This is a genomic window from Tistrella mobilis (assembly GCF_039634785.1).
Classification (GTDB): Bacteria; Pseudomonadota; Alphaproteobacteria; order Tistrellales; family Tistrellaceae; genus Tistrella; species Tistrella mobilis.
In genome coordinates, this window is sequence record NZ_JBBIAB010000001.1 from 224554 (window position 1) to 453850 (window position 229297).

Sequence of the window (229297 nt, forward strand, 5' to 3'; positions counted from 1 at the left end):
GGCCCCGGATGTGGCGGGCAAGGTCGGGGGCGCCCATACAGGCGACCTCTTCGTCATAGGTGAAGGCGAAATGCACCGGGTCGGTCAGCGGCAGGGCCGCCCAGTCGGGCAGCTTGGCCAGCACGCAGGCGATGAAGCCCTTCATGTCGCAGGTGCCGCGCCCCAGCATCAGCCCGCCGCGTTCGGTCAGCCGGAACGGGTTGGTCGTCCAGGGCTGGCCGTCCACAGGCACCACGTCGGTATGGCCGGCCAGCATGACGCCGCCCCGGCCGTCGGGGCCGAGGGTCGCGAAGATATTCGCCTTGGTGCCGTCGGCCGAGGGGATGCGCTCGTGCCGCACCCCATAGAGATCCAGCCAGCTTTCGACGAAGGCGATCAGCGGCAGGTTGCTGTAGCGGCTGGTGGTATCGAAGGCGATCAGCCGCGCCAGCAGCGCATCGCGCCGGGCGGCAGCCGTCGGCAGGGCGGCGATCAGGGCCGCGGCTTCGGCATCCGGTACCGCCGGGTCGGCCGCCGGGCCGATCCGGCCGGCGAGGTCAATCGAGGCGTCCATGGCAGACGGCGACCTTCAGGGAGGGAGGCTGACAGAGAAGGAAGCTGGCAGACGGAGAGAGCGGCCATCACGGCGACATGTGCACCTGCGAAGACCGTTCCGGTTTCTCAAACCGTAAACAGGTCCGGGCTTCGGCGCAACGGAGGCGGCAGGGTCACCCCCGCCAGTAGGCGCGGGTGAACAGGACCAGCACGGTGAACAGCTCCAGCCGGCCGAGCAGCATGGCGAAGGCCAGAACCGTCAGCACCGGGTCGGTCATGGTGGCATAATTGCCGGCCGGGCCGATGATCGGCCCAAGCCCGGGGCCGACATTGGCCAGCGCCTGGGACACCGCGGTGGCGGCGGTGATGAAGTCCACCCCCAGCAGCGCCACCACGATCGACAGCACCACGAAGACCGCGAAGAAGACGGTGGTGAAGCTCAACACCGACAGCAGAATGGCTTCGGGCACCGGCCTGCGGTTGTAGGTGGGCACGATCACCGCATTCGGGTGGACCAGCTGGCGGAGATGGCGCCGGGCCGCCGTCACCAGGATCACGAAGCGGAAGACCTTGATGCCGCCCGAGGTGGAGCCGGTGCAGCCGCCGACCAGGATCAGCCAGAAAAACACCGCGAAGGGGAACGTGCCCCACAGATTGTAATCGGCTGTGGCAAAGCCCGTGGTGGTGATGACCGAGACCACGTTGAACAGCGACACGCGCAGCGCCTGCAGGGGCGCCACATGTTCATGCAGCACCAGCCACAGGCTGAGCGTCACGGTCCAGACCAGAATGGCGAGGAAGAAGGCCCGGACCTGGGTGTCGCGCCACAGCGCATCGCGATCCTGGCCGAGCACCCGGATATAGAGCACGAAGGGCAGGGCGCCGCCGATCATGAACACCACGATGATCATCTCGATCAGCGGGCTGTCGAAATGGCCGATCGAGGCGTCGGAGGTGGAGAAACCGCCGGTGGAGACGGTCGCCATGGCATGGACCAGCGCCTCGAACCCGGTCATGCCTGCCGCCCAGAGCAGCGCCATGCAGGCCAGCGTCATCACCACATAGACCCGGCCGAAGGCCGCTGCCAGCTGGGCGGCCCGCGGCACGATCTTTTCGGAATTGTCCGAGCTTTCGGTCCGGAACAGCTGCATGCCGCCGATGCGGAGCATGGGCATGATCGCGACCGAGGTGACGATGATGCCGATGCCGCCCAGCCAGTGCAGCATGCCGCGCCAGATCAGCACCCCGGGCGGGGCGGTGTCCAGGCCCGACAGCACCGTCGATCCGGTGGTGGTCAGCCCCGACATGGATTCGAAGAACGCGCCCGCATAGGTGATATGGGGCGATGCGAACAGCAGCGGCAGCGCCGCGAAGGCCGCCACCGACAGCCAGGAAAGCGTGGTGGTCAGAAAGGCATGGCGCAGGCTGAGCGAGGTGGGGTGCGCGGTGCGCGTGGTCAGCACCAGGCTGACGCCGGCGAAGATGGTCACCAGCGACGACACCACGAAGACCGACCAGTCGGGACTGGCCGCCACGGCATCGAAGGCCGCCGGGACCAGCATGGTGGCGCCCAGCAGTGCCAGCAGCACGCCGATGATGAACAGCACCGGCTTGACGTCGATCACGGCCGCGGACCCCCGAGCAGTGCGGCGCCCCTGATCAGGCGCACGGAACCCAAGCCGCACCCCCGATCGGGCATGCGGCGCCGCCCGCGATGATCGGGGAAAGCGTCGCGGCTGTCCACGCCCGAGGTGACGCCACCATCAGGGACGGTTCCGTCAAACACGACACCCCTGCCCATCCGTGAACAGGCAGGGGTGTCTCGACAGCCGGGTTGAGGGCAATGCCCCGCGCCGTTGTCAGAACCCGGCCGGATTGCCGATCAGGGTCAGGAATTCGCGGCGCAGCGTCGGGTTGTGGCGGAACTCGCCCAGCATGCGGCTGGTCACCATGCTCACCCCCGGCTTGTGAACGCCGCGGGTGCTCATGCACTGGTGTTCGGCCTCGATCACCACGGCCACGCCCTTGGGCTGCAGCACTTCCTCGATCGCATTGGCGATCTGCGAGGTCAGCTTCTCCTGGATCTGCAGGCGCTTCGAGAAGGCCTCCACCACGCGGGCGAGCTTGGAAATGCCCACCACGCGGCTGCGCGGCAGATAGGCCACATGGGCGACGCCGATGATCGGCACCATGTGATGCTCGCAATAGCTCTCGATCCGGATGCCACGCAGGGCGACGACCTCGTCATAGCCGTCGGTCTCTTCGAAGGTCCGCTGCAGGATCTCGACCGGATCCTGAACATAGCCCGCGAAGAATTCCTCGTAAGACCGCACCACGCGGTCGGGCGTGGACAGCAGGCCCTCGCGGTCCGGGTCGTCGCCCGCCCAGCGGATCAGGGTCCGCACGGCGGCTTCCGCCTCGGCGCGGCTGGGGCGGCCTTCGGGGGCAGCGGCCTTGGGCGCCTCGGATGCGCCGACCTCTGCCGGGCCTCCCATTTTCACGGCCACGACGTTTTCACGTGTCATCTGACGTGCAACTCCCAGGGTGCGGCCGGCAGGTGCGCAGCGGGCCCACGCGAACGGCGGGGGACGGCGCATCGGGCTTCCGGCCGTGTGCGGATTCCGTTTCGTTTACGCAAGCCCGCAACCGATGGATCACCGGGGTGGAGAGCGTATCGCGACGGAGCCGCGATGGTGTGGGCCGGCGAGCCGCGATACGGCGGATCATCCTGCCCACGATCCGAAGCACATATCAACCATTGATTGCTGATGATGTGTTCGACGTAACTCTGACTATAGGTCGCAGCGCAGGCACCTGCAAGCGCGGGCCACGGCAGAACCGGGATCGGACTCAGTTGATCGTGTGCGCCGCATGGGGGCTGTCGAGCGAAAAGGTCGGGATCTGGACCTCGAAGGTTTCGCCGCCGGCGCTCTCCATCTGGTAGCTGCCGCCCATGATGCCCGAAGGCGTGGTGAGCGGCGCCCCGCTGGTGTATTCGAAGCTCTCGCCCGGCGCCAGCACCGGCTGTTCGCCGACCACACCCGCACCGCGAACCTCCTGCAGCCGGCCCAGGCCGTCGATGATCCGCCAGTGGCGGGCACGCAGCTGCACCGTCTCGTCGCCGTGGTTCTCGATCCGGATGCGATAGGCGAAGACGAACTGCCCGTCCTCGGGCGAGGACTGGTCGTCGACGTAGAACGGGCGCACCGCCACCATGATCGAGCGGGTGGTCGCGCTGTATTCGTGGTCCGCCGCCATGGGTCCTACCTGCTGCAACGTGGATCGACGGGCCCGGAAGGGGCCCGGACAGGGAATATCGCGACCCATGCAACCGATTTCCAGGGCGGAGCGCAAGCGGTGATGCCCCCAAGATGTCGGGACGGGGTGTCCCGACACCCGTTTCAGGGGCAGCAATGGCCTCAGGCGGCGTCGAGTGCCGCCGCCAGATCGGCCGCCAGATCCTCGACATCCTCAAGCCCGATCGACACCCGGACCAGGCCGTCGCCGATGCCCACCGCCGCCCGCACCTCGGCCGGCAGCCGCTGATGGGTGGTGGTGGCGGGATGGGTCGCCAGCGTCTTGGCGTCGCCCAGATTGTTGGAGATGTCGGCAATCTCCAGCCGGTTCAGGAAGCGGAAGGCCGCCTCCTTGCCGCCCTTGAAATCGAAGGCCAGCAGCGTGCCGCCGCCCGCCATCTGCCGCCGGGCCAGATCATGGCCGGGATGGGAGGCAAGTCCCGGATAGACCAGCCGGTTGAGGGCGGGATGGCCCTCGAAACGGCGGGCGAGGGTGGTGGCGCTGCGGGTCTGTTCCCGCACCCTGAGCGGCAGCGTCTCCAGCCCCTTCAGCAGCACCCAGGCGTTGAAGGCGCTGAGGGTCGGGCCGGTATGGCGCAGGAAGTCGCGCAGCGCCCCGTCGCAGAACGCCTCGCTGGCCAGGATCGCCCCGCCCAGCACCCGGCCCTGGCCGTCGATATGCTTGGTGGCGGAATAGACCACCACATCGGCGCCCAGCGCCATCGGCTTCTGCAGGATCGGGGTCGCGAAGACGTTGTCGACCACCAGCGTCGCGCCATGGGCATGGGCGATCTCGGCCACCGCCGCCAGGTCGATCAGCTCCAGCTGCGGGTTGGACGGCGTCTCCAGGAAGAACAGCTTGGTCTCGGGGCGCACCGCCGCCGCCCAGGCGTCGAGATCGGCACCGCGCACGAAGCTGGTGGTGATGCCGAAGCGCGGCAGCAGTTCGGCCAGGATGTACTGGCAGGATCCGAACAGCGCCTCGGCCGCCACGATATGGTCGCCGGCGCGAAGCTGGCAGATCAGCGCATTCCACACCGCCGACATGCCCGACGCGGTCGCCCGGCAGGCCTCGGCACCTTCCAGCGCCGCCAGGCGGGCCTCGAAGGTCCGCACCGTCGGATTGCCGTAGCGGCTGTAGACGAAGCCCGGCTCTTCGCCGCGGAACCGCGCCTCGGCGCGGGCGGCGTCGTCATAGACATAGCCCGAATTCAGGAACAGCGCCTCGGCGGTCTCGCCATGGGGGCTGCGGTCCAGCCCGGCGCGTACCGCCAGCGTCGCAAGCCCGCGTGTCGCAAGCCCGCGCTCTGCCGCGGCTTCCGTTCCGGCCGCAGCCGCCGTGGCCTTCCACAATCCGTCGCCACAGTCGGCGTCGACATCCGTCCGGTCTTCGGTATCCCGCATGGTCTTCGGCCCACAAAAAAACCCGGCCTCTGGCCGGGTCTGCGCGTGAAGGGTTCGGTGCGCGGCCCCCGACCTTTTAGCGGCGTGATTAACGTGGTCCGCAAGCCGGCCGGCCCAAATCCCCACGATCGCCGCCAGGCCCTGCCCCGGCGACGCGACAGGCACGATACGCCCGCCCGCCACGGGGGGTCAAGTACCGATCATGTCAGGAGAATTCCCCATCCGGCGGATGGAGATGCAGGATCGGCCCGCCCGCCTCGGCGGCCTCGTCGGGATCATGGGTCACGATCAGCGCCGGCACACCACGCCTCCGCAGGCGGTCGAAGACCAGCGCCCTCAGGCGTGCGGCCAGCGGCCGGTCCAGCCGGGCGAAGGGTTCGTCCATCAGCACCGCCCGGGGATCCGCGGCCAGCATGCGCATCAGCGCCACCCGCGCCCGCTGCCCGCCCGACAGGGTCGCCGGATGTCGCCCGCCCAGCCCGTCCAGCCCGGCCTCGGCCAGCGCCGCGGCGATCCGGTCCCGCCGCGCCGCCCGGTCCAGCCCGGCCGGCAGGCCGAAACCGATATTGGCGGCCACCGTCAGATGCGGAAACAGCAGGTCGTCCTGCATCATCAGCCCCACCCGGCGCCGCTCGGGCGGCAGGTCGTCGATCGGCCTTCCGTCCAGAAGGATGCGGCCGCGCATGGCCACGACCGGGTCGGCGATGCCGGCGATCACCGCCAGCAGGGTCGATTTGCCGATGCCCGACGGCCCCAGCACCGCCCCGATCACCCCGGGCGACACGCCGAGGTTCAGCGGCCCCACCAGCCGGCGGCCGCCGATCGCCACCGCCACCTCCTCAAGCTCCAGGCTCATCGGCGCCTCCGGCCGCCGGCCGGCTCGGGGATCAGGCTCGCCAGCAGAAAGCCCGCCGCCGGCAGCAGGGCCAGCAGCAGGGCTGCCGCCGCCGCCGCCCGACGGTCCAGCCCGGCCGCCGCCGCCACCGCTTCGGTCGCCAGCAGCGGGATCCGGCCGCCACCGATCATCACCGCCGGCAGATACTGCGCCACCCCGGCCGAAAAGCCGATCGCCGCCGCCACCGCCAGCGGCCGTGCGGTCAGCGGCAGCATCACCGCCGCCCAGGCGCCGAAGCCGCTGCGGCCCAGGCTGCGGGCCAGCCGGCGCGGCCGCGGATCGGTCCGGCGATAGCTTTCGCGCAGCGCCAGAAAGACATAGGGAAACACCGTCGCCAGATGGCACCAGACCAGGGCAAGCCCGGTACCATCCAGGCCAAGCCGCAGCACGGGGCCCTGCAACCCGGCCAGAAACGCCGCCGGCGGCAGCAGCAGCGGCAGATAGATCAGCGCGTCGCCGGCGTCATTGGCAGGGCGGCTGGCGGCAGGGCGGCTGGCCCGGCCTTCCAGCAGCAGCAGGGCCAGCGGCACCGCGATGATCACCGGCAGCAGGGCATAGAGCGCGCTTGCCCCCGCCGCAGGGGCCAGACCGGCCGCCATGCCCGTCAGCCGTGCCGTCGACCAGCCGGCGGGCAGCGGGTCGGGGAAGCGCCAGACCGCGGCCCCGGCCCAGAAGACCAGCGTCACCACGGCCAGCACCGCCATCACCAGCACCAGCAGCCCCAACCCGGCGGCAAGGCGGGAGGCAAAGGGCGCCAGCGGCCGGCGGGGGCGGACGGTCAGCCGGTCCGCCCCGCCGCACCGCACCAGCCGTTCGATGCAAAGCCCGGCCAGGATCACCCCGACCGCCAGGATCAGCTGAAGCAGGGCGGCCGCGGCACCGGCCGCCGCGCGGGCCGGATCGGGGTCGAACAGCAGCGACAGGCTGCGCACCGCCAGCACCGGCGGCAGGCTGGGCCCCAGCACCAGCGCCATGTCGACCGTGCCCAGCCCATAGACCGCCACCGCCGCAACCGGCAGGCGCAGCAGCGGCCAGATCTGCGGCGCCACCACCCGCCACCAGGCGCTGGCGGCCGGCCAGCCCAGGCTGCGCGCCCGATCGAGTGCGGCGCGCGCGCCCACCCGTTCCTGCGCCGCGATGGTCAGCGCCAGCAGGAAGGGCATCTCTTTCACCACCAGCCCTGCGATCAGCGACAGCCCCCAGGCATCGCCGGGCAGCGGCAGATCGGGCGGCAGCGCCCGCCCGTCGGCGCGCGTATAGACCCAGCCGCCCGCCAGACGGAACAGCAGTCCCGTGGGCGCGATCAGGAAGGCGAGCCCCACCGCCACGGCGGCATGGGGGGCGGCCACCAGGACAAGGGCCAGCCGCTCGGTGGCCCCGGCCCGGCCGGGGCGTGCCGCGACCAGCGCCGCGATCGCCCCGGCAAGCGCCGCCGAGATCAGGGTCGCCGCCACCGCCACCAGAACCGAGGTCAGGATCGATCGTCCGATGCCCGGCTCGGCCGCCAGCAGCCGCCAGGCGGAAAGCGGGGCCGCGGCGACCGCCCCGACCAGCCCGCCCGCCAGCGGCGGTGCCAGCACCGCGGCCGCGATCCAGGGGGCGGCGGCCAGCAGCGGCGACCGCGCGGGCGGCGCCGCCGGCCGCCAGTCTCCGGCACCCGGCTGCCCGGTCACGCCCGGCTCAGCCGGCCAGATAGCGCCGCGCCCATTCGGCCTCCAGCCAGTCGGTCCAGCTGGGATGCGGCTCGGGGATGGCGGGGCCCAGCTCCTCTTCGCTCGGCCAGGCGGGGCCCAGATCGATGTCGCGGAACACCGCCCGGTCCTCTGCCGACAGCCGCCCGGCTGACAGCACGGTCATGTCGCCCCAGATCAGCGGATCCAGCTTGGCGGCCTGAACCTCGGGCGAGATCAGCATGTTGGCGAAGACCATCGCCCCCGCCTTGGCATCGGCATTGGCGGGAATGGCGATGAAATGGGCATTGGCGATGCTGCCGCCCGACCAGCCGATCACCCGGGTGGAGGCCGGCATCAGCCCCGAGGCGATGGCCGAGGCCGCCTGGCCCGGATGGAAGGTGAAGCCCAGATCCACCGCGCCATCGGCCTGCATCCGCTCCAGCGCCGGGCCGTTGGGCGGGAAGGCCCGCCCCTCGCGCCACATCGCCGGCCGGATCCGGTCGAGCCAGGCCCAGAGCGGCGCGGTCAGGCCCGGCGCCTTGGCCGGATCCACCGGGCGCGCCAGGGCCGGGCGCTTTTCCTTGGGCAGCAGCATGATCAGCATCTGCTTGAGGAAGGCGCTGCCGATGAAATCCGGCGGCGCCGGATAGGTGAAGCGGCCGGGATGGGCCTCGATCCAGTCGGCGAGGGCGGCGGGGCTGCGCGGCGGCTCGGGCGTCACCGTCCGGTCGTAGACCAGGCCGAACTGCGACAGCCCCCAGGGCACCTCGTAGCCGTCGACCGGCAATGACCCGTCGCGGGCAAGTGCCGGATTGGCCCCCAGATCGATGAAGCGGGCATTGGGCAGCCGGTCGAGCATCGGCCCCCAGAGCAGATCCGCCGTGCGCAGCGCCGCGAAATTCTCGCCGTTGATCCAGATGAGATCGACCGAACCGCCATCGGTCTTTCTCCCTGCCGCCGCCTCGGCCTTGATCCGGGCCACCGCCTCGGCGGTATCGGCCAGCTTCACAAGCTCGACGACGACATCGCAGCAGCCCTCGGTCTCGGCCGCCACGCGTTCGATGAATTCGTTGATGTCGGGATCACCGCCCCAGGCATTGAAGCGCACGGTCTGGCCGCGGGCCTCGTCCAGCACCGCCTGCCAGTCGGTCTGCGCCCGCAGCTGGGCCCCCTGGGGCTTCGGTGCCGGCTGCGGCGCGGGGGCCGTGGTCCCGGCCGCATGGGCCGCCGCCCCCCAGGCCAGCGCCACCGCCAGGGCCACCCGTCCTCCGATCCGCATCCACAGCGTCATCCCTCGGCATCCTCTTCCAGGCTGTCGGTCGTCTCAAGCATATGCCGGATCATCGGCGGGCGCACAAATCACGTCGGCGTGCGCGCATCTCCGCCCGCCGGCCCGCCCGCCGGATCACAGGTCATGGTCGAGACGTGATGGACCATCCGCGTCCGCTCGGCACCATCGACCGCATCGATGGTCAGGTCCAGCTGCTGGCGCAGCGGCAGGCCGGTTGCGGTGTCGTAGATCTCTTCCGTCACATAGTCCGACGACAGATAGCCCGCGCGCACCACCCCGGGCGCCACCTCGGTCATCTGATGCGACACGGTGCGGATCATCACCGCCGGGCGGCCGTCGATCTCCATGCCGCCCGCCACCACCCGGCTGCGTTCGGCGGCCTCGGGCCGGCGCACATAGACGCTTTGCGCCGGATCGGCCACCAGCGCCTGCTGGAACAGGGCGATCAGCGGCGGATCTGGCGGCACCGGCAGGTCGTCGCCCTGGTCGAGCGGCCGGCCATAGACGCCGGCCCCGCCCAGAAAGCCCAGATAGCCCGACAGCAGATAGGCGGGGCGAAGCGCGGGGTCGCGATCGGCATCCCCATCCATCCGCACCACCACCCGGCCCTCGGACGGCACCATGCGCGCGCCCACCGAGGCGTTGCGGAAGGCGGCGGCAAGCCGGACCGCGCCATCGTCCAGGGGGTGATAGGCAACCCCGACCGGGCCCTCGCTGCGGCTTTCCCGCGCGCCGATCCGCGGATCCAGCGTCGCCTGCATCGCCAGCCGGCAGTCGAGTTCGGTCTCAGCCCCAGGCCCTGCCAGCGTCACCGGCCCGTCGAAGGGCCGGACCGGTTCATCCGCCAGGAATGCCACCGGCGCCTTCGTCGCACAGGCGGCAAGCCCCAGCAGGGCCAGAACGGCGAGGTGGCGGCTGATCTGCGGCATCAGGGGCCCTCCTGCATCATCTGTCTTCCAGCTTCGGTCCCATACACGCCCGGAACGGCCGGAAGGTCAACCATGCAGAAACCATGGGCCCCACAGGCGGCGGCCGCATCTGCGGCCTTGATCGCGGCGGGGCGCCCGGCTATCTTGCCTGCACCGCGCGGGCGTAGTTCAGCGGTAGAACGTCAGCTTCCCAAGCTGAATGTCGTCGGTTCGATCCCGATCGCCCGCTCCAGTTTCAGAAAAACACCCCGCCAGGGCAGCCCTGGCGGGGTGTTTTCGTCTGCGGCGGATATGCGTGCAGCGCAAGCCCCGTGCAGGGGGCGACGCCCCCTGCACGGGTCCGGATCAGGCTTCGCCCTGGTCGCGGCTGAAGCCGTCGGCGCCATCGGTCACCAGCAGCTTCTCGACATGCATCCAGCGATGGCGCGCGCCCACCTTGCCGATCAGGGCCAGGGCCGCGGCATCGTCGAAACCGGCCGCGGCATCGGCGCGGCGCACGAAACGGGCGCGCCAGTGGGGGGTGAGTTCGGTGCGCGACACCGCCCCCGGCCAAATCGCGGTGCCGCGGTTGGACAGGTGCTTCAGCCGGAAGGGAGAGCCTTCGGCCAGCGCCGTGATCTCGGCACCCAGTTCTGCAGGGTCTGCGTTCTCCACCTCGAAGAACAGGTCGAAGCCGACATCGTCACGGGTGGTGACGGTGATGCGGTCGGGCAGGGCAGGGGTCGGGGCCTGGACGGCGGCTGCGTCCGCCCCGGCCGGTGCCGTCACCTCGGGCAGGGCGGCGGGGTCGACCCGCTCCAGATTGGCGGCCACCGCCTCGGCAAAGGCCATGGTCGATGCCGCCTCGACCTTGCCGCGGGCCAGATCGCCGGTCAGCACCCGGCCTTCGGACAGGGTCAGCGCCAGCGCCGCCTCGATCCGCGCCGCCGCACGGGCCTCGCCCAGATGGCGCAGCAGCATCAGGCCCGCCTGCAGAAAGGCGGTGGGGTTGGCAAGGCCGCGGCCGGCGATATCGGGGGCCGAGCCGTGGACCGCCTCGAACATCGCCGCATGGTCGCCGACATTGGCGCTGGCGGCGAGGCCCAGGCCGCCGACCAGGCCGGCGGCCAGGTCCGACAGGATGTCGCCGTTCATGTTGGTCATGACCGCGACGTCGATCTGCTCGGGCGCCACCACCAGCTTGTGGGCGCAGGCATCGACGATCATGTGGTCGGTGGTGATGTCGGGATAGCCGGCGCCCACCGCCTCGACCGTGCGCTTGAACAGGCCCTCGGTCAGCTTCAGGATATTGGCCTTGTGCACCGCGGTCACGCGGCTGCGGCCTTCGCGCCGGGCCAGTTCATAGGCCGCGCGGGCGATCTTGGCAGAGCCGCGGCGGGTGATCAGCTTCAGCGCCTGGGCGGTGTCCGGCGTCTGCATGTGTTCGATGCCGGCATACAGGTCTTCCACATTCTCGCGCACGATCACCATGTCGATGCCGCGGCCCGAGAACGGGGTGGTGATGCCGGCCAGTTCCTTCACCGGCCGGATGTTGGCATACATCTCGAACAGCTTGCGCAGCGTCACATTGGCGCTTTTGCCGCCATGGCCGACCGGGGTTTCCAGCGGCGCCTTCAGCACCAGACGGGCGCGTTCGATCGCGTCGACCGTCTCGGCCGGCACGCCGGTCGCGACGCCGGCCGCAAAGGCGCGGCCGCCGGCGATCGCCGGTGTCCATCTCACCGGGGCGGCCGCCGCCTCGAAGATCAGCCGCACGGCTGCAGCGATCTCGGGTCCGATCCCGTCGCCTTCGATCAACACCACTTCGTGGGCGACGGGCTTGACGGTCTCAGTGGTCGTGGACGGCATGTTCCGGCTCTCCTCGATGCGGGACGGGTGCATGGCCGCCGGCATCCCCCCGACACCGCTCAGGTCACGCGCCCGCGCGGCATTTGGGCACAGATCCGCCGTTTGTAAAGTTGCTTCAATCACAGTTTGCCGCCGATGGACCAAAGTCGGGGGCAGATTGAACCCCCGGGCGCAGCCGCATCGCCCCCCGTCCGACCCTCGCGTTCATGATGCAGCGCGGCAAATTGTCGCTCGATGTCAAGTGACCGGGCGCCGAAGGCCCCAGGCTCGTGGATGAACATCGCAAACGACGCCGACCACGGCGCAAGGCATGTGGCACCGGACACGCGGGGAGCGCGTCGCCGGGCCGCAGACGGGGGTCTCATGTCCACGATCACGGAAGCAACCGGTGCCAAGGGCCCGGCTGCGCCGGCGGCCGGCGCACTGCGCCGCGACGCCGTCGGCGTCTCGCACATCGTCTTCTTCGTCCTGGCTGCGGCGGCGCCGCTGACCGCAGTGGTCGGCGCCTCGCCCGCGGCCTTCGCCTTCGGCAACGGCGCCGGCGTGCCCGGCACCTATCTGCTGGTGGGCGCACTCTATCTGCTGTTCGCCGCCGGCTTCACCGCCATGAACCGCTTCGTCGGCTCGGCCGGCGGCTTCTATCCCTTCATCGCCGCCGGTCTCGGCAAGCCGGTCGGCGTGGGCGGGGCGCTGATCGCGCTCGCCACCTACAACGCCATCGACATCGCGGTCTTCGGCCTGTTCGGCTTCTTCATGGCCGACACCACCGGCGGCCTGCTGCCCTGGTGGGCCTTCGCGCTGGCGCTGGGTCTCGCCGTCCATGTCTGCGGCATGCGCCGGATCGAGTTCAGCGGCCGGGTGCTCGGCATCTGCATGGCGGCGGAAATCCTGATCCTGCTGGTGCTGGACCTCGCGATCGTCGCCACCGGCGGCGGCCCCGAAGGCTTCACCGCCACCAGTTTCGCCCCCGCCACCATCGGCGGCGAGGGGCTGGGCATCGGCCTGGTCTTCGTCGTCGCCTCGTTCATCGGCTTCGAAGCCACCGTCATCTTCGGTGAAGAGGCCCGCGATCCGCGGCGGACCATCCCGATCGCCACCTATGTGGCGGTGGTGGTGATCGCCTGCTTCTATGCCTTCTCGACCTGGGCGATCACCCAGTATTACGGCCCGTCCCATATCGTCGCCGCCGCCACCGAACACACCGCCACCCTGTTCTTCGATGCCTCGGACGCGCTGCTCGGCCCGGCGGTGACCACGATCATGAACCTGCTGCTGATCACCAGCCTGTTCGCCTGCGCGCTGTCGTTCCACAACACCATCAACCGCTATTTCTTCGCCATCGGCCGGGAAGGTCTGGCCTGGGCCGGCCTTGCCCGCACCCATGCCGATCACCAGTCTCCTCATGTGGCAGGGCTGGTGCAGACCGGGCTTGCCATGGCTGCCGTCATCCTGTTCGCGCTTTCGGGTCTCGACCCCTTCGCCGTGGTCTTCGCCTGGATGAGCACCTTCGCCAGCATCGGCATTCTGGTGATGCAGATCCTGGTCTCGCTGTCGGTGCTGGGCTTCTTCCGCAGCGACAGCCGCGGCGTCCGGCTCTGGAACCGGGCGATCGCGCCGGCACTGTCGGGCCTCGGGCTTGCCGTCTGTCTCTGGCTGGTGATCGCGAATGTCGAGCTGGTCAGCGGATCGGATTCGGGCCTGGTCGCCGCCTTCCCGCTGCTGATCCTGGCGATCGGCGCCCTCGGCATCGCCTTCGCCCTGGGCCTGCGCGCCCGCAGGCCCGCCGTCTATGCCCGCATCGGCAGGGCCTTCGAAGAGATCGCCTGACCGTCCGCTCTCACACCTTTCCCGGCCCCCGCATCCCCCGCATTCCTTCAGACGTCACGCCTTCAGGAGTTCGCCCCATGGATTGCTGCCACGGCCAGGCCACCCGCACCCTCGACGTGCTGCACCCGCTGCGTCCGCTGTCACCGGACGAGATCCGCAAGGCGGTCTCGATCGTCCGCACCCGGCCCGAACTGGCCGGGCTCGCCATCGAAACCGTCGAGTTGAAAGAGCCCGACAAGGCCGCCTATCGGGCCGGGAGCCCGGTCCCGCGTGAGGCGCGGGTCAACCTGTTCAGCCTGCACCGGCTGGGCGTCACCCGCACCGTGGTCGACCTGGATGCGGGCGCCGTCACCGCGGTCACCGAAGCGCCGGATGCCCGGCCGATGATCCAGCTGGAACAGTTCATGGCGATCGAGGACATCGTGAAGGCGAGCCCCGATTTCGTCGCCGCCTGTGCGAAGCGCGGCATTACCGACATGGCGATGGTCTGCGTCGACCCCTGGTCGGCGGGCAATTTCTCGGTGCCGGGAGAGGAAGACCGCCATCTCTGCCACACCTTCGCCTGGCTGCGGCTGCGCGAGAACGAAAACTTCTACGCCCATCCGATCGAGGGCGTGAATGCGGTGGTCGACCTGAAGACGCAGGAGGTCATCCGGGTCGACGATTACGGCGTCGTGCCGGTGCCGATGGGAGAGCACAATTACGAATCCCAGTTCCGCGACAGCTTCCGCCCGGCGCTGAAGCCGCTCAACGTGGTTCAGCCCGAAGGCGTCAGCTTCCGCCTCGACGGCCCCGTGCTCAGCTGGGACAAGTGGTCGCTGGTGGTGGGCTTCAATGCCCGCGAATCGCTCACCCTCCACGACATCCGCTATGACGGCCGGCCGGTCATCCACCGCGCCTCGCTGGTCGAGATGGTTGTGCCCTATGGCAGCCCCGACAACGGCCATTTCCGCAAGAACGTGTTCGACATCGGCGAATACGGCATCGGCAAGCTCGCCAATTCGCTCAAGCTCGGCTGCGACTGCCTGGGCGCCATCGAATATCTCGACGTCCATCTCGCCACCATGAGCGGCGAGGTGATGACCATCGAGAAGGCGATCTGCATCCATGAAGAGGATTCCGGCCTGCTCTGGAAGCACTGGGACTTCCGCACCGAACGGGCCGAGGTGCGCCGGGCGCGCAAGCTGGTGGTGTCGTGCATCTGCACGGTCGGCAATTACGAATATGCGCTCTACTGGTACTTCCACATCGACGGCACGATCGAGTTCGAGATGAAGGCGACGGGCATCATCAACACCGCCGCCTGCATCCCCGGCCAGCCGCCCAAATACGGCCGCGAGGTGGCGCCGGGGGTGGTCGGCCATATCCATCAGCACATTTTCTGCGCCCGGCTGGACATGGCGATCGACGGCGACGCCAACAGCTTCGTCGAGTGCAACACCTATGCCGAGGCGCCGGGCCCCGACAACCCCTATGGCAATGCCTTCTACGAGGCCCAGACGGTGCTGAAGACCGAGCTGGAGGCCTGCCGGCGGATCGATCCCGCCAGCCATCGTTATTGGAAGGTGATCAACCCCGGCCGGCTGAACCATGCCGGCACGCCGGTCGCCTACAAGCTGGAACCCGGCCATTGCGTCACCCCCTTCGTCCATCCCGACAGCCCCTCGGGAAAGCGGGCGGGCTTCGTGCAGAACCATGTCTGGGTCACCGCCTATGATCCGGAAGAGCGCTTCCCGGCGGGCGAGCATATGAACCATTCGACCGGCGCCGGCGGCCTGCCCGATTTCGTGAAGCAGGACCGGCCGATCGAGAATGCCGACATCGTGCTCTGGCATGTCTTCGGCCTGCACCACCCGGTCCGGATCGAGGATTTCCCCGTCCAGCCCTGCGTGATGACCGGCTTCAAGCTGATGCCGTCGGGTTTCTTCAACGGCAATCCCTGCATCGACATGGCGCCCGAGACCAACGCCGCCAGCTGCTGCGCCCACGCCTCGGCCTGAGGCGCACAAAGGCCTGAGGCGCACAAAGGTACGACGGGAGAGGGAGGGGGAGAGGGTCATGGCCGTGCTGCCGACCTTCATGGGCGGGCTGCTTCTGGGGCTGGCGGGCAGCCTGCATTGCGCCGGCATCTGCGGCGGCATCGCCTCTGCCACCCTGCTTGCCGCCCGGCCCGCCGCCACGGCCCGCGGCCGGGCCGGGGCGCTGCTGCGCATCCAGTCGGGGCGGGCGCTCACCTACACTCTGGCCGGCGCCGTGGCCGGGACCGGCTCGGCCGGGGTCGCCGGGCTGCTCGATCTGGCCGGCGCCAACCAGCTGCTCAGGGTTGCAGCGGCGCTGAACCTGCTCTGGGTGGGGGCCGCCCTGGCCGGCATCGGCCGGGGGCCACGGCTGCTCGACGGCCTGGCCCGCCGGGCGGGTGCCGCCGCAGCCGGGCTGCTGCCGCAGCCGGTTCCCGCCGGCCCCGGTGTCCGCGCCGTCGCATTGGGGGCGGTCTGGGGGCTGATGCCCTGCGGCATGGTCTATGCCGCCCTGCTCACCGCCCTGCTCGCCGGATCCGCCACCGGCGGCGCGCTGGTGATGGCGGGCTTCGCCCTCGGCACCATGCCGGCGGTCGCCGCCGCGGCACTCGGGGCGGGCGGGCTCATCACCCGGGCCCGCCACGGCGCACCACGGCTGCGGCTGGCGGCGGGTGTCGGTCTGGGTCTGATCGGCCTCGTCACCCTGGCGGTGCCGCCGGCCCTGCTCACCGAAATCTGCCTGTTTTAGATGCATGATCCCTGGAATCATTCTGATTGACTAAAAACAGGGCAGACAAAGCCGAAGAACCGGCCCCGCCCGGCGGCTTTATCCCGCAGACCGGGCCACTCTCTCGCTCTTCGAAATAACGGTACGCATCTTGCAAGACGAAGGGGCCCCCGACTCCGAGTAAAACGAGAGTCCGGCCCATGATCTCGCCCCATCACTTCGGTACCATCACCTCGGGCGCCATTGACGGACTGACCTCGATCATCAGGTCGAAGGGCGGCAGGCCGGAAGAGGTCTATGCCCGGATCGGCCTGCCGCCCGAGCCGGGCGGGGCCGAGGTTCTGCCGCTCGCCAGCTTCACCGCCACCCTGGAAGCCGCCGCCGCCGATACCGGCTCCACCACCTTCGGGCTCGATTACGGCCGGGTCTTCGACATCCGCCGGCTGGGCGGGGTGGGGGAGGTGTTTCACTGCGATCTGACGGTCGGCGGCGCGCTGGAGAAGTTCTGCCGCTATCTGCCCACCGCCCAGGACAACACCCGGGTCCGGCTGGAGGTCGCGGGCGATCTTGCCCGGCTGTCCTACGAAATCGAGGATCCGACGGTGCATGAACGGGCCCAGGACGCCAATTTCACCCTGGCGCTGCAGCATCATGTCGTGGCCTGGCTGGCCGGGCCGCGCTTCCGGGCGAGCCGGGTGGAGTTCCGCCACCAGCCCCAGGGCGACGTGCCCGACTATCGCCATCATTTCGACTGCCCGGTCCGCTTCGGTGCGCGCGAGAACGCGCTGCTCTTCCCCGCCCACTGGCTGGATGCCGCAATCCCGACCGCCGATCCCGGCCGCTGCCGGCGGGTGGAAGACGATCTCGCCCGCCGGATGGCCCGCCACACCGCCCGGATCGATTTCACCGCCGGCATCGAGGCCTGGATGGTCGAGGCGCTGCATCGCGGCATGCCGGTGGAACTGGCCGGCCTCGCCGCCGATCTGGGCATGAGCCCGCGCACCCTGCAGCGCAAGCTCGACGCCGCGGGCGTGGCCTTCGCCGATCTGCGCAACCGGGTCCGGCTGCGCCTCGCCCGGGCGATGCTGACCGAAACCCGGATGCCGGTCACCCAGATCGCGCTGCATCTGGGCTATAGCGAAACCAGCGCCTTCACCCGTGCCTTCAAGGCGATGACCGGCCGGTCACCCGCCGCCTTCAGGGCGGCATAACTCCAGATCGCCGGCCGCCGGGCTTGTCACCGGCAGCCGGGTCCGCGAAGATCGGCGACCCGTTCCCGCCGGAGACGCCGCCGATGACCGACCGCCTGCGCCTGATCACCTGGAACATCAATTCGCTGCGGCTGCGCATGCCGCTGCTGGGCCGGGTGGTGGAGGAGACCCGCCCCGACGTGGTCTGCCTGCAGGAGACCAAGGTCGACGACGCCAATTTTCCGCTGGAAGCCGTGCAGGCGCTGGGCTTCGCCCATGTCTCGTTCCGCGGCGACAAGGGCTATAACGGCGTCGCGATCCTGTCGAAGCGGCCGATCGAACCCGCCGGCCACCGCTTCTGGGGTGGTGTCGAGGATGCCCGCCACATCTCGGCCCGCCTGCCCGACGGCATGATCGTGCACAATTTCTACGTGCCGGCCGGCGGCGATGTCCCCGACCCCGAGGTCAATCCGAAATTCGCCCATAAGCTGCGCTTCCTGGACGATCTGACCGCCTGGGGGCCAGAGATCGCCGGCAGCACCGCGCCGCGGATCATGGTCGGCGACCTCAATATCGCGCCGCTCGAAACCGATGTCTGGAGCCACAAGCAGCTGCTGAAGGTGGTCAGCCACACGCCCGTCGAGGTCGAAAAGCTCGACGCCGTCCAGGCCGCCGGTGCCTGGGTCGACGTGGTCCGCCAGGTCATCCCGCCCGAACAGAAGCTCTATTCCTGGTGGTCCTACCGTGCCCGCGACTGGGCCGCCGCCGATCGCGGCCGCCGGCTCGACCACATCTGGACCGACGCGACCCTGGCCCCCCGGGTGCGCGGCGCCCTGGTCCTGAAAGAGGCGCGCGGCTGGGAACAGCCCTCCGACCATGTGCCGGTGATGGTCGATATCGATCCGGCCTGAGAGCCGGACCTCCGACACATCACCGCTTCATCAACGCGAAGACGCCCCATCCGAGATAGTCACGGGTATGGGCGGCATAGCGCACCGGCTCGGTCGTCAGTCTGGCGCGCACCTCGCCTGCAAGCTCGTCATCCGGATTGGCATCCAGCCACCGCCGCATGGTGAGCCATTTGGCCGCCTCGTATCTGTCCCACCCGTCCTGGTCGGCCAGAACCATTTCCACCACGTCGTAACCAAGATGCCCGAAAGAGGCGAGCCGTTCGGGAAGCGGCAGAAAATCGGCAATGCCGCCGGCAAGGCATCCCCGGGCGACCTCGTCGGTCGGAGGCAGGCGACGCCAGTAGGGTTCGCCGATCAGGATGATGCCACCGGGGCGCAGGCTGCGTGCCAGAAGCTCGACCGTGCCGTCAACGCCGCCGGCAATCCAGGTCGCGCCGACACAGGCCGCCACATCGACCTTCCGGTCAGAGACATGACCGGCCGCATCGTCGTGGATGAAGCTGACCTGGTGGGCGACGCCGAGGTCTTCGGCCCGGCGCCGTGCCTGCCGGGTGAACAGCGCACTCATGTCGATGCCGGTGCCGGTGATGCCGTGATCGCGCGCCCAGGTGCAGAGCATCTCACCCGATCCGCTGCCCAGATCGAGCACCCGGGCCCCCGGCTTCAGACGCAATGCGGCCCCCAGCGTGGCAAGCTTTTCGGGAGTGATCGGGTTGTGGATGCGGTGTGCACTTTCGGTGATGTTGAAGATCCGCGGAATGTCCATCGCTGAAGGCGCCCCTCGAACGGCAAGGCTTTGCAGTGTTCGGCCCGATCATAACGGCCCGATCTGCGGCAACATATCTGGCCGAAGGCGGCATTCCGCCGCAGCAGCCCGGGGCCGGACATGAAAACGGGCGCCGCAACAACACGGCGCCCGCAGGTCGGACGGTCCTGTGCCCGTTCGGGCAGAGGGGCATACAGGCCCTCAGTCGGCCCAATACATGTCGGTCAGCGGGGTGATCAGTTCCGGCGCGTTCTTCCAGTAGCCGCGCAGCTTCGCGTCGTAGACGCCGGCCTGGGCCAGCTGGAACAGGAAGCCGTGCACGGCATCGTCGGCCAGTTTGGTCTGCAGGCCCTTCAGCTTTTCGATCTGCTGCTGCGGGTCGACGGTCTTGCGGAAATCGTCGTACATCGCGCGGAACTCGGGGCTGTCATAGCCGTAGAAGTACTCCGTGCCCTTGATGTAGTTCGACAGGTCGCGCGGCGAGACATGCGCGATGATCGTCATGTCGTAGAGCTTCTTCTTGTAGACCTCCGACAGCCAGAACGGGAATTCCACGTTCACCAGCTGGACGCGGATGCCGCCGGCGGCCAGCTGCTCGCGGATGATCTCGCCCGAGCGGCGGGCATAGGGCGGCGGGGGCAGCTGCAGGGTGGTCTCGAAGCCGTTGGGGAAGCCGGCCTCGGCCAGCAGTTCCTTGGCCTTGGCGACGTCATGCGGATAGCGGCCGGTCAGGTCGACATAGGCCGGGTTGTGGGGCGGGAAATGGCTGCCGATCGGGGTGCCGTAGCCCGACATCGCGCCGTCGATGATCTCCTGACGGTCGAGCAGATGGTTGATCGCCCGGCGCACGCGGATGTCGTTGAAGGGCGGCTTGGCGTTGTTCATCGCCAGGATCACCTCGCCCTCGGTCGTGCCCGAGACCACGACGAAGCGCTTGTCCTGCTTGAACTGCTCCAGCGTCTCGGGCGCCGGGATCACCGGGAAGGCGTTGATGTCGCCCGAGAACAGCGCCGCCGCGGCGGTGTTGGGATCGGGGATCACCCGGAAGCTCACCTCGCGCAGCTTCGCCTTCGCCGCCAGCCGGTTGGCGTCGTTGCGCTCCAGCACCACGCGATCGCCGCGCACCCATTCCTTCACCTTGTAGGGGCCCGATCCGACCGGCGTGGTCTTGTTGTTCGCAGCCGTGTCCGGATGCACGATCGCGGCATCGCCCATCGCCAGATTGGCCAGGAAATAGGCGTCGGGCTCCTTCAGCCGGATGACCACGGTGGTGGCGTCCGGGGTTTCGATGCCGGTGATCAGCGCGAAGATCGTCTTGCTGGGATTGGTGCTGTCCGGCGCCATCGCTCGTTCGAAGGCGAATTTGACCGTGGAGGCATCCAGCGGCTTGCCGTCGGTGAAGGTCACGCCCTCGTTCAGCTTGAAGGTATAGACCTTGCCGTCGGGCGACACCTCCCACGACTTCGCCAGCAGCGGCTGCACCGTGCCGGTCTCGTCGGCGGTGGTCAGCGTCTCGAACACGTTCCGGGTCAGGATGGTGTCGATCGACGCGGTGGCGTCCGAGGTCGGGTCCATCGAGGTCGGCTCCTGCTGGATGCCGATCACGAGGGTATCACGGGGGGCGGCCTCGGCCGCCATGACAGCGCCGAACACCGCGAAGGCGGCGACAACGGCAGCTTTAAGCGTGCGACGGTGCATGCGGGTGCGATCCTGTTCTTATCTGCAGCCTGAAGACGGCGGCAACGCCGGGGGAGTGCCGGTGAGCCAGAGAATGGTAGCGGATCGCGACGGAAGTTCTGCAAAAATATGACACTTATATGACAGCGCCCGCATCGATCCTTTCGATGCGGGCGCCGTTCGGGTCCGGAATATTACGCGCCGGTTGCGGCCGGCGCCATCCCCGGGATCAGAGGATGAACTTGGAGAGATCGGCATCGCGCGAGATGCCGCCCAGCTGCTTCTCCACATAGGCCGCATCGATCGCGACCGTCTGGCCGGAATGGTCGGTCGCGCCGAAGCTGACCTCGTCGAGCAGCCGTTCCATCACCGTGTGCAGACGGCGGGCGCCGATATTCTCGACGCCGCGGTTGATCTCGGCGGCGATGTCGGCGATGGCGGCGATGCCGTCGGTCTGGAAGTCCAGCGTCACCCCCTCGGTGCCGAGCAGGGCGGCATACTGGCGCACCAGGCTCGCCTCGGGCTCGGTCAGGATCCGGACCAGATCGTCGCGCGACAGCGCTTCCAGCTCCACCCGGATCGGCAGGCGGCCCTGAAGTTCGGGCAAGAGGTCCGAGGGCTTGGCGACATGGAAGGCGCCCGAGGCGATGAACAGGATGTGGTCGGTCTTGACCGCGCCGTGTTTGGTCGCGACCGAGGTGCCCTCGATCAGCGGCAGCAGGTCGCGCTGCACGCCTTCGCGGCTGACATCGGCCCCGCTGCGGCCTTCACGGGCGCAGATCTTGTCGATCTCGTCCAGGAAGACGATGCCGTTCTGCTCCACCTGGGCCAGGGCGGTGCGGGTGATCTCTTCCTGGTCGAGCAGCTTGTCGCTTTCTTCGGTCAGCAGCAGCTCCATGGCCCGCTTGACCGTCAGCTTGCGCCGCGCCTGGCGGCCGCCGAACATCTTCGACATCATGTCCGACAGGTTCACCATGCCCATCTGGCCGGGCGGCATGCCCGGCACCTCGAAGGCCGGTGCCGCGACCGAGGTCTCGGCGACCTCGATCTCGATCTCGCGATCGTCCAGCGTGCCTTCGCGCAGCATCTTGCGGAACTTCTGCCGGGTGTCGGCATTGGCGGTCTCGCCGACCAGGGCGTTCAGCAGCCGCTCTTCGGCGCCGAGTTCGGCCCGGGCGCGGACATCGCGCCGGCGCTGCTCGCGCACCTGGACCAGCGCCACCTCGACCAGGTCGCGGACGATCTGTTCCACGTCGCGGCCGACATAGCCGACCTCGGTGAACTTGGTCGCCTCGACCTTCAGGAAGGGCGCGTTGGCCAGCTTGGCCAGCCGGCGCGCGATCTCGGTCTTGCCGACGCCGGTCGGGCCGATCATCAGGATGTTCTTGGGCAGAACCTCCTCGCGCAGCCCTTCCGGCAGCTGCTGGCGGCGCCAGCGGTTGCGCAGCGCCACGGCCACGGCGCGCTTGGCCTGGCCCTGGCCCACGATATAGCGGTCGAGTTCCGAGACGATCTCGCGCGGGGTAAAGGCGGGGGTGTCCATCACGCGGTCTCCAGGCTCTCGACGACGACTTCGTGGTTGGTGTAGACGCAGATCTCGGCCGCAACCTTCATCGACTTGCGGGCGATGGTCTCGGCGTCCAGCCCCTCGATATCGGCCAGCGCCCGGGCGGCGGCCAGCGCATAGGTGCCGCCCGATCCGATGCCGATGATGCCGTCCTGCGGCTCCAGCACGTCGCCATTGCCGGTCAGCACCAGCGAGACCTTGGCATCGGCCACGGCCATCATCGCCTCCAGCCGGCGCAGATAGCGGTCGGTGCGCCAGTCCTTGGCCAGCTCCACGCAGGCGCGCGCCAGCTGCTTCGGGTGCCGTTCGAGCTTCGCTTCCAGCCGCTCGACCAGCGTGAAGGCATCCGCCGTGGCGCCCGCGAAGCCCACGATCACGCTGCCGTCGCCGATGCGCCGCACCTTGCGGGCATTGGCCTTCATCACCGTCTGACCGAGCGACACCTGCCCGTCACCCGCGATCACCACCCGGCCGCCCCTGCGCACCGAAAGGATCGTGGTGCCGTGCCATGTCGTCGTCGTCTCGCCGTTGCTCATCGTCTGCAGAGCCTGTCCTCGATGGGAGGCCGGCGGTGATGGATCACCGCCGGAATGCCCGCTCATGTGGTCGAGATCGACCGGGCGGTCAAGAGCAACCGCCCGGGGCCCCGTCAGGCGTGATGATCATGGCCCATGGCGGGCAGGGGTTCGTCCCGGGGATCCGCCCCCACCAGATGCCGGACCACGGGCGGGGTCTCGCCCCTGTGGAACCGGTTCACCCCGGCCTGAAGCCCGGCATCGGCACGGGTGACCCGGCGGTGATGGCGCAGATGCTCCAGCCACGAGGCGGCGAAGAAGATTTCTTCGAACCGGGTCGGATCTTCCGCATCCTCCAGCACCCGCCAGCCGAAGGCGCCGTCGCGCCGGCGGATGCGGGCCAGCTCCCGAACCGCTTCCAGAAAGGCCCGGCGATCGGCCGGATCGATCCGATAGGCGATGCTGACCAGCACCGGGCCGCGATCGCCCGCAACCGGCGCGGCCGAAACGGGATCGGGCCAGTGGCGCGAGGGGGTGAGATCGTCGGTGCCCGCAGGCAGCTTCACCAGCCGGGCGAGGGCAAGGCCCGCAAGGCTGCCGCCGATGGCGGCGATCACCAGTGCCGGCTCGATCCCGACGCTCTGGGCGACCAGACCCCAGACGGTGGAGCCCGCGGTCATCGCGCCGAAGAACACCATCAGATAGACCGCAAGACCGCGGGCCCGCACCCAGTCGGGCAGGGTGGACTGGGCCGCGACGTTGAGGGTGGTCAGCACCGCGATCCAGGCCGCCCCCGCCACCGCCAGCGCGCCGGTCGCCGCCCAGCGATCCTGGACCAGCGCCAGGGCAAGGGTGACCAGCGCGGTCATCAGGGTTCCGCCCAGAACCAGGACATGGCCCGGCAGTTTCAGCCGGGGCAGGGCGATGGCGCCCGCCACCGCACCGGCGCCGATCGCGGCCAGCAGCACGCCATATCCCGCGGCATCGACCATCAGCCGTTCCCGGGCGATCAGGGGCAGCAGCGCCCAATAGGCCGAGGCGAAGAGGAAGAAGCCGCCGGCGCGGAGCAGCACCCGGCCGAGCGCGCGGGAGCCGGCAGCATAGCGCAGCCCCGCCCGCATCGCCGGCAGGAAGCTTTCGGGCGGCAGGTCCGAGGTCCGGGCCGGGCGCCGCCAGAGCAGGAACACCCCGACCACCGCCAGATACGAGATGGCGTCGAACAGATAGGCGGCGGCAACGCCCGCGGTGGCGACGATCAACCCGCCGAGTGCCGGGCCGATCGCCCGCGAGATGTTGAGCCCGAGCGAGTTCAGGGCGACGGCCGGGCGCAGCTCGGCGCGGCCGACCACTTCGGGCACGATCGCCTGGAAGGCCGGGCCCGACAGGGCGGCACCGGCACCGGCGACCAGGATCAGCGCCAGCAGCAACCCCGGCGACATCAGCCCCAGATGGGCCGAGAGGGTGAGCACGGCGCCCACCACCAGCAGCCCCGACTGCACGGTGATCAGCAACCGGCGCCGGTCGACGATGTCGGCCAGCGCACCGGCCGGCACCGAGAGCAGGAAGACCGGCAGGGTGGTGGCGGCCTGGACCAGCGAGACCAGCAGCGGCGAGGGCGAAAGCTCGGTCATCAGCCAGCCCGAGGCGACATCGCGCACCCAGGTGCCGGTGTTGGAGACCAGCGCCGCCAGCCAGATGGCGAGAAACACCCGGTTGCGCAGCGGCGCCCAGGCGCCGGGGGCGCCCGATGCCGCCGCATCGGATGGGTCGGTCCGGGTGGTGGTCATGGGCTCCGTCTCCCTTCGGGAAGAAGACGGGCCGGCCGGGGCTTGCGGCCCCCGGCCGGCCCGGGATGGCTCAGGCGGCGTCGGGCGTCAGGCGGCGTCGGGCGCGGGGAGCGTCACGCCGGCTTGAACGGGGTCGCGGGCACATGGGTCGCCGGCACCGGATCGAGGGTGGGGCCGTGGGTCACCCGCTCCGGCGCGCCATGGACCATGGTGTAGGCATAGTCGACACCCATGCCATAGGCACCCGAATGCTCTTTCACGATCGAGATCACCGCGTCATAGGTCTCCTTGCGGGCCCAGTCGCGCTGCCATTCCAGCAGCACCTGCTGCCAGGTCACCGGCACCACGCCGGCCTGGATCAGCCGCTGCATGGCATAGTCGTGGGCCGCCTTGCTGGTCCCGCCCGAGGCATCCTCGACCATGTAGATCTCGTAGCCGCCGTCGAGCATCGCCGAGAGGGCGAAAGTGGTGTTGCAGACCTCGGTCCAGAGCCCCGAGACCACGATCTTGCGGCGCCCGGCCGCCGCCAGCGCGTCACGGACCTTCTGGTCGTCCCAGGAGTTCATCGAGGTGCGCTCCAGGATCGGCTGTTCGGGGAAGACCGACAGCAGTTCCGGGTAGGTGTGGCCCGAAAAGCCCAGCGTTTCGACCGAGGTGATGGTGGTCGGCACCCCGAAGACCTTCGCCGCCTTTGCCAGGCCGACGACATTGTTCTTCAGCACCTGGCGGTCGATGGACTGCACGCCGAAAGCCATCTGCGGCTGCTGGTCGATGAAGATGAGCTGGCTGTTCTGGGGGGTGAGGACTTCGAGCTTCGCGTTCGACATGACCGTGGTCTCCTGATTTTTTCTGTCGGATGGGGTCGGGACAGGCGGGGTGGGGCTCAGCTCTGCAGGAAGGCGAGCATGTCGTGGTTCAGGCGGTCGGCATGGGTGTCGGTGATGCCGTGGGGGCCGCCTTCGTAGACCTTCAGTTCGGCATGGGGCACCAGGCGCTTCGAGGCCCGGCCGGCGGCGTCGATCGGCACGATCTGGTCGTCGTCGCCATGAACGATGAGCGTCGGCCGGTCGAACTTCTTCAGGTCTTCGGTGAAATCGGTTTCCGAGAAGGCCTTGATCGAGTCGAAGGTGTTCTTGTGGCCGCCGGTCATGCCCTGGAACCAGAAGGCGTCGATCATGCCCTGCGACGGCGTGGCGCCCGGCCGGTTGAAGCCGAAGAAGGGGCCTGAGGCGATGTCCTGGTAGAGCTTCGACCGGTCGGCCAGGCTGCCGGCGCGGATCCCGTCGAAGACCTCGATCGGCAAGCCACCGGGGTTCGCTTCGGTCTTCAGCATCAGCGGCGGCACCGCCGAGATCAGGCCCAGCTTCGCGACCCGACCGGTGCCGTGGCGGCCGACATAGCGGGTGATCTCGCCCCCGCCGGTCGAGAAGCCGAAGAGCGACACCTCGTGCAGGTCCAGGGCCTGGATCAGCTGGGCGAGGTCGTCGGCATAGTGGTCCATGTCGTTGCCGTCCCAGGGCTGGCTGGACCGGCCATGGCCGCGGCGGTCATGGGCGATGACCCGGTAGCCGGCATCGGCCAGGAACATCGCCTGGCGGTCCCAGCTGTCCGCATTCAGCGGCCAGCCATGGCTCAGGATCACCACCGGCCCGTCCTTCGGGCCCCAATCCTTGTAGTGGATCTCGACATTGTCGCGGGTCAGGATGCTGGGCATGACACGTTTTCCCCTGAAGAAGCGCAGACCGGTCCCGTTGCGGCCGTGAAGGTTCTGCGGCCGGAGGCATGATCTGGGTGATGTTTCTTTGAGCGGAGAGGCCGGATCCCTGAAGTCCCGGCCATGTTCCCGGCCGGTCGGGATCAAAAATCTTCTGTGCGAGAGGCAGCCCCGGAAGACGTATGTCTCAGTTCTGTTGCGTCTTCGGGTCTGTCTCGTCGTCGTTTCGTGTCTTCAGAATAGCCGGATGGCATGAAACTGCAAATTGCGATGCTGCAAGACGATCCTTGCAGAAATGCCGTCGAACCCCGCTCCCCCATTGCCCGAACGCAAACGGCCCGCACCCCATGATCGGGGACGCGGGCCGCAGAAGGACCACAGGATCAGACGTCAGAGACAAGCCCCGCACCCGCACACCTCGTGCGGGTGCAAGCCGCCATTGCGGCGGCGGCCAAGGGCGCGGTAGCGCCCGCCCGGCGAGGGCCAAACAGACTCCCGCCATTGCGGCGGCGGCCAAGGGTGCGGAGCACCCGCCCGGCGAGGGCCAAACAGACTCCCGCCATTGAGGCGGCGGCCAAGGGTGCAGAGCACCCGCCCGGCGAGGGCCACAGGATCAGACGTCAGAGACAAGCCCCGCACCCGCACACCTCGTGCGGGTGCAAGCCGCCATTGAGGCGGCGGCCAAGGGCGCGGAGCGCCCGCCCGGCGAGGGACCAAACTAAAGACTCTTCCTGTACTGCACGAAGCCCGACCGGTCGGCGACCTTGTCGTAGAGCTGCATGGCGGTGGTGTTGGTTTCGTGCGTCAGCCAGTAGACCCGGGCGCAGCCGGCGGCCCGGGCGATATCGTAGACATGGGCGATCAGCCGGCGGCCCGCACCGCTGCCGCGGATGTCGGCGGCGACGAACAGGTCCTGAAGGTAGCAATAGTCGCCGGTGGTCCAGCAGGAGCGGTGGCGGATGTGATGAACCAGCCCGACCGCGCGATCGCCCTGCCAGGCGAGGGCGCCGCCCATGGGCTCGGCCGGGTCGAGCAGCCGCGCCCAGGTGACGGCCGAGACATCGTCGGGAATATCGACCTGATAGAAACGCTGATAGCCGCGCCAGAGCGGCATCCAGGCGGCGTGATCGGCCGGCCCGATCGGCCGGATGACGATATTGGTCGTGGTCATGGGGTCAGGGCCTCGAACGGGAGCGGGAGGGGAGGGTTGCGGGGGCCAGGGCCGCCAGGGCCGCAAGCGAGATGAGGGCGAAGCCGGCGAGATCGGTGGCGGCGGGCCGCTCGCCGAGCAGCAGCACCGAGGCGACCACCCCCACCGCCGGAACCAGCAGGGTGCCGAGCCCGGCAACGCTGGCCGGCAGCCGGGCCACGGCCTGGAACCAGAGCAGATAGGCCAGCGCCGAGCCGATCAGGGTGTTGTAGGCAAGGCCCAGCGCCGGCAGCAGATGCAGCCCGTCGCCCATATCCGCCCCGTCGAGCAGGAAGCCCAGCGTCACCGCCGCGGTGCCGGCCACCAGCTGCCAGGCGGCGATCGCGATCGGATGGCCCTGGATCCGCGCCCGTTTGAGCCAGACCGTCCCCGCCGCCCAGCTGACGGCGGAGCCGAGCGCGAAGATCACCCCCGGCGGCAGGCCGCCCGCCATCAGCGGCTGCATCAGCACGGCGAGGCCGGCCACCCCCAGAACGAGGGCGGCGATCCGCCGCCGGTCCAGCCGCTCGCCCAGGAACAGGCAGGCGAGCGCCGTTGCCCAGATCGGCATGGTATAGGCACAGATCGCCGTGCGGCTGGTCGAGGTGCCGAGCTGGGCGAAGGCCGCAAGGATGCCGAAGCCGCCGGTGTTGAGCAGGCCGGCGATGGCCAGATCCAGGCGCTGGCGGCGGCCTTCGATCCTGAGGCTGACGCCCTGCCTGCGGGCCACCGCCATCAGCACGGCGGCGGCGCAGCCGAATGACACCACGCGCAGCGCCCAGGGCGACAGGTCCTGAAGCGCCAGCCGGCCCGCCGGCCAGTTCAGCCCCCAGACCACCGTCACCAGCAGCATCGAGGCGCGGGCGGCAAGGTCGGTGCGCGGGCTTCCGGCCCCGGCCGCCGTGGTCACGAGACGCCGAGCCGGGTGCGCTGCCGGCCCTCCGCATCGAAATTGGCCGGGTCGAGCCAGGCCAGATAGCGGGGCTTCAGCCGCGACCAGTCGCCGTCGGTCATGCCGAACCAGGCCGTGTCGCGATTGGCGCCCTTCACCACCATGTGCTGGCGGAAGATGCCTTCGAAGGCGAAGCCGAAGCGTTCGGCCGCCCGCCGGGACGGGGCGTTGGCGGCATTGCACTTCCATTCGAAGCGGCGATAGCCCATCCGGAAGATCAGGTCGGCGAACAGGAACAGCGCCTCGGTCGCAACCCGGCTTCGGGCGATCGCCGGCCCCCACAGAATGTTGCCGATCTCGATCACGCCATGGGTGGTGTCGATCCGCATCAGCGCCTGGCGGCCCTCGGCGCGGCCGGTCGCGCGGTCGATCACCGCAAAGAACAGCGGATCGGTCTTCGCCTGCGCCGCCTCTGCCCAGGCCTGAAAGGATGCCGCGTCCACGGGCGGTTCCTCGAACAGATAGCGGAAGCGCGCCTCCGCCCCCGGGGCGGCCGAGGCCGCGAACAGCGCCGCCGCATGGGTGGCGGCCTCCAGCGGTTCAAGCCGGGCATAGCGCCCCTCGATCGGTGCCCGGTCGGGGCGCGGCACGCCCGCCCAGGCCGAAAGATCGCGGGAGCCGGAAAGATCGGGAGCGGTGGTCTGGTCGGTGGCGGTCATGGCGCAAGCGTTCCACAGAATGATCCGGTTTCTGGAAATTGCGCCGCCGACAGGTCCGATGTAAACGTCCACTTCCGGAATATCCGGCAGACCAATCGTGAAGGGGAGGGTGGCAATGGCGGCGATACCGGCCTGGCTGGCGCTGGACCGTGCGGCCGGTGATCTGGAGGGGCAGATCTATCGCAGCCTCCGCGACCGGATTCTCGACGGCCGGCTGACCGCGCCGCAAAGCCTGCCGCCCAGCCGGGCGCTGGCCGCGGCGCTGGGTGTCGCCCGCTCCACCGTGGTCAACGCCTATGACCGGCTGAAGGCCGAGGGCTATCTGGAGGGGCGCGCCGGCTCCGCCACCCGGGTGGCGGCGGTGGTGCCGCGCCCGGCGGCGCCGGCGGCCGCAACCGCCATTGCCCCCCTGCCGGGGGCCGGTGCGCCGCGCCGCCGCTTCTCGCCCGGTGTGCCCGACCTCGGATCCTTCCCCTATGCCGACTGGGCGGCCTGTCTCAGGGCGGCGGCGCGATCGGTCCGCGCCACCGATCTGGGCTATGCCGGCACCGCCGGCCTGCCGGAGCTGCGCGCCCTGATCGTCGACCATGTCGCGGCGGTGCGCGGCGTTTCGGCCACGCCCGAACGGGTGCTGATCCTGCCCTCCACCCGCGCGGCGGTCGACCTGCTCGCCCGGGTGCTGCTGCCGCCGGGCGGCACGGTCTGGATGGAGGAGCCGGGCTATGCCTCGGCGCGGGCGGTGTTTCAGGCGGCAGGTGCCCGGCTGGTGCCGGTCGCCTGCGATGCCCAGGGGATCGATGTCGCCGCCGCCGCGGGCGCACCGCCGCCCGGGCTGATCTACACCACCCCCTCGCACCAGTATCCGACCGGCGTCACCATGACCCTGCCGCGCCGGCTGGCCCTGCTCGATCTGGCCCGCATCTCGGGGGCCGTGGTGGTGGAAGACGATTACGACAGCGAGTTCCACTATGCCGGCCACCCGATCGCCGCCCTGCAGGGCATCGACCGGGCCGGGGTGGTGGTCTATCTCGGCACCTTCTCTAAAACCCTGGCCCCGGGGCTTCGCGTCGCCTATCTGATCGCCCCGCCCGCCCTGCTGCCGGCGCTGGCAGAGGCCCATCGCCGCGGCGGTGCCGCGGTGTCGGGCCATGTTCAGGCGGCACTTGCCCGCTTCATGCGCGACGGAAGGCTGCGCGCCCATCTCAGGCGGATGATCCCGGCCTATGCCGAACGCCGGGCCGCGGTCACCGCGGCCCTGGAGGCCCGCCTCGGCCATCTGCTGGTCACCGGCCCCGCGGCAGAGGGCGGGCTGCAGCTGGCCAGCTGGTTCCGCGACCCCGCCACCGACGATGCCGCCGCCGCCCGCCGGCTTGCCGCCGAAGGCTATGGCCCCGAGCCGATGTCGGGCTTCCATCTGGGCCCGCCCCGGCCGGGCCTGCTGTTCGGCATCGCCGATGTCGACCCCGCCCGCATCGATGCCGCCATGACCCGGATCGCGGCGATTCTGGGCGGCCGCTAGCCACCCCCTTCGATGCCACGCCCCTCAATGAACGGCCGGCGCTTCGTCAGCGCCGCCGCGCAATACTCCAGGAAGACATGCACCCGGCCGGATTTGCGCAGATCCGGATGGGTCAGCAGCCAGAGCCCGTCCGACAGCGCCTCGTCTGCCGGGCCCAGGCGGGCGAGATCGGGCAGGGCATCGCCCACCAGGCAGGGCAGCCAGCCGGCGCCCAGCCCCGCGGCCAGCGTCGCCGCCATGCCCTGTACCGTGTTGGTCCGGAACACGATCCGTTCCGCCGGCACCCGGACCTCGAGATGGCGGTTGGCCTTCAGCCCGGCCAGTTCGTCGCAATAGGCGGCCCAGGCAAGATCGTCGGGCACGTGCCCGCCCGCCTCGTCATGGGCACGGCGCTGGCGATAGGGCGCCCAGGCGATGCGCGCCACCCGCCGGCCGACCAGGTTTTCGGGCGGGTCGTCGGTCGCGCGCAGCGCCACGTCGCTTTCGCCGCGGGCAAGGTTGAGCGCGCCGTTGCCGACCACCACCTCCACCCGGGCCCCCGGATGCAGCGCGGTGAAGCCGGCCAGCACCGGCGGCAGCAGCCAGGTTGCGAAAGTGTCGCTGGTCGCGATCCGGATCTCGCCCGCCTCGTCCTGGTCCTGACCGGTGATCCGGCGGGTGACCGAGACGATGTCGACCTCCAGCCGCTGGGCCAGCGCCACCAGTTCTTCCCCCGCCGGGGTCGGGATATAGCCGCTGCGCCGGCGTTCGAACAGCGGCCGGTCGAGCACGGCCTCGATCTCGCCCAGGCGGCGGAAGGCGGTGGAGGTGTTGATGCCGATCCGGCCGGCCGCCGCCGCCAGGTTGCCGGCTTCCCCGATCACCTTCACGATGCGCAGATCGTCCCAGGACAGTTTTTTCAGCGGGTCGTTCAAGGGCGGGTCTCGCATCGCAGACGGGTCACCCGCATCATAGCGCGCCCTGCGGCTGCCTGCGAATTTGCACCGCAACGAATTTCAATTGGGTTTTCCCGCGGAATTTCATACATCTACACCGCACCTGCGGCGACGACCCCAGTGGAGACGAGATGAGCGAGCGCACCGCCACGATCACGCGCAACACCCGTGAGACCCGGATTTCCGTGACCGTCGATCTCGACGGCCAGGGCCGCTATGACGTGAAGACCGGCATCGGCTTTCTCGACCACATGCTGGAACAGCTTTCGCGCCATGGCCTGATCGACCTCACCGTGCGTGCCGAAGGCGACCTGCATATCGATTTCCACCACACCACCGAGGATACCGGCATCGCCATCGGCGAGGCGGTGGCGAAGGCGCTGGGCGACCGGCGCGGCATCACCCGCTACGCCCATGCCTATATCCCGATGGACGAGACCCTGACCCGGGTGGCACTCGACCTGTCCAACCGGCCCTATCTGATCTGGAAGGTGAATTTCACCCGCGACAAGTTGGGCGAGATGGACACCGAGCTGTTCAAGGAGTGGTTCCAGGCCTTCGCCCAGGCGGCCGGGGTAACGCTGCACGTGGAAAATCTCTACGGCGAGAACAATCACCATATCGTCGAGTCGTGCTATAAGGGTCTGGCCCGGGCGCTGCGCCAGGCGATCTCGATCGACCCGCGCGCGGCCGGCTCGGTGCCCTCGACCAAGGGCGTGCTCGGCGGCTCGCTCTGACCTCTTCCGTCCGTCACACCCGTCCCTCATCCCGAAGCCCATGCGCATCTATTCGGTCCATGTCCCCCCTCTGGTCAGCCCGGTCGACCGCGCCCGCGTCGTCGCCGAAGGCTTCTCGTGGGCGGCCTTCGTGCTGGGGGTGCTCTGGGCGCTCTGGCACCGGCAATGGGCGGCGGCGGCGGTAGTCCTGGTCGCAGGCATGGTGCTGGCGGGCATTCTGGGGGCGCTCGGCGCCGGAGAGGCCACCGTGACCATCGCGACCGTGGCGGTGCAGGCGATTTACGGCGTCGTCGCCAACGATCTTCGCCGCCGGCGCTACGACCGTCTGGGCTGGCGCGAGATCGGCCCGATCGCGGCGGATGACGCCGACGAGGCGCTGTACAAGGCCGCGATCCTGCATCGCGACGCCGCCATCCGCCGCGATGCACGCGGCTACGACCAGGGAGGGCGGGGCCCCGCGCCCGGTGCCTTCGGCCACGCCGGGGGCCTCGGCGCCTGAGGGCCTGACGGCCCCGGCGCCCGGGCCCCGAAACCAGACCGGTCGCCCCCACCGGAAGCGACCTCGGCCTCTGTGCCGGCCCCCGCCCGGCTGTCTGATCCGGCCACGACCCAGTCTGGCCCCTCTACCCGGAAGCACCCATGAACATCGTCGTCATCGATTACGGCTCCGGCAACCTCAGGTCTGCCGCCAAGGCCTTCGCCCATGCCGCAGACGAGGCCGGGATCGCCGCCGAGGTGCTGGTGAGTGCCGATCCCGCCCGCATCCTGGCGGCCGACCGGCTGGTTCTGCCCGGCCAGGGCGCCTTCGCCGATTGTCGGGCGGGGCTGGATGGTGCCGACGGTCTGGCCGAGGCGCTGACCGAGGCGGTCACCACCCGCGGCACGCCTTTTTTCGGCATCTGCGTCGGCATGCAGCTGCTCGCCACCAGCGGCTTCGAGCACCGCGTCACCCCCGGGCTCGACTGGATCGGCGGCCGGGTGGAAGCGCTGGCGCCGTCGGATCCCGCGCTCAAGATCCCGCATATGGGCTGGAACGCGCTCGATTTCGAACCGGGCCGCCATCCGGTGCTGGCCGGGGTGGAGCCGGGGGCGCATGTCTATTTCGTGCATTCCTATGCCATGACCGTGGATGATCCGGCGCATCTGCTCGCCACCGCCGACTATGGCGGCCGGGTGACGGCGATCGTCGGCCGCGACAATCTGATCGGCACCCAGTTCCATCCGGAAAAGAGCCAGGCGGTGGGCCAGAGGCTGATCGCCGGCTTCCTGCGCTGGCGGCCCTGAGCGGCGCAACGCCGCATCCCCCCGCCCGCATCCGCAGGCACCGCCCCTTCCGACTTCCGCGACTTCGACAGGACCAGAGCCCCGTGATCATCTATCCCGCCATCGATCTGAAGGACGGCGCCTGCGTGCGTCTGGTGCAGGGCGACATGGACCGTGCCACGGTCTTCGCCGACGATCCCGGCGCCCAGGCCGCCCGTTTCCGCGACCAGGGTTTCGCATGGCTGCATGTGGTGGATCTGAACGGCGCCTTCGCCGGCCGGCCGGTGAATGCGGCCGCGGTAGAGGCGATCGTGAAGGCGGTGGATCTGCCGGTGCAGCTGGGCGGCGGCATCCGCGATCTCGCCACCGTCGAGGACTGGCTGTCCCGCGGCCTGGCGCGGGTGATCCTGGGCACGATCGCGGTGCGCGATCCGGCGCTGGTGCGCGAGGCCTGCCGGCTGTTCCCGGGCAAGGTCGCGGTCGGCATCGATGCCCGTGACGGCATGGTCGCGGTCGAAGGCTGGGCCGAGACGTCCACCATGAGCGCGGTTGATCTGGGTCTCGCCTTCGAGGATGCCGGGGCGGCCGCAATCATCTACACCGATATCGGCCGCGACGGCACGCTGCAGGGCCATGATGCCGAACAGACCGCGCGCCTGGCCGAGCGGCTGACCACCCCGGTGATCGCCAGCGGCGGCGTCGCCTCGATCGACGACATCCGCGCGATCAAGGCGGTGGAACATCGCGGCGTCGCCGGCGTCGTCACCGGCCGTGCGCTCTATGACGGCCGGCTGGATCCCGCCGCGGCCCTGGCGGTGGCTGCCGGCCGCGCCTGATCCGACCCTGCCTTCTTCCCACGCGGACGTCCCTTTCCTGTCAAGGACCCGGCCATGCTGAAGACCCGCATCATTCCCTGCCTGGACGTGAAGGACGGCCGCGTGGTCAAGGGCGTCAACTTCGTCGGCCTGCGCGATGCCGGTGATCCGGTCGAACAGGCCCGGCTCTACGATGCCGCCGGCGCCGACGAACTCACCTTCCTCGACATCACCGCCTCGCACGAGAACCGCGGCACCATCCTGGATGTCGTCGCCCGCACGGCCGAACACTGCTTCATGCCGGTGACGGTGGGCGGCGGCGTGCGGGCGCTGGAGGATATCCGCGCCCTGCTGCTGGCCGGTGCCGACAAGGTCTCGATCAACTCCGCCGCCGTCGCCCGCCCCGAACTGGTCGCCGAAGCCGCCGGCAAGTTCGGCAGCCAGTGCATCGTGGTCGCGATCGATGCCAAGCTGGGCGACAGCGGCCGGTTCGAGATCTTCACCCATGGCGGCCGCAAGCCCACCGGCATCGATGCGGTCGAATGGGCGGTCCGGATGGCGGAGTACGGCGCCGGCGAGCTGCTGGTGACCTCGATGGACCGCGACGGCACCCGGGCGGGTTTCGACCTGCCGCTGACCCGCGCCATGGCCGATGCGGTCACGGTGCCGGTGATCGCGAGCGGCGGTGTCGGCACGCTCGACCATCTGGTCGAAGGGGTGCGCGAAGGCCATGCCTCGGCGGTGCTGGCCGCCTCGATCTTCCATTTCGGCCAGCACACCATCGCCGAGGCCAAGCAGCATATGGCCGCGGCGGGCATCCCGGTGCGCCTGCCGGGCCAGTGACCCGCTGAAGCCAGTGACCCGCTGAAGCCAGTGACCCTTTGACGATGAATATCCCATGACGGCGGCGTATCTGGTTGGAACCAGATCGCAACTGTCATAATTTTCCCTCTGTTGTTCCAAGGAACCGCATCCCATGTGCTCCACCCACGACACCGATGCGACCGGGCCGGCCGCTGCCGGCGCTGCGGACCGCTTCGACGCGGCGGTGGCACGCATCCATTTCAACGCCGACGGTCTGGTTCCGGCCATCGCCCAGGATGCCGCGACCGGCGAGGTCCTGATGATGGCGTGGATGAACGAGGCGGCGGTGCGCGAGACGCTGGCCACCCGCCGCGGCGTCTATTGGTCGCGGTCCCGCAAGGGGCTGTGGCGCAAGGGCGAAAGTTCCGGCCAGATGCAACACCTGAAGGCGTTCCGTATCGACTGCGACGGCGATACGGTGCTGCTGCTGGTGGACCAGCAGGGCGTCGCCTGCCACACCGGCCGGCGGAGCTGTTTTTTCGACGAGGTGAACCCGGAGACCGGCGACATCACCACCATCATGACCCCAGAGATCGACCCGGAGACGCTGTATGGCCGACGGACGGACTGACACCATCAAGACAAAGAACGACACCGCCGGCCAGACCGACTGGGACGTGCTCGACCGCCTTGTGACCACCATCCGGTCGCGCAAGGGGGCCGATCCGTCCAGCTCCTATGTCGCCAAGCTGCTGGGCAAGGGCCGGCTGAAGATGGCCCAGAAGGTGGGTGAAGAAGCGGTCGAGGTCGCCATCGCCGCGGTCGCCCAGGACAAGGACGCGCTGATCGACGAAAGCGCCGACCTGCTTTTCCACCTGATGGTGCTCTGGGCCGATGCCGGCCTCGACCCGGCCGATGTGATGGCCACGCTCGGCCGCCGCGAGGGCCGTTCGGGCATCGACGAGAAGAAGAACCGCAAGAACTGAAGACGCCGGGGCCGGGCCGGACACTTGGGGGGTGGCGGCCGGGGTTGACGAACCGGGGCGGCACACCGGAACATGGCGGCCGACCTCAGACCGTCCATCCGGAGCCGCCCTCCCATGGCCTATGATCCGAACAACATCTTCGCCCGCATACTGCGCGGCGAGCTGCCCTGCAAGACCGTCTACGAAGACGAGCATGTGCTCGCCTTCAGCGACATCCGGCCGCTTGCCGATGTCCATGTGCTGGTGATCCCGAAGGGCGCCTATGTCTCGCTCGACGATTTCACCGCCGGCGCCGGGCCCGAGGTGGTCGGCCACTTCTTCAAGGTGGTGGGCGAAATCGCCCGCATCACCGGCGTCGCCGAAACCGGCTATCGGATCATCTCCAACATCGGCGCCCATGGCCATCAGGAGGTGCCGCACCTCCATGTGCATGTGATCGGCGGCCGGCCGCTGGGCCGGATGCTGCCCGACGCCCGCGGCTGACGGTGCGACCGGCCTGACGCAACGGCGGATACCCCTGGTGTCCGCCGTTTTCCGTTCGGCCAGACGGCCAGACGGGAGACGGCCAGACGGGTAGAGGGGAAATGAGCGGCAGATTGAAAAAGGTCCGGCGCCGTCTGGCCGCCGTGGCACCGGGATGGTGGCTGACCCTGGCGGTCCTCGCCGTCACCACCCTGCTCTGGGGGCTGGGGCGGGCGGCGATGCTCCAGGCCCATCCTCTGCATGGCGCTCCTCTGCATGGCGATCTTCTGCATACGGGGCCCCTGCCGGACTGGCGGCCGCCCAGCCTGCTGCTCTCGGCCTGGTCGATCACCCTGATGGCGGTGCTGCTGCTCTCCACCGCCCGGGCCCGCAGCATAGAACCGCTGTTCGGCGGGCTGGACCGCGCGGTCCGGCTGCACCGTCAGCTCGGCCCCATCGCCATCTGCCTCGTGCTGGTGCATGTCGCCCTCTACATCCCCTCGGAACTCAGGCCGGGCGGCTCGGTGGCGGGGCTGTTGGTCCCCTTCTGGTCCGGTGGGGCCGCAGGCTTCAACGCCCTGATCCTCTGGGTGGTGATCCTCTGGACCGGGCTCGCCTATAGCGGCCGGCTGCGCTATGAACGCTGGCTGTCGCTGCATGGCCTGCTGGGGCCGATCTTCATCGCCACCGCCGCCCATGCCCTGGGCGCCGGCCCGACCATCCGGGCCTATGAACCGCTGCGCTTCTGGATGTGGGTGCTGGTGCTGACCGGCACGGGGGCCTGGGTCTGGCGGGTGCTGCTCTACCGGCGGCTGGCGCCGCGCTACCCCTATCGGCTGCGGGCCTTGCGGCAGGTCTCCGACGACACGCTCGATCTGGTGCTGCGCCCCACCGCCCGGCGGATGATCTACGAGCCGGGTACCTTCGTGTTCATCGCCCGGCCCGGCCTTGCGGAACTGCACCCGTTCTCGATCTCCTCCTCGCCGGCAGAGCGCGATCTCAGGGTCTCGATCCGCATGGCGGGCGATTTCACCCGTGGGCTGGTCACGCTCGCGCCCGACGATCCGATCGATGTCTTCGGCCCTTTCGGCGGCTTCTCGCCCCATCGCCATGGCCGGCACCGGCGGATGATCTGGATCGGCGCCGGCATCGGCATCACGCCCTTTCTCGGCATGCTGCGTTTTGAAACCGTCAACGACGATTTCCGCCGGGTCTGGCTGTGGTATCTGGCCCGCGATGCCGCCCATGCCCCCTATGACGCCGAGATCCGCGAGACCGTGCCCAAGGCCGAGTCCTGGATCGACTACGAGCTGTGGACCACCGCCGATCGCGGCCGGCTGACCGCCGCCCGGGTGCTGGAAACCGTGCGGCCGCTCGACGACGGCATTGCCGTCATGCTCTGCGGCACCCCCGCTTTCGTCCGCGACATGACCCGCCAGTTCCTGGCCGAAGGCCTCGCCCCCGACCGGATCATCGCCGAGGATTTCCGCTTCCGTTGAGCGGCCGGACGGGTCAGCATCCGGGGGTCGGGGCGCGTGCCCTGCCTGCCTGACCCAGCGGCATGGTGACCTGATGTATGACGCAGCCTTCATCGCCCTCGACTGGGGCACCAGCAGTTTCCGGCTCTGGCTGATCGGCCATGACGGCCGGGTGCTCGCCGAACGCCGCAGCGCCGAAGGCATGACCACGGCCGCCACAACCGGTTTCGAGGCGGTGCTCGAAGGCCACCTCGCAGATCTGGGCGTGCCCGCCACGGTGCCGGCGCTCGCCTGCGGCATGGTCGGCGCCCGCCAGGGCTGGGTCGAGGCCGGCTATGTCGACACCCCGGCCCGGCTGGCCGGGATCGCGGCCGGCGCGGTGCGCGTGCCCGGCATCACCCGCGATGTCCGCATCCTGCCCGGCATCGCCCGGCGCGACCCGGCCGCCCCCGACGTCATCCGCGGCGAGGAGACCCAGATCCTGGGCGCCCTTGCCGCCCATGACCTTGAGACGGCCACGCTCTGCATGCCCGGCACCCATTCGAAATGGGGCCGGGTCGCCGAGGGGTGCCTCAGCGCCTTCAGCACCTTCATGACCGGCGAGCTTTTTGCCGCCGTCACCGGCCACACCATCCTCGCCCATGCGGTGGCCGGCGCCCCCGACGACGAGGATATGGAGGCCTTCCACCAGGCCGTCGCCGCGGCCCTCGCCGCACCGGCGCGGATCGCGAACCTGCTGTTCCAGGTTCGCGGCGGTCAGCTGCTGTTCGGCCGGGGGGCCGCCGCCGCGCGGGAGACCATCTCGGGCAGCCTGATCGGGCTCGAAATCGCCGGCGGCCATGTCGCCGACGGCGGCGAACTGGTGCTGATCGCCGCGGGCCGCCTTGCCCGGCTCTATGGCGAGGCCCTCGGCGTGGCGGGCCTGACCCATCGGGTGATCGATGCCGATGCAGCGGTGCTGGGCGGCCTCTCGCTTGCCGCCCGCAGCATCTGGCCATCCCGGACCTGACTGCCCCACACCTGACTGCCACATACCTGACTGCCACATACCTGACCGGGCCCACCGACGGAGACCTGCCTGATGGATCGCATTCCCTTTCCGCCGATGGCGCGGCCGCTGATCGCCATCCTGCGCGGCATCCAGCCCCACGAGACCGAAGCCGTGGTGTCGGAGCTGATCGAGGCCGGGCTGACCGCGATCGAGATCCCGCTGAACTCGCCCGACCCCTTCCGCTCGATCGGGATCGCGGCACGGCTGGCGCCCGAGCCGGTGATCGTCGGTGGCGGTACGGTGCTGACCCCGGCCGATGTCGCCCGCCTGCACCAGGCCGGCGGCCGGCTGCTGGTCACCCCCAATTGCGACCCGGTGGTGATCCGCACCGCCCATGGTCTGGGCATGGTCTCGATGCCGGGCGTGTTCACCGCCACCGAGGCGCTCGCCGCCGCGGCCGCCGGCGCCACCGGCCTCAAATTCTTCCCGGCCAGCGTGCTCGGCCCCCAGGGCATCACCGCCATCCGCGCGGTCCTGCCGCCCGAGCTGGTGATCGCCGCGGTGGGCGGCGTGTCCGACCGCAATTTCGCCGACTATATCCGGGCCGGCATCACCGCCTTCGGCCTTGGCACCAGCCTCTACAAACCGGGCATGAGTGCGGCGGATGTCCGCGCCCGGGCCGATGCCACCATCGCCGCCTATGATGCCGGCCTCGCGGCCTGATCAGAGCGGCAGATCCCGCCAGCCGGGGAAGTGATCCAGCGACCGGCTGGTGGTCGTGAACCAGCCGAAGGGGGTTGCCGGGTCGGGCAGGGGGTCTTCCAGCTCCAGGGTCTCGATCTCGCGCCCGCTTTCCAGATCGGCGGGCTTCCAGCCCACCACCAGCGGCAGGGCCCCGCGATCGGCGCTCCGGGTGCCGATCACCAGCCCCACCGCCGGGCTGCGGTCGGTCACCGCCCAGCGTGCCGCCGCCGCCCCGATCAGGGTCAGGCGCAGGTCGTCGTCCACCCGGTCGCGAAACGCTGAGCCCTGCAGCCAGACATCCACCCAAAGATAATACGTCCAGTCGAAACTGAGCCCGCGCTCGGCCGCAAAGGCCATGAACGGACGGAAGATACTCATGCCATCTGACGGCTGGCCATCCTCGCCGTCCAGCCTCAACAATCCCGGGCAGATGTCGAACAGGGTGTGCCAGTAGATCCTGAGGCTGGTATCGACCCTCACCCAGGCCCGCGAGCCGACGCCCAGTTCGTCATGCCGCGCCGGCACCGTCAGATGGTCGAGCAGGTCGCTGTCGATCCGCCGCTCAGACATGGGCCGGCTCCCGCGCCATCACCGCACGCAGCGTATCGATATCGGCGATGATCCGATCCTCGTCCAGGTCGTCGTCGCGCTCATAGGTGATGGTGGCTTCGGGGTCGGTCACCAGCGCACGGCAAAGGGCCAGGGCCGCGCGGGTATCGGCCGCCAGCGCCCGGTCATGGGTGTCGAGCACGATCGGCGGCTGGCCGACCGAGTGGTCATAGCCGGCGACATGAAACTGCCGGGCACTGCGGATCACCTCTGTCCAGGCCTCGAACGGCAGGCCGCAATTATGGGTCGCACAGACCGCGTTCGACACGTCGAACAGCACCGTGCAGCCGGTCCGTGCGGTCAGGCGCCGGAAGAAATCCGGCGCATCCCGCCCGCCATCCATGATCGAGGGATAGTTTTCAAAAGCGATGGTGCAGCCCAGCCGGTCCTGCCAGCGCGCCACCCGGTCCGCCACCCGCTCGAACTCGCCCGCATAGTCGATCTCGGCCAGATGCAGCAGATGCCGGCCCTGATGGGTGAAGCGGGCGATGTGGTCCGACACATAGATCGGCCGGGTTTCGCGGATGATCGCCGTCAGCCGCAGGGCCAGCTCGTCCAGCTCCGCCTCGGGCCGCTCCATGAATTTCGAGAACATGATGTGCAGCCCCACCGGGGCATCGAAGGCGGCCGCGATCTGCGCCGGCGGCACCGCCAGGAAATTGTCGACCAGCAGTTCGACATAGTCGATCCGCCCGGCCGCAATCAGCCGCCGCACCATCGGTGCGGTTGCCCCCAGGGTGAAGTTGAAGCCGATCCGCAAGGCGGCACCTCCGTCGTCGGGCATATCGTCAGGAATGGTGTCGGGGATGGGGAGCGGCCGGATGGCCGCTCCCCACATGCCCGCACCCGCTCAGCCGGCGACGGCGCAGATGGTGGCGCAGCGCGCACCGGCGCGGCCGGCGATCTGCAGGGTCTTGCGGGCGCTGATCTTGATCGACATGAGAGCGTCTCCTTTTGACAATAATCATGGGGTCCGAATGATGTATTCATCCGGTCTTCACGTATGCATCAGGCCCATATCGGGCTTACGATGCTTTCAGGACTCTATGTTTATCCTGATGTTGAGTCGACTCGTATTTTCACCATACCGCGAGTCTTTAAATTTGACTCAATCCTGGGGCGCGGCATGCCGTGGGTCGGTCAGAAACTGCGCATCGGTCAGGGTCTTCAGGAAGGCGACGATATCGGCGCGGTCGCGCGCATCCAGATCGATGCGCACGATCAGATCGCTCTTCCACGGATTGCGCCGGCCGTCGCCGGCATCGGCGCCGCCGGTGATCTGCCGGCCACCGGCGGCATAGATCTCCAGCACCTCTTCCAGCGTGCCCACGCTGCCGTCATGCATATAGGGGGCGGTCACCGCCACATTGCGCAGCGATGGCGCCCGAAAGGCGCCCATATCCCCGGCGCGGCCGGTCATCTCGATCAGCCCCCGATCCGTGGCCGGATAGGCGCCGGCCCCGTCCAGGTCATAGAGCCCGGTGTTGTGGAAGACGCGGTCGACCACGCGGCTGCGCGCGTGCACCACCTGATCGTTGAAGTTGAAGCTGCCATGGCAGTGATGGCATTCGGCCTTTTCGCCGAAAAACAGGTCATGGCCGCGCCGTTCGGCCTCGGTAAAGCTCTCCTCGCCCGCCAGCCAGCGGTCGTAGCGCGACGAGAACGAGACCAGGCTGCGTTCGTAGGCGGCGATCGCGCGGATGATCGAGGTCAGGCTCACCGGCGCCGCCATCTCGGGGAAAGCGGTCCGGAAGGCCGCCACCATCTCCGGATCGGACCGGAAACGGTTCAGCACCGTCTCGCGATTGGCATCGGTCAGGCCCATCTCCACCGGATCGGTGCCGAACAGCGGCACGGCCATCTGCGCTTCCAGCGTCACCAGCGCCGGGTTGGCCCAGGTCAGGCTGGCATTCCAGGCGACATTGGCCAGCCCCTGGGCATTGCGCCGCACCACGTCGCCCGTGGCACCCACCGGATGGGCGCGGCCATCGGCGAAGCCCAGCGCCTGGAGATGACAGCCCGAACAGGCGAGCCTGCCATTGCCCGACAGCCTGGGGTCGTGGAACAGCTGCCGGCCAAGGTCCACCTTGGCCGGGGTCATCGGATTGTCGGCCGGCACGCGCGGCGGCGGGACATGGGCCGGCAGATCCCAGACCCAGCCCTCCGCGCGGGCGCCGCCAACCACCGCCAGCCAGGCCACCGCCAGCCAGACCATGGTCAGGGCCAGCAACCGCCGGATCATTTCTCCACCACCCGAAAGGCGGTGGCGATGCCCCCGGCCAACCCCAGCCGTTCGAAAACCGCCGCACAATCGGCATCGTCGGGCGCGCTCATGCAGCCCACCGCCCCGCCCTGGTCGCGCGCAAGGTCGGTGGTGGCGAACAGCACCGCCAGATCCAGCACCACGCGCGCGCGGGCTGGGTCGAAGGGGGCCGTCACCACGCCCGGCCGGTTGGGCCGGTCGCAGCTGACGATCTCGCCGGTGACCGGATTGCCGGTGCAGCCGGTGGCGCCCAGATGCAGGAACCAGGTGCCGGCCCGGCCGCCATCCGGCCGTGCCACCCCGCCCTCGGGCACAAGTTCCAGCTTCACGTATTTGCGCCCGGCCTGCCATCCCCAGCCCATCGCCGCCAGATCCAGCGGCGGCGGCGCCAGATCGGTGGCGGTATGGTTCAGCCGCTGTGGCACGCCCAGGGTGAAGGCCAACCGCCAGGGGCCGGCCCCGGCCCCGTCATCCACCCGGCCGGTGACGCGGGTATTGGTCTCGGGCGTGCCCTCGCGGCACGCGCCGGTGGCGTCTTCGGCATCGATCAGGGCGACGCCGTCATGCTGCCAGAGCGTTTCGTCCAGCATGACCGGCCAGACTTTGCCGGCCGCATCGATCAGGGCCAGGTCGTGGACATAGACGCGGGCATCGCGCAGGCCGGCTGCAACCGCAGGCCTGCCCAGTGCCGCGGCAGGGGTGGCGCAGTCGACCGGCGCCGCCCCTGCAACGATGCCGAAGCCGATGGTGACGCTCCGCTCCGCCGCCAGGACAGGCCCGGCGGCAAGCAGAAGCAGAAGGGTGGCGAGCAGAAGAGGGAAGCGGCAGGTCATCATCGGCCCCTCCGCCTCAGAACCGTGCGGTCAGGCGCAGATTGACGCTGCGGCCTTCCTCGTAGGCATAGGTCTCGGCCAGCGACTGGCGGTAGGTGACATAGGCCTCGTCGAAGAGGTTGGTCACCGCCACGTCCAGCCGGTACCAGTCGCGATCGAAGGCCACCCCCAGATCATGCACCGCATAGCCGCTGCGCCGGCGGAGCGGGGTCGAGTCGTAATCCTGGGCCGCCGCATAGATGCCGGCATACCAGAGCCGCCAGTCCTGGTTCACCGCATAGCCGATCCCGGCCGCGACCTTGTCCGGCGGCGCATAGAGCTGGGCGCCGGTATCGGCATCCTTGGACCGCAGCTTCGAATAGGCGAGCGAGACATCGACGGGTCCTGCCTGATAGCTGGCCTCGGCCTCGATGCCGCGGCGTTTCGCTTCCGCGACATTGCGACGCTGGAAGATCAGCCCGGTGCCCGAAAAGGGCGGCGTGCGGGTGAAGGTGCCGACCACCTGGCTGTCGATCAGGTCGTCGACCCGCTCGTGAAACACGGTCGCCTTGAAGCGCAGCGCATCGCCCGGCCAGGCCAGATCGTCGAAGGCGAGGGTGAAACCGGCTTCGGTGGTATGCGCGGTCTCGGGCTGAAGCTCGGGGTTGGGGATGAAGTTGAACAGCGCCCGGGTGGCGGTCAGGTTCGGATACATCTCGGCCAGGGTCGGCGCGCGGAAGGCCTCGCCATAGCCGACGAACAGGCCCAGCACCGGGGTTGCCTGCCAGTGCAGCGCCACCTTGGGCGACAGCCGGTCGTGGGACGAGGATGCCTGGCCTTCCGGATCAATTTCATAGCGGTCGTGCCGCAGGGCCCCGATCAGGGTCCAGTCCTCGAAGATCGTCAGCTCGTCCTGGATGAAGACGCCGGTGGCGGTCAGATCGCCATCCGGCAGCACCACATTCGCCGAACCCGCCGTCCGGTTGGTGTTGGTGTCGACATAATGGTCGACGCCATAGGTCAGCTTATGCGCCAGCGCCGCCCCGGTCTCGAACCGGCTGGTGTTCTGAAGCGACAGGCCGCGGGTCTCGGTTTCGGTCGAGGTGGCGTCGAAGGGCGGGGTTTCGCGGCTCGTCGTGTCGAAGCGCAGTTTCGTGTAATAGAGCTGCAGGCTGCCGTCCAGCCAGCTGCGGTCCGCATCGGCGAAGGACCAGCGGCCGGAATACTGGTCCTGGCGACGCTCCAGCAGCTGCGCATAGGGGAAAAGGGCGCTGCCGCCGGGATTGTTCGGCCCGGTCAGATCATCGTCGAAGCGCTGATACGAGATGTCGATCCGATGGTCGGGGCCAAGGTCGAGCCCGCCCTTGAACAGGCCCGACAGCAGATCGCCTTCGTTCTGCAGCTTGTCGCCGGTGCCGGTGCGGATGTTGTCGGTGCTGCGATAGGTCAGTGCCGCCAGCAGGTCGCCATCCGTCGTGCGGGTGGTGCCGGCCACATGGCTCGAAAAGGCGTGATTGCCGCTCCGCCAGCCCAGGCTCGCCCGGCCGCCGGTGGTTTCCCCCGGTGCCAGCAGATCCTCGGGCTCCAGGGTGCGGATCGCCATCACGCCGCCCAGCCCGCCGCTGCCATAGCTGGCGGAAACCGGGCCGCGCACCACGTCGATGGCGCCGATCATGTCGGGATCGATCAGCAGCGGCGAGAACACGCCGCCCTCGTTGTTCCGCCGCACCCCGTCGACCGACAGGATGATCCGCGGGCCGATGAAGCCGCGAATCGACGGGTTCTGCGCAGCAGGGCGCGGGCCGCCGCCCATGTCGACATTGGGCAGGCGGCGCAGGATGGTCAGATCGGCGGCCTGGGCATCATCCAGCGCCGTGCGGTCGATCTGGCTGACGGAGGCCGGCAGATCGAAGGCCGAGGCTTCGGTGCGGGTGGCGGTGACGGTGATCGCCTCAAGCCGGCTGACCGGAGCGGCGGTCTCTTCGGCAAGGGCAGGGGCGGGCTGGACGGCCACGCCCAGCAGAAGGGTGGCGGCAGTGGTGCCGGCAAGCGGCAGCCGGCCGCGCATCGAACATGCGGCGGGTCGGGTCATGGGGTGCGGATTCCGAAGGGCAGCGGGCGGCCGGCAGCCCGGGCGCGGCTTTGTGCGCAGCCCATGGGCCTGCCGGACCGGACGCCCCGTCCAGCCGCCAGGCAGGCGGCCGACAGGGGCGGCTCTTGGGGGTCGGATCAGGCCCCGATCGGGGGTGCCCTGGCCTTCAGGGTGGCCAGATACCAGCCGGCCGCGATCAGCCCGCCGGGCAGGGGCGTGGCATCGTGAAGCCGCACCAGCCGGGGGGCCGGCGCCAGGATCGGCAGCGGCGGCGTGGAACTGCCCTGGACCAGCAGGCAGAGCGGGCAGTCATCGGCCGAAGGCAGCGCCTGATCGGGCCGGCCATCGGCATCCGTGTCTGCGGGCCGGTCGTCCCCGGCCTGATCGGCCAGAACCAGCCGCACGCCTTCGGCGGTGCAGATCGGCGTCAGCAGCCCGAAGGCCATGGCCGGGGCATAGACCGACCAGATCATCATCTGGAACAGAAAGGCGAGCGCGCCCGCGAGCAACCCCGCCCGGCGCAGCCGCTCCCGAAGCCGCCGACGCGGCCCCGTGGTCCGATGAGGATATGACACCCGGCGATGCTGCATCCGATGACGCTACACCGGCTCGCGTCCTGCGCACAGGGCTTTTGCATCATGCGACCCATCGTCGCAGACGGCGCCCCTCAGGTGGGCAGGCCCAGGCGGATACGCATGGCGGTTTCAGAGACCTCCAGCCGGGTCGCCAGATCGCGGATCTCCGTCACGCCCTCGCTGTTGAGTGCCCGGATCAACGGCCAGGGCATCAGCAGCTGCGCCGCGAAACGGTTGGCCTCGGTTTCGATCGCCCCTGAGAGATGGCTGCGATAGAAGGCATCGTCCTGAACACCTCCTGTGGCGACGTCCCGATGCAGCAGGAAATGCGCGATTTCATGGGCAATGGTGAAACGGCGGCGGACTTTGACATGCCGCGCATTGACCACGATCGCCCAGCCCGAGGGGCCGCCCCGTTCGGCATCCCGCACCAGCTTGCCCGAAAGCGACTCCGGCAAGGGCTCGGTCCAGACCCGCAGCCCAAGATCCCGTGCCAGCGCAACGATCTTGACCGGTGCCGACTGTTGATGGCGGGACACGACGTCGGGCACCGCCACGTCCGCAGTGACCGGCGCATCCAAGGCGGCAGGCCACTCCCGCACGGCATCTTCAATCATCCGACGTGGTCTCCTGAGGTCCGGGCGCGCCCGGTCTCTGTTCTTCTGCGGCAACGACATTGGCCGAGGCAACCCCCGCGATTCCGCGGTCGATCAGAGCCGCCATGCGCGCCTGGAATTCGGGACCGTCAAGATAGGCCCTGACGGCGCTGCCCAGGGCCTTCTCGGCAACCATCTCCGCCTGGCGTGCCGCCTTGCGAGTAATATAGGTGGCACCGAACAGCGCCACCACCGCTATCAGAAGCGCCACCGCCCCAAGCACGATGGTCGCCGCGGTCATGACGATGGTGGCGGTCTCCACCGAACTGAACTGGGGTGCATTGCGCAGAACGGCGCCGGCAGCCGCCTCGATCGAGTCCAAGCTCGCCTCCCCCCTCAGGATCTACGAGAGGGCAGTTTCCGTGAACAGGTCGAGAACATCAAGTTCATTCGATGATATTCAACCGAAAGGTTTAATTTTTTGTTTATCAAATAATTGGAGAGAGGCTACGCCGCCGACGGCGTGCTCCGCACCGCCCCCGGCGACTGCCCCGTCACCCGCTTGAACGCCCGGCTGAACGCCGCCTGCGAGGCATAGCCCAGCCGGTCGGCGACAATGTCGATCGGCAGCCGGTCGCGGCCGATCCAGCGGGTGGCGAGGCGCATGCGCAGGCCGGCCAGATAGCGCAGCGGCGTGGTGCCGGTGGCGGCCAGGAAGCGTTCGGCGAACACCGAGCGCGAGGCGCCGGCAAGGCCGGCCAGCTCCGCCACCGTCCAGTCGCGGCCGGGGTCGCGATGCAGGGCCGCCAGCGCCCGGCCCAGGCGCGGATCGCGCAGCGCCTGCACCCAGCCCGAGGCTTCGCCGCAGCCGTTCTCCACCCAGCCGCGCAGGATCGAGGCCGCAACCACATCGGCCAGCCGCGCCAGGATGGCGGCAAAGCCGGCGCGTTCGGCGCAGGCCTCGCGCTCCATCGCTTCCAGCATCGGCAGGATTTCGGGCGTGCGGTCGATCAGGGTGGCGACCGGCATCACCTCGGGCATCAGCGCGACCAGCGGCTGCATGCCGCCCAGATCGAAGCTCATGCAGCCGCTGAACACCACCGCGCCGGTCATGGGGCAGCACTCTGCATCGCAGGCGCGCACTGCCTCCACCTGCGCACAGAGCGTCCGGGCGGCGAAATCGTCGAGATCCTGTCCGGGCTGGCCGGGATCGGAGAGCAGGGCATGGATGCCGCCGCGGGGCAGCAGGGCCGCATCGCCGGGCCCCAGCCGCAGCAGCTCGCCCGACGGGCTGTGCAGGAAGACCTCGCCGCGCGCCACGAAGTGGAATTGTGCCCGCCCTTCATCAGAGGGGTCGTCCTCCCGCGGCCCGAACCGCACCCCGCGCGGGCGGGCGATCTGGATCCGCCGATAGCGGATGCCGTCGAGCCGCATGCCCATCAGCAGCTCGCTCATCGGGTCGGACAGAGGTTCGGCCATGGTTCCGGACTTTTGATCAAAGCTTCCGGATCAGATGGCATGGATCGTCCGGGGAGTCCAGCCTACCTTCCGCTCTCTTCCTCCAACCTCCCCCCTCTCCCCGCCTTCCGTCGACAAGGATCAGATGATGAACGAGGCTGTCGCGACGGCCGCTCCGGCAGGCAGCGCCGCCCCCGCCTGGGGGGCCGTGTTTTCCATGGCGCTCGGCGTCTTCGGGCTGGTGACGGCGGAATTCCTGCCGGCCAGCCTGCTCACCCCCATGGCCGCAGATCTGGGCGTCACCGAAGGCCTGGCCGGGCAGGCGGTCACCGCCACCGCCGCCATCGGCCTCCTCGCCAGCCTGCTGATCCCGGCCGCGACCCGCGGGCTGGACCGGCGGGTGGTGCTGCTCGGCTTCTCGGGCCTGCTCGTCGCCTCCAACCTGCTCGCGGCCGTCGCCTCAAGCCTGCCTGTGCTGATCGCGGCCCGGCTGGTGCTGGGCGTGGCACTGGGCGGGTTCTGGGCCATGTCCACCGCCACCGTGATGCGGCTGGTGCCGGAAGCGGCGATCCCCCGGGCGCTGTCGATGGTCTTCGGCGGCGTCTCGGCCGCCACCGTCGCCGCGGCGCCGCTCGGCAGTTTCCTGGGCGATCAGCTGGGCTGGCGGGCGGTCTTCCTGATGGCGGCCGGGCTCGGCCTCGCCGCCTTTCTGGCCCAGTACGCCACCCTGCCGCGCATGGCCGCCTCTGCCACCACGCGGTTCGGCACGCTGGTGCTGGTGCTGCGCCGGCCCCGGGTCGGTGCCGGCATGGTCGCGGTGCTGATGGTCTTCACCGGCCATTTCGCCGTCTTCACCTATGTCCGGCCCTTCCTGGAAACGGTGACCGGCGTGGGCATCCAGGGCGTGTCGGCCATCCTGCTCGGCTTCGGCCTCGCCAATTTTCTCGGCACCGGCCTTGCGGGGCCGGCCATCGCCCGCAACCTGAAGGCGGTGCTGGTGGCGATGCCGGCGTTGATGGTCGTGCTGGGCCTGGGGCTGGTGCTGGCCGGTGGCACCGTCTTCGGCGATGCGGTGATGCTGGCGCTCTGGGGCATGGCCTTCGGCGCGGTGCCGGTCGCCTGGTCCACCTGGCTGACCCGGGCGGCCCCCGACGAGGCCGAAAGCGGCGGCGGGCTGATCGTGGCCGCCATCCAGCTGGCCATCGCCACCGGTGCCGCCGCGGGCGGGGTCATCTTCGATCTGAACGGCGCCCCGGGGGTTTTCCTCGCGGCCACCCTGGTGCTGGCCGCCGCCGCCCTGCTGATCCTGACCCGGGTCCGGATCGGCCCGCGGGCCGCGGTCAGGCAGGCAGGGGTCGAGCGGGCAGGGGTCAGGCAGGCAGGGACCTGAGCACGCTGCCTTCGGTCTGCACCGCCCGGGCCCCGAAGGCACTGCCCCGCGCCAGCGCCTGGCCCATGTCCAGCCCTCGCAGCCAGGCATCGGTCAGCCCGCCGGCAAAGGCGTCGCCGGCGCCGGTGGTGTCGATCACCCGGTCGACCTTGCAGGCCGGGCAGCGGATCCGCCGGCCGTCGGCGGCAAAGGCCTCCGACCCCTCGGCGCCATGGGTGACCACCACCCACTCCAGCCGGTCGCCTGCAAGCCGCTGTGCGGCGCCGAGCGGGTCCGCCGCCGCGGCCGGCGCCAGATCGTCGATCGAGGCCACGAAGACCCGTGCCGGCCAGCTGCCGGCGGGCAGGGTCGGTTCGTGTTCGGCCGGCGGGATCTGGGCGATCGCCGGCAGGCCGCGTTCGGCGGCGGCCACCAGCAGCCGGCCGGCCTCGGGGTTGCGGCTGTTCAGGAACAGGGCGTCCATGCCGTCGAGCACGCTTTCCGGCGGGACCCAGGCCAGATGATGGCCGATCTTCAGGATGGTCCGCTCGCCTTCGGGATCCAGCAGCAGCATGGTCTCGGGCGAGTGGTCGAGAGTGCGGTCGAGCCTGGAGACATCCAGCCCGCAGGCGGTCACGTCCGCCACCAGCCGGTCGCCCAGCGCATCATGGGCCACGCGGGTGATCAGCGCCGGGTGATGGCCGGCAAGGGCGAGCGCCGTGCCGACATTGGCGCCGGACCCGCCGATGCGCGGGCCCTCGTCCACCCCGCGCGGCCGTCCGCCCGAGACGATGGGCCGGTCCAGGCGGATCACCCGATCGGCATTCAGGCTGCCGACGACGGCGATACGGGCAGGGAAGGGGGCAACCATGGGCGGAATGTCCTCCGATCAGTCAGCGGGGTCGGGTGGCCGCTCGCCGGCCCGACCCCGACCAGTCTGACCGTCGGGGCGCGCCGCGTCGAGGACCGCGAGCAGCCGGTCGAGGGTGGGCCCGTCCAGCGTGGCGATCCGCCGGGCCACCAGATTGGCCAGGCGGGTGGCCCGGGGATCCAGGCCGGCGGTGTCTACCGTCACCTTGGGATCGGACAGCCCGGCCAGCCGCTCCAGTTCCTCGGCCTCGTCCCAGATGATGTTGAAATAGGTGCAGATCTGGATCAGCAGCGACCGGGTCGGCACGCCGCGCCGGCCATGTTCCAGCGCCGAGAGATAGGCGTTGGAGATCTCCAGATCGCGGGCCATCTGCTTCTGGCTGATCCCGCGCGCGGCCCGAAGCTGGCGCAGGCGCTCTCCGAAGGGTGTCACCGCTCGCGTTTGAGCAGGATATAGGCGGCGCCGAAGCCGCCATGCATCTGCCGGGCCTGGGTGAAGGCCAGCACCTTCGACCGGGTCTCGGGCTCGTTCAGCCAGCGCGGCAGCTCGCTGCGGATCACGCCGGCCGGGTTGGTCGCCCAGGGCTCGCGCGGCGGCTCGGGGGTCTCGGGCACGGCCATGCCGCGGCGGCGCACCACCGGCTGCGGCCTGGGGCCCCCCTTGCCGGTGATCACCAGCACGCAGCGCAGGCCGCGGGCATGGGACCGGGCAATGAAATCGACCAGCATGCCGCGGGCCACCTCGCGGCCATGGCCGTGAAGGTCCAGCATCGCCTCCACCGGCATGGCGCCGCGGCGCAGCCGGGCCTGGCTGCGCCGGTCCAGCCCGTCGAAGGCCTTGCCGGTCAGCGCCTGAAGCGGTTCGGGTGCGGCCGGCCGGCGGCCTGAAGATGCGGGCCCGGGCGCGGCCGCCGCAACCATGGTCCCCGGCAGCCCGGAAACCGGCAGCTCGGGAACCGGCGGCAGAGGTGGCGGCGGGGGCGGCACCGCCACCGCGTGACCGGGAAGCGGTTTCACATCGCTCATCGCCGAGCCGAACAGGTCCAGCTCCCCCCGGCTGATGCCGCGGGCGGAACGCGGCACCGGCCTGGCCTGCGGGGCGGGGGGCGGCACGGCGGCCGCGCGCCGGCGGGTGGCGGGCGCCACGCCCTGCTCGTCCCCCGCCGCCGCGGTTGCATGAACCGAGGGCAGATCGGGGCCGCGCAGCGACGAGCGTTCGGCGACGTCTTCCGAGCGCATCGCCCGTTCGAACAACCGCGCCTCGGCCTCGGGATCGGGCCGAAGCGCGTCCTGGTCGCCGGTTCGGGGAGGACGTGCGGGCATGGGCAGGGTCAGACCTCGTCGACGATCACCACATGCAGCCGCCGCGGTCCGTGGGCACCAAGCTCGATCTGCTGCTCGATGTCGCCGGTGCGGCTGGGGCCGGTGATCAGGTTGAAGGTACGCGGCGGGACACCGCGTTCGGTGCGCAGCCTGGCCCAGACATCCTCGTAGGCGCGTTCCACGCGTGAGGCGGGCAGCACCACGATATGGGTCTCGGGCAGGAAGTTCAGCGTGGTCGGATGCTCGGGCCCCGACGCCAGGGCCAGCGTGCCGGTTTCGGCGATGCCGGCGAAGGCGCTGGTCACCGAGACCTCGTCGGCCGCCTCGGCCGGGCCGGCGCGCAGGGTCAGCAGCGGTGCCGCCCCCGCCCAGTCGATCCGGTCGAGCAGCGGGTCGGGCGCCCGGCCGGCGGCCATCGGCAGGTTACAGGCGGCCATGTAGTCGACCACCGCCGCCGGCACCTCGTCCAGGCGCGCGACCCGGGTCACCGTGCCCGCCACCTTCTGCAGCTGGTCGATGAACAGCGACACCCGGCCGGCCGGGTCCAGATCGGCCCGGGCCGGGATGGTGTTGGGGCGGTGGGCCTCGATCCGGGCGGCGACCCGGGCCCGGGCCTCGGCCTCGTTCGCCGGATCGCGGCGGATGCCGGCGCGCACCGCGCCCAGAATGCGGGCGCGGGCATCGTCGCCCTGGGAGATGGTCATCGGCCCTGCTCCTTCGCTGACCCGCGATGGCGGCGGGCGGTGGCGTCCCCCGGCGCCTGGGTCGGGCGGCCATCGGCCTTCCAGGCGGCCACGAAGCTGCGGCCTTCGGGCGCCGGCATGTCGCGGACACGGGTCCAGCCCCCGGCGAGCGGCAGCCGCTTCAGCCGACCCTGAGACCGGCCCATCCGGCCGAGCAGGGCGGCCGCGGTGCGCGTGACGAGGCGATAGGCCCGGGGCCGTTTCGCGAACCAGGCCCAGACCCCAAGCCCCCAGCGCTGCGAGGTGGGGCTGAGATGGCGTTCGAATTCCCGAGTCCGCCAGGCGCGCATCATCCGCGGCAGCGGGATCCGCACCGGGCAGACCTGTTCGCAGCGCCCGCAGAAGGTCGAGGCATTGGGCAGGTGGCCCGCCTCTTCCACGCCGATCAGCGCCGGGGTCAGCACCGCCCCCATCGGGCCCGGATAGACCCAGCCATAGGCATGGCCGCCGACGGTGCCGTAGACCGGGCAATGGTTCATGCAGGCGCCGCAGCGGATGCAGCGCAGCATGTCCTGGAATTCGGTGCCCACCATGCCCGAGCGGCCGTTGTCCAGCAGCACCACATGGAATTCCTCGGGCCCGTCCAGATCGCCCTCGCGCTTCGGCCCGGTCACCAGCGTGGTATAGGACGAGAACTCCTGCCCCGTGGCCGACCGTGCCAGCACTCTCAGCATGGTCGAGGCGTCTTCCAGCGTCGGCACCAGCTTTTCGATGCCGGCCAGCACGATATGGCGCTTCGGCAGCGACAGGGTCAGGTCGGCATTGCCCTCATTGGTCACCAGGATGATCGATCCGGTCTCGGCGACCAGGAAATTGGCGCCGGTGATGCCGACATCGGCGTCCAGATATTTCTGGCGCAGCACCTCGCGCGCCTCGCGGACCATGTCGGTCGGCTCGGTCAGGCGGCGGGTCTTGCCATAGCGGCCGTGATGGCGCAGGAACAGCTCCGCCACCTGTTCCTTGGTCTTGTGGATCGCCGGCGCGATGATGTGGCTCGGCGGCTCCTTGGCCAGCTGGATGATGTACTCGCCCAGATCGGTCTCGATCGGCTCGATCCCGGCCTTTTCCAGCGCATCGTTGAGCGCGATCTCTTCCGTCACCATCGATTTCGACTTGGTGACGGTCCGGGCATTGCCGGCGCGCGCCAGGTCCAGAATGATCCGCCGGGCATCGGCCGCGGTCTCGGCCCAATGGACCTTGCCGCCCCGGGCCTCCACCGCCTCGGCGAAGCGCTCCAGATAGATGTCGAGATGGCCGAGCACATGGTTCTTGATGTCGCGCGCCTGGTCGCGCAGCGTCTCGAACTCGGGCAGGGCCGCCGCGGCGGCCGCCCGCTTGGGCACGAAGCCCGAGCGGATCTTGGCGAGCGAGGCCTGAAGATTGGCATCGCCCAGGGCGTCGTGGACATTGTCCTTAAAGCGGTGACTGGTCGCCTCCATCGGATCGCCCTCCCGCTCAGCGCCGGTCCGCGCCGGCGGCGGTGTCGCCGATGGCTGCGGTGTCGGTCATGTCGGCCAGAACCTCGGCCACGTGGCGGACCTGGATGGTGGAGCCCTCGCGCTTCAGCCGCCCGGCCATGTTCAGCAGGCAGCCCATATCGCCCGCCAGCAGCAGATCGGCATTGGTGGCGCGGATATCCGCCACCTTGTTGGAGACCATGCGGCCCGAGATCTCAGGGTATTTCACGCAGAAGGTGCCGCCGAAGCCGCAGCATTCCTCGGCCCCCGGCAGTTCGTTCAGGGTCAGCCCTTCGACGGTGCCCAGCAGCTTGCGCGGCTGTGCCTTCACCCCCAGCTCGCGCAGGCCCGAACAGCTGTCGTGATAGGTGACGGTGGCGTCCAGCCTCGCCTTCACCCCCTCCATGCCGCGGACATCGACCAGGAAGGCCATCAGCTCATAGGTCTTCGCCGCCAGCCGGCGGGCCCGCGGCCCCCAGTCCGGATCGTCGCGCAGCAGCTCGGGATAGTGGTGCGAGATCATGCCGCCGCAGGATCCCGACGGCACGACCACATAGTCGAAGGGCTCGAAGGCAGCGATCACCTCGCGCGCGATCGCACGGGCATCGGCCCGGTCGCCCGAATTGAAGGCCGGCTGGCCGCAACAGGTCTGGCTGTCGGGCACCACCACCCGGCACCCGGCCTCTTCCAGCAGCTTCGCCGTGGCAAACCCCACGCTCGGCCGGAACAGATCCACCAGACAGGTCGCGAACAGGCCGACCGTGGCCGGTTCGCGCGCACGGGCGGGCTTCGCCGCCGTCTCGCTTGGGGTATTCACCGTCGCTCGTCCTTCTGAAGCTTCGGACAGGCCCGCGCTTCTGCGGGGCCGGCCGGCATTTGCGGACGAGGATGGGGCGATGTGGCCGCGGAGGCAAGCCTGCCGCTCACCTCCGGGCGCTCAACCGCCCGCTGCGGCCGTCTCCGGGGCCGGTACGGTCGACGGATCGATGGCGAGCGGCAGCAGCACGGCATAGCTGCCGCGCTCCTTCATCCGCCCGGCGACCAGCTCGGCGAAATCGCCCGGACCCCAGAACACGTCGCCGCGCACCGCCCCCTTGATCGCGCCGCCGGTATCCTGCGCGATCATCAGCCGCCGGAGCGGCGTTTCCGAAAGCGCGCCGACGCCCGCCGGATAGCTGGCATCCAGCCAGACCGGCGCCCCCAGCGGCAGCATCGACCGGTCGACCGCCAGCGACCGGCCCGGGCTCAGCACCGCGCCCATGGCGCCCAGCGGCCCGTCGTCGTCCAGCAGCCGGAAGAACACATAGGACGGGTTCTGATCCAGGATCGAGACCATCCGGTCGGGATGAGCGGCCAGCCAGGCGCGCAGGCTTTGCAGCGACACCTCTTCGGGCTTCATCTCGCCCTGATCGATCAGCACCTTGCCGATCGATCGATAGGGCCGGCCATTGGCCCCGGCATAGCCCACCCGCAGCACCCGCCCGTCGGGCAGCCGCACCCGGCCCGAGCCCTGGATCTGCAGGAAGAAGGCATCGACCGGGTCGTCGACCCAGAGCAGTTCCAGCCCGCGGCCGTCGAGCACGCCGTCGGCGATCGCCGCGCGGTCGTAATAGGGGGCGAACCGCCCGTCGGCCACCCGCCCGACCAGACGGCGACCGTCCAGCGCATCGTCGAAGGCGCCCAGATCCGCCACAACCAGATCCTCGGGCAGGCGGTAGAGCGGCACGTCGTGCCGGGCGTCGGGGGTCAGCGATCCGGCCAGTTCCGGCTCGTAATAGCCGGTGAACAGGCCGTTGGTGTCGCCATCCGGCTTCGCCACCTGCCAGGCGTTGAAATGGCGTTCAAAGAAGGCACGGGCCGCGCCGGCATCGTCCAGCGGCAGATCCACCGCCGCACCGCAGACATCCCGCCAGTGGCCGACCGTGCCGAAGCGCCCGCCCCGGTCGAGCGGCGCCGCCACCGGCCGGCGCAGGATGATCCGGCACGAGATCTGGAAGGCGCCGAGTGCGGCCGACTGGTCGTCGTCGTCCCAGCCGGGCAAGTCGCCGAAGGCGATGCGGGTGAAGCGCGGCCCCTCGGCGGTCACCGCCGGCTGCGGGGCCGGCGGCGTCTCGGGTTCCGGCAGGTTGCGCGTGCTGAGATACCAGCCGCCGATCAGCGCCGCCCCGGCCAGCGCGAGCACGGCGAAGGCGCCCGCAAGGCGCAGGCTGCGGCCGCGCATTGCGGTCATTCGCCGCTGCGGGTCGCGGTCAGGATCCAGTTGGGATCGCTCGACCGGGTATCGCGCTCGAAGGTCCAGAGGTCGATCAGGTCGATCTCCTCGGCACCGCCGGCGACCACGCGACCCTCGGCGTCCAGCGTCTGGTTGATCTGGGTGGTGGAGAAGCGCACCGTCACCTGCGCCATGCTGCCGGCCAGCCGGGCCTCGGCGATGCGCGGCTCGCGCACCGACACGATGCGGGTGCTGTGGGTCTCGCCCGCCTGCTCACGCGCATCGATCGCCTGGTTGAAGCCGGCCAGCACCTGCGGCGACAGCAGCATGGCCAGCGTCTGGCGATCGCCCCGGGCGAAGGCGTCGAGGATCATCTCGAAAGCCTGCTGGGCGCCCTCCAGGAAGCCCTTGGGATCGAAGTTGCGATCGGCGCGGCGGATATATTCCACCCCTTCCAGCGCCGGCTGGTCGATCAGCGACATCACCTTCTCGGACATCGGGAAGGGCAGCACCCGGGCGGGCCCCGGCTGCTGGGCGCCGGCCTCGGCGGCCTTGGGATCGCCGCTGCGGGGGGAGAGCGGGTTGCGCGTCTCTTCCGGCGGCCGTTCGTGGCCGGTGCGCGTGCCCAGAACGCCACGCAGGCGCAGCGCCACGAACACGGCGACGAGGGCGAAGAAGAGGATGTCGAGATATTCCATGGACATCAGGACCTGGCCGTCGGAGACGTCCGCACGAAGGATTTCGGCGGCGGAACACGATCGGTCGGCCGCGTCCGGCCGGCATTCGCACCCGCGGATCCCGGCACCCGATGGCATGGGTGCGGAAATGGGGTCGCACGAACGCGACGAGGGTTGGACGGCGCCGCCTCCACCCTTACATAAGGGTCGGTTCAGGAAAGGGCAAGCATGGTCGCCGCAGTCTCTCTGCTTCTCGCAATCCTCTTCGTGCCGCTGATCGAGGTCTTCCTGTTCATCCAGGTGGGCAGCGAGATCGGCGCCCTGCCGACGGTAGCGCTCTGCGTGCTGACCGCGGTGGCGGGTGCCGCCATGCTGCGCCATCAGGGTCTGAAGGCCCTGACCGAGGCCCGGGCCCGGCTCAACCGCAACGAGGCGCCGGTCGATCAGGTCTTCGACGGCCTGTTCCTGGGGCTGGCGGCCGTGCTGCTGATGGTCCCCGGCTTCTTCACCGATGCGATCGGCGGCCTGCTGCTGGTGCCGGCGATCCGCCGGCTGCTGCAGACCCAGATCCTCTCCCGCACCCGCTTCGTGATGACCGGCCGCCCGGGGCCGGGCCAGCCCGGCAGCCAGTGGCGCAGCCGTGACGGCAGCGTGATCATCGAGGGCGAATACTCGACGCCCGCCGATCGTCCCGGCCCGGCAGACGGTCGCCGCCGGCCCGACGACGACGAGCCGCCGCTGATCGGCCGCTGACCGACAGGACGGCGATCGACCACCGGTCACCATCCCCGGCGCTGCACTTGCACCGCGCGGGCGCACATGTTACGCCCGACATGGCCGGCGATCCGGTCGGCCCCAGATCAACACCTGCGTCACCCGGAGACCAGCACCCCATGGCCGACACCCAGACGCCCGAGGGCAACGGCGCAGCCGGCGCCGAGGCTTCGCCGCGCTTCCGCCTCGCCATCCAGTACATCAAGGACCTGTCGTTCGAGAACCCGAACGCGCCGCGCTCCCTGATCGCCTCGGCCCAGAGCCGGCCGAACATCCAGGTTTCGGTGAATGTCGGCGCCCAGCCGCTCGGCGACGACAATTACGAGGTCGAGCTGAAGCTGTCCGCCTCGGCGAAGCACGAGGAAAACACCACCTTCCTCTGCGAGCTGTCCTATGGCGGCGTGTTCATGCTCGAGAACTTCCCGCAGGAGCAGATCCAGCCCTTCCTGCTGATCGAAGGTCCGCGCCAGCTCTTCCCCTTCGCGCGCCGCATCATCGCCGATGCCACCCGCGACGGCGGCTTCCCGCCGCTGATGCTGGACCCGATCGATTTCGTGCAGCTGTTCCAGGCCGAGCAGCAGCGCCGCGCCCAGCCGCAGTAAGCCTCAGCCGCAGTAAGCCGCAGGGGTGCCGGTCCCGGCGCCGCACTGCAGCCTGCCCGAAACGCCGCCGCCCTTGCCCGGGCGGCGGCGTTTCGTTTTCAGGGCCGGTCCCACGCGCCTCCGGCCCCACTCACCTCCGGAAAACTAGTCACCTCCGGCGAGCCGGGCGTCGGAAGCAGGCCGCCCGGCCATGAAGGCCGCCAGCTCCTCGGGCGCGCCGGTGGGAAAGGCCTCCCGCAGACTATCGAGAAAGGCCGAGACGCGGGCATTCAGCAGCCGGCGCGACGGATAGAGCGTCCACAGCACGATCTCCGGCCCCTCGACATCGCCAAGCCATCGCAGACGGCCCGATGCCAGATCGCGGCTGACCAGCGAGATCGGGAGGCTTGCGATGCCTGCACCCGCCAGCACCGCATCGCGCACCATGATCATCGACGACAGGCTGAGCACCGGCGCCGCCCGAATCTGTGATCTGCCGGCCGGCGTCGTCACCGGCCAGGCTGCCGGCGGCTCGATCGGGCCGCGCACGACCGCGGGCCAGGGCGTGCCGTCGTCGGGCAGCGGCAGCGCGGCGCTGGCCACCACCACCAGCCGGTCGCGCAGAAACGGCCGTCCCACCAGGTTGTCATCTGCCGCCGGATTGACCCGGATGACCAGATCATAGCCTTCCTCGACCATGTCGACGGCCCGGTCTTCGGTCGTAACCTCCAGCCGCACCTCGGGGTGGCGCCGGGAAAACCGCGCGGCCAGCCGGCCCATGGCAGTCTGCGCAAACAGCAGCGGCGCGCTGATCCGCAGGCGCCCGCGGGGGCTGTGCCCTCCCGATGCGATCGCCTGGGCGGTCTCGTCCAGCTCTGTCAGCAGCCGCGCGGTCCGCTCGTACAGCGCACGCCCGTCTTCGGTCAGCCGCAGGCTGCGGCCACCGCGTTCGAACAATCGCAGATCCAGTGCGGCCTCCAGCTCCGCCACACGGCGCGACAGCGTGGCCTTTGGCCGGCCGGCGGCACGAGAGGCACGCCCGAAGCCACCATGGCGGGCCACCAGGTTGAAGTCGGCGAGGGCAAGCAGATCCATCTGTTCCACCTCCGAGACGGCATGTCCAGATTCCGCGGCTATCGGCAAGATCCTGGATCATCGATGACTGGGGTGTCCAAAGGCAATCCGAACCAGGGAGTTCCCGATGACCATTCTCGTGACAGGCGCAACCGGCCGCATCGGCCGCCATCTCGTCGACCAGCTCGTCCGGCGCGGTGCGGATCTGCGCGTGCTGACCCGCGATCCCGCAAAAGCCGCCTTCCCCGCCGGCGTCGACGTTGTACAGGGCGATCTGCTCGACATCGATGCCATGCGCCGCGCCTTCTCGGGCGTGCGCACGCTCTTCCTGCTCAATGCGGTGACCGGAGACGAGTTCACCCAGGCCATCATCACCCTGAACCTCGCCCGCGAGGCGAATGTGACGCGGGTGGTCTATCTGTCGGTGTTCGATGCCGACCGCGCCGTCAATGTGCCGCATTTCGCGGTCAAGTACGGCGCCGAGCGGATGCTGGAGCAGATGGGCTTCGGCGCCACGATCCTGCGCCCCACCTATTTCATCGACAACGAGCTGATGATCAGGGACGTCATCCTGGATCACGGCGTGTATCCGATGCCGATCGGCGGCAGGGGCGTCGCCATGGTCGACACGCGCGATATCGCCGAAGTGGCGGCGATCGAGCTGATGCGCCGCGATCAGGCGGCAGAGACACTGCCGATCGAGACGATCAACGTCACGGGGCCCGATACGCTGACCGGCCCGGACATCGCCCGGATCTGGACAGGACTGCTTGGCCGCCCCGTCGCCTATGGCGGCGACGACCCCAGCGGTTTCGAGCAGACCATGGCAGGCTTCCTGCCGAAATGGACGGCATACGAGATGCGCCTGATGGCCGAACGTTATGTCAGCGACGGCATGATCCCGGGGGCCGGCGACGTCGCGCGGCTGACCGCCATGCTCGGACGCCCGCTCCACAGCTATCGGGATTTCGCAGCGGCCATGCTCTCTGCACTGCGGACCTGAGATCTGCGCTAGTCTTCAAGCCAGATCGCCGCCTTCACCTCCTTCAGGATGAAGGCCTGATGGGCCTCCAGCTCGGCCGGGGTGGGGGTATGGACCCGGGGCGGCCGGGCGATCGTGCGGCGGCGGCCGTCGGTCTCGCCCGGCCCGCCCCGCCGGTCGGCGGCCAGGTCGAAACCGCGCTGGCGGTCGCCCAGAAGATGCAGATAGACCTCGGCCAGCAGCTGGGCGTCGAGCAGCGCGCCGTGCAGCAGGCGGTTGCTGTTGTCGACGCCGAACCGGCGGCAGAGCGCATCCAGGCTGGCCGGCGCGCCCGGAAAGCGGATGCGGGCCATCTGCACGGTGTCGATCGACCGCGACATCGGGATGGGCTGGCGCCCCAGCCTGGTCAGCTCGGCATTGATGAAGCGCATGTCGAAGGCGGCGTTATGCGCCACCAGCGGCGCATCGCCCACGAAGTCCAGAAAGCGGTCGGCGACCTCGGCGAAGACCGGCTCGGTCTTCAGCCGGTCGGCCGTCAGCCCGTGCACCGCCACGGCCGCCTCGGGCACGTCGCGCTCGGGGTTGATATAGACATGGAATTCGGCACCGGTGCGCGCCTGATCCAGGATCTCGACGCAGCCGATTTCGACCAGCCGGTCGCCGGTGGCGGGGTCGAAGCCTGTGGTTTCGGTGTCGAAGGCGATCTCACGCACGCTTCTCGTCTCCTCGTTCGGCAGACGCGGATAAAGACGATCTCAGCCGCCGGGGCGCCGGCGCGGCCCCGTGGGCCGCCGGATCCGCGGCCGGTGCCAGTGATGCTTCCACATCTGGTGGCGATGACGGCCGAACCCGTCCAGCGCCAGTTTCAGCGACCGGAAGGCATGGCCATGGCCCAGCCCGGTCTGGATCACGGCGTCGGCGCCGCGACGCTTTTCGGCATCCGGCACCTGTTTCGACAGAATGTCGCGAAACTTGGCCCGCGTCATCCCCGGACGGGCCAGCACCCGGCGGGCCTGCACCCAGTTGGGCGCGCTCACCACCAGTACGGCATCGACATGGGCATCGCCGCCGCCTTCGAACAGCAGCGGGATGTCCAGCACCACCATCGGTGCGCGCCGGCGGGCATGGCTTGCGATGAAGCGGCGCTGCTCGTCACGCACCAGCGGATGGATGATCCGCTCCAGCGCGCGCAGCTCCGCCTTGCGCCCGAAGACCCGGGCGCCCAGCGCCACCCGGTCGATGCGCCCGTCCTTCAGCGCCTCGGGGAAGCGCTCGATCACCGGCCGGAAGGCGCGGCCGCCGGGGGCGAGCAGGGCATGCACGGTCGCATCGGCGTCGAAGACCGGCACGCGCAGCCGCCGGAACATCTTCGAGGTCGTCGACTTGCCCATGCCGATGGAACCGGTCAGGCCGATGATCAGCATGGGGCCTCCGCTCCGATCAGATCGGCGGCGACATGCCGGCGCAGGGCCGCATCGACCACGGGCCGCACCCCGAACCAGCGCTCGAAGCCCGGCACCGCCTGGTGCAGCAGCATGCCCAGCCCGTCGACCGCGACCAGCCCGCGGGCGCGGGCCGCCGTCAGGACCGGGGTCTCCAGCGGGTCGTAGACGATATCCGACACCACCAGCCGGTCATCCGCCCGCGCAAGATCGATCTCGAGCGGCGGCTGGCCGTGCAGCCCCAGGCTGGTGGTGTTGACCAGCGTGCCGCACCCGGCCAGCAGATCCGATCTGGCCGCCCAGTCCACCGCCTCCAGCACCGTCGCCGGGCAATGTGGCGCCAGATCGCGGATCAGGGCCTCAGCCCTTTCGGCCGTGCGGTTGGCGATCAGGATCCGCTCGGCACCGGCCTCGGCCAGGGCATAGACCACGGCGCGCGCAGCACCCCCCGCCCCCAGCACCAGGGCCGGTGCCGTCGCATCGCGTGCCGGCGCCCCGGCCGCCAGGGCGGCACCGAAGCCCCAGGCGTCGGTATTGGTGCCGGTGATCCGGTGGTCTTCGCCGAAGACCAGGGTGTTGACCGCGCCGATCGCGCGGGCCACCGGCTCGACCTCGTCGCAGAGCGGAAGCACCAGTTCCTTGTGCGGCAGGGTCAGATTGACGCCGCGAAAGCCCATGCGGGGCAGGGCCGGCAGGGTCTCGGCCAGATCCCCGGGCCGGATCGCCAGCGGCAGATAGGCGCCGTCGATCCGGTGGCGTGCCAGCCAGAAGCCGTGCAGGCGCGGCGACCGCGAATGGGTGACGGGGTGTCCGATCACGCCGGCCAGCCGTGCGGCGCCGCTGATCCAGACGGGATGCAGGGGTTCAGTCATCAGGCGCCCGTCCGTCAGCTCGGGATCACGCCGCGCAGGCGCAGGAAGTCCAGCAGCTCGATCAGCGGCAGGCCCAGTATGGTGAAATAGTCGCCCTCGACCTTCGAGAACAGCTGCGCACCCAGCCCCTCCAGCTGATAGGCGCCGACCGAGCCCAGCACCGCCTCTCCGGCCCGGTCCAGATACTGGTCGATGAAGGCGGGGGACAGCGGGCGCATGGTCAGCCGGGCGCGGCCGATGGCATGCCAGACCCGGGCGCCGTCGATGGTGACCACCGCGGCCGAGATCAGCTCGTGACGCCGGCCCGACAGGGCCTCCAGCGTCGCGCGGGCGCCGTCGCGATCGGCGGGCTTGTCGAACCAGCGGCCGTCGGCGACCAGCATCTGGTCGCAGCCCAGCACCGGCACCCGGCCGGCACGGCCCGAGATCCGGCGGGCCTTCATCTCGGCCAGCATCACCGCCACATCCTCGGCCGGCGCACCCTCGGCGGCCATCGCCTCCTTCACCGCCGTCTCGTCGATGCGGGCGGGCAGGGCCAGGAAATCGAGCCCGGCACCCGCCAGCAGCTTCGCGCGCGCGGCACTTTCAGAGGCCAGAATCAGCCGCGGTTCCGCGGCGGCGGTGTCGTCACGGGTCGGCACAGGGGTCATCGGGTCAACTCTCCCCCAGATGGCGCAGATACATCTGATAGATCGCGGCGGCGGTTTCCTCGATCGACCGGCGGGTCACGTCGATCACCGGCCAGCCCTTGCGCTCGAACAGCCGGCGGGCGGCGATCACCTCGGTGCGCACCGCATCGATGTCGATATATTCCCCGTCATCGGGCTGGTTCAGGCTCAGCAGCCGGTTGCGGCGGATCTGCACCAGCCGTTCGGGGCTGGTGGTCAGCCCTACGATGAACGGCCGCGTGGCGCTTTCCACCTCCTCCGGCAGGGGCTGGCCGGGCACCAGCGGCACATTGGCGGCCTTCACCCCACGATTGGCCAGATAGATCGCGGTCGGCGTCTTGGAGCTCCGCGACACGCCGACCAGGATGATATCGGCATCGTCGATGTCCCAGAGCGACTGGCCGTCATCATGGATCAGCGCGAAATGCATCGCATCGATCCGGGCGAAATATTCCTGGTCGAGCATATGCCGCCGCCCGGGCCGGCGGGAGACCGACACCCCCAGATAGCCGCTGACGATGTCGGTGATCTGGTCCAGCACCGGCACGCAGGGGACCTTCAGCCGCCGGCAGGCCTCTTCCAGCCGCTCGCGCAATTCGCTGAGCGCCAGCGTATACATGACCAGGCCCGGATGGGCCTCGATCGACTGGATCACCTTTTCCAGCTGCGCCGGAGAGCGGACCAGCGACCAGACATGCTCGCGCGCATCCACCCCGTCGAACTGGGCCAGCACGGCACGGGCGACCGTGTTCACGGTCTCGCCGCTTGAATCCGACACCAGATGCAGGTCGAACAAAACCTGTTCGCGATGCAGATCTGCACCATGGCCGCCGCCGCGCAATGCCGGCGCGGCACCCGCTGCCCCGTCGGCAGAGGGGCTGAGCGCGGGGGCTGCGGGGGTGGGGCGCGGCGGCGCCGCGGTCGGCTCGTCTTCGGCCATCCGGATCTCCAGCAAGCGTCGTCGGGGGCGATGTTCGCGCCCTGTTCATGCCCCGTTCACGGCTGTGGATAACCCGGAATTACGGGGGCCGAACGGGGTCTGGCGTCGGGCGCTCATATTGCGTCACCGCTCTTCATCTGTCATCCGCCGAGCCGTCTCCATGTGGGCAGCCGCCCGGGGATGGCGGCGACGGTGCGAGGACGGCCGTCGGGGAGGGCAGAGTTTTCCACGTTATCCACGACATTATCCCCCGAGACTCCGCGCGCGACTCCGGAGTTATCCACTCAGGCCTCCGAAGGGTGCCGGCAGATCGTCCACATGGGGGCTTTTCTGTGGATGGTTTGTGAATGGGTGGGGATCCCCGATATCCACAGGCACCCTCTATCCTCTACAACCTTTCCATCCCGAATCCCTTCCTTTCTGCAGATGGGGCCTTGTCCACAGGGCGAGAGAACTGCAGTCTGGGGCCGGAACATGCGGTTCGCATGGTTCGAACGAAAGCCGGAGCGCAACGGGGTTGTGCAGCCGAACGGGTGGCTTTTGCCATCATCAGGCGTTGCCGTTTCGGCAACGCCATGCCGATCCGGCAACGGCAGAGACGTTCGGTCGCAGCCGAAAACGAAAATCGCCCACGGACTCCGCTGGAATCGAATCTTCCGAACGGGCATGATCCGCGCGACCGGCGGCAGGGCCGGCCGACCGTCCTTTGCCGACGCGGCCGTCTGCCTGCCAGAGATCCGAGGACCGCATCGATGACCGAGACCACCAAGCCGCTGCTCGCCGCCCTCAAAGGCGGGCATCCGGACCGGACCCCGATCTGGCTGATGCGTCAGGCCGGCCGCTACCTGCCGGAATATCGCGAGCTTCGGGCGCGCTCGAAGGGGTTCCTCGATCTCTGCTACAGCCCGGATCTTGCGACCGAAGTGACCCTTCAGCCGCTGCGCCGCTTCGATCTGGATGCGGCGATCCTGTTTTCGGACATCCTGGTCGTGCCCCACGGTCTGGGTCAGACGGTCTGGTTCGCCGAAGGCGAGGGGCCGCGGCTCGATCCGATCCGTGATGCCGCGGGCCTGGCCGCGCTCGATCCCGAACGGGTCACCTCTTTCCTGGCGCCGGTCTATGAAACCGCCGCGCGGGTGAAGGCGGCGCTGCCCGAGGGCCGGGCGCTGATCGGTTTTGCCGGCGCCCCCTGGACCATCGCGACCTATATGGTCGAAGGCGGCTCCAGCAAGGATTTCCTCAACACCAAGCGCTGGGCCTATGGTGACCCGGACGGCTTCCAGGTGCTGATCGATCTGATCGTCGATGCGACCGTCCGTCATCTGGAGGCGCAGATCGCCGCGGGTGCCGAGGCGGTGCAGATTTTCGACAGCTGGGCCGGGGCGCTGGACGAAGACGGGTTCGATCGCTGGACGGTCACGCCCATCCGCAGCATCGCCAGCCGGATCCGTGCCGCGCATCCGGATCTGCCGATCATCGGCTTTCCGAACCGGGCCGGCACGCTATATGAGCATTTCGTCCGGAATGCCGGTGTCGATGCGGTCAGCGTCGATCCGACCTGGAGCGTGGAGGCGATCGCCACCCGTCTCCGGCCGCATGTCGCGGTTCAGGGCAATCTCGATCCCGGCCGTCTGGTCGCGGGCGGGCCGGATCTCACCCGCAGGGTGCGGAAGATATGTGACCGGCTGGCTCCGATGGGCGGTTTCGTCTTCAATCTCGGCCATGGCGTCCTGCCGCCGACCGATCCCGGCCATGTCGCCCAGGTGATCGCTGCAGTGCGCGAGGCCGATGCCGCGAGAGTCTGATACAGGTTATGATCAAGGAACGTGACAATAAGGAAACGGGACGAATCGCTGTCCTGTTGTTCAATCTCGGCGGGCCCGACGGGCCGGATGCCGTTCAGCCGTTCCTGTTCAACCTGTTCTTCGATCCGGCGATCATCTCGCTGCCCCTGCCGCTGCGCTGGGCGATCGCGAAGCTGATCAGCACCCGTCGTGCGCCCTTTGCGCGGGAAAACTACGCCCTGATGGGCGGCGGCTCGCCGCTTCTGCCGGAAACCCTGCGCCAGGCCCGGGCGCTGGAGGCAGAGCTGTCGGGTCGCGGGCAAACGGTCAGGGCCTGGCCGGTGATGCGCTACTGGCATCCCTTCGCGCCCGAGGTGGCGGCCGAGGTCAAGGCCTGGGCGCCCGACCGGATCATCGCCCTGCCGCTCTATCCGCAGTTCTCCACCTCGACCAGCGCCTCGTCGCTCAAGGACTGGGATCGGGCCGCCCGCAAGGCCGGGCTGAGGGTGCCGACCTCGACCGTCTGCTGCTGGCCGGTCGAACCCGGCCTGGTCGAGGCGCATGCAAGCCTGATCGTGGAGCGTTGGCACCAGGCCGAGGCCGAGGCACCGGGCCGGCCGATGCGCATCCTGCTTTCGGCCCATGGCCTGCCGAAGAAGATCATCGAGCGGGGCGACCCCTATCAGTGGCAGGTGGAACAGAGCTGTGCCGCGGTGATGGACCGGGTGGCGGCGATGCTCGGCCGGCCGCTTGAGACCATCGACTGGCAGGTCTGCTATCAAAGCCGGGTGGGGCCGCTGGAATGGATCGGCCCCTCGACCGATGCCGAGGTCGAACGGGCAGGGCGGGACGGTTGCGGCCTGATCCTGGTGCCGATCGCCTTCGTCTCGGAACATGTCGAGACCCTGGTCGAGCTCGACGTCGAATACCGCCACCTCGCCGAAAAATCCGGCGTCACGCCCTATCTGCGGGCGCCCACACCCACCACCCATCCGGCCTTCATCCGCGGGCTGGGCGATCTGGTGATGCAGGCGGCGGGGCGCGAGGGGGTGGCGCCCGATCGGGCAGGGCCGTCCTGTCCCGCAAAATTCGGCCGCTGCGCCTGCCGCGCCCATACCTGACGCATGACTCCCTGACGCACGACTCCCTGCCGCGCCGGTACCTGCCGCGACCGCAACCAGCCATCCGAGACGAGGCACCATCCCATGATCGACGCATTCGCCGGCGCCTATCCCTGGTTCAAGGCCCTGCATGTGATCTCGGTGATCGCCTGGATGGCCGGCATGTTCTATCTGCCGCGGCTGTTCGTCTATCACGCCGATGCCGCCCCGGGATCCGAACTGTCCGAGCGCTTCAAGGTGATGGAGCGTCGATTGCTGAAGGCGATCATCAATCCGGCGATGATCGCCACCTGGCTGTTCGGCATTCTGATCCTGACCACCGGGGCGGTCTCGCTGTCGGAAGGCTGGCTGCATGCCAAGATCGCCCTGGTGCTGATCATGTCGGGCATGCATGGCGCCTTCAGCGCCTGGCGCCGGGCCTTTGCGGAAGATCGCAACCGCCATTCCGCGCGCTTCTATCGCTGGATGAACGAGGTGCCGACGGTGCTGATGATCGGCATCGTGATCCTGGTGATCGTGAAGCCCTTCTGATCCGACCGGAGGGGGTGGTGGGTCCCCATGGCGGGGCAGAGAGCGTGACAATTGCGCGATTCTGCCGGAAATCGACCAAGGTCGTATCGATTTCCGGCGTATCGGATTTGACAGCGGCCATGTGACGCGCTAACTGATTAGGCATCGGCACGGTTGACGTGCCGGTGAAGCCGGTATCGTGACGTTCGTCCCATGCCTGCGGCATGCCGGGACGGAACGGACAGACGGACGTCGCCGGGCGACATGCTTCACCCGTCACCACCCGCGCCGCCGCATTGGCCGGGCGGTGGGCATTCAGGGATCGCAGTTGCGGGTACCGGTCCGGATCGCCAGGCTCTCTGCGCCGACGCGGTCTTTCAGTCCTCTCCTCGTCGATCGAACCCCTTCAGGACCACATCCGTTTCCGGAACCGAACCGGGCCGTTACCGGTTCGTGATCGACGTCGATGATCCTCGACGTCTCCGCTCACATGGTTTGTGTCCGGCCGGCGCCCTGCCGGCCCGTTCTGGATGACCGGACTGTCCGGGTGGTTCGGCCCGACCATTCGACACACACGCACGCAGCCTGTCTGCCGGGCTTGCGTAAAACAGGTTGAGCCAGGCGTCGCCCCGGCTTCGTCGTTGAACGGGATCCCGCCATTCCGGCGCCCCCCGTCCGTCGACCCCCGATCGGAAATCCATCGCATGAACCTTCAGGAACTGAAGACGAAAACCCCGGCGGAGCTGCTCCAGTACGCCGAGACCCTGGGCGTCGAGAACGCCGGCACGCTGCGCAAGCAGGATCTGCTGTTCGCGATCCTGAAGCAGTCTGCCGAACAGAACGTCGCCATCCATGGCGGCGGCGTGCTCGAAGTGCTCCAGGACGGTTTCGGCTTCCTGCGGGCGCCCGAGAGCAACTATCTGGCGGGGCCGGACGACATCTATGTCAGCCCCCAGCAGATCCGCCGTTTCGGCCTGAAGACCGGTGATACCGTCGATGGTCAGATCCGGGCCCCCAAAGAGGGCGAGCGCTATTTCGCGCTGCTCAAGATCAACAGCATCAATTTCGACGCGCCGGACAATGCCCGGCACAAGATCAATTTCGATGATCTGACGCCGCTTTATCCCAACAAGCGGCTGAACCTGGAACTCTCGGACCCGTCGAAGAAGACCACCACCGCCAGCCGGGTGATCGACCTGGTGGCGCCCTTCGGCAAGGGCCAGCGCGCGCTGATCGTGGCGCCGCCGCGCACCGGCAAGACGGTGCTGCTTCAGAACATCGCCCATGCGATCGCCACCAACCACCCCGAGTGCTATCTGATCGTTCTGCTGATCGACGAGCGCCCGGAAGAGGTCACCGACATGATCCGCTCGGTGAAGGGGGAGGTGATCAGCTCCACCTTCGACGAGCCGGCCTCGCGTCATGTCCAGGTCGCCGAGATGGTGATCGAAAAGGCCAAGCGGCTGGTGGAGCACAAGCGCGACGTCGTGATCCTGCTCGACTCGGTCACCCGCCTGGCGCGCGCCTACAACACCGTGGTGCCGTCCTCCGGCAAGGTGCTGACCGGCGGTGTCGATGCCAATGCCCTGCAGCGCCCGAAGCGGTTCTTCGGTGCCGCCCGCAACATCGAAGAGGGCGGCTCGCTGACCATCATCGCCACCGCGCTGATCGACACCGGCTCTCGCATGGACGAGGTCATCTTCGAAGAGTTCAAGGGCACCGGCAATTCCGAGCTGATCCTGGACCGCAAGCTGGCCGACAAGCGCACCTTCCCGGCGATCGATATCGGCAAGTCCGGTACCCGCAAGGAAGAGCTGCTGGTCGACCGCGGCACGCTGTCGAAGATGTGGGTGCTGCGCCGCGTGCTGATGCCCATGGGCACCATCGACGCCATGGACTTCCTGCTCGACAAGCTCAAGCACACCAAGAGCAATGCGGACTTCTTCGATTCCATGAACAGCTGACCGCCGCTGTTCCACGTGGAACGCCGTATGGAAAAGGCCGCCGCCCCAGGGATGGGACGGCGGCCTTTCTCGTCTGTGTTCCACGTGGAACGATATGATCGCCCGATCCCGGGGCGCTCAGGGCAGCAATACGGTGGCGCCGGTGGTGGCGCGGGCTTCCAGATCGCGATGGGCCTGGGCGGCCTCCGCCAGCGGATAGGTGCGGGCGGCACCGACCTTCACCTTGCCCGAGCCGACCACGTCGAACAGATCCTTCGCCGTGGCGCGCAGCTCTTCCTTGGTCGAGGTGTAGTGGAAGAGGGAGGGGCGGGTGACATAAAGGCCGCCGCGCTGGTTCAGCACCACCAGATCCACCGGGCCGACCGGGCCCGAGGACTGGCCGAAGCTCACCATATAGCCGCGCGGCTGCAGGCAGTCGAGCGAGGCCATGAAGGTGTCCTTGCCGACCGAGTCATAGACCACCGGCACGCCCTTGCCGCCGGTCAGCTCCTTCACCCGCGCCACCAGGTCTTCCTCGCGATAGAGGATCGGGTGGTCGCAGCCATGGGCACGGGCCAGTTCGGCCTTTTCGGGCGAACCGACGGTGCCGATGACGGTGGCGCCCAGCGCCTTGGCCCACTGGCAGGCGATCAGGCCGACACCGCCGGCCGCGGCGTGGATCAGGATCGTCTGGCCGGCCTGGACCGGGAAGGTGCGGCGCAGCAGATACTGCGCGGTCATGCCCTTCAGCATCATCGAGGCGGCGGTCTGGTCGTCGATGGCATCGGGCACCGGCACCACCCGGTCGGCCGGCATCAGCCGCTCTTCCGAATAGCTGCCCATCGGGCCGCTGGCATAGGCGACCCGGTCGCCGGGCTTCAGGTCGTCGACGCCGTCGCCCACCGCGACCACCACGCCGGCACCTTCCATGCCCAGGATCGCGGGCAGGGGAGCGGGGTAGAGGCCGGTGCGGAAATAGACGTCGATGAAGTTCAGGCCGATTGCCGTGTGACGGATGCGGATCTGGCCGGGCCCGGGCTCACCGACCTCGACCTCGACAAACGCCATCACCTCGGGGCCGCCGGTCCGTTCGATCCGGATCGCCTTCACCATCGGGTGTCTCCTCCATATGGGCACGTCTCTGGGGACGCAGGGGTGTTTCGGTTCCCGATGATCGGCGAGGCCGGGCGATCGTGCAATGCCCCTGCCGGATCCGCCGCCGGAACGGCCTGTTTCCGCCACGACAAAAGAAAGGGGGACAGCCCGTCAGGACCGTCCCCCTCTGTCTGCGTCATGCCGTCGTCTGTCAGGCGATCGTGCTCTTCAGGAAGGCGAGGGTGCGGTCATCGGCCTTCAGCGCCGCGTCCTGCACGAAATTGGCACCGCCCGGGCGGGCGAAGGCGTGGTTGCAGCCCTCATAGACATGCAGCTCCACCTTCGGGTTGTCGGCCAGCGCCGACTTGATCTTCTCCTGCGACTCCGGCGGCACGAAATCATCCTTGGCCGCCACATGCATCAGCAGCTTGCCGCCGATCGACGCCGCCTCGCCCAGATTGTCGTCCAGCGCCACGCCGTAATAGCTGACCGCCGCATCGATATTGGTGCGGGCCGCGGTCAGGAAAGCCAGGCGGCCGCCCAGGCACCAGCCGATGGCGCCCACCTTGCCGGTGCTGCTCTGGCCGCGGATATAGTCCACCGTTGCGGCGATGTCTTCGACGCCCTTGTCCGCGTCGAAACCCTGGAACAGCTGGAAGGCCTTCTGCCAGTCGGCCTCGCTCTGATCGGTGATCATCACGCCCGGCTCCTGCCGCCAGAACAGGTCGGGGACGATGACGGTGAAGCCCTTGGCGGCGAAGCAGTCCGCCTGATAGCGCATCAGGTGATTGACGCCGAAAATCTCCTGAATCAGAACCAGCGCCGGGCCGCTGCCGCCCTGCGCCGTCGCCAGATATGCGTCAAACGTACCGCCGTCCCTGGCGGTGATCTGCACCATGCTGCCCACTGTTCGGCCCCTTTGCTTGTCTGGTCGGGATGCGGAATGAACGGCCCGGCGCCAGGTTTCCGTGGGGCAGCCCGCTTTCCGGTGTGCGGAACACGAGGCGTCACAGAAGCCGCGGCTGCCGTTCCGGCGTCCGGGCCCGCTCAAGGTGAAGCAGAAACCGTTTGGTGTCAACGCCACCCCGCGCAGAGAAACCTCCGATTGAATGTCCACCCCCCACCACCCGGTGGCAGGGGATGACGATCGGGATCGGATTGGCGCCACAGGCCCCGCCCACGGCGCGGGCCACCGACCCCACCCGGCGGGCCATGTCGCCATAGGTTTCCGTCTCACCATATGGAATGTCGAGCATCGCGGTCCAGACGGCGCGCCTGAATTCCGTGCCGGCGGGGTTGAGCGGCAGGTCGAAACGGTCGCGCGTGCCGGCGAAATACTGCCGGAGCTGGGCCTCGGTCTCGTCCAGAATCCGCGCGGCATCGGGCCCTGCCTGTGCCGCCTCTGCGGCCGATGCCGCATCGGTGGGGTCGATCCAGTCCAGCGCCAGCAGCGCCTCGCCGTCGGCGGCCAGGCGGATCGGCCCCAGCGGGGTGTCGGCCATCAGCCGCGTTGCGGCGGCACGGGGGCCGGTCGTGCGCAGGATGGCGTCGCGGATGCGGGCACCCGGCTGCGTGGATGTCATGATCGGACAGGCTCCGGAGCAAGGGCGGCGGCCAGTGCCGCGGGGTCGTGCAGCGGCAGCCCGCAGCGCGGGCCCCGGCAATGATAGGCCGTGGGCCGGCCGTCTGCCATGCCCTTGCCATGGGCGGGATGGCCGGCGGGCAGGGGGGTGCCGGGCTCGATCCGGCGCAGATCGAGCAGGGGCCTGCCGCTGGCCGCCGCCGCCCTGAGCAGCGCGCGGGTCGCCTCGTCGCCGGCGGGGCCCACCACCACCACCTGGTCCGCGGTCTCGAGCAGCAGGGCCGCGACCATCAGCGATGCCACCCCGAAGGGGTTGCCGTCGACCTCGGCGCCGAAGGCCGCGATGGTCGCGCGGGCCGCCTCGGCATAGGCGGGGTTGCCGGTCGCCAGCATCAGCCGCGCCAGGGCCTGCGCCATCAGCCCGTTGCCCGAGGGCTGGGCGGCATCGGTGCCGGGGCGGCTGCGCACCGGCAGCACCTCGGCATCGTCTGCCGTCATGTGCCAGCCGCCGCCCTCGGCCATGTGATGCCGCATCACCACCTCCGCCCAGCCTTCCGCCCGGGCCAGGCGTGCCGTGCCGCCCTCGGCCTGGTCCAGCGCCAGTGCCGCCAGGATCATGGCGGCGTGATCGTCCAGCAGCCCCGGCCAGACCAGCCGGCCGTCCCGCGCCGCATGGCCCAGACGGCCGTTGCGGTCATGGCTCGCCAGCACCGCGTCGAAGGCCCGGGCGGCACGGGCCACCTGGTCCGGCCGGTCGAAGATCATGCCGGCTTCGGCGAGGCCCGCGATCATCAGCCCGTTCCAGTCGGCCAGCACCTTGTCGTCGCGGCCCGGATGGCTGCGCGACCGGCGCCGCTCGTGCAGCCGTGCCGCCATCGCCTCAAGCCGCGCCTCGTCCTCTCCGCTCAGCGGGTCGGGATGGGCCAGCCGGTTGGGGATGGCGCGGCCCTCGAAATTCCCGCCCGGCCGGATGTCGTAGACCCGGCCGAAGAGGGCGGCATCGTCCGCGCCCAGAACCGCCGCGATCTCTTCGGCCGTCCAGAGGTAATAGAGGCCTTCTTCACCCTCGCTGTCGGCATCCAGGCTGCTGGCGAAGGCGCCGCCACCTGTCTCCATCTCGCGCGCCAGCCAGGTCATGATCCCCTGGGCGGCCTCTGCGAAGACCGCGGCATGGGGTGCGCTGCCGGCCCGGGCCCAGGCGCGGGCGTAAAGCGGCAGCAGCTGGGCGTTGTCGATCAGCATCTTCTCGAAATGGGGGACCAGCCAGTCGGCATCGACCGAATAGCGGGCGAAGCCGCCGCCCAGATGGTCGTGAATGCCGCCCGCGGCCATGCGGCGCAGCGTCCGGTCCAGGGCCGCATGGGCGGCCTCCGTCCCAGTCTCTCGCCCGATAGCCGGGCCGCCCGGGCTCGCCAGCGCGTCGAACAGGGCCAGCAGCGGCGCGTTGGGGAATTTGGGCGCGCCGCGCACGCCGCCGCGCTCCATGTCGAACACCCCGGCGATCCGGGCGGCCGCGCCGGCCACGGTATCGGCCGATGGCACGGGCCCCGGACGGCGGGCCGCCAGCCGGCCCAGACGGGCACCGATCGCCGATGCGTTGTGGCGGACGTCTTCCGCCTGATCGTGATATATTGTCGCGATCTGCTCGAGCATGTCGCGGAAGGCGGGAAGTCCGTGGCGAGGTTCGGGCGGGAAATAGGTGCCGCCCCAGAAGGGCGCACCATCGGGCGTGAGGAACATGGTGAGTGGCCAGCCCCCCGGCTGGCCGAGAGCCTGAAGAGCGGCCATGTATACGTCGTCGACATCGGGTCGTTCTTCGCGATCGACCTTCACGTTGACGAACAGCCGGTTCATGACGGCGGCGGTCTCGGGGTTCTCGAAGCTCTCATGGGCCATCACATGGCACCAATGGCAGGCGGCGTAGCCGATCGACAGCAGGATCGGCCGGTTCTCCGCCCTGGCGCGCGCGAAGGCCTCCGGGCCCCAGGGCAGCCAGTCCACCGGATTGTCCTTATGCTGAAGGAGGTACGGGCTGACTTCCCTGTGGAGTGAGTTTCCGGACATCTTTTAAACCCGAGAGTGTGTTGGCGCTTGCAATCGGTGCGGGGATCGCGGACTGTCCAGGGTACGTGGCGTCAGTGGCGACCATCGGCAAGCGCAGACGAGCCAAAGCAAAGATCAGGGAATCTGCCCGATGAAGATCTCCATCGACCTCGATTGCACCCCCGAAGAGGCCCGCCGCGCCGTTGGCCTTCCGGATCTGACGCCGCTGCACAACATGTTCCTGACCGAGATGCAGAAGCAGATGGCTCAGGCCATGAAGACCATGGATGGCGACAACATCATCCGGAGCTGGATGCCGGGCGGGCAGGGCTGGGACCAGATGCAGAAATTCTGGTCGGGGCTCGCCACCGCCGGCACCACCGGGGGCGTGAAGAAGGACGGCTGAGGTGAGTGTGGTCCGCAACGACCCGCCGCTCTATTACGAGCGGCACATCTTCGTGTGCACCAACGAGCGGCCCGAGGGCCATCCCCGCGGCTGCTGCGAGGCCGGCGGGGCAACGAAGCTGCGCAACTACATGAAGGCCCGCGCCAAGGAGATGGGGCTCAAGGGCGTGCGGGTGAACAATTCCGGCTGCCTGGACCGCTGCGAACTGGGCCCGACGCTGGTGATCTATCCCGAAGGCGTCTGGTACGGCTATCGCAGCACCGACGATATCGACGAGATCCTGACCACCCATGTCGCCGAAGGCGGCCGGGTCGATCGGCTGATGCTGAAGCCGGGCGATGACGAGATCGCCAAGGCCGACATCGCCGAGCGGCGCGCCGCCGAAAAGGCCGCCCGCGCGGCGGCGAGCGGCGGCTGACGGTTCCGGCCGCTCGGCCTGCTGACCATACGGCCCGCTCCGACTGTTCGGGCCGCTGTTCATGCAGGGCCATCGGGCTATGATGGGCCGGCATCCCGAGGGACGGGATGCCGGCCTTTCTTGTCCTGCGCCTGCCTGATCGGACCCTGAATTCCCATGACGACATCGGCGACCTCGCGCCCCCGGACCATCTTCGCCCGGGCGACCCCGCCGGGCCGTGGTGCCGTGGCGATCATCCGCCTGTCCGGCCCCGACACCGATGCTGCCCTCGGGGCATTGACGCCCGGGCGCGCGCTGCCCGAACCCCGCCTGGCCAGCCTCCGCCGGATCGCCGATCCGGTCTCGGGCCGGGTGATCGACGAAGCGCTGGTGCTGCGCTTCACCGCCCCGGCCAGCTACACCGGCGAGGACGCGGCCGAGCTGCAGCTGCATGGCGGCCCGGCGGTGGTGGCGGCGGTGATCGAGGTGCTGGGCCGTCTGCCCGGGCTCCGGCCGGCCGAGGCGGGGGAGTTCACCCGCCGGGCGGTGCTGTCCGGCCGGATGGATCTGACCGCGGCGGAAGCCGTCGCCGATCTGATCGCCGCCGATACCGCCGGCCAGGCGGCGCAGGCCCTGGCCCAGCTGGGCGGGCGGCTGGGGCGGCAGGTGGAGGGGTGGCGCGCGCGTCTGATCCGCGCCGCCGCCATGATCGAGGCCGAGATCGACTTCCCCGACGAAGAGGTGCCCGACGGCATCGCCCTGACGGTGGCACCCGAGATTGAGGCGATCGCGACCGAGTTTCGCGCCTGTCTGGCCGATGGCCGGTCGGGGGAGCGGCTGCGCGAAGGCGTGGTCGTGGCCGTGGTCGGCCGCCCCAATGCCGGCAAGTCGAGCCTGGTGAATGCGCTGGCCGGCCGCGAGATCGCGATCGTGACCGATCGCCCCGGCACCACCCGCGATGCGATCGAGGTGGCGCTCGACCTCGACGGGGTGGCGCTGACCCTGATCGATACCGCCGGGCTGCGCGACACCGACGACCCGATCGAGCAGGAGGGTGTGCGTCGCGCCCGGGCCCGGGCGGCCGAGGCGGATCTGCGTCTGGTGGTGATCGATCCCGAGACCACCGACCCGGCCCAGGCGATGGCCGAAGCAGGGGTGCTGCCGGGCGATCCGATCGTCTTCACCCGCCGGGACCGCCTGGCGGGTGATGCCGCCGACCGGCTTCGGACGGTGGTGGCCGGGGACCATCCGATGGTGCTGGTCTCCTGCGTCACCGGCGCCGGCATGGGCGATCTGGCCGCCGCTCTGGCCGGGCTTGCCGCCGGGCTCACCGGCGGCGGGGAGGGGGCGATGATCACCCGGGCCCGCCACCGGGCGGCGCTCGATCAGGCGGCGGCGGCGCTCGATGCCGCCGCGGCCGGACTCACCCATCCGCTGCCGATGCTGGAGCTGGTGGCCGAAGACCTCCGCCGGGCCTGCGATGCGCTGGGCCGGATCACCGGCCGGATCGATGTCGAACACCTTCTGGATGCGATCTTCCGTGAGTTCTGTATCGGGAAATGATATCTGAGGGGCGAGCCCGCGCGGTATCCGCCCCTTCAGACCATGTCTGAGCTGCCCCGGCTTTTCGTGTGTGACACAGGGGGTTGGCGGCGGATGTTCCACGTGAAACGCGCGGCTCCGCCGGAGGGTCCCAGGCCCGCCCACCATCACCAGCCCGCCCGCCATCACCGGCCCGCCCGCCATTATCCGCCCGCCCGCCATCATCCGACCACCTCACCCGACGACCAGACGAGACCACGATGCCCAGCGATCTGCCCCGTTCCATCCCGGCCACGCCAGAGGCCGTCGTCGATCCGTCGGCGGTCGACGTCATCGTCATCGGCGGCGGCCATGCCGGTGTGGAGGCGGCCGCCGCCGCGGCGCGGGTGGGGGCGCGGACCGTCCTCGTCACCCATGCCTTTGCGACCATCGGCGCCATGTCGTGCAATCCGGCGATCGGCGGCATCGGCAAGGGCACGCTGGTGCGAGAGGTCGATGCCCTCGACGGGCTGATGGCCCGGGCGATCGATCGGTCGGGCATCCAGTTCCGGGTGCTGAATGCCAGCCGTGGCCCAGCGGTCCACGGGCCGCGCGCCCAGGCCGACCGCCGGCTCTATGCCGCGGCGATGCAGGACCTCGTCGCCGGCACCGCCGGGCTTCGCGTCGTCGAAGGCGCCGTCGATGATCTGATCGTGGCGGAGGAGGGCACGGGCCCGCGGGTCGCCGGGGTGGTGCTGGCCGATGGCCGCCGGATCCGGGCGGCTGCGGTGGTGCTGACCACCGGCACCTTCCTGCGCGGCATGATCCATATCGGCGATCAGCGCATCCCCGCCGGCCGGGTGGGGGAGGCGCCGGCCGCGGCGCTGGGCGCGCGTCTCGAAGCCCTGGGCCTGCCGATGGGCCGGCTGAAGACCGGTACGCCGCCCCGGCTCGACGGCCGGACCATCGATTGGGCTGCGCTGGCCGAGCAGCATGGCGACACGCCGCCCAAGCCGTTCTCGGTGCTGACCGACCGGATCACCGTGCCGCAGATCGCCTGCCATATCACCGCGACCACGCCGGCGGCCCATCAGGTGATCCGCGATCATCTGCACGAGAGCGCGGTCTATTCCGGCCGCATTGCCGGCCGCGGCCCCCGCTACTGCCCGTCGATCGAAGACAAGGTCGTGCGCTTCGCCGACCGCGACAGCCATCAGATCTTCCTGGAGCCCGAGGGGCTGGACGATCACACGGTCTATCCCAACGGCATCTCCACCAGCCTGTCGGCCGAGGCCCAGGCCCGGATGCTCCGCCATATCCCGGGGCTGGAGCGGGTGTCGATCATCCGCCCCGGCTATGCCATCGAATATGATTTCGTCGACCCGCGGTCGCTGCTGCCGACGCTGGAGAGCCGGGTGATGCCCGGGCTTTACATGGCCGGCCAGATCAACGGCACCACCGGCTATGAAGAGGCGGCGGCGCAGGGGGTGCTGGCCGGCGCCAATGCCGCGCTGGCGGCGGGCGAGGCGGGGGGCGATCGTCGCCAGGGCGCCCGGCTGCTGCCCGATCGCGGCCGCTCGCTCACCGGTGTGATGATCGACGACCTCACCACCCGTGGCGCCGACGAGCCCTATCGCATGTTCACCTCGCGCGCCGAATACCGGCTGCTGCTCAGGGCAGACAATGCCGATCTGCGGCTGACCGCCGAAGCGATGGCCCTGGGGCTGGTGGGGGCCGAACGCCGTGCCGCCCACGAGGCGAAGCTGGCCGCCCTCGACGAGGCCCGCGGGCTGGCCCGCAGCCTGACCCTCACCCCCGAACAGGCCCGCGGTCACGGCATCCCCGCCAACCGCGACGGCCGGCCGCGCACGCTGCACCAGCTGCTGGTGCATGCCGAGGCGACCCGTGCCGTGCTGACCGCGATCTGGCCAGAGCTGGCCCGGATCCGCGCCGACGTCTACGAGCAGATCGAGATCGAAGCCCGCTATGACGGTTATCTCGGCCGGCAGGAGGCGGATGTCTCGGCCTGGCGCCGGGAAGGCGGGCTCGCCATTCCCGACGGGTTCGATTATGGCCGGGTCGGCGGCCTGTCGGCCGAGATGCAGGAAAAGCTGAATCGCAGCCGGCCGGCGACCATCGCCGCCGCCCAGGCGATCCCCGGGGTCACCCCGGCGGCGCTCAGCCTGGTGATCGGCGCCATCCGGCGCGGCACGGCACTGGCGGCGGAGTAGGGCAGATGGCACGCAAGCCCGATCCCCGCCGCTTCAGCCCCAGGCCGGCGGCTCAACCGCGCACGGCCGAGCCGGCCGGTCCCGCCGGCGCCGACCACGACATCATCCGGCCGCGGATCGATGCGCTGCTCGCCGGGGTTCCACGTGAAACCCTCGACCGGCTGGAGATTTACGCCGAAAGGCTCATCCGCTGGCAGGGGGCGATCAATCTGGTCGGCCCGGCGACCCTGCCCGAACTCTGGCGCCGGCACATGCTCGATTCGGCCCAGCTTCTGCCGCTGATCGGCCCGGCTGCCGGCCGGCGTCTGGTCGATCTGGGCTCCGGCGCCGGCTTTCCCGGGCTGGTGCTGGCGGCGCTGACCGATCTGGATGTTCATCTGGTCGAAAGCGACACCCGCAAGGCGATCTTCCTGCGGGAGACGGCCCGGGCGATGGGCATCACCGTCACCGTCCATGCCGAACGCATCGAACGCCTGCAAGCCCTGGGCGCCGACCTGGTCTCCGCCCGCGCGCTCGCCCCATTGGACAAGCTTCTTGAGATGGCCATTCCGCTTGCCCGCCCGGATGCCGTATTCTGGTTCCTGAAAGGCGCCCAGGCCGAGGCCGAGATTGCAGCCGCCCGCACCCGCTGGACAATGCAGGTGGTATGCCATAGAAGTATGACCGACGAGGGTGGCGTCATCCTTGAAGCGAAGGGGCTGTCTCGTGTCCAAGACCGTGACCAATCCCGCTGATGCGGCGCCTCAGGGCACCGGTCGCGTGCTGGCCATCGCAAACCAGAAGGGCGGCGTCGGTAAGACCACGACCGCGATCAACCTGGCGACCGCACTGGCTGCGGCGCGCAAGCGGGTTCTGGTGATCGATCTCGATCCGCAGGGCAATGCATCGACCGGGCTGGGCATCGATGCCGGCCAGCGGGATCCGTCGAGCTATGATGTGCTGATGGGCGAGGCGAGCCTTGCCGAGGCGATCGTCGAAACCGATGTGCCCGGGCTGGCGGTGGTGCCGGCGGTGGTCGATCTGACCGGCGCCGAAATCGAGCTGATCGAGCGCCCGGCCCGCGAGCGCCGGCTGCGCATGGCGCTGGGTGCCGAGGGACTACCGCCGTACGACTACATCTTCATCGACTGCCCGCCCTCGCTCGGCATTCTGACCCTGAATTCCCTGGTCGCCGCCGATGCGGTGCTGGTGCCGCTGCAGTGTGAGTTCTTCGCCCTGGAAGGTGTCAGCCAGCTGGTGCGGACGGTCGACCGGGTGCGCCGCTCGCTCAACCCGCGGCTCGACATTCAGGGCGTGGTGCTGACCATGTTCGACAACCGCAACAACCTGTCCAACCAGGTTGCGGCGGATGTGCGCAACTTCTTCGGCGACAAGGTCTACAAGACCGTGATCCCGCGCAATGTCCGCGTGTCGGAAGCGCCCAGCCATGGCAAGCCGGTGCTGCTCTATGATCACCGCTGCGCCGGGGCCAAGGCCTATATCCATCTGGCAGGTGAAGTGCTGAAGCGCGAACGGGGGGTGGCCGCGTGAGTGCGGAAGAGACCGGCGGCCGCAAGCGCGGCCTGGCGCGTGGCCTGTCTGCGCTGCTCGGGGATACGGCGATCGAGGATGCGGCCCCTGCGACCGCAACGGCCGATGTCCGGATGATGCCGGTCGAGCGGCTGCGCCCCGGCCGCTATCAGCCCCGCCGGCATTTCGACGAAGAGGCCCTGTCGCAGCTGGCCGCCAGCCTGCGCGAACGTGGCGTGGTCCAGCCGATCCTGGTCCGGCCGCTCGATGACGGCGGTTTCGAGATCGTCGCCGGCGAGCGGCGCTGGCGGGCGGCGCAGCTTGCCCGGCTGCACGAGGTTCCGGTCATCGTTCGCCATATGGCGGATCATGACGCGCTGGAAATCGCCCTGGTCGAGAACATCCAGCGCCAGGATCTGACGCCGCTGGAAGAGGCCGACGGCTATCGCCGGCTGATGGGCGAGTTCTCCTACACCCAGGAGGAACTCGGCCGGGTGATCGGCAAGAGCCGCGCCCATGTCGCCAACATGCTCCGCCTGCTGAACCTGCCCGATGCTGTCAAGGAGATGCTCGACGACGGCCGGCTGTCCATGGGGCATGCCCGGGCGATCGCGACCGCCGACGACCCCTCGGCCCTGGCGAAGCGGATCGTCGATCGCGGGTTGACGGTGCGTGAGGCCGAGACCCTGGCCCGGGGCGAGGCCGAGAAGCGGGCAACTCGGGAGGGCGCGCAGCGCAAGCCCGTGGGCGGCCGGCCGCGCCGTGCCGATGCCGCCGGCAGCTCGACCAAAGACAGCGACACGCTGCGCCTGGAAGAGGATCTGAGCGAGAGCCTGGGCCTGAAGGTTTCGATCAACCCCGTCTCACCGACGGCGGGGTCGATGACCATTGCCTATGGCTCGCTCGAAGACCTCGACGACCTGCTGGCCCGGTTGGGCGGGCGCGGCTGACGCCCCGATCGCGGGCGGATTTCCGGTCAAAAATTATCGATTGTGGAGGCGGGTTTTCAGGCCTCAGCGGCGGCGTTTGCGCTGCCCCGCTTCGGCGGCAATACCCAGCAATGCCTGGCCGACCAGGGTCTCCTGGGGCAGTCCCTGCTTGGCCCGTGCCTCGGCATCGGCCAGTCGGCCCAGGGCCCGGGCAAGCGCTGCGGTGGGCCACACCGCCAGGGCGGCCCTGAAACTGCCGGTCTGCTTGAAGAATACCGGGGGCTTCAGCGATTTCATCGCCATCTCCGGATCCGCACCGGCATCGATGTCGGCGCGGGCCTGAAGCAGCCGGCCGAAATGGCGGGAAACGGCGCGCAGCAGGGCAATGGCGGAGGTGCCTTCGGCAAAGGCGCGGTCGAGCGCCTGGTCCAGCGCCGCAGCATCGCCGCCGGCCGCCGCCAGCGCCACATCGTCCAGCGCCACGGTCCGGGCATCGCCGATCACCGCTTCGACATCTTCAAGCGTGACCCGGCCGCAGCCATGGGCGTAGAGGGCCAGCTTGTCCAGCTCCATCCGGGTCATCGCCCGGTCCGCGCCCAGAGAGCCGGCCAGCGCCATCAGCGCATCGGCATCGGCCTGAAGCCCTGCTTCCGACAGGTGGTTGCGGATCACCTCGGCCAGATCACGGCCTTCATCGGCATAGCAGGCGATGGCGGCCGCATTGGCGGCGGTTTCGAACAGTTTGCGAAGCTTCGATCCCGGCCCCAGCTCGCCGCCATCGACCACGATCAGCGCATCGCCGGCCGGATCGCCAAGAAAACCGGCCAGCGCCGGCGCCTGGGCATCGCCGATATCCCTGAGGCGGACCACCCGCCGGCCGCCGCCGAAGGCGATGGCGGCCGCTTCGTCCGCCAGCCGGGCCGGATCGTCCGACAGGGTCTTGCCGTCGAGGGTGGCGATCCGGAACGGATCGGTGGGGTCCGGCACGACCGCACGCACCAGCCGGTCGGCCCGTTCCTTCACCAGCCCGCGATCGGGACCATAGACCAGAACCGCCCGCCAGGCGGCATCGGGCCGGCCGCTTTTGGTTTCCGCATCACGGGGGGCGACCTTCACCATCCGCTCGCCGCCGCCCTAAACCTCGCCATGCTGGTCGAAATAGATCGACAGCCGGGTGTGGACCTCGCGCGCGGCTTCCTTCAGCGCACGTTCGATCGCATCCTGCCGCGAGACCAGCGTCGCATAGGGAGCAGAGATCTGGTCATAGCCGTTGATCTGGGTGACCGTGCCGTCGGCCAGCAGCCTGTCGGCGTTGTTCTCGCCCGCATGGGGCGCCATCAGGCGATAGCTCACCACGATCCGCACATTATAGCGGCTGGCGGTGGCGTCTTCGTTGATGGCAAGCCCGGTCTCGGTGATCCTGATCGAACTGTCCAGCCGGTAGCGCCCGGGATGACCGCGGCCCTCCCCGGCAAGCAGGCGTTCCAGGCTGTTCCGGTAGATCTGGCCAGCCCGGTCGGGCACCGGTCCGACCGCCACCGCGGCCAGCTGTTCGGTGACCGCGGGGCGGTTGGCGGCGGTGTCGCCATAGAGCGGCCGGAAGCCGCAGGCCGACAGCGTCAGCGCCGCCGCGGCCATGGCCGCCGCCAGCACCAGCCGCCGGCTGCGGCGGCTGGCGGGCCCGGTCGGGCTGATGCGATCAGCCGATGAGGTTGAGAATGCGGTTCGGGACATAGATCACCTTCCGCGGGGTGCGGCCGTCGAGAGCGGTCTTGACCTTGTGGTCGGCGAGGGCACGTTCCACAGCCGCATCCTGATCCAGATCCGGCGCGACATCCAGCTTGCTGCGCACCTTGCCGTTGACCTGCACCGGCAGGGTGATGGTGTCCACCGTCACCAGCGTCGGGTCGAAATCGGGCCAGGGCTGTTCGGCCAGCAGGCCGTCATGGCCGGCCATCCGCCACAGCTCTTCGCCCAGATGCGGGGTCATCGGCCCGATCAGCCGGATGACGGCATCCACCGCCTCGCGGGCGACGGCGGCATCGGCGGGCGAGGCCGGGGTGAAGTCGAACAGCGCGTTCGAAAGCTCGCGCAGCCGCGCCACACCCTTGTTGAAGTGGAAGCGCTCCAGATCCTCCGACAGGTCGCGGATCGTCCGGTGCAGCTTGCGGCGGATCTCCAGCGCCGCGCCCTCGGCCGCCGCCAGGTCGGCGCCGATATCGGTGCCGGGGGCGGGCAGGGCGGCGGTCCATTCATCCACCAGCCGGTACAGCCGGGCCAGATAGCGGTGCGCGCCTTCGGCGCCCGCATCGGTCCATTCCAGGTCGCGTTCCGGCGGGCTGTCGGACAGCATGAACAGCCGCGCGGTATCGGCGCCATAGGCCTCGATGATCGCCATCGGGTCCACGACGTTGCGCTTGGACTTGCTCATCTTCTCGATGCGGCCGCGGGTAACCGGTCGGCCGGTTTCCACATGGACCAGCTGGCCGTCGGCGTCTTTGGTCACCTCTTCGGGGAAGACCCAGCGGCCCTGATCGTCCTTGTAGGTCTCGTGCACCACCATGCCCTGGGTCAGCAGCCCGGCGAAGGGCTCCTTCACGTCCAGCAGCCCCACCTCGCGCATCGCGCGGGTGAAGAAGCGGGAATAGAGCAGGTGCAGCACGGCATGTTCGATGCCGCCGATATACTGGTCCACCGGCATCCACTTGTCGGCCGCTTCGCGCGGGAAGGGGCGGTCGGTGGTCAGGCCGGTATAGCGGGCGAAATACCAGCTGCTTTCGAAGAAGGTATCGAAGGTGTCGGTCTCGCGCCGGGCGGGCTTGCCGCAGCTCGGGCAATCGACATGCGCCCAGCTGGGGTGGCGGTCCAGCGGGTTGCCCTGGCCGTCGAACACCACATCCTCGGGCAGGGTGACCGGCAGCTGGTCTTCCGGCACCGGCACCACGCCGCAGTCCGGGCAGTGGATCACCGGGATCGGGCAGCCCCAATAGCGCTGGCGCGACACGCCCCAGTCGCGCAGGCGGAAGGTGGTTTCACCCTTGCCGATGCCGATCTTCTCAAGCTCTTCGATCGCGCGGCGCTTGGCATCCGCGACCGACAGCCCGTCCAGGAACCCCGAATTGACGATCACGCCGTCGCCGGTCAGCGCTTCGCTGCCGATCTCCAGCGGGGACGCGTCGTCCAGGCCCGCGGGCCGGACCACCGGCTTCACCGGCAGGTCGTATTTGCGGGCGAAATCCAGGTCGCGCTGGTCGTGGGCCGGGCAGCCGAAGATCGCGCCCGAGCCGTATTCCATCAGCACGAAATTCGCCACATAGACCGGCAGCTTCAGCCCCGGCACGAAGGGATGTTCGGCATCGACCGGCAGCCGGTAGCCCTTCTTCTCGGCCTTCTCCAGCACCTCTTCGCTGGTGCCGGTGCGGTTGCACTCTTCGATGAAGGCGGCAAGCTCGGGGTCGGATGCCGCCAGCGCTTCGGCCAGCGGGTGGTTGGGGGCGATGCCGCAGAAGGCGGCGCCGAACAGCGTATCGGGGCGGGTGGTGAAGACCTCCAGCCCGTCCAGCCCCTCGGGCGCGCCCTCAAGGCGGAAGCTCAGCCGGGCACCTTCGGAACGGCCGATCCAGCGCTCCTGCATGGTCTTCACCCGGTCGGGCCAGCGGTCCAGCGTCGACAGGCTGTCCAGCAGATCGTCGCCGAAGGCGGTGATCTTCAGGAACCACTGCGACAGCTTGCGCCGTTCCACCAGGGCGCCCGAGCGCCAGCCGCGGCCCTCGATCACCTGTTCATTGGCCAGCACCGTCTGGTCGACGGGGTCCCAGTTGACCCAGCTTTCCTTGCGATAGGCGAGGCCGGCTTCCAGGAACTTCAGGAACATGCGCTGCTCGTGGACGTAATAATCCGGCGCGCAGGTGAAGATCTCCCGGTTCCAGTCATAGGACAGGCCCATCGACTTCAGCTGGCCACGCATGGCCGCGATGTTGTCGTAGGTCCATTTGCCCGGATGGATGCCGCGCTCGATGGCCGCATTCTCGGCCGGCATGCCGAAGGCGTCCCAGCCCATCGGATGCAGCACGTTATACCCCTTGGCGCGGCGGTAGCGTGCCGTCACGTCCCCCAGCGTATAGACGCGGACATGGCCGATATGGATGCGGCCGGAGGGGTAGGGGAACATCTCGAGCACATAGTATTTCGGCTTCGACGACGCTTCATCGGTCGTGAAGGTGCCGTTCTCGTCCCACACCTGCTGCCACTTGGGCTCGATCGCCTTGGGGTTGTAGCGGGCCATTTTTCCGGTACGAAGTGCGGGTGACCGCAACCGGCACCGCCCCCTTGTCGAAAGGGGCATGCCGCTGCCGGTCACCCGGTTGGAGAGGATGGCGGCGGGGGCCTCCCTGCCGCCAGGCTTGGGAGGCGCCGTCAGCTCGCCGAGCTTGAAACGCGCAGCTGGCGGGCGCGGGTGAGGATGGCGTCCTCGATGCGCGTTGCGACCGCGGGCTCGACGGGCTGGTCGACCCAGGTGCCGGTCTCGTCGCGGCGCTGCTTGAAGGCGGCCACGCGGATGCCGTCGGCACGGAGCTGGCGGTCGAGGATATAGACGGTGAGCTTCATCCGCTCACCCGGCGTCTCGGGGGCGCTGTACCAGTCGGTGATCAGCACGCCGCCGAAGGGGTCGGCGGAGGCCAGCGGCATGAAGCTGATGGTGTCGAGCGAGGCCCGCCACAGGAAGCTGTTCACGCCGATCGGCGAGGCGCCGCCGGTGCCGTCGCGGCTCTTGTCATTGTCGAAGATGTTGAGACCGCCGTCGCCGAAGATGGTCTGGCGCTGGGTCTCGTAGGTGCCGCCGGTTCCGCCGGGGATCGAGCGCGGATAGCTGGCTTCGGTCTCCACGCCGCTGCAGCCCGCGAGCAGCGCGAGCGCGCCTGCGAGCGTCGCGTACCGCAACAGATCCTTGCCCGTGACTGCCATGGCCGTTCCAAACCTCTCTGGCTAGTGTCCGACGTGGTCCCGCCGGCGTTGTCTCTGGTCCCGACAGGGCGTCGCCGAAATCTGTCCGAGAGAGGCATTTGCACTCCGTCGGATGCTTCGGTCGGCTGAACTATATGGCAAGCCGCTTCCTGCCTCAACCGAAGCCGATAGCAGGTCGTCCGCGGGCCCCCGGGGCCCCCGCGGACGGGGGAGGGGGCACATGACCCCCCTGTGTCATCCCTGTTGCAATCCTGCTACATTGTGACGGAAATCACTGACCGGCCCTGTTGCGCTGCGTTGACGGCGCGTGCGCTGCGGAAGAACATGAACTTGCCGCATGGGCGAATTCCCCGCACGCCCGGCGTCCGGATGGCGGCCAAGACCGCCGACCGCGAAGAGCTTCCGGCCAGCATCAGGCCAATCACGACCAGGCCGGAACCCGAAGCGGGCCGGCCGACCAGACTTGTATCCCGGACGTCCCGGCACCCGGCCGGACCGAAAATTTCTGAACGTTCTCACCAGGGGACCCGACCCGATGAAGAAGATCCTGCTCGGCAGCACCGCCATCGTCGCCGCTGCCGCCGCTTTCGCCGCTCCCGCTTCGGCGGCCGAGAAGATCAAGCTCGGCCTCGGCGGCTATTATCAGAGCGTCTTCGTGCTGATCGACGAGGATGTGGCGAACACCCGCACCGACAGCATGAAGCAGGAAGGCGAGATCCACTTCCTGGGTGAGACCACGCTCGACAACGGCGTGACCGTCGGCGTGAACGTGCAGCTCGAGGGCTACACCACCGGCGACCAGATCGACGAGCACTTCGTCTATTTCGAGGGCGGCTTCGGTCGCGTGCAGCTGGGTGCCGCCGACTCGGCCGCCTATCTGATGCACTATTCGGCCCCGACCGCCATTGCCGGCCATGGCGTCGACAGCCCGAACTTCTTCCATGCCTCGCAGCCCGGCACCAATGTGCTGGCGTCGAACTACACCTTCCTGAACACCACCGGCGACGCCAACAAGCTGACCTACTTCACCCCGCGCTTCTCGGGCTTCCAGCTGGGCCTGTCGTACACGCCGAGCCTCGCGGCCGGGACGGGCGGCTCGTCGAACTCCTATGGCAACCTGCCGGACAACACCCCGGGCCAGCAGGAGAAGATCGTCGAGATCGGCGCCAACTACGTGAACAGCTTCGGCGGTATCGACGTCGCCTTCGCGGTGGGCTACCTGACCGGTCAGCAGGAAGTCGATGCGGTTGGCTTTGACGATCAGGAAGCCTTCACCGTGGGTGCGCAGCTGGGCTATGCCGGCTTCACCTTCGGCGGTGGCTACCAGAAGAACAATATGGGCCTGCAGCTCGAAGACGACATGGAGCAGTGGAATGTGGGCCTGACCTACGGCTTCGGCCCCTACACCGTCGGCACCGGCTATGGCTATGGCAGCCAGACCAGCGCGGCCGGTATCGAGGACGAGCTGTCGACCTTCGAGATCGGCGGCACCTACGAGATGGGCCCGGGCGTCAGCCTGATGGCCGGCTACTTCCACTACGACTTCGATTCGGACCTGCCGGCGAACCGGAACACCTCGGACGCCTTCATGGTCGGTACCTCGCTCGAGTTCTGATCGGGCAGTCGTGGACGCCGCGGTTTCCGCGGCGTCCACCGCCTCACATAACCGTCTGACGGCCGATCCGGCCCTGCCCGGAGTTGTTGCTTCACAGCCACAGTGTGGCGGGAAGCGCGACGGCAGGGGTGCACCTCGCTTGACCACCGCATGCGCGGGATGGAACATGGCGACGCACAGCGCTTCGGATACGGCTTCGACGGCACCCTATTTACGGGTCGTATCACCTGGCGCTCGATGCCGCGCCGGGCTTTTTGTGTTGGTCTGATGGCAGTTCGCCAGAGGGTCGGCCTCAAGCCTGGCTCCACCGGTTCTAGGGGAACTGACCGATGAAGAAGATTCTGCTTGGCACGTCGGCCATCGTCGCCGCCGGCCTGCTCGCCGCGCCGGCGTCGGCCGCTGAGAAGATCAAGCTGGGCCTGGGTGGCTACTACCAGAGCGCCTTCGTCCTGATCGACGAGGACGTGGCGAACACCCGCACCGACAACATGAAGCAGGAAGGCGAGATCCACTTCCTGGGTGAGACCACGCTCGACAACGGCATCAAGGTTGGTGTCAACGTCCAGCTCGAGGCCTACACCACCTCGGATCAGGTCGACGAGCACTATGTCTACTTCGAGGGTGGCTTCGGTCGCATCGTCCTCGGCGCCGAGAACTCGGCTCCGTACCTGATGCACTACTCGGCCCCGTCGGCCGTGGTGGGTCATGGCGTCGACAGCCCGAACTTCTTCCACGCCAGCCGTCCGGGCACCGCTGCTCTGGGGTCGAACGCGACCTTCCTGAACGCGACCAGCGACGCCAACAAGCTGACCTACTTCACCCCGCGCTTCTCGGGCTTCCAGCTCGGTCTGTCGTACACCCCGAGCCTCGCCGGTGGTCGCGGTGGTTCGTCGGGCGCCTACGGCAACCTCAGCGACAACGTCGTTGGTCGCCAGGAGCAGCTCGTCGAGGTTGGCCTGAACTACGTCAACACCTTCGGTGCCGTGAACTTCGCGGCGTCGGCCGGCTACACCGGCGGCTCGCTCGAAGCTGACGGTGCCGGCTTCGACGATCTCGAGGCCTGGAGCCTGGGTGCGAATGTCGGTTATGCCGGCTTCACCTTCGGTGGCGCCTACATGACCAGCAACCAGGGTCTCGAGCTGAACGACGACCTGGAGCAGTGGAACGTCGGCCTGACCTACGGCTTCGGCCCCTACAAGGTTGGTGTGGCCTACGCCTATGGCAGCCAGAGCAATGGCAGCGTCATTGCGGCGACCGCCAACGACAAGGACGAGCTGCAGATGCTCGAGGTCGGTGGTACCTACGCCCTGGGCCCGGGGGTCAACCTGATGGCCGGCTATTACTACATCGACTTCGACTCGGATATCGCGGCCAACCGCAACGAGGCGAATGCGTTCATGATCGGTACCGCCCTGTCGTTCTGATCGACCAGGCAAGCCGATCGGCTGGGTCACTGGCCGGACGTGAAAGAGGGGATGGGCTTCGGCCCATCCCTTTTTTCTTGTCAGCATGTTCCTGCAGATATGGCCTGAGCTGGTTGCGCTGCACACCCGGGAAGGACCGCAGGATCCCGCGGAATCCGGCACGGAATGCCGCGCTGCAACGGTATACCGTTCGCGCCTGCGCCATGTGGCATTGGTGACACAGTGCGCGTCAACCGACACAGCGGCGATCCCGGTTTCTTGACGGCCCTCGCCGGCCCGCGTTTATTTGGTGCGTCTCATGTGACGATGATCACGAAAACCCCGGGAGCGGGTGACGAAGATCACGTCCGTCAAGCATCAGCCTTCGGGAGCACGGGCCCCGTCGGTGTATCGTTCGGGCAACAGACCCGGGCGACCTCGATCGAGAGTGAGGGAGAGCATGAAGAAGATTCTCATCGGCACCACGGCGCTCGTCGCCGTCGGCCTCATCGCCGGCCAGGCTTCGGCGGCGGAGAAGATCAAGCTGGGTCTGGGCGGCTACTATCAGTCGTTCTTCAAGATCACCGACCAGGATCAGGTCAACGGCGTCGACTACCGCTCCGACGAGATGGTTCAGGAAGGCGAAATCCACTTCCTGGGTGAGACCGTCCTCGACAACGGCCTGAAGGTCGGTGTGCAGGTGCAGCTCGAGGGCTACACCACCGGCGACCAGATCGACGAGCACTATGTCTATTTCGACGGCTCGTGGGGCCGTGTGCTGCTGGGCGCCGAGAACTCGGCCCCGTACCTGATGCACTATGCCGCGCCGTCGGCGATCGCCGGCCACGGCGTGTCGTCGCCGAACTTCTTCAACTTCTCGACCGGCACCAACCTCGCCGGCCGCGTCGGTCAGGCCCCCAGCACCCTGATCAACAACACCTCGGACGCCAACAAGCTGACCTACTTCACCCCGCGCATGGCCGGCTTCCAGCTCGGTCTGTCGTACACCCCCAGCGTCGCTGGTGGCACGGGTGGTTCGTCGGGCTCGTACGGTAACCTGACCGACAACGTCCCGGGCCGTCAGGAGCAGATCGTCGAAGTCGGCGTCAACTACGTCAACAAGCTGGGCCCGGTCGATCTGGCCGTGTCGGGTGGCTACCTGAAGGGCAGCCTCGAGGCTGACGGCCTCGTCGGCGGCATCCAGGCCGATGACCTGCAGGTCTGGAGCCTGGGTCTGAATGTCGGCTTCTCGGGCTTCACCTTCGGCGGTTCGTATGTGAACGACAACCGCGGCCTCGAGGGCAACAACGACATCACCGGCTGGGACGTCGGCCTGGTCTACGCCTTCGGCCCGTACAAGGTCGGCGCCGCCTATGCCAACCATCAGCGTGAGTTCGATGGCGGCCGTGGCGACGACGAGATCAAGTTCTACGAGATCGGTGGCCAGTACGCCATGGGCCCGGGCATCAGCCTGAATGCCGGCGTGCAGTTCCTCGACGCCGACAGCGACTTCGCTTCGGGTCGTCAGGACGGCACCTCGTTCCTGATCGGTACCGCTCTCAGCTTCTGATCGGTGTCGCTCGGGCGGCCTTCGGGCCGGATGAGACGGGAAGGGCGGGTCTTCGGACCCGCCCTTTTCCGTGTGCATCCTGTGCTTCGGGCGCGGCTTTCTTTTGTCCGGCGCGGTTTTCGGCTATGGATTGGGGCTCGATGCCCGGCCGGCACGGTCTAGCCGGCAGCCTTCAAGGGAGTCCCGCCGTCATGGGTGCGATCATCTGGCTCGCTTCCTATCCGAAATCGGGCAATACCTGGACGCGGGCGTTCCTGCACAACCTGCTGCGTGACGCCAAGGCTCCGGTCCATCCCGATCGTTTCGCCGATTTCTGCCTGGGCGAGAGCAAGCCCGAATGGTATCTGCGCTATCTGGACAAGCCGCTGTCGCAGGCGACCGAGCAGGAGATCATGAAGATCCGCCCGCTGGTCCATCGCGACATGACACAGGCCTTCCCTGACAACGTCTTCGCCAAGACCCATAACATCCTGGCGGAGCGGGGCGGCTACCCGCTGATCAGCCTGAACCACACTGCCGGCGCCATCTATATCGTGCGCAACCCGCTGGATGTGGTCTCGTCGGTGGCCGACCATTTCGGTCTCGATATCGACGGGGCGATCGGCATGATGGCGACCGAGGGTGCCGTCACCGCCAATGACGACCGCAATGTCTTCGAGGTGCTCAGCACCTGGTCCCTGCATGTGAAGAGCTGGACCCAGGTGGCGAGCCCGGGCCTGCATGTCATGCGCTATGAAGACATGACCGACCGGCCGCTGCAGACCTTCCGCAAGCTGACCGATTTCCTGGGGCTGAAACCCCCGCGGGAACGGCTGGAACGGGCGATCCGCTTCTCCTCTTTCAAGATCCTGAAGCAGATGGAGGAACGCCATGGCTTCCGCGAGCGCTCGGTCAATTCCAAGGCCTTCTTCCGCTCCGGCGGTGCCGGCAAGTGGCGGGAACGGCTGACGCCCGATCAGATCCGCCGGATCATCGCCGATCATCACGAACAGATGGCGCGGTTCGGCTACATTCCCGCAGATTATGCCGATGCGGTTCCCGGGGCGGCCCTGCCGCAGCCGGCGGGCGCCGGCGAGGGGCCCCGATGAGCGAGCAGCGCGCCAGGCGTTTCGCATTGTCCACCGCGCTCGGCTTCGGCAAGCGCGGCTATTTCATCCCCTACCGCTATGCCGAACAGGTAGAGGCGGTGAAGCCCAAGGGGCCGCATCCGGCGGCCGAGGCGCTGTTTCAGGCCATGGAGCCGGTGTTCGGCGCGGTGCTGGATGCCGCGGCCGATTATCGCGACGATCTGGCCCGGCTGGCCGGGGCCCGGCCGCCGGCGCCGCGCTGGTCGCAGGACTGGTTCCCGCGGCTGGATGCGCTGGCCGCCTATACCATGGTGCGTGCGGCCCGGCCGCGGCGGATCATCGAGATCGGGTCCGGTCATTCCACCCGCTTCATCGCCCAGGCGCTGAAGGATGACGGTCATGGCGCCGAGATGACCGCCATTGACCCCGAGCCCCGGGCCGCGATCGACGAGCTGGGCATCCGGCTGATCCGCAAGCCGATGCAGAGCGTGCCGCTGAAGGAATTCGCGGCGCTGGAAGCCGGCGACATGCTGGTCGTCGACAGCAGCCATATCCTGATGCCGGGCAGCGATGTCGACGTGGTGCTGAACCGCATCCTGCCGATGCTGCCCAGGGGCGTGCTGGTCCATTTCCACGATATTTTCCTGCCCGACGGCTACCCGCAGAGCTGGGCCTGGCGCGGTTATAACGAGCAGCCGGCCGTGGCCGCTTTGCTGTTCACCGGCGGCTACAAGCCGCTCTTCGCCAGCCGCTATGTCGCAACCCGGATGACCGGGCGGGTGCAGAACGGCATTGCCGGCGGGCTGCCGCTGCTGGAAGGCGCCTATGAATCCAGCCTCTGGCTGGAAAAGCTGGTCGATGCGGCGGTCGCGCCGCCGGACTAGTCTGCCCGTCCGAAAGCGTCGATGGCGGCAAAGCCCGCAAGGTTGCGGCAGGGATGCAACTGCCGCATCCGGCTTTGATCCATGCCGCCCAGTGCCACCACCGGCCGGTCGGTCTGCCGGGCCAGAGCCCGGAAGCGGAGCGGCCCCAGCACCCGGGCCCCCGGATGGCTGCGGGTGGGCAGCACGGGGGAGATCAGCAGCAGGTCTGCGCCCCGCCGCCTGGCCCGGACAAGATCCCGGCGGTCATGGACGGCGGCGCTGGCCGGCAATGGGCGCGGCAGGTGGCGGATCTCGGGCCGGCGCAGCCGGTGGCCGGGCAGGTGCTGCCCGTCGGCGTCCAGTGCAAGGGCCAGGCGACGATCGCCCGCAACCAGCAGCCCGATGCCCCGCGCCCGGGTCAGCCGTCGCCACAGCCGGCCGAGGAGCGGCCGGTCGGGGGCGTCGTAGTCGCGGAAGATCACCAGATCGCCGCGCCTAAGGCCGGTCAGCAGCGCCGGGCGGGGTGGGCCCTGCCGGCCCCGGTCGGTGATCAGCACCGCGATCCCGCATGGGGCCCGGCGCTGAGAGTTGAGATGCCCGCCGCCTCGGCTATGATGGCGCCCCATATCGCATCTGCCCGATCCGAAGGGTGGAGGCGGGGTGCTGCCCCGCCGGTGATCCGTTCCGAGGGAGCCCGAGCCCCATGACCGACGTCAAGGCAAACCTCGCCCAGGTCCGGGCGGAGATCGACCGCGCCGCCCATGATGCCGGCCGCGACCCTGCGGCGGTGACCCTGGTGGCGGTCTCCAAAACCCATGACGCGCCGGCCATCCTGCCGGTGATCGAGGCCGGCCAGCGGGTGTTCGGGGAAAACCGGGTGCAGGAAGCCGCCGGCAAATGGCCGGCCCTGCGCGAGCGTTTCCCCGATCTGGAACTGCATCTGATCGGCCCGCTGCAGACCAACAAGCTGCGCGAGGCGCTGGCGCTGTTCGATGTGATCCAGAGCGTCGACCGCCCGAAGCTTGCCCGGATGCTGGCCGAAGAAGGGGCCAGGGCCGGCCGGCTGCCCCGGCTGCTGGTGCAGGTGAACACGGGGGAAGAGCCGCAGAAGGCGGGCGTGCTGCCCGCCGATCTGGACGGGTTCCTGCGGGAATGCCGCGAGGATCTGGGCCTGACCGTCGACGGGCTGATGTGCATCCCGCCGGTCGACGACCAGCCGGCACCGCATTTCGCCCTGCTGGCCGACATGGCGGCGGCCCATGGTCTTAAGCTGCTCAGCATGGGGATGAGCGGCGACTACCCCATGGCCATCCGCCTGGGCGCCACCCATGTCCGCGTCGGCACCGCCATCTTCGGGCATCGCGACTATCCGTCGGCCGACTGATCGCCAACGCCACAGGCCAGCCCAGCGGTCCCACCAAGCCGCCATTGAGGCGGCGGCCAAGGGCGCGGGAGCGCCCGCCCGGCGAGGGGCGTCAGAATCTCGCGCTGATGGTCAGGGTGTCGCCCGGGCCCGCATCCGCCAGCACCCGCACCAGATCGTCCATGGCCAGGGCCACGCAGCCTTCGGTGCCGGCGAAATCCGGGCGGGCGACATGCAGAAAGATGGCGCTGCCACGTCCCGGCACCACCGGGGCGTCGTTCCAGCCCAGCACCGCAATCAGGTCGTAGACATGGTCGTCGCGCCACAGCCGTTCATGGCGGGCGGGGAAGGGCAGGTCGACGGGCTTGTTGTACCAGGGGTTTTCCGGGTCGTCGCACCAGCCGTCTTCGGGGCGGATCGCCTGGACGGGCAGGCGGGTGCGCGGCGCCTCGATCCGGTCGGCACGATAGAGCACCCGCCGGATCGGCAGGGTGCCGATCGGGGTTGCCCCGTCGCCTTCGCGCTTGGCGACGGTGATGCCGTTGCGGCCGATGGCCACCGGCAGGCGCTCGTCCCGCCACCAGAAGCGGAACCGGGCGAGTAGGGGATCGTATCGAACCAACATGGCCTCAGTCTGCCACGGCCCCGTCGGACCCGTGAAGACCGGCCGGCTCCCGACGCGGATTTGTCACGGCGCTGATCGCCCGGCGGGGGTCGACTACAGATTCCTGGACACGGTTGCGGCCTTGGACTGGCCGGCGCGCATCTGCGCCTGGTAGCGGTCCAGCGCCTGGTTCATCCGGGCGGCGAAATCGTCGAGCGGGATCGGGCCGGTCTCGGGCGCCGCCGCGTTCATATCCTGCAGCTGGGCGGCCCGGGCGGCATCGGTCGCCGTGGGCTGGTCCTGCGGCTCCCGCGGGCGGGGCGGGGCGGTGCGTGCGGCATAGGCTGCGGCACCCGGGGCCGATACCGGCGGGGCCGGTTTGCGGGCGGTGGGGCCGTCGACGCCCATGAAGGCGGCCGCCGGGATGATCCGGCCCATCTCGGTGCTGCCGCCGGCGCTTCCGGCCGGCAGATCGGCGAGCGGCGTGCTGCCGGCGCTGCCCGCCGGCACGCTCTGGCGCAGCATGGCCTCGATCTCGCGCTCGCTCGGCCGGCCGTTGCGGCCGCGGGCGGTGGAGAGGTCGTTCGCCGCCAGGCGTTCCTCGGTCGGGGTGGTGGTGCGGGTCCGCGGCGCCCGGTCGGCGGTGGCGGCGATCGAGGCCTGCGCCCCCGTGGTCTGCGCCTCCCTGGTCGGCGCGTCCGTGGTCTGCGCATCCGTGGCCGCGCCGCCGGCCGGCCGGTTGCCGTTGGCGGCCGCCGGGGCTGCCGCGCCGAAGGCCCCGAGCAGGGCGGCGAACTGAGCCTCGCTCATCCCCTGATCGCCGTCTTCGGCCGGAACATCCTTCGCCCCCACAGGCCGGCCCGCCGGGGCGGCGAGCGACGCGGTCTGCGAGGCGGCGATCCGTGCCCCGTCATCGGCGGCGCTTTCCACCCGGCCCGATGCGGCATCGGCCGCGGCCAGCGCCGTGCCGCCGGTGTCCTCGTCCTCGCCGATCAGGGCGGCCAGCGCCCGGTCGCCGGCGGTATGGCCCGAGGCGTCCATGGTGGCGTTTTCCATCATCGCGCCGATGGCACCGATCGGGCCGCCGAAGGCGATGCCGCCGATCATCCGCGCACCGGGCGAGATCGTATCGCCGGTCAGCGCCCGATAGACCGTGCCCACCACCGGCAGCTGCTGCAGCGGGTTCACGATGTCGAGCAGGTCGCCGAAGCTGAAGCCGTCCTCGCCCCAGAAGCCCACCGGTTCCGCCTGGGCGGTCTTACCGGCAGTGGTGCTGCGATCTGCCTGTGCGGTGTCGGTCGAAGACGTGCGCGCAGGTTCCCCGCCGGCCCAGGCGGGCGTGTCGTAGCGGTAACCGCGGGAAGCGTCGACGAACATGGCAGAAACCCCGGGGGCGCCCCCGTCTGCCGGGCAGACGGTCTGGGCGGGCAGTCATGGCGCGCGGACCGGCGCCGTCGGGGTCTTGATATTCAAGCATCGTGCCAAGCGTGATTCGGTGCAAATCACGGCGCCGTCGACGAAAAAACGCCGCGATGCCCGGGTTGGGGGGCGATCGCGGCGCGGTGCGGTTGTGTCGGCGGTGCCGGCCGGCCCGGCAGCATTTGCCGGGCGGCAGCCCTTGCCGCGCGGCTACAGCATGTGCCCCGCCCGGCGGGCCTTGGTCGACAGATAGCCGGCATTGTGGCCGTTGGCGGGGAAGGCATGGGGCACCCGCTCCACCACCTCGATGCCATGGGCGCCCAGCGCCTGCACCTTGGCCGGGTTGTTGGTCAGCAGCCGGATGCGCTGATGGCCCAGCGCCCGCAGCATTTCGGCCGCCGGGCGGAAATCGCGCTCGTCGGCCTCGTAACCCAGCGCCAGATTGGCATCCACCGTATCCAGGCCGCGATCCTGCAGGTCATAGGCGCGCAGCTTGTTGATCAGCCCGATGCCGCGGCCTTCCTGGGCCATGTACAGCACCACGCCGCCGTCGGCGGCGGCCATGGTCCGGATCGCCCCCTTCAGCTGTTCACCGCAATCGCAGCGCAAAGAGCCGAGCAGGTCGCCGGTGAAGCATTCGGAATGCAGCCGGGCCAGGATCGGCGCATCCGCCGCCGGCTCGCCCACCACGATCGCCAGATGTTCCGGCCCGCCGTCGGATGGGCGGAAGGCGATGATCCGGCAATTCTCGGCATCGGCCAGCGGCACCCGGGCCTCGGCCACACGCTTCAGCCGGCCGGCCGCGATCTGGCCTTCCTTCAGCAGCTTCGCCTCGATGATGACGGGATCGAGCGCCGAGGCCCCGCCGGGCAACCGGCCTGCGGGCAGTTCAACCGACACCAGCGCCGGCAGCAGACCGGCCCGTTTGGCAAGCGCGATGGCCGCGGCCGAAGCCCGCCCGGCCGGGCGCAGCCGGCCGAGGGCACGTTCGCGCGCGGCCGTGCCGTCGTCGCTGCGGGTCGGGTCGGCCGCCAGCCGCCAGGCCGGGTCGGTGATGTCGCGGATGGGTGCCGCCACCGGCTCCACGCCGCGCGGATCATCCGCCTCGATCGGCGCGACCAGCCCGGCCAGCGCCGCGCGGCGGCGGGAAATCAACAGGTCGGCGGGGGCGCCGGTCAGGATGGCGAGGGCGGCGAGGCGGTCGGGCGAGGCGCGTTCGGGAGAAAGCGCCAGCACATCGGCCTGATCGTCGCGCAGCAGCACGGCGCCGCCGGCGCGCAATTCGGCCTGGGCACGCTGCAGTCGCCGCTCCGTCGCCTCACTCATCTGATCGTCCTCGTCATTGGACCTGTCCGCGGGGGGGACACCGTCGGAGCCGGATGTCGCGTTCACTGCCGGCGTGCCTCCATTTCAAGGATCAGGGAGATCTCGTCACCGACGAGGTCGCCGTCCAGGCCATAGGTCATGCCGAAGTCGCTGCGGCGAATGGTACCACGCGCAGAAACCCCGATAACATAGGGGCGCGTACCGAATACGCCAGTCCCGAACGGATATTCGGCACTCTTGTTCCACGTCACGTCCAGAGTCATGGGTTTTCGCACACCCAGCAACTCCAGCGTGCCGGTGATGCGCCCGGTCCGCTCGCCCGCAGGCTCGGCGCCGTCCAGGCGGAAGACCATGTCGGGGAATTCCTCGGCATTCAGGAAATCGGGCCCGCGCAGGTGCTCGTCGCGCTTGTCGTGGTCGGTGAAGACGCTGGCGGTCTTCACCCGGATCTCGCCGCCGTCGAGCCGTTTCGCCGTCTCGTCGAAGCTGATCTCGCCCTCGACCTCGCGAAACCGGCCCAGCACATTGGCATAGCCCGCATGCATGACCAGGAAGCCCACCACCGCATGTTCGGGATCCAGGGTGTAGGTCTCGGGTGCTGCCAGCGCCGGCTGCGCCGTCACGATCGAGGTCGCCATCAGGGCGGGGGGTGCCATCAGGGCGGGGAGGGTGAGCAGCCCTGCGGCGGCCCAGGCTCTGCGCATCGTCATCAGGGGGTCTCCTCGCGAGGGGTGCGGCTGCGGTGCAGCCTGATCACGGCCAGAAGGTCGACGGCGAAGGACCAGCCCAGCACGGCGACCGCGATCGCGGCCGAGACCGTGCCGGCGGTGGCGGAGATCGGGTTCAGCGCGCCGACCAGCGCCGCAACACCGAAGGCGCAGGCGGCCCGGCGGCGGTTGCTGGGGGGCAGGGGGGCTTTCAGGGGTGGCCAGGCCCAGGCCGCCGCCACCCACAGATAGCGCAGCGCGCCCGCCGCCAGCACCCAGGGGCCCGCCCGCCCCGCATCCAGCGCCGCCCAGGACAGCACCGCCACGAACAGCGCATCCAGTTCCATGTCGAACCGGGCGCCGAAGGGGCTGGCGACGCCCCGCCTGCGGGCGATCCAGCCATCGACGCCGTCCAGCGCCAGGCAGATCGCTGCGGTCAGGAACAGCATCCAGGCAACCGGCCCGGCGGCTGCGCCATGATCCACCGCCATCAGCGGCTCGCCGATCGTGGCGGCGACCAGCGCCACCAGGCCTGCGCGCAGCAGGGTCACCCGGTTGGCCGGGCCCACCCGGGCCTGGGGCAGATGCTGGGCCAGCGCGGGGCCCGCAATGGCCAGCGCAAAGGCGAGCCAGGCCACCGCCTTCAGCGGATAGGCCGGCCCCAGCGCATCGCCCGCCCGCGCGGCGACGGCGACGCCCGCGGCCGCGACCAGCCCGGTCGCACCGATGGCATGCAGCCCTGCATCCAGTCTGAGCCGCGCGAGCGCGGCGGCCTCTCGTTTCCTCGCCATGCATCACCATATGGAGACGGAAGCGCCCCGGTTGTATGGGGCGTTCACCGGGAAAGACGACGGGTGGTGTCGACCGGGCCAGGGATGTGAACCGGGCGGCACGCCGGGAACCGATCCGGCGGCCGGGCATTTGCGTAAGTTGCAGTATCTTTACGCAACCGCCACGCCTTCGGATCGCTTGTCGCCTGTCGATCGTCCCGACCGGCACCCACCGAAGGGCAGGGCAGGGGAGAAGGACCACCAGGATGGACATGCCACCCGCCGATGCCGTCCCCGCCGCCCGAAATCCGGTGACGGAGAACGGAACCGTCACCGCCGGGGCTGGTTCCGCCGCGACCCGTCTGTCTGCGCTGCGTCCCCACCATCCTGTCGGCCGGCCGGCCCGGCCCCATCCCGTGCGTCTGGATGCGGCCGCGGTCTGGGACGGGCTGCTGGCCCTTGCCGTAGCACCCGATCTGCCGGCGGGGCTGGCGCTCGGGCCCGACGGCCGGCTGGTGCCGGCGGCGACGCCGCTTGCCGCCGATGCGGTGCTGCTGGACGATCATGCGGACGAGCCCGCCATGCGCTGGGCGACGCGGATCGAGCTGGACCCGGCCGCCGCCCGGCTGCTCGACCTCTATCTTCCGGTGCTCCGCCCTGCCCCGGCCGACCGGCCGCGGGTCTCGGCCCATCTGGCCCAGAGCCTGGACGGCCGCATCGCCACCACCAGCGGCTGTTCGCAATGGCTGTCGGGCGAGGAAGACCTTGTTCACGCCCATCGCATGCGTGCGCTTTCCGATGCGGTGCTGGTCGGCGCCGGCACCGTCGAGGCCGATGACCCGCGCCTGACCGTGCGCCTGGTGCCCGGTCCCAACCCGGTCCGGGTGGTGATCGATGCCGGCGGGCGGCTCGAAGCCGGCCACAAACTGTTCGGGGATGGGGCCGCCCGCACCCTGGTTCTCCATGCCGCCGACATCCCGCCCCCGCCGGCGACCGATCAGGTCGAGCCGGTGGCCGTGCCGCGCCGGCCCTGCGGCACGCTGGATCCGCATCAGGCGCTGCGGCAGCTGCGGGCCCGCGGCATCCGCCGGATCTTCGTCGAAGGCGGCGGGGTCACGGTCTCCAAGCTCATTCAGGCCGGCGCGGTCGACCGGCTGCAGATGGCGATCGCGCCGGTGCTGCTCGGCTCGGGCCGGCCGGTGCTGTGCCTGCCCGAAATCGACCATCTCGACCAGGCCATCCGCCCGCCGGTCCGCCATTTCATCATGGGCGCCGACATTCTGGTCGAATGCTGCCTGGATCTTCTCCCGCGCAGTGCCGGAGGACATCCCGGATGATGACCCGCGCCATCTGGACGGTCGGCCCCGGCCGTTTCGAGATCCGCACCGGCACGCTTGCCGCCGACACCACCGGCATGATCGAAGTCCGCGCCCTGCAAAGCGCCGTCAGCCGCGGTACCGAGCGCCTGGTCGCCGGCGGTCTGGTGCCGGAAAGCGAATACGAGCGGATGCGCGCGCCGCTTCAGGAAGGCGACTTCCCCTTTCCGGTGAAATACGGCTACGCCATGGTCGGGCTGGACCCGAAGGGCGATCGCGTCTTCGTGCTCCACCCCCATCAGGACCGGTTTCTGGCCCCGGCCGCCATGCTCCGCCCGGTGCCCGAGGCGGTCCCCACCGCCCGGGCGGTGCTGGCCGCCAATATGGAAACCGCGGTCAACGTGCTCTGGGATGCCGGCGCCGGGCCGGGCGACCGGATCACCGTGGTCGGCGCCGGCCTGGTCGGCCTGCTGATCGCCCGTCTGGCCCGCCGGCTGCCCGGGGCGGTGGTCGAGATCATCGACCGCGATCCCGGCCGGGCGGCGGCGGCGGCGGCACTCGACCTGCCCTTCCGCGCGCCCGATGCCGCCGCGCCCGATCGCGATCTGGTGATCAATGCCAGCGCCTCGGCCGCCGGGCTCGATCTGGCGCTCGACCTCGCCGGCATGGAGGCGCGGGTGGTGGAGGCCAGCTGGCATGGCGACCGCGAGACCCCGATCAATCTGGGCCGCGCCTTCCACGCCCGGCGTCTGAAGCTGATCTCGTCCCAGGTCGGCCAGGTCTCGGCCGGCCGGCGCGCACGCTGGAGCCATGCCGACCGGCTGGACCTGGCGCTCCGCCTGCTCGACGATGCCGCATTGGATGCGCTGGTGGTCGACGAGGTCGCCTTCGCCGCCGCCCCCGCCCGGCTCGCCACCCATCTCTGCGGGCCGGATCCCGATCTGCGCGGCACGGTGCTGCGTATCGTTTATTGATCCACGCTCTCTCCCCTCTCCGCCCCCTTATCTGAGGACCTGCACCCGATGTTCACCCTCGGCGTCCGCGACCATGTGATGATCGCCCACAGTTTCCGTGGCGAGATCTTCGGCCCGGCCCAGCGTCTGCATGGCGCAACTTACGTGGTCGATGTCGAATTCAAGCGGCGGGCGCTCGACGATGACGGGCTGGTGGTCGATATCGGCCTGGCCCATCAGGCGCTGAAGGCGGCGCTGGAGCCGCTGGCCTATCGCAATCTCGATGATCTGCCGGAATTCGCCGGGCAGAACACCACCACCGAATTCCTGGCCCGCCACATTCATGGCCGGATGGCGGCCGCGATCGATGCCGGCGATCTTGGGGCCTCTGCCGCCGGGATCGATGCGATCCGGATCGTGCTGCATGAAAGCCATGTCGCCTGGGCCGCCTTCGAGGGCCCGGTCGGCGATGCCGCCCGCGCCGGCTGAAGGCTGCCGCAGGCATGCTGGACCCTGTCGATCTTCTGCTTGCGGTGCCGGGGCCGGTCGACCTCGCCACCGGCGGCTATGTCTATGACCGTCGGATCATGGCGGCTGCCGCCGGGCTTGGGGTGGTCGTCGAAACCCTGGCCCTGCCCGGCGGGCCGCCGCCGGTCGGGCCCCCGGCGCTCGCCATGCTCCGCGACCGGCTGGCCGCCGGTCCGGTCCGGGCGCTGCTGATCGACGGTCTGGCCCTGCCGGGGCTGGCGCCGCTGCTCGACGAGATCACGCCCGCGGGCAGCGGCGGCCCGCGGCGGATCGCGCTGGTCCATCACCCCTGTGCGCTCGAAACCGGCCTTGCGCCCCAGGTCGCGGCCGATCTGGCCCGGCTGGAACGCGCGGCGCTCGCCCGGGTGGATGCGGTGGTGGCCACCAGCCCCGCCACGGCGGCCCTGCTGCGTGACCAGCGTTGGACCGATCTGCCGGTGCAGGTGATCGAGCCCGGCCTGTCGGTGGAGCCCCTCCCCCATCAGGCCGCCCGGGACGGCGCGCTGCGCCTGCTGACGGTGGCCAGCCTCACGCCCCGCAAGGCCCATGAGGATCTGGTGGCGGCGCTTGGCCAGATCGGCCGCGATCATGACTGGCGGCTGGATCTCGTCGGCCCCGACACGCTGGACCCGCCCCATGCCGCCCGGGTGCGCGCGGCGATCCGGGCCGCCGGGCTGGGCGACCGGATCCACCTGCATGGCGTGCTGTCGGGCGACGACCTTGCCCGGCGTTATGCCGCGGCCGATGTCTTCGTGCTGCCCTCGCGCTTCGAAGGCTATGGCATGGCCTTCGCCGAGGCCCTGGCCGCCGGCCTGCCGGTGGTCGCCGCCCGGGCCGGCGCGGTGCCGGAGCTGGTGCCCGACAGCGCCGGGATCCTGGTGCCGCCGGGCGATATCGATGCGCTGGCCGATGCCCTGCGGCGGCTGATGGCGGATGCCGGGCTTCGCGGGCGTCTGGCCCGGGCCGCGGCAGAGGCCGGCGCCCGCCTGCCCCGCTGGCCCGATCAGGCCCGGCGGCTGGCGACCCTGATATCGGAGGTCTGATGGGGTTCGATCCCGATTGGCTGGCGCTGCGCGCCGGTTTCGACACCGCCGCCCGGGCGACGGCGCTTGAGGCACGGCTCGCCCGCCATCTCGCCGGCCGGCACGACGTCAGGGTGGTCGATCTGGGGGCGGGCACCGGTGCCGGGCTGGTGCATCTGGCGCCAAGGCTGGGGGCGCAGCTCCGCCAGTCCTGGTGTCTGGTAGAGCGTGACCCGGTGCTGATCGCCGCCGGCCGCGCCCGGCTGGCGGTCCAGCCCGAAGCCGCGGATGTCACGGTCGATTGGCTGGAGGCGGATCTCGCCACCGCCGATCTGGCCCCGGTTCTGGAAGGTGCCGATCTCGTCCATTTCACCGCCCTCATCGATCTGGCCGGGCGCGTCTGGCTGGAGGATCTGGCCGGCGCCCTGGCCCGGTCCGGCGCGCCGGTTCTGGGCGCCCTCACCTGGGACGGGCGGATGGTCTGGGATCCGGCCGCCGCCACCGATGCGGATGCGGTGGCGGGCTTCGCGCGTCATCAGCGCCGCGACAAGGGGCTGGGCGGCCCCGCGCTCGGGCCCGATGCGGCGCCGTATTTTGCCGAGGCGCTGCGGCGTCATGGTTTCGAGGTGACACTCGCCCGCTCCGACTGGGTGATCGGCCCCGACCATCCGGCGATGCATCAGGCGATGGTCGACGGCGTCGCCGGGGCCCTGGTCGATCTGGTCGATGGCGGCGAGGCGCCGGCCGGGCTGGTCGCCGATTTCCGGGCCGGCCGCGCCGCCGCGGGCCCCGGGCGGCTGGTGGTCGGGCATCTGGATCTGCTGGGCATTCCGCCCTCTCCTGCCTGATCCGGCCCCTGCCTGATCCGACACGTCCCCGATCCAACACTTGCCTGATCCGGCAGGGGCCCCGTAAAACCTTGGGGGACGCCATCGACGGAAAGCGCCGCCCATGACCGCCCAGAAGCGCATCCTGCTGATCGACGACGATCCCCTGCTGCGCCAGACGCTTGCCGAGCAGCTGGCGCTCTACGAGGAATTCGCCATCGAAGAGGCGGCGAGCGGTGCCCAGGCGCTGGAGAAGGTCAAGGCGGGGCTGAAATCCACCCCCCATGACCTGGTCATTCTGGATATCGGCCTGCCCGATCTGGACGGGCGCGAGGTCTGCCGGCTGATGCGCCGCGCCGGGCTGAAGGCGCCGATCGTGATGCTGACCGGTGCCGATACCGAGGCCGACACCATTCTGGGCCTGGATGCCGGGGCGAACGACTATGTCACCAAGCCCTTCCGCTTTGCGGTGCTGCTGGCCCGGGTTCGTGCCCATCTGCGCCAGCATGAACAATCCGACGATGCGGTTTTCGCGATCGGCCCCTATCAGTTCCGCCCGGCGGTGAAGATGCTGGTCACCGAAGACGGCCGGCGCAAGATCAGGCTCACCGACAAGGAAGCCCAGATCCTGAAATATCTCTACCGCGCGGGCGACAAGCCGGTGCCGCGCGACCGGCTGCTCGACGAGGTCTGGGGCTATAATGCCGGGGTCGCCACCCATACGCTGGAAACCCATATCTACCGCCTGCGCCAGAAGATAGAGCCCGACCCGGCCAATGCCCGGCTGCTGATCACCGAGGCCGGCGGCTACCGGCTCAATCTCTGATATCCTTCAGGTCCTGACCGCCGCGGCCGCGATCTCGCGCACCAGCCGGCGCAGCCAGCGGTGGCCGTCATCCTCGCGGTGGCGGATATGCCAGGCCATGTGGCCGGGGAAACGGCCCAGATCCGCGGGCGGCTCCAGCACCTTCAGCCGCGGGTCGCCGGCCAGCCTGCGGCAGATCGCGGTCGGCAGGGTCGCGCAAAGATCGGTGGCGGCGACCAGTTCCGGGATGGCGAGGAAATGGGTCACCGAGACCGCGACCTCGCGCTCCAGCCCCAGCCGTTCCAGCACCTGGAACAGCCCCACTTTCAGCCGGCCGGGCGGCAGCAGGTTCACATGGCGCAGCCGTTCAAAGGCGGCGCGATCCAGCCTGTCCCCCGCCGCATCGGGGTGGTCGGCGCGCAGCACGCAGGAAAGCCCGTCGGTCAGGATTTCCTGCACGACCAGCGTGTCCGGCGGATCGACGATCCGGCCCAGCGCCAGGGCGGTATCGCCCGCAAGAAGCCCGGTTTCGGCCAGATCCGCGCCGAAGGGCAGCACGCGGAGCCGCACCCCCGGCGCCTCTGCCTGAACCCGCGCCACCAGCGCCGGCAGCAGCACGAATTCGGCATAGCTGTTGGCCGAGATCACGAAGCTGCGCCGCGCGGTTGCGGGGTCGAAACCCTGTGCCGCCAGCACGGCATCGTCGATTCCGGCCAGCGCCCTGGTGATCGCCGGGGCCAGCGCCAGGGCCTTTTCGGTCGGCCGCATGCCATAGCGCTCACGCACGAACAGCGGGTCGCCGATCAGCGCCCGCAGCCGGGTCAGCGCCCCGCTCACCGCCGGCTGGGTCATGCCCAGGCGATGGGCGGCGCGGGTCACGCTGCCTTCGTCGATCAGCGCGGCGAAGATCCGCATCAGGTTCAGGTCATACATCATCAGATATCATTCTAGCTGATATCTGGCATTGGTGCCGCGAATTTGAATCTGCCCGGGCCCCGCGCCACCTGAAGGATCGACCAGGACACATCATCACCCCCATCGATGAAGGGCCGATCTCTCATGAGCCGCATTCTGTTTATCCTCACCAGCCACGACCGCCTGCTCGACGGCAAGCCCACCGGCCTCTGGCTGGAAGAACATGCCGTGCCCTTCATGGCCTTCACCGAAGCCGGGCACGAGGTCACGGTCACCTCGGTCGCCGGCGGCGACGTGCCGGTCGATCCGAACAGCACCCCCTCCCCCGATCAGGCGGCGGCCTGGGCGCCGGCGATCGCGGCGCTGAAGGACACGCCGGCCTATGACCGCATCGACACCACCGGCTTCGATGCCGTCTATCTGCCCGGCGGCCATGGCACCATGTTCGACATGCCGTTCAATCGCCGCCTGCACGATCTGCTCTTCGCCTTTGCCGATGCCGGCCGGCTGGTCGCCGCGGTCTGCCATGCACCGGCGGTGTTCGGCGACATGCGCCGTCCCGACGGCACGCCCTTCGTCAAGGGCCGCCGGCTCGCCGCCTTCACCGACAGCGAGGAAGCGGCGGTGGGCGGCACCCACAACGTGCCCTTCCTGCTCGAAACCCGGCTGAAGCAGCTGGGCGCGCTGCATGAAGGCGCTGCCGACTGGAATGTGAAGGCCGTGCAGGATGGCCGGCTGATCACCGGCCAGAACCCGCAAAGCTCGGGCGAGGTGGCGCGGCTGGTGCTGGCCGCGCTTTAAGGCGCCGGCGTCCCGTCAGATACGGCTTCCCTCAGATACGGCTTCCGTCAGACATCGTCATAGACCGGTGCCCGCTTCTCCGTCAGCGCGGCATAGCCTTCCCGCGCTTCGGCAGAGGTGAAGCTGGCGCCGATCTCCGCCACCGCCGCCGCCCGGTCCAGCCGGCCGGCGGCGATGTCGTCCAGCAGGCGCTTGAAATTGCGCACCGTCTGCGGGGCCAGCCCGGTGATGCGGGCGGCATGGGCATCGACTGCGGCGGCCAGCGCCCCCTCTTCCCCGCCGGTCAGCTGGTCCAGAAAGCCGATGCGCAGCAGCTCGTCCGCTTCCATCGGCTCGGCCAGGGCCAGCAGGCGTTTGGCGGCGGTGATGCCCAGTTTGGCGACGAAACGCTCAAGCCCCGTCACGTGATACATCACCCCGATCCGGGCCGGCGGTGCCACCGCCCGGCTGGCGGGGGTGCCGATGCGGATGTCGCAGGCCAGCGCCAGATCCACCCCGCCGCCATGGACCCCGCCGTTCAGCGCGCAGATCGTGGGCACCGCCACCCGGGCCACCCGTTCGCACAGCTTTTCCAGCGGGTTGTCGGTCCAGTCCACCCCGGCCAGATCGTCGAAGGCGACGCCGGAACAGAAGGTCCCGCCTTCGCCCGTCAACACCATCACCCGCACGCCGCGCGTGGCCTCTGCCTGATCGATCAGCCCGATCAGCGCCGGGATCTCGCGCATCAGCAGCGCATTGCGCTTGGCCGGCCGGGTCAGGGTCAGGGTGGCGCGCGGCCCCGCAATCTCCAGGCGGGCGGTCTCGATCATCCGGCAGGTCCTTTCGGGCTGGAATGGCATGGGGCTGATCGACGCATGGTTGATCGAAGCCCGCCCCGGATCAAGCCTTCAGGATGACACTGCCACCCCCGCCGCCATCCCCGCCGGTCTCGTCGGCTCAATCCCGTTTCTTGGGCGGCCGGCCGCGGCGGCGGCGCAAGGGGGAACGGCGCCCCTCGGCACCGGGCATGATACCGTCGCAGGCGTCGGCGATGTTCCGGACGGCCGCGGCCAGGGCCTGCCGCCGCCCCGGATCCTCGATCCGGGCATAGGCGACCAGCAGATCCTGAAGCTGGCGATCCTCGGTGGTGACGGGCGTGCCGGCCGACAATGTGGCGGGCGCCTCGGCCAGCTGGTCGCCGCTCAGCCAGGCTTCCAGATCCGTGCCGGTCGGCAGGCCGTCGAAGAAATAGGCGACCGGCACGCCCAGGAAGGTGGCGGCGATATACAGCCGGCCGGCGCTGATCCGGTTCAGGCCGCGTTCGTATTTCTGCACCTGCTGAAAGGTCAGGCCCAGGGCTTCGCCCAGCTGATGCTGGCTGATTTCCCGCATCTGGCGCAGGGCCAGAAGGCGCGCGCCGACATGGGCATCGATCATCTGGGCGCTGGCCGAGCGGATTTCCGGGTCGATCATCACCGGTTCCACGGGTGGCCAGTCGGGCACCCCGCCATCGGCGATCAACTGGTCCCCCGGCCCGCGTCTGCGGCCCTTCGGTGCCGATATGGTCTTCTCGACCGATATGGCCGTCCCGACCGGTATGGTCTGCCGGGTCTCCGCACCTTCCCGCATCTCGCTGCGCTTCTGTGTCGGTCTGGTCTGGCGCTTGGGGCCGTCATGCTGGTTGTCGTCGGTCATGGCCAAGGGGTCCGTTGGTCACTGTGGGGGATGGGAGGGCCGGGCATGCGGACCACCACGATCGCGGGGCGGACCGGCGGCGGCGCGCAGTCCGGCCGCCGGGCCGGGCGGGCGGCGATAGGCCAGGGCCTCGCTCAACTGGGGGCGGCCGATCCGCTCGCGGCCGGCCAGATCGGCGATGGTCAGCGCAACCCGCAGAACCCGGGTCACGCCGCGTGCCGACAGACGAAGGCGTTCCGATGCGCGCAGCATCAACTCCCGTGCCGGCCCGTCCAGGGCGGCGGCCTGATCAAGGGCCGTGCCTTCCAGCTCGGCATTGGTCATCGGCCGGCGCAGATGGGCCGGGGTGTCGTCCAGGCCGGCCAGGCCGCGATTGCGGGCATCGGCACGGGCGCGTGCCGCCAGCACCCGCGCCCGGATCGGGGCGCTCGCTTCTCCCGGGCCATGGGCCAGGATTGCGGCCGGCGGTGTCGGTGCCAGTTCGATCGTCATGTCGAAACGGTCGAGCAGCGGGCCCGAGAGGCGGCTTTGATAATCGGCCGCGCAGCGCGGCGCGCGATTGCAGGCCAGCATCGGGTCGGCGACATGGCCGCAGCGGCAGGGATTCATCGCCGCCAGCAGCTGAACGCGCGCCGGATAGGACACATGCATCGCCGCCCGCGAGACCACCGCCTCGCCGCTTTCCACCGGCTGGCGCAGGGCTTCCAGCGTCGGCCGGGCGAATTCGGGCAGTTCGTCCAGGAACAGCACCCCGCCATGGGCCAGGCTGATCTCCCCCGGGCGGGCGCGGTTGCCGCCGCCGACCAGGGCCGCGGCCGATGCCGAATGATGCGGGTCACGGAAGGGCCGGCTGATTCTGGGCCGCACCTGCCCGCGGCCGGCCACGCTTTCAATCAGGCACAGATCCAGCGATTCCGCCGGCGCCAGCGGCGGCAACAGGCCGGGCAGCCGTCGGGCCAGCATGGATTTGCCGGCGCCGGGCGGGCCGATCATCAGCAGATTGTGCCGGCCGGCCGCGGCGATCTCCAGCGCCCGCCGTGCCACCGGCTGGCCGCGGATATCGGCCATGTCGGGCAAAGGCGGCTCTCCGTCCAGCCGCGGCTCCGGCGGGGTGGGCAGCGTGCTGCGCCCGGTCAGATGCCCCAGCAGGCCCAGCAGGTCGGGGGCTGCGATCACCGCATGGCGGTCGCCCGCCCAGGCCGCCTCCTCTGCCGAGGCGGCCGGGCAGATGATCCGCCGGCCGGTTTCGGCCGCAAGCACGGCCGCCGGCAGCACGCCGGCCACCGCGGCAAGCGTGCCGTCCAGCGCCAGCTCGCCCAGGGCCAGATGGCCGTCCAGCACGCCGGACGGCAGGGCGCCGATGCCCAGCATCAGGGCGAGCGCGATCGGCAGATCGTAATGCGAGCCTTCCTTGGCCAGGCCCGCCGGGGCCAGATTGACCAGGATGCGCCTGGCCGGCAGGGTCAGCCCCAGCCGACCCAGCGCCGCCCGCACCCGTTCGCGGGCTTCGGTTACCGCCTTGTCGCCCAGGCCGACCACAGCAAAGGCCGGCAGCCCGGCCGAGATCGCCACCTGGACCTCGACCGGGACGGCGCGGATGCCGGTGAGCGCGATGGTATCGACGCGCGCGGTCAACGGCACCGCTCCCGGTTCCGGGCTGCAAGGCCACCGGTGCATCTGTCGATCCGGGTCGGTGGATCAGTCCACAACGTCCGCACGCACGAACCCCTTCGCGACACGCCATCGGCGGGTGGCGTGTTGGCTTTCCTCAGAGTCTGTTCTACCTGATCGTTAGTCGACCACCATGATTTCGTCAATAATCATGGGGATAAAACGAAGCTATCAGAGTCATTTACAGCTAATGCGTGTTCATGCACAAGCATAAATACCTTGACGTGTAACTGGAGAGGCGAGACTACTATAACGAGCAGATTATTACTAATTTACTTCTTTGAGAAGAATTTCACCCGGTTCGGGCGGTTAAGTATGGGGAATGAACCCGGTCAGGTGGCTTCACGGTTTTGGCTGAAAATTGGCGGATGTACAGCTTTATTAATCTTCAACCCGGATGAAGGTTTATTCATACACCATGCGCGAACCTGCAGTCTGGAAAAAATATACGATGCATCAAGATCATCGAATAATCTTCGATGCGGCGATACGCGCTTCGCGCCATTTTGTCTTATCACCCGGCAGTTCAGGCAGGACTTATACCGCATGGGTTGTGCCGGACCGGCCGCAGAAGAGCCGTCCTTGTCTTGTCCATCGAAACTTTTAAATGGAACGACACAATTCAGTGTCGGAATACTCAGAAACCGCCTTGTGCCGTCGAAGGCCGGTACCGGTTCAGGCGAGCAGCGTCTCCGTCGGCTGCGGCATCCTGGCCCGGTGCAGCGCGGTTTCCAGCGCCCGGGCCAGGTCGCGCCGTTCCTCGGGCGTCAGGAAATGGCCGATGATCAGCCGCCGGCCATGGCTGGTGAGGGCCAGTTCGCGCGGGCCGAAGCCGTCTTCCTCGCCCGCATCGGGCTCCACCAGTTCCACCCGCAGCCAGTAGGGCTGAAAATCATGGGCGCGGGTGCGGCCGCGATGGTCGGTCTGTTCCACCCGCAGCCGTTCATGGGTGAGGCGCAGCCGCTCAAACGCGCGGCCGCTGATATAGCTGGCGCGGAAGCCCAGCCAGACCAGCAGGATCTCCAGCCCGCAGAAGCCGAAAACCGGCCAGGCGCCCAGCGTCATGAAATAGATGCCCATGGGCGCGAGCACGCCCGCGAGGCCGAACATCACCCATCTGAACCCGCTGGGCGGCAGGGAGCGATGGGGCGTCAGCAGCGCGTCGAAAATGAGCGGACCTTCAGGGGATGGCCGGCTCTCGTCTCTGGTCTCTGGCTGGCTCATGGCTTCAGTATATGGAGCGGCCGGGCGGCCCGCCAAGCCGTTATTCTTCAGGCACCTGGGGGCCCCTCGCCCACCCCCTCGCGCAGGGGTGCCGCACCCGCTTCCCAAGGCCCGCCCGAGCGGCTATCGTCACCGCCCATGAAGCGCGCCGATGTCGAAGAATTCTTCCGCCGTCTCTCTGCCGCCGATCCGGCGCCCGAGACCGAGCTTGCCTATGGCAACGTCTACCAGCTGCTGGTGGCGGTGGTGCTGTCTGCCCAGGCGACCGATATCGGCGTCAACAAGGCGACCCGGCTGCTGTTCCAGCAGGTCTTCACCCCGGCTGAGATGCTGGAGCTGGGGGAAGAGGGGCTGCGCACCCACATCAAAACCATCGGCCTGTTCAATGCCAAGGCGAAGAACGTCATCGCGCTCAGCCGCATTCTGGTGGAGCAGCATGAGGGCGAGGTGCCGCGCGACCGTGCCGCCCTGGAGGCCCTGCCCGGGGTCGGCCGCAAGACCGCGAATGTGGTGCTGAACGTGGCCTTCGGCGAGCCGACGATTGCGGTCGACACCCATATCTTCCGGGTCGGCAACCGCACCGGCCTTGCCCCCGGCAAAACCCCGCTCGACGTGGAGCGCGGGCTGGAGCGCCGCGTGCCGAAACACTATCGCCTGCACGCCCATCACTGGCTGATCCTGCACGGCCGCTATGTCTGCAAGGCCCGCAAACCCGACTGCCCCGCCTGCATCGTGGCCGATCTCTGCCGCTACAGGGACAAGACGCCGGGGGTGGCGGTGACTGGCGGTGTGGTCGGGCCTTCGGACGGCATATGAGGGGTTTAGATCGAGTTTACCCATTTATATCCACATTCAGATATAAATGGGTAAACTCGATCTAAACAGGTAAATTCGATAAAATCCGTCTCCTTCGGAGGGTGCAGATGGATCCGGTACGCGATCCCTTCGCACCTGGTGCCGGTACGCCGCCGCCCGAGCTTGCCGGGCGCGCGATGATTCTCGACGAGCTTACCGTCACGCTCCAGCGCATCGCCCTTGGAAAACCAGCCCAGAGCAGCATTCTCGTCGGGCTTCGTGGTGTGGGCAAGACCGTCCTCCTGGTTCGGTTGAGCGAGATTGCGGAGACGATCGGGTTTCGCACCCACCTCATCGAGGCACATGAAGAGAAGCCCCTGTCGGCGCTCATTGTCCCCGGGCTGAGGCAGATTCTGATCAGGTTGAGCGAAATCGAGCGTGCCCGGGACGCTGCACGCCGTGGCTTGCGGGTTCTGCGCAGCTTCCTGAACTCGATCAGGCTGACTTATGGTGATTTCGAGATCGGCCTCGGGATCGACCCCGAAGTCGGGTCCGCGGATAGCGGCGATCTTGAGGTCGATTTGCCCAACCTGTTCCTGGCGGTTGGTGAAGCCGCTCGTTCAGCTGGGGTACCGTTCGCGATCCTGATCGACGAGATGCAGTATCTGACGGACAAGGAATTCAGCGCGCTGATCATGGCGATCCACCGGACCAGCCAGACCAATCTGCCGCTGACCCTGATCGGGGCGGCCCTCCCCCAGATTCTGGGGTTGGCGGGTGAATCGAAGTCCTATGCCGAGCGTCTGTTCAAATATCCGAAGATCGGTGCCTTGGAGGAAAAGGATGCCCGCGCGGCCCTGCTGGGGCCAATTCGGGAGGAAGGTGCACGGATCGAAGAGGCCGCGCTGACCGCTATTCTGGAGGTCACCGAGAGATATCCGTATTTCCTTCAGCAATGGGGGCATGACGCCTGGAACGTCGCAGAACATGACATGATCACGGCAGTGGACGTGGAGGTGGCGACTGAGATTGCGATTCGCAAGCTGGACGACAATTTCTTCCGCGTCCGCTTCGATCGCTGCACGCCATCTGAAAAACGCTATATGAGGGCATTGGCCGAGTTCGGCCCCGGCACCCATCGATCCGGAGATGTCGCGGACCGGCTTGGCCTGAAGACCACCAGCGTCGGGCCGGTCCGCAACAAGCTCATCCGCAAGGGCATGATCTATTCCCCACAGCACGGTGACACGGCTTTTACCGTTCCGCTTTTCGACGCCTATATGCGGCGTGTCATCCCGACTCTCGACTGATCCCGGACGTCTGCACGGCAAAAAGGCCGGCGAAGCGATCCGCCGGCCTTTTCAATACGATCAGATGCCGCGCGAAGCGGCCGGCTCACTTGCCGGCGCGGGCGACACCTTCCTCGATCAGCCGCTTGGCGGTGTCGATGTCGTCCCAGCCGGTGACCTTCACCCACTTGCCCTTTTCGAGGTCCTTGTAGCGGGTGAAGAAATGCTCGATCTGGCGGATCAGCAGCTCCGGCAGGTCGGTATAGCTCTGGACATGGTCGTAGAGCGCCGAGACCTTCTGGTGCGGAACGGCCAGGATCTTTTCATCCATGCCGCTCTCGTCTTCCATCTTCAGCACGCCCACCGGCCGCGCGCGGATCACCGAGCCCGGCACGACCGGATAGGGCGTCACGACCATCACGTCCACCGGGTCGCCGTCATCGCCCAGGGTGTTGGGGATGAAGCCGTAATTGGCCGGGTAGAACATCGGCGTGGCGACGAAACGGTCGACCAGGATGGCGCCGCTGTCCTTGTCCAGCTCGTACTTCACCGGATCGGCGTTGGCAGGGATCTCGATGACGACATTGATGTCCGCAGGCACCGCGCGGCCGGCGGCGATCTTGGTCACGTCCATTGGTCGGGCCTCTTTCCCCGGTGGTACAGAAATGGCGATGTACACCCGGGGGTCGAGACGGGACGGCCGGGTGCGACCTCGCCGATCGATGCGCTAGATAGCACGATCTGCGGTTCTGCGCGAGACGAGCCGCAGCAGGATCAGCCCCGGAATCGCCGCAACCGTGGTTGCGAGGAAGAAGGCCGACCAGCCGAGTTCCTCGGCCATGATGCCGCTCGACGACGACAGCCAGGTCCGCGCCACCGCCATGAAGGACGACAGCAGCGCATATTGCGTGGCGGTGTAAGAGACGTTGCACAGGCTCGACATATAGGCCACGAACACCGCCGTCCCCATGCCGCCCGCCAGGTTTTCGAAGCCGATCACGGCCGCCAGCACCGCGACATCGGGGCCTGCCTCGGCCTGGACCATGAAGGCCAGGTTCGACAGCGCCTGCAGGATGCCGCAGATCCAGAGCGACCGCACGGTGCCCAGCGCCCCAAGCAGCGTGCCGCCGGCCCAGAAGCCGACCATCGAGGCCCAGAAGCCGAACAGTTTGGAAATCTCGGCGATCTGGGTCTTGTCGAAGCCGATATCGACCAGGAAGGGGTTGGTCATCACCCCGGCCAGGCTGTCGCCGAATTTGTAGAAGGCGACGAAGGCCAGGATCAGCCAGGCATGGGGCCGGACCAGGAATTCCTGGAAGGGGGCCACCACCGCGGCATGCAGCCAGGCGCCGGCACGGCCGATCGGCCCCTTTGCACCCAGCCGTTCCAGCAGCCGTCCGGCCCGGGCTTCGGCCTCGGCCGCATGGCTGCGATCCACCCGGGGTTCGGGGCCCGCCAGCACCGCCAGCACGCCCAGGCCCATCGCCGCCGCCATCACGGCATAGGCGGTGAACCAGTCGAAATAGGCGGCGAGATAAAGCGCCCCGGCGCCCGAGGCGAGCATGCCCAGCCGATAGCCGAACACCACCATCGCCGCACCGGCGCCCTGGCGGTCTTCGGGCAGGCGTTCCACCCGATAGGCATCGATGACGATGTCCTGGCTGGCCGAGGAAAAGGCCAGCAGCACCGCCCAGAGCGCGGTGGTCCAGGGGTCGGCGGCGGGGTCGGACAGCCCCAGCCCCAGCATGGTCAGGATAACCGCCGCCTGGGTCAGCAGCAGCCAGGACCGGCGGTGGCCGAACAGCCGGGCCAGGCCCGGCAGCCGCAGCTGGTCGATCAGCGGCGCCCAGATGAATTTGAGCGCATAGGGCGTCCCCACGGCGGCGAACAGGCCGATCGCCGCCTTGGAGATGCCGTCTTCCGTCAGCCGGACGCTGAGCGTGCCGAAGCTGAGCGCCAGCGGCAGACCGCTCGCAAAGCCCAGCAGCAGGATCTGGATGAGGCGCGGCTCCAGATAGATCCGCGCCCCGGCAAGGAAGCGGCTGCCCCTGCCTGTCTGATCCCTGCCCTCGCCACCATCGGGTGTCGTCATGCGGGCATCCGTCCGACGGGTGGGATCAGGCCGAAGCGACGGCGCGGGCCGCCTTCTTGCGGTCGTTGGGGTCCAGGAAGCGCTTGCGCAGCCGGATCGACTTGGGCGTCACCTCGATCAGCTCGTCCTCGTCGATATAGGCGATCGCCTCTTCCAGGCTCATGATCTTCGGCGGCGTCAGGCGGATGGCGTCGTCCTTGCCGGCCGAGCGGATATTGGTCAGCTGCTTGGCCTTCAGCGGGTTGACGTCCAGGTCGTTGCCGCGCGAATGCTCGCCGATCACCATGCCGCCATAGACCCGGGTCTGGGGCTCGACGAACAGGATGCCGCGCTCCTCCAGGTTCCACAGCGCATAGGCGACCGCCTCGCCGGTGCCGTTGGACACCAGCACGCCGTTGCGCCGGCCTTCCACCTCACCCTTGTGCGGGCCGTAATGCGAGAACAGCCGGTTCAGCACGCCGGTGCCGCGGGTGTCCGACAGGAACTCGCTGCGATAGCCGATCAGGCCGCGCGACGGTGCCATGAACACGATCCGGGTCTTGCCGCCGCCCGAGGGGCGCATGTCGGTCATTTCGGCCCGGCGCAGGCTCATCTTCTCCACCACGACGCCCGAATACTCTTCGTCGACGTCGATGTGGACTTCCTCGATCGGCTCTTCCAGCTGGCCGGTCTCGGCATTCTCGCGGAACAGCACGCGCGGGCGCGAGATCGACATCTCGAAGCCTTCGCGGCGCATGGTCTCGACCAGCACGCCCAGCTGAAGTTCGCCGCGGCCGGCGACCTCGAAGGCGTCCTTGCTCGGCAGCTCGGTCACGCGGATCGCGACATTGCTTTCCGCCTCGCGGAACAGCCGATCGCGGATCATGCGCGAGGTGACCTTGTCGCCTTCCTGGCCGGCCAGCGGGCTGTCGTTGACCGAGATGCTGACCGCCATGGTCGGCGGATCGATCGGCCGGGCGGCCAGCGGCTCGGTGATGCCGACGGCGCCGATGGTGTCGGCGACCGTGGTCTTCGACAGGCCGGCGATGGAGACGATGTCGCCGGCTTCCGCCTGGTCCACCGCTTCGCGCTTCAGCCCGTCGCTGCGCAGGATCTTGGTGATCCGCGCATCCTCGACCAGCGTGCCGTCACGGCGCAGCGCCCGGACCGCCTGGTTCATCTTCACGACGCCCGAGGCGACCCGGCCGGTCAGCACGCGGCCGATATAGGGGTCGCTCTCGATCATGGTCGCGAGCATGGTGAACGGCGCGTCGCGGTCAACATCCGGGGCCGGCACGTGGGCGACGATCAGGTCGAGCAGCGGGTGCAGGTTCTCGCCCGAGGTCACCGGCTCCATCGAGGCCCAGCCCGACCGGCCCGAGGCATAGGCCACGGGGAAGTCCAGCTGGTGCTCGTCGGCACCCAGTGCCGCGAACAGGTCGAAGACCTCGTCGAGCACGGTGTCGGGGCGGGCGTCGGGGCGGTCCATCTTATTGACCACCACGATCGGACGCAGGCCCTTGGCGAGCGCCTTGGAGAGCACGAACTTGGTCTGGGGCCGCACGCTTTCGGCCGAATCGACCAGAAGCAGGGCGCCGTCGACCATGTCGAGGATCCGCTCGACCTCACCGCCGAAATCGGCGTGGCCGGGGGTGTCGACGATGTTGAGGCGGTAATCCTTCCAGGCGACTGCCGTGCATTTGGCCAGGATGGTGATGCCGCGCTCGCGCTCGAGATCGTTCGAGTCCATCGCCCGTTCGGCGAGCTGCTGGTGGGCGCGCACGGCGCCGCTCTGCTGGAGCAGGGCGTCGATCAGCGTGGTCTTGCCGTGGTCGACGTGGGCGATGATCGCGAGATTGCGCAGGACGGTCATACGGGTCTGACAAGCCTTGAGAGACGACGGCGGCACCTCTTGTGCCGCCGTCCGCCCGCTTGGGCCCCGGTTCAGGCCGATCGCGCGACGAGATCCGCGATCGAACCGGCAGGGCGCGGGCCGATTTGGCCGATGATCCCGGCAGCCGCCAGGCCGCCGAGCCGGGCGGACCGCGCGAGATCGAACCCGTGGGTCAGCCCGTAAAGGAAACCAGCCGCATAGAGATCACCGGCGCCGGTGGTATCCACCACCGCCTCAACCGGGCTCGCCTCCACCACGACCGGCGCCCCCTCGCGGGGCACGATCACCGATCCGTGTTCGCTGCGGGTCAGCGCCGCAATCTCCACCCGGCCCGCCACCGAACGCATGGCCGCGTCGAAGTCGTCGGTCTCCGCAAGCGCGGCGATCTCGGCTTCGTTCGCGAACAGGATGTCGATGTGGTCGTCGATAAGCCGGTGGAACTCGGCACGGAAGCGGTCGACGCAGAACTTGTCGGACAGGCTGAATGCCACCCGTGTTCCATTGCGCCGTGCCGCCCGCATCGCCTTGAGGCAGGCTTCCTTCGCGGGTGCAAGATCCCACAAATAGCCTTCCACGTACAGTATTTCGGCACGCGCGACTTCGTTTTCGTCGACATCGTCCGGCGACAGGTGGACGCTGGCCCCCAGATAGGTGTTCATCGTGCGCTGGCCGTCGGGCGTGATCAGCACGAAGCAGCGCGCGGTGGGCGGGGTCGGTGCTGCGGCCGGCGTGTCGTAGGCCACGCCCAGCGCCCGGATGTCGTGGCGGAAAACCTGGCCCAGCGTGTCTTCGGCCACCCGGCCGATAAAGGCGGTGCGCGCGCCCAGCGCCGCCAGACCCGCGATCGTGTTGGCCGCCGACCCGCCCGAGCTTTCGATCGCCGGGCCCATGGCTGCATAGATCGCCTCGGCCCGGTCGGTGTCGATCAGGGCCATGGTGCCCTTGACCATGCCCTGGGCGTCGAGGAAGCCGTCCTCCGTGCGGGCCAGGATGTCCAGGATGGCGTTGCCGAGGCCGAGCACGTGATAGGTCTTCTCCGTCATGATCGGTTCGTCTTCCTCTGCGCGGAAATGAGGGGGCGCGGGCGCCCGGGGCGGGTTCAACCAGCGGCTGCATGGCCGGTCGGCGGCAGTATAGCCGCCCCGGCCCGGAAGGGCGATCCCGGGCGCGCGGCATCTCGCCGGCTTTTGCGTCGCAATGCCGATTGGGCCCTTGAGTCCCGCCCCTCCCCGTCGTATGAATTCCCTACGGTTTCGCAGGCGCACCGTAACCGGATCACGGACCGGGGGGTGCCTGCACCGGGGGGCCGGACGGGCTCCCTATCTCCCCCTCCCCGCGCTCCCCGGAGACGACCCGCGCCATGGCGCTGATCACCACCACCGTCGGACGCACGCTCGGCAATCTCGACGATGCCCGCATGTGGCGTCCGCTCGGCATCGGCATCGCAGGGTCGGCGATCCTGATGGGCGTGCTGTGGTGGCTGGCGGTGGGCTGGGTGGATGCGACCGGGCTTACCGGCATCGGCTGGCTGGACACCACCATTTCCTATGCCGGCGATTTCGCCGTCATCGTCATCTCGGCCTGGCTGCTCTTCGTGCCGATCACGTCGGCTGTGATGGGCCTGGTGATCGACGAGGTCGCCGGGGTCGTGGAGCGGCGCAGCTATCCCGGATTGCCGCCGGCCAAGGGGGCCGGGTTCTGGGCCTCGCTCTGGTCCGGCGTCAGGTTCGGCGTCTTCGCGCTTCTGCTGAACCTGCTGGTGCTGCCGCTCTATTTCGTGCCGGTGGTCAATCTGGTCCTGTTCGTCGGGCTGAACGGCATCCTGCTCAGCCGGGAATATTTCGAACTGGCGGCGCTGCGCCGTCTCGGCACGGCCGAGGCGAAGGCCATGCGGCTCCGCCACCGCACCACGCTCTTCGTGCATGGCGCCGCGGTCTCCTTCCTGTTCGCGATCCCCTTCGTGAACCTGACCGCGCCGATCATCGCCGCCGCCCTGTTCACCCATCTCTTCACCCTGATCCGGGAGCGCGAAGCCCGTGAGCTGCGCCGTCCGTAGCCAGATCGCCCGCCCTGTGGCCATCCGTCCTTTGGCCGCCCTTCTTCTCGGCCTTGCCGGCTTCGGCCTCGCCGGCTGTCAGACCACCAGCCCCGATATCGGGACGGCCCAGATCCGCCCGGCGCCCAAGCCTGCGCATGTGGCGCAGCCCTCGGGGCTGGCAGAGCTGCTGAAGCTGGATCAGAACGATCTGACCACCCGTTTCGGCCGGCCGGCGGTGGCGCGGCGCGAAGGCCAGTCGGTGTTCTGGCGCTATTCCGACAATCGCTGTGCGCTGATCCTGTATTTCCCGGCGATCGATGCGGCAAAGCCGGGCGGGGCGCGCCCCACCCATGGGGTGGTGCGCTGGTTCGGTCCGCAGACGGCGGGTGCGGGCGATGCCGATTGCGTGGCGGGGTTCGATCACGCCACCATCCAGGCCCGGCTGGCCGCGCCGGGCGTCTGAACCTGTCTAGCCGGTTGCGGGCAGCAGGTTGATCGGTTTGCCCGGGGCGTCTGCAGGCGCGGTCTCGCCTGGATAGGGTGCCAGGCCCGACGGCGGCACCGGTCCCACCGGCGTGGCCGGCACGGTCGGTGGCGGCGGCACCTCTCGCGGCGGCAGAAGCGCTGGCGTCGCCGGTGTCACGGGGATGGGGACCACCGCCTCCGTTGCGGGCATATCAGGCGTCGTCCCGGGTGCGGCCGCCTCGGGTGTGGCCGCCTTGGGGACGACGGTCGGGGGCGCCTGCACGGCGGCCTGCATCGCCTCCAGCCTGCGGCGCATCTCTTCGATCCGCTGGCGTTCCGCCGCGGCTTCATTGGGGGTGATCACCCCCAGGCGCATCCAGTCGTCGATGCGCCGGCCATGGGCCGCCAGCTCTTCGGCCGTCATCTCGTTCGGATAGGGCAGCGTTTCCGCCGGGGCGGGCGGCAGCAGGGCATCTATGATCCGGGCCTGTTCGGCCCGCGCCTCTTCGGCGGTCATCTCGCGCGCGGCGACCATCTGCTTCAGCGCCTCGAAGCGCGCCATGGTCTCGCCGGGGGTGGGGGCCGGGGCCAGCGGGTCCACGGTGACCGAGGGCGTATGCGACAGCGGCAGCAGCCCGCCCAGATTGGTCGCCCGGCGTTCCGTCGCCAGCCGGGCCGTCACCAGATCGGCGGCACGCAGCCGCTCCATGGTCTGGAAGCGCCGCACCATGCCGGCGTCCAATGCCTGGTCCACCGGGGCGGGGCCCGGCCGTGGCCGGCTGCCGGGCGGCCACACCACCGGCTGCCAGGCCACCATCTGCACCGCGGCCGGTGATTCGACCGTGATCGGCGCCTCGACGATGATCGGGTCGGTGCTCGGCAGGATCCGTTCCTCATCCGCCGGCGGTTCGGTCGTCATGGTCTCCGCGCAGCCGGTCAGGATCGCCGGCATGGCCAGCAGGGCCAGCAACAGGGCGATGGGGCGGCGCAGAAACAGGGGCATCGGGCGAACGGGTGTCATGCTCAAGAGAATAGGGTGTCCCGGCCGCGCCCGCCAGCCCTGCCCCAGCGGCAACATGCGGCCTCAGCCGATCCGCCGCCCGGCCTCGATATGGGCCCGCCCCCCGCGCAGCCGGCGGTCCAGCCGCTGGACGAACCGCCCGGTGCCCACGGTCAGGCTCTGAACCGTCTCGGGTTCGGCGACCAGTTCGGCGTGTCTGTCCGAGAAATAGCCGATTCGGCTATTTTGCCCCATATTCATAGCCGTTCCGTCAGCTGGGGTCATCGCTTCCCACACCGGGCGACCGCCATGGGGACCGGGTGCGATCGTATGTTCCAGCCCCATCATCGCCAGCATGGTCGGCACGATGTCGGCGGTGCCGGTCGCGGTCTCGATCCTGGCTCCGCTCCGGAAGCGGTCGCCGACCAGCGCCCCCAGGCTCAGGATCTCTTTCGGGTGCAGCCCGCCATGGATGCCCACCCCGTCGCCCAGGCCGTTGTCATGCAGGCAGGTCCCGGTCAGGCCCCACTGGTCCGGCTCGTCGAAGTTCCGCAATACGAAAACAAGATCGGCTGCCCGGGCATGGTCGATGCCCGCGAGCCGCCGGTCGAAGGTCCCCGGGGCCTGGCCTTCCACCCCGTCCCGGCCGGGGGCCGAGAACACCATGCCGATCTCGTCCATCTCCATCAGGGCTGCCGCCACCTTCGCCGCCAGCGCCGGGGAACGATCACGCACCAGCATGTTTCCGCAATAGCCCGGAATCAGGGCCACATCGGCTCCGTCGGCCAGGTGCCGGTCGACCCTGAACCCCGCCGACCGCAGCGCCGCCGCCAGATCGAAGCGCCGGGTCTGGGTAACATGTGCATGATCAGACACAAAAATCAGCTGCACGCCCGCGGCCCGACCCTCGGCCTCCCACCAGTCCGCAACCCGGCCGATCTGGTCGTCCACCGCCCGCATCGCGCCCAGCGAGGTTTCGGATCCGATGCCGAAAACATGGTAGGCATTGTCGGGCTCGCCATACCACAGAATGGTGACGTCCGGCAGGTCGCGGGTGATGACCGTCAGGAAGGCGTCGGTCATCCAGCGGGTGCCGGCCAGGTCGGGATACTGCTTCGGTGCCTCGGGCCGGCCCACCTCGTCCAGGATCGCCCGCACCTCGGCCTCGGGGAAGGAACTCTCGGGCTGGTGGACCGACAGGCACAGCGCGTCCAGCCCGGTCATCGGCTGTTTCAGCCGCACGCTGCCGGCGGAATTGGCCGACAGCACCTTCAGCCGCCGGCCGTTGGCCGCCAGAATCTCGCCCAGGGTCGGGGTCGTGAACAGCCGGCCGTCATAGGCCGCGGTCGCCTTCTCGATCTTGGCGACGTCATAGCCCTCGAAGCGCTCGCGGGCGTCGACCCGGGGGTCCAGGAAGAAGTTCGCCACCATGCCATGGCCTGATGGCCGGGCGCCGGTCACCAGGGTCGGCAGGTTGACATAGGTCTCGGTCGGGAAGGCGGCGGAATGGCGGGCCAGCACGGTGCCCCGCTCCAGCAGCGCCGTCAGCACCGGCATGCGATCGTGGGTGACGAGTTCCGGGCGCAGGCCGTCTAGGCCGATCAGCAGAAAGCGCATGGGGGGCGGGCTCCGGTGGCGGCGGCTGCCGAGAGGATCGGGAGGAGGTGACATAGCAGGATCATGTTGCACCTCTGTGATCGGCCTGCCCAGTCCTGTCTGGTTTAAACCAGGTATCGGTGTCCTCATCGGCTCTGGCGAGGGGGGGCGCGCTGCTGTTAGGTTGGGCAGATTTTCCCCGACGGACAAGCGGATGACCCTGCGCGACCCGATCTATCTCAAGGCCAAAACCCATCTGAGCGACGGGCTGGACGAGGGCCGCTGGCGGCCCGGGGACAAGCTGCCCTCGGAACGGGATCTGGCGCGCCAGCTCCTGCTGGACCGCAATCTCGTCCGCCATGCCCTGATGGCGCTGGAAGGCGAAGGGCGGGTGATGCGGCTGGATCGCCGGGGCTGGTTCGCCACCCCGCCCCGCCTGGCCTTCGACCCGGTCAACCATGTCAACTTCGCCCGCGCCGCCCGCGACCAGGGGCGGGATCCGGGCTGGCAGTCGCTGCAGCGCGACATGGTGCCCGCCCCCGGGCCCGAGGCCCGGGCGATGCGGCTTCCGCCCGGCACGCCGCTGCTGCGCACCTTCGCCTGGGGGGCGCTCGACGGGGTGCGGGTCTATGTCGAGGAAACCTTCTACAACCCCCGCCTCGGGCCGGTCGCCGATACGCAATGGCGTGGACGCTCCACCACCGAGGTCTGGGAAGAGGATTTCGGCATCCGGCCCCGCCAGCGCAATCTTCTGGTCCGCCCCGTGCGGCTGGCCGGAGAGGTGCTCGAGGTTCTGGCACTGGCCCCGGGTGCGCCGGGGGTGTACATCCGCCGCATCAAGGTCGACGAGGTGGGCAATGTCATCGAGATCGACCATGAATACTGGCGGTTCGATGCCGTCGAATTCAGAATGTAAGCCTGACCACGCCGCATGGGGGCCGCCTGCCCGGCTCCCCCGTGCAGCCGCCCGAGGAGAGACCGGATGAAGACCCGCGCCGCCGTCGCGTTCGCGCCGAACACGCCGCTCGAGATCGTCGAGCTCGACCTGGAAGGTCCGAAAGAGGGCGAGGTTCTGGTCGAGATCATGGCCACCGGCATCTGCCATACCGATGCCTATACGCTGTCGGGCAAGGACAGCGAGGGCGTGTTCCCCAGCATCCTGGGGCACGAGGGCGCGGGCATCGTCCGCGAGGTCGGTGCCGGCGTCACCTCGGTGAAGCCCGGTGATCATGTGATCCCGCTCTACACGCCCGAATGCCGCCAGTGCAAGACCTGCCTGTCGCAGAAGTCCAATCTGTGCACCGCGATCCGTGCCACTCAGGGCAAAGGGCTGATGCCCGACGGCACCAGCCGTTTCTCGCTCAAGGGCCAGCCGATCTACCACTATATGGGCTGCTCGACCTTCTCGAACTTCACCGTGATGCCCGAGATCGCGGTTGCGAAGATCCGCGAGGACGCGCCCTTCGACAAGGTCTGCTATATCGGCTGCGGCGTCACCACCGGCATCGGTGCCGTGCTCTATACCGCCAAGGTGGAAGCGGGTGCCGATGTGGCCGTGTTCGGCCTGGGCGGCATCGGCCTGAACGTGATCCAGGGCGCGAAGATGGTCGGCGCCGACCGGATCATCGGCGTCGACATCAACCCGGCGAAACGGGCGATGGCCGAGGCGTTCGGCATGACCCACTTCATCAACCCCAAGGAGGTCGGTGCCGACAGGGTCGTGCAGGCGATCACCGATCTGACCGGCGGCGGCGTCGACTACTCCTTCGACTGCACCGGCAACACCACCGTGATGCGTCAGGCCCTGGAATGCTGCCATCGCGGCTGGGGCCAGTCGATCATCATCGGTGTGGCCGAGGCGGGGCAGGAAATCTCCACCCGTCCCTTCCAGCTGGTCACCGGCCGGGTCTGGCGCGGCTCGGCCTTTGGTGGTGCCCGCGGCCGGACCGACGTGCCGAAGATCGTCGACTGGTACATGCAGGGCAAGATCCGCATCGACGAACTGATCACCGATGTCATGCCGCTGGATCAGATCAATCATGGCTTCGATCTGATGCATGAAGGCAAGTCGATCCGCTCGGTCGTGGTCTACTGATCCGATGATCGTGAAAGACATGGAGACGATCTCCACCAGCCGCTGCTTCGGCGGTACCCAGGGGATCTATGCCCATGCGTCGGCCGAGACCCGCACCCGCATGCGGTTCTCGGTCTTCGTGCCGCCGCAGGCAGAGCAGGGGCCGGTGCCGGTGGTCTGGTTCCTGTCGGGGCTGACCTGCACGGAAGAGAACTTCACCGTCAAGGCCGGTGCCCAGCGCATGGCTGCGGCGCTGGGGCTGATGCTGGTCGCCCCCGATACCAGCCCGCGCGGGGTGGACGACGGCGGCGAGACGGTGCCCGACGATCCGGAGGGGGCCTGGGATTTCGGTCTGGGGGCCGGCTTTTATGTCGACGCCACCGAAGCCCCCTGGGCGCGCAACTACCGGATGTTCTCTTACATCTCGGACGAGCTGCCGCAGCTGATCGCCGGGGCCTTCCCGGCCGATATGAATGCCCAGGGCATCATGGGGCATTCGATGGGCGGGCATGGTGCGCTGACCATCGCGCTGCGCCATCCCGGTCGGTTCCGCTCGGTCTCGGCCTTTGCGCCGATCGTGTCGCCGCTGAACTGCCCCTGGGGCGAAAAGGCGCTGGGCGGCTATCTGGGGCCCGATCGCAGCCGCTGGCGGGCCCATGACACCGTCGCCCTGATCGAAGACGGTGCCCGCTGCCCGCATATCCTGGTCGACCAGGGCATGGCCGACGGGTTCGTCGCCAGCCAGCTGAAGCCCGACCTGCTGGAAGCCGCCTGCAATGCGGCGGGCCAGCCGCTGACGCTCAACCGGCGCGACGGCTATGACCACAGCTATTACTTCATTGCCAGCTTCATGGAAGACCATCTCCGCTGGCATGCGGCGGCACTCAGGGACTGATATCCCCGATCTGGCCGGGCGGGATCACCTCTCGCCCGGCCCATCTCCATCCCCGTTGTCGTCCCCATCCCCATCCTTCTCCCGATGGCTCTTGTCGGGATGCGCCGGGGCGTCGGGATCGGTCAGCGCCCGGATCAGGTCGGCGATCGCCCGCCGGGCCAGCGGATGTGACACAGCCTCGATCCGGGGCAGGTCCGGTTCGCTGCGCTCGGGCGTGCGGCGGCGCGGCGGTACCGTCATCGGATCGGTGGTATCGTCCAGCAGGGCCGACGGCGCCACCTCCAGAACCTCCGCCAGCAGGACAAGGGTGCTGGCCGCGATGCGGTTGCGGCCCTTTTCGTACTTCTGAAGTTGCTGAAAACTGATGCCGAGCGCCGCTGCGCAGCGCTGCTGGGTCAGTCCACGCGCCCTGCGGATGGTGCGGATCCGTCGGCCGACCGCCGCTGCGAAAACCTCCTCCGCGACCTTTCCGCGCCGTGGACGTGACGACGGCGCCAGATCGTCGCCATCGTCTTCCCACAGGCCATCGGCGTCCCACAAAACGGTCGTGCCGGAATACAGCAGCTCCATCCACGTCCTCCCGTCGGCAGAATGCGATCGTGCTTCCACCTCAGATTGAAGCACATTTCGTGAGGATCGCGCTACATATCAATCGCCATGCGAGATACAAAGCAAGGCGTGTGCCATGTTGTGATAATTCGACCGGCGGTGTATGGCGGCCGGGGGGAGGCGCGGCCGCCATGGTGTCGCCGGCTCAGAGCAGGGCGTCGATGGCCTCGGTGGGGCGGCCGACCACAGCGTGGCCGCCACGCAGCACCACCGGGCGCTCGATCAGCCGCGGCGTTGCGGCCATGGCGGCGACGAGGGCGGCGTCGTCCTTCGCCGGATCGTCCAGGCCAAGCCCCTTGTATTCGGGTTCGGCCTTGCGGATCAAGGCCCTGGCCCCACCCACCGCCGCGGCGACGCGGGCGATTTCTTCGGCCGGGGGCGGGGTGTCCAGATAGCGCACCACGCGCGGTGCCAGGCCGCGGGCCTCGATCCGTTCCAGGGCCGCACGCGACTTGGAGCAGCGCGGGTTGTGCCAGATCACGATCTCGTCGGTGGTCATGATGGATATCCGTTCCGGTTCAGCTGCGCTTCGCTTCGATGGCATCCCAGATCGCCGCGGCGAGATTGGTGCCGTCGAAGCGCTCGATCTCCTGCAGGCCGGTGGGCGAGGTGACGTTGATCTCGGTCAGATAGTCGCCGATCACGTCGATACCGACGAAGATCAGCCCCTGCCGGCGCAGTTCCGGGCCGATCGCCTCGCAGATCTCGCGCTCGCGGGCTGTCAGCGCCGTGGGTTCGGGGCGGCCGCCGACATGCATGTTCGACCGGGCCTCTCCCTCGGCCGGCACGCGGTTGATGGCGCCCAGCGGTTCGCCATCGACCAGGATGATGCGCTTGTCGCCCTTGCGCACGTCGGACAGATAGCGCTGGGCGATGATCGGCTCGCGGCCCAGCCGGCTGAACACCTCGATCGCGCTGTTGAAGTTCTCGTCGTCCGGGCGGATGCGGAACACCGCCGCGCCGCCATTGCCGTAGAGCGGCTTCAGGATGATGTCGCGGTGCTCGGCCCGGAAATCGCGCAGGGCCTGGACATCGGCGGTGATCAGGGTGGGCGGTGCCAGCTCGGGATAATGGGTCACCAGCAGCTTTTCCGGCGCATTGCGCACCGACTGCGGGTCGTTCACCACCAGCGTTTTCGGATGGACGTGCTCCAGGATATGGGTGGTGGTGATATAGGCCATGTCGAAGGGCGGATCCTGGCGGAGCAGCACGACGTCCATGGTGGTCAGGTCGCGCAGCTCCAGCGCTCCCAGGCGGAAATGATCGCCGGCCATGCGGCGCACGGTGACCTCGTGGCCGCGGGCGGTGACCCGGCCGTCGCGCAGCGCCAGATCGCGGGGCAGGTAGTAGAACAGGCTGTGCCCGCGGCGCTCGGCCTCCAGCATCAGGGCGAAGGTGCTGTCGGCATTGATGTCGATCGACTGGATCGGGTCCATCTGGACCGCAACGGCAAGGCTCATGGGACGGGAAACTCCTCAGCGCGGATGAAGCCTGTGGCGGCCGATATGGGGTGGATCCGGGCGGGGCGGAAGATGGACAGCGTGGATCCGGGCGGGGCGGAAGATGGACAGCGTGGATCCGGGCGGGGCGGAAGATGGTCCGTGACGGGACCACCGCTCAATTCAGCTCGGCGCGCAGCCGTTCGACCAGGGTGAGGGCCCGCCTGCGGGGTTCCTCGGCGGTGGTGTTGGCGGCGAAGACCTCCAGGGCCTGAACGGCGCCCAGCTGCTCGCCCAGCCGGGCGCGCATCAGCCCCAGCTCGTACCACAGCGCCCAGTCGGTGGGCGCAATCAGCAGCATGCGGGCCAGCACGTCGCGGGCGCGGTCCAGCTCGCCCCGGCCGGCGGCCCGGATCTTCAGATTGTTCTGCAGGCGCAGCAGCACCGCCCGCCGGTCCACCGCCCGATAATGCTCGGGTTCCAGCTCTGCGGTGTCGCCTGCCACCTGCTTCAGCAGCGCGCGCAGATCCGAAGTTTCCACCACCCGTCCGCGATCGAAGGGATCGACCAGCACCCGGTCCATGCCGCCTTCCACGCGGATCAGGAAATGGGCGGGAAAATTGACCCCAACGACCGGCCAGCCCAGCGTTTCGCCCAGATGCATGGCCAGCACGCCCAGGGCCACCGGCAGGCCGCGGCGGCGCTCCAGCACCCGGGCCAGGCTGGCATTGTCGTCGTGGTCATAGGTCTCGTCGTCGCCGTCGAAGCCATAGCGGCCGTGAAGGATATCGGCGATCAGCACCGCCCGGTCGCGGGCGCCGTCATCGGCATCGGCGGCATCGACCCCGGTCTTCAGCCCGCGGGCCATGGCCTCGGTTTCGGCCGCCAGCGACATCTCTTCCAGCAGGGCCCGCGCCTTTGCAGGATCGGCCGTCGGATGGTCGAGTGCCGAGAGCAGCAATGCGGTCTCCGCGATCGGGATCGCATCGTCATCCAGCCGGCCGACGGCCTCCAGCCTGCGGGCGATGGCCGCCCGCTCCGATGGGGCGCCCGCGCTCATCCTCCGGCTCCCGGGCGCTTGACCTCGACATAGGATACCACCCGCTTCACCCCTGAAATGCCGCGGGCGATCTCCACGGCCCGGGCATGTTCCGCATCGCTGGCCGCCAGCCCGATCAGATAGACCACGGCGCCCGAGACCTCGATATTGTAGTTGAACGAATTGACCGCCTCGTCGGCCAGCAGCGCGGCCCGGACCTTTGTGGTGAGCCATGTGTCACGTGCGTAGTCGCCGAGGTCACCTTCCCCCACCACGCGGATCTCGTCCATCACCTGCGTGACGCCCGGAACGCCCCGCGCGATGCTCACCGCTTCCGACTTCCAGGTCTGGGTGGCCACCCGGCCGGTCAGCAGAACCCGGCCCTGATTGACCTGGATGTGCACCGGGCGGTAAAGCTCGTCGACCTGGCGCTCGAAGTAACGCCGGGCGATGCCGGCGCGGATATCGGCATCCGACACCACGCCGCCGATGCCACGTTCATCCGCGGCGGCCGAAACGGCGGTGGCACCGCCGGTGGCCACGGCGGCGGCGCAGGCTTGAAGCAGGCCGGCCAGGGCGATCGCCACAAGCGGCACGGCCAGGCGGCGGAGAGGGGTGGTCCGGGAAAAAAGCTCGGTCATGGGCTCGGTCGTCGGGGGTGACGTCAGGACGTTGAACGGCGCGCGCATCCTAGCACCGGCTGCGGGCACTGCGCCATCTGGTGCAGCCGGGTCAGGATCCGTCGGGGCGCCAGGCATCGGGCAGATGATGGGGCAGGCCCAGCCGGTCGACCCAGATCAGGTCGAAGCGCAGGCCTTCGACACCGCCGGCCCCCAGCGTCTCACCGCGCGCCAGCACCCAGTCGGCGGCGCGGGCCAGACGGCGGCGCTGGGCCGGCAGCACCGCCTCGCCGGCGGTTGCCCGATCCGGGCGGCGCTTGACCTCGACGACGGCGAGCATCCGCCCGCGCCGGGCCAGGATATCGATCTCGCCCGCGGGTGTCTTCAGCCGCCGGGCCAGGATCCGCCAGCCGGTGAGCCGCAGGCGAAGTGCCGCCAGCGCCTCCGCCCGCCGGCCGGCACGTTCCGACGACCGGCCCCGGGCGATCCGGGGGCTGCGCGTGCCGCCGCCGCTCACCCCTCGCCCTCTGCATCGTCGTCGCCGGTCAGCGCCACGGCGCGGGCATAGAAGGCCTTGCGCGGCGCGCCGGTCAGCTCCGCCAGCAGCCTGGCCGCCCGGTTGGCGCCCAGCGCCTTGACCAGCGGCGGCAGCAGCTTCTCCACCGCGGCCGCATCCAGCGCCCCGCCGGCGGGCAGGGCGTCGCCTTCCCCGGCCGCCTCGCGTGCCGGTGTCCGATGGCCTTCGATCAGCAGCACGATCTCGCCGCGCGGCGGTGTCGCCTCGAAGCGGGCGGCAAGCTCGGGCAGGGGGCCGCGGACGACCTCTTCATAAAGCTTGGTGAGTTCCCGTGCGACCGCCGCCTGACGGGGGCCCAGCGCCTCGGCCAGCTCGGTCAGGGTGCGGGCGATGCGGTTGGGGCTTTCATAGAACACCAGCGTCGCCGGCTCGTGGGCCAGGCCTGCAAAGCTGCTGCGGCGTTCGCCGGGCTTCGCCGGCGGAAACCCCAGGAACAGCACCCGGTCGGTCGGCAGGCCCGCGATCGACAGCGCCGCGGTCAGGGCCGAAGCCCCCGGTAGGGCACGGACCTGGTGGCCGGCGCCTGCGGCCTCGCGCACCAGCTTGTAGCCGGGGTCCGACACCAGCGGCGTCCCGGCATCCGAGACGAGCGCGATCCGCTCCCCCGCCTCCAGCCGGCGCAGCACCTCGGGGCGCATGCGGGCGGCATTGTGCTCGTGATAGGGGGCGAGCTTCGCCCTGACGCCCCAATGGCCCAGCAGCCGGCCGGTGGTGCGGGTATCCTCGCACAGCACAAGGTCGGCCTGGCCCAGCACATCCAGGGCGCGCGGGGTCATGTCGCCCAGATTGCCGATCGGCGTCGCCACCGCATACAGGCCCGGATCGATCCGCCGGCCCGGGCGCGGCGGCAGGCCCGCCTCGCCCTCGGGGTCGTCCGCGTGTTGTCTCGGGCCGGGGCTGCCATTACTCTGATCGCCACCCTGGTCGCCGCAGTCCGGGCCGTGGCCGCTTTCGTGGTCCGCCGGGCCGGCCTCTGCCGCAACGACATCCGATGAGATCCGATCCCGTGAAAACTGACCGGTCCCGTGTCCGTCCGGCTGAACCCGGCCCGCTCTACCGCCTGCTTCGTCGCTCGCGCGCGTCGTCATTGCGTCTCTTGCCTCTCGCGGCGATGCTCGTGCTTGCCGCCTGTCAGAGCCAGAGGGTAGAGCCGCCGGCGCCTCCGGCACAAGTGCAGCCGCAGCAGCCCCAGCAGCCGGTGCAGGTTCTGCCCCAGCAGCCGCCGAAGCCGGCGGTGCCGGAAAGCCCGCTCGACCTGCCGCCGGGTGCGCTCCGTGTCGGTCTGCTGGTGCCGATGACCGGCCCCCAGGCCGGTTTCGGCCAGGCGATGATCGATGCCGCCACGCTCGCGCTCGCGGATGTGAAGGCCGATGACGTGGTGCTGCTGCCCCGCGACAGCGGTGCCGAGCCTCAGCAGAGCGCCGCCGCGGCCCGCGACCTGGTCGAAAACCAGGCCGCGACCGTGCTGCTCGGGCCGATCTACGGCCGCAACGTGCCGGCGGTGGCCGAGGTCGCCGCCCCCCGTCAGGTGCCGGTCGTCGCCTTCTCGAACGACACCTCGGCACTTCGCCCGGGCGTGCATCTGATCGGGCTGGCGCCCGAGGTGCAGGTCGAAAGGGTGGTGGACTATGCCGTCCAGCAGGGCAAGAGCCGCTTTGCCGCCCTGCTGCCCTATGGCGCCTATGGGGATCGGCTGGCCGAAAGCTACCGCAAGGCGGTGGCCCGCACCGGGGCCGAACTGGTCGATATCGTGCGCTATTCCGACCCCGGATCCGATGCGCAGGATGCCGTCCGGCGCCTGTCGGGCGGGCAGCAGACGCCCCCCTTCGACAGCCTGTTGCTGGCCGAGACCGGCGAGCGGCTGCGCGGCATCGCCAGCCTGTTGCCCTATTACGGCATCGATGCGGGCGAGGCGCAGATCCTGGGCACCGCCCTCTGGATGGACCAGCCGGTCGGCCGCGACCAGAACCTGCAGGGCGCCTGGTATGCCGCCCCCGACCGCGGCGCCTGGGACAGTTTCGTGCGCCGCTTCAGCGCGCTGTTCGGCGCGCAGCCGCCGGCGCTGGCGGGGCTGTCCTATGATGCGACCGCCCTTGCCGCGGTGCTGGGCCGCAAGGGTCAGCTGGCGCGCGAACTCGACAATCCTGACGGGTTTGCCGGCGTGAACGGCCTGTTCCGCTTCGATCAAAAGGGCGCGGCCGAACATGCGCTCGCCATCTATCAGGTGACGGCGACCGGCGGCGAACTGCTCGATCCGGCGGCCCAGCGCTTCACCGCCGGTGCGCGCCCCGGGGAGGGCGTGATCCGGTCCAACCCGCTTGCCGCCCCCACCCAGCCGGCGGCATCCAGCGTGCCGCCCACCACCGGGGGAACCCCCACCACTGGCGTGCCGCCCACCACCGGCGCGACGCAGGCCACCGGTACCACCGGCGCGGCGACCGGCGCCGCAAGTGGTGCGGCACCGCAGGGCCTCACCGGTTCTACGTCTGGCGCGTCTGTGCCGCCGGCGCGCTGACCGCGCGCCGTCAGGCCCCGGGAAGCAGTCAGTCCTCGGGAAGCAGTCAGGCCTCGGGAAACCGCTCGTCCAGATCGTCGGCGAGCAGATGGGCGGTCAGCGCTCCCAGCACCAGCCGGCCGGCGGGCGTCGCCACCAGCCGGTCGGTGCGCCCGGCGACGAAGCCGCCCTCCACCGCCTGGGCAAGGCGGGTGGCATCCACCGCATCGCGCAGCGCCACGCCGGTCCGGCGCTCGAAGACGGCGGGGTCGATGCCGGCATCGAGCCGGAGCCCCATCATCAGCGCCTCTTCCGCCGCCCGTGCCTGCCCCACGACCACGGCTTCATCGCGACCGTGACCATGGGCATCGACCAGATCGAGCCAGGTTTCGGGCGCCCGCGCCCGCCGGGTGGCTTCGCGCCGGCCGTCCGGACCCGTCGGCACCCGGCCATGGGCGCCGGGCCCGATGCCGGCATAGTCGGCATAGGTCCAGTAGGCGAGATTGTGGCGGCATTCGAATCCCGGCCGGGCGTGGTTCGACACCTCGTAGGCAGGCAGCCCCGCAGCGGCCAGCCGCGCGGTCGTCGCCTCGTAGAGATCCGCCGCCTCGTCATCCTCGGGCAGGACCAGTTCCCCGCGGGCATGGCGGGTGTGGAAGGCGGTGCCCGGCTCGATGGTCAGCTGATAGAGCGACAGATGGTCGGCAGCCAGGCCGACCGCGCGGTCAAGCTCCGCCATCCAGGCGGCCATGGTCTGGCCCGGCCGGGCATAGATCAGGTCGAAGGACATGCGCGGGAAGATCTCGCGGGCCTGGCCGATGGCATCCAGCGCCTCGGCCAGGCCATGCGCCCGCCCCAGCGCCTTCAGCGCAGCCTCGTCCAGCGCCTGGACGCCGATCGACAGCCGTTCCACGCCGGCCGCGCGGAAGTCCTTGAGCCTGGCGGACTCCACCGTGGTCGGGTTGGCCTCCAGGCTGATTTCAGGCGCGCCCCCGGCCGGAAACAGGGCGCGGGCCCGCTCGATGATCCGGCCGGTGGTGGCGGGGTCCATCAGCGAGGGCGTGCCGCCGCCGAAGAAAATCGACCCCAGCGGCCGCGGCCCCAGCCGTCGGGCTTCGTCTTCCAGCTCGGTCAGCAGGGCGCGTTCCCAGCGGGGCCCGTCGATCTTCTCCCGCACATGGCTGTTGAAGTCGCAATAGGGGCATTTGGAGACGCAGAACGGCCAGTGGACGTAGAGCGCGAGCGGTTCGGTGGCGGCGGTGGTCATCCCGGGGGTCAGTCAGGTTCGAAACAGGCGCGGACCAGCTGGCGGAAGGCGATGGCGCGGTGGCTGATCGCATGCTTCTCTGCCGGCTCGAACTCGCCGAACGTGCGGCTGTCGCCTTCGGGCACGAAGATCGGGTCGTAGCCGAAGCCGTTGCTGCCACGGGGCGGGAATTCCAGATGTCCCTGGATGACGCCCTCGAAGGTTTCCACCGCGCCGTCCGGCCAGGCCAGCGCCAGGGCGCATACGAAGGCACCCCGGCGGTTGGGGTCGTCGCCCATCCGGGTGCGGACCAGTTCGATCGCCACGGCGAAATCCTTGGATGGGCCGGCCCAGCGCGCGGAATAGATGCCGGGTGCCCCGTCCAGCGCCTCGACGGTCATGCCGCTGTCGTCCGCGAGGGCGGGCAGGCCCGAGGCCTCGGCTGCAGCCCGCGCCTTGAGCACGGCATTGTCGATGAAGGTCAGGCCGGTCTCTTCGGGCTCGGGCAGGCCGAGGTCGCCGGCCGAGACCACATCCACGCCGAAGGGCTCCAGCAGCTCGCGGATCTCCACCACCTTGCCCTTGTTGTGGCTGGCGATGACGAGGCGGTCCTCGGTAAAACGACGATGGGGGCTGGTCATCCGAAGCTCTCCGGTCAGCGGTCCTTGCGCTGGGCGGCCGCCAGCGCATCGCCCAGGGTGCCGAGCGGCCGTCCCTGCTGATTGCGGTCGCGATCGGGCGCGCGGCCGCCGCCGCCATTGTTGCCGCCGCCCTTGCCGCCACCGCCCTTGCCGCCACCGGCACTGCGGTTGCCGCCGCCCGGCTTGCCGCTGCCCTGTTTCTGCGCCTTCTGCTGCTGGGCCAGCTGCTCGGGGGACAGCGGCGGCGGGGTGGCGAGGTCGGGCCGGCCTTCCATGGCGGCGATGATCGCCTCTTTCTGCAGCTCGAACAGCCGTGCCGTGCCGATTTCGGCCAGTTCGACCAGGCGGCGGAACTGGGTGGGCGAGAACGGGTCGGCCTCGGCGGTCGCCTGGACCTCGACGATGCCCCCGCCTTCGGCCAGCACGAAATTGGCATCGGCCTCGGCGCGGCTGTCCTCGTCATAATCGAGATCGAGCACGGCCTCGCCGTCGACCAGGCCACACGAGATGGCCGCCACTGCCCGGGTGATCGGATGTTCGGTCAGATCCCGCGTCGCCACCAGCTTCTGCAGCGCCAGCCACAGGGCGACATAGCCGCCGGTGATCGAGGCGGTACGGGTGCCGCCATCGGCCTGGATGACGTCGGCATCGACCCGGATCTGGCGCTCACCCAGCTTCTGCATGTCGACGACCGCGCGCAGGCTGCGGCCGATCAGGCGCTGAATCTCGACCGTGCGGCCCTGCTGCTTGCCCTTGGCGGCCTCGCGATCGGTGCGGCTGTGGGTCGCGCGCGGCAGCATGCCGTATTCCGCGGTCACCCAGCCCTTGCCGGTGTTGCGCAGGAAGGGCGGCACCTTCTCTTCCACCGTCGCCGTCACCAGCACCTTGGTGTCGCCGAAATGAACCAGGCACGAGCCCTCGGCATATTTGTTCACCATCGGTTCGAACCGGATGACGCGGAGCGCATCGACGGCACGGCCGGACAGGCGCATCGGAGACTGACGCATGGGGAGACGAGGCCTCGGCAGCGGGCGATGCGGGTGCATCACCCCGGATAACGGATCGGGAGGGGCGGACGGTGCGGAACATGGTTGCGGTGTCGTACCGGCCGGCTGGCTGGTAAAGCTACGCGCTCGGGCCCGGGCTTGCAATGTCGGCAGACCGTCGCCGCACTATGCCCCGGCCCGCGCCATGTCCTAGAGTTGACGGTCGAAGGCCCCCCTCTTACATACCGGCTCGGACGGCCATCCCGGCCGGTCGGACCGTCATCGACGTCGGACCGTCAGCGGAGGGTCAAGGTGGAGCGGATCAGATCCATGTCGCGCGCGAATGATCGGGAGAATGTCGACCGTCAGGCGCTCGAAGCCCTGGAAGGCTTCGGCGGGCCGCCGCGCGCCTTCCAGCAGCTGAACGAGCGCTCACGCGAGGTGTTCCGCCATGTGGTCGACGCCTTCGTCGAGACCGGCGAGCCGGTCGCCTCGCGGACCATCGCCCGCCGGCTGGGCAGCAGCCTGTCGCCCGCCACCATCCGCAACGTGATGGCCGATCTTGAGGAAAGCGGGCTGCTTTATGCGCCGCATACCTCGGCCGGGCGGCTGCCGACCGATATCGGGCTGCGACTGTTCGTCGATGGCCTGCTCGAGATCGGCGACCTGTCCGATGACGAGCGCCGGGCGATCGACAGCCAGTGCAACGGTGCCGGCCGCAGCATGGCCCAGGTCCTGACCGAGGCGAGCGGCGTGGTCGCCGAGATGTCGCGCTGCGTTGGGCTGGTGATCGCCCCCAAGAGCGAAGCCGGGCTGAAGCATGTGGAATTCGTGCCGCTGTCGGAAAACCGGGCCCTGGTGATCCTGGTCGACGAGAACGGCATGGTCGAGAACCGGGTGATGCCGCTGCCCCCTGGCCTGCCGCCGGCCAAGCTGATCGAGGCCGGCAATTATCTGAGCGCGCGGCTGCGCGGCCGCACCATGGACGAGGCCCGCCAGCTGATCGGTGACGAAATCGCCCGTAACTCGGCCGAGATCGACACCCTGACCGCCCGGGTGGTGGAGCAGGGGCTGGCGACCTGGTCGGGCGGCCATGACGACGGGCTGCTGATCGTCAGCGGCCAGTCGCGGCTGCTCGACAATGTTTCGGCGCTGTCGGATATCGAGCGCATCCGCCGGCTGATGGAGGCGCTGGAGACCAAGAAGGACATCCTGCGCCTGCTGAACGAAAGCCAGCGGGCGGAAGGGGTCCAGATCTTCATCGGGTCGGAGAGCGCGCTTTTCGGCCTGAGCGGCTGTTCCGTGATCGCGGCACCGCTGACCGACCAGAACCGGCGCTATGTGGGTGCGATCGGCGTGATCGGGCCCACCCGGGTGAACTATGCCCGGATCGTGCCGGTGGTGGATTACACGGCAAAACTGATCGGGCGGTTGATCGGCTGACGGTCTGGGGCAGAATGGCCCCGACCACCGATCGGCCCCCATGGCGACGGATGCCCCGGCCGGGGCGGGACTGTCCGGCCCGGGCATCTGCGGAGCGTGGCCGGGGCAGGCCCCGAAGCGGGCGGCCCGGGCCGCGGGTTCGAACGAGAAGACGATGGAGCAGGCTTGAGATGACCGACCAGAACCAGACGCCCGAGGGTACCGAGGCCGAGGCCAGCCCTGAGACCGCTGCAGCCGAGAGCCCTGAGGCCCGGATCCAGGCGCTTGAGGCGGAGCTGGCACAGATCCGCGACCAGCATCTGCGCGCGCTGGCCGACATGGAAAACCTGCGCCGCCGCGCCCAGCGCGAGGTGGAGGATGCCGGCAAGTATGCGGTGACGAAATTCGCCCGCGACGTGCTCGCCGTCTCGGACAATCTGGAGCGTGCCGCCCAGGCGGTCCCCCCTGAGAAGCGCGGTGGCGATCCGCTGGTCGACCAGCTGGCCCAGGGTGTGGACATGACCCTGTCGTCCTTCCGCCAGACGCTGGAGACCCACGGCATCCGCCGTGTCGACCCGCTGGGTGAGCGCTTCGACAGCAAGCTTCATCAGGCGATGATGGAGGTCGAGGACCGCACGAAGCCGGCCGGCACCGTGGTCCAGGTTCTCCAGACCGGCTATGTGATCGCCGATCGCCTGCTGCGCCCGGCCATGGTCGCCGTCTCGCGCGGCGGCCCGAAGGAAGGTGCGCCCGCGCCCGAGACCCCGGGCAGCCGGGTCGATACCTCGGCCTGACCCCGCATTCGGCCTGACCCCGCATTCGGGCCGACGCCGGGTAAGGTCGGCCGCGACATCCGAGGCCCGTTCCGCCTGCCGGCCCCTTGAGCGACCGGCGGTGGGCGGGCCGTCGTCGTGCTCGGGGGGCCGACACGGTGTGACCGGGCCGGGGCGTGGTCGGGCTGGGGCGTGGCCGGGCCGCCATGCGCGACATGTCGCAGCATTTCTGAGACGCCCCCATGGTTGCGCCCCCGCCCGGGCTTCCCTATATGACGCTCGACCGCAGATGTCGGGGCGAAATTGGGCATCGTTCCGTCATCTGCCTGGACCCTTCCACCCATTCACGCATGGAAACGGGGGGGCCGTCGGCGCCGCTCTGATCAGGGCCGTCGGCGCCCGCTACCTGAGAGAGACCGAACCCATGAGCAAAGTCATCGGCATCGACCTGGGCACCACCAACTCTTGCGTCGCGATCATGGACGGCAAGAACGCCAAGGTCATCGAGAACAGCGAAGGTGCACGCACGACGCCCTCGATGGTGGCCTTCACCGAGGATGACGAAATTCTGGTCGGCCAGCCGGCAAAGCGCCAGGCGGTCACCAACCCCGAGAACACCGTCTTCGCGGTCAAGCGCCTGATCGGCCGGACCTTCAACGACCCGACGACCCAGAAGGACGCCAAGATGGTGCCCTACCGGATCGTCAAGGCGGACAATGGCGACGCCTGGGTCGAGGTGCGCGGCAAGAAGCAGTCTCCGAGCCAGATCAGCGCGCAGATCCTGAAGAAGATGAAGGAGACCGCCGAGGCCTATCTGGGTGAGACCGTCACCCAGGCGGTCATCACGGTTCCGGCCTACTTCAACGACAGCCAGCGCCAGGCGACCAAGGATGCCGGCAAGATCGCCGGGCTCGAGGTGCTGCGCATCATCAACGAGCCGACGGCGGCGGCGCTCGCCTATGGCCTTGAGAAGAACGACGGCAAGACCATCGCGGTCTACGACCTGGGCGGCGGCACCTTCGACGTGTCGATCCTGGAGATCGGCGACGGCGTGTTCGAGGTGAAGTCGACCAATGGCGACACCTTCCTCGGCGGCGAAGACTTCGACATGCGGATCGTCGATTACCTCGCCGACGAGTTCAAGAAGGAGAACGGCATCGACCTGCGCAGCGACCGTCTGGCCCTGCAGCGGCTGAAGGAAGCCGCCGAGAAGGCCAAGATCGAGCTGTCCAGCGGCATGCAGACCGAGGTCAACCTGCCCTTCATCACCGCCGACCAGACCGGCCCGAAGCATCTTGCGATCAAGGTGACCCGCGCCAAGCTGGAAGCCCTGGTGGCGGACCTGGTCGAGCGCACCATCGAGCCCTGCCGCAAGGCGCTGAAGGATGCGGGCCTCACCGCCGGCGAGATCGACGAGGTCGTGCTGGTCGGTGGCCAGACCCGCATGCCCAAGGTCATCGAGAAGGTGAAGGAGTTCTTCGGTCGCGAACCCCATCGCGGCGTCAACCCGGACGAGGTGGTCGCCATCGGCGCCGCCATCCAGGCCGCCGTGCTGAAGGGTGAGGTCAAGGACGTTCTGCTGCTCGACGTGACCCCGCTGTCGCTGGGCATCGAGACGCTGGGCGGCGTGATGACCAAGCTGATCGAGCGCAACACCACCATCCCGACCAAGAAGAGCCAGGTGTTCTCCACCGCCGACGACAACCAGACGGCGGTGACCATCCGGGTCTTCCAGGGCGAGCGCGAGATGGCGGCGGACAACAAGCTGCTCGGCCAGTTCGATCTGGTCGGCATTCCGCCGGCGCCGCGCGGCGTGCCGCAGGTCGAGGTGACCTTCGACATCGACGCCAACGGCCTGGTCAATGTGTCGGCCAAGGACAAGGCGACCGGCAAGGAGCAGGCGATCCGCATTCAGGCCTCGGGCGGTCTGTCCGATGCCGAGATCGAGCGGATGGTCAAGGAAGCCGAGGCGAATGCCGCCGAGGACAAGAAGCGCAAGGAGCTGGTCGAGGCCCGCAACCACGCCGACGGTCTGGTGCATTCCACCGAGAAGAGCCTGAAGGAGCACGGCGACAAGATCGGCGCCGAGGACCGGACGGCGATCGAAGATGCGGTGACCGCGCTCAAGGCTGCGCTCAACGGCGACGATGCCGACGACATCAAGGCCAAGACCGAGGCGCTGTCGATGGCGGCGATGAAGCTTGGCGAGGCGATGTACAAGGCCGGCGAGCAGGGCGATGGCCCGACCGCTTCGGGCCCGGGTGCCGGCGCCGGTGCAGCCGGGGCGGCCGATGACGGTGTCGTCGATGCCGACTTCGAGGAAGTGAAGGACGACAAGGGCGGCCGGGCCTGAGGCCCGCCACCCGTTCCCGGGGGCGGTCGGTGCCGACGAGGCGCCGGTCGCCCACGGTCGTTTTCAGAGGGAGCTGCGCGGGGGTCCGGTTCTCGTGCGCGCGCCCATGATCGAAGGCACCGGCAGAGGCGTCCGCCACGGCAGGCGCGCGGATGCCCCGGCTCAAGGTACAGTCCACGACCATGGCGAAGGCCGATTACTACGAGATGCTCGGCGTTGCGCGAGACGCCGACGAAGCGACGCTCAAGAAGGCATTCCGCAAGCTGGCGATGCAGTATCACCCGGACCGCAATCCGGGTGACGCCGAAGCGGAACAGCGCTTCAAGGAAATCAACGAGGCCTACGAGGTCCTGAAGGACCCGAAGAAGCGTCAGGCTTATGACCAGTTCGGCCATGCCGCCTTCGAGGCGGGCATGGGCGGCGGTCGCGGTGGCCCCCGCGGCTTCGATTTCGGCTCGTCCTTCGCCGATGTCTTCGAGGACATCTTCGGCGAGTTCATGGGCGGCGGCCGCGGCGGTGGCCGGGGCGGCGGATCCCGCGGCGCCGATATGCGCTTCGACCTCGAGATCACGCTCGAGGATGCCTTCAACGGCAAGCAGACCGAGATCACCGTTCCCGCTTCGGCGACCTGCGAGGTCTGCGACGGTTCGGGGGCGGCCGAGGGCACCCAGCCCGTGACCTGCCCGACCTGTAACGGCCACGGCAAGGTCCGCGCGACCCAGGGCTTCTTCACCATCGAACGCACCTGTCCCGCCTGCCACGGCGTCGGCCGGGTGATCAAGGACCCGTGCAAGAATTGCGGTGGCGCGGGCCGCGTGCGTCGCGACAAGACGCTGGCGGTCAACATCCCGGCCGGTGTCGAGGACGGCATGCGCATCCGCCTGTCGGGCGAGGGCGAGGCCGGGGTTCGTGGCGGGCCGCCGGGCGATCTCTACATCTTCCTTGCGGTGGCGCCGCATCCGGTGTTCCAGCGCGACGGGGTCGACGTGTCGTGCCGGGTGCCGATCCCCATGACCCGGGCGGCCCTCGGCGGCACGGTCGAGGTGCCGACGCTGGAAGGGGCGCGGGTGCGGCTCAACATCCCCGCCGGCACCCAGTCGGGCCACCAGTTCCGGCTGCGTTCGAAGGGCATGCCCTCGGTTCAGGGACGCGGCGGGCGCGGCGACATGTATGTCATCATCAATGTCGAGACGCCGGTCAATCTCTCGGCCCGTCAGCGGGAGCTGCTTGAAGAGTTCGAGCGCGAGGGATCGGAAGGCGGCACCTCGTCCAGCCCGCAGTCCGAGGGTTTCTTCGCCAAGGTGAAGGAGCTGTGGTCGGATCTGACCGATTGAGCCGATCTCAGCCTCGGGCGGGCCGGGATCGGCTTTCGCGGGGGCCTGAAACGCGGTAGGAAAAGGGGCGCAGCCGTATTGAAGCGGCTGTGCCCCTTTTTCGTGTCGGATGTCTCGAAAGGACCGGAAGATGAGCGCGAGCGGGATCGCGATCGGCGTGGTCGGCTGTGCCGGCCGGATGGGACGCACCTTGCTGGCTGCCATCGCCACAACCCCGGGCTGCCGCATCGCGGGCGGCACCGAGCGGCCCGGCAGCGACGAAGTCGGCCAGGATCTGGGCCGGTTTGCCGGTGTCGACCCGCTGGGCATCGCCGTCGGTGACGATCCGGCGGTGCTGTTCGCGGCTGCCGATGTGGTGATCGACTTCACCCGGCCCGCCGCCACCACCGCCCATGCCCGCCTGGCTGCCGGCAGCAACACCGCCCTCGTCATCGGTACCACGGGCCTGTCGGCGGAAGACGAAGCCGTGCTGGCCGATGCCGCCCGGGCGGTGCCGATGGTTTATGCGCCCAACATGTCGCTGGGCGTCACGCTGCTCATGCATCTGGTGGAGCAGGCGGCGGCGCGGCTCGATGCGGATTACGACATCGAGATCGTCGAAATGCATCACCGCCACAAGGTCGATGCGCCTTCGGGCACGGCGCTTGGCCTGGCACGCGCGGCCGCCCGTGGCCGCGAGGTCTCGCTCGACGATGTGGCGGATCGCGGACGTGACGGCCTGACCGGGCCGCGCAGGCGTGGCGCGATCGGAATGTCGGCGCTGCGGGGCGGCGATGTGGTCGGCGACCATCAGGTCATCTTCGCGACCGATGGCGAGCGCCTGGAACTGGGCCATCGCGCCTCGTCGCGCGAGACCTTTGCCCGTGGGGCGGTCAAGTCGGCGCTCTGGGTCGCCGGGCGGGCGCCGGGGCTCTACGACATGCGCGACGTGCTGAATCTGCGTTGAGGCGGGGGCGCTGAGGCAGGGGCGTTGAGGCGGGGGCGGGGCGCTCAGCGTCTGCGGCGATTGGCGACGGTGATCGCCGACAGGATCAGCCCCAACGCCAGGAAGGCGTTCAGGCTGGGCTGTTCGCCCAGCAGCAGAATGCCCCACATCACGCCGAAGGCGGGGATGAGGTAGTTGTTGAGCGCCACCAGCACGGCCCCGCCGCGCGCCATCAGCCGGTAGAACAGCAGATAGGCAAGGCCGGTGCAGGCGATGCCGAGCAGGGTGACCGCGGCCATCGCCTCCAGTGCCGGCGCCTGGGCCCAGGGCTGTTCCAGGATGGCGGCGACCGGCAGGGCCAATACGGCGCCCGAGGTCAGGGTCGCCGTCGCCGAAACCAGCGGTGGCACATGGCGCACCCGCTCGGCATAGAGCGAGGCGACGGCATAGCAGAGGGCGGCGCCCAGGATCGCAAGTTCCCCGATCCAGCCGCCGGCCTCGGTCAGGGCCGAGGGGCCGACCAGCACGACCACCCCCGAAAAGCCGAGCGCAATGCCCGCCACCCGCCCGGCGGTGATCGGGTTTTCCGCCGGTTTGGCGACCCGCGCCAACACCAGGGTGAACAGCGGCATCGCCGCCATCAGGATCGCCGCCACCGCCGAGGGCACATGCTGCTGCCCCCAGGCGATCAGCGTGAAGGGGGCGAGATTGCCGATCGCGCCGAACACCACGAAGGGCAGCCAGTCGGCCCCCCGGGCCGGCAGGCGCAGCCCCCGAAGCTTCAGCACCGCATAAAGCGCCGCGGCCCCAAGCGCCAGCCGGCTGACCACGATGGTGAACGGCCCCATGGTCGGCAGGGCGGTCTTGATCAGCATGAAGGATCCGCCCCACAGCGCGGCGAGCAGGATCAGGCAGCCATAATCCGCCGGTCCGAAGCCGCGCGCGGCCAGGGCACCGGCAACGCCCGCCGGGCGCACGTCATCCGACATCGCCATCCTCGAAGCGTTGCGGGGGAGGGGATCGCGAAAGCCGGATGATCGCGCGCGGGTGGGGGAGAGGTCAAGGGAAGGGCGGCAGGTTCACTTCTGGAACACATAGCTCCCCGGTGCCGCACCCAGCGCCGGATAGCCCTTGTCCGGGGCGGACATCGGCGGCGGGGTGACGGGGGTCGAGGAATGGGCGTGGAGCCAGTCGGTCCAGGCCGGCCACCACGAGCCGTCGCGGATTTCTGCGGCCGCCACCCAGGCGTCGGGCGCCTTGTAGAAGCCGTCGGCGGGGGTGGTCATGATCCGGAATTTGCGGCCCTTGTGGCCGGGCTCGGAGACGATGCCGGCATTGTGGCCGCCGCCGGTGAGCACGAAGGTGACCTCGGTATCGGCCAGCAGGTGGATCTTGTAGGCCGAGACCCAGGGGGCCACATGGTCGCGCTCCGTGCCCACTGCGAAGATCGGTGCACGGATGTCCGACAGGCTGATCGGCTGGCCATCGACCTCGAAGCGGCCGGTGGCGAACTGGTTTTCGAGAAACAGCCGGCGCAGATATTCGGAATGCATCCGATAGGGCATGCGGGTGGCATCGGCATTCCAGGCCATCAACGCGTTCATCGGCGTGCGCTGGCCCATCATGTAGTCATGCACCATCCGCGACCAGATCAGGTCGTTGGAGCGCAGCAGCTGGAAGGCGCCGGCCATCTGCGTGGTGTCGAGGAAGCCCTGGGCCCACATCATGTCTTCAAGGAAGGTGACCTGGGCCTCGTCGATGAACAGGGTCAGCTCGCCCGCCTCGGTGAAATCCGCCTGGGCGGCGAACAGGGTGACCGATCCCAGCCGCTCGTCGCCGTCGCGGGCCATGGTGGCGGCGGCGATGGTCAGCAGGGTACCGCCCAGGCAATAGCCGGTGGCATGGATGGGGTACGGCCCGGCAATGGCCTCCACCGCATCGATCGCCGCCATCACGCCTTTCATCCGGTAGTCGTCGAAGCCGATATCCCGGTCGGCGGGGCCGGGATTGCGCCACGAGATCATGAACACGGTGAAACCCTGGGCGACCAGATATTCGGCGAGCGATTTGCCGGGCTCCAGGTCCAGGATGTAGTACTTCATGATCCAGGCCGGCACGATCAGCACCGGTTCCGGATGCACGCTGTCGGTGGTGGGCGTGTAGCGGATCAGCTCGATCAGGTGGTTGCGGAACACCACCTCGCCCGGCGTCATGCCCATATTGCGGCCGACGGCGAAATCCTCGGTGCCGGCAGGGCCGGTGCCGGTGACCGTCCGCCACATGTCGTCCCAGAAATGCAGGGCGCCCCGGACGAAATTGGCCCCGCCTTCCTCGATGGTGCGATTGATCACCTCGGGATTGGTCAGCGGGTTGTTGGACGGCGAGAACACGTCCAGCATCTGCCGGGCGGTGAACTCCATCACCTTTTCATGCGCCGGGGTGACGCCGCGCACGCCGGTGGTGGCGTTGTACCACCACTGCTGGTTCAGCAGAAAACCCTGGTAGAGCACGTCGAAGGGCCATTGCTTCCAGGCATCGCCCCGGAAGCGGTTGTCCTGGGGCAGGGGCTCGATGCAGGCGGGCAGCTTTGCGTGGGGCACGCCTTCGGCTTCCGCCGCATCCGCCGCGCCGGCCAGATAGGCGGAGGGGAAGGGAAGGCCGGGCAGGGGGGCGTCGCCATCGGCGAACCCTGCCCGATGGGCCATGTAGCTGCCCAGGCGGGCGGCCTTGCGCATCGCCTTTTCGACCAGCTCGGCCCGCTTGCCCGGCGCGCTCGCCAGATGGACCGCCCAATCCGCCCAGGCATCGGTGAGCGAGGCCGGCGACAGCCCGCCCGTCACCCGTGCCATGGCGGCATGCACGGCACGATCCACCGCCTCGCGCACGGCGGCGCCGGCCATCTCTCCCGGCTCTTCGACACAGGGCCCGGCCTCGGCCGGCGGGGCGGGGTCGGGGGTCTTGTGATGCAAGGGGTGATGGGCGGGCACCGGATGCTCCGCGGGCGCTGTGGCCGGCGCTGCGGGCGCGTCGACGGTGGGGTGGCGGCGGGCATCGGCATTCATCGATCCGGCTCTCCTCGAAGATCCCCCGGGGCCTGCGGTCGGGGCGCGTGGTCCGCTATTGCAGCGCATCATGACCCGCCTTGCCGCAGGCACCCATGATCCATGTCAATGTGTTCGGCTTTCGCGCATGCGAAAACAAGCCTGTTCCGTCACGGGCCAGGGAATGACATGATCGCCGCACAGCATGTCGGGTGCCAGTGACACACGCATGACGATGGTCTGCGGGCGGAGACCGGCGACCACTCAAGGCCATGCGCAAGTTCGGAGGTCCGGAAGGCCATGCGTATCGGACGCTGGATGGCAATCGTGATCATTGCCGCCGTCGCCGCAGGAGCGGGAGCCATCTACTGGCGCTCCGTCACCCGTGATGCCCTGCCCGAGGGGTTCGCCCGCACCAATGGCCGGATCGAGGCCGAGCAGATCGACATCGCCACCAAGATCGCCGGCCGGCTGGCCGATATCACGGTCGAGGAAGGCGACATGGTCGAGGCCGGCCAGATGGTCGCCCGGCTGGACGACGTTCAGATCCGGGCCCAACTGGCGGCGGCAGAGGCCGAGCATCGCCGGGCCATCCAGGCAAAGGCCGAGGCCGAGGCCCAGCTCGCCTACCGGCGGAGCGAACTGGTCTATGCCCGTGCGGAGCTTGTCCGTGGCGAGACGCTTGCCGCGCGCGGTCATTTCACACGCGAAGGCGTCGACCAGCGCCGGATGCAGGTCGCGACCGCCCAGGCGGCCGAAGCGGCAGCGATGGCGGCCGTCGATCAGGCGGCGGCGGCCATTGATGCGGCGGCGGCCCAGGTTGCCCAGACCCGCGCCGTTCTGGACGATACCGTGCTGACCGCACCGCGGGCGGGCCGCATCCAGTACCGCCTGGCGGTGCCGGGCGAGGTGCTGGCGGCGGGTGGACGCATCGCCACCCTGCTCGACCTCACCGATGTTCAGATGACGATCTTCCTGCCGGCCCGCGATGCCGGTCGTCTGGCCACGGGCGCCGAGGCGCGGCTTATACTGGATCCGATTCCGGAATATGTCGTGCCGGCCGCCGTTTCCTTCGTCGCCGGCGAGGCGCAGTTCACGCCCAAATCGGTGGAAACCCGCGACGAGCGCGACACGCTGATGTTCCGGGTGAAGCTGCGCATCCCGGCGGATCTGCTCGCCGCCCATGCCGATCGGGTGAAGACCGGTGTCCGCGGCACCGCCGTGGTCCGGGTCGATCCCGCCGCCCCATGGCCGGCGGAGCTGGCGGTGAAACTGCCGTGACCGCCACCGTCGCACCGGGCCCGATGGCGGTGCTGGGCGGCGTCACCCATCGCTTCGGGAAGGTGACGGCGCTCGACCGGGTCGATCTGGAGATGACCGCCGGCGGCACGCTGGGGCTGATCGGTCCCGACGGCGTCGGCAAGTCGACCCTGCTGTCGCTGATCGCCGGCGTCCGGCGCATCCAGGCCGGGCGGGTGGAGGTGCTGGGCGGCGACATGGCCGATCCGGCGCATCGTCGGCTGGTGGCACCACGCATCGCCTATATGCCCCAGGGGCTGGGCCGCAATCTTTATCCCACGCTCAGTGTGTTCGAGAATGTCGATTTCTTCGGGCGGCTGTTCGGCCAGGGCAAGGCGGAACGTCGGGCGCGGATCGCCGAACTGCTGGAGGCCACGGGGCTGGACCCCTTTCCGGACCGGCCGGCGGGAAAGCTGTCGGGCGGCATGAAACAGAAGCTGGGCCTGTGCTGCGCCCTGATCCACGATCCGGATCTGCTGATCCTGGACGAGCCGACCACCGGCGTCGACCCGCTGTCGCGCCGCCAGTTCTGGACCCTGATCGATCGCATCCGTGCCCGCCGTCCGGGCATGGGGGTGCTGGTTGCCACCGCCTATATGGAAGAGGCGGCGCGCTTCGACCGCCTGGTTGCGATGGATAGTGGCCAGGTCATTGCTGCCGGCACGCCGGCCGAGCTGCGGGCCCGGACCGGCGAGGCGGATCTGGAGCGGGCCTTCATCCGCCTGCTGCCCGAGGCGCGGCGTCGCGACCATCAGGCGCCGGTGATCCCGCCGCGGGCCCCCGACGGCGACGGGCCGCCCTCGATCGAGGCCCGCGGCCTGACCTGCCGCTTTGGCGACTTCACCGCGGTGGATGCGGTGGATTTCGCCATCGGTCGCGGCGAGATTTTCGGCTTTCTGGGCTCGAACGGTTGCGGCAAGACCACGACCATGAAGATGCTGACCGGCCTGCTGCCCCCGACCGAAGGGGCGGCGCTTCTGTTCGGGCGGCCGCTCGATGCCGGGGATATCGAGACCCGCCGCCGGGTCGGCTACATGTCGCAGGCCTTCTCGCTCTATGGCGAGCTGACCGTGCGCCAGAATCTGGAGCTGCATGCCCGGCTCTACGGGCTGGACGACACCCGGACCAGCGAGCGGATGGTCGCGATGATGGCCGAGCTGGATCTGGCCGGGGTGGCGGACCAGATCTCGGATGCGCTGCCGCTCGGCATCCGTCAGCGGCTGCAGCTGGCGGCCGCCGTGCTGCACGAGCCCGACATCCTGATCCTGGACGAGCCGACCTCGGGCGTGGACCCTGTCGCCCGCGACCGGTTCTGGGCCTATCTGGGGGTGCTGGCGCGCGAGCGCGGTGTGACGATCTTCATCTCCACCCATTTCATGAACGAGGCGGCGCGCTGCGACCGCATCTCGCTGATGCATGCCGGCCGGGTGCTGGCGGTGGGCACGCCTGCGGATCTGGCGGCAGAGGATCCCGGCGGCAGCCTTGAGGAGGCCTTCGTCGCGCGGCTTCAGGCGGCGACCGAGGGGGCGACGGCCGAGGGGGCGGCGTCCGAAGGGGCGACGGCCGAGGGGGCGGCGTCCGAAAGGGCGCGGGCCGGGGCGGCGGCGTCCGGGACGCCCGTCATGGCGCCCGCACCGGCCGCGCCGGCCCGGCCGCCCAGGCGCCGGGATCTGCGACGGCTCTGGGCCTATGCCCGGCGTGAGACGATGGAGCTTGCCCGCGACCCGATCCGGCTGGCCTTCGCGCTGCTGGGCCCGGTGATCCTGATGCTGACCTTCGGCTTCGGCATCTCGTTCGATGTCGAGGATCTGCCCTATGCGGTCTATGACCAGGACCGTTCTACCGAAAGCCGGTCGCTGATCGAGGCCTTCGCCGGCTCGCGCTATTTCGAGGAACACGCGCCCATCCACAGCCCGGCCGAGATGGACCGGCGGCTTCAGGCCGGTGAGCTGAAGCTTGCGATCGAAATCCCGGCCGATTTCGGCCGCGATCTGACCCGGGGGCGGGTGCCCGAAGTCGGGGTGGTGCTGGACGGCGCCATGCCGTTCCGGGCCGAGACCACCCGCGCCTATGTCCAGGGCGTGGCGCAGCGCCATCTGGAGGAGATGCGCGAGGCCTCGTCTCTGCCGGTTTCGACGACGCCCGCGGTCACGGTCGAGACCCGCTTCCGCTACAACCAGGCCTTCCGCAGCGTCGAGGCGATCGTGCCGGGCGTGATCATGCTGATGCTGGTGCTGATCCCGGCGATGATGACCGCGGTGGGCGTGGTGCGCGAGAAGGAGACCGGATCGATCGCCAATTTCCGCGCGACGCCGGTCACCCGCTTCGAGTTCCTGGCCGGCAAGCAACTGCCCTATTTCGGTATCGCAGCGCTGAGCTTCCTGGTCTTGTCGATCGTCGCCGGCCTGGTCTTCGGGCTGGAGGTGAAGGGATCGGGGCTGGCGCTGCTGACGGGGGCCCTGCTTTATGTGGCAGCCACGACCGCCTTCGGCCTGCTGGTCTCGGCCTTCATGAAGAGCCAGCTTGCGGCGCTGTTCGCCACCGCCATCGTCTGCATGATCCCGGCGGTGAACTTCTCGGGCCTGCTGACCCCGGTTTCGGCGCTCACCGGGGGCGGCCGGGTGCTGGGCCTCGCCTTTCCGGCGGCCTGGTTCCAGCAGATCAGCATCGGCACCTTCACCAAGAGCCTGGGTTTTGCGGATCTCTGGCACAACCATCTGGCGCTGGCCGGTTTTGCACTGCTCTTCCTGATCGCAGCCCAATGGGTGCTGCCCAAGCAGGAGCGTTGAGCCGATGCGCCTCGCCAACATCTTCCGCCTGGGCGTGAAGGAGCTGCGCAGCCTTGCCGCCGACCCGGTGCTGGTCTTCCTGATCCTTTATACCTTCACCTATGCGATCTATGCGGTGGCGAGCGGCGCCAATTTCGAGGTCAGCAATGCGGCGGTGGCGGTGGTCGACGACGACCGCTCGGCGCTGTCGCTCCGGCTGCGCGATGCGGTGCTGCCGCCACAATTCGCCTCGGTGGTCGAGCTGACGGCGCCCGAGGCCGATGCGGCGCTCGATTCCGGCGATGCGGTCTTCGTGCTGCACATTCCCTCGGGCTTCGAAGCCGATCTGCTGCGCGGCCGGGATGCGACGCTGCTGCTCGACATCGACGCCACCGCCATGACCCAGGCCGGCAACGGCGCCGCCTATCTCCAGTCGATCATCGCGCGCGAGATCTCGGCCGCGGCCGGGCGCGACGACGGTATGACGGGCGATCTGCCGATCGATCTGGTCGTGCGGTCGCGCTTCAACCCCAATCTGTCGTCGGTCTGGTTCAACGCGGTGATGCAGGTGATCAACAACGTCACCATGCTGTCGGTGATCCTGGCCGGGGCCGCGCTGATCCGCGAGCGTGAGCACGGCACGATCGAGCATCTGCTGGTGATGCCGGTCCGTCCGGCCGAGATCATGGCCGCCAAGATCTGGGCCAACGGCTCGGTGATCGTCGTCGCCTCGGTGCTGTCGCTGATCGGCATGGTCCAGGGAGTGCTGGCGGTGCCGATCCACGGCTCCCTGCTGCTCTATACGGCGGGGGCGGTGCTCTATCAGTTCTCGGTGACGGCGCTCGGCATTCTGCTGGCCACCATCGCGCGGTCGATGCCGCAATTCGGCCTGCTGGTCATCCCGGTGATCGTGACCATGAACCTGCTCTCGGGCTCATCCACGCCGCTCGAGAGCATGCCGGTCTGGCTGCAGAAGGTGATGATGCTCTCCCCCGCCACCCATTTCGTGGCGTTCTCGCAGGCCGTGCTCTATCGCGGTGCCGGCCTGGACGTGGTCTGGCCGACGCTGGCCATTCTGGCGGGGATCGGGTTTGCGATCTTCGCGATCGCCCTTGCACGATTCCGGCGGAAAATTGTGGAGATGGGGTGAGGCGTGGAAATGGGGTGAGCTCTTGCCCCGTCTCGATCATCAGGACAACTGATCGAGAAGACTGGCGCAGGCATCGAGCCGCGGTCTGGCGGCACGCAGGACACTGTCGTGGATATCCGGGGGGAAGTCTTCCGGCAGTCCGGCGGCCGCGGCGTCGAAGGCGCTGCCGCCCCGCTCGACCAGCTGCTGCAGGGCGGTCTTGAAGATCAGAGGCGGGACGCCTGCTTTTTCTGCCGTCTGAGCGAAGTGGCGGGGCTGGATCTGATCCGGGCGATAATGACGGTTCTGCCCGACCGACATGGCGAGCTTCATATGTCTGCGCTCACCCTGCCTGTGGTCGAGGCTGGGCTGTGCGGTCAGGATGTCGTAGAGCGGGGTCATCCTGAACCGCCCGCCGGGCGCGAGAAAAACGCTGAAATTCTTCGCATGGCCATCGGTCGCACCGATGATCCAGAACAGCATCTGGGCCATCAGAAAATCACGATGATCCCGGCCCGGATCGTCGCTGCCCTTCAGGGCATCCAGGATCTCGACGATTCCGGGGCCGCCTTCGCTCTGGTATTTGAGGGTCGGGGGCGTGCCGGTGAGCTGGCAGAAATCTTCCTGCGGCAGCCGGATGAGCCAGCCATTGTTGAGCCGCTTGCGATCGAAACGTCTGACGACCAGTGCCTTGGTCCCTGAAAAGACCATCATCTCGGCGTGATTGACATCCAGTCCGAAGGCCTGGGCGAGCTTCAGGCAATAGAACTCGTTCTCGACGCTGTTCGACAGATCTATACCGTTGGGCAGATGGCCGATCTGTGTCTTCAGGATATGCGTGGTGGGTGTGGTTCCTGTCGGTTTCAGCCATTGCCCCTCGTGGAACAGAAGCGCCGTCTTCTCCTGCGCGCCGGCAATGGAGATCCTGAAATCGTCATCCCCCTGCAGACCGAGCGGGGTCTGTCCCAGGTTCTTGAGCATGGTGGCGATGGCGTCGTCCGAGACCGGTTCTCCCTCGATTCTGTCGAGCGATGACGGAGGTGTGTCGTCGTCGAGAAACTGGAGTGCACCGACGCAGTCCCGGCCGATCCTGGAGAGCAGGCCGTAAGCGTCCGTGCCCGGTGCGCCGATCCGTTCGGCGACACGCCGCCTGATGGCCGGCTGATCGGGCAACAGATTGTCGAAGAATGCGGCGACTTCCGGACCGCGGTGCGGTTCAGGGCGGAGGGGCAGGGAGAGTGACACCGGGATCGCATCCGGCCGGTCTGCCCAGGCCGGATCGTAGGTGAAAACCACGGCGCCGTTCAGCTGTTTTGACAGACGGCCGACAAGATATCCGTTCAGATAAACATGGAGGTCGGCATAGGTTTTTCGCCGTGCCATCAATCGTCGTTCCCGCCAAGAAGCATTCGGGCAATGGCGTCGTCGACGGTGGATCGGTCGCGAGGCGCAGCCTGAAGGTCCAGATCGAGAGCGGCCAGGAGGTCGATGAGCGTATCCAGGCGGAGGCTGGGATAGCCTTGCTCGATCTGAGAGATCATGCTTTGCCGCTGACCTGTCCTGACACCCAGAGCCGCCTGCGTGAGGCCAAGCTTCCGTCTTTGTCTCCGGATGAGGTTGCCCAGCTGTTGGGGGGTGCGGATGACATCTGCCATGGCTGGCATGTTCCTCTCAGGGGGAACTCAAGCCACTATTTTATTCCTGAAATCAAATAAATGCAATTTATCCCGGATTCTGAATAAATCGACGATATACGGTATCTGCGATAAATGGAGATATTTACAGCCTGTGACGGGTGCACCCGTCACAGGCTGGCAGATGCAGGCCTGGCAGCTCCTGACGGATCAGTCGATCAGCCCGCCCGTCGCATCGAAGAAGGGATGGGGGCCGTCGAACCGGCCCGGATAGGCCAGATGGCTGACCAGCAGCCGCGGCGGGGTGAAGCGGAAGAGACGGATTGCCGGCGGTTCCATGGTGAAGGTGGAGGGCCCGCCCAGGGTCAGATCCAGCGTCACCGCATGGGCGGCATTGGGGGCGATCGAGACCGCGACCCCGTCGAGCACGGTGTCGATGGCGCGATGGACATGGCCGCAGGCGAGATGCAGCACCTGAGGATGGCGGCGGAGGACCGCGATCAGCTCGGCGCCGTCCTTCAGATTCTGCACGTCCATATGGCCGATGCCGGTCTCGAAGGGCGGGTGGTGGACGAAGACCAGGGTCGGCCGCCCGGCACCGGCGGTCAGCACCCGGTCGAGCCAGGCGAGCTGCGCCCCGCCGACCATGCCCCAGGGCACGCCCGCGACCGAACTGTCGAGCCCGATCAGCCGCACCGGAAGGTGATCGATCAGGCAGGCGGCGAAATCGGCGGCGTCGACATAGGGCACCACATCCCCAAAGGCGGTGCGCATCTCGTCGGCACGATCATGATTGCCGGGCACGGCGTACCAGGGCGCCCTGATCCGGTCGAGCAGCGGCCGGAGCACGGCATACTCGGCGGCGGACCCCGTGTCGGTGAGGTCACCCGAGAGGATGACGGCATCAACCTCGGGCACGAAGGCATTGACGTAGTCCACGGCCGCCGTCAGCAGGCCGGCGGTATCGACCCGGCCATAGGCCGGCCGGCCGCCGGGCTTCAGATGGGTGTCGGTCAGCTGGGCGATCAGCATGGGGGCTCAGGCTCCAAGGCGGATGCGGGCGGCGGCGGGCACGTCGATGCCGAGCAGGGTGCCGGTCTCGGGCAGATCGGCGCGGGCGGTGGTTTCCACCATCCAGCTTTCGCCTGCGGGGCCTGAGAGCTTCAGCCGGCAGCGATCCCCCAGGAAATGGCAGACGGCGACCGTGCCGGTCAGCAGCCCGTCCCCGGGGGCGGTCAGCCGGGCGTCTTCCGGACGGAAGAGCAGGGTCTCGCCCCGGTCGTCGATCGCGCGGTTCATGGTGCCGACGAAGCCTGCGACGAAATCGTCGGCGGGCGCGTGATAGATCTCGCGCGGGGTGCCGCGCTGGGCGATGCGGCCGGCATTCATCACCACGATCTCGTCACCCAGCACCATCGCCTCGGCCTGGTCGTGGGTGACATAGACGGCGGTGATGTGCAGGCTGCGCAGCAGGGCGTCGATCTCGGTGCGCAGATGCTCGCGCAGGGCGGCGTCGAGCGCCGTCAACGGCTCGTCGAGCAGCAGCAGGCGCGGCCGGACGGCGATGGCGCGGGCCAGCGCCGTGCGCTGGCGCTGGCCGCCCGACAGCTGGTCGATCCGCCGGTCGGCCAGGGCGTCGATCCGCATCAGCGCCAGCATCTCGTCGACCCGGCTATCGATCTCGCGCCGGGGCAGGCGCCGGACCTTCAGCCCATAGGCGACGTTGCCGCGCACGGTGAGATTGGGGAAGAGCGCATAGGACTGGAAGACCATGCCCACCTCGCGCGCCTCGATCGGCAGCCGGGTGACGTCCTCGCCGTCGAACAGCACCCGCCCGCCCGCATCGGGGCGGTCCAGCCCGGCGATGATCCGCAGCAGCGTGGTCTTGCCGCAGCCCGAGGGGCCGAGCAGAACGGCGGTGCGGCCGGCGGGAATGTCGAGATCGATGGGCGTCAGCGCCCGGGTGCCGTCGGGCCAGGTGCGGGCGCAGCCGCGGAGTTCGACCGCGGTGGCGCCCGAGGAAGCGGTATCAGTCATCATCGGTGGTCCTTCCGGCCACGGCGTCCGGCCAGCTGCATGGCGACCAGCAGCGGCACGATCATCACGAAAAAGACGAGGGTGTAGGCGCTGGCGATTTCCAGCCGCATCGAGGCATAGCTGTCGGCGAGGCCCACCGGCAGGGTCTTGGTCAGCGGTGTGTGCAGCATCCAGGTCAGGTTGAACTCGCCGATCGACAGCGTGACCACCATCAGCCCGCCGGCCAGCACGCCCGGCCAGGCATTGGGCACGATCACGGTCAGGAAGCGGCGCAGGAAACCGGCGCCCAGGCTGGCGGCGCCTTCCTCCAGCGTCTTCATGTCGGTCGCCACCATCACCGCGATCACCGAGCGGAGCATGAAGGGCAGGGTGTAGATCACATGACCGGCGAGCACGAAGCCGCTCGACATGCGGAAGCTGCCGGCACCACCCCAGGTCAGCAGCAGGCCGAGCGCCAGCGCCAGGCCCGGGATCGCGATCGGCAGGGCGACGGTCTCTTCGATCGCGCGGGCAAGCGGCCCCGGCCGGCGGGCCAGGGCATAGGCCGCCGGCACGCCGATCACCGCGGTGATGGCGAGCGTGGCGAAGGCCAGCCAGATCGACCGCCAGATCGTGTCGGCGTAAAGCCGCCAGACCTCTGCCACCCAGTCGAGGGTCAGGCCGCTTTCCAGGCCGCGGAAGAAGTTGACCGTGACGCCGGCAAGACCTGAGAGCACCACCGGCACGATCATGAAGGCGGCGACCACAAGGGTGAAGGCGAGGCCGCCCCAGAAGCCCGCCCCGCGTGGATGTCCGCGTCGCATGGCCATCAGCCGCCCCCCGCAGCTGCACCGCGGCCGCCGAGCGTGCGGGCGATGAACAGGGTCGCCCAGGTGATCAGCCCCAGCACCAGGGCCAGGGCCAGGGCCGAGGCGCCGGCGATGTTCGCCTGCAGGGTGAATTCCGTGTAGATGGTCATCGGCAGCACCGCGATGTCGGTGGCGAGCGCGAAGGCGGTTCCGAACGCGCCCATGGCGGTGGCGAAGCAGATCGCGCCGCTGGCGATCAGCCCCGGCATCAGCGCCGGCAGGGTGACCGAGAGGAACACCCTGACCGGCCCGGCACCCAGCGAGCGGGCGGCCTCGGGCAGGGACGGATCCAGCGTTTCGGCCGCGGCCATGACGTTCAGGATCACCCGCGGGATCGAGAAATAGAGATAGCCCACGAACAGACCGGCGGCCGAATAGGCGAAGACCAGCCGGTCGCCGGTGAGCGCCTTCGAGACCAGATTGGCGAGGCCCTGCCGGCCGCCGAGCATGATCACCAGGAAGCCCACCACCACGCCCGGAAAGGCGAGAGGGAAGGTGAGCATGGCGATCAGCGCCGACCGGCCCGGGAAGACATGGCGGGCCAGAAACAGCCCGGCGATGGTCGACACCACCAGGGCGGCCAGCGTGACGGTGACGGCGAGGATGAAGGTCATCACCGTGTCGTGGCCATGGCGGGGGTTGGTCAGGATCGAAAAATAGGCCGCGATGCCGTCCGGCCCCGAGGCGCCGGCAATGGCGAGACGGACCAGCGGCACCAGAAGGAAGGCGGCGAGCACGATCCCGGCCGGCAGCAGCATCAGGACCATGCGCGGGGTTTCGCGGCCCGAGGCGGATGACATCGGTCGGTGTTCCACGTGAAAAGGCGGCCCGCTGGCATCTTGCCGGCGGGCCGTGGATCATGGGCGGGGTGAAACCGGGCGGCCCTGGACGGCCGTCACTTCACCTCGGCGAGATAGGTTTCGGCGAAGGCCTTCTGGCCGGCGGCCATCGCGGCATAGTCGACCGGCTTTGCCCGGGCGTAATCGGCGGCGGGCAGGAAGCGGGCCTCGATCTCGGCCGGCAGCTTCACTTCGCGCACCGGGCGCAGATAGGCATTGGCCCAGAGCGACTGGCCCTTTTCCGAGAGCACGAAGTCCAGGATCCTGCGGCCGTTATCGGCATGCGGCGCACCCTTGACCAGGCTCATGACGTAAGGGACGACCAGCGTGCCTTCCTTCGGGATCACGAATTCGATGTCGCCCTTGTCCTTGTAGCGGGCGCGATAGGCGTTGAAGTCGTAGTCGATCATGATCGGGATCTCGCCCGACAGAACCCGGGCATACGAGGTCTGCTTGGGCACGATCGGGTCGTTGCCGGCCAGCTTCTTAAAGAAGTCGATGCCCGGCTGCCAGTTGGTGAAATCGCCGCCGAAGGCACGGTTGATCGCAACCGCGCCGGCATAGCCGACGAAGGCGCTGGTCGGATCCAGATAGCCGACCATGCCCTCATATTGTGGGTTGAGCAGGTCTTCCCAGCTCTGCGGCACCGGCAGGTCGCCCAGCGCGGCCTTGTTCACGAACAGGCCGATCGTGCCCGAATGGATCGAGAACCAGCTGCCGTCCGCGGCCTTGAGACCGGGGTCGATCTCGTCGAAACCGGCCGGGCGGTAGGGCTCCACCAGCCCCTGTTCGGCGGCCTGGATGCCGAAGGAGACGCCGTAATAGGCGACATCGGCAACCGGATTGGCGCGCTCGGCAGCAAGCTGGGCCAGGGTCTGGCCCGAATTCTTGTTGTCATGGGGCACGTCCAGCCCCAGGTCGGATTTGATCGCCGCCAGCTGCGACGCCCAGTCCGCCCATTCGGGCGGGCAGTTGTAGCAGATGGCGTCCGCGGCGGCGGCGCCTTGCGCGGGGATCGTGGCGGCGGCTAGGATCAGCCCGGCCGCAGCGGCCACGGATTTCAGAGCGGTACCGATCATGGGTCGACGTGTCCTCGTTGGCGTCGTGGTCGGTGGCGACCGGGGCGGCGGGAATGTGCCTGGCAGTGCGTCCCGCCGTTCCGGTCACATCGTGTCCGCGCGCTCTTCTCTGGGGCGCCCGGAATGGGGAGAGGCCGGTCCGGCCTGGGGGCCTGAGGGCCTGAAGGTGAAGGGCAGGATCAGATCGCCCGCCTGGCCCTCTGCCTCGCCGAGCATGGCGATCAGCCGAAGGGCCGCCTGCCGGCCCATCTCGGCCGAGGGTTGGACGATGGTGGCGAGCGGGGGCGTCAGATGGGCGCCGACCGCGATGCCGTCGAAACCGGTCACCGCCACATCGCCGGGGACCGCAAGGCCGCGGCGGGCGAGGGCGCCGATCGTTGCGATGGCCAGCCAGTCGTTCGAACAGAACAGCGCCGTCGGCAGGCCGCCCGGTCCGGCAGCCATGGCGTCGAGGGCGGCATCCGGGTCCGGGGTCTCGAATTCCACCTCGCGCACGGCAGGTGCCGGCAGCCCGGCTTCGGCCGCACCGGCCAGAAAGCCGCGCAGCCGCGCCGCGGCGCGGTCCGAGCCGCCGAGCGCCCCGGTGATCATGCCCAGCCGCCGATGGCCGAGCCCGGCGAAATGGCGGGCCACCGCCCGACCGGCATCCTCGTTGTCGACCGTGACCGTCGGTGCCCGGCCGGGGGTCGGCTGGTTGTAGACCAGGACATGCGGCACCCGGGCGGCTTCGAGGGCGTCGAGCGCCTGGCTGCCGGCGGGGTCGGTGACGGTCAGGATCATGCCGTCGACCCGGTAGGCCAGCAGCGCCTCGACCGCGCGGACCTCTTCCTCGGCGTGATAGCCCGAGACACCGAAAAGCAGGGTGAAGCCGGCGGCGCGGGCGGCGGTTTCGATACCGGCCACCGCATCGGCGAAGACCGGGTTGGCCAGCGACGGGATCATCACCCCGATCAGCCGGCTGCGCTGGGATTTGAGGCTGCGGCCCAGCCCGTTCGGCCGGAAGCCGAGATCTTCCACCGCCTGGCGGATGCGCGCCGCAGTCTCGGCACCGACACGACCGGTACCGTTCAGCAGGCGTGACACGCTGGCGACCGACACGCCGGCCTTGAGCGCGACGTCGCGGATGGTGGGGGACATGGGTCTCGAGACCTCCGGCGGGGGATCGGTCATCTCTCGTCCCCCAGAGAATGCGGCAGATCGATCCGTGGGTAAACGTTTACATCATGAAGTTTGCACGGCAGGCATGTGACCGCCCGATGACGGTCAGCGCTTGCGGCGGCGCAGCATGCCCTTGAAATCCTGCAGGCGCGCGGCGCCGGTAATCAGGCTGAAGGCCACATAGACCGGGATGGTCGCGCCGATCAGCAGGGTGAGCCAGAGCACCCGGGCGGCATGGGGCATGGTGCCGAAGGGCGGCAGCGCTTCGAGCACGCCCAGGATGGCGGCCGCGAACAGCAGATTGGCGAGCAGGATCCTGGGCAGGGTGCGGCGCAGCCGGGCATCGCCCACCAGCAGCCGGTCGCGGTTGAGCCGGCGGGCAAGCAGGAAGACGTTGATCCAGGCCGAGAGCGCCGTCGCAAGCGCGATGCCCATATGTGCCAGGGGCTGCATGAAGGCCAGGTTCAGCACCACATTGGCGACCAGCGCCACCACCGCATAGCGGGTGGGGGTGGCGGTATCCTCGCGGGCATAGAAGCCCGGGCTCAACACCTTGGCGAGCACGAAGGCCGGCAGGCCGAAGGCGAGCACGGTCATCACCTCGACGGTGCGGGTGGTGGCCTCAGGGGTGAAGGCGCCGCGTTCGAACAGGGTGGCGACGATCGGCATGCCCAGGGTGGCAAGGCCGACCAGGGCCGGCAGCGCCACCAGCAGGGTCATCTCCATCGCCCGGTTCATGTGGTTGCGGGCGTCGTCGAGCGCGCCTTCCTTGATCCGGGTGGAGAGCAGCGGCAACAGGGCGGTGCCGACCGCGATGCCGACCACACCCAGCGGCAGCTGCACCAGCCGGTCGGCATAATAGAGCGCCGACACCGTGCCTTCCGCGAGCAGCGAGGCGATCATGGTGTCGACCAGCACGTTCACCTGATAGACGCCGGCGCCCAGCGCCGCCGGTGCCGCGACCTTCAGCAGGCGCTTCACCTCGGGCGTCAGCCGTGGCAGGCGGAAGCGCAGTTCGGCGCCGGCCCGGTTGGCGGCGACCAGCATCGCCCCCAACTGCACCACGCCCGACAGCATCAGTGCCCAGGCCTGGACCACCGCCGGATCGGCATCGACCCAGTGCTGCAACGAGACCACGCAGCCGGCGATCAGGCAGAGGTTGAACAGCACCGGTGCGCCGGCAAAGGCGCTGAACCGGCCGAGCGAGTTCAGCACGCCCCCGACCAGGGCCACGGCCGAGATGAACACGATATAGGGGAAGACGATCCGGGCGAGATCGACGGCGAGGTTGAATTTCTCAGGGTCGTCCGAAAAGCCGGGGGCGAAAGCCGTCACCACCCAGGGCATCGCCGCCTGGGCCGCAAGCAGGATCACCAGCAGGCTGCAGACCAGAACCGACAGGGCGGCTTCGGCGAAAGCATGGGCCGCGGCCGGGCCGCTTTCGACCCGGATGCGGTTGTAGATCGGCACGAAGGCGGCGCTGAACGCGCCTTCGGCGAACATGCGCCGCAGCAGGTTCGGCAGCTTCTGGGCCACGAAAAAGGCGTCCGCCGCCGCACCCGCACCCAGCAGGCCGGCCACGAGGACATCGCGCGCGAATCCGAGGATCCGCGACATCATGGTGAGGCCACCCACCGTGGCCGCGGCGCGCATCAGGTTCATGAGGTGCGGGTGTATCCGAAACCGCGTCCGGCGGGAAGGGGCATCAATGGGACGACGGGGCGGCCCCAGGGCCGCCCCGTGGCCGATCATTCGGCGGCGTCGCCGGCGGCGGTGGCGGTGCTGCGGATGGTGCCGTCATCGGCGATCACCGGCCCCGCCGCATCGAGTGCGGCCAGCAGTTCTTCCCGCACCCGGGTCAGCTTGCCCTGATGGGTGATCTTCAGGCCGAACACGTCCTTGACGTAGAAAGTGTCGACCGCCCGCTCGCCATAGGTCGCGACATGGGCCGACGAGATGGTGAGCGCCAGATCCGAGAGCACGCTGGTGATCGCGAACAGCAGGCCCGGCCGGTCGCGGGCGGTCACCTCGATGACCGTCTGGGTGTTGCTTGCGCGGTTGTCGATCAGCACCCGGGGGGTGACCTGGAAGACATCGGTGCGCTTGGGCCCGTCGCGCCGGGCAGCCAGCGCCTTGGCGGGCCTGAGTTCGCCCGACAGCGTCCGCCCGACCAGATCGCGCATCCTGGCGACCCGGACCTCGTCGTCATAGGCGGAGCGGTCGGAGTCCTGCACCCAGAAGGTGTCGAGCGCCATGCCGTCGGTGGTGGTGACGATGCGGGCATCGACGATGTTGCCGCCGGCCAGCGCCATGGCACCGGCGACGCCGGCGAACAGGCCGTGATGATCGGGGGCATAGACCGTGATTGCAGCCACGGACCGGAAGCGATCGGGGGCGACGTCGATCACCAGCGGTGCCGGACCCTGGCGGTCGGCTTTGGCGACCAGGCGGGCATGGCGTTCCAGCACCTCGGCATCATGGGCCAGCCAATAGGATCCGGGCATGCGCTCGACATGGGCCTGGAAGGCGGCACTGGTCCAGTCGGCCAGGCGCTCGCGGAGCTTGTCCTGCACCACCTGGATCCGGCCGGCACGGTTCAGCCCCTCGACATGGCCGCCCGAGAGCTGTTCGGCCGCGCGATAATAGAGTTCACGCAGCAGCGTGCCCTTCCAGCCGTTCCAGACATTGGGGCCGACGGCACGGATATCGGCGACCGTCAGCACGGTCAGCAGGCGCAGCCGCTCCATCGACTGGACCTGATCGGCAAAGTCGTGGACGGTCTTCGGATCTTCGATGTCGCGTTTGAAGGCGACCGCGCTCATCAGCAGGTGCCAGCGCACCAGCCAGGCGACGGTCTCGGTTTCCTCGGGCGTCAGGCCGACCCTGGGGCAGAGCTTGCGGGCGATCTCTTCTCCCAGCACGGAATGATCGCCGCCGCGCCCCTTGGCGATGTCGTGGAGCAGCACCGCCATGTAAAGCACCCGGCGCGACAGCACCTCGTGCACGATCCGGGTCGCGAGCGGCAGTTCGTCGGGGAAGTTGCCCTTCTCGATCCCCGACAGGATGCCGATCGCCCGGATGGTGTGCTCGTCGACCGTATAGACATGGTACATGTCGTGCTGGGTCTGGGCGACGACGCGGCCGAAATCCGGAATGAAGCGACCGAAGACACCGGCCTCGTTCATGTGGCGCAGCGTCGCCTCCGGATCCTTGGGCGATGTCAGGATGTCGAGGAAGACCTGGTTGGCCGACGGATCCTCGCGCACGCCGTCGTCGATGTATTTCAGGTTCTGGGTGATCCAGCGCAGGATCTGCGGATGGACGTCCATCTCGCGGCTCTGGGCCACCCGGAACAGCTTCAGCATCTTGATCGGCTGTTCGGCGAGTTCGTGGCGGTTCGCGAGCGTCAGCCGGCCGCCTTCGATCCGGAAGCCGTCGATCTCGCGCCGCATCAGGATGCTGGGCATGCGGATCTTGGGCTGGCGCTGATTGGCGCTTTCCAGCGCCGCGCACAGGATCCGGGTCAGGTCGCCCACATCCTTGGCGACCAGATAATAGTGCTTCATGAAGCGCTCGACCCCGCGCACGCCCGGCCGGTCGGCATAGCCCATCAACCGGCCGATTTCGGTCTGGACGTCGAAGGTCAGGCGGTCCTCGGGGCGGCCGGCCAGGTAGTGCAGGTGGCAGCGCACCGTCCACAGGAAGTTCTGCGCCTTGGCGAAGCGCCGGTACTCGCCGGCGGTGAAGACCTTCTGCTCCACAAGATCCGACAGGTTGTGGACGCGGTAGGAGTATTTGGCGATCCAGAACAGGGTGTGGAGGTCGCGCAGCCCGCCCTTGCCTTCCTTGACGTTGGGTTCCAGCACATAGCGGCTGTCGCCCATCCGGCGGTGGCGCTCGTCGCGCTCGTTGAGCTTGGCCTCGATGAACTCGCCCGCCGTGCCGACCATGATGTCGGTGGCGAAGCGACGGCGCAGATCCTCGTACAGCACCATCTCGCCACAGAGCTGGCGGCTTTCCAGCAGGCTGGTGCGGATGGTCATGTCGCCGCGCGCCCGCGAGATGCATTCGTCGACCGAGCGCACCGCATGGCCGACCTTGAGCCCCAGATCCCAGAGCAGATAGAGGATGTATTCCGCCACCTGCTCGCCGCGCGGGGTCTGCTTGTAGGGCATCAGGAACAGCAGATCGACATCGGAATGCGGTGCCAGCTCACCGCGGCCATAGCCGCCGATCGCCACCAGGCACAGCCGGTCGGCCGAGGTGGGGTTGGCGACCGGATAGACATGGGTGGTCGCCAGATCGAACAGGGTGCGCACGATCTGATCGATCAGATAGCAGTTCTCGCGCACCACATGGGCGCCGTCGGCCCCGGCGTCGAAGCGTTTGCGGATCTCTTCCCGCCCCTTCGCCAGATGCTCCTTCAGCATGCCCAGGATCTCGCGCCGGAGCTTTTCGACCGGTTTGCCCGTCTCCTCCACCTGCTGCTCGATGTCGGCCATCAGGGCACGACGGTGGATGATCTGCCTCTTGTTGCGGATGGCGGTCATGTGGATCGGGGCCTCGGATGTCGGCGATACGGCGGCGGTATGTGCGACGGGGGCGGGGGATCCTCGTGCAACGGCGAAGGCCGGTCGTCCCCTAACGGGCGGCCGGCCTTGTCAGACTACCTGAGAGATGGGGCGGAGGCGAGGTACCGTCACCCCTTGGATCCTGCGCGGCGGAACCGGAGCCCTGCAGCGGAAATTTCGGGTCCCGGGCCGGCTGCCTACCAGGCCGGCAGGATCGCGCCCTTGAACCGCTCGGCCAGGAAGGCCTTCACCTCGTCGGACTGGTAGGCGGCCACCAGCTTGCGGATCCGCGGCGCCTGGGCATCGGCCGCCCGTGCGGCGACGAAATTGCCATAGGGGTTGTCGGTCCGGCTTTCGATCGCGATCGCATCCTTCGTGGGGTCGAAACCGGCGTCATGGGCGTAATTGCCGTTGATCGCCGCCGCATCCAGATCGGGCACCGCACGCGGCAGCTGGGCGGCATCCAGTTCGACGATCTCAAGCTTCTTCGGATTGGCGGTGATGTCGAGCAGGGTGGGGGTGAGCCCCTTGCCGGGGGCCAGCTCGATCATGCCTTCGCGGGCCAGCAGGTTCAGCACCCGGCCGCCGTTCGACGGGTCGTTGGGGATGCCGAGCTTCGCGCCCTCGGCCAGATCGGCCAGGCGCTTCACCCGGGTGGAATAGATCCCGATCGGCTCGACGATGGTGTAGCCGACATTGACGATGTCATAGCCATGGGCCGCGATCTGGGCATCCAGATAGGGCTGGTGCTGGAAGGCATTGGCATCCAGATCCCCGGCGGCCAGCGCCTCGTTCGGCAGCACGTAATCCTGGAAGGTGACGATCTCGACATCCAGCCCGTCGCGGGCGGCCACCTGCTTCACGACCTCGGCGATTTCCTCTTCCGCGCCGGCGATGACGCCCAGCCGGACGGTTTCGGTCCCGGCCGCCCGGGCGGCGAGACCGCCGGCGGCAAAGGCGGCGACCAGGGCGGCGAGCCCCAGAATGGCGGTGAACAGGCGGCGGCGACCATCTTCGAGGGCGGTTTTGCGCCGGGGCCGCGGCTGGGCGAAGGAGCGGAACATGATGGCGGTCCTGTGCGGTGGTCCTGCGGGGAGAAGAACGACCGGCGAAGAGGCAATGCCGGGCCCATTCCGATGATATCGCGGAACAGCGTGTAAGAACGATGTATTCCACACTTCGCACAGTCAATGCAAAAATATACACGAAAATATCATGTTATTTTCAGGCGCAGACGGAATGCTGACGCTGGTATGCGTCCGCTCACCAGGCCGGGAGGAAGGCGCCCTCGAAATGCGTGTTCAGGAAGGCTGCAACCTCGGGCGACTGAAAGGCTTCGAGCAGGGTGTGGATCTCGAGCCGGTCCTGATCCGCCCGGCGGACGACCAGGATGTTGCCATACGGGTTGCTGCGCCGGTTTTCGACCGCGATGGTGTCGCGGCGCGGATCAAGACCGGCGGCCCGGGCGTAGTTGCCGTTGATCGCGGCCGCATCCACCAGATCGATGGCGCCGGCGACCTGATCGGCCGGCAGCGGGACGAACTGGAACTTGCGGGTGTTGATCATCACGTCCTTGGGCGTGGGCGTGAGCTTCGCCCCCGGCGCCAGGCCGATCACCGCCCGCTCGGCCAGAAGGCGCAGGGCGCGGCCGCCATTGCTCAGGTCTTCCGGGATTGCAATCCGGGCACCATCCGGCAGGTCGCGCAGCTGTTTGTAGGTCCGGGAATAAATGCCCATCGGCTGGACCATGGTGTAGCCGATCGAGACCAGGTCATAGCCCTTGGCGGCCATCTCCGCCTCCAGGAAGGGCCGGTGCTGGAAGGCATTGGCGTCGATCTCGCCGCGCGCCAGCGCCGCATTGGGCTGGCTGTAATCGGTGTAGGTGACAAGCTCCACCGTCAGGCCCTTGCCTGCGGCGACCGTCTTCACCACCTCGGCGACTTCGGTCTCCGGCCCCTTCATCACGCCCAGGCGGACCGGCGACGGCTGCTGCACCGGTGTGGCGGCGTCTGAATATGTGACAAAACCCGCAAGTACAAACGCGGTCAGCAACAGCGGACGGAGGCCGGATGCCAGGATGGCGCGCAGACGGCGGGACAGTCGGGGCATGCCAGGTGCTCACGCATGTGGAGGGCCGCTTATGCCGGGCAGGCCCGGAACCCGCAGCACCCGCCTGCGCGGGCGGAACGGGAGGTGCGTCATGCAAAATGACAGACCCGCAGGTCGGGTATGCCGGCCGCGGCTCCTGCGCCGGCACAAACCCGTTTCCGCCCGCACACGATGTGGTCGGAGCCCTTGATAGTCAACAGTTTTCCGGAATGTGGCGGTCAGTTCCGCCCGGCCGGCCGACCCTCTGGCGCCATACGTTCCAGAAGCTGCAACACTTCGCCTGATGCGCTGGTCAGCCGGTCCAGGGCCGCCAGGGCATCGCGCGGCCGACCGGCCGCCATCGCCCTTGCCGCCTCGCGGCCGTGGTCGTGGACAGCCGCATGCGGCTTTTCCAGGGCGCGGAAAGTTGCGTCTCCCCTCCAGGCGGCAGACTGGTCACCGTAATACCAGCGGCCCAGCCGGCAGGAATGGTGATCGGTCAGTTCCCTTTCCGACAGCTTCGCCCGGCCGGTCGCCATTGCGGCCAGACGCTTCTTCCACAGGGCGTGATCGGCCTTGGCCAGACGCACGACCTGATCCGGGAAATGCCGGCCGGCCAGTGCCTGCAGCGCCGGGCCGATGCGGCCTTCCAGATGGTCGAGGGCGTCGGCCACGGCTTCGATGCCGGCGCGGTTGTCGGCACCAAGGCCTGCCAGGGCCGCAATGTCGCCGGCCAGACGGTCGGATGCCACACCCTGGCTGTCGATCTCGCCCGCGATCTCGGCCATCTGGCGCGAGACATCGGCAATGCCGCGGCCCAGGGCCTCGATCTCGCGGCCGAGCCCGTCGATCGCGGCCCGGCCTTCGGCGGCGCCGCGGGCACCATCGCCCATCACCGCCACGATCGCGGCCATTTCGCTGCGCAGCCCGTCGATGCGCGAGCGGATGTCGTCGGTGGCGGCAGCGGTCTGCTGGGCCAGGTTCTTCACTTCCGATGCCACGACCGCGAAGCCCTTGCCGGCCTCTCCGGCGCGGGCAGCCTCGATGGTGGCGTTCAGCGCCAGCAGACGGGTCTGACGGGCGATCGCCTCGATCGACCCGACGATGGCGTCGATCTGCTCGGATGCGGCGGCCAGGGCATCCACCCGGCCGGCCGCCGCGGTGACCCCGTCGGCGAGCGTCGCGACCGACCGGGCCGAGGCACGCAGCTGGCGCACGCCGGCCTCTGCCTGTTCATTGGCGACGGCCGCCGCTTCTGCGGCCCGGCGCCCGCCCTCGCGCACCCGGTTGCCGCTGGCGGCAAGTTCGGCCACGGCCGAGGCGGCGCCGGCGGTGCGCGCCTCCAGGTCGCGGGCGGCCGCGACGGCATGCACCACCCCGACACTGGCTTCGGCCGAATCGATGCACGCACCGACGATGCGATCGGTGTCTTCACGGGCCTGCTCGGCAAGCCGGGCGCCGAGGCGGAGAATGGCCAGGCCCAGCGGGTCGTTCGCCGCGGGGGGCGTGGCGTCATAGCGGCCCTGGGTCAGGGCGTCGACATAGGCGATCAGCGCGTCGCCGGCAGAGGTGCCTGCGGCCAGGGGTGCGTTCACGATGGGGGTCTCCGGTCGGCGTCAGCCGCGCAATGCGGCCTTGAGCGCATCGATGGAACGGGCGACGGCGTCGCGCGCCTGATCGAGCGCGCCCGCTGTGTTGATGAAACCGTGCAGCATGCCGGGATAGACCCGGTGTTCGACCGCGACACCCGCCCGGCTGAGTGCCTCGGCATAGGCCTGGCCTTCGTCGGCAAGCGGATCGCACCCGGCGGTGACGATCAGCGCCGGCGGCAGGCCACGGTGATCCGTGGCCCTGAGCGGCGAGGCCCGCCAGTCGACGGCGGCTGTCCGGTCGGGCAGGTACTGGTCCAGGAACCAGGTGATGGTGGCGTCGTCGAGCAGATACCCTTCGGCGAAATCGTCGCGTGAGGGGTGACGATGGGCGAGGTCGGTGGCCGGATAGACCAGCCATTGCAGCCGGGGCAGGTGCATGCCGTCGTCCCGGGCCGCAAGCGCCACCACCGCCGACAGGTTGCCGCCGGCGCTGTCGCCGCCGATCGCAAGACGATCGGGATCGATGCCGAAGCGGGCGGCCGCCCCGGGCAGGGCGGCCCAGGCGGCGATCGCGTCGTCGACCGCTGCCGGGAAGGGATGTTCCGGCGCCAGGCGATAATCCAGCGAGACGACCGCAATGCCGGCCGCCGCCGCGATATGGCGGCAGAGCCGGTCATAGGCGTTCAGGCTGCCGATGGTCCAGCCACCGCCGTGAATGTAAAGCAGGGCCGGCAGGGGGGGCGCATCGGGATCGAGAGCCGCCGGCCGGTAGAGCCGGACCGGCAGATCGGTGCCGTCCGGCCCCGGCAGGGTATGATCCTCGACCACAGGCAGTTCCGCCCGGGGCAGATCCAGCAGCACCACCACCTCGTCGAACATCCGGCGCGCCGCCTCTACCCCCATTTTCGGATAGGGGTCGCGTTCGGATGCCTTGACCAGATCCAGGATCCAGACGGCCTGGGGATCCGGGGTGCGATTGCGGGTGCTGCTCATGCGGGCGGGGTCTCCATCGGTCGCCGGGTGCGGCGGGGCCGCGGCAACAGTTTTGCGCCGGAGACGGGTCGGGATCAACGGCAACGTTGACGGAGATGCGCTCACTTCGCCGCGGCGGCTTCGGCCTCGGCGACGGTTGGGGCGGCATCGACATGCGCAAGCACAAGATCGGCCAGACGATCGTAATCTCCGTCGAAATGATGACCGCCGGGCAGGGGAATGACCGTCGCATGGCCGGTGAGTTTGGGGCAGGCCGAGACATCGGTCTCGTCGGTGCCGTAGACGCAGACGATCGGCGGATGGGCGAGCGCCAGTGCGGGCGCCACCACATCGGTCGATTCCTTGTGCGGCTCGTCCAGAAGCCAGTCGCCCGGATGCACCTCCCAGTTCGCCCAGGTGTTGGAGGTGAGCATCACCGCCAGCACCGAGCGGTCGATCAGATCCCCGGGCAGCCGGGCTGCGACATCGGGCAGGATGCCGGCGCCGAAGGAAAAGCCGATCAGGATCAGCCGGTCGCGCTTCCAGCGGGCCATCCGATCGGTGATCGGCGGTGCCAGATCGCGGGCCACCTCGTCGGGGGTGCGGCGGGTCCAGAAATAATGCAGCGCATCGACGCCGAGCACGGCGACGCCGCGGGCTTCCAGCCGGGCAGCGAGATCGCGATCGAGATCGGCCCAGCCGCCATCGCCCGAGATGATCACCACCAGATCCCGGGCATGGGGGCCTTGTGCGCCGTCGGCCGGTTCGTCGACCAGCCAGTCGGCACGGATCGTATCATGTTCGGGTTCCTGCGCGGCGCCGCCATGGACGGCGCAGAGCAGGGCCAGCACTGCAAGATGCGCCACCCGGCGCAGCGACCGCCAGATCATCGTCCGATGACCCCCTTGATGCCGCCCGAGATGAGTGCGACGACGTCGAGCCCGACCTGCGGCAGGGCGGTGCCGCCAGGCGAGGCGAGGTAGCGCGGCCGCCAGTCGGGCAGGAATTTCTGCTTGAAGCGGCGCAGTCCCTGGAAGTTGTAGATGCCCTCGCCGTGTTCGTAGATGAAGGTGCCGACCCGGCTCCAGGCCGAAGCGAGCGGGTTGTCGGGCAGGCCGGCGAGGGGGGTCATGCCCAGCGAGAAGTACTTCCAGCCGGCATCACGGGCGTGGAGCATGATCTCCACCATCATGTAGTCCATGATCCCATAGCCGGCATCGGGCAGATGGCGCATCAGATCGAGCGCCATTTCCTCGTGCCCGGCCGATGGCCAGAGATTGGCGAAGGCGACGATCCGGCCGTTCTGGCGGACGACTGCGATCGGGCAGTGGTTCAGATAGGCCGGCTCGAACCGGCCGAGCGAGAAGCGCTTTTCGCGCGCCTGGCGCTGCTCCATCCAGACATCCGAGACCTTGCGCAGCTCGGGCATCAGCAGCCGCGCCTCGCCCGGGGCCAGCATCTCGAAACTGGCGCCGTCCTTGATCGCGCGGCGATGGGCATAGCGCAGCTCCGCCCGCGGCTTGCCGTCGAGCGAGAACTGCGCAAGCGGCACCACCGCCTCCTCGCCCAGCTTCACGATCCTGAGGCCCAGATCGAGATAGAGCGGCAGGGCTTCGGCCGAGACCTGGTAGAAGACCGGGATCGCGCCATGGGCATCGCAGAGTTCGCGGAACATCCAGGCGACATTGGCCCAGGCGTGGCGCGGCCCGACCGGATCGCCCATGGCGACGAGCGAGCGGCCCGAGGCGGCATACATCACGAAAGCGTCGCCGCATTCCGAGAAGATGAAGCTCTTGTCGCCGGTGAAGGCGAGCTGGGCGGTGCTGGAGGTGGAGGTCGCGACGATCCGTTCGGCCTGAACCAGATCTTCTTCGGTGGGGGGGCCGGGGCGGGCACGGACCGGGGCGAAGAGGCGGGCGGCGAACAGCACCAGCCCGAGCGCCAGCACCGCGACCGTCGCCCGAAGGCTGCGCGGCGCCTCGGCTTCGAGCGCAAAGGTGAACAGACCCTGGGAGAACAGGGCTTCGTGACGGAACGAGAACCAGGCGAGCCAGGCGGCCGCGCCCACCATCATGGCGAGCGCGCCCACCCAGGCCGGGGTCATCGGCTGGCGCAGCAGCGAGCCGCGGCGATAAAAGGCCCGACGGGCGAGAATGAGGAGGCCGGCCACGACGGCAAGCAGGATCGCCTCTTCCCAGTCCCAGCCCTTGAGCAGCGACAGGACGGCGCCCAGGCCCGAAAGGATGGTGGCGGCCATCCAGGCGGCATCCACCCGGCGGGCGAGGCCGCGGGCGATGACCAGCAGCAGCAGGCCGACCACGCCGCTGGCCAGATGCGAGGCTTCCACCACGACCAGCGGCAGGCCGTCCAGCAGATCGAGCCGGCCGGTGGCGGCGGGGGTCGCGGCCGAGGCGAGCAGAACGGCGCCGGAGGCGATGGCGAGCAGGGCAAAGGCGATGGGCGCGATCTGGGCCGCACCGGCCCCGGCCCGACGGATCGCCGGCGCCATGCGCCCGGCCGCCCGGCCGGCCTCGGCGAGCGCGATCAGGGTGGCGGCCAGGATCAGCGGCACCAGGTTGTAGACGAAACGATAGACCACCAGCGCGCCCAGCACTTCCGGTGCTGGCACGCCGGGCAGGAAGAGCAGGACGATGCCTTCGAACACGCCGAGCCCCGCCGGGACATGGGCCAGCACGCCCGCCACGATCGCGACCACATAGAGGCCCAGGAAGGCCGGGAAAGACAGCGGCAGGTCTGCCGGCAGCAGCACCCAGAGCACCGCACCGGCTGCGATCAGATCGCCGATCGCGAGCAGGGTCTGGCCGATCGTGACCGGCAGGGCCGGCACGGCGATCCGCCAGCTGCGGACATGGATGCCGGCCCCCCGCGCGGATGCCGTGGCATAGATCAGAAAGGCCGCCAGCGCCAGAATGCCGGCCAGATGGACCACGGTTTCAGGCAGGTTGAGCGCGCCTGCGACCCTGCTCCCTTCGAACAGCCCGGCAAGCCCGCCCAGGGTGACGGCGCCCAGCGTGAAGGCGGTGGCGCAGAACACCATCAGCTTCGCCACGGCGGCGGGCGGCACGCCGGCATTGCCATAGACGCGCAGCCGGACCGAGGTACCGGTCAGGGCGGCAAAACCGGCCGTATGGCTGATCGCCTGGGCGCAGAAGGCGGCAAAGGCGATGCGCGAAAACGGCACCCTGATCCCCGAGGATCTGAGCGCCAGCGCATCGAAGCCGATAAGCATCAGGAAGGACAGCGCCGTCAGCCCGCAGCCGGCGGCGACGTCGATCATGCCGACATTGCCGATTGCGGCGCGGATGTCCTCGAAGGACATGGTCCGGGTTTCGTAATGGATCACCCAGAGCGCCAGCCCGAATACGGCGAACATCGCGATCGCTGCGGCCGGCCGCAGGATCTGGGGTGCCAGCAACCGTGCCAAACGTCCTTGCCCGTTCATCCCGTTCCTCGTCGCTGGACCAGCCAGATGCGAACATCCCTGTCACCCGTCCGGGCCGGACGGGTCAGAGGGACGACACTATCCGGCCGTCTGCGCGGGGGGACAAGCGACAAGAAGACCGGCCCTTCGGGCAGGTCCGCCCGTCGGGATCATCGATCCCGACGGGATACGCCATCCGTGGTTAAGAAATCTTCCGCGTGGGATCGGGTTCCGCAGATGAGCCTCAGGAGGCGCCGGCCACCAGCGGGCAGCCGCCTTCGGACATCGGCCGGACGACCTGTTCGGCCGGAATGCGGTTCAGCACGGTGTAATAGTCCCAGGGGGCCTTGGATTCGGCCGGCGATTTGACCTGCACCAGGAACAGGTCCTTCATCATCCGACCGTCGGCGCGGACATGGGCGCCTTCGCCGAAGAAGTCGTCGACCGGCAGTTCCTTGAGTTTCTTCGACACCGCCATCGCCTCGTCGGTGCCGGCCGCCTGGATGGCCTTGAGGTAGGAGAGGGTGGCGCTGTAGACGCCGGCATGGTTGTGGGTGGGGGCCTTGTCGGTCTTCATCGCCGCCCGCCAGCGACGGGTGTAGTCGCGCGAGGCGTCGTTGCGATCCCAGTAGAACGGCGTCACCACCTGCAGGCCCTGCGCGGCCTCGAGCCCCAGCGCATGGACGTTCAGGATATAGAAGGTGGTGCCGGCCAGCTTCTGCCCGCCCGCGACCAGGCCGAATTCGGCGGCCTGTTTGATGGTGTTGGTGGTGTCGCCGCCGGCATTCAGCAGGGCGATGATCTTCGCCCCCGATGCCTGGGCCTGCAACACGAAGGAGCTGTAATCGGTGTTGCCGACCGGATGGCGCACCTGGCCCAGCACCTTGCCGCCGGCCGCGGTGATCACCCGGGTGAGCTGCGCTTCCATGGCATGGCCGAAGGCATAATCGGCGGTGATGAAGAACCAGCTGTCGTTGCCGGCCTCGACCGAGGCCTTGCCGATGGCATTGGCGATGGCCGTGGTGTCGTAGTTCCACAGAAAGCCGGTGGGCGAGCAGCGCGGGCCGAAAAGCGCATCCGAGGCCGAGCTGACATGCATGACCACGCGCCGGCCGGCGGTCAGATCCTGCACCGCGAGCGAGACCGCCGAGTTGCCGAAGTCGATGATCATGTCGACGCCTTCGGTATCCACCCAGCGCCGGGCGAGCGAGACGCCCAGATCGGGCTTGTTCTGGTGGTCGCCCGAGATCACCTCGATCGGCTTGCCGAGCACGGTGGGGCCGAAATCCTCGACGGCGAGCCGGGCGGCGGCGACCGAGCCTTCTCCGCCGAAATCGGCATAGGCACCGCTGCGGTCGTTCATCACCGCAATCCGGACCACATCGTCGGAAACCTGCGCCTGACCGGCCGCAGGGAACAGCATCAGAGCGGCCGCAGCGATCGCGGTCCTCCAGCGAGACGTCATGGATGTCCTCCCCAGGACGATGGGTTCCGGCGCGAAACCAGGGGCCCGCGCGTGCCACCGGAGCCGCCGGTCCGGGTGGATGGCGGTTCCTTATTCTAACTGTTGTTAGATTATTTACTCACGGGTAAGGTATATGCTCATGGGTTCAGGCGTCAAGTATCCCTGCAACGAAAACCGCGGGACCGCATCTGCGGCCAAGAAAACAGCGCCCTGATCAGGCAGAATGCCGGAAGGAACCCGGTTGTCTTCCCTGCATCGCAGCAATCTATTGCGTTGCATCATGAAAAATGCACCGGAGTCCGGTGCGGCGACACGAAGAAAGACCAGGGTGGGCGTCACGAATCCACCCGCTCCAGGGAGGTTCACGTGAACGGACTTATGCAGGACATGCCGCTGCTGATCTCGTCGATCATCGAGCATGCGGCGCGGGCCCATGGCGCCACGGAAATCGTCACCCGCACCAATGAAGGCCCGATCCTCCGCACCAGCTATGGCGAGGTCGCAGCCAGGGCACGGCAGGTGGCCAATGCTCTGGCGGCACTTGGCATCGCCGAGGGGGACCGGGTTGCGACGCTGGCCTGGAACACCCATCGCCACTACGAACTCTATTTCGGCGTTTCGGGTTCGGGCGCGGTCCTGCACACGGTCAATCCGCGGCTGTTCCGCGATCAGGTCGCCTTCATCATGAACCATGCCGACGACCGGGTGGTGTTCGTCGACCTGAACCTGGTGTCGGTTGCGGAAAGCGTCGCCGCCGATCTGCCCGGCGTGACCCATTGGGTGATCCTGACCGACGACGCCCATATGCCCGAGACCACCCTGCCCGGTGCGCTCTGCTACGAGACGCTGATTGCCGCCCAGCCCGCGGAGTATGACTGGCCGCAGCTGGATGAGAACGCGGCCGCGGTGCTCTGCTATACCTCGGGCACGACCGGCAATCCCAAGGGCGTGCTCTACAGCCACCGCTCCACCGTGCTGCACGGGCTGATCAGCTGTTCGGTCGACAGCACCATCGCAGCGTCTGCGGCAGAGACGATCCTGGTGCTGGTGCCGCTGTTCCACGCCAATGCCTGGGGCGTGCCCTATGCCGCGGCCATGGCCGGGTCGAAGCTGGTCTTCCCCGCCTCGAAACTCGATCCCGCGAGCATCGTGGAGCTGATCAACGGCGAGGGGGTCACGGTCAGCGGCGGCGTTCCCACGGTGTGGGTGACCTATCTCCAGCATCTGGACCAGCACCCCGAGGACCGGCCGACCCGGCTGAAGCGGGTCTTCGTGGGTGGCAGCGCCCTGCCGCGCGCGCTGATGGAACGCTTCGATCGCGAGCTTGGCGTGACCATGATTCATGCCTGGGGCATGACCGAGACCAGCCCGATCGTGACCGTGGCCCTGCCGCTGGCAAAGCATGAGGGGCTGGACGAAGAGGCGCTGCGCAGCCTGCGCCTGACCCAGGGACGGCCGGTCTATGGCACCGAGGTCCGGATCGTCGACGAGGCGGGCACACCGGTTGCCCATGACGGCAGGACGCCCGGCAATGTCCAGGTCCGCGGACCCTGGATCGTGAAGGGCTATTTCGGCCGCGACGGGCTGGCGGTCGACGATCGGAACTGGTTCCCGACCGGCGATGTCGGCACCATCGACGCCGACGGCTATCTGCGCCTCACCGACCGGACCAAGGATGTCATCAAGTCGGGCGGCGAATGGATCAGCTCGATCGAGATCGAGAACGAGGCCGTGTCCCATCCGGGCGTGCTGGAGGCGGCGGTGATCGGCGTGCCGCATCCGCGCTGGCAGGAACGGCCGCTGCTGATCGTCACCCCGCGGGCGGGCGCGGAGCTGACGCGCGAGCAGGTGCTGGCCCATCTGGAGCCGCGCATCGCGCGCTGGTGGATGCCCGACGACGTGGTGGTGCTGGATGAACTGCCCCACACCGCCACCGGCAAGATCTGGAAGATCAAGCTGCGGGAGGCTTTCAAAGACTACAGGCTGCCGACGGCCTGATCGCCTTCCGCCACGTCGCCTTCCCCGGGGGCCTCTCCCCGCGCCTCGCGCCGGAGCCGGTAGACCAGCTCCAGCGCGGCGCGGGGGGTGAGATCGTCGGGGTCGAGGGCGGCAAGACGGGCCTGAAGCGCCAGCGCCCCCTCGGCTTCCGGATCGGGCTCCGGTGCCGCCGGCGCCGGCGGCGGTTCCGGCAGGCGGAGGCTCGCGAACAGCGGCAGATCGTCGGCGAGTTTTGCGGCCGGAGAGCCGGCCTCGCCACGCTCGATCTGGCCCAGAACGGCCTCGGCCCGGCGGATCACCCGCTTGGGCAGGCCGGCGAGCCGGGCGACATGGATGCCATAGGACCGGTCGGCGGCGCCGGCGGCCACCTCGTGCAGGAACACCACCTCGCCCTGCCATTCCTTGATCCGCATGGTGTGGCAGGACAATCGGTCGAGCCGGGCCGAAAGGGCGGTGAGCTCATGATAATGGGTGGCGAACAGCCCGCGACAGCGGTTGACGTCGTGCAGATGCTCCACCACCGCCCAGGCGATCGACAGACCGTCCCAGGTGGAGGTGCCGCGGCCGATCTCGTCCAGGATCACCAGCGCCCGGGGACCGGCATGGTTGAGGATCGTCGCGGTCTCGACCATCTCGACCATGAAGGTGGATCGGCCGCGGGCAAGATCGTCGGCCGCCCCCACCCGGCTGAACAGCCGGTCGACCACGCCGATCCGGGCGCGGGCTGCCGGCACGAAGCTGCCGGCCTGGGCCATCACCGCGATCAGGGCGTTCTGGCGCAGAAAGGTGCTCTTGCCGGCCATGTTCGGGCCGGTCAGCAGCCAGAGACCGGGCCTGCCGTCATCCACGGGCTGTCCTGCCGGCCCCCCCAGATCGCAGTCATTGGCGACGAAGCGGCCACCGCCGCTTGCCTCCACGAAGGCTTCCACCACCGGATGGCGGCCGCCCTCGATCGCGAAGGCGGTGCTGCGGTCGATTTCGGGGCGCACATAGTTGCGGGCGCGGGCGAGTTCGGCGAGCGCGGCCGAGACGTCGATCACCGCCAGGGCTGCTGCGGCCGCGGCGATCCCGTCGGCGGCCGCGACCACCTCGGCGGTCAGCTGCTCGAAGGCCTGAAGCTCGGCGGCGAGGGCCTGATCGGCGGCACGGGTGAGGCGGGTTTCCAGCTCGCCGAGTTCGACGGTGGTAAAGCGTACCGCATTGGCCAGCGTCTGGCGGTGGATGAAGCCGTCGCGCCCGGCCAGCTTGTCGGCATGGGCAGGGGTGACCTCGATGAAAAAGCCCAGCACGTTGTTGTGCTTGACCTTGAGAGAGGCGATGCCGGTGTCGCGGCGGCATTCGCCTTCAAGCGCCGCGATATGGCGCCGGCCTTCGGTGGCAAGCGAGCGCAGCTCGTCGAGCGCCGGATCGAACTGACGGGCGATGAAGCCGCCATCGCGGGCGAGCAGCGGCGGTTCGGCCTCGATGGCGGTGCGCAGCCGATGGGCCAGCGCACCATGCGAGCCGAGGGCGGCGAGGCCCTGGCCCAGTTCCTCGGGCAGGTCACCGAACCCCTTGCCGTCTTCAAGAAGCCGGTCGCGGATCTCGCCGGCCCGGAAAAGACCGTCGCCGATGGCGCGCAGGTCGCGGGGGCCGCCGCGGCCGAGCGACAGTCGCTGCAGGGCGCGCTCCAGATCGGGCATGCCGCCCAGCAGTTCGCGCAGTTCTTCCGAGAGCAGGTCGTCGTCGAGCAGATGGGCGACCGCATCCAGCCGGGCGCCGATCGCTTCCGGGTCGGTCAGCGGCGCCGACAGCCGGCGGGCGAGCAGCCGGGCACCGCCGCCGGTCACCGTCAGATCCATCAGCCCCAGCAGGCTGCCGCGACGCTCGCCGGCCATGGTCTGGACGATCTCGAGGCTGCGGCGCGTGGCCGGATCGATCGCCATCACCGTCTCCACACCCTCGCGCCGGGGCGGCGACAGATGCGGCACGCGGCCCTTCTGGGTGAGGGTGACATAGTCGATCAGCGCGCCGCAGGCGGCGGCCTCGGCGCGGCTTTCGATGCCGAAGGCGTCGAGGGCGCCGACACCGTAGTGCTCCATCACCCGCTTCGTCGCGGCGCCGGGGTCGAAAAGGGCGGTGGGTTGCGGGGTGAGGGCGGGGCCGAGTTCGGCCAGGGCGGCCGCGATCTCGGGCCGTTCCAGCAGCCGGTCGGCGACCACCAGTTCGCAGGGCTCCAGCCGCGCAAGCTCGGCCGCCAGCGCCGCCATCTCGATGCCGGTCACCGCAAACTCGCCGGTCGAGACATCGACCCAGGCCAACGCCAGACGGCTGTCGGCCCGGGCGAGGGCGACCAGATTGTTCGATCGCCGGGCATCGAGCAGCGTGTCTTCGACGATGGTGCCCGGGGTGACGACGCGCACCACCTCGCGCCGGACCAGGGCCTTGTACCCGCGCTGGCGCCGGGCCTCGGCCGGATCCTCGGTCTGCTCGCAGATCGCGACCCTGTGGCCGGCGCGGATCAGCCGCGACAGGTAGTGCTCGGCCGCATGCACCGGCACCCCGGCCATGGGGATGTCCTCCCCCTTGTGCTGGCCGCGGCGGGTGAGGGTGATGTCCAGCGTGCGCGCCGCCTCGATCGCATCGTCGAAGAACAGCTCGTAGAAATCGCCCATGCGATAGAACAGCAGGCAGCCCGGATGCTCGCGTTTGACCGCCAGATACTGGGCCATCATCGGCGTGGCACCGGCGATCTCGTCGTCGGCCGCTGCGTCGGGGCGGTCGTCGGGGGTCCGCTGGCGGGATCTGGTCATCGGGCAGCTCGGCAGAAGGGGGTTGGCCGCAAGGGCGCATGCGGGCCGGCCGACCCTAGCGCGAGAGCCCGGCACCCGACAAGGGCCGCCACCGGCCCCCCGCGTCCGGGGCGGGTTTCACCCGTCGACACATGGACCGGCTTCGGCTATAAAAAAACGGACAACCGCGACCTTTTGGAATAATGCGACCGGAAGCCGATGATTTATAAAACTGTATGACCCATCGGCGGTGCCCTCTCTGCCGATGGCGGCGGAGACGGAGAACGGTGCCCGCGGCCCCCTGCCTGCACGGCATGTGGCCCCAATCATGTCGCGCGACGATCTCTTGAAATTTCGTTACAGTGTCTGCCTTTCGTGACCCGCGCAAGGGTTGCGGCCGTTTTGCGGCCTGGGGGGCGGGCCGTCGTCTTGACCTCAGAGAAGATCAAAAACCCGAAGGGCTACCCGGATGGATGGCGAGAAGTATTACGTGACCGAGCAGGAGGCGCTGGAGTTCCACCAGGGCGACCGGCCGGGCAAGCTGTCGATCACGCCGACCAAGGCGCTGATGACCCAGCGCGACCTGTCGCTCGCCTACAGCCCCGGCGTCGCCTGGCCGTGCCTGCACATCAACAAGGACGAGAACAAGGCCTACGACTACACGTCGAAGGGCAATATGGTCGCCGTCATCTCGAACGGCACCGCGGTTCTCGGCCTCGGCAATCTGGGGGCGCTCGCCTCCAAGCCGGTGATGGAGGGCAAGGCCGTCCTGTTCAAGAAGTTCGCGGATATCGATGCGGTCGACATCGAGGTCTCGACCGAGGACGTCGAGGAATTCGTGAACTGCGTGCGCTTCCTGGGCCCCACCTGGGGCGGCATCAATCTGGAAGACATCCGCGCCCCGGAATGCTTCATCATCGAGCAGCGCCTGCGCGAGCTGCTGGACGTGCCCGTCTTCCATGACGACCAGCACGGCACCGCGATCATCGCGGCGGCGGGGCTGATCAACGCGCTCGACATCACCGGCAAGTCGCTGCGCGACATCCGCATGGTGGTGAACGGCGCCGGTGCGGCCGGTATCGCCTGCCTGGAACTGGTCAAGGCCATGGGCATGCCGCATGAGAACGCCATCCTCTGCGACACCAAGGGCGTGATCTACAAGGGCCGCGAGCAGGGCATGAACCAGTGGAAGTCGGCGCATGCGGTGGAAACCGATGCCCGCACCCTGGCCGATGCCCTGAAGGGCGCCGACGTCGCGTTCGGCCTGTCGGCCAAGGGCGCCTTCACCCCTGAGATGCTGGCCTCGATGGCGCCGAAGCCGATCATCTTCGCCATGGCCAATCCGGATCCCGAGATCACCCCGGAAGAGGTCGCCCAGGTCCGCGACGACGCCATCGTCGCCACCGGCCGGTCGGATTATCCGAACCAGGTCAACAACGTGCTGGGCTTCCCCTACATCTTCCGCGGTGCGCTGGATGTGCGGGCGACCGAGATCAACGAGCAGATGAAGATCGCGGCCGCCTATGCGATCGCGAGCCTGGCGCGCGAGGACGTGCCCGACGAGGTGGCCCGTGCCTATCGCAACCGCCGCATGCAGTACGGCCCCGACTACATCATCCCGGCGCCGTTCGATCCGCGGCTGATGTCGACCGTGCCGGTGGCGGTGGCCAAGGCCGCGACCGCGACCGGCGTGGCCCGCAAGCCGCTGGTCGACGCGCCCCGCTATGTCCGCGCGCTGCGCGCCCGTCTCGACCCCACCGCCGACAGCCTGGAGCGGCTGATCGAGCGGGTGCACGAGAACCCGAAGCGGGTCGTCTTCGCCGAGGGCGAGGAAGAGCAGACCATCCGCGCCGCCATTCAGTGGGCCAAGTCGGGCCTGGGCAAGCCCGTGCTGATTGGCCGCGAGGAGCGGATCAAGGCCAGCATGCTGCGCCTGGGCCTGGGCGACGGCACGGATCTCGACATCGACATCCACAACGCCCGGCTGTCGGAAAAGAACAAGGTCTATGCCGACTTCCTGTACAGGCGCCTGCAGCGCCGCGGCTATCTCTACCGCGACGTTCAGCGCCTGGTGAACCAGGACCGCAACGTCTTCGGCGCCTGCATGGTGGCCTGCGGCGACGGCGACGCCCTGATCACCGGCCTGACCCGCAACTACTGGGTCGCGCTCGAGAACGTGCAGCTGGTGATCGATCCCGAGCCGGACGAGACCCTGATCGGCCTGTCGGTGATGGTCAGCCGCGGCCGCACCATCGTCATCGCCGACACCACCGTGAACGAGCTGCCCGAGGCGGAAGCCCTGGCCGATATCGCCATGCAGGCGGCGGCATCGGCAAAGCGCTTCGGGCTGGAGCCGCGGGTGGCGCTGCTGTCCTACAGCAATTTCGGCAACCCCCACCGCGAAAAGGCCGACCGCATCCGTGCGGCCTGCCGGATCCTGGAGGAGCGCGGGGTCGGCTTCGAGTTCGACGGCGAGATGTCGGCGGATGTGGCGCTGGATGAAGAGCTGATGCAGCGCTACTACCCGTTCTCGCGCCTGACCGGGCCGGCCAATGTGCTGGTCATGCCCGGCCTGCACAGCGCCAACATCTCGGCCATGCTGCTGCAGAAGCTGGGCGGTGGCGTGCAGATCGGCCCGATCCTGCGCGGCATGTCGAAGCCGGTGCAGATCGTGCAGATGGGTGCCACCGTGGCCGAGATGGTGAACATCGCGGCCGTGGCCGCCCATGACGCCATCCTCGACCAGGAGGAGAAGACCGGCCGCTGATCGCGGCCGCTCTCCCTCTTTCGCGGTTCGCCCCAGCCTCTTTGCGACGCGCGTGTCCCCGGGGATGCGCGCGTCGTAAAACTTTCATGTCCAGGTCGCTTGACCGGCCGCCGGGCTCGGGCAGTCTGGCGGGCCGCGCCCGGTGCCGGACCCACGGTGGCAGGTGGATGCGGGGACAGATGCGGCGCGCAGAGACGCGGCACGGCCGATGGCGGGTGGACATGGCGGTATTCGACCGGAACGAGATCAGGCGGTTCTTCGGCGCGACGGCGGCGATCGCGGCCCCTGCCGTGGGGACGCTCGGCGGCCTGTGCTTTGCGGGCGCGCTGGACTGGCACTGGGCGCTGGCCGGTGTGGTGGTCTCGGTCGCCGGCTCCATGGCCGTCGCCCGCCTGCTGCTCGGCGGCTTCCATGCCCTGCGGGATTTTGCCGAGGCGCTTGCCCATGGCGAGGAACGCCCGGCCCCGCCGCCCGGCGGGCGAATTGTCCAGGACATCGCCCGGGCGATGCTCCGGCTCTGGCTCAAGGAGCGTCGCCGGGCCGAGCGGCTGGCGGTCCAGGCCGACGATTTCGGCCAGATCCTGGACCGGCTGCCCCTGCTGGTGCTGACGGTCGATGATCAGGTGCGGATCCGCTCGGCCAATCGTGCCGCGGAAGAGACGATGGGCGAGGGGCTGGTCGGGCGCGAGCTGGTCGCCGTCCTGCGCCATCCGGCCCTGCTGGATGCGGTCGATCAGGCGCTGATGCGCGGCGAGTTCGCCGATGTGGTGTTCTCCACCGCCGCCCCCGACCGGCGGGAATACAAGGCGCATATCGAGGCCTTGCGGGCCGGCGACGAGCATACCGAGGCACGCCGGGCGGTGATCGCCCTCCACGACCTGACCCAGATCCGCAAGCTGGAGCAGATGCGCGCCGATTTCGTCGCCAATGCCAGCCATGAAATCCGCACGCCGCTCGCCACCCTGATCGGCTTCATCGAGACCCTGCGCGGGCCCGCCCGCGACGATCCGGATGCGGCCGAGCATTTCCTGTCGATCATGGACGATCAGGCCCGACGGATGTCGCGGCTGGTCAACGACCTGCTGTCGCTGTCGCGGATCGAGATGAACGAACATATGCCGCCGGCTGCGGCGGTCGACCTGACCGATGTGATCGACGACGTCATCTCGGGGCTGGAGTTCAAGGCCCATGCCCGGGGGATCGAGATCGAGGTCACGGCCGACCCGACGCTGGCACCGGCGCTGGGCGACCCGGACGAGCTGACCCAGGTTGCCCAGAACCTGATCGACAACGCGATCAAATACGGCCGCAACGACAGCCGGATCACCGTGCGGCTGTTCCGCACGACCGAGGCCCCGCGGCCGGTGGGGCTGGCTGCAACCCTGGAGGCGGTGGGCTTCTCGGTGACCGACCAGAGCGACGGCATCCCGCGGGAGCACCTGCCGCGGCTGACCGAGCGCTTCTACCGGGTGGACAGCGCCCGGTCGCGCCAGGTCGGCTCCACCGGTCTCGGGCTGGCGATCGTGAAGCACATCGTCAACCGCCATCGCGGCCATCTGGCGATCGACAGCCGGGTGGGCGAGGGGTCGTGCTTTACGGTCTATCTGCCGCTGGCCGGCCGCGGCAACGGCCGGGCGCCGGTGGCGGCCGCTTCCTGACATCCCTGCACGCTATCCTGTGCGCTGCTGCCATGGCCGCTTCCGCTGCCCCGTGAACCCGGATTCATGCTATGAGCTGAAGAACCGCCCTGCGGTGCAAGAAGATCGAAGCTTGAGGGAACGCCATGTCGGATCTGATCCGCCGAAACACCATCAATGATGCCGTGCGCCGTGCGGCCGCCAAGTTCCGCGACCGTCTGGCGCTCCGCCATGGCGACCGGCGCTGGAGCTTTGCCGAGGTGAACCGCGCCGCCGATGCCATCGGTCGCCGGCTGATCGAGGCCGGGCTCGGCCGCGGCGACCGGCTGGCGGTCTATGCCCGCAATTCCGACACCTATCTGCTGGTCTGGCTGGGCGCGCTGCGCGCAGGCCTCGTCCACGTGCCGATCAACTACGCACTGACCGAGACCGAGCTGCACTACATCGTGGAGCAGTCGGGCGCTCGCGGCCTGATCTATGACCCGGATCTGGCCGAAACCGCCCGGGCGGTGGCGGGGCGGGTGGATCTCGCCTTCGCCGTCCCGATGACGGGCGATGCGGATTTCGACCCGCTGGAGGTCGCGCTGGGCTCGGCCGGCGCCGAGGCGCTGGAGGTGGGGCTTGCCGACGAGGATCTGGCGCAGATCCTGTACACCTCGGGCACCACGGCGGCGCCCAAGGGCGCGATGATGACCCATCGTGCGCTGCTGGCCGAATACACCAGCTGCATCGTCGAGCTGAACCTGAAAGGCAGCGATCGGGCGCTCGCAGCCCTGCCGCTTTACCATTCCGCGCAGATGCACTGCTTCACCATGCCCCAGCTGCTGGTCGGCGCCACCACCATCCTGATCCAGACCCCGGTGCCGGAGCAGTGCCTGGCCCTGATCGAGGAAGAGGCCATCACCTCGTTCTTCGCGCCGCCCACCGTCTGGATCAGCCTGCTGCGCCATGCCGATTTCGACCGGCGCGACCTCTCCAGCCTGAAGAACGTCTATTACGGCGCCTCGATCATGCCGGTGCCGATCCTGCAGGAGCTGCGCCGGCGACTGGCCGGGGCCCAGCCCTACAACTGCTACGGCCAGAGCGAGATCGGCCCGCTTGCCACCGTTCTCGGCCCCGACGAGCACGAGGCGCGCCCCGCTTCCGCCGGCCGGCCGGTGATGAATGTCGAGACCCGGATCGTCGATGGCGAGATGAACGACGTGGCCCCGGGCGTGCAGGGGGAAATCGTGCACCGCTCGCCCCAGCTGCTGACCGGCTATTGGAACAAGCCCGACGAGACGGCGGACGCCTTCTCGGGCGAGTGGTTCCATTCGGGCGATGTCGGCTATCTCGACGACGAGGGGTATCTCTATGTCGTCGACCGGGTGAAGGACGTGATCAAGACCGGCGGGGTGATCGTCGCCAGCCGCGAGGTCGAGGATGCGATCTTCACCCATCCGGCGGTGTCCGAGGTGGCGGTGATCGGCCTGCCCGATCCGAAATGGATCGAGGCGGTGACCGCCCTGGTCGTGCTCCGGCCCGGTCAGGAGGTCGGGATCGACGAGCTGGTGGCCCATGCCCGCGAGCGGCTGGCGCCGTATAAGGTGCCGAAGGCCGTGCATTTCGTCGATGCCCTGCCGCGCAACACCGCCGGCAAGATCCTGAAGCGCACGCTGCGCCAGGAGTTTGCCGAGCAGGGCTGACGCCGCATTCCGTGACGGCAGCCATGCATCCGGATCAGGCCGCGGCAGGTCACACTGCCGCGGTTTTCCTTTATATGACAGTCGCTTCCGGAAGGTTTCCCCGGAGGTATAGACAACTTTCCACAGATTGTCGATGGGGGCCTCCGGCGTGCCGGTCTCTGGATTAAACCAAGAAATTACAAATGGTTGCTCAGAAAGCGGTGCGGGTCGGCTGCGGCGAAGTGTGTCATGATTCCGTCATGAAACTGTGATATTCCCGTCGTCGAGCAGGATTAGACCATGTGTGACGCGAGGCCGGGTGGAAACACGACGCCGCCTGCCGCGTTTCGAGATCGGGACCGGTGGCGTGTCTGCCGCCGGCCAGCACACATGACGAACATCCAACAGGAGTTGGAACGGTGTTCAAGAAAGCCGCGCTTCTGTCGGCGGTTGCGATCGTTGCGGTCGCCACTCCGGCCCTTGCCCGCGATCAGATCCGCATCGTCGGCTCGTCGACCGTCTACCCCTTCGCGACTGCGGTCGCCGAAGAGTTCGGCAAGACCTCGGGCTTCGCGACCCCGGTCATCGAGAGCACGGGTTCGGGCGGCGGCCTGAAGCTGTTCTGCGCCGGCGTCGGCACGCAGCACCCTGACATCACCAACGCCTCGCGCCGGATCAAGAAGTCCGAGATCGAGGAATGCGCCAAGAACGGCGTGACCGAGATCACCGAGGTGAAGATCGGCTTCGACGGCATCGTGCTGGCGAATGCGGTCAACGGCCCGGACATGAACATCACCCGCGCCCAGCTGTGGCAGGCGCTGGCGAAGCAGGTTCCGGTCGACGGCAAGCTGGTCGAGAACCCCTACAAGAGCTGGTCGGACATCGACGGCTCGCTGCCGAACGAGCCGATCGAGGTTCTCGGCCCCCCGCCCACCTCGGGCACCCGTGACGCCTTCGTCGAGCTCGTCATGGAGCACGGCTGCGAGGAATTCGACGCCGTGAAGGCGATCGAAGACAAGAAGATGCGCGGCGCGGTCTGCAAGTCGATCCGCGAAGACGGCGCCTTCATCGAAGCCGGCGAGAACGACAACCTGATCGTTCAGAAGCTGGCCTCGAACCCGGCCGCCTTCGGCATCTTCGGCTACAGCTTCCTTGAGCAGAACGGCGACAAGGTGAAGGCCGCCACCATCGAGGGCAAGGCGCCGGAATACGACGCCATCTCGAGCGGTGAATACCCGGTCTCGCGCTCGCTGTACTTCTACGTGAAGAACGCGCATGTCGGCACCGTGCCCGGCATGAAGGAATACGTCACCGAGTTCACCTCGGAAGACGCCATGAGCCCGGTCGGCTATCTGGCCCAGCGCGGCCTGATCGCCCTGCCGGATGCGGAGCGCGCCGAAGTGGCGAAGACCGCCCAGGGCCTGGTTCCGCTGAAGATGTGATCGGATGAGGGCTGGCTGCGCCTGCATACCGGTGCAGCCAGCCCCAGCCATCGCAAGACGACCCGGCGGCTTTCGTCCGGTGCAGGCTGGCACCGCCGGAGCCGCCGTTCGCCTGCCGGGGCCTGCCCTCCCGGCCGGCGCCCATCCGAAGCAGCCGCGACAGAACGGCCGCATCGAACCTTTCGTCCGCGACCTTGCGGAACCCGCGAACCTGAAGGGCCCAACCGGCCCGATGCCTGAAGGCAGAGGCGGCGCATGACGGTAAGCTCCTTCGTGCTCATCGTGCTGATCCTGAGCGCGGTAGCATTCTTCCTCGGACGGCGGCGCTCGGTGTCGCTTGCGAATGGCAGGCTCTCCACCCTGCATTCGCGCCCCGGCTATTACGGCTGGTATGTGGCATTGTGGTGCGGCCTGCCGGCGGTGCTGCTGGCGCTGGTCTGGATCGTGGCCCGCACACCGATCGTCAACGGCGCCGTCCACGACGTCATTCCGGAAGACGTGATGGCGGCCGGCACCGGTGCCGTGAACCTGTTCATGGCCGATGCCTACAACCTTGCCACCGGCAACATCGTCTCGTCGGATCCGAGCCCCGCAGTGCGCGAGGCGGCCTCGATCATCACCGGCCTGACCCGGACGGTGAACCTGGCCTTCGCCGGCATCGGTCTTGCCCTGGCGCTTGCCGGCCTCACCGCCGCCTATCGGCGGATCACCGCGGATTTCCGCTCCCGCAACCGGGTTGAGCGGATCCTGCGCATCCTGCTGATCGTGGCCTCGACGCTGTCGATCTTCACCACCATCGGCATCGTGTTCTCGGTGCTGTTCGAATCGATCCGCTTCTTCCAGCGGATCCCGATCCTCGATTTCCTGTTCGGCCTGCACTGGAGCCCGCAGATCGCGATCCGCGCCGATCAGGTCGCCTCGGAAGGCTCGTTCGGCATGATCCCGCTGTTCGCGGGCACGCTGCTGATCACCTTCATCGCGCTGGCGGTGGCGATCCCGATCGGCCTGCTGGCGGCGATCTACATGTCGGAATATGCCGGTCGCAAGACCCGCGCGCTGGCCAAGCCGCTGCTCGAGATCCTGGCCGGCATCCCGACCGTGGTCTACGGCTTCTTCGCGGCGCTGACCGTGGCGCCGCTGATCCGCGGTTTCGGCGAGAGCCTGGGCATCGATGCCGCCTCGGAATCGGCGCTGGCCGCCGGTCTGGTCATGGGCATCATGATCATCCCCTTCGTGTCGTCGCTGGCCGACGACGTGATCAACGCCGTGCCCCAGACACTGCGCGACGGCTCGCTCGGCCTTGGCGCCACCACCTCCGAGACGATCAAGCTGGTGATCCTGCCGGCGGCCCTGCCGGGCATCGCCGCCGCCTGCCTGCTCGCCTTCTCGCGCGCCATCGGCGAGACCATGATCGTGGTGATGGCGGCCGGCCTGGCTGCGAACCTCACCGCCAATCCCTTCGAGGCGGTCACGACCGTCACCGTGCAGATCGTCACCCTGCTGGTCGGCGACCAGGAATTCGACAGTGCCAAGACGCTCGCGGCCTTCGCCCTGGGTCTGGTCCTGTTCGTCATGACCCTGGCGCTGAACGTGGTGGCCCTGCACATCGTCCGCAAATATCGCCAGGCCTATGACTGAGCGACGGGAGCAACAGGTCATGACCGACAGCACCCTGAACCCTGCCGGCGCCCCGATCGCCGGACGGGAAAGCCCCCATGCCGGCCAGGCGGCGGCTGCCCGCCTCAGGGCCCGGCGCCGCTCGGAACGCCGCTTCAAGGCCTATGGTCTGGGCGCCGTCCTGCTCGCCATCGTCATGCTGGTCGTGCTGATCGGCACGCTGGCGGGCCAGGGTCTCGGCGCTTTCACCCAGACCCAGATCGCGGTGGAGGTCAATCTCGACCCGGCCCGGCTGGACCCGCAGGGCACGCGCGACCAGAAGACGCTCGCGGACGCCAATTATACCGGCCTGCTGACCGACATCGTCCGCGACAATTTCGGCGCCACCCAGCGCCGGGACATCCTGAAGGCCCTGGGCCTGTTCAGCCGCGATGCCCGCTTCGAGTTGCGTGATTTCGTGCTGGCCAACCCGGATCTGATCGGCACCACCCAGACGGTGTGGCTGACGGCCTCGGGCGATCTCGACATGCTCGACAAGGGCTGGATCGACCGCGATCTGCCCGAGACGCAGCGGCCGATCGACGATCGGGTGCTCGGCTGGTACGACGCGCTGGTGGCGAAGGACGCGATCAGCCGCGACTTCAACACCCGCTTCTTCACCGGTGCCGACAGCCGCTCGCCCGAGCTGGCCGGCATCTGGGGAGCGACCGTCGGCTCTGCCCTCACCCTCTTCGTCTGCTTCATCCTCTCCTTCCCGATCGGCGTCACCACGGCGATCTATCTGGAAGAGTTCGCGCCCAAGAACCGCTGGACCGACCTGATCGAGGTCAACATCAACAACCTCGCGGCGGTGCCCTCGATCGTGTTCGGTCTGCTGGGTCTTGCGGTGTTCATCGGCTTCTTCGGCATGCCCCGATCGGCGCCGGTGGTCGGCGGCTTCACGCTGGCACTCATGACCCTGCCCACCATCATCATCGCGACCCGCGCCGCGCTGAAGGCGGTGCCGCCCTCGATCCGTCAGGCGGCCCAGGGGCTGGGTGCCAGCCCGGTGCAGGTTGTGTTCCATCACGTGCTGCCGCTGGCCATGCCGGGCATCCTGACCGGCACGATCATCGGCATGGCCCAGGCGCTGGGCGAGACCGCACCGCTGCTGATGATCGGCATGGTCGCCTTCATCGCCGACGTGCCGGGTGGCTTCACCACGCCGTCGACGGTGCTGCCGGTGCAGATCTTCCTCTGGGCCGACAGCCCGGAACGCGCCTTCGTCGAAAAGACCGCCGCCGCCATCCTGGTGCTGCTCGGCTTCCTGATCATCATGAACGCGATCGCCGTCCTGCTGCGCAGGCGCTTCGAGCGCCGCTGGTAAGCCGGTACGGGAGACCTTCCTCCTCCCCCGGCCGGGGTGCCCTTGCCCGGACCCCGGCCGGGCGGATCAGAGACCTTCAGCGGAGAGCCCGCCCATGACTTCCGGCCTCGTGCCCAAGATGACCGCGCGCAAGCTGAACCTGTTCTATGGTGAGAAGCAGGCGCTGTTCGACGTCGATCTCGACATCCACGCCAACAGCGTGACCGCGCTGATCGGCCCCTCGGGTTGCGGCAAGTCGACCTTCCTGCGCTGCCTGAACCGGATGAACGACACCATCCCCAATGTCCGGATCCAGGGCGAGGTGAAGCTGGAAACCGCCGACATCTACGACCGCATGGTCGACGTGGTGCAGCTGCGCGCCCGGGTCGGCATGGTGTTCCAGAAGCCCAATCCCTTCCCGAAGTCGATCTACGACAACGTGGCTTACGGTCCCCGCATCCACGGCCTGGCCGACAGCCGGGAAGAGCTGGACGAGATCGTCGAGCGGTCGCTGAAGCGGGCCGGCCTTTACGAAGAGGTGAAGAGCCGCCTGCAGGAAAGCGGCACCGGCCTCTCGGGCGGTCAGCAGCAGCGTCTGTGCATCGCCCGCGCGATCGCGGTTGACCCCGAGGTGATCCTGATGGACGAGCCCTGCTCGGCGCTGGACCCGATCGCGACCGCGCGTATCGAGGAGCTGATCGACGAGCTGCGCGAGAACTACACCATCGCCATCGTCACCCACTCCATGCAGCAGGCGGCCCGCGTGTCGCAGCGCACCGCCTTCTTCCATCTGGGCCAGCTGGTCGAGTTCGGCGACACCGAGCAGGTGTTCACCAACCCGCGCGAGGTCCGGACCCAGGACTACATCACCGGCCGCTTCGGCTGACCGGATCCGCCCAGGGAGACCAGTCTCATGCCCATTTCCGGTCAGCACATCGTGAAATCCTTCGACGAAGAGATTGCGCGCCTCGGCAACGACATCGTCCGCATGGGCGGCCAGGTGGAAGCGCAGATCGATCTCGCCATGCGTGCCATCGCCAGCCGTGACAGCGAGCTGGCGAGCGATGTGGTCGCGGGCGACAGCAAGGTCGACGGCCTGGAAGACATGATCGAGGAGCAGGTGGTGCGGCTGTTCGCGCTGCGTGCCCCCGTCGCCAACGATCTGCGTCTGGCCTTTGCCTCTCTGCGCATTGCGGCCGAGCTGGAGCGCATGGGCGATCTGGCCAAGAACGCCGCCAAGCGCGCGATCATCCTGAACCAGTCGGCCCCGGTCCGGCCGGTGCATGTGCTGCCGCGCATGGCCGCGGTGGTGCAGCGCATGCTGAAGGACGTGCTCGACGCCTTCGTCGAACGTGATGCCGGCCGCGCCCGTGCCGTCTGGCAGAACGATGCCGAGGTCGACGAGCTGCACAACAGCCTGTTCCGCGAACTCCTGACCTACATGATGGAGGATCCGCGGCACATCACGGCGTGCACGCACATGCTGTTCATCGCCAAGAACATCGAGCGGATGGGCGATCACACCACCAATATCGCCGAGCAGGTGATCTTCGTGGTCGAGGGCACCAAGCCCGATACTGCCCGCCCCAAGGCCGAGACCGTTCTCGACCGGTCGGGCGACGCCGTTCTCGACGACTGACGGCCCGGCGGCCTGCTTCGTCCCCCGGGACGATCCGGCAGGCCGTCTCTTCCCCCGCGCGCACCCCGCACCCCCCTCTGACCGGCCGGCACGCCCCCCGGGGTTCCTGGTGCCGGCCACCCGACTTCCTGGAGGACATCCGAGCGATGCGTCCGAAGATCATGGTCGTCGAAGACGAAACCGCGATCGTCACCATCCTGCGCTACAACCTCGAACGCGCGGGCTTTGCCGTCGAGGAGGCGAATGACGGCGAGGAGGCGCTCTGGCGCATTCGCGAGGTGAAGCCCGACGTCCTGCTGCTGGACTGGATGCTGCCCAAGCTTTCCGGGCTGGAGCTGTGCCGCCAGCTGCGCCGCGACCCCGAGACCCGCAATCTGCCGATCATCATGCTCACCGCGCGCGGCGAGGAGACCGATCGGGTGCGCGGGCTGGACAGCGGTGCCGACGACTACGTGCCCAAGCCCTTCTCGCCCCAGGAAGTGGTGGCCCGGATCCGCGCCGTGCTGCGCCGCATCCGTCCCGCCTTCTCGGAAGAGGTGCTGTCCTATGCCGATCTGCAGATGGATCTGGCGGCCCACAAGGTGACCCGCTCGGCCGAACCCGTGCATCTGGGGCCGACCGAATTCCGCCTGCTGCGCTTCCTGATGGAGCATCCGGGCCGGGTCTTTTCGCGCGAGCAGCTGCTCGACGGCGTCTGGGGCCAGGACATCTATGTCGAGCCCCGCACGGTGGACGTGCATATCCGCCGGCTGCGCAAGGCGCTGAACGGCGAGAACCTGCCCGATCTGATCCGCACCGTCCGCTCCGCCGGCTATGCGCTGGATGCCCAGGGCACGGCTGCCTGACGGTCCCTGCAACCCGACTTGATGTGGACGGGCGCCCGCGGCCGGGCGTAGCATGGGGCAACTGCCCGACCGGCAGTTTATGGCGCGGGGGCCCCATGACGCTCGACATCTGGTTGATCTATCTGGCGGCGGCGGCGGGGCTGTCGCTGACGCCCGGGCCGAACGGGCTCCTGTCGCTCAATCACGGCGTGCGCTTCGGCGTGCGCCGTACCGCCTTCACCGCTGCGGGCGGGGTGACCGGCTTCATGGTGCTGGTCGCGGCCTCGCTTGCCGGGCTCGGGGCGCTGCTGGCGGCATCGGAACAGGCTTTCACCATCGCCAAATGGATCGGGGCGGCCTATCTGGTCTGGCTGGGCATCCGCACCTTCCGCGCGCCGCCGCCCTCGGTGACGCTGGCCGATGCCGGGGGCCGCATTGCCGGGGCGGGGCCCTGGCGGCTGTTCACCCAGGGCTTTCTGGTGGCGGTGTCGAACCCCAAGGCGCTGATCTTCTTCGCCGCCTTCCTGCCCCAGTTCATGGTGCCGGGCGTGTCGTTCCTGACCCATCTTCTGGTTCTGGGCGGCACCTTTGCCGTGGTCGAATTCGTCTACGAGCTGATCCTGGCGGGGGCCGCGCGGCGCATCGCCCCCTGGCTGGGGCGCCATGGCCGCTGGTTCAACCGGGCGACCGGTGCGGCCTTTGTCGGCATCGGCGGCATCCTGACCACCGCCAACCGGATCTGAGCCGGGCGCATCGCCGCTTTCCGTGAAAATTCATCGTGTCGGCGGCGCTTGACCGCGCCCCGGCCCGCGCGTGATATAGGCGCGTTTCCATTGAACCGCGCATCGCGGACCCAAGCTCCGGCCGGCATCCACACCCGGCGGGCGGTCTGCGGATGCCGAAGGCGAGGACCAGATGGCGAGGATCTTCTCCGGCGCACAGCCGACCGGCAACCTGCATCTCGGCAACTATCTGGGCGCCATCCGCAACTGGGTGACGCTGCAGGACAGTTACGAGTCGGTGTTCTGCATCGTCGATCTGCACGCCATCACCGTCTGGCAGGATCCCAAGGCGCTGATCCGGCAGACCCGCGAGCTGACCGCCGCCTATATCGCCGCCGGCATCGACCCGGAACGCTGCGTGATCTTCAACCAGTCGGCCGTGACCGCGCATTCGGAACTGGCCTGGCTGCTGAACTGCATGACGCCGATCGGCTGGCTGAACCGGATGACCCAGTTCAAGGAGAAGGCCGGCAAGGACCGCGAGAAGGCGAGCCTTGGCCTTTATGCCTATCCTGTGCTGATGGCGGCCGACATCCTGGCCTATAAGGCGACCCATGTGCCGGTGGGAGAGGACCAGAAGCAGCATCTGGAACTGACCCGCGACATCGCACAGCGCTTCAACCAGCTCTATGAAAAGGACGTGCTGCCGCTGCCCGAGCCGATGATCCTGGGGGCGGCAACCCGGGTGATGTCGCTGCGCGACGGTACGAAGAAGATGAGCAAGTCCGACCCGTCGGATTATGCGCGCATCAACCTGACCGACGACCGCGACACCATCGCCCAGAAGCTGAAGAAGGCCCGGACCGACAGCGAGCCCGGCGTGACCTACGAGCCGGAGCGCCGGCCCGAGGTCGCCAACCTGATCCGGATCTATGCCGCGCTGGACGGCCGCACCACCGACCAGGTGGTTGCCGACTATGCCGACGCGCCCTTCACCACGGTGAAGACCCGCCTGACCGACCTTGCGGTCGAGAAGCTGGGCCCGATCGCCGAGGAGATGAAGCGCCTGATGGCCGATCCGGCCGAGATCGACCGGATCCTGGCCAAGGGGGCCGATCGTGCCCGCGCCATCGCCGACCCGGTGGTGGCCGAGGTGCGCGAGACGATCGGCCTGCTGCGCCCCTGATCCGCCCTTGGCCTGCGGGCTGCGGATCTTTACGACATGGCCCGGATCGCGGAAAACCGCGGTCTTCGGGTTGCAAGCGCCGACGGGCCGGACCAGAATGGTCCGGCCCGGTCGCCTTCAGGACCGGTCCCCGCGCCAGACGGACCGTCATGCAGATCTATCTTCCCATCGCCGAGCTGTCGATCGATGCGATCGCGATCCTGCTGATGGGGCTGGGTGTGGGCTTTCTGTCGGGTCTGGTCGGCGTGGGCGGCGGTTTTCTGATGACGCCGCTGCTGATGTTCGTGGGCGTGCCGCCGCCGGTGGCGGTGGCGACCGGGGCCAATCAGGTGGTCGCGGCCTCGGTCTCGGGCCTGCTGGCCCATTGGCGCCGCGGCACGGTCGATGTCCGGATGGGCGGCGTGCTGCTGGTCGGCGGCCTGGTCGGATCGGGCGTCGGCATCCTGATCTTCCGCTGGCTGCAGGCGATCGGCCAGATCGACCTGGTGATCGGCGTCTCCTATGTGCTGTTCCTGGGCGTGATCGGCGTGCTGATGGGCATCGAGTCGGCGCGCAGCCTGCTGGTCCGCAATCAGCCGGCGAAGAAGCGCCATCAGCACAACTGGATGCACGGGCTGCCCTTCAAGCTGCGCTTCCGCAAATCCAAGCTCTACATTTCGGCGCTGCTGCCGCTGGCGCTGGGGGCGGGGGTGGGTGTGCTGACGGCCATTCTGGGCGTCGGCGGCGGCTTCATCATGATCCCGGCGATGATCTATATCCTGGGCATGCCGACGCTGGTCGTGGTCGGCACCTCGCTGTTCCAGATCCTGTTCGTGTCGATGAACGTCACGATCATGCATGCGGTCACCACCGAGGCGGTGGATCTGGTGCTGGCGGCCATCCTGGTGATCGGCAGCGTGATCGGCGCGCAGGTGGGCTCCAGGCTGACCACGAAGCTGCGTGGTGAGCATCTGCGCGGCCTGCTTGCGGCCGTGGTGGTGCTGACCGCCATCAAGATCGGCGCCGATCTGGTGATCCGGCCCGACGAGCTGTTCTCGGCCGTGGTCGTGGGGCCGGGCTGATGGCCGATATGCTGCGCATCGCCAGGCTGCCGGCCCTGTTCGTCTTTCTGCTGACCCTGGCGGCCGCGCTTGTGACGGCGGTGTCGGGAACCCTGCGTGCCCGGGCACAGCCGCTGGTGGCGGACCTTTCCAGCCATCTGATCTCCATCACCTCCAGCTTCACCGGCACCGAACTGCTGCTGTTCGGCGCGACCGAAGGCCCGGGCGAGGTGATCGTGGTGATCCGCGGCCCGGCCGAGACGGTCGACATCCGCCGCAAGGACCGTATCCTCGGCATGTGGATCAATGCCCGCACGATCCGCTTCAACCAGGTGCCGGCCTTCTATTGGGTGGGGGCGAGCGCGCCGCTTGAGACCTTCACCAACGACCAGATGCTGGCCCGGCATCGTATCGGCCTCACCCGGCTGGACTTCCCCGGCGGCGAGGATGCGGCCCCCGAGGAACGCGCCGTCTTCCGCGACGCGCTGATCCGGAACCGTCAGCAGGCCGGCCTGTTCGTGCCCGCGGTGCAGCCGATCTCGCGATTGGGGGACCGGCTGTTCCGGGTGACGGTCGCCTTTCCGTCCAATGTCACCACCGGCGGCTACCGGGCCGAGATTTTTCTGGTGAACGAGGGCCGGGTGGTGGCCGCCCAGACCACGCCCCTGTTCGTGCGCAAGGACGGGCTGGGCGACAACATCGCCCGTCTGGCCCATGAACAGCCGCTCGGCTACGGCATCGCCGCGGTGCTGATTGCGCTGACCGCCGGCTGGACCGCAGGCTTCGTGTTCCGCCGCTTCTGAGGAGGTTGTCATCCGATGACCGACGAGACTTCAACCCCCGAACCTGCGGCCGTGCCCAAGCCCCGGCCCGCCGTCAAATTCCTGGTCTGCGTCGATGGCAGCGCCCATAGCCGGGTGGCGGTGCGCTATGCCTGCCGGCGTGCCCGCGCCCGTGGCGGCCGGGTGACCCTGCTGACCGTGATCGAGCCGGCCGAGAATCAGCACTGGATGTCGGTCGGCAATCTGATGGCCGAGGAACTGCGCGAGCAGGCCGAGCAGGTGCTGCAGGAGATTGCGGCCGAGGTGAACGCCTTCGCCGGGCTGATGCCCGAACTGCTGGTCCGCGTGGGCCCGATTGGTGACGAGATCCTGCGCCAGATGCGCGAGGACAAGGATATCGGCATGATCGTGCTGGCCGCCCGTCCGCCATCGGAAGGGCCGGGCAAGCTGGTGCGCTGGCTGGCAAGCCAGCTGGCGGGGGAACTGCTGGTGCCGATGACGATCGTCCCCGGCAACCTGTCCGAGGACGATCTGCTGCGTCTTACCTGATGGCGGCGGCCTCTGCCGGCACATCCACGCCGCAATCCTCGCAATCCTCGGGCAGGGTATAGACCTCTTCCTCGGCGGCGAGCCCGCGCAGATGGAAAGTGCCGAGTGGTTCGAGCCTGCGGCCCATATGTTCGACGATCCGGGCGATGGTCGACGAGATCGCGACCGTGCGGCCCAGATCCCGGGCCAGAACCTCCAGCCGGCTTGCTTCGTTGACGGCCTGGCCGATGACGGTGAAGTCCAGCCGTTCGGGGGCACCGATATTGCCGTAGAGCACTTCGCCCGCATGCAGGCCCAGGCCGAAGGCCAGCGGTTCCTGGCCCAGCGCCCGGCGGCGGGCGTTCAGCTCCGCCATGCCGCGGACGGCGTCACGCGCGGCATCCAGCGCCGCGCAGCCGGCGAAGGGGCAGGCCCCTTCGCGCACCGGGGTCGGGAAGACGGCGAGCACGCCATCGCCGATCAGCTTCATCACCTGGCCGCCATGGGCGGTGATCGCGCGGTTCATCACCTCGAAATGGTCGTTCAGCGTGGCGATCAGCACTTCGGGCGCCACCCGTTCCGACATGGCGGTGAAGCCGCGCAGGTCCGAGAACCAGATCGCGGCATTCATCCGTTCCACGTCGCCGCGCTTGATGGTGCCGGCCAGCACCCGCTCGCCGGCATCGTCGCCCAGATAGGTGCGCAGCAGGGTGCGGACCTGGCCGCGCTGGCTGATGACCTCCACCGCCAGCGTCACCATCGGCAGCAGGGACGATACCCGGCGCAGATCGCCCTCGCTGAAGCCGCCCGGATTGCGGGTGGCGAGCGACAGGGCGTTGGGCGTGCCGTCATGGAAGGCGAGCGGCATCATCGCATAATCGGTGAAGCCCTCTTCGTGCAGGTCGGCCAGGATCGGGAAATCGCCGATCTGGGCGTTGGGGCCGGTCAGCCGCCGCCGCACGCCGACGCCGTGTTCGGCGATCAGCATGAAGGGGCTGCGCAGATAGGCCTCGGTCAGCTCCACGCCGTGGGCGCGGCGGATCTCCTCGACCGGCTGATCGGGGCGCCATTCGATCGATACGCCGCGGAATTGCGGGTCCAGAAGGCGCAGATGCAGGGTGGCCCGATCGATCGGCACACCTGCTGCCAGCAACCGCTCGGACAGGCCGGCGATCAGCTCCCCCACCGGCAGGCCGGGACCTTCCTGGGCAAGCCACTCACCGATCGGATCCGGGCCCAGCACCGACGGGGCCGCGGCGGCACGACGCACGGGGGTGCGCGGCACTGAGACATCGTCCAGGCGTTCGGCTTCCATCATCGGATCGTCCTGCAGGCGGTGGGTTGGGGCGTGTCGGCACAACGCGCCCACGTTCATATCGTGGCTCGATGTGCCCGCGTCGAGTGGTAAAGCTCACGCCTGCCCGATAATTGCGGAGGTGTGACTTTCACGGGCGTTCCAGAAGCCTGGGGCCGACACCCTCGCGGCCCAGCGCATCGCCGGGATTGCGCAGCGGGCAGTCGGCCAGCGACAGGCAGCCGCAGCCGATGCAGCCGTCCAGCTCGTCGCGCAGCCTGGTCAGGCGGATGATGCGCGCCTCCAGCATGGCGCGCCAGCGCGACGACATGTCCTTCCACTCGGCGGCACTCAGCTTCGCATCGGGCGGGAAGGGGGCGAGCGCCGCCCCGATGTCTTCGAGCGGAATACCGGCGCGCTGGGCCACCTTGATGATCGCGATCCGGCGCAGCACCGCGGCCGGAAAGCGGCGCTGGTTGCCGGCGCTGCGCATGCTGCGGATCAGGCCGCGGCTTTCGTAGAAATGCAGGGTCGAGACCGCGACCCCGGCACGTTTTGCGACCTCCCCCACGGTCAGGATCCGATGCGCATCGGTGCGGTCGTCCGGCTTTATCGGCATGCCCGGTTCCCCATTGACCTCAACTTTACTTGAGGTTCTATAGTCCGGCCGATCCGGACCGGCAAGCCTGCCGGCCTTCATTCAGCAACGGGATCGGTTCCGTGACAGGGTTCATCGAACGGGCGCTCGACAGCGCCTGGCTCTGGCTGATCGCCAGGATCTGCCTCGCCGTGGTCTTCGTCGCCTCGGGCCTTGCCAAACTGGTGGATTTCGAGGGCGGGCTCGCCGAAATGCGGGCGGCCGGGTTGAAGCCGGCCGTCCTGTTCAACCTGCTGACCGCGGCCACCCTGCTCGGCGGATCGGCGGCGATCCTGGCTGACCGGCTGGTCTGGCTGGGGGCCGGGGCGCTGGTCGTGTTCCTGGTGGCGACCATTCTGGTGGTCCACACCTTCTGGTCCAAGACCGGCCCCGAGGCGCAGATCGCCCTGTTCTTCGCCCTTGAACATGTCTCGGTGGCGGGCGGGCTGATCGCGGCGGCGATCGCCAGCGATCAGCGCCGCCGGTTGCGCTGGAGGGGGTGAGCCCATGTCCCGCACTCTGCTTGCAGGGCTCGCCGCGTTGGCCGCTGCCGGCCTCGCCGGCGCCTGGTTGCTTCTGGTGGAGCCCCGGCCGGCGCCGGCGGCCCCGGCCTGGCCGGCGACCAGGGTGGCGTTGGCCACGGCCGAACGGGTGACGGTGCCGCGGCGCTTTCAGGGCGTGGGCGAGGTGGAGGCCATCCGACAGGTGCTGGTGGCGGCCGAAACCAGCGGCCGGATCACCGGCATCGACGTCACCTCGGGCGAGGCGGTCAAGGCCGGCACGCTGCTGGTGCAGCTGAACGATGCGGTGGAACGTGCCGAGCTGCAGCAGCAGCTGGCCCGGCTGCGCAATGCCGAGGCCCGTCTTGGCCGCCTGACGCGGCTGGTCGAGCGCAATGCCGCCTCTCGCGAGCAGCTGGACGATGCCCTGGCCGAGCGCGACAGCGCCGCCGCTGCCGCCGCGCGGACCCGGGCGCTGATCGATCAGAAGGCGATCCGGGCGCCGTTCGACGGGGTCGCCGGTATCCGCCGGGTGCATCCGGGGCAGTATCTGGAAACCGGTGCGCCGGTGGTGAGCCTGGTCGATACCAGCCTGCTTCGGATCAACTTCGCGCTCGACGAGCAGGCCGTGCCGGAGTTGAGCCTGGGGCAGCGGGTGGAGGTTGCGGTCGACGCCTGGCCCGATCAGGTCTTCGTGGCGGAGATCACCGCCATCGACCCGTTGATCGGCGATGCCCGGATGGTCCGGATCCAGGCGACGCTGCCCGATCCGGACGGGCGGCTCAAGGCCGGGATGTTCGCCGGCGTGCGGGTGGTCAGGCCCTCCGGACCCCCGGCGCTGGTGGTGCCCGAGACCGCCATCACCTATACCGCCTATGGCGACAGCGTGTTCGTGGCGCGCGCCGATCCGGCACGCGGGCTGGTCGCCACCCGGGTGGCGGTCGAGGTGGGGGCGCGTTGGGACGGGCGTGCCGAGATCGTCTCAGGGCTTACCGACGGCGACCGGGTGGTGACCTCGGGCCAGGTGCGACTGGCAGACGGCATGGCGGTCGAACCGGTTGCGCGTGACACGCTGGAGGTGCGGCCATGAGCTTCACCGACATCTTCGTCCGCCGCCCGGTGCTGGCGCTGGTGGTCAGCATGCTGATCCTGCTGGGCGGCGCGGTCTCGCTCGGCCAGTTGCCGATCCGGCAGTATCCGGCGCTGGAGAGCGCCACGATCACCGTCACCACCGACTATCCCGGGGCCTCGGCCGAGCTGATGCAGGGCTTCGTCACCCAGCCGATCACCCAGGCGGTCTCGTCGGTGGAAGGCATCGATTATCTCTCCTCGTCCTCCGTGCAGGGGCGGAGCACGGTGACGATCCGCATGGAGCTGAACCGCGACTCGACCCGGGCGATGACCGAGGTGATGGCCAAGGTCTCGTCGGTCCGCTACCGCCTGCCCGAAGCGGCCTATGATCCGGTGATCGAACGCTCGGCGGGCGATTCGACCGCCGTGGCCTATGTCGGCTTCTCCAGCGACACCCTGCCGATGCCGGCCTTGACCGACTATCTGTCACGGGTGGTGGAGCCGATGTTCTCGGGCATCGATGGTGTCGCCAAGGTCCAGGTCTTCGGTGGGCAGAAGCTGGCCATGCGGCTCTGGCTCGATCCGGACCGGCTGGCGGCCCGTGGGCTGACGGGGGCCGATGTGGCGGCCGCCCTCAGGTCCAACAATGTTCAGGCGGCCCCCGGCCGGCTGGACGGGCTCTATGTGCTCTCGGACCTCTCGGTCAACACCGACGTCACCGACGTCGCCGGCTTTCGCGAGATGGTGATCCGCGACGATGCCCGCGGGCTGGTCCGGCTGGGCGACGTGGCCACGATCGAGCTGGGCGCCGCCTCCACCCAGACCAGTGCGGTGATGGATGGTGAGGCCGCGGTCTTTCTCGGTCTGTTTCCGACGCCGGCCGGCAACCCGCTGGTGATCGTCGACGGCATCCGCGATCTTCTGCCCGCGATCGGCAAGACCCTGCCGCCCGATGTCCGCGTCGATCTCGCCTATGAAAGTGCGGGCTTCATCCAGGCCTCGATCGACGAGGTGCTGCACACTCTGGTCGAGGCGCTGGTGATCGTGGTGGTGGTGATCTTCCTCTGCCTCGGCTCGTTGCGCAGCGTGCTGATCCCGGTTGTGACCATCCCGCTGTCGATGCTGGGGGCGGCGGCCCTGATGCTCGCCTTCGGGTTCAGTCTGAACCTGCTCACCCTGCTCGCCATGGTGCTGGCGATCGGGCTTGTGGTCGATGATGCGATCGTGGTGGTCGAGAATGTCCATCGCCATGTCGAGGAGGGGCGCACGCCCGTCGAGGCGGCGTTGATCGGCGCCCGCGAGGTGGCGGGGCCGGTGATCGCCATGACGCTGACGCTGGCTGCGGTCTATGCGCCGATCGGCCTGATGGGCGGGCTGACCGGGGCTCTCTTTCGGGAATTCGCCCTGACGCTGGCCGGATCGGTGGTGGTCTCGGGCGTGGTGGCGCTGACCCTCTCGCCGGTGATGAGTTCGCTGCTGCTGACGGCGAAGATCCACGAAAGCCGGATGGCGCGGATGACGGAACGGGTCTTCGGCGGGCTGACCCGCAGCTACGGGCATCTGCTCGGCCTGTCGCTGCGCCATCGCTGGGCAACCGGGCTGGTGGCGCTGGGCGTCTGCGTCAGCCTGCCGCTGCTCTACCAGATGCCGGCGCGGGAGCTGGCGCCGGTCGAGGATCAGGCCTCGGTCCTGGCGGCGATCAAGTCGCCTCAGCATGCCAATCTCGCCTATGCCGAGCGGTTTGCGGCCCGGCTGGACGAGGTGTTCGCGGCGATGCCCGAGACGGTCGGCACCTGGATCATCAATGGCACCGACGGGCCGTCTGCAAGCTTCGGTGGCGCCAATCTCTCCCGCTGGGAGGCCCGCAGCCGCACGGCGTCGGACGTCCAGGCGGGGTTGCAGCAGGCGGTGGCCGAGGTGGAAGGCAGCGCGATCTTCGTGTTCCAGCCGGCGCCGCTGCCCGGCTCCACCGGCGGCCTGCCGGTGCAGATGGTGCTGCGCACGCCCGAACCTCATGACGTGCTCTACCGCACCATGGAAGAGATCAAGCAGCGGGCGCGGGAGAGCGGGCTGTTCGTGGTGGTCGACGGCGATCTGGACTACGACCGGCCCGTGGTGCAGGTGTCGGTCGACCGGAACAAGGCGGCGAGCCTGGGCATCGCCATGGCCGATATCGGCGAGACGCTGGCGGTGCTGGTGGGCGAGAATTACGTCAACCGCTTCGCCATGGCCGGCCGGTCCTATGACGTGATCCCGCAGAGCGAGAGAGCCGGGCGTCTGACGCCGGACGCCCTCGGCCGCCAGTTCCTGCGCAGCCGCGACGGCACGCTGGTACCGCTTCGGGCGGTCGCGGAGATCTCGATGCGGGTGGAGCCCAACCGGCTCAGCCAGTTCGACCAGCAGAATGCCGCGACCATACAGACCATTCCGGCACCGGGCGTCTCCATGGGGCAGGCGGTCGCGTTTCTCGACGCCGAGGCGCGGGCCTTGCCGGCCGGGTTCAGCCATGACTGGCAGTCGGATTCGCGCCAATACGTTCAGGAAGGGGCGAGCCTGGCCATCGCCTTCCTGGCGGCGCTGGTGGTGATCTATCTGGTGCTGGCCGCCCAGTATGAGAGCCTGGTCGACCCGCTGATCATCCTGATCACGGTGCCGCTGTCGATCTGCGGGGCGCTGGCGCCGCTGGCGATGGGGGCCGCCACGCTCAACATCTACACCCAGATCGGCCTGGTCACCCTGATCGGGCTGATCGCCAAACACGGCATCCTGATGGTCGAGTTTGCCAACGAATTGCAGCTGCATGAAGGGCTGTCGCGGCGCGAGGCGATCCGGCGGGCGGCGGAGATCCGGCTCCGGCCGGTGTTGATGACCACGGCGGCCATGGTCTTCGGCCTGGTGCCGCTGCTCTTTGCCGCAGGGGCGGGGGCCGCAAGCCGCTTTGGCCTTGGGGTGGTGATCGTCTCGGGCATGATGGTCGGCACGCTGTTCACCCTGTTCGTGCTGCCGACCGTCTATACCGTGCTCGCCCGCGATCACCGCCCGGGGCATGCAGGGGTGCCACAGGAGGGGATCGTGCAGAACGGGGCTGCGTCGAAGACGTCTTGATCCCGTCGGATCGAGGTGCCAAATCAGGGCACGACAGACGGCATGGGTTCCGTCGCCCGAAAGCCGCAGAGAGGATCAGGTCCGATGTTCATCCAGACCGAGCGGACGCCCAATCCGCTGACGCTGAAGTTCCTGCCCGGCCGCGAAGTGGCCGAGGGTGGTGCCCAGTTCGCGCGCGGCGACGATACCGCCCGCTCGCCGCTGGCCGGCACCCTGCTTGCCATCGACGGCGTCGAAGGCATCTATCTGGGGGCCGATTTCGTCTCGGTCACCAAGTCCGAACAGGCCGACTGGATGCTGCTGAAGCCGCTGATCCTGTCGGACATCATGGAGCACTTCACCTCGGGCCGGCCCGTGCTGACCGGTGAAGGCGATGCGGCCGCGGCCCCGGCCGTGGACGAGGACGAGGTGACGGCGACCATCCGCGAGCTGATCGATACCCGGGTCCGCCCGGCCGTGGCCCAGGATGGCGGCGACATCGTGTTCGAGGGTTTCGATCACGGCATCGTCTATCTGCAGATGCATGGTGCCTGCTCGGGCTGCCCCAGCTCGACCATGACGCTCAAGAACGGCATCGAGACCATGCTCAAGCACTATGTGCCCGAGGTGGTCGAGGTCCGTCAGGTCTGAGCCGACCTTCCACGTGATGACACGCCGCTACCGTCTCACCTGCCTGGTCGTCGCCGTTGCGGCCGGGCTGGTCGCGTTCGGGTCCGCTCTGGGCGTGCTGCCGCGACCGGCCGGCGGTTTCGGCCTGTCGCCGGCGACGCTCGCGGCCCTGGATCTCCGCCGTGCGGAGGCGGCGGCGCCCGGGGCGCTGCCGGCCGAACTGGCCGGTGCGCTCGATACCGACACCCGCAAGGCCCTGTTTCGCGACACGCTCGACCCCGCCATCCGGGCGGTGAATGCCCGGGTGCGGCTGGAACGGGCGCTGGTGACGCTGGCGGCCGATGCCCGGGCGGAAGGACGCCGGCCGCCGCGCGGGCTGGAGGCGCGGGTCGCGGCTATCGCCGCCGCTACGGCGTTCCCGCCGACGATCCGGTGCGCCTGCTGGTGCGGGTGGACACCGTGCCGCCGGCCCTGATCACCGCTCAGGCGGCCCTGGAAAGCGGCTGGGGCCGCTCCCGCCTGGCGCACGAGGCCCATGCACTGTTCGGCGAACGGGCCTGGCGGCTGGCCGACGGGGTGATGCCGCTGGCGCGCAAGCGCGGGGCGGCCCATGTCGCGCGCGCCTTCCCCGACATCACCGCTTCGGTCGCGGCCTATGTCCACAATCTGAACACCCACCGCGCCTATGCCGCCTTCCGGCGCCATCGCGCCGAGGCGCGGCTGGACGGCACCCTGCCTGATCCGCTGCAGCTGGCGGGCGGCCTCAGCGCCTATTCGGAGCTGGGGCCGCGCTATGTCGCCAAGCTCAGGGCAATGATCCGCGGCGTCACCCGCGACGACGAGATGGCTCAGTCCGAGGCACCGCCACCATCGGGATCGGGCAGCGATGCCACGATCAGCGACCAGGCCTCGTCATAGGCGGCGGTAACGACTTCGGCCACGCGGGCCTGGCCGACCTGACGGACCTCTTCGATCGCGATCTCGATCCGGGTCGCCGCCTGATGCAGGCGCTGGCTGACCCGCTGATCCAGCGGCATGCCGACCAGGCCTTCCAGCCAGTTCACCACATCCTCGATCAGCGCCCGGTCGTCATCGGCGTCGCGGGTGGGCAGGTCCATCGCATCCAGCGCCTCGTCGGCGGTGATGGCGATCCGGCCCCAGGCGCCGCCGATCCGGCCGAGCGCCGCCACCACCTCTTCGCCCAGATGCGGGCCGGCATGAAGGGCGAGCCGTTCTGTCAGCGCCACGCCCTCGCGGGCGGCACGGGCCAGATCCTGCAGGGCGATCTCGGCCTCGGTGGCAAGGCCTTCCTCTTCGGGATGCATCTGCTCCTCCTGATCTTCAGGCGCCGGGTGCGGAGCGCGTGGGGGGGATGACGGGGGCCGGCTGTCCGGCCGGTTGCGGGTGCCCGGCAGCTCTGCCGCCGGTCGGTCGGGGGTCATGACCCGGATCGCCCGGCGTTTCAGGCCGAAGCTCGCCGGGGTTCTGGTCAGGATTTCACCGTCGACATTGATCCGCTTCGGCTTGGACGGGGTTTCGACCCGGACCTCGCGGCCCGACATGCGGTGAACACCCATCCAGGCATCGGCGGTTCCAAGGCGCAGCGCCGGCAGCAGCAAGGCCATGCGCCAGTGGGAGACGGGCTCGATCACATAGACGTCCAGCCGGCCGTCGTCGATCGCGGCATCGGGGGCAACGGTCAGCCCGCCGCCGTGATAACGGCCGTTGGCGACCGCAACCATGATCGCCCGCATCTCCACCCGCCGGTTGTCGACCGTCAGAACGGTATGGAAACGGCGGTGCCGGGTTACCACCCGGAACAGTGCGAACAGATAGGCGAGCGGGCCGAACCGACGTTTTTCCTCGCCATCCAGCGCCTCGGCGACGTCGACCGACAGGCCGATGCTGGCGACGTTGAAAAAGCCGCGGCCATCGACAGTGCCGATATCGATCTGCCGCACGCGCCCCTTCAGCGCCACGTCCACCGCCTGGGCCGGATCGGCCGGAATGGCGAGCGTGCGGGCGAGATCATTCGCGGTGCCGAGCGGCAGGATGGCGAGCGTCAGCCCGGTCTCGGCCATGGCGTCGGCCACGGCCGAGAGGGTGCCGTCGCCGCCGCCGACCATGACGAGGGCCGGCGGTTCCGCCGAGGCACCGGCCGTACGGATGGCCTCGGGAAAGGCGTCGGGCCCGTCCAGATCCGGGATGTCGGGGCGGAAGCCGGCGCGGATCAGGCGGCGCTCCAGCTCGTCGCGATCGAACCCCTTGGCCAGCCGGTCGCGCTTGCGCGGCGGGATCAGGACCAGGGCGCGGCGGCCGGGTGCCGCAGACGGTCGGTCAGGCGCGGCCATAGGCGGGCACCAGGGCGCCGCTGATCGGGGCGGCCTCCGACGAGGTCAGGAACAGGATGATCTTCGCCAGTGCCTCGGGCGTGACCCAGGCAGCATGATCGGCATCGGGCATGGCCGCGCGGTTGGCCGGGGTGTCGATGATCGAGGGCAGCACGGCATTGACGCGGATATGGCTCGCCAGCAGTTCCTGCGACAGGCTCTGGACCAGCGACATCACCGCCGCCTTCGAGGCGGCATAGGCCGCCATCTGTGCCGCCCCTGCGACCGCGGGCCTGGCGCCGATGGCTGTGACCGATCCGCCGCCGGCCGCCTTCAGATGCGGCACGCCGGCCCTGAGCGTGTGATAGAGACTGCGGGCATTTATCGACATCATCGCGTCGAAGCGGCTGCCGTCCACATCGGCAAGCGGCCCCATGTCGAAGCCGCCGGCGATCGCGACGATGCCGTCAAGGCCGCCCAGGGCCGCCGCCGCGGCGTCAACGGCGGTCGCCGTCTGGTCTTCGCTGCCCAGATCGGCCTGGACCAGCACCGCCCGGCCGCCGAATGCCGTTTCGGCGGCGGCGCATTCCTCTGCGACCAGATAGGTCGCGGCGACCTCGGCCCCCCGGTCCAGCGCGGCCAGCACCACCGCGCGGCCCAGTGCGCCGGTTCCCCCGGTGACCAGCAGCTTGCGTCCCTCGATCGACATCTCGGCGGATCTCCCCTCGTGATCGCGTCAGGTTCCGGCAGTCAGCCGGCGGGCATCAGCCGCGTGCCAGCGGCCGTGTCGCTCAACACCGGCAGGCGCCGGGCGTCGAAGAGCTGATAATGCCACCATTCATTGCGGTAGAAATCCCATCCCGCGGTGGTCATGATCCCCATCAGCAACAGCCGGTTGCGTTCCGCCTCGGGCGTGATGCCGGTGGCACCGTGATGCGACAGCGGGGTGAAGTCGTCGAACCCCGTGCCCATGTCGAGCACCTGCCCGGCCCCGTCGATCAGCGTCAGGTCGACCGCAGCGCCACGGGAATGGGGCGAGCCCCGACGCGGATCGGCGACGAAGTTCGGATCCGGCGTGTGTTCCCACAGCTTCCACTGGGCCTCGGACGGCCGGAAGGCGTCGTAGATGCGGAAGCGCAGCCCCTGGCGTGCGGCGATGGCGATCGCCCGGCGCATCGCCGCTGCGGCCTCGGGATGCAGGAAGCAGGCGGCGCGGGCATAGATCGGCCGGCCGGTGAAGTTGCGGGTGGTGGCGTAGGCGATGTCGATATCGACCCCGTCCCGCGCGCTCAGGATTTCTTCTAACATCAGCTGTCCCGTCCGTGCTATGCGGCGGGGGAACCCTAGCACAAGGCACGGCTCCGGGGGCACGGACATACATATGACCTTCGGCGGACGGACGGCAGTTCTGGCACTCGACACCTGCGCCGGGGCGACCTCGGCGGCGATCGGCCGCCACGGAGAGGTCGTGGCCCGGATCTTTGTGCCGGATGCCCGGGCGGCGGCGGAACGGCTGGCGCCCCTGGTCAAGGGGCTGATGGCCGAGGCGGGTGTCGCACCGGCGGAGCTTGCCGCCGTGGCGGTCACCCGCGGCCCCGGCACCTTCACCGGCGTGCGCATCGGGCTGGGATTTGCCCGCGGTCTGGCGCTCGCGGCCGGCTGCCCGGTTCTGGGCCTGACCACGCTGGAGCTGCTGGCCGCCGGTGCCGCTAAAGATGTCGCCGTTGCGGATGCCCGCGGGCGCGAGATGCTGGCGGTGATCGATGCACGGCGCGGCGAGGTCTATGTTCAGCGCATCGCTGCCGATGGCAGCCCCGGCGAGCCGGCGGCCGTGACGCCCGAGACGGCGGCGGCCGATCTGGTCGCCCGGCCGGCGCTGGCGGTGGGGGCAGGGGCGCGGCTGCTGCGTCCGCTGCTGGACGCCCACGGGCTGGCCGATCTGGTCCGTGACGATCTGCCGCACGGGCATGGCCAACCGGATGCCGCTGATCTGATCGGCCTGGCAGGGCGCCATCTGGCGGCGGGTCAGGCCGGCGGCGCGCCGCCCGTGCCGCTCTATCTGCGGGCACCCGACGCCCTGCCGCCGGCGCCGAGCGGGATCGAGACGCCGTGACCGGCACCCATGATCTGGCGCCGGCAACGGCGGATACGGCGCCGGCCATGGCCGCACTCTATGCGCGGGCCTTCGATGCCCCGTGGGAGACGCAGTGGAGCGCCGACGCCATCCGCGATCTGCTGGCCCTGCCGACGGTGGCCGCGATGATCCTGGGCCCTGAGCCGGCGCTTTCCGGCATGGTGATGGTGCAGGCCGCGGCCGGCGAGGCCGAGATTCTGACCATCGCCGTCGATCCGACCTGCCGCGGGCGCGGATTGGGACGGCGTCTGCTCGACGGGGCGGCGATCTGGGCAGCTGCCCGCGGGGCAGACCGGCTGCTGCTGGAAGTGGCGGTCGACAACATGCCGGCGCGGGCTCTTTATCTGTCGGCAGGTTTCCGGATCGCAGGTCGTCGGCGCGGTTACTATGCACGCGGCAAGGCCCCGGCGGTGGATGCCGAAGTCATGGAACTGCCTTTGGTTCCCGCCTGAAATCTGCCCGAGATTTCGTTATCCGCCGGCGATTCGGAAGGTCAGCCGCCACACGTCCGGCGTGTCCGTTTCAGCCGACAGGTCCACGATCTGGTGCCCCAGTTCCACAACCGACCGCGGTACGTTCTCCAGAGGCTCACCCGCCTTCAGTCGGACTTCACCGATCTGACCCCCGGACATCTTCCCGATCATTAATTTTGTTTTGACAAACGTCATCGGGCAGACATCATGCGTGACGTCGAGAAAGCGATCTGCACTTGGTTTCATTGCGAACCATCCGGTCGTCGTCTCGGAGTGCGAGGGACGGGTACGTCCCGGTGACGGCCATCCTGGGCGGAGGCCGGTACCGGTGCGGGGCCCGGACATCAGTGCCGATGTCCATCCTCGTCATCGTCATCCCGGTCGGACAGACCACCCGCCAGGCTCTCAGACCTCGACGTCGTCCCCCGGGCCGTCGAAGTCAAGGGCATTCCCGCGCGGAAGGCCCGGCCTGTCCCGACATCTGCTCCCGACCCTGATTTCCGCCCGAGACACCGAGGTCCAGACCATATCATGGCCGAAAATCCGAGCCCGCTCGATCTTCTCTCGCTGACCGCACAGATCGTGTCGTCCCATGTCGCGAACAACACCGTGTCGGCCGGCGAACTGCCGCAGCTGATCGGCGAGGTCTATCAGAGCCTTGCCGGCCTCGGCCGCGAGCCTGAACCGCGTGAGGAAGAGCAGCGCCCGACCCCGGCGGTGCCGATCCGCAAGTCGGTGCATGACGACTACATCATCTGCCTTGAGGACGGCAAGAAGCTGAAGATGCTGAAGCGCCACCTCAAGACGGCCTACGACATGACCCCGGAAGAATATCGCCGCCGCTGGGGCCTGGCCGACGACTATCCGATGGTCGCGCCGGGCTATGCCCGCCAGCGCAGCGATCTTGCCAAGCGCATCGGTCTTGGCCGTCGGGGCCGCGGCGACGCGGATTGATCCGGCCCGCAGCTGCCTCGGCTGACGATTTTGCGGGCGCCGGTCGGAAGACTGTGGCGCCCGCCGCTTGTCGTTGCGCGGCTGCTGTCCGATAATGGCCTGACGGGCGGGGTGGTCTTCCAGACCATCCCGCCACGACCGATTGCGGGGACCGTGCCTCTGATGGGGCGGTCCTTATCCGTTCGTGACGGTCGTCCGAAGGCGCGACGATGGCGCGGCCTCCGTTCCGGACGGAACAGGGGTGGCGGCATGCAGAAGCGCGCAGACCGGCCATCCGCGTGTTCCGCCCCCTTTCTGCCCAAGGAGCCAGGCCATCTTGGAGATGTCGCGACTGGAGCGTCTGTGTCTCGAAAAGGGTCTGAAGATGACCGACCAGCGCCGGGTGATCGCCCGCGTGCTGTCGGAAGCCGACGACCACCCGGATGCCGAAGAGCTGCATCGCCGGGCCAGTGCCGTTGATCCCCGGATCAGCATCGCCACCGTCTATCGGACGGTGCGGCTGTTCGAGGAAGCGAGCATTCTGGAGCGGCATGATTTCGGCGACGGCCGCGCCCGCTACGAGACCATTCCCGAAGAGCATCACGATCATCTGATCGACATGCGCAACGGAACCGTGATCGAATTCCAGAACACCGAGATCGAGCGTCTTCAGCAGGAGATTGCCCGCAAGCTCGGTTACCGACTGGTCGATCATCGTCTGGAACTGTACGGCATTCCGCTGGATCAGCCCCAGGACGACGACACGGACGCCGGCAAGGCCTGACGGGCCGCCCCGCCGCCGACCGGCGCGGGCCCCCTCCGGGATCGTCCGGGATCCCGGGACAGAGGGCTGCGTTCCGGTCAGCCTCTTCACCCACGACCGGCCACCCCGGTGGCCGGTCCTCATCGCCGCGAGACTTCAGGGCATGTTCGGATGACCGAAACACTCCAACCCGACCTCGGCCTGCGTTCCGGAAATCTGCGGGTGTGCCTCGCGGACGGAGCCGACGACATCGAGGCGGCCCAGCGCCTGCGCTACCACGTGTTCTACGAGGAACGCCACGCTCAGCCGAGCCCCGAGATGGCGGCTGTGAAGCGCGATCTGGACGGTTTCGATGCGATCTGCGACCACCTTCTGGTGATCGACGAGGCCCATCCGAGCGGGGCGCCGACGGTGGTCGGCACCTACCGGCTGCTGCGCCGGTCGGTGGCCCTTGCCCATGGCCGCTTCTATACCGCCGACGAGTTCGACATCGGCCCGCTGATGACGGTCGAGGGCGAACTGCTGGAGCTTGGCCGGTCCTGCGTTGCGGCGGAATACCGCAACCGCTCGACCATGCAGCTGCTCTGGCGCGGCATCGCCATCTATCTCGAGCATTACGACATTCAGCTGATGTTCGGCTGCGCCAGTCTGGACGGCACCGATATCGACATGCTGAAGACCCAGCTCGCCTATCTGCACCATTATCATCTGGCGCCCGAGGCCCTGCGGCCGGTGGCGGTGCCCGAGCGCTACGTCTCGATGGATCTGGTGGCAAAGGACGATCTGCATGCCACCCGCGCCCTGGCCGAGCTGCCGCCGCTGGTGAAGGGCTATCTGCGGCTTGGCGGCTTCGTCGGTGACGGCGCGGTGGTGGACAAGCAGTTCAACACCACCGATGTCTGCATGATCGTGAAGAGCGACCTGATCACCGGGCGCTACCGGGATCGCTATGAAGGCGGCTCGGGGCGCGGCCGGGGCAAGGCCGGCGACGAGGGCGCATGACCGGGTGGCTGCGGGCCGCCGTGCTTCTGCCGGTCTATCTGGCGGTGACGGCGGCACTGATCCCGGTGCAGGCGGCGCTGGTGGCTTTGAAGCTGCCCGGCGCCGTGCGGTTCCCGCGCTTCTATCACCGGCTGACCTGCCGGCTGATCGGCTTCGACGTCGATGTGGTCGGCACGCCGGTGCGCGACCGGCCGGCCCTGTTCGTTTCCAACCACAGCTCCTATCTCGACATCTCGGTGCTGGGATCGGTGATCGCCGGCTCGTTCATCGCCAAGAGCGAGGTGGCGGACTGGCCGCTCTACGGCCTGCTCGCCAAGCTGCAACGCACCGTGTTCGTGAAACGCGAGCGCAGCCGCACGGCCGAACAGGCCGACGAGGTGGCGAGGCGGCTGGAAGCGGGCGACCGGCTGATCCTGTTCCCCGAGGGCACCAGCAATGACGGCCAGCGGGTGCTGCCCTTCCGCACCGCCTTCTTCTCGGTGGCGGATCGCCGGCCGGGCGGGCGGCCGCTGGTGGTGCAGCCGGTCTCTCTGGCCTATACCCATGTCCGCGGCATGCCCATGGGGCGCAAGCTGCGCCCGGCCTATGCCTGGTATGGCGACATGGATCTGGCGGGCCATCTGTGGACCGCCCTGACCCTTGGCCCCGCCCGGGTGGAACTGGTTTTCCATCCACCGGTTACCATCGATGACTTCAAGGACCGCAAGGCGCTTGCCCGCCATTGCGAGCAGGCGGTCTCTGCGGGTGTCGCCCAGGCATTGCAGGGCCGTTCGACGGCGGCGCTCGCCCTGATCGGCCATGTCCTGGCGCAGCGCGGCCCGGCAGTGGAGGGCGGCGCCCTTCAGGTGGCCGAAGAGGACGAGCCGCTCGACCCCCAGGAGATCGATGCAGCCGAGGGTGAGGCGACCTCCGAGGACGTGCGGGCCTGACGAAGGCCGGGTGTGCGTCTTGAAGCGGCCGCGGCGCGGCTGATATCTTGCGGGTGAGGCGGTCAGCGGACCGCGGCCCGATCAGAACGAGGCCCGAGGCGAGGGTGACGAAGAAGCTCTACATCAAGACCTATGGCTGCCAGATGAACGTCTACGACAGCGAACGCATGTCGGACGTGCTGGCCGCCCAGGGCTTTGCGCCGACCGAGGTGGCGGAAGACGCGGATCTGGTGATCCTGAACACCTGTCACATCCGGGAAAAGGCGGCCGAGAAGGTCTATTCCGATCTGGGGCGGCTGCGCGCGGCCGGCGGTCCCGCAGGACGGCTGATCGCGGTCGGCGGCTGCGTGGCACAGGCCGAAGGCGCCGAGATCCGGACCCGTGCCCCCTTCGTCGACATCGTCTTCGGCCCGCAGACCTATCATCGTCTGGCCGATATGGTGGAGCGCGCCAGCCGGGGCCAGGCGGTGGTCGAGACCGATTTCCCGACCGAGGCCAAGTTCGACCATCTGCCGACCGCCACCGGCCGGCGCGGACATACCGCCTTCGTGGCGGTGCAGGAAGGCTGCGACAAGTTCTGCACCTTCTGCGTGGTCCCCTATACCCGCGGTGCCGAATACAGCCGGCCGGCGGGGGCCATCCTGGACGAGATCCGCGCGCTTGCGGCCGACGGCGTGCGCGAGGTGATGCTGCTTGGCCAGAACGTCAACGCCTATCACGGTGCGGCCCCTGAAGGGGCCCGCGGGCCGGCGGGCGACTGGACCCTGGCCCGGCTGGCGCGGGCGATTGCCGAAATCGACGGCATCGCCCGGATCCGCTACACCACCTCGCACCCCCGCGACATGGGCGGCGACCTGATCCTGGCCCATCGTGACCTGCCGCAGCTGATGCCCTATCTGCACCTGCCGGTGCAGTCGGGATCCGACCGGATCCTGAAGGCGATGAACCGCAAGCACACCGCCGAAGACTATCTGCGCATCGTGGACCGGCTGCGCGAGGTGCGCCCCGACATGGCGATGTCCGGGGATTTCATCGTCGGCTTCCCCGGCGAGAGCGATGCGGATTTCGAGGCGACCATGCGGCTGGTGGAGCGGGTGGATTACGCGCTCGCCTATTCCTTCAAATACAGCCCGCGTCCCGGCACGCCGGCCGCGGATCTGGACGACCAGGTGCCGGACGAGGTGAAGTCCGAGCGCCTGCAGCGCCTGCAGGACCTGCTTTCGTCCCAGCAGCGCGCCTTCAATGCCAGCATGACGGGGCGGCGCCTGCCGGTGCTGCTGGAGAGGCCCGGCCGGCATGCCGGGCAGATGGTCGGCCGCTCGCCTTACATGCAGGCGGTGGTGGTCGACGCACCCGCGGAGGCCGCGGGCCGGATGGTGGAGGTCGACATCGACACCGTCAATTCCTTCAGCCTGAACGGGCGGATCACGGGCGGCGAATGGCTGCCGACCGGGATCACCGCCGCCGGGGACAGCCGGATCGCCGCGTCCGCCGGGGTGGTTTCTTGACGGCCCGGCGCACCGATCGCGCGGCGCGCGGCCGCACCCCCATGGCTGCCGAGCGGGTTGCCGCAGCCGACATCGATGCGGTGATCCTGGATTTCGACGACAACCACCTGCTCGCGCTGCTGGTCGGCGAACATGACGAGCATCTGGTGCGGATCGAAAGCCAGCTTGGCGTGCATATCGTCAGCCGTGGCAACCGCCTGGCGATCCAGGGCAGTGAAAGTGCCCAGGATGCCGCCGCCGATGTGCTGGACGGCCTTTACCAGCGACTGAAGCGCAACCTGATCGTGACGATGGCCGAGGTCGACGCCGCGATCCGCATGGTCACCCAGGCCGCGACCGCGGCGCTCGGCACCGAGGCGGTGGAAATCCCGCCGGCAGAGGCGACCACCACGGTCACGCATCCGGCGGCAGGGCGCAGCGGCGATCACGGTGCGCAGGCTGGTGCCTACATCACCGGCGAAGTGGTCATCAAGACCAAGAAAAAGCGCATCACGCCCCGGTCCATGCGCCAGGGGGCCTATCTGTCTGCGATCCGCGATCATGATCTGGTCTTCGGCATCGGTCCGGCGGGTACGGGCAAGACCTATCTGGCGGTGGCCATGGCGGTGGCGCTGTTCCTGGAAAAGAAGGTCGACCGCATCATTCTGTCGCGTCCGGCGGTGGAGGCGGGGGAGCGGCTGGGCTTCCTGCCCGGCACGCTGGAGGAGAAGGTGAACCCCTATCTCCGCCCGCTCTACGATGCGCTTCAGGACACCCTGCCCGACGACATCGTCGCCAAGCTGATCGAAAGCGGCAAGATCGAAGTGGCGCCGCTCGCCTTCATGCGCGGCCGCACGCTCTCCAACGCCTTCGTGATCCTGGATGAGGCGCAGAACACCACCGCGGTGCAGATGAAAATGTTCCTCACCCGCCTGGGTGAGAACAGCCGCATGGTGATCACCGGCGACCTGTCGCAGATCGATCTGCCGGCCGGCACCGTCTCGGGCCTGTCCGATGCGCTGTCGGTGCTGGGGCGGCTTAAGGAGGTGTCGGTCGTCACCTTCGATGATACCGATGTCGTTCGCCACCCGCTGGTGGCCCGCATCGTGCGCGCCTATGACGCCCGCGACGAAGCCCGGCGCCGCCCGCGCCGGCAGGCGGAACGCGGCGGCGCCCCTGCAAAGGCCGGGGAGGGCACGGCATGATCGACCTGCCGCCGCAGGAGGATGGCGACGAGAGCGTGGCAGAGGATGTCGAAACGCTCGCTCTCCTGGGGGGGCGGGTGGAGATCGCCCTGCAGCGCGTCGGGCAAATCTGGGCCGATCCCTGCTGGGACGAGCCGGCGGCCCGGCTGGACGGGCCGCTGCCCGAGGCGATCGGTCGTCTGGCCGGCGCTTTGCTGACGATGGCGGCCTCGGATCTGCTCGCACGGGCGGAGGACCGGCTGATCGAGATCTCGGTCACGCTGACGGACGATGCCGCCGTGCGCGAGCTGAACCGTGACTGGCGGGAGAAGGACAAGCCGACCAACGTCTTGTCCTTTCCCGCAGAGTCCATCGATCCGGAGGATCCGGAGACGATCGATGAGGTTCTCGACATGCTGCCGGCAGAGGCGCCGCTGATGCTGGGCGACGTGATCGTCGCGGCCGAGACGGTGAAGGCCGAGGCGGCCGCGCAGGGCAAGGCGCCTCGGGCCCATCTGATGCATCTGATCGCCCACGGCCTGCTGCATCTGCTTGGTCACGACCATGTCGACGACGATCAGGCCGAGCAGATGGAAGCCATCGAGATCCGCTGTCTGGCGGGCTTCGGCATCCAGGACCCCTATGCCGAGATCGAGGGCGCGCCCGACGCGGACTGAGTGCGCGCGAAGGTTGCCCGGCACCATGCGGCCGCCGCGCTGCTGCCGCGTTCAGATGGACGATTGACGACACCCCCGCCTTCGTTGGAGAGTCTGAGAAGTCGGAGGATCGGGAGGCCGTTCCGGGCAGGGCGGCAATACGATCGACCGGACCGCAGGGCTGACCTGGGTCCGAGGGCAGGGGCCCCGGGCCCGGATCATGAGGATCCGTCGGCTGGCGGCCCATCGGGCAGGAAGCGATGAGCGACCAATCTTCGTCTAGACGGCCCCGCTCGGGCGGGGCCGGCAATACTTCCCTGGGGCATCTGCTGATGTCCTGGCTCGGCGGCGGGCGTTCCCGCGACCGGGACGAGCTGCGCGAGAGCCTGGTCGAACTGGCCGAGCGCATTGAAGGCGAGGAGGAGGAGCGCGAGGCGCTCGACCCCGCCGAACGCCAGCTGGTGACCAACGTGCTGAAACTCGGCGATCTGACCGTCGAGGACGTGATGGTGCCACGCGCGGACATCATCGCCATCGAAATCTCCACACCCATCGATGCCGCCCTCCGCGCCATGGCCGAGGCGGGGCATTCCCGGCTGCCGGTCTATCGCGGCACGCTGGATGAACTGGTCGGCATGGTCCACATCAAGGATGTGGTCGGGCGTCTGGGAGAAACCGGCACGCTGGAAAGCCCGGGGCTGGTGCGGGAAGTGCTGTTCGAGGCGCCTTCCAGGCGCGTGCTCGACCTGCTGAACCGCATGCGGACCACCCGCATTCATCTTGCCATCGTGGTCGACGAATACGGCGGCACCGACGGGCTGGTGACGATCGAAGATCTGGTCGAACAGATCGTCGGCGAGATCGAGGACGAGCACGACGATCAACAGCAGCCGCGGCTGGAGGAAGTGGAAGACGGCGTCTTCGAGGCCGATGCCCGGCTGGACGTCGAAGAGCTGGAAGCGCGGCTGGACCGGGTTCTGGTCGATGACGACGAGGATGTCGACACGCTGGGCGGTCTGGTTTTTGCCCTCACCGGCCGTGTGCCGGCGGCGGGTGAGACCGTCGAGCATCCGGCGGGGCTTGTCTTCGAGGTTCTGGATGCCGATCCCCGGCGGATCAAGCGGTTGCGCATCCGCGTGACCGCCCCTGAAGCCACGACGGCAGCGTGACCCTGGCCGATCGGGACCGCCCGGCTGCGGAAGGCCGATTGCACCGCCTCGCCGACCGGATCGGCGGGCTTGGCGTGCGTGCACGTCTGGGACTGGCGGCCCTGGCCGGCGGCCTGTCGACGGCGGCGCTGCCGCCGGCCGATGCCTGGCCCCTGGGCTTCGTTGCCTTCACCCTGCTTCTGCTGCTGCTCGATGGCGTCCGCGGCCGGCTCTGGCCGGGTTTCTGGACAGGCTGGGCTTTCGGGCTCGGCCAGTTCGCGGCCGGGCTGTACTGGATCGGCGTCGCCTTCTTCGTCGACGCGGCGGCCTTCGGCGCGCTGGCCGTGCCCTCGGTTCTGGGGCTGTCGGCCGGACTTGCAATCTTTACGGGGCTGGCCGGCATGGCGCAGGCCCGCGCGGCGCCGAAGGGCGCCGGGCGGGTATTGTTTCTGGCGGTGGCATGGGTGGCGGCCGAGTGGCTGCGCGGCCATCTGCTGACGGGATTTCCCTGGAATCTGGCCGGTGCCTCGGTTCTGGCCGTGCCGGCCCTGGCGCAGGGGGCTGCGATCGTCGGTACCTATGGCATGGGCCTGCTTGCCGTCGCCGTCTTTGCAGCCCCGGCGCTGCTGCTGGTGCGGGAGCCGGGGGACCGCCGGCCGGCGGCGATGACCGGGGGGCTGATTCTTGTGGTGCTGGCGGGCGTCGGCCTGTGGGGCGCCCTGCGTCTCGAGGCCCATCCGACGGTCATGGTGCCGGGGGTGAAACTCCGCCTTGTCCAGGCCGCGATCGACCAGAAGGAAAAATGGCGCGGCGGGATGAAGGCGCAGCATCTGCGCACGCATCTGGATCTGACCCGGGGGCCGGGCTTCGACACCATCACCGACGTGATCTGGCCCGAGACGGCCGTCGGCTACTATCCGCAGCAGGAAGCCGAGGTTCGCGAGGTGCTGGCCCGGGCCGTGCCGCCGGGCGGTCTGCTGATCACGGGCGCCCCCCGTGTGGAATGGACGCCACCGCCGGCCGGCGCGCCGGCGGGAACGGAACCGCAGCCGCGGGTGTTCAACTCGGTGATGGCGATCGATGATCGGGCGCGGATCGTGGGCGTCTACGACAAGGCACATCTGGTACCCTTCGGCGAATATGTGCCGCTGCGCGAATTCAACCCCTTCCCGAAGCTTACCGCCGGCAGCATCGATTTCACACCCGGCCCCGGCCCGGCGACGCTGGCGCTGCCCGGGCTGCCGCCGGCCAGCCCGCTGATCTGCTATGAGGCGATCTTTCCGGGGGAGGTGACGGCGGGGGCGGCGCCCATGGTCCGGCCGGGCTTTCTGCTGAACGTCACCAATGACGGATGGTTCGGCCTGACGGCGGGGCCCCATCAGCATTTCGCGTCCGCCCGGCTGCGGAGCATCGAGGAAGGGCTGCCGCTGGTCCGTGCGGCCAACAACGGCATTTCGGCGATCGTCGATCCGCTTGGGCGGATCATCGCCCTGCTGGAGCTGGACCGCCGGGGCGTGCTGGACGGGCCGCTGCCCGCAGCTCTGCCCCCCACGCTTTATGCCCGCCTCGGCGATGCCTCGGCCGCAGTGGCGGGCCTGATCGTTCTGGCGCTCGCCTTCCTGCCGGGCGGCCTGGGACGGCGTATCCGGCAGAGGGGAAACTGATGGCGGGCCTTGATGACCCTGGGATGAAAAATGGCCGCTTTCGCGTGTGGCGAGCCTGACCGGGGGCATCGGATCGCAGACCGGTTGTTCGGCTACCTGCCGACGCCGTGGCGTCGAAGCCGGCAATCGGGACGTTGGCCACATGTCATCAAAGGCGAGTAGGGCCTGCAATGCAACCCGGAATGCGCGTTTCGGCCATTGCGATGCCCGCGCCGGGGTTGACCCATGCCATGGCGTGATGTCATCTATCCGCCTGACAAACGGGCCGGAATTGAAGGCAGCCGTGAGCAAGGAGGGATGTGACGGATGGCGACGCGACTGAACCCAATTGATGCCCATGTCGGTGGCCGGGTGCGGCTTCGCCGCCAGCTCCTGGGGCTTAGTCAGGAAAAGCTGGGACAGCGGGTCGGTCTGACGTTCCAGCAGATTCAAAAATACGAACGCGGGGCGAACCGCATCGGCGCGGGACGGCTGTTCCTCATTGCGCATGCGCTCAATGTTCCGGTGTCGTTCTTTTACGAGGATGTCGGAACGGTGACGGCCGAAGAGAGCGCGGACGGGATCGACGACGGGTTCGACTGGCTCGTCATGGACGGGCCCGAGGCGCAGACCCTGGCCTTCAACTTCTCCCGCATTCAGGACCCGCGTGCGCGTGCGCGGCTGGTTGAACTTGCACGGACCATCAGCGATGGCCTCGCGATAGCCTCTCAAAAAAGCACTCTTGATTCCGATGCCGCACCGTGAAAGTTTCATCTGACGACGAAGTTGAAACTTCTGCGTGAATATGTAGGGTGTGGATAGCGCACCCGGCGTAGACGTGGATGTCGCTACATCGTCCGTGGTCGGATTTGTGCCGCTTGCCGCCACGTTAAACAGTGCGCTAAGTGGGCTTGGTGGTGCGCTGTCGCGTTATCTGCCGAGAACCCAGACGCACGGAGTCCATCAGTGGTGCCAGCGCGGTTCGCCACCCGCGATGGTGCCCGGACCACGGATTCCGATCTCGTGGTCCGTCGTCGGTTCTTGAGGGGTTGAAGACGCGCCATGGCCCGCAGCAACTATCTTTTTACCAGCGAATCGGTTTCCGAAGGACATCCGGACAAGATCTGTGACCGGATTTCGGATGCGGTGCTGGATCATCTGCTCGCCGCAGATCCCTATTCCCGCGTCGCCTGCGAGACGCTCGCCACCACCAACCGTGTGGTGATCGCGGGCGAAATCCGCTCGCATGGCGACACCGCGCCCGACACGATCGAACGTGTCGCTCGCGAGGTGATTCGCGACATCGGCTACGAGCAGGACGGCTTCCACTGGAACACGGCGAAGGTCGAGGTGCTGCTGCACGAGCAGTCGGCCGACATCGCCATGGGCGTGGATGCCGCCGGCAACAAGGACGAGGGTGCCGGCGACCAGGGCATCATGTTCGGCTATGCCTGCCGCGAGACCGATGCGCTGATGCCGGCGCCGATCCACTATGCCCACACCATCCTGCGCAACCTGCGCACGGCCCGCCGTTCGGGCGACATCTCGGTGCTCGGCCCCGATGCCAAGAGCCAGGTGACGCTGGAATACGTCGATGGCAAGCCGGTGCGCGCGACCTCGATCGTGCTGTCGACCCAGCATCTGGCCTCGGCGTCGCAGGAAGAGGTCCGCGCGGCCGTCCTGCCGGTCATCGAAGCCTCGCTGCCGGCCGGCTGGATGTGCGACGACGCCGGGCTCTACATCAACCCGACCGGCAATTTCGTGATCGGCGGCCCGGATGGCGATGCCGGCCTCACCGGCCGCAAGATCATCGTCGACACCTATGGCGGTGCCGCTCCCCATGGTGGCGGTGCGTTCTCGGGCAAGGACCCCACCAAGGTCGACCGCTCGGCCGCCTATGCCGCACGCTATCTGGCGAAGAACGTGGTGGCGGCCGGCCTTGCCGATCGCTGCACCATCCAGCTCGCCTATGCGATCGGCGTGTCGCATCCGCTGTCGGTCTATGTCGACACCTACGGCACCGGCCAGGTCGACGAGGCGAAGCTTGAAAAGGCGCTCCGCGAGGCGATGAACCTGACGCCCCGTGGCATCCGCGAGCATCTGAAGCTGAACCGGCCGATCTTCGGCCGCACTGCGGCTTACGGCCATTTCGGCCGCGATCCCGAGGCCGATGGCGGCTTCTCGTGGGAGAAGACCGATCTGGCGGAGACGATCAAGCAGCTTGTGCTCTGATCCCCATTCGTGCGATCAGCGGGGCGGCGGCCGGGAACGGCCGCCGCCCCGTTGCGTTTCCGACCCGATCTTCAGCCGCAAGCCGGACCCGTGCCGACGATGACCAGCGCCGACGATACCCGGACCCCCGGGACCGATACCCTGGCGGATGCCGCCGGTGAAAGCATGGGCCGCCGCCATTTCGGCCGCCGGGTGGGGCGTCCGCTCAAGGCCGGGCGCAGCCGGGCGATGGAAGAGACCCTGCCCGAACTGGCAATCGCCCTGCCGGAACCCGGGACGCGGCTGGAGCCCGCCGGGCTGTTCGACCGGCCGATGCGCGAAATCGTGGTCGAGATCGGATTCGGTGGCGGCGAGCATCTGATTGCCCGGGCCGAGGCCGAGCCGGATACCGGCTTCATCGGCTGCGAGCCCTATATCGGCGGCATGTCGGCCTTTCTGGTGGAGCTGGAGCGCCGTGGGCTGCGCAATGTCCGGGTGCTGGGCGACGATGCGGCGAAACTGCTCGATGCCCTGCCCGATGCCTCGCTGGCCCGGGTCTACCTGCTGTTCTCGGACCCCTGGCCCAAGCGCCGCCACAACAAGCGCCGCTTCATCCAGACGGAGACGGTGGCGGGGCTTGCCCGCGTGCTGCGGCCGGGCGGGCGGCTGATCGCCGCCACCGACCATCCCGATCTCTGCGCCTGGACGCTGGCCCATCTTCGCGCCCATCCCGATTTCAGCTGGGAGGCCCGGCGGCCGGGCGACTGGCAGCGGCGGCCGGACGGGCAGATCGAGACGCGCTACGAAGCGAAGGCCCGTGCCGCCGGGCGTGTGCCGGTCTTCATGAGTTTCCGGCGCGGTTGACCCGGACCGCAGGGCGGATCTGCAACCGCTGCGCATCCCTGCGCGGGGATGCTGTGGATAAACCCCTTGCGGTTCCGCGACATATGCGTATATTGACCAGCGTCCGCGATTGCGGACCGCCGGCGATCCCGCCAGCGCCCAAGCCGACGAGCCATCCGCCCCGGTGAGGGAGCGGCGAGGTACGTCCGGACGAGGGCCCGCCGGTGGTCGCGGTCACATGCAGCTTCCGCCGGGTGGGCCTTCCAAGCCCGCCTTTTTTTATTGTGCCGCGTCGGACCGCCGCCCCGAGAGGGTTCGCGAGTCGCCCCGCCACCGGAGGAGCGCATGGACGTCGTTCGTCGTATCACGGAGTTGATCGAGCCGGCCGTCGGCGATCTCGGTTACGAGATCGTGCGGGTGACCTTTCGTTCCGGCGTCAATGCCACGCTCCAGATCATGGCGGAGCGGGTGGACGGTCAGCCGATGACGGTGGACGACTGCGCCGAGATCAGCCACGTCGTGTCGGCTCTCCTCGACGTCGAGGATCCCATCACCGAGGCCTATTCGCTGGAAGTGAGTTCGCCCGGCATCGACCGGCCGCTGACCCGGCTGAAGGATTTCGAGCGGTTCGCCGGCTTCGAGGCCAAGATGGAACTGCGCCGCCCGCATGAGGGGCGCAAGCGTTTCCGTGGCCGGCTGGCCGGCGTGCGCGAAGGCGGTCTGGTGGCCATCCGCCTCGATGACGGGTCGGAACCGGCCCTGCCATTCGACGAGATTTCGTCGGCGAAGCTCATCCTGACCGATGAGCTCATCGCCGCCGTTCAGGACAACCGGAGCTGAGTGCGCCCATGGACATCAACTTCAACACCGGCCCGGTCCGGCACGAGCTGCTTCAGGTCGCCGATGCGGTTGCCCGCGAGAAGTCGATCGACCGCGATGCCGTGCTCGAGGCGATGGAGCAGGCCATCCAGACCGCCGGGCGCCGCAAATACGGCCAGGACCACGATATCCGCGCGACCATCGACCGCAAGACCGGCGAGATCCGGCTCTATCGCTACACCCAGGTGGTGGACGAGGTCGAGGACGAGGCGACCCAGATGTCGGTGGCCGATGCCCGTCACCGCAAGCCCGATGCCGCCCCCGGCGATTTCCTGGTCGACCCGCTGCCGCCGATCGATTTCGGCCGCATCGCCGCCCAGACCGCCAAGCAGGTGATCGTGCAGAAGGTGCGCGAGGCCGAGCGTCAGCGCCAGTTCGACGAGTTCAAGGACCGCGTCGGCGAGATCATCAACGGCATCGTCAAGCGCGCCGAATACGGCAGCGTCGTGGTCGATCTGGGCCGCGCCGAGGCCGTGATGCGCCGCGACGAGCTGCTCCCGCGCGAGAGCTTCCGTGTCGGCGACCGCGTGCGCGCCTATATCTACGCCGTGCGTGAAGAGCCCCGGGGCCCGCAGATCTTCCTGTCGCGGACCCATCCGCAGTTCATGGCGAAGCTGTTCGCCCAGGAAGTGCCGGAAATCTACGACGGCATCATCGAGATCAAGGGCTGCGCCCGGGATCCCGGATCGCGCGCCAAGATTGCGGTGACCAGCCACGACAGCAGCATCGACCCCGTCGGCGCCTGCGTCGGCATGCGTGGCTCACGCGTGCAGGCCGTGGTTGCCGAACTGCAGGGCGAGAAGATCGACATCATTCCCTGGTCGCCGGATCCGGCCACCTTCCTGGTGAATGCCCTGGCCCCGGCCGAGGTCGCCAAGGTGGTGATGGACGAAGACACCCAGCGCATCGAGGTCGTGGTTCCCGACGAGCAGCTGTCGCTCGCGATCGGTCGCCGCGGTCAGAATGTGCGCCTGGCATCTCAGCTGACCGGCTGGGATATCGACATCGTGACCGAGACCGAAGAGTCCGAGCGGCGCCAGGAAGAGTTCCGCGAGCGCTCGCGGCTGTTCATCGAGGCGCTGAACGTCGACGAGGTGATCGCCCAGCTGCTGGTGACCGAAGGCTTCGAGTCGATCGAGGAGATCGCCTTCGTCGCGGAAGACGAGCTGTCGGGCATCGAAGGCTTCGACCCGGATGTCGCGGCCGAGCTTCAGAACCGTGCCCAGATCTTCCTCGAGGCCCGTGATCGTCAGATGGACGACAAGCGCCGCGAGCTGGGCGTGGAGGATGCCGTGGCCGAGATCGACGGCATGACCCCGGTCATGCTGGCGAGCCTGGGCGAGAAGGGCATCAAGACGCTGGACGATCTGGCCGATCTGGCCGGCGACGAGCTGATCGAGCTTCTGCCCGCCGGCACGATCGACGAGGCGGAAGCGAACCGGATCATCATGGCCGCGCGTGCCCATTGGTTCGAGGGCGAGGACGCCCCCGAAGCCGATGCCGCCCCCGCGGGCGACAGCGAGGCCTGAGCAGATCGTGGTGGTGCAGGGCTTGACGGTGGATGAGAACGCGATGACGGACACGGCGGCGGATCTGCCGACCGATGGCGGTCCGCGTGATCGTGCGCCCGAGCGCCGCTGCATTGCGACCGGACAGAGCGGATCGCCGGACGGCATGATCCGTTTCGTCGTCGCCCCGGGCGGCGAGGTGGTCGCCGACATGGATGGCCGCCTGCCCGGACGGGGCGCCTGGGTGACTGCCCGGGCCGATCTGCTGGAACAGGCGATCCGCCGGAAGGCCTTTCCCCGGGCCTTCAAGGCGCCGGTGAAAGCCGGTGAAGACCTGATCGGGACGGTCGAGCGATTGCTAACCGCCCGGTGTTTGGAATATCTTGGGCTCGGCCGCCGGGCGGGAGCGGTCGTTGCCGGATACGAAAAGGTGCGGGCCTGGCTCGATGCCGGGACCGTCGGTGCCGTGTCTCTGGCATCTGATGCCGGAGACGTGGCCGTATCCCGCATGGGGGCGCTGAAGGGCGTTCCCGTCGTAGCGTTGTTGACGCGTGACGAGATGGGCCGCGCTCTCGGACGCGAGAACGCGGTCAACGTCGCAATTGCCGAAGGACTGCTCGCGAAGCGTTTCCTGGCGGAAGCCGGGCGCCTCGCGGGTTTCAGGGATGCCCCCTACCCTGTCGACCGGGTGTCGGCCGGCTTGAGAGAGAACGGATAACCGGAGCGATATGAGCGAGACCAACGAGGACGGCCAGAAGAAGGCGCTCAGCCTGTCGGGAGCCGGGCGTCTTGAGCTGAGGAGGAAGCCTGCGGGCGAAGGCGCGCAGGTCCGCCAGAACTTCTCGCACGGCCGTTCCAAGACCGTGACGGTCGAGGTCAAGCGCAAGCGGACCGTGTCGGTGCCCGAGCAGGGCGGCCGGGGCGGTTCCGGCGGCGGTCGCGGACGTGCGCGCGGCGCCGCCGCTGACGGCGGCCTGACGCAGGACGAGCGGGATGTGCGCCTGAGGGCGCTGGAACAGGCGATCCAGGACCAGAAGCGCCGGGCCGAGGAAGAGGTCCGTCGTGCCGAGGAAGAGGCACGGCGCAAGGTCGAAGAGGAAGCCCGCCGCAAGGTCGAGGAAGAGGCCAGGAAGAAGGCCGAGGAAGAGGCGCGCAAGGCCGCCGAGGAAGCCGCCCGCAAGGCGGCCGAAGAGGCTGCCCGCAAGGCCGCCGAAGAGGCCGCAGCCGCGGCTGCGGCAGCCGCCCGGCCCCAGCCGGCGCCCGAGGCCCAGCCCGAGATGCGTGCCGAGCGCCCGCGTGGCGACCGGCCCGATTTCCGCAGCGGTGACCGCCCGGGTGGCGATCGTCCGCGCGGCGATCGTCCTGCCGGTGACCGCCCGCGCGGTGACCGTCCCGATTTCCGCAGTGGCGACCGCCCCGGTGGCGATCGTCCGCGCGGCGATCGTCCTGATTTCCGCAGCGGCGACCGTCCGCCGCGGGGTGACCGCCCGCAGGGTGATCGTCCGCGTGGCGATCGGCCTGATTTCCGCAGCGGCGACCGCCCCGGTGGCGATCGTCCGCGTGGTGACCGGCCCGATTTCCGCAGCGGCGACCGCCCCGGTGGCGACCGCCCGCGTGGCGACCGTCCCGATTTCCGCAGTGGCGACCGCCCGGGTGGCGATCGCCCGCGCGGCGACCGTCCGGACTTCCGCAGCGGTGACCGCCCCGGCGGTGATCGTGGCCCCCGGCCCGAGCGGCCGGCCGGTGCCGGCCGTCCGCCGGCGGGTGGTGCCCCCGTTGCCGCGACGCCGCTGGACGAGGATGCCGAGCGCGCCCGCGCCCGGGCCGCTGAGCGTGCCCGTGAGCGCAAGGTGGAGCGCGACGAGGAAGAGAGCCGCGCCAAGGCCGCCAGCAAGCGTGCGACGCCGACCCCGCGTACCACCGACGATCGTCGTCGTGGCGGCAAGGGCGACATCAAGCGTCTGGTCGAAGGCGACGAGAGCGAGCGTCAGCGCAGCCAGGCGGCGATGCGCCGTCAGCGCGAGCGCATGCGCCGGGCCGGCCGTCAGGCCGAGCCGCAGGCCCGCGTGGTCCGCGACGTCATCGTGCCCGAGGTGATCTCGGTGCAGGAACTGGCGAACCGCATGGCCGTCCGTGGCGCCGACGTCATCAAGAAGCTGATGACGCTGGGCGTGATGGCGACCATCAATCAGGCGATCGATGCGGACACGGCCGAACTGGTCGCGACCGAATTCGGCCACCGGGTGAAGCGGGTTGCCGAGGACGACGTCGAGCTGGGCATCCTGGGTGTCGAAGATACCGATGACGATCTGACCCCCCGGGCGCCGGTCGTCACCGTCATGGGCCATGTCGACCACGGCAAGACCTCGCTGCTCGACGCGCTGCGCAAGACCGATGTCGTGGCCCGCGAGGCCGGCGGCATCACCCAGCATATCGGTGCCTATCAGGTCGAGCTCGAGACCGGTGACCACGTCACCTTCCTCGACACGCCGGGCCATGCGGCCTTCACCGCCATGCGTGCCCGCGGCGCCCAGGTCACCGACATCGTGGTCCTGGTGGTCGCGGCCGATGACGGCGTGATGCCGCAGACCGTCGAGGCGATCAATCACGCCAAGGCGGCCGGTGTGCCGATCGTGGTTGCGATCAACAAGATCGACAAGCCGGGCGTGAATCCGGAACGGGTGCGCAACGAGCTGCTCCAGCACGAGCTGGTTCTGGAAGAGCTGGGCGGCGACGTGATCGCCGTCGAGGTCTCGGCCAAGACCGGCAAGAACCTGGACAAGCTGCTGGAAGCGATCCTGCTGCAGGCCGAGGTTCTGGAACTGCGTGCCAACACCGATCGCGCCGCCCAGGGCGCCGTGGTCGAGGCGAAGCTCGACAAGGGCCGCGGCCCGGTCGCGACCGTGCTGGTCCAGAAGGGCACGCTCAAGACCGGCGACGCCTTCGTGGTCGGCAGCCAGTGGGGCCGTGTGCGCGCCCTGATCGACGACAAGGGCCGCAAGGTCGAGGAAGCCGGGCCGTCGGTGCCGGTGGAAATCCTGGGTCTCCAGGGCGTTCCGCAGGCCGGCGACGAGCTGGTGGTGGTCGAGGACGAGCGCAAGGCGCGCGAGATTTCGGCCTTCCGCTCGGAGCGCGAGCAGCGCGCCCGTGCCGCAACCGCCCTGGGTGCCCGCGGCACGGTCGAGCAGATGCTCTCCGAGATCTCGGCCGGTTCCAAGAAGGAGCTGGCGGTGCTGGTCAAGGCCGACGTGCAGGGGTCGCTGGAAGCGATCACCGCCACGCTGGCCAAGCTGGGCAACGACGAGGTCGCGGTGCGCATGCTGCATGGCGCGGTGGGCGGCATCAACGAGTCGGACATCACGCTGGCACAGGCGAGCAACGCCCTGATCATCGGCTTCAACGTCCGCGCCAACGCCCAGGCCCGCGATCTGGCCCGCCAGGCCGGTCTGGAACTGCGCTACTACTCGGTCATCTACGACCTGACCAACGACGTGAAGAGCATGCTGGAAGGCATGCTGTCGCCGATCCGTCGCGAGACGATCACCGGTCAGGCCGAGATCCGCGAGGTCTTCGCCATCACCAAGGTCGGCAAGATCGCGGGTTGCTCCGTCACCGAGGGCTATGTCCGCCGCGACAGCAAGGTGCGCCTGCTCCGCGACGACGTGGTCATCCACGAGGGCTCGCTCAGCTCGCTCAAGCGCTTCAAGGACGATGTCCGCGAAGTGCGGGCCGGCCAGGAATGCGGTATGGCCTTCGAGAACTATCAGGATCTGCGTGCCGGCGACGTCATCGAGGCCTACGAGGTCGAAGAGATCGCCGCCGAGCTCAAGAGCCCGGTCTGAGCCGCAGAGCCGGAAACGACCGCGATGCGGGCCGGCCGGGATCCCTCCCGGCCGGCCCGCACGCATTCCACCCCCTTCTTTCGATGAACGGCAGGGAAGCCATGTCCAAACGCGCCCAGGGCGCTGCCGGTCCCAGCCAGCGCCAGCTCCGCGTCGGTGAACAGATCCGCCAGGTGCTGGCGGAGCTGCTGATGCGCGGCGAGACCCACGATCCTGATCTCGACGGCCGGCCGATCACGGTCAGCGAGGTCCGCATGACCCCGGATCTGCGCACCGCGACCGCCTATGTCTCGCCGCTGGGCCTGGACAGCGACGGCGCCGACGTGGTGATCAAGGCGCTTGCCCGTTCGGCCTCGACGCTCCAGCGGGGCATCGGCCGGCAGGTGTCGCTGAAATTCACGCCCCGGCTGCTGTTCCGGCTCGATACCGGCTTCGACTACGCCGCCCATATCGACCGCCTGCTGGCAAAGCCGGTGATCCGCCGCGATCTCGACGACGAGGACGATGCGGCCGGTGATCATGGGGCCGGTGATCATGTGGTCGGTGATCATGTGGTCGGGGATGGCGACCGGGAGGATTGAGCGCGTGGCACGCCGACGCCGTGGCCTGCCGATCGACGGCTGGCTCGCCATCGACAAGCCCGAGGGCATGAGTTCAGCACAGGCGGTCGCGGCCGTGAAACGGCTGACCGGGGCCGCCAAGGTCGGCCATGCCGGCACCTTGGATCCGCTGGCCTCGGGTGTGTTGCCGATCGCGCTGGGCGAGGCGACCAAGACGGTCGCCCATGCCATGGACGGCGCGAAGGAATATGTCTTCGACCTCCACTGGGGCGAGGCCCGGGCCACCGACGACCGCGAGGGCGAGGTGCTGGAGACCAGCGATCATCGCCCCGACGCTGCGGCGATCCGTGCGGCCCTGCCGGATTTCCTGGGTGAGATCGACCAGGTGCCGCCGGCCTATTCGGCGATCAAGCTGGCCGGCCGGCGCGCCTATGCGCTGGCCCGGGCCGGCGAGGCGCCCGAGATGCCGGTGCGCCGGGTGCGGATCGACGCGCTGGAGCTGCTGACCATCCTGGACGCCGACCATGCCCGCTTCCGGCTGGCCTGCGGCAAGGGCACCTATGCCCGGGCGGTGGGCCGGGATCTGGCACTGGCGCTCGACACGGTCGGGCATCTGTCGATGCTGAGGCGGACCCGATCGGGCGCATTCGGCGAAGCCCATGCAATCACTCTGGAAAAGCTTGAAGCGCTCGTGCATAGTGCCGCGCTCGATACCCATCTGTTTCCGGTCGAGACCGCGCTGGACGACATCCCGGCGCTGGCCCTGACCGGTCCCGAAGCCGATGCGCTCCGAAACGGGCGCCCGCTCAGGGATATGGCCGTTCCCGAAGGACGATTGGTTCGTGCGACGCTCGACGGGCGCCTGGTGGCGCTCGCCCGGGCCGAGGACGGATTGCTTCGTTCGGTGCGCGGCTTCAACCTCGGCGCCACCAGCGCCGCCTGATCAAGGAAGGACACCCGATGTCGATCACGAAGTCGCGCAAGACCGAGCTGGTCACCGAATACGCCCGCGGCACCAATGACACCGGTTCGCCGGAAGTCCAGGTCGCGATCCTGACTGAGCGGATCCGCAACCTGACCGAGCACTTCAAGACCCATGCCAAGGACATCCACTCCCGGCGGGGTCTGCTGAAGATGGTCAGCCAGCGCCGCAAGCTGCTGGACTACCTGCGTCGCAACGACGAGGCCCGGTACAAGGAAGTCATCCAGCGCCTGGGTCTGCGTAAGTGATCTGATGGCCGGAGGGGGGGCGATCGCGTCCCCCCTTTCGTCATCCGGGGCCACCCTGCGCGCGGGGGTGTGCCTGTCTCGAGCGGATGGATCTGCCGTCCGCGACCGCGCGGGAGATGAAGGGGGAGAGGGCCCGCTCCCCGGCCGACGGATCCACCGGGATCCGCCTCTGGTCGAACCGGGCCCCGGCTCGCGGCCGTCATGGGATGGCGCGCGGCATGTCGTCGCCGTCGGGGCAGGTGGAGTGATCAGGAACCCCCGACGGAGCATGCGGCCGGTCCGGATCCGTTCCGGATGCGGCCGCGATGCGGATCGCCGCCCGGCCGGATGAAGGCCGGGAACGCGCCCCGGAACGAGAACGGGCGCAAGGTCAGGCGGTCCGCCCGCGGGACCCCCGTTCCGGCAAAGGGCCGGGACGACGGGGATAAACGTGCAGGGATGTCGAAGGCCAGGGTCCGGCGGAGCCCGGCCTGCAACATCCCGGACGCCCCGCCGATGGAATGGAAGAGAGAGACGAGATGTTTACGATCTATCGCAAGGAAGTCATGTGGGCGGGGCGCAAGCTCACCTTCGAGACCGGGCGCATCGCGCGCCAGGCCGACGGCGCCGTGCTCGCCACCTATGGCGAGACCGCCGTGCTGGCGACGGTGGTCGCCGCCCGCGAGCCGAAGCCCGGCGTCGACTTCTTTCCGCTGACGGTCAATTACCAGGAGAAGGCCTTCGCCGCGGGCAAGATCCCCGGCGGCTTCTTCAAGCGTGAGGGCCGCCCGAACGAGAAGGAGACGCTGACCTCGCGTCTCATCGACCGTCCGATCCGCCCGATGTTCGCCGACGGCTACCGCAACGAGACGCAGATCATCTGCACCGTGCTGAGCCACGACACCGAGAACGACCCCGACATCGTGTCGATGGTGGCCGCCTCTGCCGCCCTGACCATTTCGGGCGTGCCGTTCCTCGGCCCGATCGCCGGTGCGCGCGTCGGCTATATCAATGGCGAGTATGTGCTGAACCCGCTGCGCTCGCAGATGGGTGACACCGCCCTCGACCTGGTGGTCGCCGGTACCGACGAAGCCGTGCTGATGGTCGAATCCGAGGCCAAGGAACTGACCGAAGAGGTCATGCTGGGCGCGGTGATGTTCGGTCATGAAGGCTTCCAGCCGGTCATCGACGCGATCATCGACCTTGCCGAGGAATGCGCCAAGGATCCCTGGCCGCTGCCCGAGAACCCGGCCGCCAAGGCCGTGGCGGCCCGTGTCGACGCCGTGGCCCGTCCGGGCCTGGAAGAGGCCTATCGCCAGGTCGTGAAGCAGCAGCGCCAGCTGGCGGTCAAGGCGGTCAAGGAGAAGACCGTCGAGGCCCTGGTCGCCGGCGAGGGCCTTGAGCCCCAGCTGGTCTCGGGCGCGTTCAAGGCCCTCGAGGCCAAGATCGTGCGCGGCCGGATCCTGAAGGAAGGCGTGCGCATCGACGGCCGCGACCTGAAGACCGTCCGCCCGATCGTCTCGGAAGTGGGCGTGCTGTCGCGGGCCCACGGTTCGACGCTGTTCACCCGCGGCGAGACCCAGGCGCTGGTGGTCACCACGCTCGGCACCGGCCAGGACGAGCAGATCATGGACATGCTCGAGGGCGAGTACCGCGAGCACTTCCTGCTGCATTACAACTTCCCGCCCTATTCGGTGGGCGAGGCGAGCCCGATGCGCAGCCCCGGCCGTCGCGAGATCGGCCATGGCAAGCTGGCCTGGCGGGCCCTGCGCGCCGTGCTGCCCGAGAAGTCGGCCTTCCCCTACACGATCCGCATCGTGTCGGAGATCACCGAGTCGAACGGCTCGTCGTCGATGGCCACCGTCTGCGGCAGCTCGCTGTCGATGATGGATGCTGGTGTGCCGCTGGCGCGTCCGGTGGCCGGCATCGCCATGGGCCTGATCAAGGAAGATGACGGCTTCGCGGTGCTGAGCGACATCCTCGGCGACGAGGATCACCTGGGCGACATGGACTTCAAGGTGGCCGGCACCGAGCAGGGCATCACCGCCCTGCAGATGGACATCAAGATCACCGGCATCACCGAAGAGATCATGAAGGTGGCGCTGGGCCAGGCCCGCGACGGCCGCCTGCACATCCTGGGCCGCATGGCCGAGGCGCTGGGCGGTGCGCGCGAGGAGGTCAGCTCCAACGCGCCGCGGATCACGACCATCTCGATCCCCAAGGACAAGATCCGCGAAGTGATCGGCACCGGCGGCAAGGTGATCCGCGAGATCACCGAGCAGACCGGCGCCAAGGTCGACATCGAGGACGACGGCACCATCCGCGTCGCCGCGGTGGACGGCAAGGCCATGGACGCCGCGATCAACTGGATCAAGGGCATCGTGGCCGAACCCGAGGTCGGCACCATCTACACCGGCAAGGTGGTGAAGGTGGTCGAATTCGGCGCCTTCGTGAACTTCATCGGCACCCGTGACGGCCTGGTCCACATTTCGGAGCTGTCGGCCCAGCGCGTCAACCAGGTCACCGACGTGATCAACGAGGGTGACGAGGTGAAGGTCAAGGTGCTGGGCATCGACGACCGCGGCAAGGTGAAGCTCTCGATGCGCGTCGTCGATCAGGCGACCGGCGAAGAGCTGCCCGATACCCGTGAGCCGCGCGAACCCCGTGGTGATCGCGAGCCCCGCGGCGACCGCGAGCCGCGTGGCGACCGTGAGCCCCGTGGCGACCGGGATCGTGGCGACCGCGGCGACCGTCCGCGCAAGCCCCGCGGCCCGCGCTGATCGCGCGGCTCCGCATTCCGTGATATGACGACGCGCCGGCCGGTGGCTTCCCCTTCAGGAAATCGCCGGCCGGCGTCGCCATGTCTGCCGACTGCCT

At 68.9% G+C, this 229297-nt stretch carries 209 protein-coding genes, 1 tRNA gene, 1 pseudogene and 2 riboswitches (1 of these 213 cut by a window edge); of the genes and pseudogenes, 105 read left to right on the top strand and 106 right to left on the bottom strand.

Going from position 1 to position 229297, the window contains the following annotated elements; all coding sequences use genetic code 11:
* The 9 genes from argE to WI697_RS01125 all read right to left on the bottom strand — a co-directional run.
* Positions 1 to 553 carry the beginning of an acetylornithine deacetylase gene (argE, locus tag WI697_RS01085; protein WP_345957105.1) on the bottom strand. It extends 734 nt beyond the left edge of the window, so the window shows 553 of its 1287 coding nt (coding positions 1–553); its start codon is at positions 551 to 553; its stop codon lies off the left edge, out of view.
* A gap of 154 nt (positions 554 to 707) precedes the next feature.
* Complete coding sequence (locus WI697_RS01090) at positions 708 to 2159, bottom strand: TrkH family potassium uptake protein (RefSeq protein WP_014746846.1); 1452 nt, start codon at positions 2157 to 2159, stop codon at positions 708 to 710.
* 234 nt (positions 2160 to 2393) lie between these two features.
* The gene (gene folE, locus WI697_RS01095; RefSeq protein WP_051045408.1) at positions 2394 to 3029 is read right to left on the bottom strand and encodes a GTP cyclohydrolase I FolE; all 636 of its coding nucleotides are present in this window, start codon (positions 3027 to 3029) and stop codon (positions 2394 to 2396) included.
* Positions 3030 to 3384: 355 nt separating this feature from the next.
* A complete protein-coding gene (gene apaG, locus WI697_RS01100; RefSeq protein WP_062767251.1) occupies positions 3385 to 3792 on the bottom strand; it encodes a Co2+/Mg2+ efflux protein ApaG in 408 nt (135 codons plus the stop codon).
* 161 nt (positions 3793 to 3953) lie between these two features.
* The gene (metZ, locus tag WI697_RS01105; protein WP_156503298.1) at positions 3954 to 5234 is read right to left on the bottom strand and encodes an O-succinylhomoserine sulfhydrylase; all 1281 of its coding nucleotides are present in this window, start codon (positions 5232 to 5234) and stop codon (positions 3954 to 3956) included.
* Positions 5235 to 5290: 56 nt separating this feature from the next.
* Positions 5291 to 5370: riboswitch (SAM riboswitch) on the bottom strand.
* Between the two features lie 69 nt (positions 5371 to 5439).
* Entirely contained in the window at positions 5440 to 6090 is a 651-nt protein-coding gene (locus tag WI697_RS01110; protein ID WP_345957106.1) for an ATP-binding cassette domain-containing protein, read from the bottom strand.
* Positions 6087 to 7802: an ABC transporter permease family protein gene (locus tag WI697_RS01115; RefSeq protein WP_345957107.1), complete on the bottom strand. Its 1716-nt coding sequence runs from the start codon at positions 7800 to 7802 to the stop codon at positions 6087 to 6089. Before WI697_RS01115 ends, WI697_RS01110 begins: the two co-directional genes overlap by 4 nt.
* A gap of 7 nt (positions 7803 to 7809) precedes the next feature.
* Positions 7810 to 9093 carry an ABC transporter substrate-binding protein gene (locus tag WI697_RS01120; protein ID WP_345957108.1) on the bottom strand — a complete coding sequence of 428 codons (1284 nt, stop codon included), beginning with the start codon at positions 9091 to 9093 and terminating at the stop codon, positions 7810 to 7812.
* A gap of 68 nt (positions 9094 to 9161) precedes the next feature.
* Entirely contained in the window at positions 9162 to 10022 is an 861-nt protein-coding gene (locus WI697_RS01125) for a hypothetical protein (RefSeq protein ID WP_062769084.1), read from the bottom strand.
* A 157-nt stretch (positions 10023 to 10179) separates the two neighbouring features.
* On the opposite strand from WI697_RS01125, the gene WI697_RS01130 reads away from it, so the two are divergent.
* Positions 10180 to 10254, top strand: a tRNA-Gly gene (locus WI697_RS01130).
* Between the two features lie 113 nt (positions 10255 to 10367).
* Here the strand turns inward: WI697_RS01130 and WI697_RS01135 are convergent.
* Positions 10368 to 11870: an NADP-dependent isocitrate dehydrogenase gene (locus WI697_RS01135; RefSeq protein WP_062769081.1), complete on the bottom strand. Its 1503-nt coding sequence runs from the start codon at positions 11868 to 11870 to the stop codon at positions 10368 to 10370.
* 363 nt (positions 11871 to 12233) lie between these two features.
* Here WI697_RS01135 and WI697_RS01140 point away from each other — a divergent pair, with 363 nt between their 5' ends.
* The 5 genes from WI697_RS01140 (at position 12234) to xth (ending at position 18543) form a co-directional block, all read left to right on the top strand.
* The gene (locus WI697_RS01140; RefSeq protein WP_298650272.1) at positions 12234 to 13697 is read left to right on the top strand and encodes an APC family permease; all 1464 of its coding nucleotides are present in this window, start codon (positions 12234 to 12236) and stop codon (positions 13695 to 13697) included.
* Positions 13698 to 13774: 77 nt separating this feature from the next.
* Positions 13775 to 15697 (top strand): primary-amine oxidase, encoded by a 1923-nt coding sequence (locus WI697_RS01145; protein WP_345957109.1) that lies wholly within the window; start codon positions 13775 to 13777, stop codon positions 15695 to 15697.
* A gap of 58 nt (positions 15698 to 15755) precedes the next feature.
* On the top strand, positions 15756 to 16463 hold the full coding sequence (locus tag WI697_RS01150) for a sulfite exporter TauE/SafE family protein (RefSeq protein WP_298650277.1): 708 nt from the start codon (positions 15756 to 15758) through the stop codon (positions 16461 to 16463).
* A gap of 179 nt (positions 16464 to 16642) precedes the next feature.
* Positions 16643 to 17653, top strand: coding sequence for an AraC-like transcriptional regulator QhpR (gene qhpR, locus WI697_RS01155; protein WP_345957110.1), 1011 nt, complete (start codon positions 16643 to 16645; stop codon positions 17651 to 17653).
* An 83-nt stretch (positions 17654 to 17736) separates the two neighbouring features.
* Positions 17737 to 18543, top strand: coding sequence for an exodeoxyribonuclease III (xth, locus tag WI697_RS01160; protein ID WP_345957111.1), 807 nt, complete (start codon positions 17737 to 17739; stop codon positions 18541 to 18543).
* A 19-nt stretch (positions 18544 to 18562) separates the two neighbouring features.
* On the opposite strand, the gene WI697_RS01165 is transcribed toward xth, so the two are convergent.
* The 10 genes from WI697_RS01165 to WI697_RS01210 all read right to left on the bottom strand — a co-directional run bounded on the left by WI697_RS01165 (position 18563) and on the right by WI697_RS01210 (position 29369).
* Complete coding sequence (locus WI697_RS01165) at positions 18563 to 19309, bottom strand: SAM-dependent methyltransferase (RefSeq protein ID WP_345957112.1); 747 nt, start codon at positions 19307 to 19309, stop codon at positions 18563 to 18565.
* A 201-nt stretch (positions 19310 to 19510) separates the two neighbouring features.
* Positions 19511 to 21007 (bottom strand): ABC transporter substrate-binding protein, encoded by a 1497-nt coding sequence (locus tag WI697_RS01170; RefSeq protein WP_231889384.1) that lies wholly within the window; start codon positions 21005 to 21007, stop codon positions 19511 to 19513.
* A gap of 208 nt (positions 21008 to 21215) precedes the next feature.
* The gene (gene hslU / locus WI697_RS01175; protein WP_345957113.1) at positions 21216 to 22529 is read right to left on the bottom strand and encodes an ATP-dependent protease ATPase subunit HslU; all 1314 of its coding nucleotides are present in this window, start codon (positions 22527 to 22529) and stop codon (positions 21216 to 21218) included.
* Entirely contained in the window at positions 22529 to 23089 is a 561-nt protein-coding gene (gene hslV, locus WI697_RS01180; RefSeq protein WP_014746864.1) for an ATP-dependent protease subunit HslV, read from the bottom strand. The genes hslU and hslV overlap by 1 nt, the downstream gene beginning before the upstream one ends.
* Positions 23090 to 23202: 113 nt before the next feature.
* Positions 23203 to 24855: an MFS transporter gene (locus WI697_RS01185; protein WP_345957114.1), complete on the bottom strand. Its 1653-nt coding sequence runs from the start codon at positions 24853 to 24855 to the stop codon at positions 23203 to 23205.
* Between the two features lie 113 nt (positions 24856 to 24968).
* Positions 24969 to 25682: a hydrolase gene (locus WI697_RS01190; protein WP_014746866.1), complete on the bottom strand. Its 714-nt coding sequence runs from the start codon at positions 25680 to 25682 to the stop codon at positions 24969 to 24971.
* Positions 25683 to 25738: 56 nt separating this feature from the next.
* The gene (locus WI697_RS01195) at positions 25739 to 26569 is read right to left on the bottom strand and encodes an alpha/beta fold hydrolase (RefSeq protein WP_345957115.1); all 831 of its coding nucleotides are present in this window, start codon (positions 26567 to 26569) and stop codon (positions 25739 to 25741) included.
* Between the two features lie 718 nt (positions 26570 to 27287).
* Positions 27288 to 27740, bottom strand: a complete 453-nt coding sequence (locus tag WI697_RS01200; protein WP_345957116.1) for a GNAT family N-acetyltransferase — start codon at positions 27738 to 27740, stop codon at positions 27288 to 27290.
* Positions 27741 to 27744: 4 nt separating this feature from the next.
* Complete coding sequence (locus tag WI697_RS01205; protein WP_062761512.1) at positions 27745 to 28668, bottom strand: DMT family transporter; 924 nt, start codon at positions 28666 to 28668, stop codon at positions 27745 to 27747.
* Positions 28665 to 29369 carry a GNAT family N-acetyltransferase gene (locus WI697_RS01210; RefSeq protein ID WP_345957117.1) on the bottom strand — a complete coding sequence of 235 codons (705 nt, stop codon included), beginning with the start codon at positions 29367 to 29369 and terminating at the stop codon, positions 28665 to 28667. The genes WI697_RS01205 and WI697_RS01210 overlap by 4 nt, the downstream gene beginning before the upstream one ends.
* 115 nt (positions 29370 to 29484) lie before the next feature.
* Here WI697_RS01210 and pdxR point away from each other — a divergent pair, with 115 nt between their 5' ends.
* Positions 29485 to 30888, top strand: coding sequence for a MocR-like pyridoxine biosynthesis transcription factor PdxR (gene pdxR, locus WI697_RS01215; protein ID WP_345957118.1), 1404 nt, complete (start codon positions 29485 to 29487; stop codon positions 30886 to 30888).
* On the opposite strand, the gene WI697_RS01220 is transcribed toward pdxR, so the two are convergent.
* Complete coding sequence (locus WI697_RS01220) at positions 30885 to 31802, bottom strand: LysR family transcriptional regulator (protein WP_345957119.1); 918 nt, start codon at positions 31800 to 31802, stop codon at positions 30885 to 30887. The genes pdxR and WI697_RS01220 overlap by 4 nt on opposite strands.
* 152 nt (positions 31803 to 31954) lie before the next feature.
* On the opposite strand from WI697_RS01220, the gene hisB reads away from it, so the two are divergent.
* The 11 genes from hisB (at position 31955) to WI697_RS01275 (ending at position 40082) form a co-directional block, all read left to right on the top strand.
* On the top strand, positions 31955 to 32560 hold the full coding sequence (gene hisB / locus WI697_RS01225; protein ID WP_062761508.1) for an imidazoleglycerol-phosphate dehydratase HisB: 606 nt from the start codon (positions 31955 to 31957) through the stop codon (positions 32558 to 32560).
* A gap of 40 nt (positions 32561 to 32600) precedes the next feature.
* Positions 32601 to 33059 (top strand): DUF2628 domain-containing protein, encoded by a 459-nt coding sequence (locus WI697_RS01230; RefSeq protein ID WP_345957120.1) that lies wholly within the window; start codon positions 32601 to 32603, stop codon positions 33057 to 33059.
* A 140-nt stretch (positions 33060 to 33199) separates the two neighbouring features.
* Positions 33200 to 33844: an imidazole glycerol phosphate synthase subunit HisH gene (gene hisH / locus WI697_RS01235; protein ID WP_062761506.1), complete on the top strand. Its 645-nt coding sequence runs from the start codon at positions 33200 to 33202 to the stop codon at positions 33842 to 33844.
* An 83-nt stretch (positions 33845 to 33927) separates the two neighbouring features.
* On the top strand, positions 33928 to 34659 hold the full coding sequence (gene hisA / locus WI697_RS01240; RefSeq protein WP_014746876.1) for a 1-(5-phosphoribosyl)-5-[(5-phosphoribosylamino)methylideneamino]imidazole-4-carboxamide isomerase: 732 nt from the start codon (positions 33928 to 33930) through the stop codon (positions 34657 to 34659).
* A 54-nt stretch (positions 34660 to 34713) separates the two neighbouring features.
* Positions 34714 to 35481, top strand: a complete 768-nt coding sequence (gene hisF, locus WI697_RS01245; RefSeq protein WP_062761505.1) for an imidazole glycerol phosphate synthase subunit HisF — start codon at positions 34714 to 34716, stop codon at positions 35479 to 35481.
* A gap of 133 nt (positions 35482 to 35614) precedes the next feature.
* Complete coding sequence (gene hisI / locus WI697_RS01250) at positions 35615 to 36073, top strand: phosphoribosyl-AMP cyclohydrolase (protein ID WP_231889275.1); 459 nt, start codon at positions 35615 to 35617, stop codon at positions 36071 to 36073.
* Positions 36054 to 36428: a phosphoribosyl-ATP diphosphatase gene (locus WI697_RS01255; RefSeq protein WP_014746879.1), complete on the top strand. Its 375-nt coding sequence runs from the start codon at positions 36054 to 36056 to the stop codon at positions 36426 to 36428. The genes hisI and WI697_RS01255 overlap by 20 nt, the downstream gene beginning before the upstream one ends.
* Before the next feature lie 114 nt (positions 36429 to 36542).
* Positions 36543 to 36911: a histidine triad nucleotide-binding protein gene (locus tag WI697_RS01260; protein ID WP_014746880.1), complete on the top strand. Its 369-nt coding sequence runs from the start codon at positions 36543 to 36545 to the stop codon at positions 36909 to 36911.
* A 113-nt stretch (positions 36912 to 37024) separates the two neighbouring features.
* Entirely contained in the window at positions 37025 to 38389 is a 1365-nt protein-coding gene (locus tag WI697_RS01265) for a ferredoxin reductase family protein (protein WP_345957121.1), read from the top strand.
* Positions 38390 to 38462: 73 nt separating this feature from the next.
* Positions 38463 to 39377, top strand: coding sequence for a 2-dehydro-3-deoxygalactonokinase (locus WI697_RS01270; RefSeq protein ID WP_345957122.1), 915 nt, complete (start codon positions 38463 to 38465; stop codon positions 39375 to 39377).
* A 72-nt stretch (positions 39378 to 39449) separates the two neighbouring features.
* Positions 39450 to 40082, top strand: coding sequence for a 2-dehydro-3-deoxy-6-phosphogalactonate aldolase (locus WI697_RS01275; protein WP_014746883.1), 633 nt, complete (start codon positions 39450 to 39452; stop codon positions 40080 to 40082).
* Here WI697_RS01275 and mbnC read toward each other — a convergent pair whose 3' ends face one another.
* The 10 genes from mbnC to WI697_RS01325 all read right to left on the bottom strand — a co-directional run bounded on the left by mbnC (position 40083) and on the right by WI697_RS01325 (position 48529).
* Positions 40083 to 40673 (bottom strand): methanobactin biosynthesis protein MbnC, encoded by a 591-nt coding sequence (mbnC, locus tag WI697_RS01280; RefSeq protein WP_345957123.1) that lies wholly within the window; start codon positions 40671 to 40673, stop codon positions 40083 to 40085.
* Entirely contained in the window at positions 40666 to 41472 is an 807-nt protein-coding gene (gene mbnB / locus WI697_RS01285) for a methanobactin biosynthesis protein MbnB (protein WP_345957287.1), read from the bottom strand. The genes mbnC and mbnB overlap by 8 nt, the downstream gene beginning before the upstream one ends.
* Positions 41473 to 41562: 90 nt before the next feature.
* A complete protein-coding gene (gene mbnA / locus WI697_RS01290) occupies positions 41563 to 41652 on the bottom strand; it encodes a methanobactin (RefSeq protein ID WP_082828188.1) in 90 nt (29 codons plus the stop codon).
* A gap of 168 nt (positions 41653 to 41820) precedes the next feature.
* Positions 41821 to 42954, bottom strand: a complete 1134-nt coding sequence (locus WI697_RS01295) for a methanobactin export MATE transporter MbnM (protein ID WP_062761501.1) — start codon at positions 42952 to 42954, stop codon at positions 41821 to 41823.
* Entirely contained in the window at positions 42951 to 43811 is an 861-nt protein-coding gene (locus tag WI697_RS01300; protein WP_345957124.1) for an MbnP family copper-binding protein, read from the bottom strand. Before WI697_RS01300 ends, WI697_RS01295 begins: the two co-directional genes overlap by 4 nt.
* 13 nt (positions 43812 to 43824) lie before the next feature.
* The gene (locus WI697_RS01305; RefSeq protein ID WP_345957125.1) at positions 43825 to 45879 is read right to left on the bottom strand and encodes a TonB-dependent hemoglobin/transferrin/lactoferrin family receptor; all 2055 of its coding nucleotides are present in this window, start codon (positions 45877 to 45879) and stop codon (positions 43825 to 43827) included.
* 137 nt (positions 45880 to 46016) lie between these two features.
* On the bottom strand, positions 46017 to 46454 hold the full coding sequence (locus WI697_RS01310) for a DUF2946 family protein (protein ID WP_197465020.1): 438 nt from the start codon (positions 46452 to 46454) through the stop codon (positions 46017 to 46019).
* 92 nt (positions 46455 to 46546) lie between these two features.
* Complete coding sequence (locus tag WI697_RS01315) at positions 46547 to 47071, bottom strand: ImmA/IrrE family metallo-endopeptidase (RefSeq protein ID WP_062761497.1); 525 nt, start codon at positions 47069 to 47071, stop codon at positions 46547 to 46549.
* Positions 47064 to 47432, bottom strand: a complete 369-nt coding sequence (locus tag WI697_RS01320; RefSeq protein ID WP_062761496.1) for a hypothetical protein — start codon at positions 47430 to 47432, stop codon at positions 47064 to 47066. Before WI697_RS01320 ends, WI697_RS01315 begins: the two co-directional genes overlap by 8 nt.
* A gap of 125 nt (positions 47433 to 47557) precedes the next feature.
* Entirely contained in the window at positions 47558 to 48529 is a 972-nt protein-coding gene (locus WI697_RS01325) for an AraC family transcriptional regulator (protein WP_345957126.1), read from the bottom strand.
* A 127-nt stretch (positions 48530 to 48656) separates the two neighbouring features.
* On the opposite strand from WI697_RS01325, the gene WI697_RS01330 reads away from it, so the two are divergent.
* On the top strand, positions 48657 to 49898 hold the full coding sequence (locus WI697_RS01330) for an MFS transporter (RefSeq protein ID WP_345957288.1): 1242 nt from the start codon (positions 48657 to 48659) through the stop codon (positions 49896 to 49898).
* Here the strand turns inward: WI697_RS01330 and WI697_RS01335 are convergent.
* From WI697_RS01335 to WI697_RS01370, 8 genes are all read right to left on the bottom strand, one after another.
* Entirely contained in the window at positions 49879 to 50748 is an 870-nt protein-coding gene (locus WI697_RS01335) for a carbohydrate kinase family protein (protein ID WP_345957127.1), read from the bottom strand. The two genes, WI697_RS01330 and WI697_RS01335, sit on opposite strands and share 20 nt — an antisense overlap.
* An 18-nt stretch (positions 50749 to 50766) precedes the next feature.
* Positions 50767 to 51180, bottom strand: a complete 414-nt coding sequence (locus WI697_RS01340; protein WP_062761492.1) for a helix-turn-helix domain-containing protein — start codon at positions 51178 to 51180, stop codon at positions 50767 to 50769.
* Positions 51177 to 52070 carry a Smr/MutS family protein gene (locus WI697_RS01345; protein ID WP_345957128.1) on the bottom strand — a complete coding sequence of 298 codons (894 nt, stop codon included), beginning with the start codon at positions 52068 to 52070 and terminating at the stop codon, positions 51177 to 51179. The genes WI697_RS01340 and WI697_RS01345 overlap by 4 nt, the downstream gene beginning before the upstream one ends.
* Before the next feature lie 8 nt (positions 52071 to 52078).
* Positions 52079 to 52774, bottom strand: a complete 696-nt coding sequence (locus tag WI697_RS01350; protein WP_345957129.1) for a LutC/YkgG family protein — start codon at positions 52772 to 52774, stop codon at positions 52079 to 52081.
* Positions 52771 to 54252: a LutB/LldF family L-lactate oxidation iron-sulfur protein gene (locus tag WI697_RS01355; protein ID WP_345957130.1), complete on the bottom strand. Its 1482-nt coding sequence runs from the start codon at positions 54250 to 54252 to the stop codon at positions 52771 to 52773. Before WI697_RS01355 ends, WI697_RS01350 begins: the two co-directional genes overlap by 4 nt.
* Positions 54253 to 54268: 16 nt before the next feature.
* Positions 54269 to 55087 carry a (Fe-S)-binding protein gene (locus tag WI697_RS01360; RefSeq protein WP_062761281.1) on the bottom strand — a complete coding sequence of 273 codons (819 nt, stop codon included), beginning with the start codon at positions 55085 to 55087 and terminating at the stop codon, positions 54269 to 54271.
* 120 nt (positions 55088 to 55207) lie between these two features.
* Entirely contained in the window at positions 55208 to 56500 is a 1293-nt protein-coding gene (gene mltA / locus WI697_RS01365) for a murein transglycosylase A (protein ID WP_345957131.1), read from the bottom strand.
* On the bottom strand, positions 56497 to 57186 hold the full coding sequence (locus tag WI697_RS01370; protein WP_082828158.1) for a Tim44/TimA family putative adaptor protein: 690 nt from the start codon (positions 57184 to 57186) through the stop codon (positions 56497 to 56499). The genes mltA and WI697_RS01370 overlap by 4 nt, the downstream gene beginning before the upstream one ends.
* A 201-nt stretch (positions 57187 to 57387) precedes the next feature.
* Between WI697_RS01370 and WI697_RS01375 the strand changes: the two genes are divergently transcribed.
* Together WI697_RS01375 and secB are read left to right on the top strand one after the other, a co-directional pair.
* Complete coding sequence (locus tag WI697_RS01375) at positions 57388 to 57912, top strand: FxsA family protein (RefSeq protein WP_296712751.1); 525 nt, start codon at positions 57388 to 57390, stop codon at positions 57910 to 57912.
* Between the two features lie 140 nt (positions 57913 to 58052).
* Positions 58053 to 58535, top strand: coding sequence for a protein-export chaperone SecB (gene secB / locus WI697_RS01380; protein ID WP_062761288.1), 483 nt, complete (start codon positions 58053 to 58055; stop codon positions 58533 to 58535).
* A 144-nt stretch (positions 58536 to 58679) separates the two neighbouring features.
* On the opposite strand, the gene WI697_RS01385 is transcribed toward secB, so the two are convergent.
* Complete coding sequence (locus WI697_RS01385; RefSeq protein ID WP_345957132.1) at positions 58680 to 59609, bottom strand: LysR family transcriptional regulator; 930 nt, start codon at positions 59607 to 59609, stop codon at positions 58680 to 58682.
* Positions 59610 to 59715: 106 nt separating this feature from the next.
* On the opposite strand from WI697_RS01385, the gene WI697_RS01390 reads away from it, so the two are divergent.
* Positions 59716 to 60591, top strand: coding sequence for an SDR family oxidoreductase (locus tag WI697_RS01390; protein WP_345957133.1), 876 nt, complete (start codon positions 59716 to 59718; stop codon positions 60589 to 60591).
* Positions 60592 to 60599: 8 nt separating this feature from the next.
* Here WI697_RS01390 and dnaQ read toward each other — a convergent pair whose 3' ends face one another.
* From dnaQ to WI697_RS01415, 5 genes are read right to left on the bottom strand one after another with little or no spacing between them, the layout of a single operon-like run.
* Positions 60600 to 61283 carry a DNA polymerase III subunit epsilon gene (gene dnaQ / locus WI697_RS01395; RefSeq protein ID WP_345957134.1) on the bottom strand — a complete coding sequence of 228 codons (684 nt, stop codon included), beginning with the start codon at positions 61281 to 61283 and terminating at the stop codon, positions 60600 to 60602.
* A gap of 42 nt (positions 61284 to 61325) precedes the next feature.
* Positions 61326 to 61994: a dephospho-CoA kinase gene (coaE, locus tag WI697_RS01400; protein ID WP_345957135.1), complete on the bottom strand. Its 669-nt coding sequence runs from the start codon at positions 61992 to 61994 to the stop codon at positions 61326 to 61328.
* Positions 61988 to 62884, bottom strand: a complete 897-nt coding sequence (locus tag WI697_RS01405) for a shikimate dehydrogenase (RefSeq protein WP_345957136.1) — start codon at positions 62882 to 62884, stop codon at positions 61988 to 61990. Before WI697_RS01405 ends, coaE begins: the two co-directional genes overlap by 7 nt.
* A 14-nt stretch (positions 62885 to 62898) precedes the next feature.
* Positions 62899 to 63534, bottom strand: a complete 636-nt coding sequence (locus tag WI697_RS01410) for a Maf family protein (protein WP_062766651.1) — start codon at positions 63532 to 63534, stop codon at positions 62899 to 62901.
* A gap of 4 nt (positions 63535 to 63538) precedes the next feature.
* On the bottom strand, positions 63539 to 64492 hold the full coding sequence (locus WI697_RS01415; protein WP_197465226.1) for a pyruvate, water dikinase regulatory protein: 954 nt from the start codon (positions 64490 to 64492) through the stop codon (positions 63539 to 63541).
* Positions 64493 to 65244: 752 nt separating this feature from the next.
* Between WI697_RS01415 and hemE the strand changes: the two genes are divergently transcribed.
* The 4 genes from hemE to rho all read left to right on the top strand — a co-directional run bounded on the left by hemE (position 65245) and on the right by rho (position 69871).
* Positions 65245 to 66297 carry a uroporphyrinogen decarboxylase gene (hemE, locus tag WI697_RS01420; RefSeq protein WP_014746920.1) on the top strand — a complete coding sequence of 351 codons (1053 nt, stop codon included), beginning with the start codon at positions 65245 to 65247 and terminating at the stop codon, positions 66295 to 66297.
* 8 nt (positions 66298 to 66305) lie between these two features.
* Positions 66306 to 67397 carry a ferrochelatase gene (gene hemH / locus WI697_RS01425; RefSeq protein WP_298642882.1) on the top strand — a complete coding sequence of 364 codons (1092 nt, stop codon included), beginning with the start codon at positions 66306 to 66308 and terminating at the stop codon, positions 67395 to 67397.
* Positions 67398 to 67481: 84 nt separating this feature from the next.
* On the top strand, positions 67482 to 67928 hold the full coding sequence (gene hemJ / locus WI697_RS01430) for a protoporphyrinogen oxidase HemJ (protein WP_014746922.1): 447 nt from the start codon (positions 67482 to 67484) through the stop codon (positions 67926 to 67928).
* A 683-nt stretch (positions 67929 to 68611) separates the two neighbouring features.
* Positions 68612 to 69871, top strand: coding sequence for a transcription termination factor Rho (gene rho, locus WI697_RS01435; RefSeq protein ID WP_014746923.1), 1260 nt, complete (start codon positions 68612 to 68614; stop codon positions 69869 to 69871).
* A gap of 117 nt (positions 69872 to 69988) precedes the next feature.
* Here rho and WI697_RS01440 read toward each other — a convergent pair whose 3' ends face one another.
* From WI697_RS01440 to WI697_RS01455, 4 genes are all read right to left on the bottom strand, one after another.
* Entirely contained in the window at positions 69989 to 70963 is a 975-nt protein-coding gene (locus WI697_RS01440; RefSeq protein ID WP_062766646.1) for a quinone oxidoreductase family protein, read from the bottom strand.
* Between the two features lie 193 nt (positions 70964 to 71156).
* Positions 71157 to 71843 carry a dienelactone hydrolase family protein gene (locus WI697_RS01445; protein ID WP_298645914.1) on the bottom strand — a complete coding sequence of 229 codons (687 nt, stop codon included), beginning with the start codon at positions 71841 to 71843 and terminating at the stop codon, positions 71157 to 71159.
* Positions 71844 to 71952: 109 nt separating this feature from the next.
* Positions 71953 to 72528, bottom strand: coding sequence for a methylated-DNA--[protein]-cysteine S-methyltransferase (locus tag WI697_RS01450; RefSeq protein ID WP_082828695.1), 576 nt, complete (start codon positions 72526 to 72528; stop codon positions 71953 to 71955).
* Complete coding sequence (locus WI697_RS01455) at positions 72525 to 74591, bottom strand: thioredoxin domain-containing protein (protein ID WP_345957137.1); 2067 nt, start codon at positions 74589 to 74591, stop codon at positions 72525 to 72527. The genes WI697_RS01450 and WI697_RS01455 overlap by 4 nt, the downstream gene beginning before the upstream one ends.
* A gap of 130 nt (positions 74592 to 74721) precedes the next feature.
* Here WI697_RS01455 and WI697_RS01460 point away from each other — a divergent pair, with 130 nt between their 5' ends.
* The 7 genes from WI697_RS01460 to WI697_RS01490 all read left to right on the top strand — a co-directional run bounded on the left by WI697_RS01460 (position 74722) and on the right by WI697_RS01490 (position 81584).
* Positions 74722 to 74976: a DUF6489 family protein gene (locus tag WI697_RS01460; protein ID WP_014746928.1), complete on the top strand. Its 255-nt coding sequence runs from the start codon at positions 74722 to 74724 to the stop codon at positions 74974 to 74976.
* Positions 74977 to 74983: 7 nt separating this feature from the next.
* Positions 74984 to 75394 (top strand): (2Fe-2S) ferredoxin domain-containing protein, encoded by a 411-nt coding sequence (locus WI697_RS01465; protein WP_014746929.1) that lies wholly within the window; start codon positions 74984 to 74986, stop codon positions 75392 to 75394.
* A 156-nt stretch (positions 75395 to 75550) separates the two neighbouring features.
* The gene (gene mnmE, locus WI697_RS01470; protein ID WP_345957138.1) at positions 75551 to 76936 is read left to right on the top strand and encodes a tRNA uridine-5-carboxymethylaminomethyl(34) synthesis GTPase MnmE; all 1386 of its coding nucleotides are present in this window, start codon (positions 75551 to 75553) and stop codon (positions 76934 to 76936) included.
* A gap of 239 nt (positions 76937 to 77175) precedes the next feature.
* A complete protein-coding gene (mnmG, locus tag WI697_RS01475) occupies positions 77176 to 79125 on the top strand; it encodes a tRNA uridine-5-carboxymethylaminomethyl(34) synthesis enzyme MnmG (RefSeq protein ID WP_345957139.1) in 1950 nt (649 codons plus the stop codon).
* 5 nt (positions 79126 to 79130) lie between these two features.
* Positions 79131 to 79859: a 16S rRNA (guanine(527)-N(7))-methyltransferase RsmG gene (rsmG, locus tag WI697_RS01480; RefSeq protein WP_082828694.1), complete on the top strand. Its 729-nt coding sequence runs from the start codon at positions 79131 to 79133 to the stop codon at positions 79857 to 79859.
* Positions 79831 to 80655, top strand: coding sequence for a ParA family protein (locus WI697_RS01485; protein WP_062766631.1), 825 nt, complete (start codon positions 79831 to 79833; stop codon positions 80653 to 80655). Before rsmG ends, WI697_RS01485 begins: the two co-directional genes overlap by 29 nt.
* Entirely contained in the window at positions 80652 to 81584 is a 933-nt protein-coding gene (locus tag WI697_RS01490; protein WP_062766628.1) for a ParB/RepB/Spo0J family partition protein, read from the top strand. The genes WI697_RS01485 and WI697_RS01490 overlap by 4 nt, the downstream gene beginning before the upstream one ends.
* Before the next feature lie 63 nt (positions 81585 to 81647).
* On the opposite strand, the gene holA is transcribed toward WI697_RS01490, so the two are convergent.
* The 4 genes from holA to WI697_RS01510 all read right to left on the bottom strand — a co-directional run bounded on the left by holA (position 81648) and on the right by WI697_RS01510 (position 86528).
* On the bottom strand, positions 81648 to 82682 hold the full coding sequence (holA, locus tag WI697_RS01495; RefSeq protein WP_345957140.1) for a DNA polymerase III subunit delta: 1035 nt from the start codon (positions 82680 to 82682) through the stop codon (positions 81648 to 81650).
* 15 nt (positions 82683 to 82697) lie between these two features.
* Positions 82698 to 83297, bottom strand: a complete 600-nt coding sequence (lptE, locus tag WI697_RS01500) for an LPS assembly lipoprotein LptE (RefSeq protein WP_296712700.1) — start codon at positions 83295 to 83297, stop codon at positions 82698 to 82700.
* Positions 83263 to 85848, bottom strand: a complete 2586-nt coding sequence (leuS, locus tag WI697_RS01505) for a leucine--tRNA ligase (protein ID WP_345957141.1) — start codon at positions 85846 to 85848, stop codon at positions 83263 to 83265. Before leuS ends, lptE begins: the two co-directional genes overlap by 35 nt.
* Positions 85849 to 85979: 131 nt before the next feature.
* Positions 85980 to 86528, bottom strand: a complete 549-nt coding sequence (locus WI697_RS01510; protein ID WP_345957142.1) for a DUF3576 domain-containing protein — start codon at positions 86526 to 86528, stop codon at positions 85980 to 85982.
* Between the two features lie 535 nt (positions 86529 to 87063).
* Here WI697_RS01510 and WI697_RS01515 point away from each other — a divergent pair.
* From WI697_RS01515 to WI697_RS01535, 5 genes are all read left to right on the top strand, one after another.
* The gene (locus tag WI697_RS01515; protein ID WP_345957144.1) at positions 87064 to 88143 is read left to right on the top strand and encodes a porin; all 1080 of its coding nucleotides are present in this window, start codon (positions 87064 to 87066) and stop codon (positions 88141 to 88143) included.
* Between the two features lie 329 nt (positions 88144 to 88472).
* Complete coding sequence (locus tag WI697_RS01520; RefSeq protein ID WP_345957145.1) at positions 88473 to 89567, top strand: porin; 1095 nt, start codon at positions 88473 to 88475, stop codon at positions 89565 to 89567.
* Between the two features lie 439 nt (positions 89568 to 90006).
* Positions 90007 to 91116, top strand: a complete 1110-nt coding sequence (locus tag WI697_RS01525; protein ID WP_345957146.1) for a porin — start codon at positions 90007 to 90009, stop codon at positions 91114 to 91116.
* Between the two features lie 191 nt (positions 91117 to 91307).
* The gene (locus WI697_RS01530; RefSeq protein WP_345957147.1) at positions 91308 to 92204 is read left to right on the top strand and encodes a sulfotransferase domain-containing protein; all 897 of its coding nucleotides are present in this window, start codon (positions 91308 to 91310) and stop codon (positions 92202 to 92204) included.
* On the top strand, positions 92201 to 93067 hold the full coding sequence (locus WI697_RS01535; RefSeq protein ID WP_345957148.1) for a class I SAM-dependent methyltransferase: 867 nt from the start codon (positions 92201 to 92203) through the stop codon (positions 93065 to 93067). The genes WI697_RS01530 and WI697_RS01535 overlap by 4 nt, the downstream gene beginning before the upstream one ends.
* On the opposite strand, the gene WI697_RS01540 is transcribed toward WI697_RS01535, so the two are convergent.
* On the bottom strand, positions 93064 to 93603 hold the full coding sequence (locus WI697_RS01540; RefSeq protein WP_345957149.1) for a thiamine phosphate synthase: 540 nt from the start codon (positions 93601 to 93603) through the stop codon (positions 93064 to 93066). The genes WI697_RS01535 and WI697_RS01540 overlap by 4 nt on opposite strands.
* A 146-nt stretch (positions 93604 to 93749) precedes the next feature.
* On the opposite strand from WI697_RS01540, the gene WI697_RS01545 reads away from it, so the two are divergent.
* Entirely contained in the window at positions 93750 to 94430 is a 681-nt protein-coding gene (locus WI697_RS01545) for a YggS family pyridoxal phosphate-dependent enzyme (protein WP_345957151.1), read from the top strand.
* 91 nt (positions 94431 to 94521) lie between these two features.
* Here the strand turns inward: WI697_RS01545 and WI697_RS01550 are convergent, their stop codons facing one another.
* The 5 genes from WI697_RS01550 to WI697_RS01570 form a co-directional block, all read right to left on the bottom strand.
* Positions 94522 to 95034 carry a L,D-transpeptidase family protein gene (locus WI697_RS01550; protein ID WP_385997991.1) on the bottom strand — a complete coding sequence of 171 codons (513 nt, stop codon included), beginning with the start codon at positions 95032 to 95034 and terminating at the stop codon, positions 94522 to 94524.
* 93 nt (positions 95035 to 95127) lie between these two features.
* Complete coding sequence (locus WI697_RS01555) at positions 95128 to 96390, bottom strand: hypothetical protein (protein WP_345957152.1); 1263 nt, start codon at positions 96388 to 96390, stop codon at positions 95128 to 95130.
* A gap of 252 nt (positions 96391 to 96642) precedes the next feature.
* Positions 96643 to 97758: a GTP cyclohydrolase II gene (gene ribA / locus WI697_RS01560; protein WP_345957153.1), complete on the bottom strand. Its 1116-nt coding sequence runs from the start codon at positions 97756 to 97758 to the stop codon at positions 96643 to 96645.
* A gap of 62 nt (positions 97759 to 97820) precedes the next feature.
* The gene (locus WI697_RS01565; RefSeq protein WP_062761440.1) at positions 97821 to 98414 is read right to left on the bottom strand and encodes a YceI family protein; all 594 of its coding nucleotides are present in this window, start codon (positions 98412 to 98414) and stop codon (positions 97821 to 97823) included.
* Positions 98415 to 98467: 53 nt separating this feature from the next.
* The gene (locus WI697_RS01570) at positions 98468 to 99256 is read right to left on the bottom strand and encodes a CDP-alcohol phosphatidyltransferase family protein (protein WP_345957154.1); all 789 of its coding nucleotides are present in this window, start codon (positions 99254 to 99256) and stop codon (positions 98468 to 98470) included.
* Positions 99257 to 99501: 245 nt separating this feature from the next.
* Between WI697_RS01570 and WI697_RS01575 the strand changes: the two genes are divergently transcribed.
* The 6 genes from WI697_RS01575 to WI697_RS01600 all read left to right on the top strand — a co-directional run bounded on the left by WI697_RS01575 (position 99502) and on the right by WI697_RS01600 (position 104707).
* A complete protein-coding gene (locus tag WI697_RS01575; protein WP_345957155.1) occupies positions 99502 to 100572 on the top strand; it encodes a RibD family protein in 1071 nt (356 codons plus the stop codon).
* Positions 100569 to 101525, top strand: coding sequence for a zinc-dependent alcohol dehydrogenase (locus tag WI697_RS01580; RefSeq protein ID WP_345957156.1), 957 nt, complete (start codon positions 100569 to 100571; stop codon positions 101523 to 101525). The genes WI697_RS01575 and WI697_RS01580 overlap by 4 nt, the downstream gene beginning before the upstream one ends.
* A 48-nt stretch (positions 101526 to 101573) precedes the next feature.
* Positions 101574 to 101993 (top strand): 6-pyruvoyl trahydropterin synthase family protein, encoded by a 420-nt coding sequence (locus WI697_RS01585; RefSeq protein ID WP_062761435.1) that lies wholly within the window; start codon positions 101574 to 101576, stop codon positions 101991 to 101993.
* 14 nt (positions 101994 to 102007) lie between these two features.
* Positions 102008 to 103075, top strand: a complete 1068-nt coding sequence (locus WI697_RS01590) for a glycosyltransferase family 4 protein (RefSeq protein WP_345957157.1) — start codon at positions 102008 to 102010, stop codon at positions 103073 to 103075.
* Positions 103075 to 103902 (top strand): class I SAM-dependent methyltransferase, encoded by an 828-nt coding sequence (locus WI697_RS01595; protein ID WP_345957158.1) that lies wholly within the window; start codon positions 103075 to 103077, stop codon positions 103900 to 103902. Before WI697_RS01590 ends, WI697_RS01595 begins: the two co-directional genes overlap by 1 nt.
* Before the next feature lie 103 nt (positions 103903 to 104005).
* Positions 104006 to 104707, top strand: a complete 702-nt coding sequence (locus tag WI697_RS01600) for a response regulator transcription factor (protein ID WP_062761432.1) — start codon at positions 104006 to 104008, stop codon at positions 104705 to 104707.
* Between the two features lie 6 nt (positions 104708 to 104713).
* Here the strand turns inward: WI697_RS01600 and WI697_RS01605 are convergent, their stop codons facing one another.
* Positions 104714 to 105622, bottom strand: coding sequence for a LysR family transcriptional regulator (locus WI697_RS01605; protein ID WP_062761431.1), 909 nt, complete (start codon positions 105620 to 105622; stop codon positions 104714 to 104716).
* Between the two features lie 123 nt (positions 105623 to 105745).
* Here WI697_RS01605 and WI697_RS01610 point away from each other — a divergent pair, with 123 nt between their 5' ends.
* A complete protein-coding gene (locus WI697_RS01610; protein ID WP_345957159.1) occupies positions 105746 to 106402 on the top strand; it encodes a type 1 glutamine amidotransferase domain-containing protein in 657 nt (218 codons plus the stop codon).
* A 47-nt stretch (positions 106403 to 106449) separates the two neighbouring features.
* Here WI697_RS01610 and WI697_RS01615 read toward each other — a convergent pair whose 3' ends face one another.
* The 4 genes from WI697_RS01615 to WI697_RS01630 form a co-directional block, all read right to left on the bottom strand.
* Positions 106450 to 107211, bottom strand: a complete 762-nt coding sequence (locus tag WI697_RS01615) for an enoyl-CoA hydratase/isomerase family protein (RefSeq protein WP_345957160.1) — start codon at positions 107209 to 107211, stop codon at positions 106450 to 106452.
* Positions 107212 to 107338: 127 nt separating this feature from the next.
* Positions 107339 to 108076, bottom strand: coding sequence for a helix-turn-helix domain-containing protein (locus WI697_RS01620; RefSeq protein ID WP_345957161.1), 738 nt, complete (start codon positions 108074 to 108076; stop codon positions 107339 to 107341).
* Positions 108077 to 108094: 18 nt separating this feature from the next.
* Positions 108095 to 109711: a YifB family Mg chelatase-like AAA ATPase gene (locus WI697_RS01625; RefSeq protein ID WP_345957162.1), complete on the bottom strand. Its 1617-nt coding sequence runs from the start codon at positions 109709 to 109711 to the stop codon at positions 108095 to 108097.
* A 711-nt stretch (positions 109712 to 110422) separates the two neighbouring features.
* Entirely contained in the window at positions 110423 to 110971 is a 549-nt protein-coding gene (locus tag WI697_RS01630; RefSeq protein ID WP_041605079.1) for a DUF2244 domain-containing protein, read from the bottom strand.
* A 138-nt stretch (positions 110972 to 111109) separates the two neighbouring features.
* On the opposite strand from WI697_RS01630, the gene nth reads away from it, so the two are divergent.
* On the top strand, positions 111110 to 111787 hold the full coding sequence (gene nth, locus WI697_RS01635) for an endonuclease III (RefSeq protein WP_345957163.1): 678 nt from the start codon (positions 111110 to 111112) through the stop codon (positions 111785 to 111787).
* 107 nt (positions 111788 to 111894) lie between these two features.
* Complete coding sequence (locus tag WI697_RS01640; RefSeq protein WP_345957164.1) at positions 111895 to 113076, top strand: ATP-binding protein; 1182 nt, start codon at positions 111895 to 111897, stop codon at positions 113074 to 113076.
* An 85-nt stretch (positions 113077 to 113161) separates the two neighbouring features.
* Here WI697_RS01640 and ppa read toward each other — a convergent pair whose 3' ends face one another.
* The 4 genes from ppa to WI697_RS01660 form a co-directional block, all read right to left on the bottom strand.
* Complete coding sequence (gene ppa / locus WI697_RS01645) at positions 113162 to 113689, bottom strand: inorganic diphosphatase (protein ID WP_014746965.1); 528 nt, start codon at positions 113687 to 113689, stop codon at positions 113162 to 113164.
* Between the two features lie 93 nt (positions 113690 to 113782).
* Complete coding sequence (locus tag WI697_RS01650) at positions 113783 to 115147, bottom strand: AmpG family muropeptide MFS transporter (protein ID WP_345957165.1); 1365 nt, start codon at positions 115145 to 115147, stop codon at positions 113783 to 113785.
* A gap of 25 nt (positions 115148 to 115172) precedes the next feature.
* Entirely contained in the window at positions 115173 to 116999 is a 1827-nt protein-coding gene (gene typA, locus WI697_RS01655; RefSeq protein ID WP_014746967.1) for a translational GTPase TypA, read from the bottom strand.
* Between the two features lie 71 nt (positions 117000 to 117070).
* Positions 117071 to 118063: an adenosine kinase gene (locus WI697_RS01660; protein WP_062766937.1), complete on the bottom strand. Its 993-nt coding sequence runs from the start codon at positions 118061 to 118063 to the stop codon at positions 117071 to 117073.
* 317 nt (positions 118064 to 118380) lie between these two features.
* Between WI697_RS01660 and WI697_RS01665 the strand changes: the two genes are divergently transcribed.
* The gene (locus WI697_RS01665; RefSeq protein ID WP_062766934.1) at positions 118381 to 119076 is read left to right on the top strand and encodes an EI24 domain-containing protein; all 696 of its coding nucleotides are present in this window, start codon (positions 118381 to 118383) and stop codon (positions 119074 to 119076) included.
* The gene (locus tag WI697_RS01670; RefSeq protein WP_345957166.1) at positions 119057 to 119521 is read left to right on the top strand and encodes a hypothetical protein; all 465 of its coding nucleotides are present in this window, start codon (positions 119057 to 119059) and stop codon (positions 119519 to 119521) included. Before WI697_RS01665 ends, WI697_RS01670 begins: the two co-directional genes overlap by 20 nt.
* Before the next feature lie 6 nt (positions 119522 to 119527).
* On the opposite strand, the gene WI697_RS01675 is transcribed toward WI697_RS01670, so the two are convergent.
* Both WI697_RS01675 and WI697_RS01680 read right to left on the bottom strand, forming a co-directional pair.
* A complete protein-coding gene (locus tag WI697_RS01675; RefSeq protein ID WP_345957167.1) occupies positions 119528 to 120550 on the bottom strand; it encodes a hypothetical protein in 1023 nt (340 codons plus the stop codon).
* Between the two features lie 57 nt (positions 120551 to 120607).
* Complete coding sequence (locus tag WI697_RS01680) at positions 120608 to 122140, bottom strand: alkaline phosphatase family protein (protein ID WP_345957168.1); 1533 nt, start codon at positions 122138 to 122140, stop codon at positions 120608 to 120610.
* Positions 122141 to 122333: 193 nt separating this feature from the next.
* Here WI697_RS01680 and WI697_RS01685 point away from each other — a divergent pair, with 193 nt between their 5' ends.
* From WI697_RS01685 to fghA, 3 genes are all read left to right on the top strand, one after another.
* Positions 122334 to 123035, top strand: coding sequence for a GntR family transcriptional regulator (locus WI697_RS01685; protein ID WP_014746973.1), 702 nt, complete (start codon positions 122334 to 122336; stop codon positions 123033 to 123035).
* Between the two features lie 66 nt (positions 123036 to 123101).
* Entirely contained in the window at positions 123102 to 124214 is a 1113-nt protein-coding gene (locus tag WI697_RS01690; RefSeq protein WP_345957169.1) for an S-(hydroxymethyl)glutathione dehydrogenase/class III alcohol dehydrogenase, read from the top strand.
* Between the two features lie 19 nt (positions 124215 to 124233).
* Complete coding sequence (fghA, locus tag WI697_RS01695; protein WP_345957171.1) at positions 124234 to 125088, top strand: S-formylglutathione hydrolase; 855 nt, start codon at positions 124234 to 124236, stop codon at positions 125086 to 125088.
* 24 nt (positions 125089 to 125112) lie between these two features.
* On the opposite strand, the gene WI697_RS01700 is transcribed toward fghA, so the two are convergent.
* From WI697_RS01700 to rsmI, 7 genes are all read right to left on the bottom strand, one after another.
* On the bottom strand, positions 125113 to 125658 hold the full coding sequence (locus tag WI697_RS01700; RefSeq protein ID WP_062766919.1) for a helix-turn-helix domain-containing protein: 546 nt from the start codon (positions 125656 to 125658) through the stop codon (positions 125113 to 125115).
* Positions 125659 to 125842: 184 nt separating this feature from the next.
* A complete protein-coding gene (gene arsC / locus WI697_RS01705; RefSeq protein ID WP_062766916.1) occupies positions 125843 to 126196 on the bottom strand; it encodes an arsenate reductase (glutaredoxin) in 354 nt (117 codons plus the stop codon).
* Between the two features lie 19 nt (positions 126197 to 126215).
* A complete protein-coding gene (gshB, locus tag WI697_RS01710) occupies positions 126216 to 127157 on the bottom strand; it encodes a glutathione synthase (RefSeq protein ID WP_062766913.1) in 942 nt (313 codons plus the stop codon).
* 157 nt (positions 127158 to 127314) lie between these two features.
* The gene (locus WI697_RS01715; RefSeq protein WP_062766910.1) at positions 127315 to 128196 is read right to left on the bottom strand and encodes a SirB1 family protein; all 882 of its coding nucleotides are present in this window, start codon (positions 128194 to 128196) and stop codon (positions 127315 to 127317) included.
* Complete coding sequence (locus WI697_RS01720; protein ID WP_062766907.1) at positions 128193 to 128816, bottom strand: BON domain-containing protein; 624 nt, start codon at positions 128814 to 128816, stop codon at positions 128193 to 128195. Before WI697_RS01720 ends, WI697_RS01715 begins: the two co-directional genes overlap by 4 nt.
* A 91-nt stretch (positions 128817 to 128907) precedes the next feature.
* Positions 128908 to 129312, bottom strand: a complete 405-nt coding sequence (locus WI697_RS01725) for a YraN family protein (RefSeq protein WP_296720380.1) — start codon at positions 129310 to 129312, stop codon at positions 128908 to 128910.
* Positions 129309 to 130178, bottom strand: coding sequence for a 16S rRNA (cytidine(1402)-2'-O)-methyltransferase (gene rsmI / locus WI697_RS01730; RefSeq protein ID WP_345957172.1), 870 nt, complete (start codon positions 130176 to 130178; stop codon positions 129309 to 129311). Before rsmI ends, WI697_RS01725 begins: the two co-directional genes overlap by 4 nt.
* A gap of 365 nt (positions 130179 to 130543) precedes the next feature.
* Here rsmI and WI697_RS01735 point away from each other — a divergent pair, with 365 nt between their 5' ends.
* The gene (locus WI697_RS01735) at positions 130544 to 131887 is read left to right on the top strand and encodes a penicillin-binding protein activator (RefSeq protein WP_062766902.1); all 1344 of its coding nucleotides are present in this window, start codon (positions 130544 to 130546) and stop codon (positions 131885 to 131887) included.
* Positions 131888 to 131933: 46 nt separating this feature from the next.
* On the opposite strand, the gene hemW is transcribed toward WI697_RS01735, so the two are convergent.
* The 3 genes and pseudogenes from hemW to rph all read right to left on the bottom strand — a co-directional run.
* Positions 131934 to 133133, bottom strand: coding sequence for a radical SAM family heme chaperone HemW (hemW, locus tag WI697_RS01740; protein ID WP_345957173.1), 1200 nt, complete (start codon positions 133131 to 133133; stop codon positions 131934 to 131936).
* Between the two features lie 8 nt (positions 133134 to 133141).
* On the bottom strand, positions 133142 to 133753 hold the full coding sequence (rdgB, locus tag WI697_RS01745) for an RdgB/HAM1 family non-canonical purine NTP pyrophosphatase (protein ID WP_062766896.1): 612 nt from the start codon (positions 133751 to 133753) through the stop codon (positions 133142 to 133144).
* Positions 133754 to 134037: 284 nt separating this feature from the next.
* A pseudogene (rph, locus tag WI697_RS01750) lies at positions 134038 to 134745 on the bottom strand (ribonuclease PH); the annotation flags it as partial.
* 324 nt (positions 134746 to 135069) lie between these two features.
* On the opposite strand from rph, the gene hrcA reads away from it, so the two are divergent.
* The 5 genes from hrcA (at position 135070) to dapB (ending at position 141567) form a co-directional block, all read left to right on the top strand.
* Entirely contained in the window at positions 135070 to 136182 is a 1113-nt protein-coding gene (gene hrcA / locus WI697_RS01755) for a heat-inducible transcriptional repressor HrcA (RefSeq protein WP_231889477.1), read from the top strand.
* A gap of 170 nt (positions 136183 to 136352) precedes the next feature.
* A complete protein-coding gene (grpE, locus tag WI697_RS01760; RefSeq protein ID WP_296720363.1) occupies positions 136353 to 136955 on the top strand; it encodes a nucleotide exchange factor GrpE in 603 nt (200 codons plus the stop codon).
* Positions 136956 to 137358: 403 nt separating this feature from the next.
* Positions 137359 to 139287 (top strand): molecular chaperone DnaK, encoded by a 1929-nt coding sequence (gene dnaK / locus WI697_RS01765; protein ID WP_014746989.1) that lies wholly within the window; start codon positions 137359 to 137361, stop codon positions 139285 to 139287.
* A 182-nt stretch (positions 139288 to 139469) separates the two neighbouring features.
* Positions 139470 to 140621 (top strand): molecular chaperone DnaJ, encoded by a 1152-nt coding sequence (dnaJ, locus tag WI697_RS01770; protein ID WP_041605084.1) that lies wholly within the window; start codon positions 139470 to 139472, stop codon positions 140619 to 140621.
* Between the two features lie 145 nt (positions 140622 to 140766).
* Entirely contained in the window at positions 140767 to 141567 is an 801-nt protein-coding gene (gene dapB / locus WI697_RS01775; RefSeq protein ID WP_296720387.1) for a 4-hydroxy-tetrahydrodipicolinate reductase, read from the top strand.
* Between the two features lie 44 nt (positions 141568 to 141611).
* On the opposite strand, the gene WI697_RS01780 is transcribed toward dapB, so the two are convergent.
* Together WI697_RS01780 and WI697_RS01785 are read right to left on the bottom strand one after the other, a co-directional pair.
* Positions 141612 to 142535: a DMT family transporter gene (locus tag WI697_RS01780; RefSeq protein WP_345957174.1), complete on the bottom strand. Its 924-nt coding sequence runs from the start codon at positions 142533 to 142535 to the stop codon at positions 141612 to 141614.
* A gap of 90 nt (positions 142536 to 142625) precedes the next feature.
* Positions 142626 to 144608: a PHA/PHB synthase family protein gene (locus WI697_RS01785; protein ID WP_385997967.1), complete on the bottom strand. Its 1983-nt coding sequence runs from the start codon at positions 144606 to 144608 to the stop codon at positions 142626 to 142628.
* A 279-nt stretch (positions 144609 to 144887) separates the two neighbouring features.
* Between WI697_RS01785 and WI697_RS01790 the strand changes: the two genes are divergently transcribed.
* The 3 genes from WI697_RS01790 to WI697_RS01800 are packed head-to-tail and all read left to right on the top strand — an operon-like array spanning position 144888 to position 149804.
* Positions 144888 to 145868 carry an HlyD family secretion protein gene (locus WI697_RS01790; protein ID WP_345957175.1) on the top strand — a complete coding sequence of 327 codons (981 nt, stop codon included), beginning with the start codon at positions 144888 to 144890 and terminating at the stop codon, positions 145866 to 145868.
* Between the two features lie 23 nt (positions 145869 to 145891).
* Complete coding sequence (gene rbbA / locus WI697_RS01795; protein ID WP_345957291.1) at positions 145892 to 148675, top strand: ribosome-associated ATPase/putative transporter RbbA; 2784 nt, start codon at positions 145892 to 145894, stop codon at positions 148673 to 148675.
* A 4-nt stretch (positions 148676 to 148679) separates the two neighbouring features.
* Positions 148680 to 149804: an ABC transporter permease gene (locus tag WI697_RS01800; RefSeq protein ID WP_062766880.1), complete on the top strand. Its 1125-nt coding sequence runs from the start codon at positions 148680 to 148682 to the stop codon at positions 149802 to 149804.
* Between the two features lie 39 nt (positions 149805 to 149843).
* Here the strand turns inward: WI697_RS01800 and WI697_RS01805 are convergent, their stop codons facing one another.
* The 17 genes from WI697_RS01805 to WI697_RS01885 form a co-directional block, all read right to left on the bottom strand.
* A complete protein-coding gene (locus WI697_RS01805; protein ID WP_345957176.1) occupies positions 149844 to 151166 on the bottom strand; it encodes a type II toxin-antitoxin system HipA family toxin in 1323 nt (440 codons plus the stop codon).
* The gene (locus WI697_RS01810) at positions 151166 to 151438 is read right to left on the bottom strand and encodes a helix-turn-helix domain-containing protein (RefSeq protein WP_345957177.1); all 273 of its coding nucleotides are present in this window, start codon (positions 151436 to 151438) and stop codon (positions 151166 to 151168) included. Before WI697_RS01810 ends, WI697_RS01805 begins: the two co-directional genes overlap by 1 nt.
* A gap of 189 nt (positions 151439 to 151627) precedes the next feature.
* Complete coding sequence (locus WI697_RS01815) at positions 151628 to 152449, bottom strand: phosphodiesterase (protein ID WP_345957178.1); 822 nt, start codon at positions 152447 to 152449, stop codon at positions 151628 to 151630.
* A 6-nt stretch (positions 152450 to 152455) separates the two neighbouring features.
* Complete coding sequence (locus WI697_RS01820) at positions 152456 to 153457, bottom strand: ABC transporter ATP-binding protein (RefSeq protein WP_345957179.1); 1002 nt, start codon at positions 153455 to 153457, stop codon at positions 152456 to 152458.
* A complete protein-coding gene (locus WI697_RS01825) occupies positions 153454 to 154257 on the bottom strand; it encodes an ABC transporter permease (RefSeq protein WP_014747002.1) in 804 nt (267 codons plus the stop codon). The genes WI697_RS01820 and WI697_RS01825 overlap by 4 nt, the downstream gene beginning before the upstream one ends.
* A gap of 5 nt (positions 154258 to 154262) precedes the next feature.
* Entirely contained in the window at positions 154263 to 155102 is an 840-nt protein-coding gene (locus WI697_RS01830; RefSeq protein WP_345957180.1) for an ABC transporter permease, read from the bottom strand.
* Positions 155103 to 155197: 95 nt separating this feature from the next.
* Entirely contained in the window at positions 155198 to 156220 is a 1023-nt protein-coding gene (locus tag WI697_RS01835; RefSeq protein WP_062766865.1) for an ABC transporter substrate-binding protein, read from the bottom strand.
* Positions 156221 to 156304: 84 nt separating this feature from the next.
* Positions 156305 to 157357, bottom strand: a complete 1053-nt coding sequence (locus tag WI697_RS01840) for a LacI family DNA-binding transcriptional regulator (RefSeq protein WP_296711623.1) — start codon at positions 157355 to 157357, stop codon at positions 156305 to 156307.
* A 126-nt stretch (positions 157358 to 157483) separates the two neighbouring features.
* Positions 157484 to 159040: a murein biosynthesis integral membrane protein MurJ gene (murJ, locus tag WI697_RS01845; RefSeq protein WP_345957181.1), complete on the bottom strand. Its 1557-nt coding sequence runs from the start codon at positions 159038 to 159040 to the stop codon at positions 157484 to 157486.
* An 86-nt stretch (positions 159041 to 159126) separates the two neighbouring features.
* Positions 159127 to 161934, bottom strand: coding sequence for a [protein-PII] uridylyltransferase (locus WI697_RS01850; protein ID WP_372097976.1), 2808 nt, complete (start codon positions 161932 to 161934; stop codon positions 159127 to 159129).
* Between the two features lie 212 nt (positions 161935 to 162146).
* Positions 162147 to 163013, bottom strand: a complete 867-nt coding sequence (locus WI697_RS01855; protein WP_345957183.1) for a MetQ/NlpA family ABC transporter substrate-binding protein — start codon at positions 163011 to 163013, stop codon at positions 162147 to 162149.
* 199 nt (positions 163014 to 163212) lie between these two features.
* On the bottom strand, positions 163213 to 163944 hold the full coding sequence (locus WI697_RS01860; RefSeq protein ID WP_345957184.1) for a MetQ/NlpA family ABC transporter substrate-binding protein: 732 nt from the start codon (positions 163942 to 163944) through the stop codon (positions 163213 to 163215).
* A 332-nt stretch (positions 163945 to 164276) separates the two neighbouring features.
* Positions 164277 to 165632 (bottom strand): methyl-accepting chemotaxis protein, encoded by a 1356-nt coding sequence (locus tag WI697_RS01865; protein WP_062766853.1) that lies wholly within the window; start codon positions 165630 to 165632, stop codon positions 164277 to 164279.
* A gap of 21 nt (positions 165633 to 165653) precedes the next feature.
* A complete protein-coding gene (locus WI697_RS01870) occupies positions 165654 to 166622 on the bottom strand; it encodes an alpha/beta hydrolase (protein ID WP_345957185.1) in 969 nt (322 codons plus the stop codon).
* 101 nt (positions 166623 to 166723) lie between these two features.
* Positions 166724 to 167491 (bottom strand): AcvB/VirJ family lysyl-phosphatidylglycerol hydrolase, encoded by a 768-nt coding sequence (locus WI697_RS01875; RefSeq protein ID WP_345957186.1) that lies wholly within the window; start codon positions 167489 to 167491, stop codon positions 166724 to 166726.
* On the bottom strand, positions 167488 to 170037 hold the full coding sequence (gene mprF, locus WI697_RS01880; protein ID WP_345957187.1) for a bifunctional lysylphosphatidylglycerol flippase/synthetase MprF: 2550 nt from the start codon (positions 170035 to 170037) through the stop codon (positions 167488 to 167490). The genes WI697_RS01875 and mprF overlap by 4 nt, the downstream gene beginning before the upstream one ends.
* Before the next feature lie 250 nt (positions 170038 to 170287).
* The gene (locus tag WI697_RS01885) at positions 170288 to 171508 is read right to left on the bottom strand and encodes an ABC transporter substrate-binding protein (protein ID WP_345957188.1); all 1221 of its coding nucleotides are present in this window, start codon (positions 171506 to 171508) and stop codon (positions 170288 to 170290) included.
* 366 nt (positions 171509 to 171874) lie between these two features.
* Between WI697_RS01885 and WI697_RS01890 the strand changes: the two genes are divergently transcribed.
* Positions 171875 to 173506 (top strand): long-chain-fatty-acid--CoA ligase, encoded by a 1632-nt coding sequence (locus tag WI697_RS01890; protein ID WP_345957189.1) that lies wholly within the window; start codon positions 171875 to 171877, stop codon positions 173504 to 173506.
* On the opposite strand, the gene mutS is transcribed toward WI697_RS01890, so the two are convergent.
* On the bottom strand, positions 173485 to 176298 hold the full coding sequence (gene mutS / locus WI697_RS01895; protein WP_345957190.1) for a DNA mismatch repair protein MutS: 2814 nt from the start codon (positions 176296 to 176298) through the stop codon (positions 173485 to 173487). The two genes, WI697_RS01890 and mutS, sit on opposite strands and share 22 nt — an antisense overlap.
* Positions 176299 to 176746: 448 nt before the next feature.
* On the opposite strand from mutS, the gene WI697_RS01900 reads away from it, so the two are divergent.
* From WI697_RS01900 to WI697_RS01965, 14 genes are all read left to right on the top strand, one after another.
* On the top strand, positions 176747 to 179044 hold the full coding sequence (locus tag WI697_RS01900) for an NADP-dependent malic enzyme (protein WP_062764116.1): 2298 nt from the start codon (positions 176747 to 176749) through the stop codon (positions 179042 to 179044).
* Positions 179045 to 179265: 221 nt separating this feature from the next.
* Positions 179266 to 180702, top strand: a complete 1437-nt coding sequence (locus tag WI697_RS01905; RefSeq protein ID WP_231889413.1) for a sensor histidine kinase — start codon at positions 179266 to 179268, stop codon at positions 180700 to 180702.
* A 125-nt stretch (positions 180703 to 180827) separates the two neighbouring features.
* Positions 180828 to 182366 carry an acyl-CoA synthetase gene (locus tag WI697_RS01910; RefSeq protein ID WP_345957191.1) on the top strand — a complete coding sequence of 513 codons (1539 nt, stop codon included), beginning with the start codon at positions 180828 to 180830 and terminating at the stop codon, positions 182364 to 182366.
* A gap of 398 nt (positions 182367 to 182764) precedes the next feature.
* The gene (locus WI697_RS01915; protein ID WP_345957192.1) at positions 182765 to 183787 is read left to right on the top strand and encodes a PstS family phosphate ABC transporter substrate-binding protein; all 1023 of its coding nucleotides are present in this window, start codon (positions 182765 to 182767) and stop codon (positions 183785 to 183787) included.
* 255 nt (positions 183788 to 184042) lie between these two features.
* Complete coding sequence (gene pstC / locus WI697_RS01920) at positions 184043 to 185425, top strand: phosphate ABC transporter permease subunit PstC (protein WP_345957193.1); 1383 nt, start codon at positions 184043 to 184045, stop codon at positions 185423 to 185425.
* 19 nt (positions 185426 to 185444) lie between these two features.
* Entirely contained in the window at positions 185445 to 186770 is a 1326-nt protein-coding gene (gene pstA / locus WI697_RS01925) for a phosphate ABC transporter permease PstA (RefSeq protein WP_345957194.1), read from the top strand.
* Positions 186771 to 186864: 94 nt separating this feature from the next.
* A complete protein-coding gene (gene pstB / locus WI697_RS01930) occupies positions 186865 to 187635 on the top strand; it encodes a phosphate ABC transporter ATP-binding protein PstB (RefSeq protein WP_062764110.1) in 771 nt (256 codons plus the stop codon).
* A 27-nt stretch (positions 187636 to 187662) separates the two neighbouring features.
* Positions 187663 to 188388, top strand: a complete 726-nt coding sequence (phoU, locus tag WI697_RS01935; protein ID WP_345957195.1) for a phosphate signaling complex protein PhoU — start codon at positions 187663 to 187665, stop codon at positions 188386 to 188388.
* A 146-nt stretch (positions 188389 to 188534) separates the two neighbouring features.
* Complete coding sequence (phoB, locus tag WI697_RS01940; RefSeq protein ID WP_014747025.1) at positions 188535 to 189233, top strand: phosphate regulon transcriptional regulator PhoB; 699 nt, start codon at positions 188535 to 188537, stop codon at positions 189231 to 189233.
* Positions 189234 to 189328: 95 nt separating this feature from the next.
* Positions 189329 to 189955 carry a LysE family translocator gene (locus tag WI697_RS01945; protein ID WP_014747026.1) on the top strand — a complete coding sequence of 209 codons (627 nt, stop codon included), beginning with the start codon at positions 189329 to 189331 and terminating at the stop codon, positions 189953 to 189955.
* A gap of 172 nt (positions 189956 to 190127) precedes the next feature.
* Complete coding sequence (gene trpS / locus WI697_RS01950; protein WP_014747027.1) at positions 190128 to 191120, top strand: tryptophan--tRNA ligase; 993 nt, start codon at positions 190128 to 190130, stop codon at positions 191118 to 191120.
* A gap of 149 nt (positions 191121 to 191269) precedes the next feature.
* Positions 191270 to 192181, top strand: a complete 912-nt coding sequence (locus WI697_RS01955; RefSeq protein ID WP_345957196.1) for a sulfite exporter TauE/SafE family protein — start codon at positions 191270 to 191272, stop codon at positions 192179 to 192181.
* Positions 192181 to 192963 carry a TIGR02186 family protein gene (locus WI697_RS01960; protein WP_014747029.1) on the top strand — a complete coding sequence of 261 codons (783 nt, stop codon included), beginning with the start codon at positions 192181 to 192183 and terminating at the stop codon, positions 192961 to 192963. The genes WI697_RS01955 and WI697_RS01960 overlap by 1 nt, the downstream gene beginning before the upstream one ends.
* 15 nt (positions 192964 to 192978) lie before the next feature.
* Positions 192979 to 193491, top strand: a complete 513-nt coding sequence (locus WI697_RS01965) for a universal stress protein (RefSeq protein WP_082828523.1) — start codon at positions 192979 to 192981, stop codon at positions 193489 to 193491.
* On the opposite strand, the gene WI697_RS01970 is transcribed toward WI697_RS01965, so the two are convergent.
* Positions 193484 to 194788 carry an adenylate/guanylate cyclase domain-containing protein gene (locus tag WI697_RS01970; protein WP_345957197.1) on the bottom strand — a complete coding sequence of 435 codons (1305 nt, stop codon included), beginning with the start codon at positions 194786 to 194788 and terminating at the stop codon, positions 193484 to 193486. The genes WI697_RS01965 and WI697_RS01970 overlap by 8 nt on opposite strands.
* A 127-nt stretch (positions 194789 to 194915) precedes the next feature.
* Positions 194916 to 195383 carry a redox-sensitive transcriptional activator SoxR gene (gene soxR, locus WI697_RS01975; RefSeq protein WP_345957198.1) on the bottom strand — a complete coding sequence of 156 codons (468 nt, stop codon included), beginning with the start codon at positions 195381 to 195383 and terminating at the stop codon, positions 194916 to 194918.
* Between the two features lie 101 nt (positions 195384 to 195484).
* Between soxR and WI697_RS01980 the strand changes: the two genes are divergently transcribed.
* The 6 genes from WI697_RS01980 (at position 195485) to WI697_RS02005 (ending at position 201604) form a co-directional block, all read left to right on the top strand.
* Positions 195485 to 195904 (top strand): DoxX family protein, encoded by a 420-nt coding sequence (locus tag WI697_RS01980; protein WP_345957199.1) that lies wholly within the window; start codon positions 195485 to 195487, stop codon positions 195902 to 195904.
* Positions 195905 to 195908: 4 nt separating this feature from the next.
* Entirely contained in the window at positions 195909 to 196991 is a 1083-nt protein-coding gene (locus WI697_RS01985) for an efflux RND transporter periplasmic adaptor subunit (RefSeq protein WP_345957200.1), read from the top strand.
* Positions 196988 to 200077 carry a MexW/MexI family multidrug efflux RND transporter permease subunit gene (locus WI697_RS01990; protein WP_345957201.1) on the top strand — a complete coding sequence of 1030 codons (3090 nt, stop codon included), beginning with the start codon at positions 196988 to 196990 and terminating at the stop codon, positions 200075 to 200077. The genes WI697_RS01985 and WI697_RS01990 overlap by 4 nt, the downstream gene beginning before the upstream one ends.
* A gap of 84 nt (positions 200078 to 200161) precedes the next feature.
* Positions 200162 to 200707, top strand: a complete 546-nt coding sequence (locus WI697_RS01995) for a NifU family protein (RefSeq protein WP_062764099.1) — start codon at positions 200162 to 200164, stop codon at positions 200705 to 200707.
* A gap of 16 nt (positions 200708 to 200723) precedes the next feature.
* Complete coding sequence (locus WI697_RS02000) at positions 200724 to 201161, top strand: hypothetical protein (RefSeq protein WP_345957202.1); 438 nt, start codon at positions 200724 to 200726, stop codon at positions 201159 to 201161.
* A complete protein-coding gene (locus WI697_RS02005; RefSeq protein WP_345957203.1) occupies positions 201119 to 201604 on the top strand; it encodes a glucosaminidase domain-containing protein in 486 nt (161 codons plus the stop codon). Before WI697_RS02000 ends, WI697_RS02005 begins: the two co-directional genes overlap by 43 nt.
* On the opposite strand, the gene WI697_RS02010 is transcribed toward WI697_RS02005, so the two are convergent.
* From WI697_RS02010 to ddpX, 3 genes are read right to left on the bottom strand one after another with little or no spacing between them, the layout of a single operon-like run.
* A complete protein-coding gene (locus tag WI697_RS02010) occupies positions 201535 to 203037 on the bottom strand; it encodes a lipid kinase (RefSeq protein ID WP_345957204.1) in 1503 nt (500 codons plus the stop codon). The two genes, WI697_RS02005 and WI697_RS02010, sit on opposite strands and share 70 nt — an antisense overlap.
* A complete protein-coding gene (locus tag WI697_RS02015) occupies positions 203024 to 203725 on the bottom strand; it encodes an SDR family NAD(P)-dependent oxidoreductase (protein WP_345957205.1) in 702 nt (233 codons plus the stop codon). The genes WI697_RS02010 and WI697_RS02015 overlap by 14 nt, the downstream gene beginning before the upstream one ends.
* Positions 203726 to 203766: 41 nt before the next feature.
* On the bottom strand, positions 203767 to 204324 hold the full coding sequence (gene ddpX / locus WI697_RS02020) for a D-alanyl-D-alanine dipeptidase (RefSeq protein ID WP_062764092.1): 558 nt from the start codon (positions 204322 to 204324) through the stop codon (positions 203767 to 203769).
* Between the two features lie 73 nt (positions 204325 to 204397).
* Here ddpX and tsaB point away from each other — a divergent pair, with 73 nt between their 5' ends.
* On the top strand, positions 204398 to 205129 hold the full coding sequence (gene tsaB / locus WI697_RS02025; protein ID WP_345957206.1) for a tRNA (adenosine(37)-N6)-threonylcarbamoyltransferase complex dimerization subunit type 1 TsaB: 732 nt from the start codon (positions 204398 to 204400) through the stop codon (positions 205127 to 205129).
* Positions 205126 to 205602: a GNAT family N-acetyltransferase gene (locus tag WI697_RS02030; RefSeq protein WP_345957207.1), complete on the top strand. Its 477-nt coding sequence runs from the start codon at positions 205126 to 205128 to the stop codon at positions 205600 to 205602. Before tsaB ends, WI697_RS02030 begins: the two co-directional genes overlap by 4 nt.
* 18 nt (positions 205603 to 205620) lie before the next feature.
* On the opposite strand, the gene WI697_RS02035 is transcribed toward WI697_RS02030, so the two are convergent.
* On the bottom strand, positions 205621 to 205869 hold the full coding sequence (locus tag WI697_RS02035; protein WP_041605096.1) for a sulfurtransferase TusA family protein: 249 nt from the start codon (positions 205867 to 205869) through the stop codon (positions 205621 to 205623).
* A gap of 285 nt (positions 205870 to 206154) precedes the next feature.
* On the opposite strand from WI697_RS02035, the gene WI697_RS02040 reads away from it, so the two are divergent.
* The 20 genes from WI697_RS02040 (at position 206155) to pnp (ending at position 229200) form a co-directional block, all read left to right on the top strand.
* Positions 206155 to 206577, top strand: a complete 423-nt coding sequence (locus WI697_RS02040) for a Ros/MucR family transcriptional regulator (RefSeq protein WP_014747042.1) — start codon at positions 206155 to 206157, stop codon at positions 206575 to 206577.
* A gap of 322 nt (positions 206578 to 206899) precedes the next feature.
* Entirely contained in the window at positions 206900 to 207340 is a 441-nt protein-coding gene (locus WI697_RS02045) for a Fur family transcriptional regulator (protein ID WP_041605099.1), read from the top strand.
* A gap of 150 nt (positions 207341 to 207490) precedes the next feature.
* On the top strand, positions 207491 to 208321 hold the full coding sequence (locus tag WI697_RS02050; protein WP_345957208.1) for a GNAT family N-acetyltransferase: 831 nt from the start codon (positions 207491 to 207493) through the stop codon (positions 208319 to 208321).
* Positions 208318 to 209250: a lysophospholipid acyltransferase family protein gene (locus WI697_RS02055; RefSeq protein WP_062764087.1), complete on the top strand. Its 933-nt coding sequence runs from the start codon at positions 208318 to 208320 to the stop codon at positions 209248 to 209250. Before WI697_RS02050 ends, WI697_RS02055 begins: the two co-directional genes overlap by 4 nt.
* A 104-nt stretch (positions 209251 to 209354) precedes the next feature.
* Positions 209355 to 210758 carry a tRNA (N6-isopentenyl adenosine(37)-C2)-methylthiotransferase MiaB gene (miaB, locus tag WI697_RS02060; protein ID WP_345957209.1) on the top strand — a complete coding sequence of 468 codons (1404 nt, stop codon included), beginning with the start codon at positions 209355 to 209357 and terminating at the stop codon, positions 210756 to 210758.
* A gap of 41 nt (positions 210759 to 210799) precedes the next feature.
* Positions 210800 to 211942: a PhoH family protein gene (locus tag WI697_RS02065; RefSeq protein WP_345957292.1), complete on the top strand. Its 1143-nt coding sequence runs from the start codon at positions 210800 to 210802 to the stop codon at positions 211940 to 211942.
* Positions 211939 to 212598, top strand: a complete 660-nt coding sequence (ybeY, locus tag WI697_RS02070) for an rRNA maturation RNase YbeY (protein ID WP_345957210.1) — start codon at positions 211939 to 211941, stop codon at positions 212596 to 212598. Before WI697_RS02065 ends, ybeY begins: the two co-directional genes overlap by 4 nt.
* A 239-nt stretch (positions 212599 to 212837) precedes the next feature.
* Positions 212838 to 213746: a hemolysin family protein gene (locus WI697_RS02075; RefSeq protein WP_231889409.1), complete on the top strand. Its 909-nt coding sequence runs from the start codon at positions 212838 to 212840 to the stop codon at positions 213744 to 213746.
* Positions 213747 to 213784: 38 nt separating this feature from the next.
* Positions 213785 to 215389 carry an apolipoprotein N-acyltransferase gene (gene lnt, locus WI697_RS02080; protein ID WP_345957211.1) on the top strand — a complete coding sequence of 535 codons (1605 nt, stop codon included), beginning with the start codon at positions 213785 to 213787 and terminating at the stop codon, positions 215387 to 215389.
* 306 nt (positions 215390 to 215695) lie between these two features.
* The gene (locus tag WI697_RS02085; RefSeq protein WP_345957212.1) at positions 215696 to 216133 is read left to right on the top strand and encodes a helix-turn-helix domain-containing protein; all 438 of its coding nucleotides are present in this window, start codon (positions 215696 to 215698) and stop codon (positions 216131 to 216133) included.
* 84 nt (positions 216134 to 216217) lie between these two features.
* A riboswitch (SAM riboswitch) is annotated at positions 216218 to 216294 on the top strand.
* Between the two features lie 136 nt (positions 216295 to 216430).
* Positions 216431 to 217600, top strand: coding sequence for a methionine adenosyltransferase (metK, locus tag WI697_RS02090; protein ID WP_345957213.1), 1170 nt, complete (start codon positions 216431 to 216433; stop codon positions 217598 to 217600).
* Positions 217601 to 217699: 99 nt separating this feature from the next.
* On the top strand, positions 217700 to 218443 hold the full coding sequence (gene trmB, locus WI697_RS02095) for a tRNA (guanosine(46)-N7)-methyltransferase TrmB (RefSeq protein WP_082828518.1): 744 nt from the start codon (positions 217700 to 217702) through the stop codon (positions 218441 to 218443).
* 324 nt (positions 218444 to 218767) lie between these two features.
* Positions 218768 to 219262 (top strand): ribosome maturation factor RimP, encoded by a 495-nt coding sequence (gene rimP / locus WI697_RS02100; RefSeq protein WP_014747054.1) that lies wholly within the window; start codon positions 218768 to 218770, stop codon positions 219260 to 219262.
* An 8-nt stretch (positions 219263 to 219270) separates the two neighbouring features.
* Positions 219271 to 220830 (top strand): transcription termination factor NusA, encoded by a 1560-nt coding sequence (nusA, locus tag WI697_RS02105; RefSeq protein ID WP_014747055.1) that lies wholly within the window; start codon positions 219271 to 219273, stop codon positions 220828 to 220830.
* A gap of 7 nt (positions 220831 to 220837) precedes the next feature.
* On the top strand, positions 220838 to 221527 hold the full coding sequence (locus WI697_RS02110; RefSeq protein WP_345957214.1) for an RNA-binding protein: 690 nt from the start codon (positions 220838 to 220840) through the stop codon (positions 221525 to 221527).
* 10 nt (positions 221528 to 221537) lie between these two features.
* A complete protein-coding gene (gene infB / locus WI697_RS02115; protein WP_345957215.1) occupies positions 221538 to 224651 on the top strand; it encodes a translation initiation factor IF-2 in 3114 nt (1037 codons plus the stop codon).
* A gap of 101 nt (positions 224652 to 224752) precedes the next feature.
* Positions 224753 to 225232, top strand: a complete 480-nt coding sequence (gene rbfA, locus WI697_RS02120; protein ID WP_345957216.1) for a 30S ribosome-binding factor RbfA — start codon at positions 224753 to 224755, stop codon at positions 225230 to 225232.
* 4 nt (positions 225233 to 225236) lie between these two features.
* Complete coding sequence (truB, locus tag WI697_RS02125) at positions 225237 to 226154, top strand: tRNA pseudouridine(55) synthase TruB (RefSeq protein WP_296715083.1); 918 nt, start codon at positions 225237 to 225239, stop codon at positions 226152 to 226154.
* A 17-nt stretch (positions 226155 to 226171) separates the two neighbouring features.
* A complete protein-coding gene (rpsO, locus tag WI697_RS02130; RefSeq protein ID WP_014747060.1) occupies positions 226172 to 226441 on the top strand; it encodes a 30S ribosomal protein S15 in 270 nt (89 codons plus the stop codon).
* A gap of 518 nt (positions 226442 to 226959) precedes the next feature.
* Positions 226960 to 229200 (top strand): polyribonucleotide nucleotidyltransferase, encoded by a 2241-nt coding sequence (pnp, locus tag WI697_RS02135; RefSeq protein WP_345957217.1) that lies wholly within the window; start codon positions 226960 to 226962, stop codon positions 229198 to 229200.
* The last annotated feature ends 97 nt before the right edge of the window (positions 229201 to 229297 follow it).

Bases quoted from the DNA above. Each gene is read 5' to 3' on its own strand.
- folE (WP_051045408.1), bottom strand. From the start codon at position 3,029: ATGGGAGGCCCGGCAGAGGTCGGCGCATCCGAGGCGCCCAAGGCCGCT.
- apaG (WP_062767251.1), bottom strand. From the start codon at position 3,792: ATGGCGGCGGACCACGAATACAGCGCGACCACCCGCTCGATCATGGTG.
- metZ (WP_156503298.1), bottom strand. From the start codon at position 5,234: ATGCGGGATACCGAAGACCGGACGGATGTCGACGCCGACTGTGGCGAC.
- WI697_RS01110 (WP_345957106.1), bottom strand. From the start codon at position 6,090: ATGAGCCTGGAGCTTGAGGAGGTGGCGGTGGCGATCGGCGGCCGCCGG.
- WI697_RS01120 (WP_345957108.1), bottom strand. From the start codon at position 9,093: ATGACGCTGTGGATGCGGATCGGAGGACGGGTGGCCCTGGCGGTGGCG.
- WI697_RS01125 (WP_062769084.1), bottom strand. From the start codon at position 10,022: ATGCCGCAGATCAGCCGCCACCTCGCCGTTCTGGCCCTGCTGGGGCTT.
- WI697_RS01135 (WP_062769081.1), bottom strand. From the start codon at position 11,870: ATGCCGTCCACGACCACTGAGACCGTCAAGCCCGTCGCCCACGAAGTG.
- WI697_RS01140 (WP_298650272.1), top strand. From the start codon at position 12,234: ATGTCCACGATCACGGAAGCAACCGGTGCCAAGGGCCCGGCTGCGCCG.
- WI697_RS01145 (WP_345957109.1), top strand. From the start codon at position 13,775: ATGGATTGCTGCCACGGCCAGGCCACCCGCACCCTCGACGTGCTGCAC.
- WI697_RS01150 (WP_298650277.1), top strand. From the start codon at position 15,756: ATGGCCGTGCTGCCGACCTTCATGGGCGGGCTGCTTCTGGGGCTGGCG.
- qhpR (WP_345957110.1), top strand. From the start codon at position 16,643: ATGATCTCGCCCCATCACTTCGGTACCATCACCTCGGGCGCCATTGAC.
- xth (WP_345957111.1), top strand. From the start codon at position 17,737: ATGACCGACCGCCTGCGCCTGATCACCTGGAACATCAATTCGCTGCGG.
- WI697_RS01165 (WP_345957112.1), bottom strand. From the start codon at position 19,309: ATGGACATTCCGCGGATCTTCAACATCACCGAAAGTGCACACCGCATC.
- WI697_RS01170 (WP_231889384.1), bottom strand. From the start codon at position 21,007: ATGCACCGTCGCACGCTTAAAGCTGCCGTTGTCGCCGCCTTCGCGGTG.
- hslU (WP_345957113.1), bottom strand. From the start codon at position 22,529: ATGGACACCCCCGCCTTTACCCCGCGCGAGATCGTCTCGGAACTCGAC.
- hslV (WP_014746864.1), bottom strand. From the start codon at position 23,089: ATGAGCAACGGCGAGACGACGACGACATGGCACGGCACCACGATCCTT.
- WI697_RS01185 (WP_345957114.1), bottom strand. From the start codon at position 24,855: ATGACCACCACCCGGACCGACCCATCCGATGCGGCGGCATCGGGCGCC.
- WI697_RS01190 (WP_014746866.1), bottom strand. From the start codon at position 25,682: ATGTCGAACGCGAAGCTCGAAGTCCTCACCCCCCAGAACAGCCAGCTC.
- WI697_RS01195 (WP_345957115.1), bottom strand. From the start codon at position 26,569: ATGCCCAGCATCCTGACCCGCGACAATGTCGAGATCCACTACAAGGAT.
- WI697_RS01200 (WP_345957116.1), bottom strand. From the start codon at position 27,740: ATGACCACGACCAATATCGTCATCCGGCCGATCGGGCCGGCCGATCAC.
- WI697_RS01210 (WP_345957117.1), bottom strand. From the start codon at position 29,369: ATGACCGCCACCGACCAGACCACCGCTCCCGATCTTTCCGGCTCCCGC.
- pdxR (WP_345957118.1), top strand. From the start codon at position 29,485: ATGGCGGCGATACCGGCCTGGCTGGCGCTGGACCGTGCGGCCGGTGAT.
- hisB (WP_062761508.1), top strand. From the start codon at position 31,955: ATGAGCGAGCGCACCGCCACGATCACGCGCAACACCCGTGAGACCCGG.
- WI697_RS01230 (WP_345957120.1), top strand. From the start codon at position 32,601: ATGCGCATCTATTCGGTCCATGTCCCCCCTCTGGTCAGCCCGGTCGAC.
- hisH (WP_062761506.1), top strand. From the start codon at position 33,200: ATGAACATCGTCGTCATCGATTACGGCTCCGGCAACCTCAGGTCTGCC.
- hisF (WP_062761505.1), top strand. From the start codon at position 34,714: ATGCTGAAGACCCGCATCATTCCCTGCCTGGACGTGAAGGACGGCCGC.
- hisI (WP_231889275.1), top strand. From the start codon at position 35,615: ATGTGCTCCACCCACGACACCGATGCGACCGGGCCGGCCGCTGCCGGC.
- WI697_RS01255 (WP_014746879.1), top strand. From the start codon at position 36,054: ATGGCCGACGGACGGACTGACACCATCAAGACAAAGAACGACACCGCC.
- WI697_RS01260 (WP_014746880.1), top strand. From the start codon at position 36,543: ATGGCCTATGATCCGAACAACATCTTCGCCCGCATACTGCGCGGCGAG.
- WI697_RS01270 (WP_345957122.1), top strand. From the start codon at position 38,463: ATGTATGACGCAGCCTTCATCGCCCTCGACTGGGGCACCAGCAGTTTC.
- WI697_RS01275 (WP_014746883.1), top strand. From the start codon at position 39,450: ATGGATCGCATTCCCTTTCCGCCGATGGCGCGGCCGCTGATCGCCATC.
- mbnC (WP_345957123.1), bottom strand. From the start codon at position 40,673: ATGTCTGAGCGGCGGATCGACAGCGACCTGCTCGACCATCTGACGGTG.
- mbnA (WP_082828188.1), bottom strand. From the start codon at position 41,652: ATGTCGATCAAGATCAGCGCCCGCAAGACCCTGCAGATCGCCGGCCGC.
- WI697_RS01295 (WP_062761501.1), bottom strand. From the start codon at position 42,954: ATGATCCGGCGGTTGCTGGCCCTGACCATGGTCTGGCTGGCGGTGGCC.
- WI697_RS01300 (WP_345957124.1), bottom strand. From the start codon at position 43,811: ATGATGACCTGCCGCTTCCCTCTTCTGCTCGCCACCCTTCTGCTTCTG.
- WI697_RS01305 (WP_345957125.1), bottom strand. From the start codon at position 45,879: ATGACCCGACCCGCCGCATGTTCGATGCGCGGCCGGCTGCCGCTTGCC.
- WI697_RS01315 (WP_062761497.1), bottom strand. From the start codon at position 47,071: ATGATTGAAGATGCCGTGCGGGAGTGGCCTGCCGCCTTGGATGCGCCG.
- WI697_RS01325 (WP_345957126.1), bottom strand. From the start codon at position 48,529: ATGGCCGAACCTCTGTCCGACCCGATGAGCGAGCTGCTGATGGGCATG.
- WI697_RS01330 (WP_345957288.1), top strand. From the start codon at position 48,657: ATGAACGAGGCTGTCGCGACGGCCGCTCCGGCAGGCAGCGCCGCCCCC.
- WI697_RS01335 (WP_345957127.1), bottom strand. From the start codon at position 50,748: ATGGTTGCCCCCTTCCCTGCCCGTATCGCCGTCGTCGGCAGCCTGAAT.
- WI697_RS01345 (WP_345957128.1), bottom strand. From the start codon at position 52,070: ATGCCCGCACGTCCTCCCCGAACCGGCGACCAGGACGCGCTTCGGCCC.
- WI697_RS01350 (WP_345957129.1), bottom strand. From the start codon at position 52,774: ATGACCATCTCCCAGGGCGACGATGCCCGCGCCCGCATTCTGGGCGCG.
- WI697_RS01355 (WP_345957130.1), bottom strand. From the start codon at position 54,252: ATGGAGGCGACCAGTCACCGCTTTAAGGACAATGTCCACGACGCCCTG.
- mltA (WP_345957131.1), bottom strand. From the start codon at position 56,500: ATGACCGCAATGCGCGGCCGCAGCCTGCGCCTTGCGGGCGCCTTCGCC.
- WI697_RS01370 (WP_082828158.1), bottom strand. From the start codon at position 57,186: ATGTCCATGGAATATCTCGACATCCTCTTCTTCGCCCTCGTCGCCGTG.
- WI697_RS01375 (WP_296712751.1), top strand. From the start codon at position 57,388: ATGGTCGCCGCAGTCTCTCTGCTTCTCGCAATCCTCTTCGTGCCGCTG.
- secB (WP_062761288.1), top strand. From the start codon at position 58,053: ATGGCCGACACCCAGACGCCCGAGGGCAACGGCGCAGCCGGCGCCGAG.
- WI697_RS01385 (WP_345957132.1), bottom strand. From the start codon at position 59,609: ATGGATCTGCTTGCCCTCGCCGACTTCAACCTGGTGGCCCGCCATGGT.
- WI697_RS01390 (WP_345957133.1), top strand. From the start codon at position 59,716: ATGACCATTCTCGTGACAGGCGCAACCGGCCGCATCGGCCGCCATCTC.
- coaE (WP_345957135.1), bottom strand. From the start codon at position 61,994: ATGCTGATCATCGGCCTGACCGGTTCCATCGGCATGGGCAAGTCGACG.
- WI697_RS01405 (WP_345957136.1), bottom strand. From the start codon at position 62,884: ATGACTGAACCCCTGCATCCCGTCTGGATCAGCGGCGCCGCACGGCTG.
- WI697_RS01410 (WP_062766651.1), bottom strand. From the start codon at position 63,534: ATGACCCCTGTGCCGACCCGTGACGACACCGCCGCCGCGGAACCGCGG.
- WI697_RS01415 (WP_197465226.1), bottom strand. From the start codon at position 64,492: ATGGCCGAAGACGAGCCGACCGCGGCGCCGCCGCGCCCCACCCCCGCA.
- hemE (WP_014746920.1), top strand. From the start codon at position 65,245: ATGACCGAGACCACCAAGCCGCTGCTCGCCGCCCTCAAAGGCGGGCAT.
- hemH (WP_298642882.1), top strand. From the start codon at position 66,306: ATGATCAAGGAACGTGACAATAAGGAAACGGGACGAATCGCTGTCCTG.
- hemJ (WP_014746922.1), top strand. From the start codon at position 67,482: ATGATCGACGCATTCGCCGGCGCCTATCCCTGGTTCAAGGCCCTGCAT.
- rho (WP_014746923.1), top strand. From the start codon at position 68,612: ATGAACCTTCAGGAACTGAAGACGAAAACCCCGGCGGAGCTGCTCCAG.
- WI697_RS01440 (WP_062766646.1), bottom strand. From the start codon at position 70,963: ATGGTGAAGGCGATCCGGATCGAACGGACCGGCGGCCCCGAGGTGATG.
- WI697_RS01445 (WP_298645914.1), bottom strand. From the start codon at position 71,843: ATGGTGCAGATCACCGCCAGGGACGGCGGTACGTTTGACGCATATCTG.
- WI697_RS01450 (WP_082828695.1), bottom strand. From the start codon at position 72,528: ATGACATCCACGCAGCCGGGTGCCCGCATCCGCGACGCCATCCTGCGC.
- WI697_RS01455 (WP_345957137.1), bottom strand. From the start codon at position 74,591: ATGTCCGGAAACTCACTCCACAGGGAAGTCAGCCCGTACCTCCTTCAG.
- WI697_RS01460 (WP_014746928.1), top strand. From the start codon at position 74,722: ATGAAGATCTCCATCGACCTCGATTGCACCCCCGAAGAGGCCCGCCGC.
- mnmE (WP_345957138.1), top strand. From the start codon at position 75,551: ATGACGACATCGGCGACCTCGCGCCCCCGGACCATCTTCGCCCGGGCG.
- mnmG (WP_345957139.1), top strand. From the start codon at position 77,176: ATGCCCAGCGATCTGCCCCGTTCCATCCCGGCCACGCCAGAGGCCGTC.
- rsmG (WP_082828694.1), top strand. From the start codon at position 79,131: ATGGCACGCAAGCCCGATCCCCGCCGCTTCAGCCCCAGGCCGGCGGCT.
- holA (WP_345957140.1), bottom strand. From the start codon at position 82,682: ATGGTGAAGGTCGCCCCCCGTGATGCGGAAACCAAAAGCGGCCGGCCC.
- lptE (WP_296712700.1), bottom strand. From the start codon at position 83,297: ATGTCCCGAACCGCATTCTCAACCTCATCGGCTGATCGCATCAGCCCG.
- leuS (WP_345957141.1), bottom strand. From the start codon at position 85,848: ATGGCCCGCTACAACCCCAAGGCGATCGAGCCCAAGTGGCAGCAGGTG.
- WI697_RS01510 (WP_345957142.1), bottom strand. From the start codon at position 86,528: ATGGCAGTCACGGGCAAGGATCTGTTGCGGTACGCGACGCTCGCAGGC.
- WI697_RS01515 (WP_345957144.1), top strand. From the start codon at position 87,064: ATGAAGAAGATCCTGCTCGGCAGCACCGCCATCGTCGCCGCTGCCGCC.
- WI697_RS01520 (WP_345957145.1), top strand. From the start codon at position 88,473: ATGAAGAAGATTCTGCTTGGCACGTCGGCCATCGTCGCCGCCGGCCTG.
- WI697_RS01525 (WP_345957146.1), top strand. From the start codon at position 90,007: ATGAAGAAGATTCTCATCGGCACCACGGCGCTCGTCGCCGTCGGCCTC.
- WI697_RS01530 (WP_345957147.1), top strand. From the start codon at position 91,308: ATGGGTGCGATCATCTGGCTCGCTTCCTATCCGAAATCGGGCAATACC.
- WI697_RS01535 (WP_345957148.1), top strand. From the start codon at position 92,201: ATGAGCGAGCAGCGCGCCAGGCGTTTCGCATTGTCCACCGCGCTCGGC.
- WI697_RS01545 (WP_345957151.1), top strand. From the start codon at position 93,750: ATGACCGACGTCAAGGCAAACCTCGCCCAGGTCCGGGCGGAGATCGAC.
- WI697_RS01550 (WP_385997991.1), bottom strand. From the start codon at position 95,034: ATGTTGGTTCGATACGATCCCCTACTCGCCCGGTTCCGCTTCTGGTGG.
- WI697_RS01555 (WP_345957152.1), bottom strand. From the start codon at position 96,390: ATGTTCGTCGACGCTTCCCGCGGTTACCGCTACGACACGCCCGCCTGG.
- ribA (WP_345957153.1), bottom strand. From the start codon at position 97,758: ATGAGTGAGGCGACGGAGCGGCGACTGCAGCGTGCCCAGGCCGAATTG.
- WI697_RS01565 (WP_062761440.1), bottom strand. From the start codon at position 98,414: ATGGCACCCCCCGCCCTGATGGCGACCTCGATCGTGACGGCGCAGCCG.
- WI697_RS01570 (WP_345957154.1), bottom strand. From the start codon at position 99,256: ATGGCGAGGAAACGAGAGGCCGCCGCGCTCGCGCGGCTCAGACTGGAT.
- WI697_RS01575 (WP_345957155.1), top strand. From the start codon at position 99,502: ATGGACATGCCACCCGCCGATGCCGTCCCCGCCGCCCGAAATCCGGTG.
- WI697_RS01580 (WP_345957156.1), top strand. From the start codon at position 100,569: ATGATGACCCGCGCCATCTGGACGGTCGGCCCCGGCCGTTTCGAGATC.
- WI697_RS01585 (WP_062761435.1), top strand. From the start codon at position 101,574: ATGTTCACCCTCGGCGTCCGCGACCATGTGATGATCGCCCACAGTTTC.
- WI697_RS01590 (WP_345957157.1), top strand. From the start codon at position 102,008: ATGCTGGACCCTGTCGATCTTCTGCTTGCGGTGCCGGGGCCGGTCGAC.
- WI697_RS01595 (WP_345957158.1), top strand. From the start codon at position 103,075: ATGGGGTTCGATCCCGATTGGCTGGCGCTGCGCGCCGGTTTCGACACC.
- WI697_RS01600 (WP_062761432.1), top strand. From the start codon at position 104,006: ATGACCGCCCAGAAGCGCATCCTGCTGATCGACGACGATCCCCTGCTG.
- WI697_RS01605 (WP_062761431.1), bottom strand. From the start codon at position 105,622: ATGATGTATGACCTGAACCTGATGCGGATCTTCGCCGCGCTGATCGAC.
- WI697_RS01610 (WP_345957159.1), top strand. From the start codon at position 105,746: ATGAGCCGCATTCTGTTTATCCTCACCAGCCACGACCGCCTGCTCGAC.
- WI697_RS01615 (WP_345957160.1), bottom strand. From the start codon at position 107,211: ATGATCGAGACCGCCCGCCTGGAGATTGCGGGGCCGCGCGCCACCCTG.
- WI697_RS01620 (WP_345957161.1), bottom strand. From the start codon at position 108,076: ATGACCGACGACAACCAGCATGACGGCCCCAAGCGCCAGACCAGACCG.
- WI697_RS01630 (WP_041605079.1), bottom strand. From the start codon at position 110,971: ATGAGCCAGCCAGAGACCAGAGACGAGAGCCGGCCATCCCCTGAAGGT.
- nth (WP_345957163.1), top strand. From the start codon at position 111,110: ATGAAGCGCGCCGATGTCGAAGAATTCTTCCGCCGTCTCTCTGCCGCC.
- WI697_RS01640 (WP_345957164.1), top strand. From the start codon at position 111,895: ATGGATCCGGTACGCGATCCCTTCGCACCTGGTGCCGGTACGCCGCCG.
- ppa (WP_014746965.1), bottom strand. From the start codon at position 113,689: ATGGACGTGACCAAGATCGCCGCCGGCCGCGCGGTGCCTGCGGACATC.
- WI697_RS01650 (WP_345957165.1), bottom strand. From the start codon at position 115,147: ATGACGACACCCGATGGTGGCGAGGGCAGGGATCAGACAGGCAGGGGC.
- typA (WP_014746967.1), bottom strand. From the start codon at position 116,999: ATGACCGTCCTGCGCAATCTCGCGATCATCGCCCACGTCGACCACGGC.
- WI697_RS01660 (WP_062766937.1), bottom strand. From the start codon at position 118,063: ATGACGGAGAAGACCTATCACGTGCTCGGCCTCGGCAACGCCATCCTG.
- WI697_RS01665 (WP_062766934.1), top strand. From the start codon at position 118,381: ATGGCGCTGATCACCACCACCGTCGGACGCACGCTCGGCAATCTCGAC.
- WI697_RS01680 (WP_345957168.1), bottom strand. From the start codon at position 122,140: ATGCGCTTTCTGCTGATCGGCCTAGACGGCCTGCGCCCGGAACTCGTC.
- WI697_RS01685 (WP_014746973.1), top strand. From the start codon at position 122,334: ATGACCCTGCGCGACCCGATCTATCTCAAGGCCAAAACCCATCTGAGC.
- WI697_RS01690 (WP_345957169.1), top strand. From the start codon at position 123,102: ATGAAGACCCGCGCCGCCGTCGCGTTCGCGCCGAACACGCCGCTCGAG.
- fghA (WP_345957171.1), top strand. From the start codon at position 124,234: ATGGAGACGATCTCCACCAGCCGCTGCTTCGGCGGTACCCAGGGGATC.
- WI697_RS01700 (WP_062766919.1), bottom strand. From the start codon at position 125,658: ATGGAGCTGCTGTATTCCGGCACGACCGTTTTGTGGGACGCCGATGGC.
- arsC (WP_062766916.1), bottom strand. From the start codon at position 126,196: ATGACCACCGACGAGATCGTGATCTGGCACAACCCGCGCTGCTCCAAG.
- gshB (WP_062766913.1), bottom strand. From the start codon at position 127,157: ATGAGCCTTGCCGTTGCGGTCCAGATGGACCCGATCCAGTCGATCGAC.
- WI697_RS01715 (WP_062766910.1), bottom strand. From the start codon at position 128,196: ATGAGCGCGGGCGCCCCATCGGAGCGGGCGGCCATCGCCCGCAGGCTG.
- WI697_RS01720 (WP_062766907.1), bottom strand. From the start codon at position 128,816: ATGACCGAGCTTTTTTCCCGGACCACCCCTCTCCGCCGCCTGGCCGTG.
- hemW (WP_345957173.1), bottom strand. From the start codon at position 133,133: ATGACCACCGCCGCCACCGAACCGCTCGCGCTCTACGTCCACTGGCCG.
- rdgB (WP_062766896.1), bottom strand. From the start codon at position 133,753: ATGACCAGCCCCCATCGTCGTTTTACCGAGGACCGCCTCGTCATCGCC.
- hrcA (WP_231889477.1), top strand. From the start codon at position 135,070: ATGTCGCGCGCGAATGATCGGGAGAATGTCGACCGTCAGGCGCTCGAA.
- grpE (WP_296720363.1), top strand. From the start codon at position 136,353: ATGACCGACCAGAACCAGACGCCCGAGGGTACCGAGGCCGAGGCCAGC.
- dnaK (WP_014746989.1), top strand. From the start codon at position 137,359: ATGAGCAAAGTCATCGGCATCGACCTGGGCACCACCAACTCTTGCGTC.
- dnaJ (WP_041605084.1), top strand. From the start codon at position 139,470: ATGGCGAAGGCCGATTACTACGAGATGCTCGGCGTTGCGCGAGACGCC.
- WI697_RS01780 (WP_345957174.1), bottom strand. From the start codon at position 142,535: ATGTCGGATGACGTGCGCCCGGCGGGCGTTGCCGGTGCCCTGGCCGCG.
- WI697_RS01785 (WP_385997967.1), bottom strand. From the start codon at position 144,608: ATGAATGCCGATGCCCGCCGCCACCCCACCGTCGACGCGCCCGCAGCG.
- WI697_RS01790 (WP_345957175.1), top strand. From the start codon at position 144,888: ATGCGTATCGGACGCTGGATGGCAATCGTGATCATTGCCGCCGTCGCC.
- rbbA (WP_345957291.1), top strand. From the start codon at position 145,892: ATGGCGGTGCTGGGCGGCGTCACCCATCGCTTCGGGAAGGTGACGGCG.
- WI697_RS01800 (WP_062766880.1), top strand. From the start codon at position 148,680: ATGCGCCTCGCCAACATCTTCCGCCTGGGCGTGAAGGAGCTGCGCAGC.
- WI697_RS01805 (WP_345957176.1), bottom strand. From the start codon at position 151,166: ATGGCACGGCGAAAAACCTATGCCGACCTCCATGTTTATCTGAACGGA.
- WI697_RS01810 (WP_345957177.1), bottom strand. From the start codon at position 151,438: ATGGCAGATGTCATCCGCACCCCCCAACAGCTGGGCAACCTCATCCGG.
- WI697_RS01815 (WP_345957178.1), bottom strand. From the start codon at position 152,449: ATGCTGATCGCCCAGCTGACCGACACCCATCTGAAGCCCGGCGGCCGG.
- WI697_RS01820 (WP_345957179.1), bottom strand. From the start codon at position 153,457: ATGATGACTGATACCGCTTCCTCGGGCGCCACCGCGGTCGAACTCCGC.
- WI697_RS01825 (WP_014747002.1), bottom strand. From the start codon at position 154,257: ATGCGACGCGGACATCCACGCGGGGCGGGCTTCTGGGGCGGCCTCGCC.
- WI697_RS01830 (WP_345957180.1), bottom strand. From the start codon at position 155,102: ATGTCATCCGCCTCGGGCCGCGAAACCCCGCGCATGGTCCTGATGCTG.
- WI697_RS01835 (WP_062766865.1), bottom strand. From the start codon at position 156,220: ATGATCGGTACCGCTCTGAAATCCGTGGCCGCTGCGGCCGGGCTGATC.
- WI697_RS01840 (WP_296711623.1), bottom strand. From the start codon at position 157,357: ATGTCCCCCACCATCCGCGACGTCGCGCTCAAGGCCGGCGTGTCGGTC.
- murJ (WP_345957181.1), bottom strand. From the start codon at position 159,040: ATGAACCTGATGCGCGCCGCGGCCACGGTGGGTGGCCTCACCATGATG.
- WI697_RS01855 (WP_345957183.1), bottom strand. From the start codon at position 163,013: ATGTTCCGCTCCTTCGCCCAGCCGCGGCCCCGGCGCAAAACCGCCCTC.
- WI697_RS01870 (WP_345957185.1), bottom strand. From the start codon at position 166,622: ATGAGCAGCACCCGCAATCGCACCCCGGATCCCCAGGCCGTCTGGATC.
- WI697_RS01875 (WP_345957186.1), bottom strand. From the start codon at position 167,491: ATGATCTGGCGGTCGCTGCGCCGGGTGGCGCATCTTGCAGTGCTGGCC.
- WI697_RS01885 (WP_345957188.1), bottom strand. From the start codon at position 171,508: ATGACGTCTCGCTGGAGGACCGCGATCGCTGCGGCCGCTCTGATGCTG.
- mutS (WP_345957190.1), bottom strand. From the start codon at position 176,298: ATGACCAGATCCCGCCAGCGGACCCCCGACGACCGCCCCGACGCAGCG.
- WI697_RS01900 (WP_062764116.1), top strand. From the start codon at position 176,747: ATGGATGGCGAGAAGTATTACGTGACCGAGCAGGAGGCGCTGGAGTTC.
- WI697_RS01905 (WP_231889413.1), top strand. From the start codon at position 179,266: ATGGCGGTATTCGACCGGAACGAGATCAGGCGGTTCTTCGGCGCGACG.
- WI697_RS01910 (WP_345957191.1), top strand. From the start codon at position 180,828: ATGTCGGATCTGATCCGCCGAAACACCATCAATGATGCCGTGCGCCGT.
- pstC (WP_345957193.1), top strand. From the start codon at position 184,043: ATGACGGTAAGCTCCTTCGTGCTCATCGTGCTGATCCTGAGCGCGGTA.
- pstA (WP_345957194.1), top strand. From the start codon at position 185,445: ATGACCGACAGCACCCTGAACCCTGCCGGCGCCCCGATCGCCGGACGG.
- pstB (WP_062764110.1), top strand. From the start codon at position 186,865: ATGACTTCCGGCCTCGTGCCCAAGATGACCGCGCGCAAGCTGAACCTG.
- phoU (WP_345957195.1), top strand. From the start codon at position 187,663: ATGCCCATTTCCGGTCAGCACATCGTGAAATCCTTCGACGAAGAGATT.
- phoB (WP_014747025.1), top strand. From the start codon at position 188,535: ATGCGTCCGAAGATCATGGTCGTCGAAGACGAAACCGCGATCGTCACC.
- WI697_RS01945 (WP_014747026.1), top strand. From the start codon at position 189,329: ATGACGCTCGACATCTGGTTGATCTATCTGGCGGCGGCGGCGGGGCTG.
- trpS (WP_014747027.1), top strand. From the start codon at position 190,128: ATGGCGAGGATCTTCTCCGGCGCACAGCCGACCGGCAACCTGCATCTC.
- WI697_RS01955 (WP_345957196.1), top strand. From the start codon at position 191,270: ATGCAGATCTATCTTCCCATCGCCGAGCTGTCGATCGATGCGATCGCG.
- WI697_RS01960 (WP_014747029.1), top strand. From the start codon at position 192,181: ATGGCCGATATGCTGCGCATCGCCAGGCTGCCGGCCCTGTTCGTCTTT.
- WI697_RS01965 (WP_082828523.1), top strand. From the start codon at position 192,979: ATGACCGACGAGACTTCAACCCCCGAACCTGCGGCCGTGCCCAAGCCC.
- WI697_RS01970 (WP_345957197.1), bottom strand. From the start codon at position 194,788: ATGATGGAAGCCGAACGCCTGGACGATGTCTCAGTGCCGCGCACCCCC.
- soxR (WP_345957198.1), bottom strand. From the start codon at position 195,383: ATGCCGATAAAGCCGGACGACCGCACCGATGCGCATCGGATCCTGACC.
- WI697_RS01985 (WP_345957200.1), top strand. From the start codon at position 195,909: ATGTCCCGCACTCTGCTTGCAGGGCTCGCCGCGTTGGCCGCTGCCGGC.
- WI697_RS01990 (WP_345957201.1), top strand. From the start codon at position 196,988: ATGAGCTTCACCGACATCTTCGTCCGCCGCCCGGTGCTGGCGCTGGTG.
- WI697_RS01995 (WP_062764099.1), top strand. From the start codon at position 200,162: ATGTTCATCCAGACCGAGCGGACGCCCAATCCGCTGACGCTGAAGTTC.
- WI697_RS02000 (WP_345957202.1), top strand. From the start codon at position 200,724: ATGACACGCCGCTACCGTCTCACCTGCCTGGTCGTCGCCGTTGCGGCC.
- WI697_RS02010 (WP_345957204.1), bottom strand. From the start codon at position 203,037: ATGGCCGCGCCTGACCGACCGTCTGCGGCACCCGGCCGCCGCGCCCTG.
- WI697_RS02015 (WP_345957205.1), bottom strand. From the start codon at position 203,725: ATGTCGATCGAGGGACGCAAGCTGCTGGTCACCGGGGGAACCGGCGCA.
- ddpX (WP_062764092.1), bottom strand. From the start codon at position 204,324: ATGTTAGAAGAAATCCTGAGCGCGCGGGACGGGGTCGATATCGACATC.
- tsaB (WP_345957206.1), top strand. From the start codon at position 204,398: ATGACCTTCGGCGGACGGACGGCAGTTCTGGCACTCGACACCTGCGCC.
- WI697_RS02035 (WP_041605096.1), bottom strand. From the start codon at position 205,869: ATGAAACCAAGTGCAGATCGCTTTCTCGACGTCACGCATGATGTCTGC.
- WI697_RS02040 (WP_014747042.1), top strand. From the start codon at position 206,155: ATGGCCGAAAATCCGAGCCCGCTCGATCTTCTCTCGCTGACCGCACAG.
- WI697_RS02045 (WP_041605099.1), top strand. From the start codon at position 206,900: ATGTCGCGACTGGAGCGTCTGTGTCTCGAAAAGGGTCTGAAGATGACC.
- WI697_RS02050 (WP_345957208.1), top strand. From the start codon at position 207,491: ATGACCGAAACACTCCAACCCGACCTCGGCCTGCGTTCCGGAAATCTG.
- WI697_RS02055 (WP_062764087.1), top strand. From the start codon at position 208,318: ATGACCGGGTGGCTGCGGGCCGCCGTGCTTCTGCCGGTCTATCTGGCG.
- WI697_RS02065 (WP_345957292.1), top strand. From the start codon at position 210,800: ATGGCTGCCGAGCGGGTTGCCGCAGCCGACATCGATGCGGTGATCCTG.
- ybeY (WP_345957210.1), top strand. From the start codon at position 211,939: ATGATCGACCTGCCGCCGCAGGAGGATGGCGACGAGAGCGTGGCAGAG.
- WI697_RS02075 (WP_231889409.1), top strand. From the start codon at position 212,838: ATGAGCGACCAATCTTCGTCTAGACGGCCCCGCTCGGGCGGGGCCGGC.
- WI697_RS02085 (WP_345957212.1), top strand. From the start codon at position 215,696: ATGGCGACGCGACTGAACCCAATTGATGCCCATGTCGGTGGCCGGGTG.
- metK (WP_345957213.1), top strand. From the start codon at position 216,431: ATGGCCCGCAGCAACTATCTTTTTACCAGCGAATCGGTTTCCGAAGGA.
- trmB (WP_082828518.1), top strand. From the start codon at position 217,700: ATGACCAGCGCCGACGATACCCGGACCCCCGGGACCGATACCCTGGCG.
- rimP (WP_014747054.1), top strand. From the start codon at position 218,768: ATGGACGTCGTTCGTCGTATCACGGAGTTGATCGAGCCGGCCGTCGGC.
- nusA (WP_014747055.1), top strand. From the start codon at position 219,271: ATGGACATCAACTTCAACACCGGCCCGGTCCGGCACGAGCTGCTTCAG.
- infB (WP_345957215.1), top strand. From the start codon at position 221,538: ATGAGCGAGACCAACGAGGACGGCCAGAAGAAGGCGCTCAGCCTGTCG.
- rbfA (WP_345957216.1), top strand. From the start codon at position 224,753: ATGTCCAAACGCGCCCAGGGCGCTGCCGGTCCCAGCCAGCGCCAGCTC.
- rpsO (WP_014747060.1), top strand. From the start codon at position 226,172: ATGTCGATCACGAAGTCGCGCAAGACCGAGCTGGTCACCGAATACGCC.
- pnp (WP_345957217.1), top strand. From the start codon at position 226,960: ATGTTTACGATCTATCGCAAGGAAGTCATGTGGGCGGGGCGCAAGCTC.